At 64.6% G+C, this 223471-nt stretch carries 222 protein-coding genes, 8 tRNA genes, 1 pseudogene and 3 riboswitches (2 of these 234 only partly in view); of the genes and pseudogenes, 94 read left to right on the top strand and 137 right to left on the bottom strand.

All coding sequences use genetic code 11. The features are described 5' to 3' along the window. Positions 1-706, top strand: the 3' end of a protein-coding gene (locus H3H45_RS09040) for a methyl-accepting chemotaxis protein (RefSeq protein ID WP_182833406.1). The gene continues 917 nt to the left of window position 1, outside the view; 706 of the gene's 1623 nt are visible here — the last part of the coding sequence; the start codon falls outside the window, past its left edge; it ends in the stop codon at positions 704-706. A 173-nt stretch (positions 707-879) separates the two neighbouring features. Here the strand turns inward: H3H45_RS09040 and H3H45_RS09035 are convergent, their stop codons facing one another. From H3H45_RS09035 to rnd, 3 genes are read right to left on the bottom strand one after another with little or no spacing between them, the layout of a single operon-like run. Next, positions 880-1809 carry a D-2-hydroxyacid dehydrogenase gene (locus H3H45_RS09035; protein ID WP_182833405.1) on the bottom strand — a complete coding sequence of 310 codons (930 nt, stop codon included), beginning with the start codon at positions 1807-1809 and terminating at the stop codon, positions 880-882. Continuing rightward, a complete protein-coding gene (locus tag H3H45_RS09030) occupies positions 1809-2102 on the bottom strand; it encodes a YcgL domain-containing protein (RefSeq protein ID WP_182833404.1) in 294 nt (97 codons plus the stop codon). Before H3H45_RS09030 ends, H3H45_RS09035 begins: the two co-directional genes overlap by 1 nt. A 1-nt stretch (position 2103) precedes the next feature. Next, on the bottom strand, positions 2104-3222 hold the full coding sequence (rnd, locus tag H3H45_RS09025; RefSeq protein ID WP_182833403.1) for a ribonuclease D: 1119 nt from the start codon (positions 3220-3222) through the stop codon (positions 2104-2106). A 163-nt stretch (positions 3223-3385) separates the two neighbouring features. Here rnd and H3H45_RS09020 point away from each other — a divergent pair, with 163 nt between their 5' ends. Further along, complete coding sequence (locus tag H3H45_RS09020; protein ID WP_182833402.1) at positions 3386-4447, top strand: SMP-30/gluconolactonase/LRE family protein; 1062 nt, start codon at positions 3386-3388, stop codon at positions 4445-4447. A 57-nt stretch (positions 4448-4504) separates the two neighbouring features. Here H3H45_RS09020 and H3H45_RS09015 read toward each other — a convergent pair whose 3' ends face one another. After that, positions 4505-5299 (bottom strand): lysophospholipid acyltransferase family protein, encoded by a 795-nt coding sequence (locus H3H45_RS09015; RefSeq protein ID WP_182833401.1) that lies wholly within the window; start codon positions 5297-5299, stop codon positions 4505-4507. Positions 5300-5424: 125 nt separating this feature from the next. Between H3H45_RS09015 and H3H45_RS09010 the strand changes: the two genes are divergently transcribed. Beyond that, positions 5425-6279 (top strand): sulfurtransferase, encoded by an 855-nt coding sequence (locus tag H3H45_RS09010; RefSeq protein ID WP_182833400.1) that lies wholly within the window; start codon positions 5425-5427, stop codon positions 6277-6279. 97 nt (positions 6280-6376) lie between these two features. On the opposite strand, the gene H3H45_RS09005 is transcribed toward H3H45_RS09010, so the two are convergent. Beyond that, positions 6377-7126, bottom strand: a complete 750-nt coding sequence (locus H3H45_RS09005; protein WP_182833399.1) for an AraC family transcriptional regulator — start codon at positions 7124-7126, stop codon at positions 6377-6379. Between the two features lie 143 nt (positions 7127-7269). On the opposite strand from H3H45_RS09005, the gene H3H45_RS09000 reads away from it, so the two are divergent. The 7 genes from H3H45_RS09000 to cmoB all read left to right on the top strand — a co-directional run bounded on the left by H3H45_RS09000 (position 7270) and on the right by cmoB (position 12817). Beyond that, complete coding sequence (locus tag H3H45_RS09000) at positions 7270-8361, top strand: methyl-accepting chemotaxis protein (RefSeq protein WP_182833398.1); 1092 nt, start codon at positions 7270-7272, stop codon at positions 8359-8361. Next, entirely contained in the window at positions 8358-9059 is a 702-nt protein-coding gene (locus tag H3H45_RS08995) for a hypothetical protein (RefSeq protein WP_182833397.1), read from the top strand. The genes H3H45_RS09000 and H3H45_RS08995 overlap by 4 nt, the downstream gene beginning before the upstream one ends. 62 nt (positions 9060-9121) lie before the next feature. Beyond that, positions 9122-9523, top strand: a complete 402-nt coding sequence (locus tag H3H45_RS08990; protein ID WP_182833396.1) for a protease inhibitor I42 family protein — start codon at positions 9122-9124, stop codon at positions 9521-9523. A gap of 87 nt (positions 9524-9610) precedes the next feature. Then, complete coding sequence (locus tag H3H45_RS08985) at positions 9611-10294, top strand: lysoplasmalogenase (RefSeq protein ID WP_182833395.1); 684 nt, start codon at positions 9611-9613, stop codon at positions 10292-10294. Between the two features lie 176 nt (positions 10295-10470). Beyond that, positions 10471-11040 (top strand): hypothetical protein, encoded by a 570-nt coding sequence (locus tag H3H45_RS08980; RefSeq protein WP_182833394.1) that lies wholly within the window; start codon positions 10471-10473, stop codon positions 11038-11040. Between the two features lie 68 nt (positions 11041-11108). Further along, positions 11109-11852, top strand: a complete 744-nt coding sequence (gene cmoA, locus H3H45_RS08975; protein WP_182833393.1) for a carboxy-S-adenosyl-L-methionine synthase CmoA — start codon at positions 11109-11111, stop codon at positions 11850-11852. Beyond that, positions 11849-12817, top strand: coding sequence for a tRNA 5-methoxyuridine(34)/uridine 5-oxyacetic acid(34) synthase CmoB (gene cmoB, locus H3H45_RS08970; protein WP_182833392.1), 969 nt, complete (start codon positions 11849-11851; stop codon positions 12815-12817). Before cmoA ends, cmoB begins: the two co-directional genes overlap by 4 nt. A 65-nt stretch (positions 12818-12882) precedes the next feature. Here cmoB and H3H45_RS08965 read toward each other — a convergent pair whose 3' ends face one another. After that, positions 12883-13719: a CvfB family protein gene (locus H3H45_RS08965; protein ID WP_182833391.1), complete on the bottom strand. Its 837-nt coding sequence runs from the start codon at positions 13717-13719 to the stop codon at positions 12883-12885. Between the two features lie 255 nt (positions 13720-13974). Here H3H45_RS08965 and H3H45_RS08960 point away from each other — a divergent pair, with 255 nt between their 5' ends. Further along, complete coding sequence (locus H3H45_RS08960; protein WP_182833390.1) at positions 13975-16176, top strand: LTA synthase family protein; 2202 nt, start codon at positions 13975-13977, stop codon at positions 16174-16176. A gap of 129 nt (positions 16177-16305) precedes the next feature. Then, entirely contained in the window at positions 16306-17322 is a 1017-nt protein-coding gene (gene gap, locus H3H45_RS08955) for a type I glyceraldehyde-3-phosphate dehydrogenase (RefSeq protein ID WP_182833389.1), read from the top strand. A 13-nt stretch (positions 17323-17335) separates the two neighbouring features. On the opposite strand, the gene H3H45_RS08950 is transcribed toward gap, so the two are convergent. The 10 genes from H3H45_RS08950 to H3H45_RS08905 form a co-directional block, all read right to left on the bottom strand. Next, positions 17336-17797, bottom strand: a complete 462-nt coding sequence (locus tag H3H45_RS08950; protein ID WP_182833892.1) for a GNAT family N-acetyltransferase — start codon at positions 17795-17797, stop codon at positions 17336-17338. A gap of 41 nt (positions 17798-17838) precedes the next feature. Further along, the gene (locus H3H45_RS08945; protein WP_182833388.1) at positions 17839-18933 is read right to left on the bottom strand and encodes a PLP-dependent cysteine synthase family protein; all 1095 of its coding nucleotides are present in this window, start codon (positions 18931-18933) and stop codon (positions 17839-17841) included. Between the two features lie 9 nt (positions 18934-18942). Further along, positions 18943-19848 carry a DMT family transporter gene (locus tag H3H45_RS08940; protein WP_182833387.1) on the bottom strand — a complete coding sequence of 302 codons (906 nt, stop codon included), beginning with the start codon at positions 19846-19848 and terminating at the stop codon, positions 18943-18945. 77 nt (positions 19849-19925) lie between these two features. Next, positions 19926-20258 carry a Na+/H+ antiporter subunit G gene (locus H3H45_RS08935; protein ID WP_182833386.1) on the bottom strand — a complete coding sequence of 111 codons (333 nt, stop codon included), beginning with the start codon at positions 20256-20258 and terminating at the stop codon, positions 19926-19928. Further along, complete coding sequence (locus H3H45_RS08930) at positions 20255-20524, bottom strand: K+/H+ antiporter subunit F (protein ID WP_182833385.1); 270 nt, start codon at positions 20522-20524, stop codon at positions 20255-20257. The genes H3H45_RS08935 and H3H45_RS08930 overlap by 4 nt, the downstream gene beginning before the upstream one ends. Next, positions 20509-21006 carry a Na+/H+ antiporter subunit E gene (locus H3H45_RS08925; protein WP_182833384.1) on the bottom strand — a complete coding sequence of 166 codons (498 nt, stop codon included), beginning with the start codon at positions 21004-21006 and terminating at the stop codon, positions 20509-20511. Before H3H45_RS08925 ends, H3H45_RS08930 begins: the two co-directional genes overlap by 16 nt. After that, the gene (locus H3H45_RS08920) at positions 21003-22502 is read right to left on the bottom strand and encodes a monovalent cation/H+ antiporter subunit D (protein WP_182833383.1); all 1500 of its coding nucleotides are present in this window, start codon (positions 22500-22502) and stop codon (positions 21003-21005) included. The genes H3H45_RS08925 and H3H45_RS08920 overlap by 4 nt, the downstream gene beginning before the upstream one ends. Further along, entirely contained in the window at positions 22499-22834 is a 336-nt protein-coding gene (locus tag H3H45_RS08915; protein ID WP_182833382.1) for a Na+/H+ antiporter subunit C, read from the bottom strand. The genes H3H45_RS08920 and H3H45_RS08915 overlap by 4 nt, the downstream gene beginning before the upstream one ends. Beyond that, on the bottom strand, positions 22834-25629 hold the full coding sequence (locus H3H45_RS08910; RefSeq protein ID WP_182833381.1) for a monovalent cation/H+ antiporter subunit A: 2796 nt from the start codon (positions 25627-25629) through the stop codon (positions 22834-22836). Before H3H45_RS08910 ends, H3H45_RS08915 begins: the two co-directional genes overlap by 1 nt. Positions 25630-25855: 226 nt before the next feature. After that, entirely contained in the window at positions 25856-26320 is a 465-nt protein-coding gene (locus tag H3H45_RS08905) for an outer membrane lipoprotein (protein WP_182833380.1), read from the bottom strand. 160 nt (positions 26321-26480) lie between these two features. Between H3H45_RS08905 and H3H45_RS08900 the strand changes: the two genes are divergently transcribed. Continuing rightward, positions 26481-26717 (top strand): hypothetical protein, encoded by a 237-nt coding sequence (locus H3H45_RS08900; RefSeq protein ID WP_182833379.1) that lies wholly within the window; start codon positions 26481-26483, stop codon positions 26715-26717. Here H3H45_RS08900 and H3H45_RS08895 read toward each other — a convergent pair. From H3H45_RS08895 to dinG, 11 genes and pseudogenes are all read right to left on the bottom strand, one after another. Beyond that, positions 26702-27841, bottom strand: a complete 1140-nt coding sequence (locus tag H3H45_RS08895) for a glycerate kinase (protein ID WP_182833378.1) — start codon at positions 27839-27841, stop codon at positions 26702-26704. The two genes, H3H45_RS08900 and H3H45_RS08895, sit on opposite strands and share 16 nt — an antisense overlap. Positions 27842-27869: 28 nt before the next feature. Next, a complete protein-coding gene (gene pdxH, locus H3H45_RS08890) occupies positions 27870-28517 on the bottom strand; it encodes a pyridoxamine 5'-phosphate oxidase (RefSeq protein WP_182833377.1) in 648 nt (215 codons plus the stop codon). Positions 28518-28548: 31 nt separating this feature from the next. Further along, a pseudogene (locus H3H45_RS08885) lies at positions 28549-29244 on the bottom strand (OmpA family protein); the annotation flags it as partial. Between the two features lie 23 nt (positions 29245-29267). Continuing rightward, the gene (locus tag H3H45_RS08880; protein ID WP_182833375.1) at positions 29268-30413 is read right to left on the bottom strand and encodes a serine hydrolase domain-containing protein; all 1146 of its coding nucleotides are present in this window, start codon (positions 30411-30413) and stop codon (positions 29268-29270) included. 103 nt (positions 30414-30516) lie between these two features. Further along, the gene (locus H3H45_RS08875; RefSeq protein ID WP_182833374.1) at positions 30517-32796 is read right to left on the bottom strand and encodes a beta-agarase; all 2280 of its coding nucleotides are present in this window, start codon (positions 32794-32796) and stop codon (positions 30517-30519) included. Positions 32797-32870: 74 nt separating this feature from the next. Further along, positions 32871-33995 carry a glycosyltransferase family protein gene (locus H3H45_RS08870; protein ID WP_182833373.1) on the bottom strand — a complete coding sequence of 375 codons (1125 nt, stop codon included), beginning with the start codon at positions 33993-33995 and terminating at the stop codon, positions 32871-32873. Next, complete coding sequence (locus H3H45_RS08865; protein ID WP_182833372.1) at positions 33995-34717, bottom strand: hypothetical protein; 723 nt, start codon at positions 34715-34717, stop codon at positions 33995-33997. Before H3H45_RS08865 ends, H3H45_RS08870 begins: the two co-directional genes overlap by 1 nt. Beyond that, a complete protein-coding gene (locus tag H3H45_RS08860; protein WP_220494224.1) occupies positions 34714-35721 on the bottom strand; it encodes a hypothetical protein in 1008 nt (335 codons plus the stop codon). The genes H3H45_RS08865 and H3H45_RS08860 overlap by 4 nt, the downstream gene beginning before the upstream one ends. Positions 35722-35749: 28 nt before the next feature. After that, on the bottom strand, positions 35750-36772 hold the full coding sequence (locus tag H3H45_RS08855) for a glycosyltransferase (protein WP_182833371.1): 1023 nt from the start codon (positions 36770-36772) through the stop codon (positions 35750-35752). Between the two features lie 102 nt (positions 36773-36874). After that, positions 36875-37711: an SDR family NAD(P)-dependent oxidoreductase gene (locus tag H3H45_RS08850; protein ID WP_182833370.1), complete on the bottom strand. Its 837-nt coding sequence runs from the start codon at positions 37709-37711 to the stop codon at positions 36875-36877. Positions 37712-37886: 175 nt separating this feature from the next. Then, on the bottom strand, positions 37887-40031 hold the full coding sequence (gene dinG, locus H3H45_RS08845; protein ID WP_182833369.1) for an ATP-dependent DNA helicase DinG: 2145 nt from the start codon (positions 40029-40031) through the stop codon (positions 37887-37889). A gap of 93 nt (positions 40032-40124) precedes the next feature. Here dinG and H3H45_RS08840 point away from each other — a divergent pair, with 93 nt between their 5' ends. Further along, positions 40125-40589, top strand: coding sequence for a CopD family protein (locus H3H45_RS08840; protein ID WP_182833368.1), 465 nt, complete (start codon positions 40125-40127; stop codon positions 40587-40589). Positions 40590-40755: 166 nt separating this feature from the next. Here H3H45_RS08840 and H3H45_RS08835 read toward each other — a convergent pair whose 3' ends face one another. Both H3H45_RS08835 and H3H45_RS20405 read right to left on the bottom strand, forming a co-directional pair. Beyond that, positions 40756-41490: an OmpA family protein gene (locus H3H45_RS08835; RefSeq protein WP_182833367.1), complete on the bottom strand. Its 735-nt coding sequence runs from the start codon at positions 41488-41490 to the stop codon at positions 40756-40758. A gap of 120 nt (positions 41491-41610) precedes the next feature. Continuing rightward, on the bottom strand, positions 41611-42234 hold the full coding sequence (locus H3H45_RS20405) for an OmpA family protein (protein WP_182833366.1): 624 nt from the start codon (positions 42232-42234) through the stop codon (positions 41611-41613). 162 nt (positions 42235-42396) lie between these two features. Between H3H45_RS20405 and H3H45_RS08825 the strand changes: the two genes are divergently transcribed. Together H3H45_RS08825 and H3H45_RS08820 are read left to right on the top strand one after the other, a co-directional pair. Continuing rightward, on the top strand, positions 42397-42894 hold the full coding sequence (locus H3H45_RS08825; protein ID WP_182833365.1) for a DUF6231 family protein: 498 nt from the start codon (positions 42397-42399) through the stop codon (positions 42892-42894). 4 nt (positions 42895-42898) lie between these two features. Continuing rightward, a complete protein-coding gene (locus H3H45_RS08820) occupies positions 42899-43366 on the top strand; it encodes a YchJ family protein (RefSeq protein ID WP_182833364.1) in 468 nt (155 codons plus the stop codon). A 32-nt stretch (positions 43367-43398) separates the two neighbouring features. Here H3H45_RS08820 and H3H45_RS08815 read toward each other — a convergent pair whose 3' ends face one another. After that, positions 43399-43959, bottom strand: a complete 561-nt coding sequence (locus H3H45_RS08815) for a hypothetical protein (protein ID WP_182833363.1) — start codon at positions 43957-43959, stop codon at positions 43399-43401. A gap of 111 nt (positions 43960-44070) precedes the next feature. On the opposite strand from H3H45_RS08815, the gene H3H45_RS08810 reads away from it, so the two are divergent. From H3H45_RS08810 to H3H45_RS08790, 5 genes are all read left to right on the top strand, one after another. Beyond that, positions 44071-44568 (top strand): LEA type 2 family protein, encoded by a 498-nt coding sequence (locus H3H45_RS08810; protein WP_182833890.1) that lies wholly within the window; start codon positions 44071-44073, stop codon positions 44566-44568. A 7-nt stretch (positions 44569-44575) separates the two neighbouring features. Continuing rightward, positions 44576-44782 carry an SEC-C metal-binding domain-containing protein gene (locus H3H45_RS08805; RefSeq protein WP_173204997.1) on the top strand — a complete coding sequence of 69 codons (207 nt, stop codon included), beginning with the start codon at positions 44576-44578 and terminating at the stop codon, positions 44780-44782. 128 nt (positions 44783-44910) lie between these two features. Continuing rightward, on the top strand, positions 44911-47448 hold the full coding sequence (locus tag H3H45_RS08800; RefSeq protein WP_182833362.1) for a penicillin acylase family protein: 2538 nt from the start codon (positions 44911-44913) through the stop codon (positions 47446-47448). Positions 47449-47742: 294 nt separating this feature from the next. Further along, positions 47743-48222: a hypothetical protein gene (locus H3H45_RS08795; protein ID WP_182833361.1), complete on the top strand. Its 480-nt coding sequence runs from the start codon at positions 47743-47745 to the stop codon at positions 48220-48222. A gap of 210 nt (positions 48223-48432) precedes the next feature. Continuing rightward, positions 48433-49716, top strand: coding sequence for an OmpP1/FadL family transporter (locus H3H45_RS08790; RefSeq protein ID WP_182833360.1), 1284 nt, complete (start codon positions 48433-48435; stop codon positions 49714-49716). 203 nt (positions 49717-49919) lie between these two features. Here H3H45_RS08790 and H3H45_RS08785 read toward each other — a convergent pair whose 3' ends face one another. The 24 genes from H3H45_RS08785 to H3H45_RS08675 form a co-directional block, all read right to left on the bottom strand. Next, entirely contained in the window at positions 49920-50471 is a 552-nt protein-coding gene (locus tag H3H45_RS08785) for a glutathione peroxidase (RefSeq protein WP_182833359.1), read from the bottom strand. A 63-nt stretch (positions 50472-50534) separates the two neighbouring features. Next, on the bottom strand, positions 50535-50657 hold the full coding sequence (locus tag H3H45_RS20285) for a hypothetical protein (protein WP_268939316.1): 123 nt from the start codon (positions 50655-50657) through the stop codon (positions 50535-50537). After that, positions 50654-51862, bottom strand: a complete 1209-nt coding sequence (locus H3H45_RS08780; RefSeq protein ID WP_182833358.1) for an MFS transporter — start codon at positions 51860-51862, stop codon at positions 50654-50656. Before H3H45_RS08780 ends, H3H45_RS20285 begins: the two co-directional genes overlap by 4 nt. 226 nt (positions 51863-52088) lie before the next feature. Beyond that, positions 52089-52832, bottom strand: a complete 744-nt coding sequence (locus tag H3H45_RS08775; RefSeq protein WP_182833357.1) for an adenosylcobinamide-GDP ribazoletransferase — start codon at positions 52830-52832, stop codon at positions 52089-52091. A gap of 2 nt (positions 52833-52834) precedes the next feature. Continuing rightward, positions 52835-53407 (bottom strand): alpha-ribazole phosphatase family protein, encoded by a 573-nt coding sequence (cobC, locus tag H3H45_RS08770; protein ID WP_182833356.1) that lies wholly within the window; start codon positions 53405-53407, stop codon positions 52835-52837. Next, positions 53407-54456, bottom strand: coding sequence for a nicotinate-nucleotide--dimethylbenzimidazole phosphoribosyltransferase (cobT, locus tag H3H45_RS08765; RefSeq protein ID WP_182833355.1), 1050 nt, complete (start codon positions 54454-54456; stop codon positions 53407-53409). The genes cobC and cobT overlap by 1 nt, the downstream gene beginning before the upstream one ends. Further along, entirely contained in the window at positions 54453-54974 is a 522-nt protein-coding gene (gene cobU / locus H3H45_RS08760; RefSeq protein WP_182833354.1) for a bifunctional adenosylcobinamide kinase/adenosylcobinamide-phosphate guanylyltransferase, read from the bottom strand. The genes cobT and cobU overlap by 4 nt, the downstream gene beginning before the upstream one ends. Positions 54975-55007: 33 nt before the next feature. Continuing rightward, positions 55008-56459, bottom strand: a complete 1452-nt coding sequence (locus H3H45_RS08755; protein WP_182833353.1) for a cobyric acid synthase — start codon at positions 56457-56459, stop codon at positions 55008-55010. Then, positions 56456-57439 carry a threonine-phosphate decarboxylase CobD gene (cobD, locus tag H3H45_RS08750; RefSeq protein ID WP_182833352.1) on the bottom strand — a complete coding sequence of 328 codons (984 nt, stop codon included), beginning with the start codon at positions 57437-57439 and terminating at the stop codon, positions 56456-56458. The genes H3H45_RS08755 and cobD overlap by 4 nt, the downstream gene beginning before the upstream one ends. Beyond that, the gene (gene cbiB / locus H3H45_RS08745; RefSeq protein ID WP_182833351.1) at positions 57432-58340 is read right to left on the bottom strand and encodes an adenosylcobinamide-phosphate synthase CbiB; all 909 of its coding nucleotides are present in this window, start codon (positions 58338-58340) and stop codon (positions 57432-57434) included. The genes cobD and cbiB overlap by 8 nt, the downstream gene beginning before the upstream one ends. Continuing rightward, positions 58337-58987 carry a 5,6-dimethylbenzimidazole synthase gene (bluB, locus tag H3H45_RS08740; protein ID WP_182833350.1) on the bottom strand — a complete coding sequence of 217 codons (651 nt, stop codon included), beginning with the start codon at positions 58985-58987 and terminating at the stop codon, positions 58337-58339. Before bluB ends, cbiB begins: the two co-directional genes overlap by 4 nt. After that, positions 58984-60276 carry a cobyrinate a,c-diamide synthase gene (locus H3H45_RS08735; protein ID WP_182833349.1) on the bottom strand — a complete coding sequence of 431 codons (1293 nt, stop codon included), beginning with the start codon at positions 60274-60276 and terminating at the stop codon, positions 58984-58986. Before H3H45_RS08735 ends, bluB begins: the two co-directional genes overlap by 4 nt. Then, positions 60273-60884, bottom strand: coding sequence for a cob(I)yrinic acid a,c-diamide adenosyltransferase (cobO, locus tag H3H45_RS08730; RefSeq protein WP_182833348.1), 612 nt, complete (start codon positions 60882-60884; stop codon positions 60273-60275). Before cobO ends, H3H45_RS08735 begins: the two co-directional genes overlap by 4 nt. Positions 60885-61033: 149 nt before the next feature. Next, positions 61034-61251: riboswitch (cobalamin riboswitch) on the bottom strand. Between the two features lie 22 nt (positions 61252-61273). Further along, a complete protein-coding gene (locus H3H45_RS08725) occupies positions 61274-61936 on the bottom strand; it encodes an O-methyltransferase (protein WP_182833347.1) in 663 nt (220 codons plus the stop codon). Beyond that, positions 61933-62454: a C40 family peptidase gene (locus H3H45_RS08720; protein ID WP_182833346.1), complete on the bottom strand. Its 522-nt coding sequence runs from the start codon at positions 62452-62454 to the stop codon at positions 61933-61935. The genes H3H45_RS08725 and H3H45_RS08720 overlap by 4 nt, the downstream gene beginning before the upstream one ends. Positions 62455-62539: 85 nt before the next feature. Then, positions 62540-63145: a C40 family peptidase gene (locus H3H45_RS08715; RefSeq protein ID WP_182833345.1), complete on the bottom strand. Its 606-nt coding sequence runs from the start codon at positions 63143-63145 to the stop codon at positions 62540-62542. A gap of 69 nt (positions 63146-63214) precedes the next feature. Continuing rightward, positions 63215-63982, bottom strand: coding sequence for an NAD-dependent deacylase (locus H3H45_RS08710; RefSeq protein WP_182833344.1), 768 nt, complete (start codon positions 63980-63982; stop codon positions 63215-63217). Positions 63983-64096: 114 nt separating this feature from the next. Continuing rightward, positions 64097-64450, bottom strand: coding sequence for a VOC family protein (locus H3H45_RS08705; protein ID WP_182833343.1), 354 nt, complete (start codon positions 64448-64450; stop codon positions 64097-64099). Positions 64451-64492: 42 nt separating this feature from the next. After that, on the bottom strand, positions 64493-64987 hold the full coding sequence (locus tag H3H45_RS08700; RefSeq protein ID WP_182833342.1) for an STM3941 family protein: 495 nt from the start codon (positions 64985-64987) through the stop codon (positions 64493-64495). Then, complete coding sequence (locus H3H45_RS08695) at positions 64984-65334, bottom strand: hypothetical protein (protein WP_182833341.1); 351 nt, start codon at positions 65332-65334, stop codon at positions 64984-64986. The genes H3H45_RS08700 and H3H45_RS08695 overlap by 4 nt, the downstream gene beginning before the upstream one ends. Positions 65335-65355: 21 nt before the next feature. Next, complete coding sequence (locus tag H3H45_RS08690; protein WP_182833340.1) at positions 65356-65679, bottom strand: low molecular weight protein tyrosine phosphatase family protein; 324 nt, start codon at positions 65677-65679, stop codon at positions 65356-65358. Positions 65680-65695: 16 nt separating this feature from the next. Continuing rightward, positions 65696-65917, bottom strand: coding sequence for a hypothetical protein (locus H3H45_RS08685; RefSeq protein ID WP_182833339.1), 222 nt, complete (start codon positions 65915-65917; stop codon positions 65696-65698). 104 nt (positions 65918-66021) lie between these two features. Then, complete coding sequence (locus H3H45_RS08680; RefSeq protein WP_182833338.1) at positions 66022-67680, bottom strand: cation acetate symporter; 1659 nt, start codon at positions 67678-67680, stop codon at positions 66022-66024. Further along, a complete protein-coding gene (locus H3H45_RS08675) occupies positions 67677-67988 on the bottom strand; it encodes a DUF485 domain-containing protein (protein WP_182833337.1) in 312 nt (103 codons plus the stop codon). Before H3H45_RS08675 ends, H3H45_RS08680 begins: the two co-directional genes overlap by 4 nt. Before the next feature lie 453 nt (positions 67989-68441). On the opposite strand from H3H45_RS08675, the gene H3H45_RS08670 reads away from it, so the two are divergent. Beyond that, positions 68442-68666 (top strand): DUF2061 domain-containing protein, encoded by a 225-nt coding sequence (locus tag H3H45_RS08670; RefSeq protein WP_182833336.1) that lies wholly within the window; start codon positions 68442-68444, stop codon positions 68664-68666. Between the two features lie 62 nt (positions 68667-68728). Continuing rightward, on the top strand, positions 68729-70282 hold the full coding sequence (locus tag H3H45_RS08665; RefSeq protein WP_182833335.1) for a glycoside hydrolase family 17 protein: 1554 nt from the start codon (positions 68729-68731) through the stop codon (positions 70280-70282). A 69-nt stretch (positions 70283-70351) separates the two neighbouring features. Here H3H45_RS08665 and H3H45_RS08660 read toward each other — a convergent pair whose 3' ends face one another. The 3 genes from H3H45_RS08660 to H3H45_RS08650 form a co-directional block, all read right to left on the bottom strand. Next, entirely contained in the window at positions 70352-71023 is a 672-nt protein-coding gene (locus H3H45_RS08660) for a DNA-3-methyladenine glycosylase I (RefSeq protein WP_182833334.1), read from the bottom strand. Positions 71024-71323: 300 nt separating this feature from the next. Then, positions 71324-72070, bottom strand: coding sequence for a precorrin-4 C(11)-methyltransferase (gene cobM / locus H3H45_RS08655; protein WP_182833333.1), 747 nt, complete (start codon positions 72068-72070; stop codon positions 71324-71326). Beyond that, positions 72067-72480 carry a cobalamin biosynthesis protein gene (locus tag H3H45_RS08650; RefSeq protein WP_182833332.1) on the bottom strand — a complete coding sequence of 138 codons (414 nt, stop codon included), beginning with the start codon at positions 72478-72480 and terminating at the stop codon, positions 72067-72069. The genes cobM and H3H45_RS08650 overlap by 4 nt, the downstream gene beginning before the upstream one ends. A gap of 93 nt (positions 72481-72573) precedes the next feature. Then, a riboswitch (cobalamin riboswitch) is annotated at positions 72574-72771 on the top strand. A 94-nt stretch (positions 72772-72865) separates the two neighbouring features. On the opposite strand from H3H45_RS08650, the gene cobW reads away from it, so the two are divergent. The 5 genes from cobW to cobF are packed head-to-tail and all read left to right on the top strand — an operon-like array spanning position 72866 to position 80148. Next, on the top strand, positions 72866-73921 hold the full coding sequence (cobW, locus tag H3H45_RS08645; protein WP_182833331.1) for a cobalamin biosynthesis protein CobW: 1056 nt from the start codon (positions 72866-72868) through the stop codon (positions 73919-73921). A gap of 6 nt (positions 73922-73927) precedes the next feature. Further along, a complete protein-coding gene (gene cobN / locus H3H45_RS08640) occupies positions 73928-77662 on the top strand; it encodes a cobaltochelatase subunit CobN (protein WP_182833330.1) in 3735 nt (1244 codons plus the stop codon). A 10-nt stretch (positions 77663-77672) separates the two neighbouring features. Then, a complete protein-coding gene (locus H3H45_RS08635; protein ID WP_182833329.1) occupies positions 77673-78692 on the top strand; it encodes an ATP-binding protein in 1020 nt (339 codons plus the stop codon). Beyond that, positions 78674-79384 (top strand): vWA domain-containing protein, encoded by a 711-nt coding sequence (locus H3H45_RS08630; RefSeq protein WP_220494243.1) that lies wholly within the window; start codon positions 78674-78676, stop codon positions 79382-79384. The genes H3H45_RS08635 and H3H45_RS08630 overlap by 19 nt, the downstream gene beginning before the upstream one ends. Next, the gene (cobF, locus tag H3H45_RS08625) at positions 79381-80148 is read left to right on the top strand and encodes a precorrin-6A synthase (deacetylating) (RefSeq protein WP_182833327.1); all 768 of its coding nucleotides are present in this window, start codon (positions 79381-79383) and stop codon (positions 80146-80148) included. The genes H3H45_RS08630 and cobF overlap by 4 nt, the downstream gene beginning before the upstream one ends. A 154-nt stretch (positions 80149-80302) precedes the next feature. On the opposite strand, the gene H3H45_RS08620 is transcribed toward cobF, so the two are convergent. From H3H45_RS08620 to H3H45_RS08610, 3 genes are all read right to left on the bottom strand, one after another. Continuing rightward, positions 80303-81310 carry a hypothetical protein gene (locus H3H45_RS08620; RefSeq protein WP_182833326.1) on the bottom strand — a complete coding sequence of 336 codons (1008 nt, stop codon included), beginning with the start codon at positions 81308-81310 and terminating at the stop codon, positions 80303-80305. Between the two features lie 168 nt (positions 81311-81478). Further along, complete coding sequence (locus H3H45_RS08615) at positions 81479-81667, bottom strand: hypothetical protein (RefSeq protein ID WP_182833325.1); 189 nt, start codon at positions 81665-81667, stop codon at positions 81479-81481. A gap of 1117 nt (positions 81668-82784) precedes the next feature. Beyond that, positions 82785-84494 (bottom strand): amidase, encoded by a 1710-nt coding sequence (locus H3H45_RS08610; RefSeq protein ID WP_182833324.1) that lies wholly within the window; start codon positions 84492-84494, stop codon positions 82785-82787. Between the two features lie 240 nt (positions 84495-84734). On the opposite strand from H3H45_RS08610, the gene H3H45_RS08605 reads away from it, so the two are divergent. After that, positions 84735-85307 (top strand): flavin reductase family protein, encoded by a 573-nt coding sequence (locus H3H45_RS08605; protein ID WP_182833323.1) that lies wholly within the window; start codon positions 84735-84737, stop codon positions 85305-85307. A gap of 18 nt (positions 85308-85325) precedes the next feature. On the opposite strand, the gene cobJ is transcribed toward H3H45_RS08605, so the two are convergent. The 4 genes from cobJ to cobG form a co-directional block, all read right to left on the bottom strand. Continuing rightward, positions 85326-86984, bottom strand: coding sequence for a precorrin-3B C(17)-methyltransferase (gene cobJ, locus H3H45_RS08600; RefSeq protein ID WP_182833322.1), 1659 nt, complete (start codon positions 86982-86984; stop codon positions 85326-85328). A 96-nt stretch (positions 86985-87080) separates the two neighbouring features. Continuing rightward, positions 87081-87830 carry a precorrin-2 C(20)-methyltransferase gene (locus tag H3H45_RS08595; protein WP_182833321.1) on the bottom strand — a complete coding sequence of 250 codons (750 nt, stop codon included), beginning with the start codon at positions 87828-87830 and terminating at the stop codon, positions 87081-87083. After that, the gene (locus tag H3H45_RS08590; protein WP_182833320.1) at positions 87827-88453 is read right to left on the bottom strand and encodes a precorrin-8X methylmutase; all 627 of its coding nucleotides are present in this window, start codon (positions 88451-88453) and stop codon (positions 87827-87829) included. Before H3H45_RS08590 ends, H3H45_RS08595 begins: the two co-directional genes overlap by 4 nt. Continuing rightward, complete coding sequence (gene cobG, locus H3H45_RS08585) at positions 88450-89769, bottom strand: precorrin-3B synthase (RefSeq protein ID WP_182833319.1); 1320 nt, start codon at positions 89767-89769, stop codon at positions 88450-88452. The genes H3H45_RS08590 and cobG overlap by 4 nt, the downstream gene beginning before the upstream one ends. Before the next feature lie 94 nt (positions 89770-89863). Beyond that, positions 89864-90066: riboswitch (cobalamin riboswitch) on the bottom strand. 62 nt (positions 90067-90128) lie between these two features. On the opposite strand from cobG, the gene cbiE reads away from it, so the two are divergent. From cbiE to H3H45_RS08570, 3 genes are read left to right on the top strand one after another with little or no spacing between them, the layout of a single operon-like run. Further along, complete coding sequence (gene cbiE / locus H3H45_RS08580; RefSeq protein WP_182833318.1) at positions 90129-91331, top strand: precorrin-6y C5,15-methyltransferase (decarboxylating) subunit CbiE; 1203 nt, start codon at positions 90129-90131, stop codon at positions 91329-91331. Then, positions 91328-92065 (top strand): cobalt-precorrin-6A reductase, encoded by a 738-nt coding sequence (locus tag H3H45_RS08575; RefSeq protein ID WP_182833317.1) that lies wholly within the window; start codon positions 91328-91330, stop codon positions 92063-92065. Before cbiE ends, H3H45_RS08575 begins: the two co-directional genes overlap by 4 nt. A gap of 10 nt (positions 92066-92075) precedes the next feature. Beyond that, positions 92076-92789 carry a (2Fe-2S) ferredoxin domain-containing protein gene (locus H3H45_RS08570; RefSeq protein ID WP_182833316.1) on the top strand — a complete coding sequence of 238 codons (714 nt, stop codon included), beginning with the start codon at positions 92076-92078 and terminating at the stop codon, positions 92787-92789. Positions 92790-92825: 36 nt separating this feature from the next. Here the strand turns inward: H3H45_RS08570 and ttcA are convergent, their stop codons facing one another. After that, a complete protein-coding gene (gene ttcA / locus H3H45_RS08565; protein ID WP_182833315.1) occupies positions 92826-93653 on the bottom strand; it encodes a tRNA 2-thiocytidine(32) synthetase TtcA in 828 nt (275 codons plus the stop codon). Between the two features lie 254 nt (positions 93654-93907). Here ttcA and H3H45_RS08560 point away from each other — a divergent pair, with 254 nt between their 5' ends. The 3 genes from H3H45_RS08560 to H3H45_RS08550 all read left to right on the top strand — a co-directional run bounded on the left by H3H45_RS08560 (position 93908) and on the right by H3H45_RS08550 (position 95996). Beyond that, positions 93908-94501, top strand: coding sequence for a DNA-J related domain-containing protein (locus tag H3H45_RS08560; RefSeq protein WP_182833314.1), 594 nt, complete (start codon positions 93908-93910; stop codon positions 94499-94501). A 165-nt stretch (positions 94502-94666) separates the two neighbouring features. After that, entirely contained in the window at positions 94667-95266 is a 600-nt protein-coding gene (locus H3H45_RS08555) for a Yip1 family protein (RefSeq protein WP_182833313.1), read from the top strand. 235 nt (positions 95267-95501) lie between these two features. Continuing rightward, positions 95502-95996: a SprT family zinc-dependent metalloprotease gene (locus tag H3H45_RS08550; RefSeq protein WP_182833312.1), complete on the top strand. Its 495-nt coding sequence runs from the start codon at positions 95502-95504 to the stop codon at positions 95994-95996. Between the two features lie 45 nt (positions 95997-96041). Here H3H45_RS08550 and H3H45_RS08545 read toward each other — a convergent pair whose 3' ends face one another. Beyond that, positions 96042-97031: a tRNA dihydrouridine synthase gene (locus H3H45_RS08545; protein WP_182833311.1), complete on the bottom strand. Its 990-nt coding sequence runs from the start codon at positions 97029-97031 to the stop codon at positions 96042-96044. A gap of 279 nt (positions 97032-97310) precedes the next feature. Here H3H45_RS08545 and H3H45_RS08540 point away from each other — a divergent pair, with 279 nt between their 5' ends. Further along, on the top strand, positions 97311-98009 hold the full coding sequence (locus H3H45_RS08540) for a pirin family protein (protein WP_182833310.1): 699 nt from the start codon (positions 97311-97313) through the stop codon (positions 98007-98009). Positions 98010-98077: 68 nt separating this feature from the next. Next, positions 98078-99334 (top strand): MgtC/SapB family protein, encoded by a 1257-nt coding sequence (locus H3H45_RS08535; RefSeq protein WP_182833309.1) that lies wholly within the window; start codon positions 98078-98080, stop codon positions 99332-99334. Positions 99335-99409: 75 nt separating this feature from the next. Here the strand turns inward: H3H45_RS08535 and rmuC are convergent, their stop codons facing one another. The 5 genes from rmuC to H3H45_RS08510 all read right to left on the bottom strand — a co-directional run bounded on the left by rmuC (position 99410) and on the right by H3H45_RS08510 (position 103765). Beyond that, positions 99410-100891 carry a DNA recombination protein RmuC gene (gene rmuC, locus H3H45_RS08530; RefSeq protein WP_407926692.1) on the bottom strand — a complete coding sequence of 494 codons (1482 nt, stop codon included), beginning with the start codon at positions 100889-100891 and terminating at the stop codon, positions 99410-99412. Between the two features lie 65 nt (positions 100892-100956). Next, a complete protein-coding gene (locus tag H3H45_RS08525; protein WP_182833308.1) occupies positions 100957-101379 on the bottom strand; it encodes a tetratricopeptide repeat protein in 423 nt (140 codons plus the stop codon). Between the two features lie 524 nt (positions 101380-101903). Beyond that, positions 101904-102656, bottom strand: coding sequence for an RES family NAD+ phosphorylase (locus tag H3H45_RS08520; protein ID WP_182833307.1), 753 nt, complete (start codon positions 102654-102656; stop codon positions 101904-101906). 208 nt (positions 102657-102864) lie between these two features. Then, positions 102865-103236 (bottom strand): antitoxin Xre/MbcA/ParS toxin-binding domain-containing protein, encoded by a 372-nt coding sequence (locus H3H45_RS08515; RefSeq protein ID WP_182833306.1) that lies wholly within the window; start codon positions 103234-103236, stop codon positions 102865-102867. Positions 103237-103327: 91 nt separating this feature from the next. After that, positions 103328-103765: an HIT family protein gene (locus H3H45_RS08510; protein ID WP_182833305.1), complete on the bottom strand. Its 438-nt coding sequence runs from the start codon at positions 103763-103765 to the stop codon at positions 103328-103330. Between the two features lie 130 nt (positions 103766-103895). Here H3H45_RS08510 and H3H45_RS08505 point away from each other — a divergent pair, with 130 nt between their 5' ends. Next, a complete protein-coding gene (locus H3H45_RS08505; RefSeq protein ID WP_182833304.1) occupies positions 103896-104600 on the top strand; it encodes a glutathione S-transferase N-terminal domain-containing protein in 705 nt (234 codons plus the stop codon). A gap of 82 nt (positions 104601-104682) precedes the next feature. Here the strand turns inward: H3H45_RS08505 and H3H45_RS08500 are convergent, their stop codons facing one another. Genes H3H45_RS08500 through H3H45_RS08490 form a run of 3 tightly spaced genes read right to left on the bottom strand, consistent with a single transcriptional unit; the run spans position 104683 to position 106042 of the window. After that, a complete protein-coding gene (locus tag H3H45_RS08500; protein ID WP_182833303.1) occupies positions 104683-104910 on the bottom strand; it encodes a DUF2798 domain-containing protein in 228 nt (75 codons plus the stop codon). After that, positions 104907-105506, bottom strand: coding sequence for a flavodoxin family protein (locus H3H45_RS08495; protein ID WP_182833302.1), 600 nt, complete (start codon positions 105504-105506; stop codon positions 104907-104909). Before H3H45_RS08495 ends, H3H45_RS08500 begins: the two co-directional genes overlap by 4 nt. A 38-nt stretch (positions 105507-105544) precedes the next feature. Continuing rightward, on the bottom strand, positions 105545-106042 hold the full coding sequence (locus H3H45_RS08490) for a DUF2938 domain-containing protein (RefSeq protein ID WP_182833301.1): 498 nt from the start codon (positions 106040-106042) through the stop codon (positions 105545-105547). Between the two features lie 81 nt (positions 106043-106123). On the opposite strand from H3H45_RS08490, the gene H3H45_RS08485 reads away from it, so the two are divergent. Continuing rightward, positions 106124-106555 carry a helix-turn-helix domain-containing protein gene (locus tag H3H45_RS08485; protein ID WP_182833300.1) on the top strand — a complete coding sequence of 144 codons (432 nt, stop codon included), beginning with the start codon at positions 106124-106126 and terminating at the stop codon, positions 106553-106555. Positions 106556-106619: 64 nt separating this feature from the next. Here the strand turns inward: H3H45_RS08485 and H3H45_RS08480 are convergent, their stop codons facing one another. Continuing rightward, positions 106620-108065: a SulP family inorganic anion transporter gene (locus H3H45_RS08480; protein WP_182833299.1), complete on the bottom strand. Its 1446-nt coding sequence runs from the start codon at positions 108063-108065 to the stop codon at positions 106620-106622. A gap of 111 nt (positions 108066-108176) precedes the next feature. Next, the gene (locus tag H3H45_RS08475; protein WP_182833298.1) at positions 108177-109478 is read right to left on the bottom strand and encodes an MFS transporter; all 1302 of its coding nucleotides are present in this window, start codon (positions 109476-109478) and stop codon (positions 108177-108179) included. 431 nt (positions 109479-109909) lie between these two features. On the opposite strand from H3H45_RS08475, the gene H3H45_RS08470 reads away from it, so the two are divergent. Next, positions 109910-110611: an SDR family NAD(P)-dependent oxidoreductase gene (locus H3H45_RS08470; RefSeq protein ID WP_182833297.1), complete on the top strand. Its 702-nt coding sequence runs from the start codon at positions 109910-109912 to the stop codon at positions 110609-110611. A gap of 75 nt (positions 110612-110686) precedes the next feature. On the opposite strand, the gene H3H45_RS08465 is transcribed toward H3H45_RS08470, so the two are convergent. Continuing rightward, positions 110687-111148 (bottom strand): Lrp/AsnC family transcriptional regulator, encoded by a 462-nt coding sequence (locus H3H45_RS08465; protein ID WP_160495428.1) that lies wholly within the window; start codon positions 111146-111148, stop codon positions 110687-110689. 289 nt (positions 111149-111437) lie between these two features. On the opposite strand from H3H45_RS08465, the gene H3H45_RS08460 reads away from it, so the two are divergent. Genes H3H45_RS08460 through lpdA form a run of 4 tightly spaced genes read left to right on the top strand, consistent with a single transcriptional unit; the run spans position 111438 to position 116414 of the window. After that, a complete protein-coding gene (locus H3H45_RS08460) occupies positions 111438-112670 on the top strand; it encodes a 3-methyl-2-oxobutanoate dehydrogenase (2-methylpropanoyl-transferring) subunit alpha (protein ID WP_182833296.1) in 1233 nt (410 codons plus the stop codon). After that, positions 112667-113719: an alpha-ketoacid dehydrogenase subunit beta gene (locus tag H3H45_RS08455; RefSeq protein WP_182833295.1), complete on the top strand. Its 1053-nt coding sequence runs from the start codon at positions 112667-112669 to the stop codon at positions 113717-113719. Before H3H45_RS08460 ends, H3H45_RS08455 begins: the two co-directional genes overlap by 4 nt. Next, entirely contained in the window at positions 113720-115003 is a 1284-nt protein-coding gene (locus tag H3H45_RS08450) for a dihydrolipoamide acetyltransferase family protein (RefSeq protein WP_182833294.1), read from the top strand. It abuts the gene before it with no gap. A gap of 4 nt (positions 115004-115007) precedes the next feature. Then, positions 115008-116414 carry a dihydrolipoyl dehydrogenase gene (lpdA, locus tag H3H45_RS08445; protein WP_328822284.1) on the top strand — a complete coding sequence of 469 codons (1407 nt, stop codon included), beginning with the start codon at positions 115008-115010 and terminating at the stop codon, positions 116412-116414. 210 nt (positions 116415-116624) lie between these two features. Here lpdA and H3H45_RS08440 read toward each other — a convergent pair whose 3' ends face one another. Both H3H45_RS08440 and H3H45_RS08435 read right to left on the bottom strand, forming a co-directional pair. Further along, positions 116625-117506: a serine hydrolase domain-containing protein gene (locus H3H45_RS08440; RefSeq protein WP_182833292.1), complete on the bottom strand. Its 882-nt coding sequence runs from the start codon at positions 117504-117506 to the stop codon at positions 116625-116627. 49 nt (positions 117507-117555) lie between these two features. After that, the gene (locus H3H45_RS08435) at positions 117556-118083 is read right to left on the bottom strand and encodes a DUF3087 domain-containing protein (RefSeq protein ID WP_182833291.1); all 528 of its coding nucleotides are present in this window, start codon (positions 118081-118083) and stop codon (positions 117556-117558) included. Positions 118084-118229: 146 nt separating this feature from the next. On the opposite strand from H3H45_RS08435, the gene H3H45_RS08430 reads away from it, so the two are divergent. Then, positions 118230-118913, top strand: coding sequence for a ParA family protein (locus H3H45_RS08430; RefSeq protein WP_182833290.1), 684 nt, complete (start codon positions 118230-118232; stop codon positions 118911-118913). A 33-nt stretch (positions 118914-118946) separates the two neighbouring features. On the opposite strand, the gene hrpA is transcribed toward H3H45_RS08430, so the two are convergent. After that, positions 118947-123053: an ATP-dependent RNA helicase HrpA gene (gene hrpA / locus H3H45_RS08425; protein WP_182833289.1), complete on the bottom strand. Its 4107-nt coding sequence runs from the start codon at positions 123051-123053 to the stop codon at positions 118947-118949. 239 nt (positions 123054-123292) lie between these two features. Between hrpA and H3H45_RS08420 the strand changes: the two genes are divergently transcribed. Then, a complete protein-coding gene (locus H3H45_RS08420) occupies positions 123293-124774 on the top strand; it encodes a methyl-accepting chemotaxis protein (RefSeq protein ID WP_182833888.1) in 1482 nt (493 codons plus the stop codon). A 159-nt stretch (positions 124775-124933) separates the two neighbouring features. Here H3H45_RS08420 and H3H45_RS08415 read toward each other — a convergent pair whose 3' ends face one another. Further along, on the bottom strand, positions 124934-125305 hold the full coding sequence (locus H3H45_RS08415; protein ID WP_182833288.1) for a hypothetical protein: 372 nt from the start codon (positions 125303-125305) through the stop codon (positions 124934-124936). An 85-nt stretch (positions 125306-125390) separates the two neighbouring features. Here H3H45_RS08415 and H3H45_RS08410 point away from each other — a divergent pair, with 85 nt between their 5' ends. The 4 genes from H3H45_RS08410 to H3H45_RS08395 all read left to right on the top strand — a co-directional run bounded on the left by H3H45_RS08410 (position 125391) and on the right by H3H45_RS08395 (position 129070). Next, positions 125391-125957 carry a hypothetical protein gene (locus tag H3H45_RS08410; protein WP_182833287.1) on the top strand — a complete coding sequence of 189 codons (567 nt, stop codon included), beginning with the start codon at positions 125391-125393 and terminating at the stop codon, positions 125955-125957. Between the two features lie 80 nt (positions 125958-126037). After that, positions 126038-127336: an alpha/beta fold hydrolase gene (locus H3H45_RS08405; protein ID WP_182833286.1), complete on the top strand. Its 1299-nt coding sequence runs from the start codon at positions 126038-126040 to the stop codon at positions 127334-127336. A 22-nt stretch (positions 127337-127358) separates the two neighbouring features. Further along, the gene (locus H3H45_RS08400) at positions 127359-128105 is read left to right on the top strand and encodes an MlaA family lipoprotein (protein ID WP_182833887.1); all 747 of its coding nucleotides are present in this window, start codon (positions 127359-127361) and stop codon (positions 128103-128105) included. A gap of 116 nt (positions 128106-128221) precedes the next feature. Next, the gene (locus H3H45_RS08395; protein WP_182833285.1) at positions 128222-129070 is read left to right on the top strand and encodes a pirin family protein; all 849 of its coding nucleotides are present in this window, start codon (positions 128222-128224) and stop codon (positions 129068-129070) included. 18 nt (positions 129071-129088) lie between these two features. Here H3H45_RS08395 and H3H45_RS08390 read toward each other — a convergent pair whose 3' ends face one another. Then, complete coding sequence (locus tag H3H45_RS08390; RefSeq protein WP_182833284.1) at positions 129089-130309, bottom strand: patatin-like phospholipase family protein; 1221 nt, start codon at positions 130307-130309, stop codon at positions 129089-129091. Between the two features lie 41 nt (positions 130310-130350). After that, positions 130351-131280 (bottom strand): lipid A biosynthesis lauroyl acyltransferase, encoded by a 930-nt coding sequence (locus tag H3H45_RS08385; protein WP_182833283.1) that lies wholly within the window; start codon positions 131278-131280, stop codon positions 130351-130353. A gap of 111 nt (positions 131281-131391) precedes the next feature. Here H3H45_RS08385 and minC point away from each other — a divergent pair, with 111 nt between their 5' ends. From minC to H3H45_RS08360, 5 genes are all read left to right on the top strand, one after another. Next, positions 131392-132132, top strand: a complete 741-nt coding sequence (gene minC / locus H3H45_RS08380; protein WP_182833282.1) for a septum site-determining protein MinC — start codon at positions 131392-131394, stop codon at positions 132130-132132. A gap of 102 nt (positions 132133-132234) precedes the next feature. Next, a complete protein-coding gene (gene minD, locus H3H45_RS08375) occupies positions 132235-133047 on the top strand; it encodes a septum site-determining protein MinD (protein WP_182833281.1) in 813 nt (270 codons plus the stop codon). Continuing rightward, on the top strand, positions 133047-133301 hold the full coding sequence (gene minE, locus H3H45_RS08370) for a cell division topological specificity factor MinE (protein WP_021701941.1): 255 nt from the start codon (positions 133047-133049) through the stop codon (positions 133299-133301). Before minD ends, minE begins: the two co-directional genes overlap by 1 nt. Before the next feature lie 56 nt (positions 133302-133357). Beyond that, positions 133358-133993: an RluA family pseudouridine synthase gene (locus H3H45_RS08365; protein WP_182833280.1), complete on the top strand. Its 636-nt coding sequence runs from the start codon at positions 133358-133360 to the stop codon at positions 133991-133993. Between the two features lie 275 nt (positions 133994-134268). Next, positions 134269-135558 carry a M18 family aminopeptidase gene (locus H3H45_RS08360; RefSeq protein WP_182833279.1) on the top strand — a complete coding sequence of 430 codons (1290 nt, stop codon included), beginning with the start codon at positions 134269-134271 and terminating at the stop codon, positions 135556-135558. A gap of 129 nt (positions 135559-135687) precedes the next feature. On the opposite strand, the gene H3H45_RS08355 is transcribed toward H3H45_RS08360, so the two are convergent. The 5 genes from H3H45_RS08355 to H3H45_RS08335 all read right to left on the bottom strand — a co-directional run bounded on the left by H3H45_RS08355 (position 135688) and on the right by H3H45_RS08335 (position 141635). Beyond that, positions 135688-138036, bottom strand: a complete 2349-nt coding sequence (locus H3H45_RS08355; protein WP_182833278.1) for an ankyrin repeat domain-containing protein — start codon at positions 138034-138036, stop codon at positions 135688-135690. 179 nt (positions 138037-138215) lie between these two features. Continuing rightward, positions 138216-138935 (bottom strand): TonB C-terminal domain-containing protein, encoded by a 720-nt coding sequence (locus tag H3H45_RS08350; RefSeq protein ID WP_182833277.1) that lies wholly within the window; start codon positions 138933-138935, stop codon positions 138216-138218. Continuing rightward, a complete protein-coding gene (gene exbD, locus H3H45_RS08345) occupies positions 138935-139369 on the bottom strand; it encodes a TonB system transport protein ExbD (protein WP_173207991.1) in 435 nt (144 codons plus the stop codon). The genes H3H45_RS08350 and exbD overlap by 1 nt, the downstream gene beginning before the upstream one ends. Positions 139370-139371: 2 nt before the next feature. Continuing rightward, positions 139372-140271 carry a MotA/TolQ/ExbB proton channel family protein gene (locus tag H3H45_RS08340; RefSeq protein WP_182833276.1) on the bottom strand — a complete coding sequence of 300 codons (900 nt, stop codon included), beginning with the start codon at positions 140269-140271 and terminating at the stop codon, positions 139372-139374. 401 nt (positions 140272-140672) lie between these two features. Further along, positions 140673-141635, bottom strand: a complete 963-nt coding sequence (locus H3H45_RS08335) for a GlxA family transcriptional regulator (RefSeq protein ID WP_235983541.1) — start codon at positions 141633-141635, stop codon at positions 140673-140675. An 84-nt stretch (positions 141636-141719) separates the two neighbouring features. Here H3H45_RS08335 and H3H45_RS08330 point away from each other — a divergent pair, with 84 nt between their 5' ends. Beyond that, on the top strand, positions 141720-142517 hold the full coding sequence (locus H3H45_RS08330) for an MBL fold metallo-hydrolase (RefSeq protein ID WP_182833275.1): 798 nt from the start codon (positions 141720-141722) through the stop codon (positions 142515-142517). Positions 142518-142521: 4 nt separating this feature from the next. Here the strand turns inward: H3H45_RS08330 and H3H45_RS08325 are convergent, their stop codons facing one another. Beyond that, positions 142522-143238, bottom strand: coding sequence for a UTRA domain-containing protein (locus H3H45_RS08325; RefSeq protein ID WP_173207999.1), 717 nt, complete (start codon positions 143236-143238; stop codon positions 142522-142524). Positions 143239-143550: 312 nt separating this feature from the next. On the opposite strand from H3H45_RS08325, the gene H3H45_RS08320 reads away from it, so the two are divergent. Genes H3H45_RS08320 through H3H45_RS08295 form a run of 6 tightly spaced genes read left to right on the top strand, consistent with a single transcriptional unit; the run spans position 143551 to position 148735 of the window. Continuing rightward, positions 143551-144606, top strand: coding sequence for an ABC transporter substrate-binding protein (locus H3H45_RS08320; protein ID WP_182833274.1), 1056 nt, complete (start codon positions 143551-143553; stop codon positions 144604-144606). A 57-nt stretch (positions 144607-144663) separates the two neighbouring features. After that, complete coding sequence (locus tag H3H45_RS08315; RefSeq protein ID WP_182833273.1) at positions 144664-145470, top strand: alkaline phosphatase family protein; 807 nt, start codon at positions 144664-144666, stop codon at positions 145468-145470. Further along, on the top strand, positions 145467-146312 hold the full coding sequence (locus tag H3H45_RS08310) for an ABC transporter permease (protein ID WP_182833272.1): 846 nt from the start codon (positions 145467-145469) through the stop codon (positions 146310-146312). Before H3H45_RS08315 ends, H3H45_RS08310 begins: the two co-directional genes overlap by 4 nt. Next, entirely contained in the window at positions 146299-147096 is a 798-nt protein-coding gene (locus H3H45_RS08305) for an ABC transporter permease (RefSeq protein WP_182833271.1), read from the top strand. Before H3H45_RS08310 ends, H3H45_RS08305 begins: the two co-directional genes overlap by 14 nt. Then, complete coding sequence (locus H3H45_RS08300; protein WP_182833270.1) at positions 147093-148082, top strand: ABC transporter ATP-binding protein; 990 nt, start codon at positions 147093-147095, stop codon at positions 148080-148082. Before H3H45_RS08305 ends, H3H45_RS08300 begins: the two co-directional genes overlap by 4 nt. After that, positions 148082-148735, top strand: coding sequence for an HAD family hydrolase (locus H3H45_RS08295; protein WP_182833269.1), 654 nt, complete (start codon positions 148082-148084; stop codon positions 148733-148735). The genes H3H45_RS08300 and H3H45_RS08295 overlap by 1 nt, the downstream gene beginning before the upstream one ends. Positions 148736-148849: 114 nt before the next feature. Here the strand turns inward: H3H45_RS08295 and H3H45_RS08290 are convergent, their stop codons facing one another. Next, entirely contained in the window at positions 148850-149812 is a 963-nt protein-coding gene (locus tag H3H45_RS08290) for an NAD(P)H-quinone oxidoreductase (protein WP_182833268.1), read from the bottom strand. Between the two features lie 133 nt (positions 149813-149945). On the opposite strand from H3H45_RS08290, the gene H3H45_RS08285 reads away from it, so the two are divergent. Continuing rightward, on the top strand, positions 149946-152018 hold the full coding sequence (locus H3H45_RS08285; RefSeq protein ID WP_182833267.1) for a carboxy terminal-processing peptidase: 2073 nt from the start codon (positions 149946-149948) through the stop codon (positions 152016-152018). A gap of 93 nt (positions 152019-152111) precedes the next feature. Then, positions 152112-153866, top strand: coding sequence for a bifunctional diguanylate cyclase/phosphodiesterase (locus H3H45_RS08280; protein WP_182833266.1), 1755 nt, complete (start codon positions 152112-152114; stop codon positions 153864-153866). Here H3H45_RS08280 and H3H45_RS08275 read toward each other — a convergent pair. The 7 genes from H3H45_RS08275 to H3H45_RS08245 form a co-directional block, all read right to left on the bottom strand. Next, complete coding sequence (locus H3H45_RS08275; protein ID WP_182833265.1) at positions 153858-154328, bottom strand: tetratricopeptide repeat protein; 471 nt, start codon at positions 154326-154328, stop codon at positions 153858-153860. The two genes, H3H45_RS08280 and H3H45_RS08275, sit on opposite strands and share 9 nt — an antisense overlap. Next, a complete protein-coding gene (locus H3H45_RS08270; protein ID WP_173208024.1) occupies positions 154329-154697 on the bottom strand; it encodes a hypothetical protein in 369 nt (122 codons plus the stop codon). After that, positions 154694-155014, bottom strand: coding sequence for a helix-turn-helix domain-containing protein (locus tag H3H45_RS08265; RefSeq protein ID WP_182833264.1), 321 nt, complete (start codon positions 155012-155014; stop codon positions 154694-154696). Before H3H45_RS08265 ends, H3H45_RS08270 begins: the two co-directional genes overlap by 4 nt. Positions 155015-155171: 157 nt before the next feature. Next, the gene (locus H3H45_RS08260; protein ID WP_182833263.1) at positions 155172-155606 is read right to left on the bottom strand and encodes a YkvA family protein; all 435 of its coding nucleotides are present in this window, start codon (positions 155604-155606) and stop codon (positions 155172-155174) included. Positions 155607-155971: 365 nt separating this feature from the next. After that, positions 155972-156679, bottom strand: a complete 708-nt coding sequence (locus tag H3H45_RS08255) for an FKBP-type peptidyl-prolyl cis-trans isomerase (protein ID WP_182833262.1) — start codon at positions 156677-156679, stop codon at positions 155972-155974. A 237-nt stretch (positions 156680-156916) separates the two neighbouring features. Continuing rightward, positions 156917-156993, bottom strand: a tRNA-Asp gene (locus tag H3H45_RS08250). A 20-nt stretch (positions 156994-157013) separates the two neighbouring features. Then, positions 157014-157089 (bottom strand) — tRNA-Val (locus H3H45_RS08245). 159 nt (positions 157090-157248) lie between these two features. Here H3H45_RS08245 and rdgC point away from each other — a divergent pair. Further along, positions 157249-158169: a recombination-associated protein RdgC gene (gene rdgC / locus H3H45_RS08240; protein ID WP_182833261.1), complete on the top strand. Its 921-nt coding sequence runs from the start codon at positions 157249-157251 to the stop codon at positions 158167-158169. Positions 158170-158336: 167 nt separating this feature from the next. Next, positions 158337-158651: a quaternary ammonium compound efflux SMR transporter SugE gene (gene sugE, locus H3H45_RS08235; RefSeq protein ID WP_182833260.1), complete on the top strand. Its 315-nt coding sequence runs from the start codon at positions 158337-158339 to the stop codon at positions 158649-158651. A 53-nt stretch (positions 158652-158704) separates the two neighbouring features. Here the strand turns inward: sugE and H3H45_RS08230 are convergent, their stop codons facing one another. The 5 genes from H3H45_RS08230 to H3H45_RS08210 form a co-directional block, all read right to left on the bottom strand. Next, positions 158705-160579, bottom strand: a complete 1875-nt coding sequence (locus tag H3H45_RS08230) for an MFS transporter (RefSeq protein ID WP_182833259.1) — start codon at positions 160577-160579, stop codon at positions 158705-158707. Between the two features lie 130 nt (positions 160580-160709). Beyond that, on the bottom strand, positions 160710-161039 hold the full coding sequence (locus H3H45_RS08225) for an AzlD domain-containing protein (RefSeq protein WP_182833258.1): 330 nt from the start codon (positions 161037-161039) through the stop codon (positions 160710-160712). Continuing rightward, complete coding sequence (locus H3H45_RS08220; RefSeq protein WP_182833257.1) at positions 161040-161750, bottom strand: AzlC family ABC transporter permease; 711 nt, start codon at positions 161748-161750, stop codon at positions 161040-161042. A 127-nt stretch (positions 161751-161877) separates the two neighbouring features. Further along, positions 161878-162705: an AraC family transcriptional regulator gene (locus H3H45_RS08215; RefSeq protein ID WP_182833256.1), complete on the bottom strand. Its 828-nt coding sequence runs from the start codon at positions 162703-162705 to the stop codon at positions 161878-161880. A 6-nt stretch (positions 162706-162711) separates the two neighbouring features. Then, positions 162712-163281 carry a GNAT family N-acetyltransferase gene (locus H3H45_RS08210; RefSeq protein WP_182833255.1) on the bottom strand — a complete coding sequence of 190 codons (570 nt, stop codon included), beginning with the start codon at positions 163279-163281 and terminating at the stop codon, positions 162712-162714. 158 nt (positions 163282-163439) lie between these two features. Between H3H45_RS08210 and H3H45_RS08205 the strand changes: the two genes are divergently transcribed. Beyond that, on the top strand, positions 163440-166916 hold the full coding sequence (locus tag H3H45_RS08205; protein ID WP_182833254.1) for a hybrid sensor histidine kinase/response regulator: 3477 nt from the start codon (positions 163440-163442) through the stop codon (positions 166914-166916). Between the two features lie 189 nt (positions 166917-167105). Here H3H45_RS08205 and H3H45_RS08200 read toward each other — a convergent pair whose 3' ends face one another. From H3H45_RS08200 to H3H45_RS08145, 12 genes are all read right to left on the bottom strand, one after another. Continuing rightward, entirely contained in the window at positions 167106-167555 is a 450-nt protein-coding gene (locus tag H3H45_RS08200; protein ID WP_182833253.1) for an acyl-CoA thioesterase, read from the bottom strand. Beyond that, on the bottom strand, positions 167552-168202 hold the full coding sequence (locus H3H45_RS08195; RefSeq protein WP_182833252.1) for a bifunctional 4-hydroxy-2-oxoglutarate aldolase/2-dehydro-3-deoxy-phosphogluconate aldolase: 651 nt from the start codon (positions 168200-168202) through the stop codon (positions 167552-167554). Before H3H45_RS08195 ends, H3H45_RS08200 begins: the two co-directional genes overlap by 4 nt. A gap of 1 nt (position 168203) precedes the next feature. Continuing rightward, complete coding sequence (edd, locus tag H3H45_RS08190) at positions 168204-170018, bottom strand: phosphogluconate dehydratase (protein WP_182833251.1); 1815 nt, start codon at positions 170016-170018, stop codon at positions 168204-168206. Between the two features lie 103 nt (positions 170019-170121). Then, complete coding sequence (locus H3H45_RS08185; RefSeq protein ID WP_182833250.1) at positions 170122-170796, bottom strand: 6-phosphogluconolactonase; 675 nt, start codon at positions 170794-170796, stop codon at positions 170122-170124. A gap of 108 nt (positions 170797-170904) precedes the next feature. Beyond that, on the bottom strand, positions 170905-171780 hold the full coding sequence (locus H3H45_RS08180) for an alpha/beta fold hydrolase (RefSeq protein ID WP_182833249.1): 876 nt from the start codon (positions 171778-171780) through the stop codon (positions 170905-170907). A gap of 44 nt (positions 171781-171824) precedes the next feature. Continuing rightward, positions 171825-172364, bottom strand: coding sequence for a TetR/AcrR family transcriptional regulator (locus tag H3H45_RS08175; RefSeq protein ID WP_182833248.1), 540 nt, complete (start codon positions 172362-172364; stop codon positions 171825-171827). Between the two features lie 177 nt (positions 172365-172541). Further along, positions 172542-172617, bottom strand: a tRNA-Glu gene (locus H3H45_RS08170). 48 nt (positions 172618-172665) lie between these two features. Then, positions 172666-172741: transfer RNA gene (locus tag H3H45_RS08165), tRNA-Ala, on the bottom strand. A gap of 43 nt (positions 172742-172784) precedes the next feature. Then, positions 172785-172860 (bottom strand) — tRNA-Glu (locus H3H45_RS08160). A 46-nt stretch (positions 172861-172906) separates the two neighbouring features. After that, positions 172907-172982, bottom strand: a tRNA-Ala gene (locus H3H45_RS08155). Between the two features lie 112 nt (positions 172983-173094). Continuing rightward, entirely contained in the window at positions 173095-174576 is a 1482-nt protein-coding gene (gene gltX, locus H3H45_RS08150) for a glutamate--tRNA ligase (RefSeq protein ID WP_182833247.1), read from the bottom strand. Between the two features lie 181 nt (positions 174577-174757). Then, positions 174758-175672, bottom strand: a complete 915-nt coding sequence (locus H3H45_RS08145; RefSeq protein WP_182833246.1) for a LysR family transcriptional regulator — start codon at positions 175670-175672, stop codon at positions 174758-174760. A gap of 105 nt (positions 175673-175777) precedes the next feature. On the opposite strand from H3H45_RS08145, the gene H3H45_RS08140 reads away from it, so the two are divergent. The 3 genes from H3H45_RS08140 to H3H45_RS08130 are packed head-to-tail and all read left to right on the top strand — an operon-like array spanning position 175778 to position 179316. Further along, positions 175778-176827, top strand: a complete 1050-nt coding sequence (locus tag H3H45_RS08140) for an HlyD family secretion protein (RefSeq protein ID WP_182833245.1) — start codon at positions 175778-175780, stop codon at positions 176825-176827. Next, complete coding sequence (locus H3H45_RS08135) at positions 176817-178367, top strand: MDR family MFS transporter (RefSeq protein WP_220494222.1); 1551 nt, start codon at positions 176817-176819, stop codon at positions 178365-178367. The genes H3H45_RS08140 and H3H45_RS08135 overlap by 11 nt, the downstream gene beginning before the upstream one ends. Before the next feature lie 49 nt (positions 178368-178416). After that, positions 178417-179316 carry an EamA family transporter gene (locus H3H45_RS08130; RefSeq protein ID WP_182833244.1) on the top strand — a complete coding sequence of 300 codons (900 nt, stop codon included), beginning with the start codon at positions 178417-178419 and terminating at the stop codon, positions 179314-179316. Between the two features lie 58 nt (positions 179317-179374). On the opposite strand, the gene uvrB is transcribed toward H3H45_RS08130, so the two are convergent. Then, on the bottom strand, positions 179375-181390 hold the full coding sequence (gene uvrB, locus H3H45_RS08125; protein WP_182833243.1) for an excinuclease ABC subunit UvrB: 2016 nt from the start codon (positions 181388-181390) through the stop codon (positions 179375-179377). 189 nt (positions 181391-181579) lie between these two features. Here uvrB and H3H45_RS08120 point away from each other — a divergent pair, with 189 nt between their 5' ends. Further along, a complete protein-coding gene (locus H3H45_RS08120; RefSeq protein WP_182833242.1) occupies positions 181580-182776 on the top strand; it encodes an amino acid aminotransferase in 1197 nt (398 codons plus the stop codon). A gap of 67 nt (positions 182777-182843) precedes the next feature. Then, positions 182844-182919, top strand: a tRNA-Asn gene (locus H3H45_RS08115). A 280-nt stretch (positions 182920-183199) separates the two neighbouring features. On the opposite strand, the gene H3H45_RS08110 is transcribed toward H3H45_RS08115, so the two are convergent. The 13 genes from H3H45_RS08110 to mtnA form a co-directional block, all read right to left on the bottom strand. Then, positions 183200-183532, bottom strand: coding sequence for a ComEA family DNA-binding protein (locus H3H45_RS08110; RefSeq protein WP_182833241.1), 333 nt, complete (start codon positions 183530-183532; stop codon positions 183200-183202). Positions 183533-183677: 145 nt separating this feature from the next. Further along, a complete protein-coding gene (locus H3H45_RS08105) occupies positions 183678-184685 on the bottom strand; it encodes an MraY family glycosyltransferase (RefSeq protein WP_407926685.1) in 1008 nt (335 codons plus the stop codon). After that, the gene (locus H3H45_RS08100; protein ID WP_182833240.1) at positions 184682-185647 is read right to left on the bottom strand and encodes a UDP-glucose 4-epimerase family protein; all 966 of its coding nucleotides are present in this window, start codon (positions 185645-185647) and stop codon (positions 184682-184684) included. Before H3H45_RS08100 ends, H3H45_RS08105 begins: the two co-directional genes overlap by 4 nt. A gap of 129 nt (positions 185648-185776) precedes the next feature. Beyond that, positions 185777-186067: a lipopolysaccharide assembly protein LapA domain-containing protein gene (locus H3H45_RS08095; protein WP_235983537.1), complete on the bottom strand. Its 291-nt coding sequence runs from the start codon at positions 186065-186067 to the stop codon at positions 185777-185779. Between the two features lie 24 nt (positions 186068-186091). Next, positions 186092-186376: an integration host factor subunit beta gene (ihfB, locus tag H3H45_RS08090; RefSeq protein ID WP_173208103.1), complete on the bottom strand. Its 285-nt coding sequence runs from the start codon at positions 186374-186376 to the stop codon at positions 186092-186094. 257 nt (positions 186377-186633) lie between these two features. Next, on the bottom strand, positions 186634-188319 hold the full coding sequence (gene rpsA, locus H3H45_RS08085) for a 30S ribosomal protein S1 (protein WP_173208106.1): 1686 nt from the start codon (positions 188317-188319) through the stop codon (positions 186634-186636). Between the two features lie 142 nt (positions 188320-188461). After that, positions 188462-189127, bottom strand: coding sequence for a (d)CMP kinase (cmk, locus tag H3H45_RS08080; RefSeq protein ID WP_182833239.1), 666 nt, complete (start codon positions 189125-189127; stop codon positions 188462-188464). Then, a complete protein-coding gene (locus H3H45_RS08075) occupies positions 189124-191355 on the bottom strand; it encodes a bifunctional prephenate dehydrogenase/3-phosphoshikimate 1-carboxyvinyltransferase (protein ID WP_182833882.1) in 2232 nt (743 codons plus the stop codon). Before H3H45_RS08075 ends, cmk begins: the two co-directional genes overlap by 4 nt. Before the next feature lie 4 nt (positions 191356-191359). Continuing rightward, entirely contained in the window at positions 191360-192472 is a 1113-nt protein-coding gene (gene hisC, locus H3H45_RS08070) for a histidinol-phosphate transaminase (RefSeq protein ID WP_182833238.1), read from the bottom strand. Positions 192473-192481: 9 nt separating this feature from the next. Beyond that, the gene (gene pheA, locus H3H45_RS08065) at positions 192482-193579 is read right to left on the bottom strand and encodes a prephenate dehydratase (protein ID WP_182833237.1); all 1098 of its coding nucleotides are present in this window, start codon (positions 193577-193579) and stop codon (positions 192482-192484) included. Beyond that, on the bottom strand, positions 193579-194664 hold the full coding sequence (gene serC / locus H3H45_RS08060; RefSeq protein WP_182833236.1) for a 3-phosphoserine/phosphohydroxythreonine transaminase: 1086 nt from the start codon (positions 194662-194664) through the stop codon (positions 193579-193581). The genes pheA and serC overlap by 1 nt, the downstream gene beginning before the upstream one ends. Positions 194665-194671: 7 nt before the next feature. Then, a complete protein-coding gene (gene gyrA / locus H3H45_RS08055; protein ID WP_182833235.1) occupies positions 194672-197461 on the bottom strand; it encodes a DNA gyrase subunit A in 2790 nt (929 codons plus the stop codon). 236 nt (positions 197462-197697) lie between these two features. Next, positions 197698-198777: an S-methyl-5-thioribose-1-phosphate isomerase gene (gene mtnA, locus H3H45_RS08050; RefSeq protein ID WP_182833234.1), complete on the bottom strand. Its 1080-nt coding sequence runs from the start codon at positions 198775-198777 to the stop codon at positions 197698-197700. Between the two features lie 105 nt (positions 198778-198882). On the opposite strand from mtnA, the gene H3H45_RS08045 reads away from it, so the two are divergent. The 5 genes from H3H45_RS08045 to H3H45_RS08025 all read left to right on the top strand — a co-directional run bounded on the left by H3H45_RS08045 (position 198883) and on the right by H3H45_RS08025 (position 203533). After that, positions 198883-200217 carry a TRZ/ATZ family hydrolase gene (locus H3H45_RS08045; protein ID WP_182833233.1) on the top strand — a complete coding sequence of 445 codons (1335 nt, stop codon included), beginning with the start codon at positions 198883-198885 and terminating at the stop codon, positions 200215-200217. Between the two features lie 18 nt (positions 200218-200235). Continuing rightward, a complete protein-coding gene (ubiG, locus tag H3H45_RS08040; RefSeq protein WP_182833232.1) occupies positions 200236-200934 on the top strand; it encodes a bifunctional 2-polyprenyl-6-hydroxyphenol methylase/3-demethylubiquinol 3-O-methyltransferase UbiG in 699 nt (232 codons plus the stop codon). Positions 200935-200939: 5 nt separating this feature from the next. Next, the gene (gene mupP, locus H3H45_RS08035; protein ID WP_182833231.1) at positions 200940-201611 is read left to right on the top strand and encodes an N-acetylmuramic acid 6-phosphate phosphatase MupP; all 672 of its coding nucleotides are present in this window, start codon (positions 200940-200942) and stop codon (positions 201609-201611) included. A 47-nt stretch (positions 201612-201658) separates the two neighbouring features. Beyond that, positions 201659-202399 carry a YciK family oxidoreductase gene (locus H3H45_RS08030; protein ID WP_182833230.1) on the top strand — a complete coding sequence of 247 codons (741 nt, stop codon included), beginning with the start codon at positions 201659-201661 and terminating at the stop codon, positions 202397-202399. A 207-nt stretch (positions 202400-202606) separates the two neighbouring features. Next, positions 202607-203533 carry a GGDEF domain-containing protein gene (locus tag H3H45_RS08025; RefSeq protein ID WP_182833229.1) on the top strand — a complete coding sequence of 309 codons (927 nt, stop codon included), beginning with the start codon at positions 202607-202609 and terminating at the stop codon, positions 203531-203533. Positions 203534-203585: 52 nt separating this feature from the next. Here H3H45_RS08025 and rluB read toward each other — a convergent pair whose 3' ends face one another. The 6 genes from rluB to H3H45_RS07995 form a co-directional block, all read right to left on the bottom strand. Beyond that, on the bottom strand, positions 203586-204782 hold the full coding sequence (gene rluB, locus H3H45_RS08020; RefSeq protein ID WP_182833228.1) for a 23S rRNA pseudouridine(2605) synthase RluB: 1197 nt from the start codon (positions 204780-204782) through the stop codon (positions 203586-203588). Positions 204783-204905: 123 nt separating this feature from the next. Further along, positions 204906-205091: a DUF1289 domain-containing protein gene (locus H3H45_RS08015; protein WP_182833227.1), complete on the bottom strand. Its 186-nt coding sequence runs from the start codon at positions 205089-205091 to the stop codon at positions 204906-204908. A gap of 91 nt (positions 205092-205182) precedes the next feature. Next, complete coding sequence (scpB, locus tag H3H45_RS08010; protein WP_182833226.1) at positions 205183-205980, bottom strand: SMC-Scp complex subunit ScpB; 798 nt, start codon at positions 205978-205980, stop codon at positions 205183-205185. After that, positions 205981-206793, bottom strand: a complete 813-nt coding sequence (locus tag H3H45_RS08005) for a segregation and condensation protein A (protein WP_407926684.1) — start codon at positions 206791-206793, stop codon at positions 205981-205983. It lies immediately after the preceding gene. Then, positions 206790-207422 carry an L-threonylcarbamoyladenylate synthase gene (locus H3H45_RS08000; RefSeq protein WP_182833225.1) on the bottom strand — a complete coding sequence of 211 codons (633 nt, stop codon included), beginning with the start codon at positions 207420-207422 and terminating at the stop codon, positions 206790-206792. Before H3H45_RS08000 ends, H3H45_RS08005 begins: the two co-directional genes overlap by 4 nt. 13 nt (positions 207423-207435) lie before the next feature. Further along, entirely contained in the window at positions 207436-208305 is an 870-nt protein-coding gene (locus H3H45_RS07995; protein ID WP_182833224.1) for a PHP domain-containing protein, read from the bottom strand. A gap of 65 nt (positions 208306-208370) precedes the next feature. On the opposite strand from H3H45_RS07995, the gene H3H45_RS07990 reads away from it, so the two are divergent. The 13 genes from H3H45_RS07990 (at position 208371) to H3H45_RS07930 (ending at position 218429) form a co-directional block, all read left to right on the top strand. Further along, on the top strand, positions 208371-208961 hold the full coding sequence (locus H3H45_RS07990; protein WP_182833223.1) for a septation protein A: 591 nt from the start codon (positions 208371-208373) through the stop codon (positions 208959-208961). Position 208962: 1 nt separating this feature from the next. Then, a complete protein-coding gene (locus H3H45_RS07985; protein ID WP_182833222.1) occupies positions 208963-209262 on the top strand; it encodes a YciI family protein in 300 nt (99 codons plus the stop codon). Positions 209263-209336: 74 nt separating this feature from the next. Continuing rightward, on the top strand, positions 209337-209747 hold the full coding sequence (locus H3H45_RS07980; protein ID WP_182833221.1) for a hypothetical protein: 411 nt from the start codon (positions 209337-209339) through the stop codon (positions 209745-209747). A 10-nt stretch (positions 209748-209757) separates the two neighbouring features. Continuing rightward, entirely contained in the window at positions 209758-210435 is a 678-nt protein-coding gene (locus H3H45_RS07975; RefSeq protein ID WP_182833220.1) for a response regulator transcription factor, read from the top strand. Between the two features lie 114 nt (positions 210436-210549). Further along, positions 210550-210996 carry a Spy/CpxP family protein refolding chaperone gene (locus H3H45_RS07970; protein WP_182833219.1) on the top strand — a complete coding sequence of 149 codons (447 nt, stop codon included), beginning with the start codon at positions 210550-210552 and terminating at the stop codon, positions 210994-210996. A gap of 87 nt (positions 210997-211083) precedes the next feature. Continuing rightward, the gene (locus tag H3H45_RS07965; protein ID WP_182833218.1) at positions 211084-212415 is read left to right on the top strand and encodes a sensor histidine kinase; all 1332 of its coding nucleotides are present in this window, start codon (positions 211084-211086) and stop codon (positions 212413-212415) included. Between the two features lie 173 nt (positions 212416-212588). Next, complete coding sequence (locus H3H45_RS07960; protein ID WP_182833217.1) at positions 212589-213656, top strand: DUF2157 domain-containing protein; 1068 nt, start codon at positions 212589-212591, stop codon at positions 213654-213656. After that, positions 213653-214477, top strand: a complete 825-nt coding sequence (locus H3H45_RS07955; RefSeq protein ID WP_182833216.1) for a DUF4824 family protein — start codon at positions 213653-213655, stop codon at positions 214475-214477. The genes H3H45_RS07960 and H3H45_RS07955 overlap by 4 nt, the downstream gene beginning before the upstream one ends. A gap of 105 nt (positions 214478-214582) precedes the next feature. Continuing rightward, a complete protein-coding gene (locus H3H45_RS07950) occupies positions 214583-216067 on the top strand; it encodes a sensor domain-containing diguanylate cyclase (protein WP_182833215.1) in 1485 nt (494 codons plus the stop codon). Continuing rightward, on the top strand, positions 216064-216273 hold the full coding sequence (locus tag H3H45_RS07945; RefSeq protein ID WP_182833214.1) for a cysteine-rich CWC family protein: 210 nt from the start codon (positions 216064-216066) through the stop codon (positions 216271-216273). Before H3H45_RS07950 ends, H3H45_RS07945 begins: the two co-directional genes overlap by 4 nt. A 3-nt stretch (positions 216274-216276) precedes the next feature. Further along, a complete protein-coding gene (locus H3H45_RS07940) occupies positions 216277-216969 on the top strand; it encodes a pseudouridine synthase (protein ID WP_182833213.1) in 693 nt (230 codons plus the stop codon). Positions 216970-217345: 376 nt separating this feature from the next. After that, entirely contained in the window at positions 217346-218227 is an 882-nt protein-coding gene (locus H3H45_RS07935; RefSeq protein ID WP_182833212.1) for an alpha/beta fold hydrolase, read from the top strand. Between the two features lie 128 nt (positions 218228-218355). Next, positions 218356-218429, top strand: a tRNA-Gly gene (locus H3H45_RS07930). Between the two features lie 273 nt (positions 218430-218702). On the opposite strand, the gene H3H45_RS07925 is transcribed toward H3H45_RS07930, so the two are convergent. Then, a complete protein-coding gene (locus H3H45_RS07925) occupies positions 218703-219926 on the bottom strand; it encodes a virulence factor BrkB family protein (RefSeq protein WP_182833211.1) in 1224 nt (407 codons plus the stop codon). Between the two features lie 86 nt (positions 219927-220012). Between H3H45_RS07925 and arsC the strand changes: the two genes are divergently transcribed. Genes arsC through H3H45_RS07905 form a run of 4 tightly spaced genes read left to right on the top strand, consistent with a single transcriptional unit; the run spans position 220013 to position 222054 of the window. Continuing rightward, positions 220013-220366, top strand: coding sequence for an arsenate reductase (glutaredoxin) (arsC, locus tag H3H45_RS07920; RefSeq protein ID WP_182833210.1), 354 nt, complete (start codon positions 220013-220015; stop codon positions 220364-220366). Continuing rightward, entirely contained in the window at positions 220363-220968 is a 606-nt protein-coding gene (gene wrbA / locus H3H45_RS07915; RefSeq protein ID WP_173204485.1) for an NAD(P)H:quinone oxidoreductase, read from the top strand. The genes arsC and wrbA overlap by 4 nt, the downstream gene beginning before the upstream one ends. Further along, on the top strand, positions 220961-221371 hold the full coding sequence (locus H3H45_RS07910) for a DUF2069 domain-containing protein (RefSeq protein WP_182833209.1): 411 nt from the start codon (positions 220961-220963) through the stop codon (positions 221369-221371). The genes wrbA and H3H45_RS07910 overlap by 8 nt, the downstream gene beginning before the upstream one ends. Continuing rightward, complete coding sequence (locus tag H3H45_RS07905; RefSeq protein ID WP_182833208.1) at positions 221371-222054, top strand: alpha/beta fold hydrolase; 684 nt, start codon at positions 221371-221373, stop codon at positions 222052-222054. Before H3H45_RS07910 ends, H3H45_RS07905 begins: the two co-directional genes overlap by 1 nt. A gap of 6 nt (positions 222055-222060) precedes the next feature. Here H3H45_RS07905 and hda read toward each other — a convergent pair whose 3' ends face one another. Together hda and H3H45_RS07895 are read right to left on the bottom strand one after the other, a co-directional pair. Next, entirely contained in the window at positions 222061-222765 is a 705-nt protein-coding gene (gene hda / locus H3H45_RS07900; RefSeq protein ID WP_182833207.1) for a DnaA regulatory inactivator Hda, read from the bottom strand. Beyond that, a protein-coding gene (locus H3H45_RS07895; RefSeq protein ID WP_182833206.1) for an AI-2E family transporter crosses the window boundary here: on the bottom strand, positions 222762-223471 show its 3' portion. The gene runs 385 nt beyond the window's last position; 710 of the gene's 1095 nt are visible here — the last part of the coding sequence; the start codon falls outside the window, past its right edge; it ends in the stop codon at positions 222762-222764. Before H3H45_RS07895 ends, hda begins: the two co-directional genes overlap by 4 nt.

Below are 223471 nucleotides of genomic sequence, written 5' to 3'. Positions count from 1 at the left end.
GATGGCGGTAAGCATCAGCCAGATTGCCGAGAACGCCCAGCAGACCCGCGACATGGCGCAGAAAGCCGGCAGCTTGAGTGACGATGGCCTGCGGGTGACTGCAGCGGCCATCGCGGAAATGCGCGGCATCGCCGAACTGGTGACGCAGAGCGCCGCGGATATCGAACACCTGGCCGACCAGTCGGCCAATATCAGCGCCATCGTCGACGTGATCAAGGGCATCGCCGAGCAGACCAATCTGCTCGCCCTGAATGCCGCCATCGAGGCCGCGCGTGCCGGCGAGCAGGGTCGTGGCTTTGCCGTGGTGGCCGATGAAGTCCGTGGCCTGGCCAGCCGTACGGCGCAGTCGACCACGGAGATCGTCGGCCTGGTCGACTCGATCCAGAACGGCATGCACAAGGCCAAGAGCAGCATGAGCGCCGGCCGCGAGCGCCTCAGCAGTGGCACGCAGCTGGTGGAACAGGCCGGCACGGCGATGCAGGACATCCGCACGGCGCTGAGCGAGTCGCTGCAGGCGGTCAACGTCATCTCCATGTCCCTGCAGGAGCAGCGCGCCGCCAGTGAACAGGTGGCGATGAACGTGGAGCGGGTGGCGCAGATCGTCGAGGAGAACTCGGCGGCCCAGGGCGGCATCGTCCAGGCCATCCAGGGCCTGCAAGCCATGTCCGGGCGCCTGCAGGGCATGCTGCAGCGTTTCAGTTTCTAAGAGCCTGTTCACGATCTTTTGGACTAGAGCCAGACAAGGCGCAACGCCAGTAACAGCCAACGGCTGGTCAAAACAGGCGAGGAAGCGGAGTTTACGAGCTGTAAATGAGCATTCCGAGCCTGTTTTTAACGCGGTATGGCCGACGGGCAAGAGATCGTGAACAGGCTCTAAAACTAATAGCCGCGGGCAAAATCTACCAGGCCGCGTAACCCCTGCCCGGCCTGCCAACGCCGCAGGTTGTCGAGGAACAGGTCGACCATGGCAGCCGGCTCGGTCGGCGCCGAGCTGTGTCCAGTGAGCAGCAGGCGCGGCGCGTTCCAGAACGGATGGCCCGAAGGCAAAGGCTCCTGGCGGCACACATCAATCACTGCCCCCGCCAGCAAGCCCGCGTTGAGGGCAGCCAGCAGATCCTCATCAACCACCGCCACGCCGCGCCCGGCATTGATGAACAGGGCCTGCGGCGCCATCCGCGCAAACAGGGCGGCGTCATAGATATCGCGAGTCGCAGGGGTGTCTGGCAGCAGATTGATCACTACCTCGGCCCAGCCGGCCAGCTCTGCCAGGCCGTGCATGCCGCGTATCTCGGTGAACGGCTCGATGGCTCGTGGCGTACGCGCAATGCCACGCAGCTCGACACCGAACGGCGCGAGGAAGCGTGCTACCTCGCAGCCAATATCACCGGCACCGACGATCAGCACGCGCATACCGCGCAAACTGGATGGCGGAAGATTGTCCCAGCGCTGCTCCACCTGACTGGCCAGGCGTGGCAGCAGACGGCCGCGATGGGCCAGCAGATAGGTCAGCACGTATTCGGCCATGACCTGGCCAAAGATGCCGACAGCCCGGCTCAGCTGATAATCGCGCGGTAGGTCGGGTGACAGCAGCGGCGTGATGCCGGCCCAGGTCGACTGCAACCATTGCGGCCGCTGGCCCTGACGCAGCAGGGGCGCCAGCAGATCGGGCTGACCGAGCCAGACTGGGCAACTGGCGGCCTGGCGGGCCAGCTCCTGTTCATCGCCACACACCAGTTGCAGCTGCGGCGCGGCGGCCGTGAGCAGCTCGGCATACTGCGCCTGGGCCTGTTCGGCGAGCAGAACGCGCATCAGACCGGATCGTTGCGGCGCAGCAGCTCTTCCGGCAGGTGCTCGATGTAATCGTCTTCCGGCGGCGGCATCTGCAGGTGATAGCCCTGGGTTTCGAGGTTTTCCAGCACCTTGTGGATATCTTCACGGGCCAGCGGTTTCTCCGGCGTGAGGATCAAGCTGAAGGCCAACTGTGGCGGGCCGAAGGCCGCCAGCAGGGCTTCCGGCACGCGCTTCAGCTCATCGGCTTTGAGCACGTAGAGGTACATCTCGTTCTTGCGTGGGCTGCGGTAGATCGAACAGATTTTCTTCATTTCAGGCTTCCAGGGCGGCTAATAGAGCCTCGCCCATCAGTTCACGGCGCCAGCCACGCAGGTTGTCCGGCAGCTGGTAAGGGCCATTCGGGTAACCGCTTTTCAGCAGGGCTTCGAGGGATTTCTTGCGCAGCATCAGCTCCGGGGCGATCTGCAGACGCTCGGCCTCACGCTGGCCAACCACGCGCAGTTTCTTCAGCAGCGCGGTGGACTCCAGCGGCAGCGGCTGTGGCAGGGCTTCAGGCCACTGCTCGGGCGGCAGTGCGCCGGCTTCGCGGATCAGCTGCAACAGGGTCTCGCCATCCTGGCGCACAGTCTTTGGGTGCATCTCTTCGATGCGCGCCAGGGCCACCAGGTTGTCCGGCTGAGTCTTGGCCAGTGGCCACAGCGAATGCTCGCGGATAATGCGGTTGCGCGGCTGGTTGCGCGCCCGTGCCTGGCGTTCGCGCCAGGCGCAGAGGGCGCGCATTACCGCCAGTTGTTGGCGCGACAGCTTCCAGGCCAGCTTGGCTTCGCGGTAGAGCTGGTCCGGGTCGACTTCACGGCGCAGATTGCTGACCAGCTCGGCACCGTCTTCAAGCACCCAGGCCTGCTTGTCGGCGGACAGCTTGGGCTGCAGCACCAGGTACAGCTCGGCCAGGTGCTGGGCATCCTCGGCGGCATAGCTGATCTGGGTCGGCGACAGTGGACGCTGCAGCCAGTCGGAACGGGTCTCGCCCTTGGGCAGCTCGATGGCAAGCACCTCCTGCACCAGGCGCGAATAACCCATGGAGAAGCCCAGGTTGAGGTAGCCGGCGGCTAGTTGGGTGTCGAACAAGGGGCTCGGCAGGCTACCGGTCAGGCGCAGGAACACTTCCAGGTCTTCGCTGCAGGCATGCAGCACCTTGACCACGGCCTGATCTTCCAGCAATTCGGCAAAGGGCGACCAGTCGCTGATGCACAGCGGGTCGACAAGGAAGGCGTGCTGGCCATCGCCCACCTGCAACAGGCCTGCAATTGGGTAGAAGGTGTCGACCCGCATGAACTCGGTGTCGAGGGCAACGAACGGCAAACGCCGCCAGTCGGCGCAGTGACGGGCCAGGCTGGCGTCGTCGAGGATCCACTGAATATCGATAGCCACGCGGCACTCCTTGGGCAATGCCGCGCAGTATATATGCCTGGCGCCTGGGCCGGGCATTTGCCGCCGCAGAACGTCTGGCTTATACCCAGATATTCCAGTACCCCGCAGCGACTCGTTACTCGGGTTACACTGCCGCCCCACCTCAGTACAGGGAAGAATAACGATGAAAAAACTCCTCGGCCTGCTGGCCCTACTGATCGCTGGCGCGGCGGGCTACCTTGCGCTAACCCCGAACACCATCGACCCGCTGGCCTGGCAACCGCCGGTAGCACCGCTGATGACCGGTGCACTGGAGCCCAACGACACCCTGATGAAGGCCGAGCTGCTGGCCAAGGGCGAGATCCACGGCCCGGAAGACACCGCCGTGGATGCCCAGGGCCGCGTCTATGCCGGCCTGCATGACGGGCGCATCGTGCGCATTGCCGAGGACGGCAGCCTCGACGTACTCACCGCCACCGGCGGCCGGCCGCTGGGCATGGACTTCGATGCCCAGGGCAACCTGATCGTCGCCGACGCTTACAAGGGCCTGCTGCGCATCAGCCCGGCCGGGCAGCTCGAAGTGCTCAGTACCGAGGCTGACGGCGTGCCGTTCGCCTTCACCGACGATGTCGACATTGCCAGCGACGGGCGCATCTATTTCAGCGACGCCTCGAGCAAGTTCCAACAGCCGGATTACCTGCTCGACCTGCTCGAAGGCCGCCCCTACGGCCGCCTGCTGCGCTACGACCCGGCCACCGGCAAGAGCGAGACCCTGCTCAAGGACCTGTACTTCGCCAACGGCGTGGCGCTGTCGCAGAACGAGGACTTCGTGCTGGTCAACGAAACCTACCGCTACCGCATCACCCGCTACTGGCTGAAAGGCGAAAAGGCCGGCAGCCACGATGTGTTCATCGACAACCTGCCAGGCATGCCGGACAACCTGCAGGGCGATCGCGCCGGCACCTTCTGGGTAGCCCTGCCCACGCCGCGCAAGGCCGACGCCGACTTCCTGCAGAACCAGCCCTGGCTCAAGGCCCAGCTGGCCAAGTTGCCGCGCTCGATGTGGCCCAAGCCGAAGGATTACGGCCTGGCCATCTCGCTCAACGAGAAAGGTGAGATCGTGCAAAGCCTGCACGACACCAGTGGCACGCACCTGCGCATGGTCACCTCGGTCAAGCCAGTGGGCGACTTCCTCTACTTCGGTAGCCTGGACAACGACCGCATCGGCAAACTGCAGTACCGCTAGTCTGCCCCGTGTAATGAAAAAGCCCGCCAATCGGCGGGCTTTTTCATGGCGGATGCCTCAGGCCGCTTGCGGCCGCAAGGGCTGCCTGACCGGCAGCCTGCTGCCCTGCTCACCCAGCAAGCCCTGCATGCACGCGCGCACTTCGGCCATCAGCTCGGGCAGTTGCTCGGGAGTGTAGCGGCTGGCATCAATCGGTTCGCCAACATGCAGTTCCACCGGCAAACCCAGGTTGAAACGCCAGCTGCGCGCTGGCAGCACCTCGTGGATACCGCGAAAGACCATCGGCACGATCAGCGCATTGGTATCCAGAGCCAGGTGGAAACAGCCTTTCTTGAATGGCAGCAACTGGCCATCTTTGGAGCGCGTACCCTCCGGGGCGGCCCAGAGGACGATGCCGCTTTCCATCATGGCCTTGGCCACCTGCAGATCCTGGCGCGCCTGCTGCGGGTTGTGCCGGTCCACCGAGGGGAACTCGGCCGCGCGAATCGCCGCGCCGAACAGCGGAATGCCAAACAACTCCTTCTTCGCCAGCATGCGGATCGAGCCCGGCAAGGCGACGAAACTGGCGGGAATGTCGTACTGGCTGGCATGGCTGCTGAGCAGGATGTAGCGCCGGCCGTCGTTGAAGTCCGGTAGCGCGCCGTGCTGGCTCAGGCGCATACGCACCAGACGCAGCAGCAGGCCGGACCAGCGCCGCGTATAGCGATCGACATCGGCACGGCGCAGGCGCCCGCAGGCGGCGCGCAACAGCACCAGGCTGCAGAAATACAGGGTCAGCAGGGTGGAGCCGACCAGCACACCGATGCGTCGCGCCAAGTTGGCGCTTTCAATGACAGGGGGCAGATTGAGCATGGCAAACGTCCTCGCATGGCACTCGCCACCGCTGGCACGGGGGAGCACTTCTGATCATGCCGCGCGACAGCGGGCGCAGCTGTTTCTATGATGCTCATCGGCAATCTTTCGACACAGGAGTTCCCATGCCGCTCGCGCAACTGCTCACCGCCGCCGCTCTTCATGACCGACTGAACACGCCAGGGCTGGTGATCCTCGACTGTCGCTTCGCCCTCGACGATCCCAGTTACGGCGCACGCAGCTACGGCGAAGGGCATATCCCCGGTGCGCAGTTCGCCGACCTGGAGCGCGATCTGTCCGGCCCGATACTCAAGGGCGTGACCGGCCGCCACCCGCTACCGGATGCCCAGCAACTGCAAGACCAGCTGCGCGCCTGGGGCATCAGCCAGGACAGTGACGTGGTGCTGTACGACGATGGCCCGGGTGCCTTCGCCGCACGCGCCTGGTGGCTGCTGGCCTGGCTGGGCAAGCGCGAAGGGGTGTACCTACTGGATGGCGGACTGAAAGCCTGGAAAGACGCCGGCCTGCCCCTCGACAGCAACGTGCCAAGCCTGCCGCGCGGCAACTTCAGCGGCCAGCCGGACAACCGCCTGCTGCTGGATGCCCCACAACTGCAGCAGCGTCTCGGTAACAGCGAGCTGACCCTGCTCGACGCCCGCGCCCTGCCACGTTTTCGTGGTGAGGTGGAGCCGCTGGACCCGGTCGCCGGGCATATCCCCGGTGCGCAGTGCGCGGTATTCACCGACAACCTCGGCAGCGACGGGCGCTTCCTGCCGGCAGCACAGCTGCAGCAGCGCTTCGCCGCCCTGCTCGGCGACAAGCCTGTGGAATCGTTGGTGGCCTACTGCGGTTCGGGGGTGACGGCCTGCCATAACCTGTTCGCCATGAGCCTGGCCGGCTACCCGCTGGCGCCGCTGTATGCCGGCTCCTGGAGTGAGTGGATCACTGATCCGACGCGCCCGGTGGCCATCGGCGATTAAGAATCGGATATGCAGGAGCGAGCTCTGCTCGCGAATGGCGGCGCCGTTTCAAAACCAACGAGACGGCAGTGGCAATGTTCGCGAGCAGAGCTCGCTCCTACTGATTGCGCAGGCGCTTGGGCGTTAGCCCCAGGTAGCGGCGCATGGCCGTGGTCAGCGCGCTCTGGCTGGAGAAGCCACACTCCTCGGCGATCCGCACCAGCGGCAGTGGGCTCTCGCGCAGCAGGCGGGCGGCGCGATCGAGGCGGGTTTTCAGCAGGTACTGGTGCGGCGTCAGGCCGAGGCTGTCCTTGAACTGCGCATGGAAATGGCTCGGGCTAAGACAGGCCACCTGGGCCAGTTCGATCACCGTGATACGCCGCGCCAGGTGTTCGGCGATATAGCGGTCGAGCCGCTCGACATCCAGGGCACCAGCGGGTGCAGCGGCCTGCTTACCGAACAGACGCAGGTGCAGGGCACGCAGCAGCACGCCGCCAAGGGCGCGGGCCAGGTGTGGGTCGCTGCCATAGCGCGCCAGCTCGGCACCGGCATAGCTCAGCAGGTTCTGGAAATCGGCATCCAGCGCCGGGTAGCGCGGGCTTTCGAACAGCTGGGCCAGCAGTAGCAGGTCTTCTGCCGGGGTGTCCTGCTCATCGAGGTCGAGAATCAGCATGCGGTTCTCGCCCATGCCGGCGAACTGGTGCTCGGCATCGCCCGGTACCAGACAGGCGCGCATGCGGCAAACCTCGCCGCCACGGCCATTGACCTCGAATTCCGCGCGCCCCGACAGCGACATCACCAACTGGTGATAGTCGTGGGCATGTTCATGGGCCTGGTTGTCCAGACACAGCAGACGGGCGTTGAGCATTCTCTTCACCGACAAAGAGCAAAGGCGCACTTTATCGGGTTGCACCTGGTTGCAACAAGACATCAGCAGAGGTTGCGACGAATGGCGGCTGGCCAGCATCTTGCTTCGCCCTGGGCATTAATCTGCCCAGCTGGACAACTCTCATGCTCGAACTCGGTATCTACTGCCTGCAACGCTGCGGCCCACTGCGCGCCTTGCCGCTCCTGGGGCTGGCACTGGCCAGCACCCTGCTGGCGCTGCTCGACCAGAGCAGTGCAGCCGTCTGCCTGTTGCTCATCCTGTTTTATCTGGGCAGTGCGCAAAGCCTCAGCTGGCGGCGTCAGCAGCAGGAACAGCAGCATCTGCTGCAACAGCTAGCCCAGCTGTTCGGCGGACAGGCCGAACGCAGCCACCTGCTGGTCAAGTGCGACGACGAACAGCGCGGCGCCGAACGCCTGCGCAGCGAAGTGCAGTTCGCCGCCCAGTCACTGGAACATATGGCCGAACAGACCGAGCAACAGGGCGAGGCACAGAGCCTGCGGGTCAACATGATTGCCACCGCCAGCGAGGAAATCAGCCAGACCCTGCTGCATATCGGCGACCTGGCCGAACAGGCGCTGCAAGCCTTCGAGCGCATGCACCAAATGAGTGACAGCGGTCGCCAGGACGCCCAATCAGTGGGCAACGAGATGCAAAGCATTCAACTCAGCCTCGGTCGCACCGCTGCAGCAGTGCGTCAGCTGCTGCAACACAGCAGTGCCGTCGAGCAGTCCGTGCAACTGATTCAGGCACTGGCCAAGCAGACCCAACTGCTCGCCCTCAATGCGTCCATCGAAGCCGCCCGAGCCGGCGAGCAGGGTCGTGGCTTCGCCGTGGTCGCCGAGGAAGTGCGCAACCTGGCGCAATCCACCTCGGCCGCAGCCGTGGAGATCACCGGCGCAGTCGGCGCCATCGGCCAGGCCGTGCAGCATGTGCAGCTGGAGGTCGACGAACACCAGCAGCTGCTCGCCAACGGCTGCCAGCAGAGCCTGGCACTGGCCAACCGGCTGCAGCAGCAAGCCGACTTCAGCACGCAGAACCTGCAGAGTTTCGGGGTGATGCGCCAGGCCCTCAGCGAACACACCCAGGCCAACCAGTCACTCAACCAGCAACTGCATGAGATCGGTGCAGCGCTCGGTCAACAGAGCACGCAGAATCGCGAACTGCATAACCTCACCCACTACCTGACGCGCCTGACCGAGGGAGCCAGACAATGACACCGACCCTCCTGGCCTTGGCCGGCACCGGCGCCACTCTGCTGGTACTGATACTGCTCCAGCAGTCCATCGCCCACCGCCAGACCCGGCAACGCCAGCAAGACTTGCAGCAAGCGCTGGTACACAGCCTGGAGCTGCTGCAGCGCCTACAGAAACACCGTGGCCTCGGCGGCCAGAACAGCAACGATGCGCGCAACCAGTGCCGCAACCTGGCCCTGGAACTGGATGGCCTGTGGCGCAGCCTGCCCGGCGCCGCTGGCGAACTGGCCGAACTGCAACCGGCCTGGCGGGCCCTGCAGCAACAAGCGGGCGACTTCGACGGCCACTGCCGCCTGATCGAGCGCCTGCTGATCCTGATCCAGCTGTTCGAGCTGCGCCTGAGCGGCCCGCTGCACAGTGACCTGGGCATCGCCAGCAGCTGCCGGGAGCTGGAAGAGCTGGCGCGCCTGCGTGGCCTGGCCGTGCGTGGTGCCAGCGCCGAGCGCTGCCCATTGCCCCTGCAAGTACAACTGCGCTACCTGAGCCTGCGCCTACAGTCACGCGCCAGCCGCAACACGGCCCTGGCCCGGGCACTGGACAGCCTGCGGCGGCAATTGATCGATCCGCCACGGGTCGCCATAGCACCGGCGGAATGCTTCAGCCTGCTGACCCCGCTGATCGACGAGCAGCTCGGTCAGTTGCGCCAGCGCCTGGCCTGAACACCCAACAGCGTCACCGATAAGGCTATGCTGTGCGGGCTTTCGATCCACAGGAGTCCGCCATGAGCACCGCCTACCGCCTGCTGCTACCCGCCAGCGTCATCCTCCTTGCAGCCTGTACCCATCAGCCGCAAACGAGTCTCAGCGTGCAGGAAAAGCAGCTGGGCAAATGCCCCATGGAACTGAGCACGGGCCAGACCTTGGTGATTTCCCTGCCCAGCAACCCGACTACCGGTTTCCGCTGGGTGGTGGCCGACGCGGCGCCAGGCGTGCTGCGCAGCCTTGGCCCGGAGGTCTACACCACCCCGGAAGACGCTGGCCTGGTCGGCAGTGCCGGCCAGTCGACCTGGCGCTACCAGGCATACCAGAAAGGCAACGGGCGTTTGCTGATGCAGTACCAGCGGCCCTGGGAAGTCGACGTGGCGCCGGCGAAGACCATCGATTGCCAGGTCACGGTGGACTGACGCCATTGGCCAGGCTCTCTGGCGTGTAGCGCCCTGCTCTTGCTCACCCCAGCAGCAATAATGGGTAAAACAAGAGAGCCTCCCACCATGCGTCCACTGTTCTGTCTGCTTGCACTCGGCGGCGTCCTGCTGTTTGTCCTCGGCCTGCACCTCGAACTCAAGTGGTTGTGCCTGCTGAGCAAACCCTTGCCGGTGATCGCCCTGCTGCTGTGGCTGCGCACGGTAGCCGCCTCGGCGTACCGACGCTGGATCAGCATCGGCCTGCTGTTCTCCCTGCTCGGCGATGTGCTGCTGGAGTGGCCGGCCAACCTGTTCGTCTTCGGCCTGGGGGCATTCCTGATAGCTCATCTGGCCTATCTGCTCGCCTACCTCGGTGAGAGCCGGCGCCTGGCACCGCTGGCCCTGTTGTTGGCATTTGCGGTAGCCGGCAGCATGTTCAGCGTGCTGGCTAGCTCCGGCCTGGGTGACCTGCTGATTCCCGTGGCGTTCTACAGCCTGGCCATCGGCTGCATGCTCTGGCGCGCCCTCGCTCGCCTGGGAACACTCGGCATCGCCACCCGCTCGGCCTGGCTGGCGGCAGGGGGCGCGTTGCTGTTCGTGCTGTCGGACAGCCTGATCGGTATCAACCGCTTCGTCGCTCCGTTCGATGGCGCCCGCTACGCCATCATCCTCAGCTACTGGCTGGGCCAGTTGGGCATTGCCGCCTCAGTGATAGCACTGCAAGCGGGTGCTGCTCAGCCGGCCGAAGCATCCTCACTGGCAACCCGATGAGCTGCCAGCTGCGGCCTCTGCCATAAGCCGAGGCCTGCTGCACGAACCTGCGGCAAGGCTGTGCAATACAGCCGCCACCACTGATCACGTCTATTGACCACTAGTCTTGAAGATGAGACGGCAAGCCACTGTCAAATCGTCTATAGAGAGAAGGCAGGACTTATCAGGAGAGGAAAATGCGCGCCACTACATGGGTTATCGTGCTGTTCCCATTGGTATGGTTGCCGGGGTGCAGCAGCCTGCTACCCAGCGAGCGCGCCGAGGTGCTTTCCCCCTTCAATGACTATCTCGATGCAGAGATCCGCTACGCCCAGGCACAGACGGGCAAGACCACTCGTTCGGAGCTTTTTTCGCTGGGTTTCGACCCGCTGGCCCAGGGCAACGGCAAGATGCTTTCGTTCATCGACCTGCGCCTGATGTTCGTGCAACCCAACGTGCCCATCAGCTACCTGCCCGACGGCCTGATCCAGTGTCTGGAAGCCAAGGATCGCTGCATCGGCTACGCCTTCGACTTCAACAAGACCGATACCCAGCGGGTCGGCAACTTCTGGGCCGACGTCCTCAACTTCCGCAAGAAGCGCGAGCTACAGGGCTGGGCCTTCCGCGCCGTGTTCGTGCTGGTCGACGATACCCTGGTACACAAGGTCAGCAACGGCGAGCCGAACATTCGCCGCTATGAGGTCAAGCGCAATCCGCTGGGCCCGCTGCAGGGCGCTGGCGAGTTCTTTTCCGACCAGTTGAAGTGATGGTGGTTGGGCCTGGGCCGGCACTTGGCTAAAATGCCGGCCTTTTCGCCAGAACCGCCGGAATCGCCGTGACCACCCAGCCCGACCGCCTCTTCGCCCAGCCGCACTCCGAGTTGCAGGACTTCGCCTTCAACGAGGACGTGGTGCGCGTGTTCCCGGACATGATCAAGCGTTCGGTGCCGGGCTATCCGACCATTGTCGAAAACATCGGCGTGCTGGCCGCGCAGTTCGCCCAGCCAAACTCGGTACTCTACGACCTGGGCAGCTCGCTCGGCGCGGTGACCCAGGCCCTGCGCCGGCATGTGCGCACCGAAGGCTGCCGGGTGATCGCGGTGGACAACTCGCATGCCATGGTCGAGCGCTGCCGCGAATACCTGCACGCCCAGGACTCGATGTTCCAGGAGCTGCTGCCGGTGGACGTGCAGGAGGGCGACATTCTCGCCCTGGACTTTGCCCCGACGTCCCTGGTGGCGCTGAACTTCACCCTGCAGTTCATCGACCCCGAACAGCGCCTGCCCCTGCTCACGCGCATCCGCCAGGCCCTGCTGCCGGGCGGCGCGCTGATCCTCTCGGAAAAACTGCGCTTCGAGGACGAGCAGCAGCACACCCTGCTCACCGACCTGCACATCGCCTTCAAACGCGCCAACGGCTACAGCGAACTGGAAATCGCCCAGAAACGCAGCGCCCTGGAAAACGTGATGAAGCCGGACAGCCTGGAACAGCATCGCGAACGCCTGCTTGCCGCCGGTTTCAGCCAGGTGGTGCCGTGGTTCCAGTGCCTCAACTTCGCCTCGCTGGTGGCCCTGCCATGATTGCCGCCCTCGACCTCGACGCACTGCAACAAACCCTGGCCGGCAGCCCGCTGCAGGATTGGGCGGCCGACCTGCCGGCACAGATCGACGCCAAGCTGGCGGTCGGTCACGGCGACCTGCAGCGCTGGTATGCCGCCGTGCAGAGCCTGCCGACACTGAACGTCGAACGCCAGGAGCTGCGCGATCAGCTGCTACTCGACGGCCCCTGCGATGAAGCCAGCCGCGCCAAGCTGCTCGGCGCCCTGCAGGGCCTGATTCCCTGGCGCAAGGGGCCGTTCGACCTGTTCGGCGTGCACATCGACACCGAATGGCGCTCGGACTGGAAATGGTCGCGGGTCGCTCCGCATCTGGACCTGCAGAACAAGCGTGTGCTGGATGTCGGCTGCGGCAACGGTTACTACCTGTGGCGCATGCTCGGTGCCGGCGCTGGCAGCGTGGTCGGTATCGACCCCAACTGGCTATTCCTCAACCAGTTCCTCGCCGTCAAACGCTACCTGCCGGACCTGCCGGCCTGGCACCTGCCACTGGCCCTGGAAGAACTTCCAGCCAAACTCGAAGGCTTCGACACGGTGTTTTCCATGGGCGTGCTGTATCACCGTCGTTCGCCCATCGACCATCTGCTGGAATTGAAGGACTGCCTGCGCAAGGGCGGCGAACTGGTGCTGGAAACCCTGGTGGTGGAAGGCGACGCTCAGCAGGTGCTGGTACCGGAAGACCGCTACGCGATGATGCGCAATGTCTGGTTCCTGCCTTCGGTGCCGGCGCTGGAGCTGTGGCTACGGCGCGCCGGTTTCGTCGATGTGCAGTGCGTGGACGTGTCGGTGACCAGCATCGAGGAACAGCGCGCCACCGACTGGATGCGCTTCCAATCGCTGCCGGATTTCCTCGACCCGGCCGACCACAGCCGCACGCTCGAAGGCCTGCCGGCGCCGACCCGCGCCGTGCTGGTGGCGCGCAAGCCGTAATCGCCGCACTCAGAACAGGATGGTGGAAAACCGCAAAGCGTTTTCCACCATCCTGATGCCTGACCTCAGACCAGCTCGATACGATCGTCGTGAATGACGATCAGCCCCTGCTTGAACAGTCCACCAATGGCCTTCTTGAAGTTGCCCTTGCTCACCCCGAACGCCTGGGTGATGGCTTCTGGCGGGCTCTTGTCGCTCAGTGCCAGGCTGCCGCCCTGCTCGCGCAGGCGGGTGAGAATCTGCTCACCTAGGCTACCGGTCGCTTCCTGGCCAACCGGCTGCAGACTCAGGCTGATCTTGCCGTCGGCGCGCAGCTCCTTGATGTAGCCCTTCTCCTGCATGCCGTTGCGCAGGAACTTGAACACTTCGTTCTTGTGGATCAGGCCCCAGTGCTGGTTATTGATGATGGCCTTGAAGCCCATGTCGGTCTTCTCCACCACCAGCAGGTCCACTGCATCGCCGACCTTGTAGCGCGGCGGGGTGTTGTCCAGGTAGCGATCCAGGCGGGCGGTGGCGGTAATGCGTTTGCTGCGCTTGTCGAGGTAGACATGCACCACGCAGTAATCACCTGCCTGCAGCGGGCGCTTCTCTTCCGAGTGCGGCAGCAGCAGATCCTTGGGCAGGCCCCAGTCGAGGAACAGGCCGACACTATTGATCTCCACCACTTTCAGGCTGGCGAAGCCGCCGACCTGAGCCTTGGGCTTTTCGGTGGTGGCGATCAGACGGTCCTCACTGTCCAGATAGACGAAGACGTTGAGCCAATCGCCGATATCGCTCGGTTCGCCCTTGGGTACGTAACGGTTGGGCAGGAGGATCTCGCCGTCGGCACCGCCGTCCAGATAAAGGCCGAAGTCGGTCTGTTTGACCACCTGAAGAGAGTTGTAGCGCCCGATCAGAGCCATGTTCACCACCTTGTCTGCAAGGCCGGCATTCTACCCGTTGCCACCTACGCGCGCTGCCCCGGGAGGCAAAAGGCTCACGGAAGCGCTAACCGATCATCGCCCCGCATGACCATTTCGCGAGCGAAACCCCTTGGTTGCGCATTCGCCACTGGCGGTTAGCACAGGCATGTTTCAGAATCATGGCAGGCAGCAACTTCGGCTCGCCGAACTTGTCTTAGCTGTACGGATTCTCGCTGTCTGATCTCAGGAGTTCCTTTGCGCCCCTTTGGCCACTGGCTGCCTTACCCTGCCGCGTCGCTCACCGCCCTCGGCCTGCTGTTCATCGTGCTCCCCCTTGCCACTCGTTACTGGCTGGGCTGGTCGGATCTGGCTGGCTATATCTCGGACCTGGGCATCGGTAGTCTGTTCCTGCTGCTCAGCTATCGCCGCCCGCTGCTGGCCGTGCCGTTGATGCTGATCTGGGGCCTGATGCTGCTCGGCAGCGCCGAACTGGTGAGCGCCGTGGGTCGCATGCCGGAGCCTGGCGATCTCAAGTACCTCTCCGATCCGCAATTCGTCAGCCGCTCGACCCAGGGCAGTGGCATCACTTATCCGCTGCTGGCTATCGCCCTTATCGCTGCTGCACTGGCCTGCCTGCTGACCGGGCGCAAACGCTGGCCTGCCCTGCCACGTTACAGCGCCTTGCTGCCGGCGGTACTGCTGGTGGGTCATGCGGCCGACCAATACCTCAATCCGAGCGAAGTGGATCAGTGGAAGCAGTTCAACCTTCCCCACAAGCTGCTGGCGGAAAGCATCAATAACACCCAGCTGGGCATCGAGGACTGGCTCGCTGGCGATGAGGCCAACAGCCCGCCGGATATCGCTGGCCTGGCCCGTCTCGACCTCAGCGGCACTCCGCTGCTGGATGGCGCCGGCAAGGCACGCAACGTGCTGATCATCACCCTGGAAGGCATTCCCGGCGCCTATATCGCGGCCAACCGCGCGGCGATCAACAGCAGCTACAAGGAAGACCTGATGCCGCGCCTGAGCCAGTGGGCCGAGCGCAGCATGAACACGCCGGACTACGTGCTGCACAGCCACCAGACCATTCGCGGCCTGTACGCCATGCTCTGCGGCGACTACAGCAAACTCGACTCGGGCACGCCCAAGGGCGTCGAACTACTGAACAACCCGGCCCGCAGCGAACAGTGCCTACCGGCTCAGATGCGCTCCCAGGGTTTCAGCACGCACTTTCTGCAGGGCGCCGGGCTGCGTTTCATGGCCAAGGACCAGATCATGCCGCAGATGGGCTTCCAGCAGACCCATGGCCGCGACTGGTTCCGCAACAAGCCCTACCTGGAATTCCCCTGGGGCATGGACGACCGCGCCTACTTCGAAGGGGCACTGGGTTACGTCAAGCAACTGCGCCAGAAAAAACAGCCCTGGATGCTCACCCTGTTGACCGTTGGCACCCATCAGCCCTACTCCGCCCCAGCCGAGTACCTGAGCCGCTACCCCACCGCCAAACAGGCCGCCATCGGCTACCTGGACGATGCCGTGGCCGACTTCCTCGGCGCCCTGGAAAATCAGGGCGTGCTCAAGGACACCCTGGTCATCGTCACCTCCGACGAGTCCCACGGCCTGGGCGATGTACGCCTGGCATCGGCCTGGGGTTTCAGCTTGGTGCTGGCGCCGGAACAGGCCAAGCTGCCGAAACTCAAGCCAGGCGTCTATGGTCATGTCGACCTGACAGCCTCGGTACTCGACTACTTCGCCCTGCCGGTGCCGGACAACATTTCCGGACGCTCGCTGTTTCGCAGCTACAACACACCACGGGAAATCATTTCCTACACCAACGGCATGCTGCGCCAGCATGACGGCAAGGTGTTCACCGAATGCAATTTCCAGAAGACCTGCCGCCGCTACGCCAGCAGCAGCTTCATTGCCGACAGCGCCGAGTACCTGGGCCGAGTCAGTGGCAAGCAGGCACGCCTGGTCAGCCAGCGCGCCGCCCTGCTCGACCAGTCGATCAGCGGCGGGCAGGTCGGCCAGCGCTATCAGTTCGCTAATCGCGAGCGCATCGATCTCAAGGCCGAGTCCCGCGACGACTGGGCCGACAACCTGATCGGCGCGCAGTACCTGGAAATGCCCGAAGGCACCCGCACCCGCGTGACCCTGAAGATCGAGGCCGTACGGCTCGACCGCAACGGCGCCAACCTGCGTCTGAAAACCAAGGAATTCGACCGTGACGTAGAACTGGCCATCCCCGAACTACCAGCCCTGCAACGCGGCAAGTCGGTCGTGCTGAGTTTCGACTTCGACAACCCAAAAACGCGCAAGGCGTTCTCCTTCCACCTGCTCGGCGAAGGTCGCGGCGCCATCCGCATCAGCGACTTCAGCGTGGTCACGGAACCATTGCCGCCAGAGCTGATCGCCGTGCAGGCTCCGGAAGATGCCGTGGAAAACCTGGCGCACTGAGCGCGAAGGCGCCATCACTAGCCCTCAAGATGAGGGCTTCACGCTGGTTTGAATCTTCTGCCCAGCCTCTGACGCAGCATCTGCATCCGGCGCCTATGCTCTAGGCAAACCAGCAAGTCGGAGACTGCCATGCTGCGTATTGCCCTCAATGGATATGGGCGCATTGGCCGCGCCCTGGTTCGTGCGCTATTCGAACGTGGACTGGAAAACCAGCTGCACGTCGAAGCGATCAACGAACTCGGTGAATTCAAGACCCTTGCCCACCTGACCCGCTTCGACTCCACCTTTGGCCGCTTCCACGGCCATGTCGACCTGCACGATGACATCCTCCAGGTGCACGGCCAGTCGATCCGCCTGTTCGGCGAGAAAGACATCATCCAGCTGCCCTGGAAGCAGCTGGCCGTGGATGTGGTGATCGACTGCACCGGACGCCTGAAAAAACGCGTGCTGGCCGAACAGCATCTGGCCGCCGGCGCCCCACGGGTACTGCTCTCGCACCCGCTGGATACGGCCGACCTGACCGTAGTCTACGGCGTCAACCACCACCTGCTGGGCAACCAGCAGATCGTCTCCAACGCCTCCTGCACCACCAACTGCCTGGCGCCACTGGCGCAGGTGCTGCACACCGCGGTAGGCATCCGCCAGGGCCTGATGACCACGGTGCATGCCTACACCAACGACCAGAACCTGCTGGACAAGACCCACAACGACCTCTATCGCGCCCGCGCCGCGGCCCTGTCGATGATTCCCACCAGCACCGGTGCGGCCAAGGCGATAGGCCTGGTCATCCCGGAGCTGGCCGGCCGCCTGGATGGCCTGGCGATTCGCGTGCCGACCGCCAACGTGTCGCTGCTCGACCTGACCTTCCACAGCGAGCACCCGACCAGCCGCGAGGCGATCAACGACACCCTGAGCAAAGCCGCCCGGCAATTCCCGCTGGGGGTGATGGAATGCAACGACCTGCCCCTGGTGTCCTGCGACTTCAATGGCTACCCGGTGTCCTGCGTGGTCGACCTCAACCACACCCGCGTGCAGGGCACCGACCTGGTCAAGGTGCTGGCCTGGTACGACAACGAATGGGCGTTCGCCAACCGCCTGCTGGATGTGCTGCTGGCCTGGCTCAAGCCGCAGGGGCCAAGCCTGTAGCAGCCGGCTGCCTTTACTCGACCTGCAGGTAGCACAGCGTGGTGCGCCGCGAGCCATTGGCGCGGCGCTCGGGGTCGGCAAAGGTGCGTACCTCGACGAAACCGGCCTTGCGCATCATCCCCGCCGAGCCGGGATTCTCCTCGTGGCGTTCGATGTAGATGTCGCGTATTCCCTGCGCCACCAGCTGGTTCACCGCCTCCCCCAGTAGCCGAGAGCCCAGGCCCTGGCCCGCCAGGTCGCGGTGCACCACCGCCTCGCCGATGTAGCCCTGGGGCAGATCGCGACGCGGCGCCGGCTGGTAATCGCGGCAGTTGCTGCTGGGCAGGAAGGTGACGAACCCGACCAGTTCCCCCGCTTGCTCGGCCAGTACGGCCTGCACACTGCCCTCGACTATGCCGTGCAGATGCCCCAGCACCGCCTCCTGCGGCAGGTAGTTCCAGGGGTTGGCGCCATGTTCGAAGATCAAGGCGGCCATCGCCGGCACATCCGCCGGCTCTGCCAGGCGGCTGGCGGGATTCACAGGCCGGCCCGGCGCAAATGGTCCGGCAAGGCGATGCCCCGCTCGGCGCAGGCGGCGATGCCATCGATCAGCGGCGCCAGCTCGAAGCCCTCGGCCTGCAGCCAGCTGGCATCGTAATAACTGGTGGCGTAACGCTCACCGCCATCACAGAGAATCGCAACCAGCGAGCCCTGTTCGCCGGCCGCCCGCATCTGCTGCGCGGCCAGCAGCGCGCCCACCAGGTTGGTGCCACTGGAAGCGCCAACCCGGCGCCCCAGGCGCTGCGCCAGGTAATGCATGGCCGCCAGCGACAGGGCGTCCGGCACCTGGCACATGGCGTCGATCACCTGGGGCAGGAACGAGGGTTCGACCCGGGGCCGACCGATGCCCTCGATGCGCGAGCCGCAGTCCAGAGTCAGGCTGCGGTCGCCGCTGAGGTAGCTGTCGAAGAACACCGAGCGCTCGGCATCGGCGCACAGCACCCGGGTGGCGAGCTGGCGGTAGCGCACGTAGCGCCCGAGGGTAGCCAGGGTGCCACCGGTGCCGGGGCTGGACACCAGCCAGCTGGGCTCGGGGAACCGCTCGTGGCGCATCTGCTGGAAGATCGACTCGGCGATATTGTTGTTGGCGCGCCAGTCGGTGGCGCGCTCGGCGTAGGTGAACTGGTCCATGAAATGACCGCCGTGCGCGGCGGCCAGGCGCCGGGACTCGGCGTGGATCTGCGTCGGGTCGGCGACCAGATGGGCCTGGCCACCGTAGAAGGCGATCTGCGCCAGCTTCTCGCGGGCCGTGCTGGCCGGCACCACGGCGATGAAAGGCAGGCCGAGCAGGCGGGCGAAATAGGCCTCGGAGATCGCCGTGGAGCCGCTGGACGCCTCGATCACCGGGGCGCCCGGCTTGAGCCAGCCATTGCACAGGGCATAGAGAAACAGCGAGCGGGCCAGGCGGTGCTTGAGGCTGCCGGTGGGGTGGCTGGACTCGTCCTTGAAGTACAGCTCGATGCCGGCAAAGCCCGGCAGCGCCAGGGGGATCAGGTGGGTGTCGGCGCTGCGCTGGAAGTCCGCCTCGATGATGCGCACGGCTTCACGGGTCCATTGACGGCTATCGCTCATGACTGTTCCTCAATCGAGAATCCCGGCTGGCGGCGGCACCTGGCTGCGCCACTGGCTCAGCGCCACGCCGGCGAACACCAGTGCCGCCGCCAGGTATTGCAACGGACTGAGGCGTTCCCCCAGCAGCAGCGCGGCGAAGAGCAGGGTGAACACCGGGATCAGGTTGGTGAACCCCGACGCCTGGCTGGCCGGCAGGCGGCTCACCCCATAGTTATAGAGGCCATAGGCACCCACCGTGACCACCAGGCCGAGGTACACCACCGAGCCGACGCCGAGGACACTGAACTGACTGGGCAGCGGCTCGGTAACCAGCGCCAGCGGCAGGAAGAACAGCGAACCAATGAAGGCCTGCATGGCGGTGAGGATGAATGGCGAGTAGCGCTGAGAGAGAAATTTCAGCAGCAGCGTGTAGCCCATGGCACACAGCATGGCGAGGAATTCGTAAAAGTTGCCCAGCAGTGGCGCCGGCGCACTGCTGCTGGCCTCGCCGGCCAGGCTCAGCCACACCGCGCCGACCACCGCCAGGAGAAAGCCTGCCAGGGTGGTGCGAGTGATGCGTTCATGCAGGAACAGATAGGCGCCCATCGCCACCAGCAACGGCAACAGCGCGGTGATCATCCCGGCCTGAGCGGCGCTGGTGTGCTGCAACGCCAGTGCCTCGAAGATGAAGTACAGACAGGGCTCGCAAGCAGTCAGGGCGAGCAGGTATTTCCAGTCACCGGCGCGATAGTCGAGCCGTCCCCGCCAGCGCCAGGCCAGCAGAAACACCAGGCTGCCCAGGGCCATGCGACCGAAGATCACCCACATCGGCGGCAGTTCGCTGAAGGCGAACTTGAGGGCGATGAACGAACTGCCCCACAGGGCCATCGCCACCACCAGACACACCATTGCCACCCACCGCCCCTGCCAGGTCATCGCCTACCTCCGCCAAAGAGGCAAGTGTAGAGCGCACGAGCAATTCCCCGACAGGCACAGCGGTGCAGCAAAACTGTTTACTGCTGCCAGGGTTTGCCGCGGGTCTTCTGCTCCAGCGGCAACTGGTGCAGCACCGCGGCCTTGGCCAACATGTAGGCGCTGACCGGCGCGCTGATAAACAGGAACAGGCTGATCAGCAGCTCGTGGGAGCTCAGGGTCTGCTCACCTACGCTGAAGAAGATCAGCGAGGCTACCACCATGCCACCCACACCCAAGGTGGTGGCCTTCGTCGGGCCATGCAGACGCATGAAGAAGTCCGGCAGGCGGTACAGGCCGATCGCGCCGATCAGCACGAAGGCGCTGCCGAGCAACAGCAACAGCGAAACGAGGATTTCCAGCCACAGGCTCATTCGATGATGTCTCCGCGCAACATGTACTTGGCCAGCGCCACAGTGCTGACGAAACCGAGCACGGCGATCAACAGCGCCACCTCGAAGAACAGCTCGCTACCCTGCCAGATACCGTAGAGGATGATCAAAGCGATGGCATTGATATACAGGGTATCCAGCGCCAGCACCCGGTCCGGCAGGCTCGGGCCCTTGACCAGACGCGCCGCCGCCAGCAGCAGAGCCAGGCCGAGCATGGCCAGGCACAGCGGGATCACGTAGGCGAGCATGGGAATATCTCCTTCAGCGGCGCCTCGTAGCGCTGCTTGATCTCGTCGATCATGGCTTGCGGGTCCGGCACATCGAGGCCGTGGACCAGCAGGGTGCGCTTATCCAGGCTGAGGTCGGCGGCCAGCGAGCCGGGGGTCAGCGATACCACGCTGACCAGCACGCTGATGGCCAGTTCGTTATCCAGTTCGATCGGCACCTCGACAAAGCCGGGACGCAGGGTCTTCATCCGGCCCAGGGTCAGGCGCGCGACATGGAAGTTGGCCACCAGGATGTCGCCTACCACCAGCAGCAGGAAACGCAGCAGCTTGAGCGGTTTCCAGCCCTTGGGATGTTCGATCAGCAGGCGCTTGAACAGCAGTGGAATGACGATCGCCAGTACGCTGCCGAGCAACCAATGGCCAAAGGCGAAAGTGTCCACCAGCAGCATCCAGGTCAGCAACAGCAACAGGCTATGCGCCGGATGCGGTAACCAGCGGCTCATGGTGCACCCTCCGCGAGAATGGCCCGGTACTGGGCGATGTCATGCAGCTGGGCTGCGGCAGCCTTGGTGTAGTCGATCAGCGGCGCGGCCAGCACGACCAGAAGCAGGCTGCAGGCCAGCAGCAACAGGGTCACGAGCAGGCGCCCGCGATCCAGCTCGGCGCTGTCCAGGGTACTGCGTCCGACCCGCCAGAACAGCGTGCTACCGGCACGACTGAGCGCCACCAGGGTGCACAAGCCCGCCCCCAGCAACACGCTCCACAAGGCCAGCGCCGAACCACCGGGCGGCACCGCCTGGAGCAACAGCAGCTTGGCGAAGAAACCGGACAAGGGTGGCAGACCGACCACCGCAATCGCGCCGAAGAAGAACAGCGCGCCGAGCAGCATCGGATGTTCCAGCGCGGGGCCCTGCACCAGCTCGCCGGCCTGGTCGCCACGCTGGCGCGCCAGCAGGTCGGCGAACAGAAACAGGCCGCCGGCGACCCAGGTGCTGTGCAGCAGGTAAAACAGCGCCGCCGCCTGTGCCTCGATCGTGCCCAGGGCGATGACTGCCAGCAGCGTGCCGGCAGACACCACCACCAGGTAGGCCAGCAGGCTCTGCAGGGTACGCGCCGCCAGTGCACCGCACGCCCCCAGCAGCACGCTCGCCAGCGCCATTGGCCACAGCCAGGCCTGAGCCAGGTTGGCCAGCAGGCCAGCAGCGTCGCCGAACACCTGCGTATACACGCGCAGGATCGCGTAGATACCAACCTTGGTCATGATCGCGAACAGCGCCGCCACCGGTGCCCCGGCCACCGCATAGGCGCGCGGCAACCAGAAGTACAGCGGCAGCAGCGCCGCCTTGAGGGCGAACACCAGCAGCAGGAGCAACCCTGCCGCGGCCAGCAGCGGCGCCGTATCGGCCGTCGCGGCAGCCACCTGCACGGACAGATCGGCCATATTCAGGGTGCCGGTCAGGCCATAGAGCGTACCGACCGCAATCAGGAACAGCGCCGAACCACACAGGTTGAGCACCACGTAATGCAGCCCTGCCCTCACCCGCTGCGCGCCGCCGCCATGCAGCAGCAGGGCGTAGGAGGCAATCAGCAGAATTTCGAAGAACACGAACAGGTTGAACAGGTCGCCGGTAAGGAAGGCACCGTTGACCCCGAGCAACTGGAACTGGAACAACGCATGGAAACGCGGCCCGGCGCGGTCATCGCCGCGCACCGCGTACAGCACTGCGGCGCTGGCCAGCACCGCAGTGGCCAACAGCATCAGCGCGGCCAGGCGATCGAGCACCAGCACGATACCGAACGGCGGACGCCAGTCACCCAACGCATAGACCTGCAAGGGGCCGCTATCGGCCTGAACCAGCAGGGCCAAGCTCAGCGGCAACAGGGCCAGGGTGGCGAGCACCGACAGGCCGCGCTTGACCCGCTCGTAGGACGGCAGCACCAGCAGCAGGCCGCCACAGAACAGCGGCAGCAGGATGGGCAGGATCAGCCAGTGACTCACCGTGGCGCCTCCTCATCCGGCTGCCCGTCGACATGGTCATTACCCAGGTCGGCAACGCCACGCAGGGCCAACACCACCAGGAACGCGGTCATGGCGAAGCCAATGACGATGGCGGTGAGCACCAGCGCCTGCGGCACCGGATCGGCCGGAACGCCACCCTGCCCCAGCACCGCCGGCGAGCCGCTCAGACGGCCCATGGCGAACAGGAACAGGTTGACCGCATAGGACAGCAACGTCAGCCCCAGCACTACGGCAAAGGTGCGCGCGCGCAGCAACAGGTACACGCCGCTGGCGGTGAGCAGGCCCAGGGTCACGGCAAACAGCGCCTCCATCAGTGAATCTCCTCGCTGGCAGGCGGGGCTAGGCTGACCCGCCCCAGGTTGACCAGGATCAGCAGCGTGGCGCCCACCACCGTGAAAAACACGCCGAGATCGAACAGCATGGCCGTGGCCAGTTCGAACTCGCCCACCAGCGGCAGTTCGAAGTGGCCGAACGCGGTGGTCAGGAACGGCCGGCCGAAGGCCCAGCTGCCCAGCCCGGTGAGCCCGGCGAGCAACACGCCGAGGCCAGCCATGCGCTGGTAGTTGAGCGGCAGACGCTCCTCGACCCAGGCTACGCCATTGGCAATGAATTGCAGGATCAGCGCCACCGCGGTGATCAGCCCGGCGATGAAGCCGCCACCCGGCAGGTTGTGCCCTCGCAGGAAGATGAACACCGAGATCAGAATTGCCAGCGGCAGCAGCAGGCGCGACAGGGTCTTGAGGATCAGCGGGTACTTGGCCCAGGCCCAACGCCGCCCTTGCGGGTCGCAGGTCGGATTGCGCAGATGTAGGCCATTGAGCATGGCGACGATGCCCACCGCGGCAATCGCCAGCACGGTGATCTCGCCCAGGGTATCGAAGCCGCGGAAGTCGACCAGAATCACATTGACCACGTTGGTGCCACCGCCGCCACTGACGCTATTGGCCAGGAAGAACTCGGCAATCCCGGCATAGGGCCGGGTCAGCACGCCATATGCCAGCAAGGCCACCATCACCCCACAGCCGCCGGCCAGGATGAAGTCGCGCAGACCGCGCAGGCTGGAGCTTTCCTCCGGCGTGCGCGACGGCAGGTAATACAGTGCCAGCACCAGCAGCACCAGGGTCACCAGCTCGACCACCAGCTGGGTCAGCGCCAGGTCCGGTGCGGAAAAACGGGCGAAGGCCAACGCCACCAGCATGCCACCGACGCCGAGGATCAGCAGCGCGACCAGGCGCTGGCGATGGAAGATCGCGGTCAGCACGCCACTGGCCGCCAGCAGCACCAGCCCTAGGGCGGTGATGCCATCCAGCGGCGTCAGTACCCGATCGCCACCCAACTGCGCCAGGGGCGCCAGAGCGACGCCGCTCACTACCAGAGCGCTGCCCAGCAGCAGCGCCAGGTAGCGCTGCTGCGAGCCATTTTCCAGCAAGCCGGTCAGCCAACGGGCGAAGGCCGTGACCCGCTGTACCTGCTGCTCGAAAATCAGCTTGGCATCCACTTCCGGCAGACCGGCATACCAGCGGAACAGCGGCTGGCGGCAGACATACACGAGGATGCCGCCCAGCAGTGCCACGCAGCTCATCAGTAGCGGCAGATTGAGGCCGTGCCAGACCGCCAGGTCATAGGCCGGCAGCGTGCCGCCCAGACTGGCCTGCGCCGCCACCGCCAGCAGCGGTGCCACGGTGTAGCCAGGCAACATGCCGACCAGCAGGCAGAGAAACACCAGGATCTCAACTGGCACTTTCATGTAACGCGGCGGCTCGTGGGGCGGGAACTTGGGCAGGTTGACTGGCTCGCCATTAAAGAACACGTCGTGCACGAAGCGCAGCGAGTAGGCCACCGAGAACACCCCGGCCAGCACTGCGGCTGCCGGGATCACCCAGTTGAAGCTACCCAGCTGGGCCTGCTGCAGCGCCTCGCCAAAAAACATCTCCTTGCTCAGAAAGCCATTAAGCAGCGGCACCCCAGCCATCGCCGAGGACGCCACCATGGCCAGCACTGCGGTGTGCGGCAGGTACTTCCACATGCCATTGATGCGGCGCATGTCGCGGCTGCCGGTCTCATGGTCGATGATCCCCGCCGCCATGAACAACGAAGCCTTGAAGGTCGCGTGGTTGATGATGTGGAACACCGCAGCGACGTTGGAAAGCGGTGAGTCGAGGCCAAACAGCAGGGTGATCAGACCCAGGTGGCTGATGGTCGAGTACGCTAGCAAACCCTTGAGGTCGTGCTGGAACAGCGCCATGAATGCGCCCAGCAATAGGGTCGCCAAGCCAGCGAGGCTGACCAGGTAGAACCACAGGTCTGAGCCGGACAACGCTGGATACAGCCGTGCGAGGAGGAACACTCCGGCCTTGACCATGGTCGCCGAGTGCAGATAGGCCGACACCGGAGTCGGTGCAGCCATCGCGTGAGGCAGCCAGAAATGGAAGGGAAACTGCGCCGATTTGGTGAAGGCCCCCAGCAGCACCAGTACCAGCGCCACGGGATAGAGCGCGTGGGCGCGGATCAGATCGCCGCTGGCCAGCACTGTGCTCAGCTCGAAACTGCCGACCATGTGGCCTATCAGCAGGATACCGGCAAGCAAGGCCAAGCCACCGCCGCCGGTCACCGCCAGGGCCATGCGCGCGCCCTTGCGGGCGTCGCTGCGCTCCCCCCAGAAGCCGATCAGGAGGAACGACGACAGGCTGGTCAGCTCCCAGAAGGTAAGCATCAACAGCAGGTTTTCCGACAGCACCACGCCGAGCATGGCGCCCATGAACAGCAGTAGGTAGCTGAAGAAGCGGCCGATCGGCTCGCGCTCGGAGAGGTAGTAGCGGGCGTAGAGGATGACCAGCAGGCCGATGCCGAGGATCAGCAGGGCAAACAGCAAGGCCAGGCCATCCAGGCGCAGCGACAGATTGAAACCCAGCTGTGGCAGCCAAGGCTGACTCACCAGCAGCACCTCGCCGGCGAATACCTGCGGGGCCAGCCACAGCAGCCAACTCAGGGCGAGCAGCGGTGCCAGAGCAGTGGCCATGCTACAGGCCAGACGGCCATGGCGCTCGAACAGGACGGGAAGCAAGGCGCCGAGAAACGGCAATCCGACGATGAGCAACAGCTCCATTGACTCTCCCCACAGCAGGCCTGCAGCGGCCCGCCGGGTGCCGGCGATGCCTGCGCAGAACCAATCGTCCTGAACGCCTCTGCGCCTTCAGCGCAAAACTAGTCGCCGATTATCCATAACCACAGGGGGCAAGTCATGGATGAATTATTACTAAAATTTATCTAAACACTAGAGACTGATAGAGCCACTAGTGAAACGGCCCGAAAAATATCGGGCCGTTTGGCTATCAGTGAGCGACGCGGCTAGTGCCGTCGACGGTCATGATGCGTACACGCTCACCAACGCGAAAAATCTCGTTCTCCTGCACTTGCTGCACGTAGGCGCGCAGGGTGCCGTCGTCTTCACGCACGGTGATTTCCACGCCCTGGGTACGGGTCAGACCTTCTTCGGTCATGGAACCGAGCAGGCCGCCAGCCACGGCGCCAATCACCGCGGCCACCACCGAACCGCGGCCACCGCCGACAGTGCTGCCGGCCACGCCACCCACCACGGCACCGGCGCCGGCGCCGATTGGCGTCTTGGTGCCTTCGATCTTCACCGGGCGCAGCGACTCGATGGTGCCCATGCGCACGGTCTGCACCTTGCGCGCTTCGTCGCGGCTGTAGCTATCGCCACTGAGGTTGGAGGCACAGCCGCCCAACGTCAGAGCCAGAGCGGTGAAGGTTGCAGTCAACAGCATGGATTTACGCATTGGGTTCTCTCCGTGTAAGACAGTGAACATTAGACCGCGCCCATTGCGCTCTGTCACCGCTGCCCTGCTCTGAATATAGAGGATGGTCGCGACAATAGGTCCGATTCCCGGCGGCGCACTGATTGATTAGGGTAAAGCCAGCAATAGCACAGGATTTGCCATGGATTATTTCATCATCGTCATTACCACGGCCGCCGGCCTGTATTTTCACTGGTGGCTGTACGTGCGCATCAAGCGCTGGATGGATCGTGACCTGGCGTTATCGCTGGCCGACGGCGATCCAGCCAAGCGCGCCTATATGCTCGAGCGCCTGGCCGAAGCCAAGACCGCCGGCATCAAGTGCCGTGATCTACCCGCCTGGCTGCAGCAAGCCGCCGACACCTACCGCGCCGCCTGAGCCAGGCGCCACAGGCGGGCCAGATCGACACTGCGCGCTTCCAGTTGCTCTGCTGCCTCGCTGCAGGCCTGCTCCAGACTGAGCGGCCCTGGCGTAAGACTGAATGCGGCGGCAATGCCGGCACCATAAAGCGCCTGATAATCCTCACCCAGGCTACCCGCCAGGGCGATCACCGGCACCCCGGCAGCCTGGGCGATGCGGGCAACGCCAACCGGGGTCTTGCCGTGCAGGCTCTGCGCATCCAGGCGGCCTTCGCCGGTAATCAGCAGATCGGCCCCTTGCAGCGCTTGCGCCAGGCCAGACAGCTCGGCCACCAGTTCGATGCCAGGACGAAAGCTCGCGTGCAGGAAAGCCTTGCAGGCAAAGCCCACCCCACCCGCCGCACCGACACCCGGAGAGTCGCGGTGATCCTCACCCAGGATTGCGGCGACACACTGCGCATAGTGCGCCAGTGCGGCGTCGAGCCGTTCCACCTGAGCCGGACTGGCTCCCTTCTGCGGGCCGAATACCCGGGAGGCGCCACGCGGGCCACACAGCGGGTTGTCGACATCGGCCGCCACCTCGACCCGCACGTGCTGCAAGCGTGGGTCGAGGCCACTGATATCCAGGCGAACCAGCCCGGCCAGCGCCACACCGCCGGGTGCCAGTTCGGCGCCGTGACGATCGAGCAAGCGCACACCCAGCGCCTGCAGCAGACCGGCACCGCCATCGTTAGTGGCACTGCCACCCAGACCGAGAATGATCCGCGTGGCGCCCGCATCCAGGGCCTGGCGGATCAGTTCACCGGTTCCGTAAGTACCGGTACGGGTAGCATCGCGCTGGGCGGGCGCGACCCAGTGCAGGCCACTGGCGGCGGCCATTTCGAGCACTGCAGTGGCGTTGTCCAGCCAGCCCCAGTGCGCGCGCACCGGCGTGCCGAGCGGACCACGCACCTGGCACTCGCGGCGTTCGCCACCGACTGCGGCGAGCAGCGCATCGACCGTGCCCTCGCCACCATCGGCCATAGGCAGCAGAATGATCTCGGCCTGCGGAAACACCTGTCGCCAGCCGCGAGCAATCGCCTCAGCCACTGCGGCGGCGCCGAGACTCTCCTTGAAAGAGTCGGGAGCGATAACGATCTTCATGGCTGCCGCGCCAGGTGCAGGACGCGGTTCAGGGCGCGAGACGCTCGCGCTGCCAGGCGTCGTTCAGCAGGCGATAGTTGAGACGGTCGTGCAGGCGACTGGCCCGGCCCTGCCAGAACTCGATGCGCTCGGGCAACAGGCGATAGCCGCCCCAGTGCGGCGGGCAATGCGGGGCGCTATCGAGGAAACGGCGCTCGGTTTCCGCGAGCAGGCCTTCCAGCTCGGCGCGATCGGCAATCACCCGACTCTGCGGCGAGGCCCAGGCACCCAGGCGACTACCCAGCGGGCGCACCTGGAAGTAGGCATCGGATTCCTCGGCACTGACCTTCTCCACCCGCCCTTCGATGCGCACCTGGCGCTCCAGGCTGGGCCAGAAGAAGGTCATGGCGGCAAACGGACGAGCCGCGAGCTGCTCACCCTTGGCGCTGTCGTAATTGCTGAAGAAGGTGAAGCCGTGCTCGTCCAGGCCCTTTAGCAGCAGAACCCGGCAATGCGGACGACCTTCTTCATCGACCGTGGCCAGGGTCATGGCATTCGGCTCAACCGGCAACTGCTCGGTCTTCACCGCATCGGCAAACCATTGGCGAAACAGGCTGAACGGCTCGGCCGGGGCCTGTGTTTCACTGAGGCCATCGCGCGTGTAATCGCGGCGCATATCGGCAAGGGACTGGGCCATGGGACTCTCCTTGGAATGATGGCCCAGTTTATTCCGCCGCAACCTTGGTAGTTTGATCTGCGACAGTCTTGCTCGGAACAGCAGGCTGGTTGTACTTGGCCAGCAAGGCGACAAGGGTCGGCTTGGGCGTCAGGACGATTTCCACACGGCGGTTCAGGGCACGGCCTTCGTTGCTGTCGTTGGCGGCGCGCGGCATGTTCGAGCCTACGCCCTTGAGCAGCAGACGATCACGCTGCAGGCCACTGAGACGGAAGATCGAAGCTACGGCCTTGGCACGGTCTTCACTGAGTTTGCGGTTGTCTTCGACCTGGCCCTTGCTGTCGGCGTGACCAAGGATCAGTACGGCAGTGCGCGAGTCTTTCTCGAGAATCTTGGCCACCCGGGTGAAAGGACCGAGCACCGCCGGCATCAGCATGCTCGGGCGATCCGGATTGAACGAACTGTCCACCGGGGCCGTAACCACCAGCACGTTCTTCTGCCGTTCCAGCTGCATCTTGCTGCCTTTCAGCGCCTCGCGCAGGCGCGGCTCGTATTCGTCCAGCCAGGCATCGGTGAGCTGGTGGTCGATCTTCGGCGCCGCCGTTTTGGCCTTGGCCGTACTCTTTTCTGCCGAACTGAAGGGCCACCAGCTGTTGCTGGTGGAAGCGGAGTCACCGGCCTTGTCGGCAGAACCGGCACAGGCAGCAAGGCTGAAGCAGAACAGCAGGGCCAGAGAATTTTTACGCATTTCGACCTTCCACAAAACAGGGTTCAAAGACATTGAGCCAGCGCACGCGCCAGTTTCTGCGCACGCGGGTCCATCAATACATAGGGGCCAAGGCTGTTGGTAACAAAACCGAACGCGATATCGCGCTGCGGGTCGGCAAAGCCTACCGAACCACCCGCCCCCGGATGACCGAACGCCTTGCGCCCCAGGCCATAGGTGGCATTGGCCACGTCCGCCTGATCGAGCATGCAGCCCAGGCCAAAACGGGTGCGAGTGAGCAAAGTCTTGTCCTCGCCACAGGCATGCTCGCGGGTCATTTCATTGAGCTGCTCGGCCTCGAGCAGGCGCCCATCGAGCAGACCCGCATAGAAGCCGGCCAGTGCCCGCGCATTGCCGTGGCCATTGGCCGCCGGCTGCTGCATGCGCCGCCATTCCGGCTTATTGGTGCTGGTGAGGATAGACGGCGGGTTGGCGAACGCGCGCGTACTCATGGACGCCGGTTCGCTCATCATGCAACGCAACAGGCGCTGCGCCGCGGCATCGCCCATCTCGCCCTTCTTGCGGGCGATATGCGCTACGCGCTCGAATTCGCTGTCGGCCAGGCCGACATGAAAGTCCAGGCCCAGCGGCTTGGCGATACGCGCCACGATCGATTCGCCCGGGCCACGCCCGTCAATCCGCCGCAGAAGCTCGCCGATAAGCCATCCGTAGGTGATGGCGGCATAGCCATGGCCCGTGCCGGGTTCCCACCAGGGCTGCTCGCTGGCCAGGGCCGTGATCATCTGCTGCCAGTCATACAGCGCCTCGGCCGGCAGCATCTCGCGCAGGGCCGGCAAACCCGCGGTATGCGCCAGCAGCTGACGCGGGGTGATGCGCTCCTTGCCCGCGGCGGCAAACTCGGGCCAGTAATGCGCCACCGGCGCATCCAGATCGAGCTTGCCCTCGCCGACCAGTTGCAGGGCTGCGACGGCAGCGAAGGGTTTGGTGCAGGAAAACAGGTTGAGGATGGTGTCGCTGTGCCAGGCCTGCTCGCCGTCCTTGTCGGCCACACCGGCCCATAGATCGACCACGGTTTCCCCGCCAATCTGCACGCAGAGCGCGGCGCCGCGCTCCTGGATATCACTGAATAGCTCGCCGAACGCCTCTTTCAGCGTTTCGAAACGCAGGTCGAAATAGCCCTGGACTTGCAACCTGATACTCCTCGGTCAACCTGGCCGGCATTGTTCCAGTACCAGGCGCTCCTGTGAATCCTGGCTATTTGCCCAAGACTGACTGTTAGACCAACGGTGCAGCTCAGGGTTGCGTTGCCGCCGGCTGCTGGGTCGACTTCAGCACCTTGCCTGGCACCTGCAGATTGACCTTGCGCACCGCCTCGACAAAGCCCTGCCAGGGCCGATCGGTGATGCCGAGCAGGCCAAGGTGGCCATTCTCGCCATCGAGCAGGCGACCGCTGGCCGGTTGGTCGAGGTACTGGAACCAGTGCACACCGACAATGCTCGGCTCTTGCAGAGCCTTGTCGAGGAAGTGGGCGTAAGCCGGGCCACGTTCCTCTTCCTTGTACACCTCGCTGACCCCACCCCAGAACGGCCCGCGATCACGCGAGCCGAAATGGAATTCGCTGATCAGCAAAGGCTTGTCCAGCGCGCGCAGCACCGCGAAGTCATAACCATGCTGCGGCTCGCGGGTGTAGAAGTTGAAGCTGACCACATCGCAGTACTGCGCGCAGGCGGCAATCGCTTCGGGCGTGGTGATGGCAAAACGGCCACCGAGCAGCAGGTGATTGGGCGCGTGCCACTTCAGCGAGTCGGCGATGGTCTTGAAGTAGGTATCGGCCAGCAGGCGCTGGAAGTTCTGCAGATCGACCTCGATCTGTGGGTGTTCCGCGCTCGGCATCGGCGCTTCGAAACCCGGGTCTTCCATCAGCTCCCAAGCGCCCAGCTGGATGCCCCAGGCCTTGGACAGGCCGTTGTGGTTGCGATACTTGTCACGCAGCTGCTTGAGGAACGCCCGTTTGGCTGGCACATCGGTGGTCAGGCGCAGGGTGCTGTAGGCCAGCGCATAACGGGCCTTGGGCTCAGCGCCCGGTGCGGCCCAGGCCAGTTCGTTGTCGGCGAAGAAACCGAGCAGCCAGGGATCATCGCGGCGATCACGACTGGCAATGGCAATGGCCCGTTCGGCAGCCATGGCGAAGCGCGGATCGAAGGGATCGGGCATGCCACCCCACCAGTCCAGGCCGGTGCTGATGGTGGCGTAATCACCGGAAATCGACAGGGGCACGGTGTAGGGCATGCGCTTGGCGGCGCCGAGGGTATCGTCGCTCCAGTTGCCCAGGGTGTTGAAACCCCAGGCCTGCAGACGATCGAGGCTGTGAGCGGTCCAGCGGGCAGCATCCAGACCGGGTGGCGGGCACGGCGTAACGTCCTGCTCGACCGGCGCTGGCGAAGCCGCCAACGGCGGGACAACGGCCGGGCAAGGCTGCGCATAGCTGCGCTGCAGGTTGGCCCGGTAGAAATCGAACCAGCGCCCCTGGTCAAACGCGCGACCGCGATTGGCGCCGGTGGCGCTGCGGCTGTTGCTCTTGCCGTAATAGATGGCCAGCTCTTCGCCCTCCTTGGGCAGGGCACTGAACATGCCTTCGCGACCCTCGACATAGGTACGGCTCTGCCAGGCACTGACCGCATTGACCCCGAGGGAATAGAACGGATGCCCTTCTGGAGTCACCAGATACCAGCGCTCACCCTGCTTCTCGGTGCGGAAGAAGCCCTTGGCCTCGAAGCGCGGGCCGTTCAGCCAGCCGCCGTAGATATCCTGTTCGGTTTTCGGTTGCAGCCAGGTCTTCAGTTGCGCCTGCTCGCGCACGGCCGCGTCACGCAATTGCTGGTCACTGCTGACCTTTTCCGGCCACTGGCCACGGTTGTACTGGCCCCAGGCATCAATGATGCCGCTGTAGGCGGCCTGCTGCACAGCAGCCAGCGGCTGCACCCCGAAACGGCCCAGCAGGATGCTCTGCGGCGAATCCGGATTAGCCAGTGACAGACTGACCGAGCTGACCTGCGCCGTACTCAACTCACCGACCACGGTTTCTGCCAGCAAAACCCGCTGGCCGGCGACGGTGATCGGCATCGGCGGGCCGGCACGCATGCCCTGGGCCAGCGGCGACGTGGCAGCCAGCGGCACCAGCAGGGTTTGCGCAGGGCCAGCGGGTAAGGCGATACGGCTGGTGAGCGATTTACCGTCGCGGCTGGTGATGCTGACGTCGAGGGTGATCGCCCAGTCCATCGCATTCTGGATGCGCAGGCTCATGGCCTCGGTCTGCGACCAGTCCCAATCACCACTCTGCGGCGTCAGCGTGAGAGTCGGTCGCTCGGCGGCGTTGAACACCACGCGGCGCAACACCTCACCGTCCGCAGTGGGCTCGGCCGTCAGCTGCGGCAAGCTGGCCTGCTCGGTAGCGACCTGCACCGCATCCAGCGGACGGACAAAGTTGAACAGGGTCTGTGGCTGCGCAGGCGCAGCAAACAGCGGGGTAGTCAGCAACAGGGCAAAAGCGACAGGCAACGAGCGGCGAATCATGTGACGGGCACTCCGGGACGACGTGCCAGTAGACAACAGGTCGGCCCGCTGATGCCAGTCCGAGTTTATTCCGACTAGCGCTCTACCCGGCCCGTTTCATTGATGCCGGACAACCCCAGCAGGCAATCGACCCAGGCATTCAGGCGGCGCTGGGCATGCACTCGCCCCGCACCTGGCGCTTCGCCGCTACTGGCCGCCGTCAGGCGCTGGCTAGCCGCGGCCAGTTGCTCGGCGAAATGCGCTACATCGCCCCGCCAGACCACTACCTCGTGGCGCAGCCCGAGTTCGGCGGCACGCCGGGCATTGCTCAGTTGCTCCGGCTGATCGCTGACCAGCAGCAGGATCGGCCGCCGATAGACCTGCGCCACCGACAGCGCGGCCATGCCCGGTGCCGAGATGATCAGCGCGCTGTGCGCCGCCGCATCGATCCAGCGCGGATCGCGGGCTTGCCAGCCGGCACGCCCGGCATAGCCCTCACCTACCCGCAAACTGGCCAGGCCCGCCTGCGCCAGACCCTGTTCCAGGCCAGCGGCCAGTGCTGGATCGCGGAAGTGCGGATTGAGGTAGAGCGCCACGCAGGACTCCGGCAAGCCTGCCGGACGTTCGGCCAGGGCCACCGGCGTCGGCAGGCTGAAGCTGCCGGGCGCAGTCTCACTGGCTTCGAGGTAGGCGAAGTCATGCTGCAGACGGGCCCGCGCACGTCCCAGCTCGAAGGCGATGGCCGCGGCAAAGGCGCGCGCCAGCCAGGCGGGCAGGCGCCCGTGGAAGTTGCTCTGTAGCGCCTGGCGCAGGCTGGCGCCATACACGTGGACAATCTTGCGCCGCCAGCCAGGCAGGCAGCCCATCACCAGCAGCGCCGGATGGAAGGAGTCGTTGACCAGCAGGTCGACCCTGGCCAGGTAGCGGTGCAACCGCCAGATATCGCGCAGCATGTGGCGTGGATCAAACAGGTAGCGGGCCACGGTACGGTCGGTCGCCCCACGCTGCATGTTCTGCTGGTCGTCGAACTGCACGGCGTAGTGCCGCGACAGTACCTCGGCCGCGATACCGAACTCGGCAAGGAAGGTCACACCCTCGTCGGAGGTGGTCAACACGGTCACGTCGGCGCCCTTCGCGCGCAAAGCATGGGTAAGCAGTTGCGCACGCATCAGGTGGCCACGGGCATCGGCGGTGGCCAGGTAGAGAATCCGCGCAGTCATCAGTGGCTCCGTCGCCACCCGCCAGCCCGCAAGCGCAGGGCGATTCCAGCCAGGTACATGCCCACGGCACCGCTGACGCCCCAGGCACGGTCCACCGCACGGGCCTCGGCCAGCAACTGTTGCAGGCGCGGCTGCTCATGCTCGGCCACGCTCAGACCGAGGGTACGCATGCACATGCGCACATGCCTGCGCTCATCGCTGAGCACGCGGCCGAGCAGACCCTGCATGGGATGTTCGGCGGGCAGCACTGCGCAATGGCGACTCAGCACCCGCTCGGCCATCTGTTCGGCACACAGGCCGATGGCATAGGCCGGCACCAGCAGGCCTTGCTGGAAATGCGGGGCATGGCGACGGGCAATGCGCTGCCAGCGGCGGATCTTCGCCTGACTCAAGCGATCCGGTCGCAACTCGCTGGGCGGCTGCATGCCACGCTCAAGCATGGCGGCGACGAACAGCGCACTGTGCTCCTGTTCTTCGCGCAGGTGCTGCTGCACCTGGCGTTCCAGCCAGGCGGGCGAATTCGCCAGCATTTCATGCTGCAGGGTCTGCTCGGTCGCCTCTTCACCAATCAGGTAGATGCGCAGCAACAGCAGCTCGCCGGCACGACTGGCATGCAGTTGGCGCAAGGCGGCGCGTTTGATGCGATCGACCAGAAAGGCTTGCAGGCGTGGCCAGCCGCGCAACGGCGGCGCGGCAAACAGCGTCAGTTGCGCAGCACTCATGGGGCGGTAACCGGCGCCGCAGCATGCTGCTGACCACTGAGCACCAGGCCGATGAAGCTGTCCTGGAGGAATGCCTGGGCGGCCACGCCGGCCTGCGGGTAATCGATCTGCTGGCCGCGATAGCTCAGGTAACCCTTGCCATCGCGCGCACCGAGCAAGAGTTTTTCGTGCTTGGCGAAGCCCTCGGACTGCAGTGGCTGCAGCAGTTCGACCTGCTCCATGCCGAAAAGAAACAGATCACGCTGGATCACCGACAGCGGCAGGCGGCTGCGCAGGGCCTGCAGCTCCAGACTCCAGCTACCGCTGTGCAGGGTCTTGGCCAGATCAGCATGCCCGCCCGGCACATGCAGGCTGGCACGCAGAGCCGGCAGTGAGGCCTTGCCCAGGCCCAGGGCAATGGTGATGTCGGCATACTCGGCCTTGGCCGCCTCGACCCGGTTGTCACGCACCTGGACGAACTGCTTGGCCATCCGCGCCGCGGTCGACGGCGAGGTGAGCACTTGCAGGGCGTGATCCGGTTGCAGCAGAGACTGCCGCTTGCCCGCCACGTCGGCCTGCACCTGATAGAGATCGACCTGCACCTCGCTCAGATCCCCCATCACCGGTGCGTGGGCGTGCAGGCTGGTGCTCCACTCCTGGCCGTCCTTGCTGATCAGCAGATGCAGGCTGACCGGCACCTGCTGGCCATTCTCGGCCTGCGCCCGGCCATGCAGCAGGACATCGCCGATGACCGTCTCATCGGCGTAATCCTGGTTGTTGTGCAACACCAGGGTCTTGCTGGCGCTGTCCAGCTGCGCACGGCTATAGGTATCGTCGAGAGCGATGCGATTGCACTCGCTCAGCGGTGTCTCCGCCGTGGCCAGGGGACAACCACTGGCGCTAGCAAACTGGAACACGCCACGACCCTTGAATTCCTCGGCCAGCGTGATGCCACTGCCCAGGCTCAGAGCCAGCAGCATGGTCAAGCGGGAGAAAGCCAAGCGATGGTTAAACGATCTATTCACGGTAATCCCTTCCGTTAGCCAAGGGCGCTCAGGCCCGATGGTAGGACAGCGCCTGGGCATCCGCCGCCGCGCGTCCCAGGGTGTTGATGCCGATACCACGTGCCAATGCGCCCGCCATGTCGACCAGCGAGAACGCCAGGATCAGGCCCCGCGCGGCCAGCCCACGCAGGCCACGCAACGGCGGCAGGTCCTGGTGATTGAGCGCACGCTGGCTGAAGTACAGACGCGCCAAAAGGATGCCCAGGGGCGCCAGCGGGCCGCTGTGGGCCAGCCACTGCAGGCGTTGCGGCAGATAGGCGCACAGCAGATAGGGGGTCAGGCCGACCGAGTCCTGACCACGCATCCAGCGCAGCTTGAGCGCTTCGCCCCGGGTATCCGGCAGGCGGTGTTCGGTATGCGCCGCCGCAGCATAGTGCAGGGCGATACCGGCGGCCTGCAGGTTGAGGCCGAGTACCTGGCAATGGGCGCGATACACCCCTTCCAGGGCCTGGTAGGCATGCTCGGCAAATACCTCGCGGCGAAACACCACGTTGTTGGCGTAGAAGTTACGCGTGGCACCGGCGGCCAGCGGGCTGGGGAAATACATGAAGTCGATGGTGGTCAGCGCCGTGCCGGCCAGGCTGCTGCTGTAACTGGTACGCCCGGCCACCACGGCTGGCGGCTTCTCGGCGCACAAAGGCTGGAGCAGTTGCGCCAGCCAATCAGCTGCCGGAATGCAGTCGGCGTCGGCGAAAACTACGTGATCGCAGCGCTCGGCCTGCACGGCGGCAAAGCCGAGGTTCTTCGCCGCGTAGTAGCCGGTCTGCGCGTCGATCAGGACGAACCGCAGCGACAGACCGGCCACCTGAGCCAGGTCCTTGCACACAACCTCCGGCAAGCCGTCATGGGTCACTATCACCTGGGCCAGCTGCGTCAGCGGCAGGCTCTGTCCTTTCAGGTGTTCGAACAGGCGAGCGAGACTGCCAGCCACCCGTTGCAGGTCGGCGCCGCCGCGCAGGTTGTTGGTTTCCAGTACCAGGGCCGTGCGTGCGGCCAGATCGTGCAGGGTCATCCGTGCTCCCGGGCTGCCAGCGCAGCCAATAGATCATTTTGTCGCGGCCAGCGTAGCAGCCCTAGGCAAGCACCGACTTGCAGCAGATCACGCCCGGAGCAGCTAGACCGTGGTGCGCTTCATACGATCGAGCCAGCGATCCGGCAGCAGGCGGTTGAGCACACGGAACAACTTGGCCGGCACCGTCACCGGGTAGCGGGTACGCGGCACGCGGCTGTGCAAGGCGTGCAGTACCACCTCGGCCACCGCTTCGGCCGGCAGGGTGTACTTCACCGCAGCACCCTCCTTGGCCAGGCGTTTCTCCATCTGTGCATAGACTGCCGCATGGGCGCCGCGACTGGTGTCGACATGCTTGCGCAGGGCCAGCAGGCTGTTTGCACGGAAGCGCGCAATGATCGGCCCCGGCTCGATCAGCACCGCCTCGATGCCGCTGCCGCTCAGTTCCAGACGCAGGGTATCGACCAGGCCCTCGAGGGCGAACTTGGAGGCGTTGTAGGCGCCACGCAGCGGCAGCGCGGCATAGCCGAGCACCGAGCTATTGAACAGGATGCGGCCGTGGCCCTGGCGACGCATGACCGGCAACACGGCGGCAGTCAGCTCGGCGGGGCCGAATACATTGGTCTCGAACTGTTCGCGCCAGGCCGCGCGCGGCAGATCCTCGATGGCACCGGGCTGGCCGTAGCCACCGTTATTGAACAGCGCATCGAGCGTACCACCAGTCTGCTCCAGCACCTGGGCCAGCGCCTGATGGATGCTGGCAGGCTCGTTGAGATCGAGCAGCAGGGCGTGGAAACCTTCACGCTGCAACTGCGCCACGTCCTCGGCCTGGCGCGCCGAGGCGAACACCTGCCAGCCCGCAGCCCGGCAGGCCACGGCCGTGGCGTAGCCAATACCGGTCGAGCAGCCGGTGATCAGGATGGAACGGGAAGTCTGGGGCATACAGCCATCTCCTTGGCGGTGGATGAGTTGCCTTAGAGCCTGCTCACGATCTTTTGGACTAGAGCCAGGCAAGGCGAAATGGGGCGAGGACGCGGAGTTTACGAAATGTAAATGAGCAGTCCGAGCCCAATTTCAACGCAGCATGGCCGACGGACAAGAGATCGTGGACAGGCTCTCAGCTGATTTCGCGACGAAACGGCGGCAGTGCATTAAGGATTGCCTTGCCGTAGCGCTGGGTCACCACGCGCCGATCTAGCAAGGTGATGGTGCCGCGGTCTTCTTCGGTACGCAGCAGACGGCCACAGGCCTGCACCAGTTTCAGCGAAGCGTCCGGCACGGCAATCTCCATGAACGGGTTGCCGCCGCGCGCCTCAATCCACTCGGCCAGCGCCGCTTCCACCGGGTCATCCGGCACGGCAAAGGGAATCTTGGCGATCACCACGTGCTCGCAGTAGGCACCCGGCAGGTCGACGCCCTCGGCGAAGCTGGCCAGACCGAACAGCACGCTCTCCTCGCCGCTGTCGACCCGCGCCTTGTGCTTGTTCAGGGTCTCCTGCTTGGACAGGTTGCCCTGGATGAACACGCGCTTGCGCCACTCGCGATCCACCCCGTCGAACACGTCCTGCATCTGCTTGCGCGAGGAGAACAGCACCAGGGTGCCGCGCGAGCCGGCCACCAGGTCGGCCAGGTCGCGAATGATCGCTGCGGTGTGCGCCGCCGCATCGCGCGGGTCGGCCTTGAGGTCAGGCACCTTGAGCACACCGGCATCGGCATGCAGGAAGGGGCTGGGCACCACGGCGGTAACAGCGGCCTTGGGCAGGCCGGCACGCATGCGGAAGCGGTCGAAACTGTTCAGCGCGGTCAGCGTGGCCGAGGTCACCAGGGCGCCGTACGCAACGTTCCACAAGTTGCGGCGCAGAGTCTCGGCGGCGAGGATCGGACTGGCATTGACCTCGATATCGAACAGCGCGCCGCTTTCGGCCAGGGTCAGCCAGCGCGCCATGGGCGGGCTGTCTTCCGGGTCTTCGGTGGTGAAAGCGGTCCATAACTCCCAGTTGCCCTGGGCACGGGCCAGCAAGCTGCCAAACAGCGGGTACCACTCCTCGGCCTGATGGCTGGCGATGCCGACGGCGCCCTCGCCGTCCATGGCTTCCTTGAGCAGTTCGGTCAGGCGGGTGAACACATCAGTCAGCTGCGAGAAGCCTTTCTTCAGCTCGATGCCCAGCTCGCGCAGATGCTCCGGCACCAGGCCGCCGATAAAGCGATGACGCGGGCGCTCGCGGCCTTCCATGTCCTCGCCGGCCTTGAAGTCAGCCAGCTGCTCGCAGGCGCTGAACATGAATTGCTGCTGCGTCCTGAGCTCCCTTGCCATCTCCGGCACTTTCTCGATCAGCCGGCCGAGATCACCGGGCAGCGGGTGCTGCGCCAGCAGCTTGGTCAGGTTCTTCTCCACCTGGCCGAGCCAGTCGGCGGTGCTACGCAGACGGGTGAAGTGGGCAAAGTGGCCGATGGCCTTGTCCGGCAGGTGGTGGCCTTCGTCGAACACGTAAAGGGTTTCACGCGGGTCGGGCAGCACCGCGCCGCCGCCCAGAGCCAGGTCGGCCAGCACCATGTCGTGGTTGGTGACGATCACGTCGACCTTGGTCATGCCCTCGCGCGCCTTGTAGAAGGCGCACTGACCGAAGTTCGGGCAATGGCGGTTGGTGCACTGACTGTGGTCGGTGGTCAGGCGGCCCCACACCGCATCGTCGAGCTCCTCGCTCCAGCTGTCGCGGTCGCCGTCCCAGCGATTGCCGGCGAGTTTCTCGATCATCCCGGTAAACAGCTTCTGGCTGCTCTCGTCGACATCCAGGCGGAAACCTTCTTCGGCGAACATCTGCGCGGTAGCGCCCTGGGCTTCGCCTTCCTGCAGCAACATGTCGAGCTTGGACAGGCACAGGTAGCGGCCACGGCCCTTGGCCAGGGCGAAGCTGAAGTTGAGGCCGCTGTTGCGCATCAGGTCCGGCAGGTCCTTATGGACGATCTGTTCCTGCAGGGCCACGGTCGCGGTGGCGATCACCAGGCGCTTGCCGGCGGCCTTCGCGATGGGAATCGAGGCCAGGGCATAGGCCACGGTCTTGCCGGTACCAGTGCCCGCTTCCACCGCTACCACGGCGGCCTCGCCATCACGCTGACCTTCGTCGTTGTGTTTGATCGCACCCAGCACCTTGGCGATCTCGGCGATCATCAGACGCTGGCCATAGCGCGGCTTGAGGCTCTTGGCTTCGAGGAAACGGCTGTAGGCGCCCTGGATCTGGGACTTGAGTTCGGGACTGAGCATGGGCGCGCAATAGAGACTGGATAAATTCTCAGTAGTTTACCGGCAGGTTATGATGCCGCGCCATGCTTAACCGCCGCCTTTACGGAGAACCCGATGACTGCCTTCGCCGCTGTTTACGCCCTGCATCTGCTGGCCGCCCTGATCTGGGTCGGCGGCATGTTCTTCGCCTGGATGATCCTCCGCCCCGCTGCTGTCAGCGTGCTCGAGGCGCCGGCACGCCTGACCCTGTGGGCCGAGGTGTTCCGCCGTTTCTTCCAGTGGGTGTGGCTCGCCGTGCTGGTGTTGCCGGTATCCGGCGTGGGCATGCTGCACCTGCGCTTCGCCGGCTTCGAGACCGCGCCGCGCTATGTGCACATCATGATCGGCCTGTATATCGTCATGCTCGCGCTGTTCCTGCGTATCCAGTTCCTCCAGTTGCCGGAACTGCGCCGTGCCATCGCCGCACAGAACTGGCCAGCTGGTGGTGAAGCGCTGGGACGCATCCGCAAGCTGGTGGGCATCAATCTGCTGATCGGCATGCTGCTGATGGCGATTGCCGCAGCCCGACCGCTGTTCTGATGACCGCTTCGACCGGAACAAGATTTTGCGCGAGGAAGCCCCTGCGCTATCGGCATGCCGATAGCGCAGGAACAGACTGCAGTACAAACCGCTAGAACCTTTCTACGATCGGCTACACGCTGCCATACGAGTCAAACCGACCCTGCGCATTCGATCGTAGCAGTTCTTAGGGCTGTGCCTCGACCGCCGCTTCTACCCGACGGTTGACGGCCCGACCTTCGTCGGTTTCGTTGTCGGCAACAGGTTGCGCTTCGCCATAGCCAACCGACGACACCCGGCCTGCTTCCACACCGTACTGGTTGACCAGTACGTCGCGTACGGCATTGGCACGACGTTCGGACAAGCCCTGGTTGTAGGCATCGGAGCCGACGGAGTCGGTATGCCCCTCAACCACGGTGGAGGTCTGCGGATACTGTTTCATGAAGTCGGCAAGGCTCTGGATATCGGCCATGCTGTCCTCCTTGACCACAGACTTGTCGAAGTCGAACTTCACATCCAACTCGACGCGCACCGCCTCGCTCACCTCGACAACCGGCGCAGCGGGTTCCTCGCCGCTCGGATAGACCGGCAGCGGGCAGCCATTGTGATGAACTGGGGTATTGGGTGGGGTATCGGGGCAACGGTCACGACGGTCGAATACACCATCGCCGTCTTGGTCACCATCTTGGGCATAACAAATCAGGGTTCCGATGACCGCACCGGCCACCGCACCTCCTGCTGCCCAGGCAGAACTTTCGATTGCGCCAAGACCGCCTCCGGCCAAGCCACCAATCGCTGTACAAATCGGCCAGTTCCCTTGGTTTAGCGGCGCATCTCCCGTACTGGAAGTAGTGACGCAACCAGAAAGAACACTGCTGACCAAGAGAAGGGGTACTGCAGCCCTTGAGAGTCTTGTTCTCATGGCGGTGATCTCCTGTGTCACCGGTTGATTACCGGTAACACAGGAGTAAAGACCCGTCCCCCTAAGTGTACAAGCCTGCAGTCGCCGAGAAGTCAGCTGCTGCAGGCTGGGGACCCGGCATTACGGACGGGCTTCGACCTCAGCTTCAACGCGACGGTTGATAGCGCGACCGTCACTGGTAGCGTTGTCGGCAACCGGGCGGCTCTCACCATAACCGGCAGCGTTGACGCGATCCGGCGACAGGCCGTACTGGTTGACCAGTACGTCACGCACGGCATTGGCACGGCGCTCGGACAGACCCTGGTTGTAGGCATCGGTGCCCACGGAGTCAGTGTGACCTTCAACCACGGTAGTGGTTTGCGGGTACTGGCTCATGAAATCAGCCAGTGCCTTGATGTCGCCTTGGCTTTCTTCCTTGACGGCGGTCTTGTCGAAGTCGAACTTGACGTCCAGTTCAACACGAACCGGCTCGGCAGGTTCTGCAACCACCTCCTCGACAACCACTTCCTCGACAACGGCCACCTGCTCTTCAGCACCGTGGACCCAGCAGTAGGCTGCGGCCATACCAGCGCCAACAACAGCACCACCACCCGCCCAGCTCGAGCTTTCGATCGCGCCCAGAGCTGCGCCACCTACACCACCAACTGCAGCACAGGTAGGCCAATCGGTTTTCTGCAGGCCGGAGCAACCAGTCAGCAGGCCGCTTACCAGCAACAGGGGTACAGCTTTCCTTGTAATGCTCATCGTTATTGCTCTCCTGTAAAAATCGGCACCAAACCGACACTCAAGTAGTAAAGACAGGTGTTTTATAATCCGCCAGCTATTAGGAACTACACTGACCCATGTCATTACTAGGCCAATTCCTTCCAGCGAGTTAGTCTTTACCTACAAGTTTGGAATTTAGCAATGACTGGCAAACATTCTTCGCGCACCCCGCAACAGGCTCTTGCAGCCCTGCTCGACCACCATGCGCCACAGCGCCTGCTGCTGGTAGGAGCCAGTGACCTACCCGCCGTACAAGCCTTCCAGGCTGCCCACCCCGAGATAGAGGTGCACAAGGCCGCTGCCGGAGAACTTCCAGCAGACATGGCGATACAACGCTTCGATCTCGCCCTGGTGGTCGACTGCCTGGAGCACCTGCCTAAACGCACAGCCCTGCAGCTACTCGGCGGCATCCGCAACCTGAATGCCAGCCGCATTGCCGTGCTGGTCGATATGCAGGCCTGTGACTGGCAGGAAACCGACTTCTTTGCCCTGGCCTTGCAGGCCAGCGAAAGCTTTCAGCGCGATCAGCAAACACTCAACCTGTTCACTTATGACCTGCGCGACTACAAGCAGGTTCCGGACTGGCTCAATGCCAAGTTCTGGGCCAACCCGGAAAACTTCGGCAAGTACTGGTGGTAATGCCATGAGTCACGCCTGTCCCTGTGGGAGTGGCAACCTGCTGGATCAATGCTGCGGCCACTATCACGCCGGCATCCCGGCGCCGAGCGCCGAACTGCTAATGCGCTCGCGCTATAGCGCCTATGTATTGGGTTTGGTCGACTACCTGCTGGCAACCACCCTGCCCGCTCAGCAGGCCGACCTCGACCGTGCCGCCATCAGTGCCTGGAGCCTGGGCAGCACCTGGCTTGGTCTGGAGGTGGAAAGCGCCGAGCTGCTTGGCGGCCAACCAGAGCACGCCTTCGTCACCTTTACCGCGCGCTGGCACGATGACAACGGCGAGCACAGCCATCGTGAGCGGTCAGCTTTCGTACAGAACGCCGGGCGCTGGTACTTCATCGACCCGACCGTGCCACTCAAGGCCGGACGCAATGATCCCTGCCCTTGCGCCAGTGGCCAGAAGTTCAAGAAGTGCTGTGCCCCTCTGCTGTGAAATGAACAGGCCCGCATACGCGGGCCTTTCGTTTACTGCAGCTTGAGGTGGGACACATCCGGTGGCGGCGCGGCCGGCTCCTTCTTGGCCTGCCCCATGTCACTGCCTACCGGGGCCAGGCTGAACTGCGACAGATCAACGACCGGTGCCTGCGCATCCGGCTTGTGTTCCTGCAGATCACTACCCACCGGGGCGATGCCGAAATCCGGTGCCTCGACATCGGCGAAAGCCGCCATGTATTCATCACGCGGAATCACCCGGGCACCTGGGCGACTGCTGGTCGCCGCAGGTGCTACGGATACAACAGGGGCAGCAGCGGCCTGCGGCACAGGCGGCGGCGCCAGCTCAACTTCCTCAATCTGTGCATCGAGGGCCTGAACAATGGCTATAGCCCCGGCCCGTTCGAGGGTCGCACGATATTTTTCCGCGCCAGCTGCATCCAGATTGCTCTTGATCACGATGCGTCGACCGGAAAACAGCAAGGCTATGCGCTGGGCATCGGCCTGAAACAGCCGCGCCAGATTCTCCTTGACCTGCTCCGCCTGCGCGCCCGGCATAATCTGCCCGGCAAAGGCGATCTCATAGAGGCTCATGGTCACACTCCTGTCTATTTATGCGCTCAGTATGACGCAGGTTTTTTTAGCGCAACAACCGTTGCCACCAAGCAGTCGCTTGGTAAACTTGGACGACATGCAGCATCCAAGATTAAATATCAGGCGCAAATGATAAGAATTATTAGCCTAGCATCACTAATCGCCGCGCTGATCAGTCTCTCGGGGTGCGCCTCCTGGTTCAGCGGATATCTGCAGAAACCCGTCGTGCGCCTGGTCAAGGTCGAGGTGGTCAAGGCCAAGCTGCTGGAACAACGCTTCCTCCTGCGTTTTCGTATCGACAACCCGAATGACGCGAGCCTGTCGGTGCGTAGCCTTGAGTATCGCGTAACCCTGAATGACGTAGAGCTGGCTGATGGCGAGGCCAGCACCCGCTTCAGTGTGCAGCCACACGGTAGCCACGAGTTCGAGATTCCCGTCCGCACCAATCTCTGGCGTCACCTGAAAGGTATCGTGCGAGCCCTTGAGAAACTCGACCAGCCAATTCGCTACAGTTTCCAGGGCTCGGTCAAAACCGGCTGGCTGTTCGGTAGTCGCGTGCACCTTTCGCGCAATGGCGAGATAATCCCCGGCGATTACATTCCGGAGTGATTCACCGATGAACCAGCAACCCCATGTCCATGGTCCCGATTGCAACCACGACCATGATCACAGCCACGATCACGATGATCACGGCCATGTACACGGCCCGCATTGCGGCCATGCGCACCAGGAGCCCGTGCGCAACCCGCTGAAGGAAGTCGGGCGCAACGATCCCTGCCCGTGCGGTAGCCAGAAGAAGTTCAAGAAGTGCCACGGCGCCTGAACTGAATAACGGCAGGGCCATGGCGCAACGCCAGCCCTGCCTGCCCTACACAGCCCTACCGCCGGCACTGCCAGCCCTCTACAATCCGCACCAGTATTCCCACCCTCTCTCGCGCCAGGAGCCAGTCCATGGGTTCGCGCCGTGTTTCTCATTCGCTGAAGCTGATCGCCGCTGCCACCTTGGCCAGCAGCCTGTTTCTCAGCGGCTGTCAGTCGTTTCTCAACAGCCGCTACAGCAGCAGCGTGCATCCGGACCAGGGCATCGTCCGCGTCCAGGGCCTGGCGCAGAGCGTGGTGGTGCGGCGCAACCCGCTGGGCATGCCGCTGATCGAGACCACCACCTTCCACGATGCGCTGTTCGCGATGGGTTACGTGCACGCCAGTGATCGCCTCAGCCAGATGGTCGGCATGCGCCTGCTGGCCGAGGGCCGTCTGGCCGAGATGAGCGGCCCCGGCGTGCTGGAAATCGACCGTTTCATGCGCGCGGTCAACCTCAAACGCAGCGCCGAGGTGCTGTACAAGAACGCCTCGCCGCGGATGAAGAAGTTCTTCGAAGTCTATGCCCGCGGCGTCAACGCCTACCTGTTCCGCTACAAAGACAAGCTGCCGATGGACCTGGCCGAGTCGGGCTACCGCCCGGCCTACTGGAAACCGGAAGACTCGGTACTGGTTTTCACCCTGCTCAACTTCGGCCTGGCGGTGAACCTCAAGGAAGAGATCGCCGCTCTCACCCTGAATGGCAAGGTCGGCGCCGACAAGCTGGCCTGGCTGCTGCCGACCTACCCGGACGAGCCACTGCCCTTCGAGGAAGCCGAGAAACTGCGCGGCCTCAACCTTGGCGGGCAGATCCAGGGACTGGCCGCCATCGACCAGGCCGCTGGCCAGGTGAGCGAGCTGAACATGCTCGGCGTCGCCGCCTCGAACAACTGGGCCATCGCCCCCCAGCGCAGCACCAGTGGCAAGAGCCTGCTGGCCAACGACACCCACCTGCCGCTATCCATGCCCTCGGTGTGGAACTACGTACAGATCCGCTCGCCGAAATTCCAGGCCGCCGGGGTCTCCATCGCTGGCGTACCGGCCGTGGTCGCCGGCTTCAACGGCAAGCTGGCATGGGGCATGACCATGGTCATGGGCGACAACCAGGACCTGTTCCTGGAGCAGGTCAAACGCCAAGGCAGCCGCCTCTACTACCTGGCCGACGGCAAGTGGCAACCCGCCATCGAGCGCCAGGAAACCTTCTTCATCAAGGGGCAGCGGCCGATCCGCGAGACCGTCTTCGAAACCCGTCACGGCCCGCTGCTCAACTCGGTACTGGGTGAACGCAAGCACCCGCTGCAACCGCTGCAGCTGAAGAGCGGCTATGGTCTGGCCCTGCGCACCGCACAGTTCGAGGAAGATCATTCGATCGATGCCTTCTTCGACCTGTCCCGCGCACAATCGGTGGACCAGGCCTTCGAGGCCACCCGCGAAGTGCGCGCCATGGCCCTGAACATCGTCTTCGCCGATGCCCAGCACATCGGCTGGCAGGTCACCGGCCGCTTCCCCAACCGCAAGCAGGGCCTGGGCCTGATGCCCTCGCCCGGCTGGGACGGTGCCTATGACTGGGACGGCTATGCCGACCCCATGCTCCACCCCTACGACCAGGACCCCATGCAGGGCTGGCTGGGCACCGCCAACCACCGCACCGTGCCGCGCGGCTACGGCATGCAACTGTCCAATTCCTGGTTCTACCCGGAGCGCGCCGAGCGCATCGCCCAGTTGGCCGGCGCCGGCAAGCACGACCAGCGCAGCATGATCGCCATGCAGTACGATCAGACCACGCCGTTCGCCGGCAAACTGCAGGCAATGTTCGACGCACCCGGCATGGCCCAGCCGCTGCAAAAAGCCATCGCCGCCCTGCCCGCCACCGAACGCAGCAAGGCCGAGGAAGCCTACAAGCGCCTGATGGCCTTCGACGGCCGCATGAGTGCGACCTCGGCGGACGCGGCCCTGTACGGCGCCTTCCTGCACGAGAGCGCGCGGCAGACCTTCCTCGACGAACTCGGCCCGGACAACAACCCGGCCTGGCAGGCGTTGGTGGAGACCGCCAACGACTCCTACTCGGCCCAGGCCGACCACCTGCTCGGCCGCGACGACAGTCCGTTCTGGGACGATATCCGCACCGCGCAGAAGGAAGACAAACCGGCAATTCTCGCCCGCACACTGGCCGCCGCCGTGACCTTCACCGAGAGCAAACTGGGCGCCGACCGCCAGGCCTGGCAGTGGGGCAAGCTGCATACCTACACCTGGGCCAGCAACGCGACCAAGATGGCGCCTCATCTCGGCGCCAGCGAGCGCAGCAGCATCAATGCCATCCAGGGCTACCTGGACCGAGGCCCCTACCCGGCCGGCGGCGATCACGGCACGCTCAACGTGGCGGCCTACCACTGGGGCCAGGACTTCGACACCTGGCTGATCCCGGCCATGCGCGTGGTGGTCGACTTCGGCCGCGAAGAGCCGATGATCGGCCTCAACAGCTCCGGCCAGTCCGGCAACCCGGCCAGCCCGCACTATGCCGATGGCATCGACGCCTGGCTCAAGGGCGGCTACATGAGCTTCCCGTTCCAGAGCCGCAACATCGACAAGGTCTACGGCAACAAGCGCCTGCTGTTGATGCCAGGAAAGTAGCGCACACCGATAGCTTACAGGGCGCCTCAGGGCGCCCTTTTTCATGCAGCCCCGCAGCAGTGCGAGCCGTGCCGGCCGGTCATTGCGCTATGCGGCACGGTGCTTTCGTTAATTGCCAGCAGATATATAGGCTTTCACGCAAATCCTTAAACAGTTTAAAAACAGCCCTTTACAGCCGACTTATCGCACTACACTTCACATTGAGCGGCTAACCCCGCTCCCGGTGGGGTCTTTATTAAAATCAAAAACAGCTGCCAAGCACCCGACCCCGCCGGCACCCTCCGCGAGGGCATCATGGGAATTGCCGCTAACGAACTGTGCCAACATGTCATCCGCCCTACCCTGCTCTATCTGGGGCGCCACTCAGCCACCGCCGAGGCCCTGCTCCTGGGCGCCGCCGCCAGCCAATCAGCACTCGGCGCCGCACTCGACGACCCACATGGCCATGGCCTGTACCGCATCAGCGAACTGCGCCATCAACTGCTCTGGGACCAGCATCTGGCCCACGATCCAGATCTCGCCAGCCTGGTGCGCGGTCTGGCCAGCCAGCATGCCTTTCTCGGCGCCCCGCACCTGGAGCTGATCGTCAACCTGCGCTACGCCACCGCTATCGCCTGGCTGATGATCGAAGTCGAACACCCACAGCTGCCTGCTGCCGACGATCTGCACGGTCTGGCGCGCATTTGGCGGCGGGTGTTTCAGCCACGCGGTCACCTGCGCGACTTCCTGCGCGCCTGGCACCACTGCGTGCCGGAACAGCCAAGGGTTGCCTGAAGTCAGGCGATGACAAACCAGCCACTCGGCTGAATACAGACGGCTATTGATAACAGATGATCGGGAACGTTTATTTTCTGACCAATCAGACAGCCACATCCTACTGATTTCATTAACGAATATTCACGAAAAGACAGACTTTAGCGGTTGGCAATCGTTCGCAAAACGCGTACTTTGCCGCCCTCATTTTTGCTGTTCGTGAGCTTGCTAATGAAACAACTCTGGTGCAAAACCACCCTCGCTCTGGCCATCGGCGCCATGTCCACTCACAGCCTGGGCAACGGAATTGCCATCAACGAACAAAGCGTCAGCAGCATGGGCACCGCCTTTGCCGGACGTGCGTCGTCGGCGCAGGATGCCACCACCCTGTTCGGCAACCCTGCCGGCCTGAGCAAACTCAAGCGTGCCGAAGTGGTCGGTGGTGTCGGCCTGGTCAAGGCCAATGTCGACATCGACGACGCCAGCGCACAAACCAGCGAAGGCGACATGGTGCCGCTGACACCGGTGCCCTTCGCCTACTACACCAGCCCGTTGAACGAAGACTGGCACTACGGCATCGGCCTGTATGTGCCATACGGCCTGATCAGCGACTATGAAAAAGGCTTCGGTGGCCGCTACAAGGGCCAGTACAGCAAGGTGGAAGTGGTCACCCTGCAACCGACCCTGAGTTACCGGATCAATGAGCGCGTTTCCGTCGGCTTCGGCCCGACCATCAACAAGATCAAGGGCAAACTGGTCAACCAACTGGACAACAGCGCCGCCCTCGGCAGCGGCGAGACCAAGGTCGGCATCAAGGGCGACGACACCGCCCTGGGCTTCAATGCCGGCGTGCTGGTGGATGTCACCGAGCAACTGGCCTGGGGTCTGACCTACCACTCCAAGGTCGATTACACCCTGCAAGGCCGTACCCGCATCACCGGTGGCGACGGCCCGATTTTCGGCCAGTTCAACGGCGAGTACGACGCCCAGCTGGATTTCACCACCCCGGAAATGGTCGACAGCTCGCTGACCTACAAACTGGATGACCAGTGGACCCTCTACGGGGGCGCCACCTGGACCCGCTGGAGTCGTCTGCAGGAAATCGTAGTGGAAAACCAGGGCACGCCGAGCATTCTCGGCATGACCCCGATTGCCGAGGTCAGCGAGCAGCTCCAGTGGCAGGACACCTGGTCCTATGCCATCGGCGCTTCCTACCAGCTGAACCCGCAATGGGTGCTGCGCACAGGTTTCGCCCTGGATGCCTCACCGGCTGCCAATGACAACCGTACCGTGCGCATCCCCGTGGGCAACCGCAAGGTGTTCTCCCTCGGTGCCGGCTGGTCGCCCACGGCCGACATGACCATCGACCTGGCCTACACCTACCTGCGCGAGAGCGAGGCCTCGGTCAACCAGCACTCCACCGAGCTGGCAGGTGCGGAAATCGCTCCCGGCTTCAGCGCCCGCTACAACAACAGCGCCCATGGCCTGGGTGCACAGGTCACCTACCGTTTCTGACGGCGGAAACCGCACATAAAAAAGCCGGGCAATTGCCCGGCTTTTTTATTCGCACGGTTCTCAGAATCTGTTCACGATCTTTTGGGCTAGAGCCAGACAAGGCAAAAGCAGGCGAGGAAGCGGAGTTTACGAGCTGTAAATGAGCATTCCGAGCCTGTTTTTAACGCGGTATGGCCGACGGCCAGAAGATCGTGGACAGGTTCTCAGGGCTGGCTGGCAATCGCTTTTTCCACCGCCTCGATCAGCGCCGCATCATCCGGCTTGGTCAGGCTGGAGAAACTGGCAATCACCTTGCCGTCGCGCCCGACCACGTACTTGTAGAAGTTCCAACGCGGCGCACTGGTCTGCCCGGCCAGTTCGCGGAACAGCGGGATGGCATCATCACCGCTGATCACCTGCGGCTCGCTCATGGCGAAGGTCACGCCGTAGTTGACGAAGCACACCTTGGCGGTGTCCTCGCTGTTGTCCGCTTCCTGCTTGAAGTCATCGGAAGGCACGCCGAGCACTTCCAGGCCCTGCTCCTTGTAGCGCTGGTACAGCGCCTCCAGGCCCTTGAACTGCGGGGTGAAGCCACAATTGCTGGCGGTGTTGACCACCACCAGCGGCTTGCCGGCAAAACGCTGACACAGATCGATACGCTCCTTGGAGCGCAATTGCTGCAGCTCGCCCTGCAACATCGGCGGGCATTCGGCCGCCAGCAGCGACCCGCTGAACAGCCCGACCAGCAAGGCCAGAGCACTACGCGACATGAGCATGATGACAACCTCTCAACTGAATCCAGAGGCAACGCTACTCGCCTTGCCGGCGCGCGGCAACGCTTAGCACAGGCCCATGCCCAGCTGCAGCGCGGCCAGGCCGACCTGCTGCCAGCCCCACCAGGCCAGCAGCAATAACCCGGCAATACCCAGCACGCCGAGCAGCGCCGTAGCGCGTGTGCTCATGCAACGCCTCCCGCCGCCTGCAGGCGCGCCACCGGCTGCTCGCGCACTGGCCAGTTGAGCGCCGCGGCGAGCAGGCCGAGGGCAATGGAGATCTGCCAGACCAGGTCGTAGCTGCCGGTGTGATCGTACAGGTAGCCACCCAGCCAGCCGCCGAGGAAGGCGCCGAGCTGGTGGAAGAGGAAGACGATGCCACCCAGCATCGACAGGTTGCGCACGCCGAACAGGGTGGCCACGGTGCCATTGGTCAGCGGCACGGTGGACAGCCACAGCAGGCCCATGGCGATGCCGAAAGCGTAGGCGCTCCACGCACTCAGCGGCGTGTAAAAGAAGGCCACGATCACCACCGTGCGCGCCAGGTACAGGGCGGTCAGCAGGCGCGGCTTGGACAGCCGGCCACCGAGCCAACCGGCGATATAGGTGCCGAACACGTTGAACAGGCCGACCAGCGCCAGCACCGTGGTGCCCACCGTGGCCGGTAGGTGCTGGTCGACCAGATAGGCCGGCAGGTGCACACCGATGAACACCACCTGGAAACCGCAGACGAAGAAGCCCAGCGCCAGTAGCCAGAAGCCGGAGTGCCCGCAGGCCTCGCGCAGCGCCTCGCCCAGGCTCTGCTCGGCGCCCAGCGAAGGCAGCGGCTGGTCGCGCACCAGCAGGGCCAGCGGTACGATCAACGCCACCAGCAGCCCCAGCGCCAGCAGCGCGGCGGACCAGCCCAGCCAGCCGATCAGACCGAGCGAGCCCGGCAGCATGGCGAACTGGCCGAAGGAGCCGGCCGCCGCCGCGATACCCATGGCCATGCTGCGTTTCTCCACCGACACGGCGCGGCCGACCACGCCCAGCAGCACCGAGAAGGAGGTGCCGGACAGGCCGATACCGATCAGCAACCCGGCACTCAGCGACAACGACGCAGCCGAGTCGGCATAGCCCATCAACAATAGGCCGGCGGCATACAGCAGGCCGCCGACGGCGATCACCCGGCGTGCGCCAAAGCGGTCGGCGATGGCCCCGGTCACCGGCTGCGCCAGACCCCAGATCAGGTTCTGCAAGGCGATGGCGAAGGCGAACACCTCACGCCCCCAGCCAAACTCGCTGCTCATGGGCGTGAGGAACAGGCCGAAGCCATGGCGGATGCCCAGCGACAGCGCCAGGATCAGCGATGCTCCGAGCAACACCCAGCCGCTGGTACGCCATACGGAAGTCATGCTTGATCCTTGTGGACGGGGAGTCCCGCCGGTGCGCGAAATAGAAAGCTCGCCAGTGCGTCTAGCAACCGTTACAAAACCCGGCAGGCGCATGCCGGCGGCAAGATCCAGGCTGTATATACCGGCAGGACGCAGCACGCCAAACACAGCTAAGCACTAAACCGGCAGCACAGTTGTAGAGAGCGCCGTGTGTTCAGCCGGGGGACATAAGTAACACCCAGCCCCCTCAAGCCAGGGCGAGCGCCAAACTCAGCAAAACCGCACACTCGGCCAGCTCCAGCAGCGCCCCGGCGGTATCACCGGTGGTGCCGCCCAGTCGGGCGAGCAAGGCGCGGCGCAGCAGGAAGAAAGCCAGCAGCGCAGCGCCGATGGCCAACAGCCCAGCCCAACCACAAAGCAGCATGGCCAGCGCATTGCCGGCCAGTACCACGGGCAGTTGCTGGCGCGGCAGGTGCTCGCTGAGCGCCTGGCCCAGGCCGCCGGCGCGCACATAGGGCGTGGTGAGCAGCAGCAGCGGCAACAGCCAACGCCCCAGCCACGGCGTCAGCACTAGCGCACTCCATTGCCCGGCCTGCAGCAGCGCGACCAGGGCGGTGAACTTGAGCAACAGCAGCAGCACCAGCACCACCACGGCGATCGGCCCGCTGCGCGGGTCTTTCATGATCGTCAGGGTGCGCTCGCGGTCGCCATAGCCACCGACCCAGGCATCCGCCGTGTCAGCCAGACCGTCGAGGTGCAGGCCGCCGCTCAGGCCGACCCACAGCGCCAGCAGCAGCGCCGCCTGCAGCAAGACTGGCGCGCCGCTCAGGAGCAGCTGCGCCAGCCACAACAGGCCGCCGAGCAGCAGCCCGACCGCCGGATACCACAGCAGCGAACGGCCCAGCTGCTGGGGGGTCGGCATGCCCGCCAGGCTCACCGGCAGGCGGGTGAGGAACTGCAAGGCAATCAGCAGCGGCTCGGCCAGGCGCATGCTCAGGCTTCGCGCAGGCTCAGGTCGGCCGCGACCTGCAGGCGATGCAGCGCGGCATGGCAGACCTCGACCTGCAGCAACTGCTGCTGCGGCAGGCCGCGGGCCTGGGCCAGCAGCAGGCGCATCACCCCGCCGTGGGTCACCAGCAGCACGCGCTGGCCAGCCAGTTCCTGCTGCAGACGCTCGATGGCGGCCATCACCCGTGCGGCGAAGTCGCGCACCGGCTCGGCATTCGGCGGGGTGAAGTTGAACGGATCGTTCCAGAAGCTGCCCAGCGCTTCGGTGTCTTCGAGAAGGATTTCCGCGGCATTGCGCCCTTCCCAGTCGCCGAAGTGCAGCTCGCGCAGATCGGCCTCGATTCGCAACGGCAAACCCTTGGCCTCGGCCAACTGGCGGGCGAAAGCCTCGCAGCGCTGCAGCGGTGAGCTGATGATCAGGTCCCAGCCGCCCTGTTCGGCCAGGGTCGCGTGCATCTGCTGCCAGCCGCGCTCGCTGAGAGCATCGTCCAGGCTGCCACGAAAACCGTTGCCTCCGGTGGTCTCACCGTGGCGCAAAAGATCCAGCTGCAAACTCATCAACCATGCTCCTGTACTGCTGCTTCAGAAAAAGTCGCCATCTGCCCGTGCAGCGCGCACGCCAAGCGCAACAGCGGCACCGCCAGCGCCGCGCCACTGCCCTCGCCCAGGCGCAGGCCCAGTTGTAGCAAGGGTGTGGCCTCCAGGGCGGCGAGCACATGGCGATGGCCCGGCTCGGCGCCGCTGTGGCTGAACAACAGCCAGTCGGCCACGCCCGGGTTGAGGCGCACCGCCAGCAGGGCCGCGACGCTGCAGATAAAACCATCGACCAGCACGCTGACGCCCTGCTGCGCGCAGGCCAGGTAAGCACCGGTCAGCGCGGCGATCTCCAGGCCGCCCAGGCGCTGCAGGCAATCCAGCGGCGCGCGGGCCTGACCGTGCAGGGCCAGGGCAGATTCGACGGCGCGGATCTTACGCGCCATACCGGCGCTGTCCAGCCCGGTGCCGGGGCCGACCAGCTCGCTCAGCTGCTTGTCCAGCAGCGCGCAGGCCAGCGCGCTGGCCGCCGTGGTGTTGCCGATGCCCATCTCGCCGCCGATGAACAGCTGGCAGCCGGCAACCGCGGCGCGCTCGGCCACCGCACGGCCGACCTGCAGCGCGGCCAGGCACAGTTCGCCGCTCATCGCCGGCGCTTGGGTGAAATTGGCCGTGCCCGGCGCCAGTTGATGCTGGCAGACCCCGGCCATGGCCGGCGCCGGCTCGACCGTGCCGAGGTTGTGCACTTCCAGGGTCGCGCCCAGCTGGCGGGCCAGCACGCTGATCGCCGCGCCACCGCCGGCGAAGTTGCCGAGCATCTGCACGGTCACCGCCTGCGGATAGGCCGACACGCCTTCGGCGACCACCCCATGATCGCCGGCGAAGATGCTGATACACACCCGCTCCAGCTCGGGACGCACGCGCCCCTGCTGGGCGGCCAGACGTACCGCCAGCGGCTCCAACTGGCCGAGGGCGCCGGCCGGCTTGGTCAGCTCGGCCTGGCGCTGCAGGGCCTGGACGGCCACCTGCGGGTCGAGCGGTCGGCAGCTCGCCTGCCACCAGAATGCACTCACAGGCGTTCTCCTTTCAGGATCATGGGCAGCCCGGCGACGGTGAACACCACCCGCTGGCTACGTTCGGCCAGGGCCTGGTGCAACCAGCCGGCCTCGTCGACATAACGCCGGGTCAGCTCGCCCAACGGAACCACGCCGAGGCCGGTTTCGTTGCTGACCAGAATGATCCGTCCCGATAACCCGGCCAGGCATTCCAGTAGCGCCGTGCGTTCGGCCTGCAGACGTGTTTCGTCGTCCAGCATCAGCAGGTTGGTCAGCCACAGGGTCAGGCAGTCGACCAGCAGGCAACGCCCTTCGCCCGCCTGCTCACGCAGCACCCGGGCCAGCTCCAGCGGTTCCTCGACCAGCGCCCAGCCGGCCGGGCGCCGCACCCGGTGCTGATGGATGCGCTCGCTCATCTCGCCGTCCAGCGCCTGGCTGGTGGCGATATAGGTCACCGCCAGGCCGGATTCACCAGCCAGCCTCTCGGCCAGGCGGCTCTTGCCGGAACGGGCGCCGCCCAAGATCAGTTCAAGCATGTTTGCCTCATTCAGGGGTTCTGCCAGTGCAGGCTACAGGCCACACAGCTCGCGCAATTTACCGGTATCCAGATGCGCCTCGACCAGATCGGCCAGGCGCTCGATATCGCGTTCGCGCAGGGCATGGTAGTCCACCGTCTGCACCTCGCGCAGGCCGGCCCAACGCAGCAGCGCGCCACAGGCCTCGCTCGATTCGAACAGGCCATGCAGGTAAGTGCCGAGCACCTGGCCATCGGCGCTCATGCCGCCATCCGGGCGACCGTCATCGAGCTGCACCGCGCCGTTCAACCCGGCGCCCGTGCTGACGCCGGCGTGGATCTCGTAGCCGCTTACCACCGCCTGCTCCAGGCACAACCGGCCCTGCACATTGCGCAGCTGCTTCTCTGGTTCCAGCACGGTGGCGAAGTCCAGCAGACCGAGGCCGGCGCTGCTACCGGGCGCGCCTTCCAGGCCATGAGGATCGTCGATCTGCGTGCCGAGCATCTGCAGGCCGCCGCAGATGCCAAGCAGCTTGCCGCCGTAACGCAGGTGACGGTCGATGACCACCGCCCAGCCCTGCTCACGGAGGAAGGCCAGGTCGGCGCGCACGCTTTTCGAGCCGGGCAGGATGATCAGGTCAGCCGGCGGGATGGCCTGGCCGGGGCCGATGAACTGCAGGTCGACCTGCGGGTGCAGGCGCAGCGGATCGAAGTCGGTGTGGTTGCTGATGCGCGGCAGCACCGGCACCACCACCTTGAGCTGTGGCCCGGCCTGGGTCACCTGGCGAGTTGCCACCGCGTCTTCGGCTTCCAGGTGGAAATCCATCAGGTACGGCAGCACGCCGAGCACCGGCTTGCCGGTGCGCTGCTCCAGCCAGTCCAGGCCCGGCTGCAGCAGGCTGAGGTCGCCACGGAAACGGTTGATCACAAAGCCCTGCACCCGCGCCTGCTCCGATGCGCTGAGCAATTCGAGAGTGCCGACCAGATGGGCAAACACGCCGCCCTTGTCGATATCGGCGATCAGGATCACCGGGCAATCCACCGCCTCGGCGAAGCCCATGTTGGCGATGTCGCCGGCGCGCAGGTTGATCTCCGCCGGCGAACCGGCGCCCTCGACCATCACCACCGGATACTGCGCACTGAGGCGTTGGTGGGATTCCAGCACGGCGGCGCGCGCGGTCTGCTTGTAGTCGTGGTAGGCCACCGCGTGCATGTTGCCGATCGCCCGGCCTTGGATGATCACCTGGGCGCCGGTGTCGCTGTTGGGCTTGAGTAGCACCGGGTTCATATCGGTGTGCGGCGCCAAGCCGGCAGCCTGGGCCTGCACCGCCTGGGCGCGGCCGATCTCGCCACCATCAGCCGTCACCGCGCTGTTGAGCGCCATATTTTGCGGTTTGAACGGCACCACGCTTACGCCCTGGCGCTTGAGCCAGCGGCACAGGGCGGTCACCAGGGTGCTCTTGCCGGCATCGGAGGTGGTGCCCTGCACCATCAAGGTGGCGGTCATCGCGGCATCTCCTGCAGGGCCTGCTCCAGCCGTTGCCAGCCGGCCTCGTCGGCGGTCAGGCCGAAGCGTAGGCAGCGCGTTTCAGCAAACAGACGTATGAGGATGCCGCGACGGGCGAAATAACCGTGCAGGCCCACCGCATGCTGATGAGCAACCAGCTGGAACAGCGCGGTACCGCCCGCCGGCGCAAGGCCATGGGCACTGAGCAGCACGGCCAGGCGCAGACCGTCGGCCTGCAGGCGCTCGCGCTGGGTCAGCTGGCCGGCGCCGTCCTGCAGGATGGCGGTGGCGACCGCCCGCGTCGGGCCACTGATGGTCCAGGGACCGAGGCGCTCGGCCAGGCGCCCCAGCAGCGCCGGTTCGGCCAGGACGAAACCCAGGCGGATGCCGGCCAGGCCGAAGAACTTGCCGAACGAGCGCAGCACGATCAGCCCCGGCAACTGGCTGAAGGCCGCCAGACTGTGCTCAGGGGTGCAGTCGATGAACGCCTCGTCCACCACCAGCCAGCCGCCGCGCTCGGCCAGGCGGGCATGCCAGTCGAGCAGCTGCTGTGGCGCGAGCAGCCGCCCGGTCGGGTTGTTGGGGTTGATCAGTAGCAGCACATCCAGGCGCTCCAGGGCGCGGCCCACCGCACCTTCGCCGAGTTCAGTGACCTGATGCCCCTCGCGGCGCCAGGCCTCGGCATGTTCGGCATAGGCCGGCGACACGATCCCCACCCGCCCCTGCCGACGCAGCTGCGGCAGGGCCTGGATCGCCGCCTGGGAACCGGCCACCGGCAGCAAGGCAGGCACGCCGTAGTAATCACGCGCCGCCGCCTCCAGGCCATCGTCCGGCTCGGGCAGGCGGCTCCAGGCCGTCGCTGGAATCATCGGCAGCGGCCAGCCATAGGGCGCGATGCCGGTGGACAGGTCGAGCCAGTCGGCCAGGGCGATGCCATAGCGCTGCGCCGCCGCACGCAGGCGGCCACCATGTTCAAGCAAGGTAAAGACTCCCGATCAGCAACAGTGCCAGCCACAGCAGCACGCCGCCATTGACCAGATTGAGCGCCCGTTCGATATCCCGCGCCCGCGCCGCCGGACCCGCCCCCAGCACCGGGCGCACATGCAGTTCGCCTTGGTAGGTCGCCGCGCCGCCCAGGCTCACGCCGAGGGCGCCGGCACCGGCGGCCATCACCGGGCCGGCGTTGGGGCTATCCCACTGCGGCGCCTGCTGCTGCCAGCAGCGCAGGGCCAGGGCGGTCTTGCCGAGCAGTGCATAGGTCAGCGCCACCAGGCGCGCGGGGATGTAGTTGAGGCCATCGTCGATCTTCGCCGCAGCCCAGCCAAAGCGTTCGAAGCGCTCGTTGCGGTAGCCCCACATGGCGTCCAGGGTGTTGCTCAGGCGGTACAGCACCACGCCTGGCGCACCGGCGACGAGGAACCAGAACAGCGCGGCAAACACCGCGTCCGAGCCGTTCTCCAGCACCGACTCGGTGCCGGCGCGGGCCACACCCTCGCTGTCCAGCTCGGCGGTCTGCCGGCTAACCATATAGCCCACCCGCTTGCGTGCCTCGGGCAGATCGCCCAGGCGCAGCGCCTGGGCCACCGGCAGCGCGTGCTCGCCGAGGCTGCGCAGGCCGAGGGCGGCGTACAGGGTCAGCACCCCCACCAGCCAGCCGAGATAGGGCAGGCGCGCCAGCAGTAAACTGAGCAGGGTCAGCGGCAATACCGCCAGGCACCAACCGGTAACACCGTGACTGCGCCAGCCGTGGCCACCACTATTGAGGCGTTGCTCGATGCGTTGCGCCAGGCCGCCGAAGGCCACCAGCGGATGCCAGCGTTTGGGCTCGCCGAGCAGGCCGTCCAGGGTGACTCCGACCAGGGTGGCCAGCAGCAGGCTCATGCGTGCTGCCCCCAGCTGTCGGTGAACAGCAGATCCTGCAGCGGTCGCGGCGTGGCCCAGCCTTCCTGCACCAGCATCGGCTCACGGTAGAACTCGGTGACCGGGCCCAGACAGAGGATCGCCAGCGGCTTGCTGCCGGCCGGCATGTGCAGCAGTTCGGCCAACGCCTGCGGCTCGAACAGCGAGACCCAACCGAGGCCTAGGCCTTCGGCGCGCGAGGCCAGCCAGAGGTTCTGGATGGCGCAGGCAAGGGAGGCCAGGTCCATTTCCGGCAGGGTGCGGCGGCCGAAGATGTGTTTCTCGCGCTGATCCATCAACGCCACCACCAGCAGCTCGGCGCAATCGCGGATGCCTTCGACCTTGAGTCGCATGAACTCGTCGCTGCGCTCGCCCAGGGCCTCGGCAGTGCGCACCCGCTCGGCCTCGACCTGACCATGGATGGCCTCGCGCAGCTCGGGGCGGGTGATGCGGATAAAGCGCCAGGGCTGCATCAGGCCGACGCTGGGCGCCTGGTGCGCCGCTTCGAGCAGGCGCGCGAGCAGCTCCGGCGCCACCGTGCCACCAGCGAAGTGGCGCATGTCGCGACGCTCGGCAATCGCCCGGTACACCGCGGCACGTTCGGCGGAACTGAAAGCATGATCGGTCATGGCAACAGCAACCCGGCAGCGGCCTGCGGGTTGGACGGCAGGTAGAAGTGGATATAGGAGGCCGTCAGCCGGCCCAGGCGATAGACCGCCTCGCTGGCCGGGCGCTGGTTCGGGCTGCTGCCACGCGCCAGCGGCTCGACAGGCGAGTCGAGCTGCGAGTGATGGTAAGTGTGGCCACGCAGCAGACCTTCCGGCAGCGCTACCTGCTGCAGGCCGAGGGCCGCCATGCGTGGCTGCATCTGTGCGTGGCCGGGCAGCAGGCCGAGCAATTCGGCACTCTGCCCGACCTTGTCGGTCAGGCGATCGAGCAGGTAGAGCATGCCGCCGCACTCGGCGAGGATCGGCTTACCGGCGGCCTGATGCACATGGATCGCCTCGCGCATCGCCAGGTTATCGGCCAGTTGCTGCAGGTGCAGCTCCGGGTAGCCGCCGGGCAGGTAGAGGCTGTCCACCTCCGGCAACTGGCGCTCGCTGAGCGGCGAGAAGAAGCACAGCTCGGCGCCGAGCCGGCGCAGCAGGTCGAGGTTGGCCTGGTAGAGGAAGGCGAACGCGGTATCGCGGGCCACGCCGATACGCACGCCGGCCAGCAGCGGCTCGATCGATTCGCCCACGGGCGCGGCGAAGCGCACCGGGTCCGGCAGGGCATCGCCGGCACTGGCCAGCAGCGCATCGGCCGCAGCGTCCAGGCGGCTATCCAGGTCGGCCAGCTCCTCGGCCTGGACCAGGCCCAGGTGGCGGCTGGGCAGCTCCACTGCAGCGCTGCGCGGCAAGGCGCCATACCAGCGGATCGCCGGCGGCAGGCTGTCACGCAGGATCTCGCCGTGCCGCACACTGCCGGTGCGATTGGCCAGCACCCCGGCGAACGGCAGATTGTGCTGGAAGTTGGCCAGGCCATAGGCCAGGGCGCCGAAGGTCTGGGCCATGGCGCTGCCATCGATCACCCCCAGCACCGGCACCTGGAAGCGCCGCGCCAGGTCGGCGGCCGAGGGGCTGCCGTCGAACAGGCCCATCACCCCTTCGATGAGGATCAGATCCGCCTCGCCCGCCGCCTCCCAGAGCAGGCGTCGGCAGTCGTCCTCACCGACCATCCACAGGTCGAGCTGGTACACCGCCTGGCCCGAGGCACGGGCGAGGATCATCGGATCGAGAAAGTCCGGCCCACACTTGAACACCCGCACGCGCTTGCCGGCCCGCGTATGCAGGCGCGCCAGGGCGGCGGTGACGGTGGTCTTGCCCTGGCCGGAAGCCGGGGCGGCGATCAGCAGGGCCGGGCAGCTGCGTGGATTCAAAACTCAATACCCTTCTGCGCCTTCACCCCGGCCTTGAAGGCATGCTTGACCAGACTCATCTCGGTGACTGTATCCGCCGCCTCGATCATCCCCGGCAGCGCGCCACGACCGGTCACCACCACATGTTGCAGCAGCGGCCGCGCCTCGATGTCGGCAAGCACCGCGTCCAGCTCCAGGTAGCCGTGCTTGAGGGCGATATTCAGCTCGTCGAGTACCATCAGGCCGATCTGCGGGTCATTCAGCAGTTGCCTCGCCACCGCCCAGGCCTCACCGGCCTTGTCGATGTCACGCTGGCGGTCCTGGGTTTCCCAGGTGAAGCCCTCACCCATCACGTGGTAGCTGACTTCCTCAGGAAAGCGGCGGAAGAAGGCTTCCTCGCCGGTGCTGGCGGCGCCCTTGATGAACTGCACCACGCCGACCTTGATGCCATGACCGAGCGCGCGGGCGACCATGCCGAAGGCCGAGCTGCTCTTGCCCTTGCCGTTACCGCTGTGCACCAGCAGCAGGCCGTATTCATCCTGGGCCTGGGCGATTTTTTCATCGATCAGCGCTTTCTTGCGCTGCATGCGCGCCTTGTGGCGTTCGTCGCGCGCGGCGGACTCGCTCATCTACAACTCCTCGCGACCAACTGCGGCGCGGCAAAGCAGCAGCACCACGACCTTCAACAGGCGCGGCGCCGATAAAGAAAACAGAGGCAGCAGGAGGACAACACGCGGGGAGGCCGAGCAGGCCCACCCACTCGCAAAGCCCGCCGCAATGCCGTGGATCGCTTCAGGCCGGTCTCCGGGCTTGTGAGCGGAGCCTCTGGGCTCCGAGATCGCGCCTTCCCATGCCAAGCACAGTGACTGAATGCGATCGTTGACTCACCTACCGTTGCGGGGGCAGCGCCGGATTTTTCGCGAGCGAATGTACCGGCTTCCCTGTTTCACCCCGTGGACGCGTCGCGACCGGGGCACCTGTAGCAAGGGGCGCAGGGTAGAAGGTTGGGGATGGAGCGTCAACGCTTGCGGCAGAGGGTCAGGCCGTCGCCCAGCGGCAGCAGCGACAGATCGACACGCCGGTCGCGCCTGAGGGTGCGATTGAGCGCCTGGATCGCGCGGGTGTCGGCGCTGTCCGGGTTCTGTTCGAGCACCCGGCCGCTCCACAGCACGTTGTCGAACAGGATCAGCCCGCCCTGGCGCGCCAGCACCAGAGCATGTTCCAGGTACACCGGGTAGTTGGCCTTGTCGGCATCGATGAAGATCAGGTCGAAGCTTTCGCCCTGCCCGCCGCGCTCCAGCGCATTGAGGGTTTCCAGGGCTGGCGCCAGGCGCAGGTCGATGCGTTCCAGCAGGCCGGCTTCATACCAATAGCGACGAGCGATGGCGTTGTAGTCGCCAGGCAGGTCGCAGCAGATCAGTTGGCCGGCGGCCGGCATGGCGGCGGCCATGCACAGGGTGCTGTAGCCGGTGAAGGTGCCGATCTCGAGGATGCGTTTGGCCCCCGTCAGCTGCACCAGCAGCGCCATGAACTGGCCTTGCTCGGGGGCGATCTGCCAGTGCGCGTTGGTCAGTTGTGCCGTCTCGTCACGCAGGCGCTTGAGCAGCGGAGTCTCGCGCAAGGAAACATCCAGCAGGTACTGGTAGAGGTTGTCGTCGAGGTTCAGCGTGCGGTTGGTCATGGCTGGCGCGCCAGTTGCGCCGGCGCCAGCACGCGCTTGGCGCTGAGGTAGGTCTTCTGCCAGTAGGCCGTGCTCAGGGTGTCCAGGCGCACCGTGCCGCCACTGGACGGCGCATGGACGAAACGCCCTTCACCGACATAGATGCCGGCATGGCTGACCTGGCCGCCGCCATTGGTGGCGAAGAACACCAGGTCACCGCTCTGCAGGGCATTGCGGCTGACTGTCGGCGCACGCAGGTTGATCATCTCGCGGGTCGAGCGCGGCAGCTGGATGCCGGCCGAGTTGCGGTACACATAGCCGATCAGGCCGCTGCAGTCGAAGCCGCTGTCCGGGGTGTTACCGCCATAGCGATAAGGCGTGCCAACCAGGCCGATGGCACTCATCAGCACATCATCGGCAGTTTCGTTGCCCACGATGGGGAAAGGGTCGACGGGGTAATCAGGAGAGGGCGAGTTGCCGGCGCAAGCGGTGAGCAGCGCGGCGAGGGCTAGCAGGGCGAAGCGAGCCGTTACATGCATGGCGGGCGATCCTGGCCGGAATGCGCCCTACTCTGCCGCGTGCCGGGCACAGAGGCAAGCCCTGCACCCTTGTGCCCATAGAGGCTTAACGGTGAACCGAGCTCTCGGTCTGCAGCTGCGGGGCCAGTGCCAGAGCGCGCTTGGCTTCCATGTAGCTGCGATTCCAGTAGCTGTCGTCCAGGCTGTCGATGCGTACGCCACCGCTGCGGCTGCTGCTGGAGTGGATGAACTGGTCATCGCCCAGATAGATGCCGGCATGGCTGACGCGGCCACGGCCACGGTTGTTGAAGAAGATGATGTCACCCGGCTCCAGCTCTTCGCGAGCCACCAGTGGGGCATCCAGGTTGATCATTTCACGGGTGGAGCGCGGCAGCTGCATACCGGCTTCTTCACGGAACAGGAAACCGATGAAACCGCTGCAGTCGAAGCCGGTTTTCACCGAGGTGCCGCCGAAACGGTACTTGGTGCCGACCAGGGACAGACCCTGACTGAGGATGCTGTCTGCCAGCTGGGGCAGTGCATAGGGTTTGTCGTCGGTGATGTCGGCCATCATCTGCTCGTCGCTGATGTACTCGACGGGTTCTGGCTCGACCGCTACCTGCTCGATCGGCGGGTGCGCAACCTGACCGGCACAAGCCGCCAGGAGACTAATCAGTGCAAGAGGCACGAGGGGTGCGAAGCGCTTTAGCATGGGCACGACCGTGTTTGTCTGGTTTTTATAAGGGGGCGACTATGCCGCCTGAAGGCTGAGATTGCAAATTCAATGCCCAGAAATGTGACTTAGTAGTTTCGGGAAAACATCTAACGCCCTTCCTGACAGACGGACATCCACCCAGCCACTGAGGTCGGTTGTCGCCGGGTTCACTTCCACGGTGAAACCCCCATTCCTGCGGGCTTGCGCCACCGGCTCGACGATGTAGGGGAAGCTCGCCGTGGTGCCCACCACCAGCACCACCTCAAAGCCCTTGCGCACCTGGTCGTAAAGCCGACCAATGGCATCCTCGGGCAGCATTTCCTCGAACAGCACCACCGGTGGGCGCAGGATGCCCGCGCATTGTGCACAGCGCGGCGGCAGTGGTCGCTGTAGATGCTCGGCCAGCTCGGGGTCTTCGGCGCCGCAGGACTGGCAATACAGCGGCGCCAGCTGGCCATGGATCTCGATCAGGCGTTCCGCTGGCGAGCCGGCCTGGCGGTGATAGCCGTCGATGTTCTGCGTCAGCACCCAGCAACCGGGTTTGCGCCGCTGCAGCTCGGCGATCGCCGCATGCCCGGCATTCGGTTGCGCGCCCAGGCAAGCCTTGCCCAGCTCGGCCAAGTACTTCCAGCACAACGCCGGGTCACGCTGCAGCATCGGCCCGGACAGCGCCGCCTCGATCGGCAGGCCTTCCGGGGTGAGAGCGTTGTACAGGCCACCGAGGCCGCGATAGGTCGGCAACCCCGAGTCTGCAGACAGGCCGGCGCCGGTGATAATCAGAATGCGCTCGGCCCTTTCGATGGCCTGGGCGACACGGATGAGGTCCTGCTGCATCACACTCTCCTGATGAGCCTGTCGATTGCATAGCGGGTGCGTCCAGCGACTCCTGGTGCGTTTGGCGCAGCTAGCGAGTAGCCCGAACCACTCGCAATGAGCCCCCTGCTCCGCTCAGTGCTCGGACCAGACTGCCAGCTCGTTGCCATTCGGATCGGCGAACTGGAATCGGCGGCCACCGGGGAAGCTGAAGATATCCTTGACGATGCACCCACCACCCTCGCGCACCCGCGCCAGCACGGCTTCCAGGTCATCGGCGTAAAGCACCACCAGCACCGAGCCATTGGCAGTGGTGGCATTCAGGTTGGCCTGGTAGAAACCGCCGTCCAGGCGCCCGTCATTGAAGGCGCAATACTCCGGCCCGTAGTCGACGAACTGCCAGCCGAACACGCTGCTGTAGAACGCCTTGGCCAGCTGCAGATCCCTGGCGGGCAACTCGATGTAGTCGATCTTGCGGTCTGCGGGCATGACACTGTTCCTCAATGAAATGAATAACGGCCGGCCAATCGATCAGCGCATGGCTAAGTGCCGGCTCTGGCACAAGCTATTGAGCTGCTGCGCCAGCACCTCGGGGTGCAGGCCATAGGTGTCCGGCAAGGCGCTGTGGTAGCCCGACAGCGCCTGCGAAATCGCCACGCCACGACCTCGCGGCACATGGCCCTGGGCGAAATTCCAGGCCACCAGCGAGTTGCTGCTGATGCGCACCACGGCGAAACCGGTCACCGCGACCCAGCCAATCCGGTGCGCACGAAACAGACTGCAGTAGGTGAAGCCCTGCTCATCCAGAAGCAGATAAGCAGCACGCGGATGCAACTGCACGAGAAATATCAGGGCGCCCAAGGCAAATAGCAGCGCACAGAAGTAACCGAGCAACACGCCGTCGCGCACCATCCATACGCCCACCGCACTGAACGACAGGCACCCCAGCAGCAGAAGCAGGGTTTTCCCACGCGCGGGATAGAGCACCAGCGGCAAACGCAGCTCGGGCTGCAACGCTGCGTTCATTGGCGATTGCCTCCATCCGGCCTGGACAACACGCGCAGGCGCTCGCTGCGCACCCAGACGCCGGCATCCTCCTCGTCACCCGCCGGGTAGAGGATCAGCGACCAGGAGCCATATTTGGCGTAGATGGCCACACCATCACCGGGAATGATGAACTTGCCGCGAATCGGACAGGCCGCATCCGGCGCCGAATGAAACTGCGCGCGCCCCTGACCGATCACCTCGCCGATATAGGGACGGTGCTCGGCCCCGGTCTTTACTGCAGCATCCAGCGCCGCACAGTCGCTCTGCTGCGCCAGTGCCGCTGGGCTGGTCAGGCAGAGTGCTGCCAGCCACCTAAACTTGTGCATCCCTGCTCCTCCTGTGCCCTCTCAGCGCAGCAAGGCGCCTACCTTTTGCTCTAGCAGGCGGACCAACTCCAGCTGCATGAAATCGTAATTGTCGGGAATATCCAGACAGATCACCCGCTTGCCTTTCAGCGCGGCGGCGAAACGTTGCTTGAGCCGGCGCCCGTGTACCGCCTCCATGACGAAAATCAGCTCGGCCCATTGCACCTGTTCCAGCGATAGCACTTGTTCGGCATCCGGACTGAGGCCTGCCGAGTCGCTTTCCACCCCTGGCCAACTAGCAAACACCTGCTCCGCCGTCGGGCTGCGCAGACGGTTGCGACTGCAGATAAACAATACGCGCGGCAAGCGCTGCTCTCCGAGATCAGGCGCGACGGAGCGCGCGGGCCAGCAGGATAATCCCGAGCAGCGCCAGCACGCCAATCGACAGACCATAGCACCAGGGCGCCGGCCCGGAATGCCCCAGCGCCTCGATGCCGATACGGTTATCCAGCCAGCCCCACAGCGGCAGCAACAGCAGCGTCAGCAAGACCCCGCCACACAAGGAGCCCAGGCCGATCGCCAGCAGCATTAAAAGTACGCGCATCAGCGCCGCCCCAGAGGTTTCACGTCGAACCAGCCTAGCAAAGCAGCGCCCATAAAAAAGGGCAGCCAACAGGCTGCCCGAAACACGCGGAGAATCTTGCTTGTTTAGTGTGCCACCGCACCGCTGGCGCCCAGGCCAGTCTGCGAGCGGACGAACTGCGAGTAGAAGCGTGCACGTTCTTCGCTGGCAGCCACGGACTTGTCGGTGATCGAGAAGAACCAGATGCCCACGAAGGCAATCGCCATGGAGAACAGTGCCGGGTACTCGTAGGGGAAGATCGCTTCGGCATTGCCGAGCACCTGCACCCAAACGGTTGGGCCGAGAATCATCAGGGCCACGGCGGTGACCAGGCCCAGCCAGCCGCCAACCATGGCGCCACGGGTGGTCAACTTCTTCCAGTACATGGAGAGAATCAGTACCGGGAAGTTGCAGCTGGCCGCGATGGAGAAGGCCAGACCGACCATGAAGGCGATGTTCTGCTTCTCGAATGCGATACCCAGGCCGATGGCCAGCACGCCGAGTGCCACGGTGGTGATTTTCGATACGCGCAGCTCATCTTTCTCGTTGGCTTTGCCTTTCTTGATCACGCTGGCATACAGGTCATGGGACACCGCCGAAGCACCGGCCAGGGTCAGGCCAGCCACCACGGCAAGGATGGTGGCGAAGGCCACGGCCGAGATGAAGCCAAGGAACCAGCTACCGCCCACCGCGTTGGCCAGGTGCACCGCCGCCATGTTGTTACCGCCGAGCAGAGCGCCGGTGGCGTCTTTGAAGGCCGGGTTGGTGCTGACCAGCAGGATCGCGCCGAAGCCGATAATGAAGGTCAGGATGTAGAAGTAGCCGATGAAACCAGTGGCGTAGAACACCGACTTACGCGCTTCCTTGGCATCGCTCACGGTGAAGAAGCGCATGAGGATGTGCGGCAGACCAGCGGTACCAAACATCAGTGCCAGGCCGAGGGAGATCGCCGAGATCGGGTCTTTCACCAGGCCGCCGGGGCTCATGATCGCCTCGCCTTTCGGGTGTACGGCGATGGCTTCGCTGAACAGGCGGGCGAAGTCGAAGTCGACGTGCTTCATCACCATCAGCGCCATGAACGAGGCACCGGAAAGCAGTAGCACGGCCTTGATGATCTGTACCCAGGTGGTCGCCAGCATGCCGCCGAACAGCACGTAGAGCACCATCAGGATACCGACCAGGATCACCGCCACATGGTATTCGAGGCCGAACAGCAGCTGGATCAGCTTGCCGGCACCGACCATCTGCGCGATCAGGTAGAACGCCACCACCACCAGCGAGCCGCTGGCAGACAGGGTGCGGATCTGCGTTTGCCCGAGGCGGTAGGAGGCGACGTCGGCAAAGGTGTACTTGCCGAGGTTGCGCAGGCGTTCGGCGATCAGGAACAGGATCACCGGCCAGCCGACCAGGAAGCCGATCGAGTAGATCAGGCCGTCATAGCCAGAGGTGAACACCAGCGCGGAAATCCCCAGGAACGAGGCCGCCGACATGTAGTCGCCGGCGATCGCCAGGCCGTTCTGGAAGCCGGTGATGCTGCCGCCGGCGGTGTAGAAGTCGGAGGTCGAGGTGTTGCGCTTCGACGCCCAGTAAGTGATGTACAGCGTGGCGCCGACGAAGGCGAGGAACATGACGATGGCCGAAGTGTTCAGCGGCTGGCGCTGCACTTCACCTTCCAGTGCACCGGCGGCCCAGAGTGCTGGGGCCAGTGCCATCAGGCCGATGGCGGTAAGAAGACGCGCGATCATTTCTGCACCTCGTCGAGAATGGCCTGGTTCAGGGTGTCGAACTCACCGTTGGCGCGCTGCACATAGATACCGGTCAGCACGAAGGCCGAGATGATCAGGCCCACACCCATGGGAATGCCCCAGGTCACCGGCGAATCCGCACTGATGCGGGTACCGAGCAACTGTGGCTCGAAGGCGATGAGCAGGATGAATGCCACGTACAGGCCGAGCATGATGGCGGATAGGATCCAGGCGAAGCGTTCGCGCTTGGCGACCAACTCCTGGAATTGCGGATTCTGTTCAATCCGCTTGTAGATGCTGTCGTTCATTGTTGTTGTCCTCCGCAGCACGGGTTGCTGGTGAGTCCACTCTAGAACGATGAGCAATCCACGACAGACGACCTTAGTCGTAGCCCGCAGGCATTCTCGACCAAAGTCTTAGCAGGCTGTTTAACCACGCCCGCAGGGTGCGCTGCGCGCCGCACAAACCCGATGCGAGCACTCCACTGCGCCGGGGCGCCTGGAGAATCCGCAAGCCAGTGCAGGTCGGCAGCTATGCAGCAGTCACCATCTTCAGGCCAGGGCTGCGCCAGACACTCATGGCCTTCAACGGCCTGGCACCCCGGTTTGCAGGCACCCAGCGCCTTCAGACAGCTAAGCTATCAAACAAGTGACCCTAATTTAACCAAACTATGGATGGCATACATAACCGCCATTTCACCGGGCTCCGGGTGCCACCTAAGCTGCACATCAAGAAAGAACAATTCTTATTTGAGGTGCGCCATGCTCAAGACCATCACCTTCACCCTCATGCACTTCTGCATCGCCTTCGGTGTGACCTACGTACTCACCGGCAGCGTGGCGGCCAGTAGCCTGGTAGCGGCGATCGAGCCGTTGTGCAACTCGGTAGGCTTCTACTTCCACGAAAAAGTCTGGCGGCGCTTTGAACGGCGTGGCGCGCGGAAGGCAGCCATCCCCCAGCATGCCTGGTTGCACCACCAGGCGTGAGTCGCCCACCGGGGCTTCTGATCCGCTAATATGCGCGGCTTTGTCGCCACGCATCCAGAACCATGAGCCAGCCCGATCGTTCCCCTGCACTGCCCTACCTGTTCGCCAGCCTGCTCGCCATGCTGGCACTTGCCGCCCTCTGGTACGCGATTGGCCGCCCGGTCGTGCTGGCCGATGCGGCCACGCCGACACACAAGCTGCAGTGCGCCTCCTACACGCCGTTCGGCAAGGACCAGTCGCCCTTCCAGCAGCCTTTCGTGCTGCGCCCGGAACTGGTGGATGCCGACCTGGCCCTGCTGGCCCAGCGTTTCACTTGCATCCGCACCTACTCGCAGATCGGCCTGGAAGCCATTCCCGAACTGGCCCGCAAACATGGTCTGAAGATGCTGGCCGGCGCCTGGGTCAGCAGCAATCCGGTCGATAGCGCCAAGGAAGTCGCGGCGCTGATCGACACCGCCAATCGCTACCCGGATGTGGTCGACGCGGTGATCGTCGGCAACGAAGTGCTGCTGCGCAAGGAAACCACCCCCGAGCACCTGGTTGAGCTGATCGGCCAGGTCAAGGCCGCGGTCCAACAACCCGTGACCTATGCCGACGTCTGGGAGTTTTGGCTGGAACACCCCGAGGTGGCGCCTGCGGTGGACTTCCTCACCATCCACCTGCTGCCCTACTGGGAAGATGATCCGAGCAGCATCGAGCGCGCCCTGCACAAGGTCAGCGAAGTGCGCCAGACCTTCGGCAACGCCTACGCGCCCAAGGACATCCTGATCGGCGAGACCGGTTGGCCGAGTGAAGGTCGCCAGCGCGAAACCGCCCTACCCAGCCGGGTCAACGAAGCGCTGTTCATGCGTGGTTTCGTCAAACTGGCCGAGGAAAATGGCTGGCGCTACAACCTGATCGAGGCCTTCGATCAACCCTGGAAACGCGACAGCGAAGGTGCCGTAGGCGGTTACTGGGGCCTGTTCGATGCCGATCGCGGTGACAAGGGCATCCTCGCCGGCCCTGTCTCCAACCTGCCGCACTGGCCGCTGTGGCTGGCCCTCAATGGCGCGCTGATGGCGGCGGCCCTGCTGTTCGCCGGGCGTCCGGCTTCGCGCCGTGCGGCCCTGCTGCTGCCGCTCACTGCCGCCCTGGGCGGAGCCTGTATCGCCGGCTGGAGCGAGCTGGCCAGCATCACCAGCCGCAGCACCGGCGAATGGCTGTGGGCGATCGTCCTGCTGCTGCTCAACCTGATCGTGCTGGCGCATATCAGCCTGGCCCTGTCGGCCCGTAACGGCTGGCGCGCTGGTCTGTTCGCCTGGCTGGAGGCCCGTGCCGGCTGGTGGCTGGCGGCCAGCGGTTTCGCGGGTGCGGTGTTGATGCTCGGGCTGGTGTTCGACGCGCGCTATCGCAGCTTTCCCAGCGTGTCCCTGCTGCTGCCGGCACTGGTCTACCTGTGCCGCCCGGTCCACGGCCCGCGCCGGGAAATCGCCCTGCTCGCCGTACTGATCGGCGCCGGCATCGCCCCGCAGCTGTACCAGGAAGGTCCGCATAACCTGCAAGCCATCGGCTGGGCGATCACCGCGCTGCTGCTGGTCGCAGCACTGTGGCGCAGCCTGCGTCTCAGGCGCGGCTGAGAACCGCCTCAAAGACCCTGGTTGCCAAGGTGCGCACAGCGCACCCCACCCCCCGCCTGAGCCATCTGTTTAGTGGTTGACCGTATGCGCCAGCATCACCGATAGCTGGCACAGTGGCCGGCCGCTCTCGGCATGCCACTGGTTGAAGGCTGCCTGCACGGCGGCCAGTTCCTTGAGGCTGGTTGGCACCTTATCGACGATTTCCTGGGCCTTGAGCGCGGCAACCATGTCGTCGCTGGGAATGAAGGTGTCCTTGCCGATCATGCGCAGCAGACGCGGCGCCGACAGCCCGCCGAGCTGGCTGCCGTGCTTGGCCAGGTACTTCCACAGGCCGACGATATCAGTCACCGGCCAGTCGGCGATCAGCGCACCGAAGCTGCCTTTTTCCTTCTGCACATCCAGCACGAACTGGGCGTTGCGCGGCACGCTCTTGAGTTTGCCCAGGTGGCGGATGATGCGCGCATCCTGCATCAGCCGTTCGAGGTGCTCGGCACTCATCAGCGCCACTTTTTCCGGGACGAAGCCGAAGAACACTTCCTCAAAGGCCGGCCACTTGGCGTCGACCAGGCTGTGTTTGAGGCCGGCGCGAAACACGCGCAGAGCGATCAGCGACAGGTAGCGGTCATCGCTGATCTGGCGCAGTTCCGCCGCGCTGCGCGGCTGCGGCAGCATGGCCTCCAGGGCCGCGGGCGAGCCGAAGCGGTTCAGGCAGTACTCGTGAAGCCATTGATAGTCGCGCATCGATCGTCCTTACAGAGTCTGGTGCGGGCGAACCCGACAGAGGCAACAGGGTGCCCGCCCAGCGCGGCATCCGGCAAGCCTGCCGATCGCAGAAACGGGTCAGGGCCGCAACAGTGCACGCGCGCCCTCCCCTTCGACTAGCCGGTGGTTGCCGGCCTCAGAACCTGTTCACGATCTTTTGGACTAGAGCCAGACAAGGCAAAAACAGGTGAGGAAGCGGAGTTTACGAGCTGTAAATGAGCATTCCGAGCCTGTTTTTAACGCGGTATGGCCGACGGACAGAAGATCGTGGACAGGTTCTCAGGTCCTGAACAGGTGCTGGGTATCGGCGTGGTACAGCGCCGAAGCGGCAAAGTCCTCGGCGCCCAGCACCCGGCCGACCAGGATCAGCGCAGTGCGGCGGAAACCCTTGGCGCGCACCTGGCCCTCGATATCCGCCAGAGTGCCGCGCACCCACTCCTGATCCGGCCAGCTGGCGCGGTGCACCACGGCAATCGGACAGTCTGCGCCGTAGTGCGGCAGCAGCTCTGCAACTATCGCCGCCAGGTGCTGCACGCCAAGATGGATGGCCATGGTCGTGCCGTGACTGGCCAGGGCACCCAGCGCCTCTCCGGCCGGCATCGGCGAGTTGTGCCCGTAGCGGGTGAGAATCACCGTCTGCGCCACATTTGGCAGGGTCAGCTCGGCCTCCAGCAGCGCCGCGCAGGCGGCGGTGGCGGTGACGCCGGGAACGATCTCGAAGGGGATATCCAAGGCCCGCAGCTCGCGGATCTGCTCGCCGATGGCGCCGTACAGCGACGGGTCGCCAGAATGCACGCGGGCCACATCCTGGCCACGGGCGTGGGCCTCGGCCAGCAGGCGGACGATCTCACCCAGGTGCAACTCGGCGGTGTTCACCACCAACTCGGCCGCATGACCTTCGAGCACCGCCGCCGGCACCAGCGAGCCGGCGTAGAGGAGCACCGGGCAGCTGCGAATCAGGCGCTGGCCTTTGACGGTGATCAGTTCGGGGTCGCCGGGGCCGGCGCCGATGAAATAGACGGTCATCGCACGTGTTCTCTATCGATTCGCGCCAGGGCGCAGGTGGCGTTGCTACTGCGCTGACGCGGGCCAAGCAGCTGCGCAGTGCCCAGGCGCGCGGCGGCGACCAGCGCGCTGGGCTCGGCCACGGCGGCGCTGCCAGTAACGCGCAGGGTCAGCGGATTGGTCTCAGCCTGGCCGGCGACGCTAGCCAGTTCCTGCGCCGAGCACCAGGTCATCGGCAGCGCCAGACGCTCGATCAGCGTCTGCAGGCCGGGCTCGTCACGCTTGTGCGCACTGCTGGCCAGGCCCGCCAGAGCCTCCAACCCCAGGCCATGCGCGGCCAGACACTGCAGCAGCAGGGCTTGCAGCTCGTCCGGGGTACAGCCGCGACGGCAACCGAGGCCGGCAATCAGGCGAATGGCGGGGCTGGGCATGGCGCTCCTGCTGGCAGCCAGAAAAGGCCGCGTAGCTCAGCACGGGCGGTCACCCCGGTCAACCGCGGTTGACCTGCACCCGGTCGCTGCGTAGCCTTGCAGCCTTTCCGAGGTTCTTCTTCGCCAGCCGAAGAAGCTAAGAGGGAACAGGGTATTACAAGCCCTGGCTGCCCCCGCAACTGTGAACGGTTCAAGCCCCTTCGATATACCACTGCCAACGGCGGGAAGGTGAAGGGAGCGCGCCCTGCGCACGCCGTAAGCCAGGAGACCTGCCTCGCGAAAGTTTCGACAACCGGGCGGGGTGATCCGGTGGTGTTCGGCCTGCGCATGCCTGCGTTGGCCCCGCCCTGCCCGTCCGTCTTTTTTCGACGCTCCGGGGCCCTCCATGAAAACGCTCGCCAAACTTCCCGTCACCATTGTTACCGGCTTCCTCGGCGCCGGCAAAACCACCCTGCTGCGGCATATGCTCGGCCACGCCGACGGGCGCCGCATCGCGGTGATCGTCAACGAGTTCGGCGAGCTGGGTATCGACGGCGAAATCCTCAAGCAATGCTCGATCGGCTGCAGCCAAGAAGAAGCCAACGGCCGTATCTTCGAACTGGCCAACGGCTGCCTGTGCTGCACCGTGCAAGAAGAATTCTTCCCGGTGATGCGTGATCTGGTGGCACGTCGCGGCGAGCTGGACCACATCCTGATTGAAACCTCCGGCCTGGCCCTGCCCAAGCCACTGGTACAGGCCTTTAACTGGCCGGAAATCCGCAACGCCTGCACGGTGGATGCGGTCATCACCGTGGTCGACAGCCCGGCCGTGGCCGCTGGCACCTTCGCCGCCTTCCCCGAGCAGGTCGATGTGCAGCGCAAGCTCGACCCCAATCTCGACCACGAATCGCCATTGCACGAGCTGTTCGCCGACCAGCTGGCCAGTGCCGACCTGGTGATCCTCAACAAGGCCGACCTGCTCGACGCCGCCGCTTTGGCTACGGTGCGTGCCGAAGTGGCCGAGGAGCTGCCGCCGGCGGTGAAAATCATCGAAGCCCATGGCGGCGAGCTGCCGCTGGACGTGCTGCTGGGCCTGAACTGCGAGACCGAGCTGCATATCGAGGGCCGCAAGACCCACCATGATCTGGAAGGCCATGAAGACCACGATCACGACGAATTCGCCTCGTTCCACCTGGAACTGCTCGAGGTCGAGGAAGCCCGTCTGCTGCAAGCGCTGAAGGATGCGGTCAGCAAACACGGCATTCTGCGCATCAAGGGTTTCGCCGCCATTCCCGGCAAGCCGATGCGTCTGCTGCTGCAGGGCGTTGGCCAGCGTTTCGACAAACACTTCGACCGCGCCTGGCAGGCCGATGAGCCGCGTATCACTCGCCTGGTGGTGATCGGCCAGACTCTGGATCAGGCCGCCATCGAAGCCGAGCTCAACGCCGCGCTGGCAGGCTAAGCCCGCATGCACCTGCTGCGCACCCAGCCCGGCAGCCAGCTGCCGGTCGACAGCATTGCCGACCTCGGCCAGACCCCGGCCGAGCTGGTGATCCTGTGCACCGGCGATTCGCACCTGTCGTTGCTGGCCGAAGTGGCGCGGCAGTTGCCGGCGGATTACCCCAGCCTGCGCCTGGCCAGCCCGGCGCAGCTGAGCAATCACGCCTCGGTGGATCTGTACGTCGAGCAGGTGCTGCAGCACGCCAAGGTCATCCTGATTTCCGTGCACGGCGGCGTTAGTTACTGGCGTTACGGCATCGAGCGGTTGGTCGAACTGGCCGAGCGCGGTGCGCAGGTGATTATGGTGCCGGGTTGCGACAACCCTGATCCGGAGCTGATGGCCTTGAGCACTGTGCCAGTGACCGAGGCTGAGCGGCTTTGGCAGTTCCTGCGCCAGGGCGGTGCAGGCAATGCGCTGCAGCTATTCAACTGCATCGCCAGCCAGTGGCTGCAGCGTGACTACGCCTGGGGCGACCCGCAGCCGCTGCCACGCGTGGGCCTGTATCACCCGCAACTGGCCAACCCGAGCCTGGCCGATTGGCAAGCCAGCTGGCAGGCCGATGCGCCGGTGGTGGCGCTGCTGTTCTACCGCACCCAGGTGCAGGCGGCGAATACCGGGTTTATCGATGTGTTCTGTCAGCGCTTGCAGGCCCTGGGTCTTAATCCGCTGCCAATTGCCGTGGCCAGCCTTAAAGAAGCCGCCTGCCTGGCCCAGGTTGAGGACTGGCTGGAGCAAGCCGATGCCAGCCTGATTATCAATACCACTGCCTTTGCCCTGTCCAACCCGGAAGCGCCGAGCGCACGGCCTTTTCGCCGCGATATCCCGGTGCTGCAAGCCATTTGTTCGTTGGATAACCATGCACAGTGGCAGGCCAATGCCCAGGGCCTGGGTTCACGCGACCTGGCCATGCATATCGTGCTGCCCGAGCTGGATGGCCGGCTGATCACCCAGCCGATCAGCTTCAAGGGCCTGGCCTGGCGCAGCGAGCGCAGCCAGAGCGATGTGGTCTGTTACCAGCCGCACCTGCCGGGGATGGATTTCGTCGCCGAACTGGCGCGCAACTGGATGACCTTGGCGCACAAAGCCAACGCCGATAAGCGCATCGCCCTGATCCTGGCCAACTACCCGACCCGCGACGGGCGCATCGGCAATGGCGTCGGCCTGGATACCCCGGCGGCGGCGCTAAATATCCTCCGAGCCCTCGAACAGCAGGGCTACCTAGTCGCAGACCTGCCGGACAGCGGCACCGCGCTGATTCATCAGCTGCTTGGCGGCGTGACCAATGATCTGGACAGTCTCGACGCGCGGCCCTGCGCCCAGAGTCTGGCGCTGGACGAGTACCTAGTGTTCTTCCACAGCCTGCCGGCGGCCAACCAGCAGGCTGTGCGCGAGCGCTGGGGCGAGCCGCAGCAGGACCCCATGTTCCGCAGCGGTCGGCTGATGATCGCCGGCCTGCGCTTTGGTTTGACCTTTGTCGGCATCCAGCCGGCGCGCGGTTATCAGCTGGATGCGGCGGCGGTGTATCACGACCCGGATCTGGTGCCGCCGCACGGCTACCTGGCGTTCTACTGCTGGCTGCGCCGGGCCTTTGCTTGTGATGCGGTGATCCATGTCGGCAAACACGGCAATCTGGAATGGCTGCCGGGCAAGAGCGTCGGTCTTTCCGAACAATGCTGGCCGAGCGCGATTCTCGGCCCGCTGCCGAATATCTACCCCTTTATCGTCAACGATCCGGGCGAGGGTGCCCAGGCCAAGCGGCGTACCCAGGCGGTGATCATCGACCACCTGATGCCGCCGCTGACCCGCGCGGAAAGCTATGGCCCGTTGCGCGATCTGGAGCGCCTGGCCGACGAATATTACGAGGCCAGCCAACTCGACCTGCGCCGCGCCGCCGAGCTGCGCGGCGAGATTTTGCTCAAGGTGCGCGAGGCCAGCCTCGATCGCGAGCTGGGTCTGCAACTCAACGCAGACCCCAATAGCTGGCTGCCGCAGCTGGATGCCTACCTGTGCGATTTGAAGGAATCGCAGATCCGCGACGGCCTGCACGTATTCGGCGAATCACCGGCCGACACGCTGCGCCGCGACACCCTGCTGGCGCTGTTGCGCATTCCCCGTGGTGACGGTCAGGGCGGCAACGCCAGCCTGCTGCGCGCCCTGGCCCGCGACCTAGCGTTGGACTTCGATCCGCTCGACTGTGACATGGCTGCACCTTGGCAGGGGCCGCGCCCGGCCGTGCTGGCAGAGCTGAGCAGTGATGCCTGGCGCAGTGCCGGCGATACCCGCGAGCGCCTTGAGCTGCTGGCTTTGCAGCTGATCGATACAACGGATTTCGAATCCGTTGGTGCGGAAAGCACCCAGGTGCTGCAGCGTTTACGTGAGCAGATCGCGCCGCTGCTGGACGCCTGCGGCGATGCAGAAATGCACGGTCTGCTGGCGGCGCTAAACGGGCGCTTCGTGCCTGCCGGGCCCAGCGGCGCGCCGAGTCGCGGGCGGCTGGATGTGCTGCCCACCGGGCGCAACTTCTACAGCGTCGATGTGCGCAACCTGCCCACGCCGACCGCCTGGCGTATCGGCGTGCAGGCGGCGGATCGCTTGTTGGAACGGCATCTGCAGGATCACGGCGACCACCTGCGTCAGCTCGGCCTGTCGATGTGGGGCACCGCTACCATGCGCACCGGCGGCGACGATATGGCCCAGGCCCTGGCGCTGATGGGTGTGCGCCCGGTGTGGCAAGCTGGCAGCCAGCGCGTCGAGCGTTTCGAGGTGCTGCCGCTGGCGCAACTCGGCCGCCCACGGGTGGACGTGACCCTGCGCGTGTCCGGCTTCTTCCGCGATGCCTTTAGCAACCTGATCCGCCTGTTCGACGACGCGGTGCAGGCGGTGGTCGATCTCGATGAGCCGGAAGAGATGAATCCGCTGTCGGCGCGGGTCTGGCGTGAGTCTCTGACCTTGCAGGACAGCGGCTTGGATGAACAGGAGGCGCGTAAACAGGCCGGCTGGCGGGTCTTTGGTTCCAAGCCCGGTGCCTATGGCGCGGGCGTGCAGAACGCCATCGAAGAGCGTCTGTGGCAAACCCGTGAAGACCTGGCCGAGGTCTACCTGAACTGGGGCGGCTACGCCTACGGCACCCACAGCGAAGGCACCCCGGCGCGCGCGCAGTTCGCCGAGCGCCTGGAGCAGATGCAGGCGGTGCTGCACAACCAGGACAACCGCGAGCACGACATCCTCGACTCCAACGACTACTACCAGTTCCAGGGCGGCATGCTCGCGGCCGTGGAAACCCTGCGTGGCGCCAAGGTGGCCAGCTACCACGGCGACAACAGCCAGCCCGACACACCGCGCATCCGCACCCTGAAGGAAGAACTCAACCGCGTGGTGCGCGCCCGCGCGGCCAATCCCAAGTGGATCGACGGCATGAAGCGCCACGGCTACAAGGGCGCGTTCGAGCTGGCGGCGACCATCGACTACCTGTTCGCCTTCGACGCCACCAGCGAACTGGTCGACGACCACCAGTACGCGCTGCTCACCGATGCCTATTTGCTCGACAAAAACACCCGCGACTTTATCCAGCAGCACAACCCCGGCGCCCTGCAGGACATCCTCGAACGCCTGCTCGAAGCCCAGCAACGCGGCCTCTGGCAAGATCCCGGCGAGTACCGCGAAGCGTTGGAAAACCTGCTGATTGATAGCGAAGAATCCTAGAGAGCCTGCCATGACCGATAGCCACTTCCCCCTCGCCGCCGTGGTCGCCGCCGATGACCTGAAACTCGCGCTGTGCCTGGCGGCCATCGACCCCGCGATTGGCGGCGTGCTGATCGAAGGCCCACGCGGCATGGCCAAATCGACCCTGGCCCGTGGCCTGGCTGATCTGCTCGCCAGCGGCACCTTTGTCACCCTGCCACTGGGCGCGAGCGAAGAGCGCATCGTCGGCACCCTCGATCTCGATGCCGCGTTGGGCGAGGGCCGCGCGCAGTTCAGTCCTGGACTGCTGGCCAAGGCCAATGGCGGCGTGTTGTATGTCGATGAAGTCAATCTGCTGCCCGATCATCTGGTCGATCTGCTGCTGGATGCCGCCGCCAGTGGGGTCAACCATATCGAGCGCGACGGTATCTCCCATCGGCATGCTGCGCGTTTTGTGCTGATCGGCACCATGAACAGCGAAGAAGGCGAACTGCGCCCGCAACTGCTCGACCGCTTCGGCCTCAACCTGGCCCTGGACGGCCAGCCGCAACCGGCCCAGCGCGCCGAGATCATGCGCCGGCGCCTGGCCTTCGACAGCGACCCGCAGGCCTTCCTGCAAACCTGGGCCGCCGCCCAGGACGAACTGCGCAGCCGCTGCCGGAACGCCCGCGCGTGCCTGGCCGCGATCCCCCTGGACGACGCCGCCCTGGAGGCCATCGCCCAGCGCTGCTTCGCCGCCGGCGTCGACGGCCTGCGCGCCGACCTGGTCTGGCTGCGCGCCGCCCGTGCCCACGCGGCCTGGCGCGGCGCCGCGCAGATCGCAGACGAGGATATCGAGGCGGTGGCCAACTTCGTCCTGCGCCATCGCCGTCGCCCTGCACCGCCGGCCCAAGCACCGCAACAACAGCCCCCACAACAGCAGCAACCCGCGCCAAGCCAGTCCACCGCCAACGCACCGGCCCAAGGCGACGGCCAGTGGGGCGAACTGCCGGCGCAGGCCCAGGCCATGGGCGAACGGCGCGAACCGCCGCGCTGGGCAAAAAAGCCCTGAGCATCCGCCCGCGCCAGCCCCTCGGCGCGGATGCCAGGCCTAAACCGGGCAGCCTGAGTGGCGGGCGCAGTGGTGCCAGCCGCAGCGGCCTGCTGGGCGCTATCGACTGGCCGGCGACCTTGCTCAAGGGCCGCCCACGCAACCGCCAGGACCTGCTGCGCCGCCCACGCAGCGCGAAACCCAGCGAACTCTGGCTGGTGATAGTCGATGCCTCGGCCTCGACTCGGCGCCATGGCGCACTGAGCCAGGCCAAGGGCCTGCTCGCCGAGCTGTTCGAGGCGGCCTACCGCCAGCGCGCGCGCCTGGCCCTGCTGCACGCCACCGGCACGCAACCGCGCTGGCTATGGCAGGGGCAGAAGAGCGCCAGCGCCCTGCGCGACTGGCTCGCCCAGCTCGGCGCCGGCGGCGGCACCCCGCTGATCGAAGCCCTGCAACAGGCCGCGCAGTGGCAGGCGCGCCGACAGCGCCGACAACCAGCCGAACAGCAGCGCCTGCTGATCCTCACCGATGGCCGTCTGCGCGACTGGCCCACCCTGCCCGCCAGCCAGTGCCCGGCGCTGCTGGTGGATATCGAACGCACGCCGGTGCGTCTCGGCCGCGCCCACCTGCTGGCCACGCAGCTAGGCGCTGACTACCAACACATTGACGACCTGGCGCCCAGCGCCCGCTCTCCTCTCTGGAACACACCATGAAAGAACTGCTGCTGGTCGGCATCGGCGCCGGCGACCCCGACTACATCACGATGCAGGCGCTCAAGGCCCTGCGCCGCGCCGACGTGATCTTCCTGCTCGACAAAGGCCCGGCCAAGCACAAGCTCAACGCCCTGCGCCGGGAAATCTGCGCGCGCTTTTTAGACGGCCACACGCCACGCTTCGCCGAAGGCGTGCAGCCGGAACGCGAGCGCGAGGCCGCCGACTACCGCGCCAGCGTGGATGAGTTGAACCGCGACAAGCAGGCGGTGTTCGAACAACTGATCGACGAGCAAATGGCCGACGGCGAAGTCGCCGCCTTCATGGTCTGGGGCGACCCTTCGCTGTACGACAGCAGCATCCGCATCGTCGAGGCCATCGCCGCCGCGCGCGGTGATCTGCACTACGAGGTGATCCCCGGTATCACCAGCCTGCAGGCCCTCACCGCCCGCCACCGCGTGCCGCTCAACAGCATCGGCCGCGCCGTGGAAATCACCACCGGCCGCCTGCTCGCCGAGGGCTGGCCGCAAGGCGTGGACAGCGTGGCGGTGATGCTCGACGCCAAGGACACCTACCTGCGCTTGGTTGGGCAGGGGCTGCATGTCTATTGGGGGGCGTATGTGGGGACTGCCGACGAGATTCTGATTGCTGGGGCGTTGGATGAGGTCGCGGAGCGGATAGCCGAGACCCGCGCGCAAGCGCGTGAGAGGAATGGGTGGATTATGGATAGCTACTTGCTGCGCAAGAGCGGCACAGCGCGGGACTGAGATTGAAGGTGGACAAGCAGAGTGTTGTCCACCCTACGTCGCGATCAAGCCCGCGTAGGATGGAAAACCACGCAGCGTTTCCCACCACTGGTTATCTAGGCTACTTGCTGTTGCAAAACGTCCGGTGAGCGGCTCACCGGACTCCAGGGTGCCGTTAGGTAGGCCGAACCAAATCCGCCATAAATTGCCCCAGCTCTGATGGCGACGAGAGCAAGGCTTCGATCACGCCCAGCACAGCTTTTTCTTCTTTGCTGATCTTGCTGCCAAAACCAAGGAAGCCGCCGCCGGAGGCAGAAGCGACAGCGCTGCCGAATGCTAGCAAGTCGTTCTTGAAGGCCACGGCCGACTCTTCTTCGCTGTTGGTGCTCAGCAGGGTGTTGATGCTGGCGAAGTATTGTGGGGCGTTAAATTGGCCACTCGTGAAGCGCTTGAGGAAGTCCATCAGCAGCGCCTGGCCTTGCGGTGTGAACGGGGTGAGTTCGGCCATCACTCGCTGCATCAGCACGCTTGGGTATTTACCAGACTCTTTGAACAGCTTTTCAAAGGCCTTGAGTTCTTTGGCGTCGATGTTGCCATCGGCAGCCCCCACCATAAAGAACACAGCCAGAGGTGCATCGCGCAGGGTGGCCCACTCGTTAGCGGCAAAGCCAGCAAAGCCAGAGACAGCAGTGGGTTGTTCTTGGCCCTTTTCCTGCCACAGAGCTGCGGCCTCGGTGTGCTCGTCACGGCCGGAAAAAAAGGCGTCCATCAGTGGTTGCAGTTCGCTGACTTCGAGGTTGGTGAGCGCCGTGAGTTTAGGCTTGAATACGGCAAATCCTTCGCTGCTTTGCGCGTGGCGGTAAGGGATAGCCATCTGCAGTTCGCGTTTCGGTTCGCCATAGGTGCAGATGTTGATAAGTAGGGCATCCACCTTGCCGACATCCGGCAGGGTGATAAAGGCATCCACCGCCCAGGTGCCGCCAGCGGCCTGGTAGGGGTTGTCGTTGTACATCTTTTGTCCGTCCGCCATCGCCTCCTCGGCGGAGGGTGAGGCTACGCGCACCATTTTGGTTTTGCCGTCTGCGGTCAGGTAGCCATAGATAGGCACCAACAGCTCGCCGCCACTAACACTGAGCACAGAATGCGCCGCCACACGGCCGGCCATCTTGTAAGTCTCTTGCATCGTTATCTCCTTATAAAAACTACTTGGTGCTGGTTCAGTTCATCACGGTTATATCGATCTTGGTCACCCCGTAGCTTTTGCGCTCTGCCGAGATAAGACCGCGGCGCTTGCCGTCGACGAACCTGCAGGTATAGGTCTGCGGGTAATCCGGTGACTGTTTGCAGTCGCTTACGTGGGGTTGGGTGCGGTAAAAAGCCATGAATCAAGCTCGTCGTCAGTGGCCAGGGTCAACGAGGTGGTGTCGTCGTAGCTGTCATCGGACTCCACTTTGGCGTCGGGGTAGCGGGCGACGTCATTGGCAGCCAACAGGTTGGCGCTGAACAGCAGGGCAAGGCTGAGGGTGGCATAGCGAAGCATGCAGGCTTCTTCCTTGAGTGGTGACACAGCGCTACCGACCAAGGTAAGCATGGCGACGTCGCAGGGGCGTGAATTGGGGCGGCGGGTATGCTGGCAGGGGTGACGACAGTCCATTGTTCACTGGCAAATCCTTTTGCAGCGTTGCGGTGCGGCGAGCGTAACCTGATGCTTCGGGTAAATTCAATCGGCCCGGTGGGCGCTACGCCCGGGGCAGACCAGTGCGTGGTGGAGCAATCGGGGCAAACCATGTTTTTGGCCGAAGCGTCTACTCTAAATCGCAACACTTTCCTCGGCTGCAACTACAGATTTCGCCTCGTACGGCGAGTCACTTTCTCTTTGCGCGCGCAAAGAGAAAGTAACCAAAGAGAAAGCGCGCCCGACATCCGGGTTTCGCTGCGCGAAACTTCCCTCCCTCCGGTGCCGCTCCGGGGGCCGGCGTACAAGGGCCATCCCTGGCCCTTTACGCCTCTCGCCGCATCCATGCGGCTCGTCCCCCTACGCAACACCTACGCTCGGCCTCCTGACGGGGTTCGGGCTCCGAGTTGCTTGTTAGTTTCTCTTGCCGCTTCGCGGATGATCGTTCACTCGCTCCGCGTGGGAACGCCGCCGTTGACACTCCTACGTGCGAAGCCGACCGGCAGTTCTGTGACGCAGAGTATTGGGGCCGTCAGGACTCGGCTTGCCGTAGGGTGCGCCGTGCGCACCAGGATTAGCGAAGCTCGGTGCGCACAGCGCACCCTACAAATAAATGCGCAACCTTCAGGCAGCACCAAACGCCCCTTCAGGAGGGTGAGCGGAATCGTCGTGGAAGGGGTTGAGCGGCATGGATGCCGCGAGAGCCGCGATGGGCCAGGGATGGCCCTTCGCGGCGGGCCCCTGGAGCGGCGATGGAGCGAACGAACCCGAAGCGAAGCGCAGGGCCGGATGCAGGGGCAAGCCCTTTTGGTTCCTTTTGGGGCAACTGCCAAAAGGGACCCGCCCAGCAGGGCGGAACCAATGCTTCAGCCAACGCTATAACGGAGCAGCGGCACGAACAAACAAGCTGGTGGACAACGCTGCGCGGTTGTCCACCCTACGGTCTCAGACGCAGGCCTGGCGTGTCAGGCAAAGCCCCCTATCACCCCCGTCCCAACGGCGGAGTCCGCGGCGGTACCAAGCGCCTCGAGCCCGTCGCCTCGAACGCCGCCGCCAGGCGCAGCAACGCCGAGTCGTCGTAGGCACGCCCGGCGAAGGTCAGCCCCACCGGCATGCCGATGTCCGCCATCACGCCCATCGGCACGGTCACGGTGGGCACGCCCAGGTGGCGGATGGCCAAATTGCCGTTGGCTACCCAGATGCCGTTGCTCCAGGCGATATCTGCCGAGGCCGGGTTCACGTCGGCATCCGCCGGGCCGACGTCGGCCACGGTGGGGAATAGCACTGCGTCGAGGCCGAGGCCGTCCATCCAGTCTTCCAGATCGATCTTGCGGGTCTTTTCCAGGCCGCGCAGGCCGTCGGGCAGCGTCGCGATCTCGTTCCAGTTTTTCAGGCCGCGCTTGGCCATGTTCACGTATTCATCCATGCCGGCGGCCAGGTCGTCTTCGCGATTCGGCAGCGTACCGGGGTCGTGCGGGAAGATCAGCGGCCCGTCGACGTCGGCGAGCTTGTTCAGCTTGGGATCGCCGTTGGCCCGCAGGAAGTCGTCGAAGGCCCAGCCTGACAGCTCCCACAGCTCATCATGGAGGAACTCCTTGGACACCAGGCCGCGGTTGTACACGGTCGGGGCACCGGGGCGATCGCCTTCACAGTTGGACACCAGCGGGAAATCCACTTCGATCACTTGCGCGCCGGCCGCTTCGAGGGCCTGGCGCGCCGCCTCCCACAGCTCGATCACCGTGGCGCGGGTATGGATGCGCTGACCGGTCGGGCCGCCAATACCGGGCTTCTCGCTGGTGCCGGCCAGCTCATCCTTGTTGATGAACATGCGCGGCACGCCGAAGCGCTTGCCCTTGAGGGCATCACGCGTAGCTGCGAGCTCCAGGTAGGAAGCCGGGCGCACCGCCGAGGCCTTGGGGATCGGCACCCAGGGCTGCAGGCGCCAAAGGTCGCCGCGGGTCTCGGCGTCATCCTCCACCACCACGTCGAGCACTTCGAGCAGGTCGGCCATGGTTCGCGCGTAAGGCACCACCACGTCCATGGTCGGGGTCAGCGGCCAGTTGCCGCGCACCGAGATCACCCCGCGCGACGGCGTGTAGGCGCACAGGCCATTGTTCGAGGCCGGGCCACGGCCGCTCGACCAAGTTTCCTCGGCCAGGCCGAAGGCGGCATAGCTGGCCGCGGTGGCGGTGCCGGCGCCGTTGGAGGAGCCCGAGGCGAAGGGCGCGGTGAGGTAGGCGGCGTTGTACGGGCTTTCCGCGCGACCATAGACGCCGCGCTGCATGCCGCCGTTGGCCATGGGCGGCATGTTGGTTTTGCCCAGGCAAATGGCGCCGGCGGCGCGCAGGCGCTCGACGGTGAAGGCGTCGCGTTGGGCGACCAGATCCTTGAACGCCGGGCTGCCGGAGGCGGCGGTAAGGCCTTTGACCAGGTAGCTGTCCTTGGCCGTGTAGGGGATACCGTCGAGCGGGCTGAGGGTTTCGCCACGCGCGCGGCGGGCGTCGGAGGCCTGCGCCTCGGCCAATGCGTCGGGGTTGCGTACCACCACGGCATTCAGCGCGGTGGGCGTGGTTGGGCCGTCGTAGGCCTCGATCCGCGCCAGGTAGGCCTGGACCAGTTCGACGGCAGTGGTGCGGCCGGCTTCGAGCGCGGCGCGCAGTTCGGCGATGGAAACCTCGGTGACTTCGATCATAGGCTCACCGCCGCCACAGGCTGGCTGACTGGATGCTCACGGCTGGTCTCAGGATGGATGCTCATAACGGTTCTCGTTGCACGGCATTACGCGATAGGGTTAGCCACTCTATTTAGCACCAAGTGCGCTGCAGAAAAATCGCAACGGCGACAATCTGCCCCCGCGCCGGCGACCTGCACGCGAAGTTGCCCTCGCGATTGTCAGCCACCCAGACCCGAATCCCGCCATCAGGAGTCCCCCATGCAGTCCCACCTCACCGCTGTCGACCTGGCCAAAGCCTACCGCCTGCTCAACCACGGCCCCACGGTACTGGTCTCGGCCCGCCACGCTGGCGTGGATAACGTGATGGCGGCGGCCTGGGCCTGCGTGCTGGATTTCGCGCCGCCCAAGCTGACCGTGGTGCTGGACAAGGCCACCCGCACCCGCGAGCTGATCGAGCACAGTGGCCGTTTCGTGATCCAGGTGCCGACGGCGGCGCAGCTGCAACTGACCGAGCAGGTCGGCAACCACAGCCTCAAGGATGAGCCGGACAAGCTGGCCAAGGCCGGCGTGCAGCTGTTCGAGCAGGACGGCCACGACCTGCCCTTCGTCGCCGGTTGCTCGGCCTGGCTGGCTTGCGAGTTGATCCCTGAGCCGCACAACCAGAGCACCTACGACCTGTTCATCGGCGAAGTGATCGGCGCCTGGGCGGACGCGCGGGTGTTCCAGCACGGCCGCTGGCACTTCGAGGACGCCGACCCGGCCTGGCGCAGCCTGCACCATGTGGCCGGCGGGCACTTCTATGCCATCGGCGAGGCGCTCAAGGCCGAGTAGCCCTGCCGGCGCCGCCTGCTAGTCCTGCGGATACCACCTCGGCGTATACACCCACTCCCCGCCACCCGCGCGCGGGAAGCGGCGGGTCTGGCTGGAGCCGATGATCACCAAGGTGCGCATGTCCACCAGCTCCGGCGTCAGTTCACCAAGGGTGAGCACGCGCAGCGCCTCGGCCGGGCGGCCGATGTCGCGGCCGAGCACCACCAGGGTTTCCGGCATGCGGTGCTGGCGGACGATGTCCAGGGCCCGGCTGAGCTGCCAGGGGCGCGCGCGGGAGATCGGGTTGTAGAAAGCCATGGCCAGGTCGGCGGCGGCGGCGTGATCCAGACGCTTCTCGATCATGGCCCAGGGCTTGAGGTTGTCCGACAGCGACAGCATGCAGAAGTCGTGGCCCAGCGGCGCGCCAGCCTTGGCCGCGGTGGCCAGGGCGGCGGAAATACCCGGCAGCACTTCCAGTTCCACCGCCTGCCAGGCCGCCTCGCTGGAGGCCTCCAGCGCTTCCAGCACGGCGGCGGCCATGGCGAACACGCCGGGGTCGCCGGACGACACCATCACCACCCGCCGGCCCTGGGCGGCCAACTCGAAGGCATGGGCGGCGCGCTGCAATTCCTCGCGGTTGTCGCTGGCGTGCAGCACCTGTTCCGCGCGGAATGGCCCGGCCATGGTCACGTAGGTCTCGTAGCCGAGCACGTCCTCAGCCTGATCCAGCGCCTGGCGCACAGCCGGAGCCATCAGATCGGCGCAACCGGGGCCGAGGCCGATCACGCTGAGGCGACCGCGCGGCCGACCGGTGTGCGCCGCGGCTTCCGGGCTGGCGGCCAAGTGCAGGCTGACGCCCGCTTGAGCATGCACAGCAGCGGGCAAGGTGGTTGCCGTATCGATAAAGCGCAGCGGCACGCCTAGCTCGGCGGCTGCGGCGGTCAGCTGCGGTTGGGCCATCGCAGCGGCATCGACCAGCAGCGCGGCCAGCGCCGCCTCGGCCAGGCCGGCCTGCTGCAGGGCTGCGCGCACGGTGCCGGGCAGATCGCCGTCCAGCGCAATGCAGCGGGCCAGCACCAGGCGCGGATGAATCAGCAGCGCGCCACCCTGCTCCGCTCGCTGCGGGCTGATGCGGATGCAGCGACTGGCCTGCGCATCCAGCGGCAGGTTCGCCGCCTCCAGCCAGGGCGCGGCGCCGTCGATATGCAACGACTCGCCGCCGAGCAGGTCGCTGACCAGGCGCTTGCCCTGCTCCAGGTCGGCCAGCACGTAGCCTGGCGGCGGGTTGAGCACGCAGGTGCCGAAGCGCAGTTCACCGCTGGTGGTGATGGCCGGCGCCACGGCCAGCCGCGCGGCGATCTCGCGGGCCAGAACATTCACTCCACTGAGCCCGCCGAGCAGCGGCACCACGGCGCTGCCATCCTCGGCCACGGCCAGCACCGCCGGCTCGGCCCCCTTCTCAGCCAAGAGCGGCGCCAGGCTGCGAATGACGATGCCGGCGGCGCACAGGGCGATGATCGGCGTGCCGGCACGGTACAGCCCGCGCAGGGTGGCGCCGAAGTCGTCGTAGGGCTGCTCGACGCCGGCCACCCGTTCGCGCAGGCCGTGGATCGCGGCCTGCGGGTAGAGGCCTTGCAGGCGGCGGGCGGTGGCCAGGGCAGAGGCGCCGAGAATGACGATGGCCGGGGATGGGGGCATGGTGTGTTCCATTTTGCTGGCATTGCGTGGTGGGTAGCCGGATGCAATCCGGGAGCGCGGTTGTCCCCGGATTGCATCCGGGCTACGGCAAGAAGTTCAGCCGCGCCATTTCTCGCCCGGCACCAGGATCATCGAGAAATATGGCGAGGACATCGGCTCCACTTCGTCCAGCGGCACGATGCGCTGGCTGCCCATGGTCGCCCGCTCGACGTAGTGCGCGCGCTGATCCAGGCCCAGCTCGCGCAGCACCCGGCGGACCTTGTCGAAGTTGCGCCCGAGCTTCATCACCACGGCGGCTTCGGCGTCCTGCAGGCGGCGCTTGAGTTCGTCCTCGGGCAGCACGCCTGAGAGCACGCTCAAGGACTGGTTGCGGTACACCAGCGGGGTGCCTAGCACCGAGGCGCAGCCGAGCATGGAGCACACGCCGGGCACCACCTCGACCTGGTAGTGCGCAGCCAGGCGGTCGTGCAGGTACATGTAGGAACCGTAGAAGAACGGGTCACCCTCGCAGATCACCGCCACGTCGCGGCCGGCGTCCAGGTGCTGGGCGATCTGCACCGCGCAGGTGTCGTAGAAATCGCTGATCACCGCCTCGTAACTCAGCGGCGGTTCGAGCTTCTCGGTGGTCACCGGGTAGACCAGCGGCAGGCGCTGCTGGGTTTCCGTGAGGTGCGCCTCGATGATGCCGAAGGCGTTGCCGCCCTGGCCTTTGTTCGCCTTGGCCTTGGCCACGAAGTAGCCGACCACCGGCGCCGACTGCAGCAGGCGCAGGGCCTTGAGGGTGATCAGCTCGGGGTCGCCGGGGCCGACGCCGAGGCCGAGCAGACGTCCTTTGCCAGTCATCATTCCGCCTCCGTGGCCAGGGCATTGACCGCCGCGGCGGCCATGGCGCTGCCGCCGCGCCGGCCGCGCACGATCACATAGGGCACGCCGCGGCTGTCGGCGGCGAGCATGTCCTTGGATTCGGCGGCGCCGATGAAACCCACCGGCATGCCGAGGATCAGCGCCGGTTTGGGCGCGCCGGCGTCGAGCATTTCCAGCAGGTAGAACAGCGCGGTCGGCGCGTTGCCGATCACCACCACGCTGCCGGCGAGCTGTTCGCGCCAGCCTTCCAGGGCCGCCGCCGAGCGGGTGTTGCCCAGTTCGCGGGCCAGCTCGGGCACGCCGGCATCGTGCAGGGTGCAGATCACCGGGTTATGGGCCGGCAGGCGCGCGCGGGTGATGCCTTCGGCAACCATGCGCGCATCGCAGAGAATCGGCGCGCCGGCGGCCAGGGCGGCACGCCCGGCGGCGCCGGCACCCGGGGAGAAGCGCAGGTCCTGCACCACGTCGACCATGCCGCAGGCGTGGATCAGGCGCACGGCGAGCTTTTCCAGATCGGCCGGGATGACCGACAGGTCGGCCTCGGCGCGAATGGTGGCGAAGGACTGGCGGTAGATTTCCTGGCCGTCGCGGATGTAATCGATCATGCGGAAGTTCCTGATGCGGGCAGCGCGGCGAACCAGGCGCCGGCCTCTTCGATGCTGAGGGAAGGCGCCAGCAGACGGCCGAAACCGGCCACGCCCGCGGCGCGCTGATAGAGCTGATAACGCCCGCCGGGCTGGGCCAGCAGGGTGAAGGGAGCGGTATGCGCGGCAGCGCAGGAGCGCGGGCAGCCGCTGAGGTGCACCTGCGGCTGGACGTGGCCGGCGCGCAGCCGCTCGGCCAAGTGCCGGGCGTCGGCCTTGGTGTCGGCCAGGCCCTTGGCGCAGGCGGCCGAGCCGCTGCAGGCGAGCAGCTGGCTCAGCGGCTCGCGGGCATCCAGCAGCAGGCCGATCTCGCCCAGGGCGGCCGCCACGGCCTCTTGCCGGGCGACGGGGATATCCGGCAGCAGCACGCTCTGCCAGGGCGTCAGGCGCAGCTCGCCGCTGCCCTCGGCCTCGGCCAGATCGGCCAGGGCCCACAGCTGCACGGCCTCCAGCCGGCCCAGCGGCGCACCGGCCAGCAGCATGACCAAGCTGGCCTGGGCCTGGGGGTGCATGCCGAGCGGTACGACAGCGGTTTCGGGACGCGCTGGCAGCGGCACGTCGCGATCCAGGCTGAACGGCAAGCGGGCAATGAAGTCCGCCACTGGCAGTTCGGCGAGCAGCTGACGCATGCGGCTGTGTTCGCCGGCCAGCTCGAGGAACAGCCGCAGAATCGCCGCCACGACTAGAGGCGCCTGCTCCACCTCGACCACGCCCAGGGCCGGATCACGCGGGCAGCCGGCCAGGCCGACGGCCAGCTGGGTGCCGCCAGGCAAAGCGCTGAGCCAGAGGTCGTGGGGATGGTCGAGCATGGCCAACGTCTCGCCGCCGTCCAGCTGCAGGGCGAACTTGGCGGAGAGGCCGTGGAATTGCGGGGTGTCCTGCAGCAACGCCAGCAGCTGCTCGGCTAGCGGGCGGGTATCGAGCAAGGCCGCCGGGTCGCGGCCGGCGGCGGGGCTGAGCAGCAGGTTGCGCACATCGTCGGCGGCGGCATGGCGCGGGCCGAGGCCGGCGGCCAGTAGGTGCTGCACCAGCGCGGCATGCGCCTCCTCGCGTACGCCGCGAACCTGCAGGTTGCTGCGGTTGGTCAGCTCCAGCACGCCGCTGGCGCACAGCCGCGCGGCCCCGGCCACTGCGCGGGCCTGGGCACTGGAGAGGCGGCCGCCGGGCAGCTTGACCCGGCAGATGCCACCGTCCAACGCCGACACGATGCGCCACAACCCCGGACAGGCAGAGGGCCTGGGCAGGGAGGCGGTAGAAACGCAGGGATCAGGCTTCAAGCGGTCACCGACAAGCAACGACGCGGCGACCGAACCAGCGGAATCCGCCTACAGGGATTCCTTGGCATCGGTACACCCCGCCCGATGTTGGCACTCGCGACTAGCGTCGTCGGCAGGTCTCCTGGCTGGCAGGTCGGCATCGGTCGCGGCCTTCCCGGTTTCCCAGTGGCATTCAGGCGACAGACTCGCTGCTTACAGTTGCGGGGGCAGCCACGGTTGAATCGCTTCTCCGTGTTCCCTCTTAGGCCCTTGGTGACGTCCGTGAGAACGCCGGGCACCGACGAAGGCGCTATTATGCCCGCTTTTTCCGGCGCCAGGCCAAGCCCGCGCGTCGCCCGCAACACATCGAGGGAACACGCATGACAGCCTGGCTGACGGTGGTGGGAATCGGCGAAGACGGCTACGCCGGCCTGGGCAAGGCCGCGCGCCGGGCGCTGCTGGCGGCCGAGCGCATCGTCGGCGCGCCGCGTCAGCTGGAGCTGCTGCCGCCGTGCATCCGCGCGCCGCGGCAGAGCTGGCCGAGCCCGTTCAGCCTGGCGCCGGTGCTGGAACGGCGCGGCACGCCGGTGTGCGTGCTGGCCAGCGGCGACCCCATGCTGTTCGGCGTCGGCGCCAGCCTGGCGCGGCAAGTGGCCGAGGGCGAAATGCAGGTGCTGCCGGCGCCCTCCTCCTACTCCCTGGCGGCCGCGCGCCTGGGCTGGCCGCTGCAGGAGGTGACCCTGCTGTCGGTGGTGGCGCGCCCGCTGGCGGCGCTGAACGCGCAGATCCATGCCGGCCAGCGTCTGCTGATCCTCTGCAACGACGGCACTAGCCCGGCCGCCATCGCCGCCCTGCTGCGCGAACGCGGCTTCGGCTCCAGCCGACTGACGGTGCTGGAACACCTCGGCGGCGGCCTGGAACGGCGTATCGACGGTATTGCAGACAGTTGGAGCATCGACGAAGTCGCCGCCCTCAACCTGCTGGCGGTGGAATGCCTGGCCGACGCAAACGCCGTGCGCCTGCCGCTGACCTGCGGCCTGCCGGACGAGGCCTACCGCCACGACGGCCAGCTGACCAAGCGTGACGTGCGCGCCATCACCCTGGCCCGCCTGGCACCGACGCCCGGCGAGCTGCTGTGGGACGTCGGCGCCGGCTGCGGCTCGATCGGCATCGAGTGGATGCGCGCCCACCCCAGCTGCCGGGCCATCGCCATCGAGGCCGACGGCGGCCGCCAGCAGCTGATCCAGCACAACCGCGACACCCTCGGCGTGCCGGCCCTGCATCTGGTGGCCGGCCATGCACCGCAAGCACTGGCGGGCCTGGAGCCACCCGAGGCGATCTTTATCGGCGGTGGCATCACCGTACCCGGCGTGCTGGAGCAATGTTGGCAGGCGCTCAAGCCCGGCGGCCGACTGATCGCCAACGCAGTGACCCTGCAGAGCGAGGCCATGCTGGTCGCCTTCCGCGAGCAGCACGGCGGCGAGCTGACCCGCATCGCCGTGGCCCAGGCCCAGCCGCTGGGCGACTTCGACACCTGGCGCAGCGCCCTGCCAATCACAATGCTGCAGGTGCGCAAGCCGTGAGCAAACGCATCCTCCTGCTCGGCGGGGTCGGCGACGCCCTGGCCATCGCCCGTCGTCTAGGCCCGGCGCATATCTACAGCCTGGCCGGGCTGGGCAAGTTGCCAAGCGATCTGGCCTGCCAGGTGCGGGTCGGCGGTTTCGGCGGTGCGGACGGGTTGGCGCGCTTTATCGCCAGCGAAAGCATCGATCTGCTACTGGACGTCACCCACCCCTATGCCGCGCAGATCAGCGCTAACGCCGCCCGCGCCGCGCAACGTGCCGGCATTCCCTGCTGGGCCCTGCGTCGCCCAGGCTGGCAGGCCGGGGAACAAGACGACTGGCGCGAAGTGGCCGACTGGAGCGAGCTGTATGCCGCCCTGGCGCCCTTTCGCCGGCCCTTCTTTACCCTCGGCCGCGAGCCGCTGGAACACCTCGAGGCAATCCCCGCCGAACAGTTCTGGACCCTGCGCCTGCTCGACGCCCATCCGGGCAATCAGCGCGCGCGGATCATCGCCAACCGTGGCCCGTTCTATCTGCAGAGCGAGCGCGAGCTGTTCGCCGCCGCGAACTTCGACGTGCTGATCAGCAAGAACAGTGGCGGCGCGGCCACCGAGGCCAAGCTGCAGGTGGCCCGCGAACGGGGCTTGCCGGTGTTGCTGCTGGCACGCCCCGAACTGCCCGAGGTGGAGCGCGCCTTCGCCGATCCCGAATCCCTATGGCAAGCCCTGCAGGAACTCCCTGGCGGCCTGGCCTGAGTAACTCGTCATGAAGACCGATACCTACGCCCGCGTGCTGTTCGCCGGGCCAGACCTGAACCAAGGCAGCTTTGCCGAGCTGCTGCGCCGCCAGTTGGTGGAGCACCTTGGCATCGCCGTGCTGGACGATCTGTGCGACACGAGCACCGGCCACGATGAGCTGTGGACGCGGCTGCGCAGCTGCCTGGAAGCCGGCGAACTGCCGCTGCTGCTGGTCGACCTCGACCCGCTGGGCGGCAGTCAGCAGCTGGACTGGTTGCGCGACCAGCTCAAGACCCTGGCTGGCGAGCGGGCCGCTCAGGTTTTTGTCTGCGCCGGCAATGCCGAAGATGCCGCGGCGCTGACCGAACTGATCCAGCGGCCTGAACGGCACCTGGGCTGCGTGGAAGTACCGCAACTGCCACAGAGCCACGCCTGGTCGTGCATTCCGCCACACCAGTATCGCGTGCTGCTGTGCAACGGCCCGCGCTGCACCCGCCGCGGCGCCCTGCCGCTGTGGAAAATGCTGCGCGAACAATTGAAGGCGGCCGGCAAGCTGGAGTGTGCGGGCGGCGTACATCTCACCCGCACCCAGTGCCAGTTCCCCTGCGACCAGGGGCCGACGCTCAGCGTCTACCCGCCCGGCGCCTGGTATCAGGTGCGCAGCGAGGCCGATGTGCAACGCCTGGTGCAGGAGCAGTTCGTCGAGGGCCGCGAAGTGGCCGAGCTGATCATGCGCGGCTAGAAAGGAAACCGGCCGCTCTAGGCGGCCGGTTGCTGATCACAGACTCATCACATCGAGAAAGCGCGGCGTGGCGCTGTCGTCGATCTTCAGGCTCTGGAAGTCGAACAGGTTGCGGTCGGCCAGTTGCGACGGCACCACGTTCTGCAGGGCGCGGAACATGATCTCGGTACGTCCAGGCGACTTGCGCTCCCACTCCAGCAGCATCTCCTTGACCACCTGGCGCTGCAGGTTTTCCTGCGAGCCGCAGAGGTTGCACGGGATGATCGGGAACTCCTTGAGCTCGGAATAAGCCTCGATGTCCTTCTCGCTGCAGTAGGCCAGCGGGCGGATCACCACGTTGCGGCCGTCGTCGGACAGCAGCTTGGGCGGCATGGCCTTGAGGGTGCCGCCGTAAAACATGTTGAGGAAGAAGGTCTCGAGGATGTCGTCACGGTGGTGACCGAGTGCCATCTTGGTCGCGCCAATCTCGTCGGCGTAGGTGTACAGGGTGCCGCGGCGCAGGCGCGAGCACAGCGAGCAGGTGGTCTTGCCTTCAGGGATCTTCTCCTTGACCACCGAGTAGGTGTCCTTCTCGATGATGTGATACGGCACACCGATGGACTCCAGGTAGGCCGGCAGCACGTGCTCGGGGAAGCCGGGCTGCTTCTGGTCCATGTTCACCGCAACGATCTCGAACTGGATCGGCGCCACCTTCTGCAGGTACAGCAGGATGTCGAGCATGGTGTAGCTGTCCTTGCCGCCGGACAGGCAGACCATCACCTTGTCGCCATCCTCGATCATGTTGAAGTCGGTGACGGCTTCGCCGGCCAGGCGGCGCAGGCGTTTCTGCAGTTTGTTCTGGTTGACCGAAAGGCTGGTGGACATGGCGCTGAGGAATCCGGGGGGAGGCGAAAAGCTGGCTATTTTACGCACAAAGGCCAGCTGCGGCAGCCCATGTTAGGCTCAGAACCTGTTGGCGATCTGCTGCGCGTCGGCAATACGGCGTTAAAAACAGCCTCGGAATGCTCATTTACAACTCGTAAACTGCGCTTCCTCGGCGCTTTGAACAGCCAGAGGCTGTTACTACGTAGCGCCTTGTCTCGCCTTAGCTCGCGAGATCGTCAACAAGGTTCAATACGATGAATAGCGAACTCAACCCCGCCCTCGACCTGGCCGAACAAGTGCACGAACTGCTGCGCGCCGCACCGAGTGGAATCAGCGAATACCAGCTGATCCAGCAGCTGAAGCAGCAGCATTCCACGCATATCCCCCACCTCGAGCTGACTGACAAGCTGGTGCTGTTCCGCACCCACTTTCTGCTGTTCAACGCCCTCTATCGGCTGCGCGATCGCCTGTGGCAAAGCCAGGCCGCACATCTGCAAATCAGCCCGCTGTGCGTGCAACTGCTGCCCTGGCAACCCGGCAGTGCCGAACTGGCCGAGCATGATCCGTTGCGTGACTACTATCTCAATCTGCAGCATTTACGTGACACCGACGAAGCCGATGTGGAAAAGCTGCTGGCCAGCTTCTGGACGCGCATGCAGGGCGGCGACGAGAAGCGCGCGGCCCTCGAACTGTTCGAGCTGAGCAGCGAGCAAGCGCTCAATCTCGCCACTATCAAGCTGCGCTACCGGCAATTGGTGAGCCTGCACCATCCGGATCGTGGCGGCAGCACCAGCCGCCTGCAGTCGATCAACCTGGCCATGGAAATACTGCAGCGCTATTACGACTGACCTGTAGAGAGCAATTCGCTCTAAAGCCACGACTCACGCGGCCTCTGGCCTTTGCCTATACTGCGTCATACGGTCGCAGTGATTCGGCCTGCACCCGCTGGCGCTGCATACGCGCAACGGGCGTTGTGTTGGGGGCGATCGACAATAACAAGAGGAGGTGTCTGCATGATCCACCATGTTTGGGGGCTCTTCACCCATCCCGACCAAGAGTGGCAGGAAATCCGTGGCGAGGAAGAATCCATCAGCCACATGTACCTGACTCACGTCCTGATTCTCGCGGCCATTCCGGCTCTCTGCGCCTATTTCGGCACCACCCAGGTGGGCTGGACAGTAGGCGATGGGGCGCCGGTGAAACTGACGGAAGCCAGTGCACTGCAAATGATCATCATGTCCTATCTGGCGATGCTCGCCGGGATCGCCGTGATGGGTGCCTTTATCCACTGGATGGCACGTACCTATGACTCCAACCCCAGCCTGACCCAATGCGTGGTGTTCGCCGCCTACACGGCAACTCCTCTGTTCATTGGCGGCCTTGCGGCGCTCTATCCGAGCCTGTGGCTGGCGATGTTCATCGGCACCGCAGCCATCTGCTACACGGTCTACCTGCTGTATGCGGGGCTGCCGACCTTCATGAATATCCCTGAGGACGAAGGCTTCATGTTCTCCAGCTCGATCCTGGCCGTCGGCCTGGTGGTGCTGGTGGCGATGATCGCCTGCTCGGTGATTCTCTGGGGCTTCGGCGTGGGTCCGGTGTACACCAGCTAGAGTTGTTGCCTAGAAACCCCGGCCTGCCGCCGACAAAGCCGCCTTCTGGCGGCTTTGTGTTTTCTGGGACATCTGAAAGAACCAGATCGGGATCTCGCGAGCTAGAGCGAGACAAGGCAAAAATGGCCGAGGGCGCGGAGTTTACGAGTTGTAAATGAGCAGCCCGAGGCCATTTTTAACGCGGTATCGCCGACGCGCAGCAGATCACCGGCGGGTTCTTCGGCATAATCCGCATATGCCCGAACTTATCCACGCCCGCGTCGAAGCCTGCTACCTGCTGGCCGAAGACTTCTTCAAGCGCCGCTTCCCCCGTCCCGAGGTCAGCTTCAAGCTGCGTGGGCAGAAGGCTGGCGTTGCGCATCTGACAGAAAACCTGCTGCGCTTCAATCCCAAGCTGTATGCGGAAAACCGCGAGCACTTCCTCAAGCAGACGGTGGCCCATGAAGTGGCACACCTGATCGCCCATGAAATGTTCGGTGGGCGCATCCAGCCCCATGGTGAGGAATGGCAACTGATCATGCGCGGGGTCTACGAACTGCCGCCGGATCGCTGCCACACCTACGACGTGGGCCGGCGCAAGAGCATGCGCTACCTCTACCTGTGCCAGTGCCCGAACGGCGAATTCCCCTTTTCCGGGCAGCGCCACAGTCTGGTGCGCCAGGGTCGGCGCTACTTCTGCCGACGCTGCCGGGCAACCCTGGTATTTAGCGGTGAGCAGCGGTTTGAGTGACAGGTTGGCGGCGTCAGAGGTTTTGAGTGCGCTAACGGCTGGTGCTCAGGGTAACTCGACGCAGAGCTCTGCATCGGCGACCCGAGCCGTGCTCTGGCAACCGAGCAAGGCATCCAGCCGTTCACAGTCGGTCTCGCGGCGCATGGCAGTGAAGAGTGTCAGCGCTTCCGGATAACTGCGGGTCAGCATGGCCAGCCATTGTTTGAGCCGGCCCGGCGCATAACGCGGCGCGATCTTGCGCCGCGCCTGCAGCCAGAAATCCTGCAGCAGCGGTTGCAGGTCGATCCAGCTCAGCGGCGCCAGCTCCTGACCGGCGCGGGCCGCGGCAATCTGCCGGGCCAGGTCGGGTCGTGACACCAGGCCGCGACCGAGCATGATGTCCTCGACACCACTGACTTCGCGGCAGCGTCGCCAGTCGTCGAGGCTCCAGATCTCGCCATTGGCGTATACCGACACGGCCACCGCATCCTGCACCCGCGCCACCCATTCCCAGTGCGCGGGCGGCTTGTAGCCATCGGTCTTGGTCCGCGCGTGCACCACGATCTGCCCGGCACCGCCATCGGCCAGCGCCCGTGCACAATCAAGGGCGCCGTCGGGGCTGTCGAAGCCCAGGCGCATCTTCGCCGTTACCGGGATATCGCGCGGCACGGCACGCCGCACTTCACTGAGGATCGCGTGCAGCAGTTCCGGCTCCTTGAGCAGCACGGCGCCACCGCGCGACTTGTTCACCGTCTTGGCCGGGCAACCGAAGTTCAGGTCGATAACCGGCGCGCCCAGTTCGCAGGCATAAGCGGCGTTCTCCGCCAGGCAGACGGGGTCTGAGCCCAGCAGCTGTACGCGTACCGGTGTGCCACTGCGCGTCTGCGCGCCCGTGCCCAGCTCCGGAGCCAACTTGCGAAAATGCGAGGCCGGCAGCAGGCGGTCGCTGACCCGGATGAACTCGGTCACGCACCAGTCGATGCCGCCGACACGAGTCAGCACATCGCGGAGGATTTCATCGACCAGGCCTTCCATGGGTGCCAGGGCTATTTGCACAGCGGGAGTCTCGCGAAACGGGGCGGCGATTGTAACGGCCGCCGTCCCGGCTTGACAGGCTGGCCGGGCTTTTACGCCGAGCGGTGGTCGTGCCTGCCTGATAAGCGCCTTCACCGGGCACAGGCCCGGGTAACGGGCAATCAGCCACAACCATAAATAATCTAATTAATAGATAATTAAACTGGATATTTTGCGCTTTTTATCCATACCAAACAGATAGATCATGCATGCCATCCCCACTGCACGGCACTTGCGCCGCGCACCAGCAGGAGTATGAACATGATCGAACTGCGCCCCTTCAACTCCCTCGGCCATGCCCAGCACGGCTGGCTGAACGCTCGCCACCACTTTTCCTTCGCCGAGTACCACGATCCGCAGCGGGTCAACTGGGGCACGTTGCGGGTCTGGAACGACGACGAGATCGCTGCCCACAGCGGCTTCCCGCCGCACCCGCACCACGACATGGAAATCATCACCTACGTCCGCGAGGGTGCCATCACCCACCGCGACAACCTGGGTAACCAGGGCCGTACCGAAGCCGGTGATGTACAGGTGATGAGCGCCGGCACCGGTATCGCCCACTCCGAGTACAACCTGGAGGATGTCACCACCAAGATCTTCCAGATCTGGATCATCCCCAACCAGGTCGGCACTGCGCCGTCCTGGGGCGCCAAGCCTTTCCCCAAGGGGGAGCGCGCCGGCCAGTTCGTGGTGTTGGCCAGTGGTCATGATACTGACGCCGAGGCCCTGCCGATTCGCGCCGACGCCCGCCTGGTCGCCGCCACCCTGGCCGCCGGGCAGAGCGCCGAATACCCGCTGGGCCGCCTGCGCAAAGGTTACCTGGTGGCAGCCAAGGGCCTGATCGAGGTCAACGGCATCAGCGCTGGCGAACGCGATGGCGTCGCCATCTCGGGCGAGGAAGTGGTGCGGGTTACAGCGCTGGAAGACAGCGAAGTAATTCTGGTCGACGTCGCTTGATCTCGGACAAGTGTGAGAGTGCCTAGCGCAACTAGACTGCGGGGAATCACCCTGCTCAAGGATGCGCCATGCCGACCACCGCCGAACTCGCGCTGAGCCTCGCCACCGCTCTGGCCGTGGGCCTGCTGATTGGCACCGAACGCGGCTGGCAGGCTCGCGAGAGCGACGACACACACCTGGTCGCCGGTATTCGTACCTTCGGCCTGGTGGGCTTGCTCGGCGGCCTGGCGGCCTTGCTCGGTGAACATTTTGGGGTCGGCGCCTGGATAGTCGTGGCCGTACTGGTCGGCCTGCACGCCCTGGCCGGTTATCTGGGCGAGGTGAAACGCAGTGGCGACCTCGGCCTGACCAGCCAGATCGCCCTGCTGCTGACCTTTATCCTCGGCAGCCTGGCGCTCAGCCACGGCAGCGCACTGGCGGCCGGCGGCGCGGTGGTGGTGGCTCTTTTGCTGAGCCTCAAGGAGCCGCTGCACAGCGGTTTGCGCCGCTTGTCGGCGACGGAATTGTCGGGCGCACTGAAGCTGCTGTTCATTTCCCTGGTGCTGCTGCCGGTCCTGCCCAACCAGGGCTATGGCCCCTGGCAGGCATTCAACCCCTACGTCACCTGGTGGATGGTGGTGCTGATCGCAGCCATCGGCTTCGCCGCCTATGTCGCCATCCGCCTGATCGGCACCCGGCACGGCATGCTGGTCACAGCCCTGCTCGGCGGCATCGTTTCCTCGACCGCGATGACCCTGACGCTGTCGCGCCTGCATGACGGCAGGCAGATGCGCGCCCTGCTGGCCTGCGCCCTGCTGGCTACCTCGGCACTGATGTTTCCGCGCGTGCTGCTGGAAGTCGGCCTGGTCAATGCCAGCCTGCTCCCTCATCTATTAGTGCCGCTGGCGCTGGCAGCCCTGGTGTATGCCGGCGGCGCGCTGGCTTACTACCGGATTGCCGGGCAAGAGTTGCAGAACCTGGTCGAGCCCCCGCTGAAGAACCCCTTCGAATTGGCGCCAGCCCTGCGCTTCGCCGCCCTGCTGGTGCTTATTCTGTTTCTTATCGAAGCGGCGCGGGCCTGGTTCGGCGATGCAGGGGTCTACGGGGTGGCCATTCTCTCGGGGCTGAGCGATGTCGATGCGATCACCCTGTCCCTGGCCCGCAGCGCCCACAGTGATCTGGCGCCCGAGCTGGCGGTACAGGGCATCTACCTGGCCGCCTTCAGCAACAGCCTGGTCAAGGCCGGGCTGATTGCCCTGATCGGCGGCCGCGAACTGGCCCTGCGCACCGTGCCGGTGATGCTGTTGGGCCTGCTGGTGGGGCTACTGGCCCTGCTGATGCTCTAAGTACAGCGAAGGAACAGGCTGCAGCCGCGAATGCCGGCAGCGCCGAGTCGCTTGTAGAGGAAGAAGCGCTAGCCTCTACTCCCCCGCTTCATCCAGCTGCGGTACGCCAGCGGCGCGCTCCAGCAGCTCGGCCGGCAGGCTCTTGCTGGCGCGAGCACCGAGCAGCTTGAGGTTCTCGACGCGGTTGATCAGGTTGCCACGGCCTTCGCAGAGCTTGTTGCGCGCAGCCGCGTAGGCCTTGTCCAGCTGCTGCAGACGGCTGCCGACTTCGTCCAGATCGCCGATGAAGGCGACGAACTTGTCATACAGGTCGCCGGCTCGCTTGGCGATCTCGATGGCGTTCTGGCTCTGCCGCTCCTGGCGCCAGAGGCTGTCGATCACCCGCAGGGTGGCCAGCAGCGTAGTCGGGCTGACGATCACGATGTGCTGCTCGTAGGCCTCCTGGAACAGACCGGGATCGGCCTGCAGGGCGGCGGCAAAGGCTGCCTCGATCGGTACGAAGAGCAGGACGAAGTCCAGGCTGTGCAGGCCTTCCAGACGCTGGTAGTCCTTCACCGAGAGACCCTTGAGGTGGCTGCGCAGCGATAGCACATGCTGCTTCAGCGCCGTGGCGCGACTGTCCTCGTCCTCGGCGGCGACCAGCGCCTGGTAGGCGGTCAGGCTGACCTTGGCATCCACCACCACCTGCTTGTCGCCCGGCAGCTGGATCAGCACGTCCGGCTGGAAGCGCTCGCCATCGGCACCCTTGAGACTGACCTGGGTCTGGTACTCGCGACCCTTCTCCAGACCGGCATGCTCCAGCACCCGCTCCAGCACCAGTTCGCCCCAGTTGCCCTGGGTCTTCTGGCCTTTGAGGGCGCGGGTCAGGTTGGTGGCTTCGTCACTCAGGCGCTGGTTGAGCAGCTGCAGGCGCTCCAGCTCCTTGCCCAGGGAGAAGCGCTCGCGGGCTTCCTGCTGGTAACTCTCCTCGACGCGTTTCTCGAAGGACTGGATGCGCTCCTTGAGCGGGTCGAGCAACTGGCCCAGGCGCTGCTGGCTGGTTTCGGCAAAGCGCTGCTCGCGCTCGTCGAAGATTTTCCCGGCCAACTCCGCGAACTGCGCGCGCAGCTCGTCGCGGGCGGCCTGCAGATCGCTCAGGCGTTGCTGATGGTGTTCCTGCTGTTCGCGCAGTTCGGCAGCCAGGCCGGCACGCTGGCTCTCCAGCTGACGCAGCTCGGCTTCCTTCTGTTCGCGTTCGCGACCCCAGCCCTGTGCCGCCTCGCGCGCCGTTTCACGCTCGATACCGAGCAGCTCGGCCTCGCGGCGCAAGGCTGCCAGATCAGCTTGCTGGCGCGCGCCCTCCTGCTGCAGATGGCGCAGTTCGTCGAGACTGCTGTCGAGCTGGGCGGACAGCCCGTCCTGGGCCAGGCGCGCGGTATTCAGGCGCTCTTCCAGCAACTGCCGCTCGGCACTGCCCTGCGCCTGCTGGCGTTGCAGGCGCCAGGCCAGCAGGGCCAGCGGTGCGGCGCCGAGCAGAAAGCCGAGCAACAGATTGGAAAGGTCGAGGGTAAAGGGCAAAGGCACGGGCGGGCTCGCTGTCTGGTTCGCGGTGCCCGGCAGTATACCTAGCGAAGAGAGGGTGATCAGGCGCTTTTCGGCAAGCGTCCGAGCAGGCGGGCGGCTTCATGGGAGCCCTGCGCGGCCGCCATTTCCAGCCAGTGGCGGGCCTGCTGCGGCTCGCGCTGGCGCGGCTGGCTATACAGGCGACCAAGTTCCAGTTGCGCACGCGCATCGCCCGAACGTGCGGCCTGACGCAGCAGTTCCAGACCGATGCGGCGGTCGCGGGCATTGCCACAATCGCGGCAGAGCAACTGGCCCAGGCGGCTTTGTGCCACTACCACGCCCTGGCGCGCCGGCTGCTTGAGCAGACGCCCGGCCAGACGCTTGATGCTGGCACTGTGCCCGAGGCGCGGGCTCTCCAGCAGCCAGAGAGCCAGGCGCATCGACAGACGCGGATGTTCAGTGGGTAGATTGTGGGCAGTAACGGGCAGGACGCGGGATTTCATGGAAACACGAGCTGGCTGCGGGGCGCGCCACTCTACTCTCTTTTTTCCAGCGGTAAAGACTTGCAAAAAGCGCAAAAAGCCGTCCTAGAGCAAGCGCTCGGGACAATCCACAAAAGCTGTGGATAACTCCGTGGACAACTTGCTGAAAACTCCTCTCGACTCCGATGCCATGGGCCTTTCGCTCAAACTGGTGCTTTTTTCACCAACTAAAAAAGTCTTTATTTTTCATTGACTTAAAAAATCACTATGGATAATCAAGCGGTTACGCGGGTTTATGACAGAAGGTTGACAAGCTGCCTCGCAATTGTGCACAAGTGCGCCCAGCCTGGCTGCGGCGCGCCCCGTTTAAGGGCGATTTTCGGGCAGCGTAGAGCCCTCGGGGGCTGCAGGCCGGGGGCTGGCCAGAATGATGGTCAGCTCCTCACCTCGCGGCGATAAAAAAGCCCTTGGAACAAGCACAGTTCGCCCGACTTGTAGGCAGCCACGCATGGGCCTCTGGGTGCGCACGGCGCACCCTAGGCCTCTCAGGCCGGCAGCGGCAAACGCCCGTCAAGCAGAAACAGCTGCAGCGGGAAGATCCGCGGCGTATCCGGGGCTTGGGCATTTTTGAAGGCCACGTAGGCCGGCGTGGTTTCGCACAGCCAGGGCAACAGGTTGCGCGGGCGCCGCTCGCTGAAGGCCTGCGGCGCATAGAGGGCGACATTGTTGCCCTGCTGCGGGCAGCGAGCCGAAGGAAATTCGAACGCCTCTACCCCAGCCTCGCGCATGGCGCTGCCCAGGGCGTGGGTGGCGTGGTAGTCGCTGCGATGGGTGAGCAGCTCGCGGTACTGGTCGAACGGCGGCTGGTGCAGGCGGATGCCACGCTGCACCTGGTAGCGCGCCTCGAAGGAGGAATGTTCGGAAAGGATGCGCCCGCTCGGTGGCGGCTCGGCCATGCCGTGCCACAGCACGAAGCGGTAGAAGGCGGTTTCCGCCATCGCCGTTTCCAGCCGACAGGCGGCGTAGAACAGGCTCGGTTCGTGGCGCCGACCGAAGCGCGAACCCCAGCGCAGCGGTGGATAGCGAAACGGTGTGTGCAGCAGGTAGTGCAGCGGCTCATCGCTGCGCGGCAGCGGCGGCTTGCTGCTTTCCAGCAGTTGTTCGAGCAGGGCCTGCTCTTCCAAGGTATCGACCAGTTGCAGAGTGGCCACCTGCTCCTGGCTTTCCACCAAGCGCACCAGGCGCCCATGCAACGGGGTGATCTGCTCTGCACCGGCGCAGGCCTGCCAGATATCCATATCAATGCTCACTTGGACCGACCGCTGCGGTCATCAAAACGTAGCCCGGAGGCAATCCGGGGAAACCTGTGGCGCCGCTCCCGGATTGCATCCGGGCTACGTCAGCAGGAAATATCCCTCTCCCCAGCCCTCTCCCATAAATGGGAGAGGGGGCAAAGCGCACTGCCCCACCCGGCACGCCGTTATCGCACTACAAAAATCGGGATTCTCAGACCTTGCCGCGAATGGCGTCCAAATACTCCACCACCCGCACCAACCCCTGCACCTGATTCATCTGCTGCAGCGGCACGCCGGCAAGATGGCGATTGTCGGTGCGCAGAAAGTGGCGCATGTCTTCGAGGTTGCCGCCGAACAGGGCGAACAACGCGCGGTAGGCACGGATCAGCAGCAGCGCCAGCTCGCCGGTCTTGCTCTGCGGGCGCAGGCCACCGCTGTCGCCCCAGCGGCTGATGGCGGAACGGTTGACCCCGACAATGCCGGCCAGCTCGGCCTGGGTCAGGCCCAGTTGCTCACGGGTGTTGAGCAAGGCCTTGAGCAGAACCGTGTCGGCGTCGACGCCAGGCTTATTGAGCGCACTCATGATCGCCTCCTGATTCCTGTTTGAAACAAATCTAGCAAACAATGCAGCAAACAGACATCAGAATATGCAATCACCCGCCCAGCGGCCTGCCCTAACCGGCCATGCGCGCCAGCAAACGCGCCTGCAGCTGCTCCAGCTTGGCCGGGTCGGCCTTGACGCCGGCATGCACGCTGAGCTTCTCGCCCTCGAAGCGCGGCACGATGTGCATGTGGATATGGAATACCGTCTGCCCGGCCGGCGCGCCATTGAACTGCGCCACCTGCACCCCGGCCGGCTGTAATTCGTCCACCAGCACGCGGGTCAGGCGCTGCACCACAGCCATCACCTTGCTCAGACTATCGCCATCGATTTCCAGGATATTGCGGGCCGCCGCTTTTTTCGGGATCACCAGCGTATGGCCGTAGGACTGCGGAAATACGTCGAGGAAGGCCAGCACGTCGTCGTCTTCGTACAACTTGTAGCAAGGGGCCTCGCCGCGAATGATCAGGGCGAAAATATTCTGCGGATCGTAAGTACCGTGCAGGCTCATCGGGGATCTCCATGGAGCGTGGTTCGATGGCGCACCATACCGACTTCTGCGCGCCGGGAAAAACCCGAGAGCTGACCAACTGCCCATTCGCCGCTATCCTGACCGCTATGCCAACTTGACCGGAACGCCCATGCCAGAGCTCTCTGCCTTCCCCATCACGAACAAATGGCCCGCCACCCAACCCGAGCGTCTGCAGCTCTATTCGCTGCCCACGCCCAACGGGGTGAAGGTGTCGATCATGCTCGAAGAGATCGGCCTGCCCTACGAGCCGCACCTGGTCAGCTTCGACAGCAACGACCAGCTCAGCGCGGAATTCCTCTCGCTCAACCCGAACAACAAGATCCCCGCCATTCTCGATCCCAATGGTCCGGACGGTCAGCCATTGGCGCTGTTCGAGTCCGGCGCGATCCTGCTCTACCTCGCCGAGAAAACCGGCCAACTCATCCCCCGGGACGCCGCCGCGCGCTACCAGACCATCCAGTGGCTGATGTGGCAGATGGGCGGTGTCGGCCCGATGTTCGGCCAGGTCGGCTTCTTCCATAAATTCGCCGGCAAGGACTACGAGGACAAACGCCCGCGTGACCGCTATATCGAGGAAGCCAAGCGCCTGCTCAGCGTGCTCGACCAGCGCCTGCAAGGCCGCGAATGGATCATGGGCGACGCCTACAGCATTGCCGATATCGCCATCTTCCCCTGGGTACGCAACCTGATCGGCTTTTATGGCGCAGGAGTACTGGTCGAGTTCGAGCGCTTTGCCAATGTGCAGCGGGTTCTCGAACACTTCCTCTCGCGGCCGGCGGTGGTGCGGGGGCTGGCGATTCCGCAGCGGGATTGAACGGATGGCCGCCGTCGGCCAACGCCCTCGGCAGCCTCAGACCAACCCAGCCGATCAGTTCACGCACCGGCAGTCTGCTCCTCTAATCACTACGCACCAGCCACTCGACAACGCGTCGAGTCAGCGGACTGATCAGCAGCACCAGCGGCAAAGCCAGCAGCCAGGCCGTCAACCAGGCGCTGAGCCACAGACTGACAAAACCGGGTATCGGCCCCGTAGCGCGGAAAGTGGAGAGCCCAGACACCAGCAGCGACATCAACCCCGAGAGAATCAGGGCGAACAACAGCGGGCTGTATTTGCGCGGGATCATCCGACCACCTCCAGGCTCTGCGTCAGCGGGCTGCTGTGGTGCAGGCGCTGCAGGGTGGTGGCGAAGTTCTGCCCGAACAGCCGCGCAGTCTTGATATCACCCGGCACAAACGAATCGGCGGATGAGGCTTTCTCCGCCTGGGCCATCAGCCCCGACCAGGAGCCAAGGCGGTTCGCCGCTTCGTCATAGGCAACGCCGCTGTGCTGCTCCGGCAGAATCGGATTACCGACCCACAGCATGCCGTGCTGCATGCAGAAGACGAACATCGACAGCAGCGTCGATTGCTTGTCGCCGGCCGGCAGCGCCGACACCGTGAAGCCCGCCGCCAAGCGCCCGCGCAATTGCTGGGTGCGCCACAACCCGCCGGTTGCATCCATGAAGGCCTTGACCTGGGCCGACACCCCGCCGAGGTAGGTGGGCGAACCGAGGATGTAGGCATCGAAGCCGAGCAAAGCATCTGGCGCCGTGGCCAGGTCTTGCGCCTGCACCAGTTCGACGTCGATACCGGGCACGCTGCGCGCCCCTTCGGCGATGAGGCGGGCGATGTGCTCGGTATGCCCATGGGCACTGTGGTAAATCACGGCGACTTTGTTCATGGCTGGTACTCCAGGTGGTGAGTGATGTGTTGTTGCGCTCAGCGCAGCAGTGCGCCGATCAATGCGGCGGCCAGGTACAAGCCCAGGCCAAACACGCCGTGGTTGGCCACACTCTTGAGGCAGTTGCGCAGTGGGGTTGGAGTTTTGCTGGCGGCGAAACCGGAGCCCATGGCCGGCTGAATCACCAGCAAGGGGATGCTGACCGTGGCGACCCCCACCAGCAGTGCGGGGAGCACACTCGGGTTCCAGACCCAGTCCAGGCCGACGATGGCCAGCAGCAGCGCCGCAAAGGCGATGCCGGTGGCGTAGTGCAGCAGCCAGCCCAGGGCAAGCTCGCCGCGAATCGGCGGCGCTTTGGCGATGGCCGCATGGGCCACCTGGCCACGCAGCAGGTGCCCCACCCAGCGGCCGATAAAGGCAAAGTTCAGGGTTGGCACGCCGCCGTACTTCAACAGCATCAGCCAGGCATCCATCACGGCCGTCGCCACCATGCCGATGCCGGCCGCCAGGGTTATGAATTGCAGTAAGTGCGTCATAAGGACCTCTTCAAGGTTGACCCGTCAGGGCTTCTGCTTGAATCTACAAGTTCAAGTTAACTTGAGGTCAAGGGGTATCTTATGGATATCGCTGAAGTCGCCCGACGCTCCGGCGTACCGGCATCGGCACTGCGTTTCTACGAGGAAAAGGGGCTGATCGCCTCGCTCGGCCGCCCGGGTGAGCGACGCAGCTTTGCGCCGCAGATCCTGGATCAGCTGGCGCTGATCTCGCTCGGCCAATTGGCCGGGTTCAGCCTGGACGAAATACGCTCGATGTTCGCGCCGGGCGGCGCGCCGGCTATCGACCGGCAGATGCTCGCGGCCAAGGCCGATGAGCTCGATGCCACCATCAAGCGCCTGCAGGCCATGAGCAATGGCTTACGCCACGCGGCGGCCTGCCCGGCACCGAGCCACGCCGAGTGCCCGACTTTCCAGCGCCTGGTGCAAGCGGCGGCCGCCAGTGCGCATGAACGCAAGCACCGCAATGGCGAACGCAAGGGCTTGCGCAAGTGAGTTGAGCGGACTGCACCGCCGGTCAGACAGGTGTTAGGCGATCCGCTGGCGGCGCGCAGCGACCTCAGTCGTGCGGCACGCCGTAGCGTTTGAGCAGTTGTTTGCAGCGCGCGGACAGGTGCAGCACACGCAGGTGCTTGCCGGCCTTGCTGTAACGCTCGCGCAAAGTCTTCAGCGCGGCGATGGCCGAGTAGTCGACGAAGCTCAGGTGGCGACAGTCGAGGACGACCTGCTGCGGGTCGTTGGCCGGGTCGAACTGGTTGAGAAATGGCGTGGTCGAGGCGAAGAACAGTGTGCCGTGCAGGCTGTAGAGTTTGCTGCCATCGGCCTGCAGGTGGCTGTCAGCGTACAGCTCGCGGGCGTGCTGCCAGGCGAAGTTGAGCGCGGCGATAACGATGCCGCAGAGCACCGCGGTGGCCAGGTCGGTGAACACGGTGATGCTGGTCACTGCGATGATTACCAGCACATCGTTCAGCGGCACCCGGTTGAGCACCCGCAGCGAGGCCCAGGCAAAGGTCTGCTGGGCCACCACGAACATCACCCCGACCAGCGCGGCCAGCGGAATGCGCTCGATCAGCGGAGAGAGGAACAGCACGAACAGCAGGATCATCACCCCGGCGACCACGCCGGAGAGCCGGCCGCGACCGCCGGAGCTGAGGTTGATCACGGTCTGGCCGATCATCGCGCAGCCGCCCATGCCGCCGAACGCCCCCGAGACCATATTGGCCGCGCCCAGGGTCACGCACTCACGGTCTGGAAAGCCACGGCTCTCGGTGATCTCGTCGGTCAGGTTCAGCGTCAGCAGGGTTTCCAGCAAGCCGACCAGGCCCATCAAGATCGCGTAGGGCGCAATGATGCCCAGGGTTTCCAGGGTCCAGGGCACCTGCGGCAGAGCAAATTCCGGCAGGCCGCCGGCGATGTGCGCCATGTCGCCCAGGGTGTGGGTCGGCAGGCCGAGCAGGTACACCGCCAGGCCCACGCCAAGGATCGCCACCAGCGCCGGCGGCACGCTGCGAGTCAGGCGCGGTAGCAGGTAGACGATGGCCATGGTCAGCGCCACCAGGCCCAGCATCAGGTACAGCGCATTGCCGCTTAGCCAGGCCTCGCCCTGCTTGAAGTGCTCCAGCTGGGCCAGGGCGATGATGATTGCCAAGCCGTTGACGAAGCCGATCATCACCGAATGCGGCACCATGCGGATCAGCTTGCCCAGGCGCAACACGCCGAAGGCGATCATCAGCAACCCGCCGAGCAGCACGGTGGCCAGCAGGTACTGCACGCCGTGCTCGACCACCAACGCGACGATTACCACAGCCATCGAGCCGGCGGCACCGGAGACCATCCCCGGCCGCCCGCCGAACAGCGCAGTCAACGTGCAGATGATGAAGGCGCCGTACAGCCCCATCAGCGGATTGAGGTGCGCCACCAGGGCGAAGGCGATGCACTCCGGCACCAGCGCGAAGGAGGTGGTGAGCCCGGCCAGGACGTCGGCGCGCAAACGTTTTGCTTTCATGCAATGACCCAAGGGCAGACGGGCAAGGCCGGTCCGCGAAGCGTGTGGGGAACGAGGGCCGCGGATGTTACGGAAATGCCGGCGGGTAGACCAGTGATTGGCCGGGCGCCATCACGGCGCCGACTGGTCACCAGCCTCTGGCGCCGGATTGGCACGCTGCATCTGCTCATGCACCGTGCGCTCCTCCACGCGCGGGTCGAGCGCGGCCGAGAGCGGCGAGCTGGTCATGTTGTCCGGTACGACCACGTGCTGCAGCGGCGCATTCTCCACCGGCTGCATGTTCTTGATGGTGTCCGGGCGCACGCGGAAGATCAGGATAAATGCACAGAAGCTGACAAAGGCATACAGCATGTTCGGCCCCAGCTCGCGCATCAGCAGCCCTGCGCTCAGCGGCCCCAGGCAGGCGCCGATGCCGAAGGTAACCAGCAACATGGCTGTCAGCGAAACCCGGTGTTCGGCCTCGACGTAGTCGTTGGAAAACGCCACCGCCAGCGGGTACAGGCTGAACTGCAACAGGCAGAAGACAAAGCCAAGGGGGAACAGCAGTTCCAGCGGCAGCTCAGTCAGGATCGCCAAGGGTAGGCTAGCCAGGGTCAGCAACACCGCGCAGTTACGGATCAGCGCGCCACGATCATAACGGTCCGACAGCCAGCCCAGCGGCCACTGCACCAGCAGGCCGGCGAGGATGCAGCTGGCCATAAACAGGCCGACCTGCAAGGTACTCAGGCCCATGAGCGAGGCATGCAGCGGCGCCAGACCATAGAAGGAGCCAATCGCCAGGCCCGAGACCAGAATGGTGGTCAGCGACTGCGGCACCCGCCTGATGAAGAACATCGGCTCCAGCGCAACCGGCTGCATCGGCGCCGGGTGGCTGCGACGGGTCATCGCCACCGGCACCAGGCACAGGGTGAAGCACAGCGCCACCAGCATCAGCAACTCCAGGCCCAGGGCCGGATGCAGCACCAGCGTGAGCTGACCGAGCATCAGGCCGAGGTAGCAGGCAATCATGTAGCCGGAAAACACCCGGCCACGCTGGCTGGCCTGAGCCTGCTCGTTCAACCAGCTCTCGATCACCATGTACTGGCACATCATGCCCAGACCGACCAGCGCCCGCAGCAGCAGCCAGGCCGGCAGCCAATCGATCAGACCATGGCCCAGCACGGCCGCACCGACCACCCCGGAGCTGGAAACGAAGGCACGCATATGGCCGACGCGGGCAATCAGCCGATGGCCGACCTTGCCACCCAGCACCAGGCCCAGGTAGTTGGCCGCCATCAGCGCGCCGATCCACGCGGTATCGACCTTGTCCGCAGCCAGGCGCAGGCCCAGGTAAGTGCTCAACAGGCCGGAGCCGATCAGCATCAGCAGGGTGGCGAAGTACAGCGAGCGAAACGACTTCCAAATACTGGTCATGGACAGCTCGGGGGTTCGATCTGGGAGAGCCTGGGAAACAGGCCGCAAGGGCTTATCAGGGAATGGGCTGGAGTATGGTTCAGCCAAGCAGAAGACAGGGCCCGATCATTGCTGAAACCGACGGCCTATGAACTGAGACTGCGAGTTGCATGCTTAGCGTCACAGCGGTGCAAAGGGAAAGACATCGCAGCGGTGGACCAGCACAGCGCAACCGCCCCGCCCCCTGCACGCTAACTTGGTGCATGGCTGCAACGGCCTCCAGGGCTCACATAACGCTGTTTTCCACACTGCTATGATGCCCATTAATGCTTGATTGGCACCGGATGAGCGATGAGGTGGGGAATGAAAAAAGTACTGCTGCTCTTATGTCATTCACGCAGCGCTGAGCGCAGCAATCGACTTGTTGAAGACGATGCCGGACGTCAGCCGTAATGCTCAGTCTGCAGTCTTTAGGCGATCACTACCACGCCCTGGTCATAGGCAGCAGCGGTGCTCTGGGGCAGGCATTCTGTGACGCCCTGCGCGCCGATCCGCACTGTGCCCTGGTGACCGAGCTGAGCCGCGCAACCACGCCACACCTTGATCTGGAGAATCCGTCCAGCATCGCCGAGGCGGCCCATGAGCTGGCTGGTAATGCGCCCTACCAGCTGATCGTGCATGCGGCCGGCCTGCTGCATCGACAGGGCATTCAGCCAGAAAAATCTCTGGCAGCCCTGGAGGCAGAGGTTCTCCAGGCCGTGTTCCAGGTCAATACCCTGGGGCCAGCGCTGATCCTGCGCGACTTCCTGCCACTGCTGGACAGCCGTGGGGCAATGGCTTTGCTCTCCGCCAAAGTAGGCAGCATTGGCGACAACCGCCTGGGCGGCTGGTATGCCTATCGCGCCTCGAAGGCTGCGCTGAACATGCTGATCAAAACCGCAGCTATCGAGCTGGCGCGCCAGCGCCCGCAGGCTCGCCTGCTGAGCCTGCATCCGGGAACGGTCATCTCCAGTTTGTCGCAACCGTTTCGTGGCGCTGCAGCTGCTCGCCCCGCCGAGCAGGCAGCAAGGGAGTTGCTGGGAGTGATTGACCGGAGCGTGCCTGCCGACAGCGGCGGATTTTTCTCATACAACGGTGAGCGAATTGAATGGTAGGTCGCCGTTTCGTTGAGCCTGCATCGGCTTGATAGCTGTGCAGGGTGGCCAACATCTACTACTCCACCGGCTTTCTCAGATCGGCGGCGCCGAGCGCAACATCACTGATTTCAGGGCGAAGGCCGATTTGATTCCGGCGACGCCGGGGATGCAGGTCAGTGTGTGGGTGAGGAAGGCCTGGTAGGCGGCCAGGTCCTTGACCACCACGCGCAGCATGTAGTCGGCGTCGCCGGTCATCTGGAAGCAACTCATCACCTGCGGCGCCTCGACGATGCGCTCCTCGAAGCGGGCGAGGTAGTCGCCGGTCTGCTTTTCTAAGGAGACGGAGACGAACACGCTCATCGCTCCGGACAGGCGCTCTTCGTCGAGGCGCGCAAAATAGCCTTGGATGTACTGCTCGTCTTCCAGACGGCGCACCCGGCGCAGGGTCGGGGTCATCGACAGGCCGACTTTCAGGGCCAGGTCGCGCCAGCTCATGCGGCCATCTTCGGCCAGCGCGCGGAGGATTTTCAGGTCGATGCGGTCAAGTTCGGACATGGCAGCAGGTTTCTACGATTATTGGTTTTATTAGTTCAAACATACTAATACAGCCAGGCAAACCTAGTGACTTTGGAGCAAAAAACTAGCAGTCGAAGCATATACTGAAATGACAAGAACAACGACGAGGGCCTCACCATGAGTGATGTCACGCACACCCGCCTCTCCTGCCGCACCCGCCGCGCGCATGCCCTTTGCGCCTCAGTTCAGCCTGCTCGGCTGCATCCGCCCAGTCCGCCACGCTGATTCGCTGCTGATCCGTTCCCGATCACTTTTGGCTGGAGGCAACATGACTGACTACGCGCCCTTGCGCCTGCACGTGCCGGAGCCCACCGGGCGACCGGGCTGCAAGACCGACTTCTCCTACCTGCACCTGTCCGCCGCCGGCGCCGTGCGCAAACCGGCCATCGACGTCGAACCGGCCGCCACCAGCGACCTGGCCTACAGCCTGGTGCGCGTGCTCGACGAGCAGGGCAACGCCGTCGGCCCGTGGGACCCGAAGCTGAGCAGCAAGCAACTGCTGCGCGGCCTGCGCGCGATGCTCAAGACGCGCATCTTCGACGCGCGCATGACCACCGCGCAGCGGCAGAAGAAGATGTCCTTCTATATGCAGTGCCTGGGCGAGGAAGCCATCGCCACCGCGCACACCCTGGCCCTGCAGGACGGCGACATGTGTTTCCCGACCTATCGTCAGCAGGGCATCCTGATCGCCCGCGACTACCCGCTGAAGGAAATGATCTGCCAGCTGCTGTCCAACGAGGCCGACCCGCTCAAGGGCCGCCAGCTGCCGATCATGTATTCCAGCCGCGAGTACGGCTTCTTCTCCATCTCCGGCAACCTGGCCACCCAGTTCATCCAGGCAGTCGGCTGGGCCATGGCCTCGGCGATCAAGGGCGATACCAAGATCGCCTCGGCCTGGATCGGCGACGGCGCCACCGCCGAATCGGACTTCCACACCGCCCTCACCTTCGCCCACGTCTACCGCGCGCCGGTGATCCTCAACGTGGTCAACAACCAGTGGGCGATCTCCACCTTCCAGGCCATCGCCGGCGGTGAAGGCACCACCTTCGCCAACCGCGGCGTGGGCTGCGGCATCGCCTCGCTGCGGGTCGACGGCAACGACTTCCTCGCTGTCTACGCCGCCTCGCAGTGGGCCGCCGAGCGCGCCCGGCGCAACCTGGGGCCGAGCCTGATCGAGTGGGTGACCTACCGCGCCGGCCCGCACTCGACCTCGGACGACCCATCGAAATATCGCCCGGCCGACGACTATTCGCACTTCCCCCTCGGCGACCCGATCGCCCGCCTCAAGCAGCACATGCTCGGCCTGGGCATCTGGTCCGAAGCGCAGCACGAAGCGCTGCACAAGGAGCTGGAGGCCGAAATACAGGCCGCGCAGAAAGAGGCGGAAAGCCACGGTTCGCTGGTCGACGGCCACGTCTTCAGCGCCGCCAGCATGTTCGAGGATGTCTACAAGGACCTGCCGGAGCACCTGCGCCGGCAGCGCCAGGAGTTGGGGGTATGACCGCCATGACCAAGCAACCGGAAAACAGCCAGGCGGTCACCAGCATGACCATGATCCAGGCCCTGCGCTCGGCGATGGACGTGATGCTGGAGCGCGACGACAACGTGGTGGTGTTCGGCCAGGACGTCGGCTACTTCGGTGGCGTGTTCCGCTGCACCGAAGGCCTGCAGCAGAAGTACGGCACCTCGCGGGTGTTCGACGCGCCGATCTCCGAGAGCGGCATCATCGGCGCCGCCGTGGGCATGTGCGCCTACGGCCTGCGCCCGGTGGTGGAGATCCAGTTCGCCGACTACGTCTACCCGGCCTCCGACCAGCTGATTTCCGAGGCGGCGCGCATCCGCTACCGCTCGGTGGGCGACTTCGCCGCGGCGATGACCGTGCGCATGCCCTGCGGCGGCGGCATCTACGGCGGACAGACGCACAGCCAGAGCCCGGAAGCGATGTTCACCCAGGTCTGCGGCCTGCGCACGGTGATGCCATCCAACCCCTACGACGCCAAGGGCCTGCTGATCGCCTGCATCGAGAACGACGATCCGGTGATCTTCCTCGAACCCAAGCGCCTGTATAACGGCCCGTTCGACGGCCACCACGACCGCCCGGTGACGCCCTGGTCCAAGCACGCCGCCAGCCAGGTGCCGGAGGGCTACTACAGCGTGCCGCTGGACAAGGCCGCCATCGTCCGCCCCGGCAACGGGCTGACCGTGCTGACCTACGGCACCATGGTCTACGTGGCCCAGGCCGCCGCCGAGGAGACCGGCCTGGATGCCGAGATCATCGACCTGCGCAGCCTCTGGCCGCTGGACCTGGAGGCCATCGTCACCTCGGTGAAGAAGACCGGGCGCTGCGTGATCGCCCACGAGGCCACCCGCACCTGCGGCTTCGGCGCCGAGCTGATGTCGCTGGTGCAGGAGCACTGCTTCCACCACTTGGAGGCGCCCATCGAGCGGGTCACCGGCTGGGACACGCCCTACCCGCACGCCCAGGAATGGGACTACTTCCCGGGGCCGGCGCGGGTCGGCGCGGCATTCAAGCGTGTCATGGAGGTCTGAATGGGTACGCATGTGATCAAGATGCCGGACATCGGTGAAGGCATCGCCGAAGTCGAGCTGGTGAAGTGGTATGTGCAGGTCGGCGAGACCGTCAGCGAGGACCAGACCCTGGCCGATGTGATGACCGACAAGGCCATGGTGGAAATCCCCTCGCCGGTGGCCGGCACGGTGCTGGCCCTGGGCGGTAATCCGGGCCAGGTAATGGCCGTTGGCAGCGAGCTGATCCGCCTGGAAGTGGCCGGCGCCGGCAATGCCAAGGCTAGCGAACCCGCACCCGCCGTTGCAGCGCGTGCCGAGCAACCAGCAGCAGCCGAGCCGATTAAGGCCGTGGCTGCGCCGCCCGCACCCGCCGCACCGGCGCGTCCCGCCGCCAGCCCGGCACCTGCCCCGAGCCCGAGCGTGCGCCGCGAACCGGGCGAGAAGCCGCTGGCCTCGCCGGCCGTGCGCCAGCGCGCCCGCGAGCTGGGCATCGAACTGCAGTTCGTCACGGGCAGCGGGCCGATCGGGCAGATCCGCCATGAGGACCTCGACGCCTACCTGAGCCGCGGCCAAAGCAGCGCGCCCAGCAGCGGCTATGCCGCGCGCCACGACCAACAGGCCATCCCGGTGATCGGCCTGCGCCGCAAGATCGCGCAGAAGATGGCCGAGGCCAAGCGGCGCATCCCGCACTTCAGCTACGTCGAGGAAATCGACGTCACCGACCTGGAAGCCCTGCGCCTACACCTGAACGCCAAGCACAGCCAGCAGCGCGGCAAACTGACTCTGCTGCCGTTGCTGATCCGCGCCCTGGTGGTGGCATTGCGCGAGCATCCGCAGCTCAACGCCCGCTATGACGACGAGGCTGAAGTGGTCACCCGCTACGGCGCGGTGCACGTGGGCGTCGCCACCCAGAGCGACAACGGCCTGATGGTACCGGTGCTGCGCCACGCCGAGTCCCGCGACCTGTGGGGCAACGCCGCGGAGATCGCCCGACTGGCCGAGGCCGCACGCAGCGGCAAGGTCCAGCGCGACGAGCTGTCCGGTTCGACCATCACCCTGAGCAGCCTCGGCGCCCTGGGCGGCATCGTCAGCACGCCGGTGATCAACGCGCCGGAAGTGGCCATAGTCGGGGTCAACCGCATGGTCGAACGACCGGTGGTGATCAACGGCCAGATCGTGGTGCGCAAGATGATGAACCTGTCCTCCTCCTTCGATCACCGGGTGGTCGATGGCATGGACGCGGCGGCCTTTATCCAGTCGGTGCGCGGCCTGCTCGAACACCCTGCCAGCCTGTTCCTGGAGTGAGCCTGTGAAACAGAACCAGACCCTCGAAACCGCCCTGCTGATCATCGGCGGCGGCCCCGGCGGCTACGTCGCCGCCATCCGCGCCGGCCAGCTGGGCATCCGCACCGTGCTGGTGGAAGGCGCCGCATTGGGCGGCACCTGCCTGAATATCGGCTGCATCCCGTCCAAGGCACTGATCCATGCCGCCGAAGAATTCCTCAAGGCGCGTGAATTCGCAGGCCATTCAGCGCTTGGCATCAGCGTGCAGGCACCGAGCATCGACATCCAGCGCACCGTGGCGTGGAAGGACGGCATCGTCGAGCGCCTTACCAGCGGCGTCGGCGCGCTGCTGAAGAAGCACGGCGTCACCGTCGTGCAGGGCTGGGCGAAGATCGTCGACGGCAAGACGGTGGCCGTCGATCTCCCTGGCGGCAACAGTCAGCAGATCCATTGCGAGCACCTGCTGCTGGCCGCCGGCTCGAAGTCGGTGGAACTGCCGTTCCTGCCGGTGGGCGGCAACGTCATCTCCTCCACCGAGGCCCTGGCGCCGAAGACCCTACCCAAGCGCCTGGTGGTGGTCGGCGGCGGCTATATCGGCCTGGAGCTGGGCACCGCCTACCGCAAACTGGGCGTCGAGGTGACGGTGGTGGAAGCGCAGCCGCGCATCCTGCCGAGCTACGACGAGGAGCTGACCAAACCCGTCGCAGCCGCGCTGCGCAAACTGGGCGTGGAACTGTACCTCGGCCACAGTGTGCTGGGCCTGGAACCCGGCGGACACGGCCTGCGCGTGCGCGACGAGCAGGGCGCGCAGCGGGTGATCGAGGCCGACCAGATACTGGTCGCCGTCGGCCGCCACCCCAACACAACCGGCTGGAACCTGGAAAGCCTGGGCTTGGACATGAACGGCCGCGCGCTGCGTATCGACGAGCAGTGCCGTACCTCGATGCGCAACGTCTGGGCCATCGGCGATATCGCCGGCGAACCGATGCTGGCGCACCGCGCCATGGCCCAGGGCGAAATGGTCGCGGAAATCATCGCCGGCAAGCGTCGCGCCTTCACCCCCACGGCAATACCGGCGGTGTGCTTCACCGACCCGGAAGTGGTGGTGGTCGGCCAATCCCCGGAACAGGCCAAGGCCGCCGGGCTGGACTGCATCGTGACGAGCTTCCCCTTCGCGGCCAACGGCCGCGCCATGACCCTGGAGTCCAGCGACGGCTTCGTCCGTGTGGTGGCGCGCCGCGACAACCACCTGATCCTCGGCTGGCAGGCGGTGGGCAAGGCGGTCTCGGAGCTGTCCACGGCCTTCGTCCAGTCGATCGAGATGGGCGCACGCCTGGAAGACATCGCCGGCACCATCCACGCCCATCCGACCCTCGGTGAAGCGGTGCAGGAAGCAGCGCTAAGGGCGCTGGGGCATGCCTTGCATATCTGACCGACGCGGGGCGCAATTCGTAGGCACTGTTATTCAGCACAAGCTTTTGTAGGAGCCAGCTTGCTGGCGATCAGCGGGACACTGTCTACGTATCGCCAGCAAGCTGGCTCCTACAGGATCAGACCGTGGGTGACGCTGTTCTCATCCACCACGGCCACGCTCGGTGGATCGGTAAAGCGCGATCCACGGGGTGGCCATCCACCCTACGACTCAATCAGGCGAGAGCCCGGCCAGTCGGGATATAGCTTCGACCTCGACGACGCCTTCATCCGCCCCTTCAGCAAACACCGCACAGCTTGCCGTGTGGTTGCCGCGCGCCAAGTGATAGACCGCGACCACACTGCCCGGCCCGGCGCCACTGTGCCCCGACAAGAGCTGGCCGCCCTGCACCGTGCCCTGCATCAGGCCGAGGGCGTAGCCGGGAGCTAGCCAGGGGCGTCCGCCAATCGGCCCGCCGAGCGCACGCGCGATGCGCATCTCCCGCAGCAGCCACGCCGGCAGCAGATCCCCAGTCAGCAGGCGCTCCAGGCACAGCGCTGCCTCACCAAGCGGCCCGACCAGCAGGCCGTGATAGACCCAGCGCGGGTCATAGGCGGACGCGGCGCCCATGTGCACGTCATGCAGATCGGCGCGCGTCCTGGCCAGGCGCACGCCCGACAAGCCGAGTGGAGTAAACACCCGCTGCTGCAGCGCCTGTTCGAGCGCCAGGCCGCTCAGCCGCTCGATAAGCCTGCGGATGTACAGATAGCCGACGTTCGAATAGCGCCAGCCAGCCCCTGGCGCGTAACGCAGCCGCGTGGCATCGAGGCGCTGCAGCATCTCCTCGGCCGACCAGGGCGCAGCATGTTGGGCAACAGCGGTGTGGTAATCGGCGAGTTCGCCGTAATCGGCCAACCCGGCCTCATGGCGTAGCAACTGGCGCAGGGTGAACGGCCCTTCGAGTACCTGATCGTCGAGCCCGAGCAGCCCATCGCGCACCAGTGACAGGGCTGCGGCAGCCAGTACCGTCTTACTGAAACTCCACCAGGGCACCGACCCAGCGGGTTGTGCGGACGGGCTTGGAGCACCGTTCACGACAAGAGAGAAACGCATGGTCGAGGGCTCTGCGTGAAGGGAAGAGGTGAGCGGAGCGGCCGGCCGTTCAGGCGCCTGCCTTTTTCACTGCCTCCAACCACTGAAGATCGAGCCGGTTCTGCTCGGTATCCAGCCCCTGCGCCTGCATGGCCTCACGATGGGCGTCGATCTCGCGCGCCATCTGGCTGATTTCACTGGTGTTGCCATCCAGCTGGTGCATCTGGATGACGCCCAGGTGGTAGAAGCGCAGCAGCTTCATCGCCGCCGGATCGCCGGCCGCCACGCCGGTCTTGACGTGGTGCATGACGTTGGTCACCCGCATCAGGTTGCGCTTGAGTTGCCAGCCATACACCGCCGGCGCCATCCACGGCAGCGCCCACAGTTTGAAGCGCACCAGGGCGATGGTCAGCCCCAGCCCGAGCAGCACGCCGGCCAGGTTCCAACGGAAGTTGTCGCCGCCTGCGGTACCGAACACCTGCACCAGCACGGTGGACAACAACAGGGCCAGCACCACGAAAGTGGCCGCAATCACCAGGGTGATGCGCCGGGTTTGCCGACGATAGTCTTCGGGGTTGTGCGGTTTGATCTCGAACATGGGGCTGCGCAGCTCCGGGATTGAATGGATGGCGATGCGTGCATTATCAGGTTCTTGCTAGCGGTTGCCGAGCCATTTGCACGGCGCAGTGCGCAACTGGGCTAGTCTAGGACGGACATCGAGCCCCACCGGAGTAACCCTCTGCAATGAAACGCATCCTGGTCGCCAACGCCAAGGGCGGTTGTGGCAAGACCACGCTGGCCACACAGATAGCAGGCCATTTTGCCAGTCAGGGCCGGCATGTGCTGCTGGCCGACTATGACCGGCAGCGCTCGGCCAGCGACTGGCTGGGTTGCAGGCCCGCCAGTTGCGCACCGCTGACCTTGCATGCGGCCTGGCGCGATCCGCTGCCGGAGCAGGGCTATGAAGTGCTGGTCTGCGACATGCCGGCGGCCATCACCGCGCAGGCGCTATGGCAGGTGCTGCGCGCTGGCGACAAGTTGCTGATCCCGGTGATGCCCTCGCCCAGCGATATGCTCGCCAGCCTGCGCTTCATGATGGCGCTGAACATGGCTGACCTGGCCCAGGCGGGGATCGAAGTCGGCCTGGTGGCCAACCGCGTACGTAGTAACACCGAATACACCCGTTCGCTCTACCAGCTGCTGGCCCGGATGGAGCTGCCGTTGGTGGCCAGTATCCGCGACACGCAGAACTACGTGCGCGCGCTGGACCACGGCATCAGCCTGTTCGATCTGCCCCTGCCACGGGTGCGCAATGACCTTGAGCAGTGGCAGGTGCTGTTGCAGTGGCTCGATGCTGACGCCCTGCCTGAGCGCGGCAGCGACAGTCCTCCTGCTGCAGAAAGGCAGCGCGCCAATACCGCTCTCTAAGCCAGCGGGCAGCACCTCAGCACTCGGCCGAGATCAGGCCTCCACCGCGCTCCACTGCTTGCTCAGACGCTTGTCCGACACCGCCATTTTCGTCCCGAGCTGCTGGGCGAACAGTGACACGCGGTATTCCTCCAGCATCCAGCGATACAGTTGCAAGTTGGCGTCGCGCTTGCCTTCCTGGCCGTGCTTGCCCAGGCGCGCCTGGTACTGCTCCCAGTAGCCGGCCAGTTCGCCTGCCCAGACGCGGTCGCGTTGCACCTGGCTGCCGATCTTGTCCAGGCGCTGTTCGATGGCCTTGAGGTAGCGCGGCACTTCCTTGAGCCATTCGCCCGGAGTTTCGCGGACGAAGCCGGGGTAGACCAGATTGGCCAGCTGCGCCTTGATATCGTTGAGCGCCATGGCCTGGGCCAGGTCGATCTTGCCCTTGAAGCGCTTCTGCAGGCCGTGCCACAGCTTGAGGATTTCCAGCGTTAGTCTGGCCAGGCGTTCGGCGTGGTCGGCCCAGGCACCGCGCTTCTTCTCGGCCAGGGCGGCCAAGCCAGCGCCATCGCGTGGCAGGCTCGCTTCGCCGTCGAGGATGCAGCCGTCGAGGCTGGCCAGGAGGATGTCCTCGACCAGCGCCTCGACCCGGCCCATATCGCGATACAGCAGGCCCAGGTCGGTCAGCCCCGGCAGTTTGTTGCGCAGGAACTTGGCGGGCTCGTTGAGCTGTTGTAGGAGCAGGCGCTGCAGGGCGCGACGGTGCTGGTACTCGGCCTCGGCCTGGGTCGGGAAGCGACCTTCCTTGACCACCCCGCCCTCTTCCACCAGCGCCGGGAACACGGTCATCGAGAGCCCGGCGATCTTCTGCTGGGTCTTCTCGGCGACTTCGGCGAAGGCCTTGGCCTGCACCGGTTGCTGCGCCTTGTCGCTCTGCGGGATGGCCAGGGCGGCCTGGCTGGCCTCGGCGAAGCGCGCGCACAGTTCGGCCAGGTCGCGGCCTTCGCCGAGGAACTTGCCCTTGGCGTCGACCACTTCCAGATTCATCTTCAGGTGGCTGTCGACCTGCGCGGCGGCCTCGCTCCAGGCTTCCTCGGAGACCCGTGCACCGGTCATGCGCGTCAGCTCGCGACCGAGGTTTTCCGCCAGGCTGCCCTGGGCGAAGCTCAGCTTGCTCAGCGCGGCACCGACAAAGTCCGGTACCGGCACGAAGTTCTTGCGCAGGGCCTTGGGCAGGTTGCGCACCAGGGCGATGGCCTTGGCTTCGAGCAGGCCCGGCACCAGCCACTCCAGGCGCTCGGGCGGCAGTTGCGGCAGCAGCGGCGCCGGCACGCGCAGGGTCACGCCGTCGCGCGGGTGGTTGGGCTCGAAGTGGTAGGTCAACGGCAGTTGCAGCTCGCCGATGTGCAGGATGTCCGGATACTGCTGCGCGGTGACTTCCTTGGCATCGCGCGCCAGCACGTCTTCCTCGCGCATGATCAGCAGCTGCGGGTTCTTCGCGCTCTCGCTCTTGCACCAGTGCTCGAAGGTGGCGGCCTGGTTGATCTCGGCCGGGATGCGCGCCTCGTAGTAGGCGAACAGGGTTTCCTCGTCGGCGAGGATATCGCGGCGCCGGGCCTTGGCTTCCAGCTCGTCGAGCCGCTCCAGCAGCAGGCGGTTGGCGTTCAGGCACTTGGCGCGGCTGTTGATTTCGCCACGCACCAGACCTTCGCGGATAAACAGCTCGCGCGAAGCCACCGGATCGACCGGACCGTAATGCACCGGGCGACGACCGACGACGATCAGGCCGTACAGAGTGACCTGCTCGAAGGCCACCACCTGGCCGCGCTTTTTCTCCCAGTGCGGCTCGAAGTGGTTTTTCTTGATCAGGTGGCCGGCCAGCGGCTCGATCCAGTCCGGCTCGATCTTCGCTACCTGGCGGGCGAACAGCTTGGTGGTTTCAACCAGCTCGGCAGCCATCACCCAGGTCGGCTTCTTGCGCCCGATCACGCTGGACGGGTGAATCCAGAAGCGTCGCTGGCGCGCGCCAAGGTAGTCGCCATCCTCGGTCTTCTGGCCGATCTGGCCGAGCAGGCCGCTGAGAATCGCTTTGTGCACGGCGGCGTAGCCCTTAGCGCGCTGCGCCGCTTCGCTGGCTTCGGCCTGCTCGCGAAGGATCACGTTGACCTTGGTGTCTTTGGTCGGCTGCTCTGCTTGTGTGTAGGAGCCAGTTTGCTGGCGATCCTGCCCGCGCGGTGCCTGACCGCCGCCACGCTGATCGCGAGCAAGCTCGCTCCTACGGGAGGCGGGCTCGGCGTTGGCGGTCTGGCCGCGCTGGCTGTCCGACAGCTGCAGCTCGCGGGCAATCAGCACCAGTTGGCGGTGCGAGTCGCGCCATTCGCGCAGGCGCATGTAGTTGAGGAAGTTCTTCTTGCACCAGTTGCGCAGCGGGCTGCTGCCCAGCTCCTGGCGCTTCTCCTCGAAGCCGCGCCACAGGTTGATCAACGCGGCGAAGTCGGAGTCCACGTCCTTCCACTGCGCATGGGCCTGGTCGGCGGCCTGCTGGCGATCCATCGGCCGCTCGCGCGGATCCTGCACGGACAGTGCCGAAGCGACGATCAGGATCTCGTCCAGGCTGCCGAGCTTGGCCGCTTCCAACACCATTCGCCCCAGGCGCGGGTCGATGGGCAGGCGCGCCAGCTGGCGACCGAGCGGCGTCAACTGGCCCTCGCGATTGACCGCCGAGAGTTCCTGCAGCAGGTTGAAACCGTCGCTGATGGCCTTGCCATCCGGCGGCTCGATGAAGGGGAAGTCCTCGATGGTGCCCAGGCGCAGGTGGAGCATCTGCAGGATCACCGCGGCGAGGTTGGTACGCAGGATTTCCGGATCGGTGAAGGCCGGGCGGCCGAGGAAGTCTTCCTCGCTGTACAGGCGCACGCAGATGCCCGGCTCGACCCGCCCGCAGCGGCCCTTGCGCTGATTGGCGCTGGCCTGGGAGATGGCCTCGATGGGCAGGCGCTGGACCTTGGCGCGGTAGCTGTAGCGGCTGATCCGCGCGGTGCCGCTGTCGATCACGTAGCGGATGCCCGGCACGGTCAGCGAGGTTTCCGCGACGTTGGTGGCCAGCACGATCTTGCGCCCGCTCATGGGCGCGAAGATCTTCTGCTGCTCGGCCGGGGTCAGCCGCGCGTACAGCGGCAGCACTTCGGTGAAGCGCAGGTTGGCCTTGCGCAGCACTTCGGCGGCATCGCGGATCTCGCGCTCGCCAGGCAGGAAGATCAGCACGTCGCCGGGGCGCTTGCCCTCGGCTTTCTCGTGGGCGGCGATCTCGTCCAGCGCGGCGAGGATGCCCTGGTCGACGGTGAGGTCGTCGAGCAGACTCTCGCCCTCCTCGTCCACTTCGGCGGCCAGCGGGCGGTACCAGGTTTCCACCGGGTAGGTGCGCCCGGATACTTCGACGATCGGCGCATCGTTGAAGTGCTTGGAAAAGCGCTCCAGGTCGATGGTCGCCGAGGTGATGATCACCTTGAGGTCCGGGCGGCGCGGCAGCAGGGTCTTCAGGTAGCCGAGGAGGAAGTCGATGTTGAGGCTGCGTTCATGGGCCTCGTCGACGATGATGGTGTCGTACTTTTCCAGGTAGCGGTCGTGCTGGGTTTCGGCGAGCAGGATGCCGTCGGTCATCAGCTTGATCAGGCTGCTGTCCTTGCTCTGATCCTCGAAGCGCACCTGATAGCCGACCAGCTCGCCGAGCGGCGTGCCGATTTCCTCGGCGACGCGGGTGGCGACGCTGCGCGCGGCCAGGCGGCGCGGTTGGGTGTGGCCGATCAGACCGTGCACACCACGGCCGATTTCCAGGCAGATCTTCGGCAGCTGGGTGGTCTTGCCCGAGCCGGTTTCGCCGGCGATCACCAGCACCTGGTGTTCCTGCAGCGCCTTCTTGATCTCGTCACGCTTGGCGGCAATCGGCAGATTGTCGTCGTAGCGCATGGCCGGCACGCTGCGCTTGCGCGCCTCGACCTTGGCACAGGAGGCCTGAAAGCGCTCCAGCCACTGCGCCTGCTTGGCCTCGTCCGGTTTCTTCTGCAGCTCCTGCAACTGGCGGCGCAGACGATGACGGTCGGCCAGCAGGGCCTGGTCGAGGTTGTTCAGCAGCGAGTCAAAAGCAGGCGTTACGTCAGTCATTGCAACTTCAACGGTCTAGCGCAAATGGGCGGCGATTGTCGCAGATTGCCCGGCAGAGCGCGAAGCAACAGGGTCTCAGGATTCCAGTAACGGTGCCTGCGCAGCTAAAGATCATCCCGCTGCATCCGCTACAGTGAATGACACACCCTCGCCACAACCTTGACGGGCATCAAGAGCCCTGCCGTTCTACTCCGGCAGGATATGGCCAAATGCCACTCAAACACGCTAAGAAGTCGAATATGGGCAACTGGATTCGTGACCTTTCACTGAAATACAAGTTCTGGGCGGTCAACCTGGTGGCCTTCGCCACCACCCTGCTGCTGGTGCTGTTTGCCATGCTGCAGGAACAGCAGGGCCGTGCCGATGCCGCGCAGCAAGCGGCACAGGTTCAGGCCAGCCTGCTATCCGCCTGGCCGCAGGGCAGCTCAGCACCGGCAGATGAGCACATTCTGCTGTTTGCTGCGGGCAGTCGCCCGAGCCTGAAGGATGTCGACGGGGCGGCGCTGGCCAATGCCCGCGGCTGGACCGAGCTGGAGCATGACAGCCTGTGGAGCGACATGCCCGCCGTTGGCGCCTGGGTAGTGGACGCTGGCAATGGCCAGCGCCTGGCCGTGCTGGCCCGTGCGCCAAGCCTGTGGCAGATCTTCGGCGAGCGCGCCAGCGCCTATGCCCTGGCCGTAGCCGTGCTGATGCTGTTATTGCTGGGCGCATCGCAACTGCTGATCCAATTCATCCTCAGCCATCTGCACACCCTCAAGGACACCATGCTGCACGTCGAGCGCAGCGGTGACCTGTCGGCTCGCGCGCAGATCGACAGCCAGGACGAAGTCGGCCAGATGGCCAACGCCTTCAACGCCATGCAGGCCGGCTACCAGCGCATCGTCGCCACTGTGGCCCAGGCCGCCGCCAGCTTGGACGAAGGCGCCAAGCGCCTGGAGGCCAGCATGACCCAGGTACGCAGCGGCATGCTCGGCCAGCAGAGCGAAACCGATCAGGCGGCTACGGCGATCAATGAGATGTCCGCCACCGTGCATCACATCGCCCAGCACGCTGCCGATACCCGCGATCAGTCCACTGAAGCGGATCGTCTCAGCGGTATCGGTATTCAGGTGGTCGAACGCGCCAGCGGCGCCATTGCCAATCTGTCCCACGGCGTGCAGCAGACCGCCGAAATGATCCAGAAACTGGCCGAGGACAGCCAGACCATCGGCGGCATGGTCAACGTGATTCACGGCATCGCCGAACAGACCAACCTGCTGGCGCTCAACGCCGCCATCGAGGCGGCGCGGGCCGGCGAGATGGGCCGCGGCTTCGCCGTGGTCGCCGACGAGGTGCGCAACCTGGCCAAGCGCGTGCAGGACTCCACCGACGAGATCACCCGCATGATCAGCAACCTGCAAGCGGCCAGCCGCGATGCCGTGGAATTCATGCGCGAAAGCTCGCTGAAGGCCGACCACTGCGTGCAGGAAGCCGGCGCCGCCGGCGAAGCCCTGAGCAACATCGCCCAAGCGGTGGCACTGATGCGCCAGAGCAACACGCAGATTGCCGTCGCCGCCGAGCAGCAAAGCCAGGTCGCCGAGGAAATGACCCGTTCGGTGGTCGGCATCCGCGATGTCACCGAACAAACCGTCCAGCAGACCCTGGCCTCGGCCAGCACCAGTGCCGAACTAGTCGGCCTGGCCGATGCATTGGGTAAGGCGGTGGGCAAGCTCAAGCTTTGAGCAAGTGACATGATGGAGGGCGCGCCGTGCATCCCCAGGCAATCTCCTGGCTGCAGTTACGTAAGGGATACCAACAACTCACTGGCCTGGCGATGTAGTGCTGTGGCTGTAAAGCAAAAAGGGACGCCTGGGCGTCCCTTTTTCTTGTCCGGCAAGCTTTCAGCTGCTGACCGGTGCCTTGCGCACCAGGCGCAGCCCCGCCAGAACCACGGCGAACACGGCCAAGCTGGCGCTGTACAGCACCAGGGCCGGTAAGCCCAGCAACAGAGCCAGCACCGCCAGAACTCGGCCACTACGGGCCGGGATGACAAAGGCCAGCAGTGCCACCACCAGGGCCGACCAAGCGATCACCCGAAAATGAATCAGCCAGCCCAACCCGGCACGGGCCTGGCATTCCCAACGCGTGGCTTCGTCGACGCACAGGCCGACCCACTGGCTATCCTCCATCAGAGCGAAGCGCACGCCATAACTGGCTGCCAGCCACAATGGCAGGATCAGCAGCAACGTTAACAAAGGCAGATGGCGGGACATGCGGCGAACTCCGGTGGTCGAAAAACGGCGCCCAGCTTAATCGGCCTGCTCATTTGTGCAACAACGGCGTTCTAGAATGCTCGGTATGAATGCCCCTCGCCTGGTCTATGTCCTTGCCATCCTGGCCGCGCTCTGGCTCATCCGGGACTGGCTGCAACCACCGCCATCGCTGGATTTCGGCCAGTCGAGTGGCGCCAGCTATCGGCTACCCGGTCACACCATCACCCCGCTCGAACCCTTCCAGCTCGAGGCCCGCGTGCTGGCCCGCGAGGACTACCGTTTTGATCGCGGTACCAAGATCGCGCCCATAGACCTGGCCCTGGGCTGGGGCCCGATGGCCGACCCGCAGATTCTCGAACGGATCGAGATCAGCCAGGGCAACCGCTGGTATCGCTGGCATGTCGATGAGTTCCCCATCCCCCGCCGCCAGATCGAAACCCATAGCGCCAACATGCACATGATTCCGGCCAACGCGGCAATCGCCGAGCAACTGGCCGAAATCGAACCGGGCCAACGCATCGCCTTCAGCGGCCAGCTGGTCGAAGTGGTGGGTGATGATGGCTTCCGCTGGCTCAGTTCGCTGAGCCGCGAGGACACCGGCGATGGCGCCTGTGAACTGATCTGGGTGGAGCAGCTGGTCCGCCTGGATTGAGGGCCGGGCACTCTTAGTCCTTGCGCTTGTCCCAGCCCTACTATTCACTGCCCCTTCGCCTTCCACAAAGGGACTTGGCCATGTTGCGTTTGCCCATTCTTGCCGTACTTCTCGGCAACCTGCTTTCCGTTGCTGCAGTGCAGGCTGCCGATGTTGATGCCGCCAGCTACGGCTACCCCTTGAGCAATCCGTTCGAGGCGACCATTGCCAGCACCCCACCAGGCCTGCGCCCGCAATTACCCAGTGACGAGGACATCGACCAGGCCGACTACGATCTCAAACTGCGCCCCGAGCGCGAGTTCGAGTTGCCGGACAACTTCTGGCCGGTGACCAAGCTGCGCTACCGCATGGCCCGCCAGGATGGCCGCGCCCCGCTGATCTTCATCATCGCCGGTACCGGCGCCAACTATGCCAGTGGCAAGACCGAAGACCTCAAGCGCCTGTTCTATGGCGCTGGCTACCATGTGGTGCAGCTGTCCTCGCCTACCAGCTATGACTTCATGAGTGCTGCATCACGCAGCGCCACGCCGGGCATCTCCCGCGACGATGCGGAAGATCTGTACCGGGTGATGATGGCGGTGCGCGCCCAGCATCCCAAGCTTGAGGTCAGCGACTACCACCTCACCGGCTACAGCCTGGGCGGCCTGCAGGCGGCCTTCGTCAGCGAGCTGGACGAGCGCATGCGCAGTTTCAACTTCAAGCGCGTGCTGCTGCTCAATCCGCCTGTCAACCTGTACACCTCGGTGAGCAATCTCGATCGCCTGGTACAGACCCGTGTCAAGGGTATCGACAGCGGCACCACCTATTTCGAGCAGGTGCTGGAAAAACTCGCCCGCTACTTCCAGAAGGAAGGCCGTATCGACCTCAACGACGCCATGCTGCGCGACTTTCTGCAGTCGGACGAGCAGTTGAGCAACGAGCAGCTGGCCATGCTGATTGGCAGTTCGTTCCGTTTCTCCTCGGCAGATATCGCCTTCACTTCGGACCTGATCAACCGCCGTGGCCTGATCACGCCACCGCAGTACCCGATCAGCGCCCGCACCAGCCTGACGCCCTTCTTCAAGCGCGCCCTGCAATGCGACTTCGACTGCTACATGGCCGAACAGCTGATTCCCTTCTGGCGCATCAAGAATGAAGGCGGCAGCCTGCCGCAACTGATCGACCAGGTCAGCCTGTATGCCCTCGAGGGCTACCTGAAAAACAGCAGCAAGGTAGCGGTGATGCACAACGCCGACGACGTCATCCTCGGTCCCGGTGATATCGGCTTCCTGCGCCGTACCTTCGGCGAGCGCCTGACCCTTTACCCGCTCGGCGGGCACTGCGGCAACCTCAATTACCGCGTCAACAGCGACGCCATGCTGGAGTTCTTCCGTGGCTAAGCACACTCTCGTACACCCTGCACTGCTGCTCGCCCTGGCGCTGACTGGCGGGGCCGCCCAGGCTGAAACCGATGCCGACGGCTTCACCAATCCGCTGGACCAGCTGCAGTTCAACCCCAGCCTCGACCAGCGTGAGTTCGAACGCTCGAGCCTCAGCGCGCTGAACGTCTACGACCCCTGGGAATCGTGGAACCGCCGGGTCTACCACTTCAACTACCGCTTCGACGAATGGGTGTTCCTGCCGGTGGTGGATGGCTACCGCTACGTCACCCCACGCGTGGTGCGCAGTGGCGTGAGCAACTTTTTCAGCAACCTGGGCGATGTGCCCAACCTGCTCAACAGCCTGTTGCAGTTCAAGGGCAAGCGTTCGCTTCAAACCACCGGGCGCCTGCTGCTCAATACCACGGTCGGCGTGGCCGGGCTGTGGGACCCGGCCAGCCATGTCGGCCTGCCTAAGCAGAGCGAGGACTTCGGCCAGACCCTGGGCTTCTACGGTGTGCCCGACGGCCCCTATGTGATGCTGCCACTGCTTGGCCCCTCCAACCTGCGTGACACCGGCGGCAAGGTGTTCGACTTCGCTGCGGAGAGCCAGATCAACTACCTCAATGTCAGCGAAATCAGCAGCGACCACCCGGAGATCACCGGCCTGCGGGTGGTCGACATGCGCCACACCACCAACCTGCGCTACGGCCAGCTGAATACGCCGTTCGAGTACGAGAAGATCCGCTACGTCTACCGCGAGGCGCGCAAGCTGCAGATCGCCGAGTAACAGCGATTCATCGATAAAGATGCATCGATAAAATCGATTTAATTGCCGCGAATTTCGCAACCATCCATTCAATCGACAGGCATAGCATGGGCACATTCCCACTTCGGAGGTGCCCCATGACTCAGTTCCGCCAAGTCCTCTCCCAGCATATCGGCCAAGCCACCGCGGACGGTGCTGGCGTGCGCTTGACCCGCGTGTTCGGCGGGGCCGGCATCGAGCGCTTCGATCCGTTCCTGATGCTCGACGAGTTCGGTTCGGACAACCCCGACGACTACATCGCCGGCTTCCCGCCGCACCCGCACCGTGGCTTCGAAACCATCACCTACATGCTCGAAGGGCGCATGCGCCACGAGGACCATCTGGGCAATGTCGGCCTGCTGCAAAGCGGCGGCGTGCAGTGGATGACCGCCGCGCGCGGCATCATCCACAGCGAGATGCCGGAGCAGCAGGAAGGCGTGATGCGCGGCTTCCAGCTCTGGCTCAACCTGCCAGCCAAGGACAAGCTCGGCGACGCCGGCTACCGCGACTATGCACCCGAGGAAATACCGCGTCTGGTCACCCCGGATGGCGTGGCCGTCACGGTGATTGCCGGACAGTTCGACGACGGGCAGGTGCAACAGGCCGGCGCCGTACAGCGCCCGCACACCCTGCCGCAGCTGTTCGACCTGCAGCTGCCGCCAGGCGCGCGGCTTGCTCCGCGCCTGGCCGATGGCCAGCGGGTGTTGCTGTATGTGTATGAGGGCGAGCTGGGCGTCAACGGCCATGCCATCGGCAAGAGCCGCCTGGTGCGCCTGTCCGAGAAAGGTGCGCTGGAGCTGGCCAGCGAGACCGGCGCACGCGTACTGCTGATTGCAGGCACGCCGCTGGACGAGCCGATCGTGCAGTACGGTCCGTTCGTGATGAACAGCCGCGAAGAGATCGAGCAGGCCCTGCGTGATTTTCGTGATGACAAGCTGACGGCCTGATGCCTGTCAGGCAGGCTCTCAGCGCGCCGAGGGCACCGGCAGCACCTCGGCCACACTGGCTGCCGGCACGGCCACGGCCAGGCCGAGGAAGCTGGCCAGGGCGTCTTTCTGCGCCATGGCGTCCTGATAGCCCAGCTCGATCAGTTCGTTGCAGTAGCCGGGCTCGAACAGCAGGTAGCTGAGCACCCCGGCACCACTGGCCTTGGTCGCGCCGGAACCGCGCAGGAAGAAACGCATCGACTTGGCCAGCTCGTGCCGGTGACGGGCGGCAATCTGATCGAGCGGCTGGCTGGGGGCGATCACCAGCACCTCCACTGGTTTCAGGCCCAGCCCGCGTGGATGCAGGCCGGAAGGAACCAGGCGACTCATGTGATTGAGCCGTTCGAGCAGTTCGATATCGCCTTCCAGACTGTCGATAAAGGTGCTGTTGAGCATGTGCCCGCTGATCTGGGCCAGGGTCGGTGGTTTGCCAGTCTGCGGCCGCGACACCACCTGATTGGCGCCACGCCCCAGCGGATTGCCGCTGACCCCGACCACCAGTACGCGCGTGGCACCCAGATGGAGGGCCGGACTGATCGGCGCCGACTGGCGCACCGCACCATCGCCGAAATACTCGCGATTGACCTTGACCGGCGGAAAAATCAGCGGAATCGAGGCGCTGGCGAGCAAATGATCCAGGCTCAGGCGGGTCGGCACGCCAACCCGACGATGGCGGAACCAGGGGTCGATGGCGGCCCGACCTTGATAGAAGGTCACCGCCTGGCCACTCTCGTAACCGAAGGCGGTCACTGCCACTGCTCGCAGTTGGCGCATGCGCACCGCAGCGGCAATCCCGGAGAAGTCCAGTTCACGCTCGAGCATGTCGCGCAGCGGTGAGCTATCGAGCAGCGCCACCGGAATATCACCGCCGATGCCCAACAGGCTATGACCGATAAAGCGGCTAGCCTGGCGCAACACGCCGGGCCAGTCGGTACGGTAGACCTGATCGGAATGGAAGTTCTGCCAGACCTGGGTCAGCCGGCGGATCGCCTCGGTGAAGTGCAGCGCGCCACAGGCCAGACCGACCGCGTTGATCGCCCCGGCCGAGGTGCCGACGATGACCGGGAAAGGATTGTGTGCCGCATTTGGCAGTAGATCGGCAATCGCACTGAGCACGCCCACCTGGTAAGCCGCCCGCGCCCCGCCACCGGAAAGAATCAGTCCTGTCACCGGGGTGTCGGAATGTACGGCCTGATTCATGGACAATCCCCGAGGGTCTTTTTTGTCAGTATAGGGCGCCGCTATCGGCGGCGCTTCTTATACAACTTGGGTTCGCCCGGCGGGCGGGTCTTGAAGCGCCGGTGGGCCCACAGATACTGCTCCGGGTGCCGGCGAATAGCCTGCTCAATCCACTGATTGATGCGCAGGCAGTCGGCCTCCTCGCTATCACCCGGGAAATCGGCCAGCGGCGGATGCACTACCACCCGGTATCCAGAGCCATCGGTCAGGCGTTCCTGGGTAAAGGGGATAACTCGCGCCCTGCCCAGGCGGGCGAACTTGCTGGTGGCCGTTACCGTGGCCGCCGGTACGCCAAACAGCGGCACGAAGATGCTGCGCTGGGCACCGTAGTCCTGATCCGGCGCATACCAGACCACCCCACCAGCGCGCAGCAGCTTGAGCATACCGCGCACTTCGTCGCGCTCGACCACGCCCAGCAGACGCTGCTCGCGGCCGTGGCGCTGGACGAAATCAAACAGCGGATTTTTGTGCGCCCGATACATGCCGTACATGCCCTGGTGCATGCACAAAATAGCGCCGCCCATTTCCAGGGTAGTGAAGTGCAGGGCCATGAGGATCACGCCCTGCCCTTCGGCCTCGGCCTGGCGGATATGCTCGATACCCTCGACAGTGCCCAACTGGCGCAAACGCGCCGCCGGCCACCACCAGCTGATTGCCATCTCGAAGAAGGTCATGCCGGTGGAAGCGAAGTTCTCCCGCAGCAGGCGCTCACGCTCGGCGGCGGACAGCTCGGGGAAGCACAGCTCCAGGTTGCGGGCGGCAATCTGCCGACGCGAGACAGCCAGGCGGTACATCAGCGCGCCCAGTCCTCGGCCCAGCAGCATCAGCACCCGGTAAGGCAGCAGCGCAACCAGCCAGAGCAGGCCCAGGCCCAGCCACAGCAGCCAGAAGCGCGGATGCAGGAAATAGGCACGAAATTGCGGGCGATCCATGAATCATTCCGGACAAACGACAGGGCCGGGCATTCTACAGGACTCGCCGCGGCTTGCGGCCATGCGGGCTAATCGCTATAAGTCGTGCCCATTCAGTGTGATGGGTAGACCATGAGCCAAGCCGACCTCCTCGACCAAGACCCCGTGTTCCAGCTCAAGGGCAGCATGCTCGCCATCACCATTCTGGAACTGGCGCACAACGACCTGGAACGCCTGGACCGCCAATTGGCCGACAAAGTCGCCCAGGCCCCCAACTTCTTCCAGAACATCCCGCTGGTACTGGCCCTCGACAAGCTGCCGGAGGGCGAAGGCAGCCTCGACTTGGTCAAGCTGATGGAGCTGTGCCGCACCCACGGCCTGCGCACCCTGGCAATTCGCGCCAACCGCGAGGACGACATCGCCGCTGCCAATGCCCTGGATCTACCGGTGCTGCCGCCGTCCGGCGCCCGCGAGAAGCTGGTCGAGCCGGTGGAAGCGCGCAAAAAGGCCGAAAAGCCGGAAAAACCCGCGGAACCTGCAGTCAAACCGACCAAGATCGTCACCACCCCGGTGCGGGGCGGCCAGCAGATCTATGCCCAGGGCGGTGACCTGGTGGTGCTGGCACCGGTCAGCGCCGGCGCGGAACTTCTCGCCGACGGTAATATCCATGTTTACGGCCCGATGCGCGGTCGTGCCCTGGCCGGGGTCAAGGGCAACGCTAGCGCGCGGATTTTCTGCCAGCAGATGGGCGCCGAAATGCTCTCCGTGGCCGGCCAGTACAAGACGGCCGAGGATCTGCGCCGTGATCCGTTGTGGGGGCAGTCGATACAGGTCAGTCTGTCGGGTGACGTGTTGAACATCACCCGCCTTTAACGGATACTGCGGCCACTTTTCAGGGACCTAAAAAAGGCATCCGGAAGCCCGTTTTATCGGCTCTTGATTGCCTTATTTTTCATATATTTGGGGTAAATCACCGTGGCCAAGATCCTCGTAGTCACTTCCGGCAAGGGTGGCGTGGGTAAAACCACCACCAGCGCCGCCATCGGTACCGGCCTCGCCCTGCGCGGCCACAAAACCGTGATCGTCGACTTCGACGTCGGCCTGCGTAACCTCGATCTGATCATGGGTTGCGAGCGCCGTGTGGTGTATGACTTCGTCAACGTGATCAACGGCGAAGCGACCCTGACCCAGGCCCTGATCAAGGACAAACGCCTGGAAAACCTCTACGTACTGGCTGCCAGTCAGACCCGTGACAAAGACGCGCTGACCAAAGAAGGCGTGGGCAAGGTCATCGAGGAGCTGTCGAAGAACTTCGAATACGTCATCTGCGACTCGCCAGCCGGTATCGAAACCGGTGCCCACCTGGCCATGTACTTCGCCGACGAAGCCATCGTCGTAACCAACCCGGAAGTCTCCTCGGTACGCGACTCCGACCGCATGCTCGGCCTGCTGGCCAGCAAGTCGCGCCGCGCCGAACAGGGCCTGGAGCCGATCAAGGAGCGTCTGCTGCTGACCCGCTACAACCCCGAGCGCGTGACCAAGGGCGAAATGCTCGGCGTGGAAGACGTCGAGGAAATCCTCGCCATCAACCTGCTCGGCGTGATCCCGGAATCCCAGGCCGTGCTGAAAGCCTCCAACCAGGGCGTACCGGTGATCCTCGACGAAGAGAGTGATGCCGGCCAGGCCTATGGCGATGCCGTCGACCGTCTGCTGGGCAAGGAAGTGCCCCATCGCTTCCTCGACGTGCAGAAGAAAGGACTCATGCAACGCCTGTTTGGAGCGCGCTAATGAACATTTTCGATTTCTTTCGTGAACGCAAGAAGGAAACCCCTGCGTCGATTGCGAAAGAGCGTCTGTCGATCATCGTCGCCCACGAGCGCGGCCAGCGCAGCCAGCCGGACTACCTGCCGGCCCTGCAGAAAGAGCTGGTCGAGGTGATCCGCAAGTACGTCAACATCGAGCAGGATCAGGTGCAGGTCGCGCTGGAAAACCAGGGCAGCTGCTCCATTCTGGAACTCAATATCACCCTGCCGGATCGTTGATTCGCCTGGGGTAAGCAACGGCGGCCAAGGCCGCCGTTGTCATTTGTGGAATGCCCATGCCGCTGTCGAATGTCGAAATCCTCCATCAGGACGCCGCCCTGCTGGTGATCAACAAGCCCACCCTGCTGCTCTCGGTGCCCGGCCGCGCCGAGGACAACCGCGACTGCCTGGTGACCCGCCTGCAGGAAAACGGCTACCCGGAAGCGCGCATCGTCCACCGCCTGGACTGGGAAACCTCCGGCATCATCGTCCTCGCTCGTGATGCCGACAGCCACCGCGAGCTATCCCGCCAGTTCCACGACCGCGAGACCGAGAAGGCCTATACCGCCCTGTGCTGGGGCCAGCCGGAACTGGACAGCGGCAGCATCGACCTGCCGCTGCGCTACGACCCGCCAACCAAGCCGCGCCACGTGGTCGACCATGAGCAAGGCAAACACGCGCTGACCTACTGGCGCATCGTCGAGCGCTGCGGCGACTACTGCCGCGTCGAGCTGACACCGATCACCGGCCGCTCGCACCAGTTGCGCGTGCATATGCTGTCGATCGGCCATCCGCTGCTCGGTGACGGCCTGTACGCCCACGCACAGGCTCTGGCCGCCTGGCCGCGTTTGTGCCTGCACGCCAGCATGCTTTGCCTGACCCACCCGCAGACCGGCGAGCGTATGCGCTTCGAGTGCCCGGCACCGTTCTGACGACTTTCTCCCCTCTCCCACTTGTGGGAGGTGACGCAGGAAGCCAAAACCGAGGGACCTGGAGAGAGGGACTAACCCGCAACCCTCTCCCCCAACCCTCCCCGCTCTTTAGTTGCGTGCCCGGATGCAATCCGGGGCAATACCGCACAACCCTTACCGGATTGCATCCGGGCTACGCCGATGCACTTCGCCATCTACAGGCTAAGGGCACCACGCGCCTGCCAAACGCGCCACACAATCCGATAAACTCTCGATATTGCCGTCCGGAGCTGTGTATGCGCGAAGAACTGAATCAGGGCCTGATCGATTTCCTCAAGGCCTCGCCCACCCCCTTCCACGCCACCCGCAGCCTGGCCCAGCGCCTGCAAGCTGCCGGCTATAAGGCTCTGGACGAGCGCGAGTCCTGGCATACCGAAGCCGGCGGACGCTACTACGTCACCCGCAACGACTCCTCGATCATCGCCTTCAAGCTGGGCAAGCGCAGCGCCCTGGAAGGCGGCCTGCGCCTGGTTGGCGCACACACCGACAGCCCCTGCCTGCGCGTCAAGCCGCAGCCGGAACTGCAGCGCCAGGGCTTCTTCCAGCTCGGCGTGGAAGTCTACGGCGGCGCCCTGCTCGCCCCCTGGTTCGACCGCGACCTGTCGCTGGCCGGACGGGTGACCTTCCGCGAGGGCGGCAAGGTACAGAGCCAGCTGATCGACTTCCAGCTGCCGATCGCCACCATCCCCAACCTGGCCATCCACCTCAACCGCGAGGCCAACCAGGGCTGGCCGATCAACCAGCAGAACGAACTGCCGCCGATCCTGGCGCAGATCGCCGGCGAAGAACCGGCAGACTTCCGCGCCCTGCTCACCGACCGTCTGGCCGAGGAACACGGCATCAGCGCCGATGCGGTGCTGGACTACGAGCTGAGCTTCTATGATACCCAGAGCGCCGCGGTAATCGGCCTCAACCAGGACTTCATCGCTGGGGCACGCCTGGACAACCTGCTGTCCTGTTACGCCGGCCTGCAGGCGCTGCTGAGCGCCGAAGGCGACGAGACCTGCGTGCTGGTGTGCACCGACCACGAGGAGATCGGCTCCTGCTCGGCCTGCGGCGCCGACGGTCCGTTCCTCGAACAGGTGCTGCGCCGCGTCTTGCCGGAAGGCGACGGATTCGTGCGCAGCATCCAGAAGTCCCTGCTGGTGTCGGCCGACAACGCCCACGGCGTGCACCCCAACTACGCCGACAAGCACGACGCCAACCACGGCCCCAAGCTCAACGCCGGCCCGGTAATCAAGGTCAACAGTAACCAGCGCTACGCCACCAACAGCGAGACCGCTGGCTTCTTCCGCCACCTGTGCCTGGCCGAGGAAGTGCCGGTGCAGAGCTTCGTGGTGCGCAGTGACATGGGCTGCGGCTCGACCATCGGCCCGATCACTGCCAGCCAGCTGGGCGTGCGTACCGTGGACATCGGCCTGCCGACCTTCGCCATGCACTCGATCCGCGAACTGGCCGGCAGCCACGACCTGGCCCATCTGGTGAAAGTGCTGGCGGCCTTCTACGCCAGCCCTGAATTGGCCTGATGGACTAGCCTGCGCCAGCACCATCCGGCCCTGCCTTGGTCGGAAAAAGCCGGCGTTATTACTGCCGGCGCTCCAAGGCGACTTTGAGTTTTACCGGGGAACAGCGGCTGGAGTAATCCAGCCGCCCTTTTAGCGTTTCACCACCAGCTGATACTCGGTTCTTTCGCCGTTGTTGCCGTGAATCACCAAATAGCCTTGATTGGTCGGGGTCAAGCCCTGGGCTGCGGCGGCGGCGGCCAACAGTCGCCAGGTGCCTTCGACATCGTTGCGCTGCGGGTCGAAGTCGGTGCTCAACACCAGGCTATGCTCGGTTCGCAGCACCTTGTGGTTATTTACCACCGCGGCACCGGACGACACCGGCAAGCCCAGATCGAACTTCAACAGCTGCGGGCTATTGCCGGCAAGGTCATCGAACACCAGGGTCAAGGGGCCGGTGATTTTGACCTTGCCGCGCCGCACCGCCGTCATGCCCAGGTTGAGGGCCATCTGGCGGATCTCCACGCCGAAGACCTGCGGCGTCAGCTCAAAATGGCGGGCAAACAGGTTTACCGCCGGACGTTCTATCAGTTGCACGGACTGCTGCAACGCCTGCTTGGGCGCTGGGCTGTAAGTCCCGCATAGCGGTGCTCTGAGTTGCTCGCGCGCGCTGCCATCGAGCCGCGGATTACTGTCGAGGGCCGCGCAGACTTGTTGCGCATAACCCGGCCATTCCTCACGCAGGGCTCCGGCATCGCGCAAGGCACCTAGCACGTGCGCATCCGCCTGCCTGGCCGCAACCAGCAAGGCGGTTTGCCGCGACTGCATGGCCTCAACACGCTCCACGCCACCGACACCCGTACCGGGAAGCGAGCGGGTCTGGCTGTGCACATCGGCGCCGTTGCTGAGCAACAGACGCACGCTGTCCGCCTGATTGAGCTGCGCCGCGCTCATCAAGGCGGTTTTGCCCCAGGCATTGCTCTGATTGGCATCGAAATCGCTGCGCAACAGCAGCTCGAGGTTCTGCGGGTTCTGCACCGCCGCCATCGCCGCCGGGCTGCCATCCACGCTGAGCCCGCGATCCTCGCCGAGGTTCTCGGTTTCGTAGGCGATAAAGTCGTTCACCACATGGGCGGGCGCGTTATTCAGCAATACGCTGTGCAAGGTAGCGAAATTGCGCCCCCGTTCCAACTCGCCCGGCGTCGGCGCGATGGCATAGTGCGGGCGATAGTCGGCATGAGGCGGCAGCGGCATCTCCGGGGCCGGGGCCGGGATTGCCAAGTACTCGCTGGCCCTGGCCAGGCTTTCATGCAGCAGCAGATCGGCGGCCGTACTGGCCTGGGCCGGGTCGAGGCCCTGGTCGCTGAACAGCTGCTGCAGCTCGCTGTGGGCCGGTTGTAGCATCGGCAGCAAGCGGCGGTAGAAGAGTTTATTGTCCAGGTTGCGCTCCGACCAATCGAACAGCCGATTCAGGCTGTCGTCGTGACGCTGCCGGATCGCCCCTTCACGCCCATACGCCTGCAGCTCCTGAACGCCCACCAGCGGCATATTGAGCAGCGTCCAGAGCCTTTCCTTCTGGCTCTGGGCTCTGTCGAGGCGCTCATGCTGGGCAACCTCGGCCGGCGGATCGCCGGCCAGGGTGGACAGCTCGGCTTGCAACGCCGCGAACGCGGGCAAGCCGTCCAGCGAATTGCTGCGCGCTGGGGTCAGGTAGGCCTGGTACAGGCACAAGGGTTTCAGGCCCAGACCGTCCAGGGCATAGAGCCCTGCATAAGCCGATTCGCCGCGGGCCGCCGGCGAGTAGAAGCCCCAGGTTTCATTGACCAGCACCAGCTCCCGGCCACCCAAGCGGAAGATATCGATAGCGCCGTAGTCGCGGGTCTGCGACGAAGAGAGATAGGCACGTCCGCCGTAGTTGGGCAGCTCCGCTACCCAGCGCGGCAACGTGCTGTCGTCGAAGATCAGCTGGCCGTTGTGGCTGAGCCCGCGCGCGCGCAGTTGATAGCTGGCGTAGGGGCCGGCGTCATAGAGGTCGACACTGAAGCGCTGGCCGGCAAGCTCGACGCTGGCGGCCGGGCCATGGCTGCCGGCTAGCGCCGTGGCGCCCGGCAGGCGCGCCGGCACGGGAAAGCCGTTGCGTTGCAAATCCTGATTCAGCGCCGTTTTCATCGACTCGCACAGGCTGGCATCGCGACTGTCTGCCAACCTGAATTCGGCGTAGGCGGATAGGCCATGGGCACCCTGATGATTCGTCGGCCGGGCTTCGGACCAGTTGGCCAGGTCGTCGGCGCGCTGGCGGTACAGGGCCATCAGGCAGTCCTGCGCCTGGGCGGCATCGGTCAGCGGGCATTGCCCCGCCCTGCTCAGCAGCCATTGGCGCTGATTGGCCTCCAGCAGCAAGGCGCCAGGCAGATCCAGGCCACGCAGGCGGCTGCGGTACTGCTCAATCACCTGTTTGTCCAGACGAGCCAACGCCTCGCTGGCGCAGATCTGCCGATGCACTGCGGGCAATCCGTCGACACAGTCGAAACTGGCCAGGCTCACCGCACGCGGCTGAACCGGCTGCGCTACGGGCTTAGCGATTGGCTCTGGCGTGGTACAGGCCACAAGCGCAGCGCCCAGGGCAGCGAGGGCGGCCATTCGCGAACACAAAGAAACCGACATAGATGCCTGACTCCAGGTCATTTGATGAAGATGGCCGTGCCGTACACGGTGTAGCGCGCAGCACCCTGGTTGGGCGGTGGCGGAAATGGCCCCGCCTTGAGCACGGCCTGTTCGGCAGCGGCATCCAATAATGGGTCGCCGCAGGGGTCGATTTCGTAGGAGAGCATCTTGCCGCTGCTATCCAGGGTGATCTCATAAGAGATATGACACTTCCTCTTGAGATCGGCGGGATCGCCCTTGTAGCCGGGTGGCGGCTTGTAAACCGCACCTTCTGGACGTTTGAGATTGGCGATCACCCGACTCTTCACCGTGTCGGCATAGTCCGACGGGACTTGCCTGCTACGGCTGGCGCTTGGCGCTGGAGTGGGTGGCGCGGCCCAATCGTTATTGGCACCAAACGCATGCACCGGTGGGCCAGCGGACTTGCTTGGCGCGCGCGGTGGCAGTGCAGCTTTTTTCACCACGGGCGCTTTTACCGGAGGCGGCGGCGCAGGCTCTGGTTCCCGTTCGGGTTCAGGGATGGGTGCTGGCTCGGGCGGTTCTGGCTCAGGCTCCGGCTCTGGTTCCGGCACAGGCAGCTCAACCATCTGCACGGCAATCGCTTGCGGCTGCTCAGGCCGCGTCTGACGCCGATCAGCGCTTAACAACCAGACCAGCAAAGCGCCGTGCAGTGCCAGGGAAACCAGAATAACCAGCAGGCGGATCGGCCAGTGAACTTCGATCCTGGGGCCAGCCATCAGGGCGTCAGCTCTTGCGCTGCCACCAGGCTGATCTGGCTGTAACCGGCTTTCTGCAGGTTATTCATTACCCGCATCAGGGTGCCGTAATCCACCGCCTGATCGCCGCGCAGAAACAGCCGGGTATCCAGCCGATTGCCGGTTGCGCCGCGCACCACGCCAGCCAGTTCGGCCAGCGCCACGCCTTGTTCCTGGACGAACAACAGGCCATCGGCCTGCACGCTGATATACAGGGGGTCGGTCGGCGGCGGGGTCGGCGCCGCGGCATTGCTCGGCAGATCCACCGGCACATCAACGGTGGCCAGCGGCGCGGCGACCATAAAGATGATCAGCAGCACCAGCATCACATCGACGAAGGGCGTGATGTTCATCTCGGCGTTCTGTTGATAGTTGTGGCGCTTGACCATGGGCCCGGAATTGAACTGGATGCTCATGCTCAGTGCACCTCATCCAGCTTGCGCGACATGGCCGCGATCATCTCCGCCGAGAAGTTATCCAGCGCACCGACGAAGCCGTTAATGTCCCTGGCGAACTTGTTGAAGATCATCACTGCGGGGATAGCCGCAAACAGCCCCAGCGCAGTGGCCAGCAAGGCCTCGGCGATACCCGGCGCGACAATCGCCAGACTGGATGACTTCATCGTGGCGATATTGGCGAAGCTGTTGAGGATGCCCCAGACGGTACCGAACAGGCCGATAAAAGGTGCCGTAGCGCCTATTGTTGCCAGCACCCCCATCAGGCTGCCCAAGCGCGCCAGATCGCGCTCCTGAACAATGCTCGAAGTCAGCGAGATACGCTGCAACAGGCGGTTGATCTGATCGGCGCTGGCGTCCTTATTGCGGTTGCGACCGAAGTGCTTGAGTTCGGCCTGGCCGACCTGCCACATACGGGCCATGGCGCTGTTGCTGGCCACGGGACTCAGGTGTTCCAGCTCACCCTTGCGGAAAGCCTCGAGAAAGCGATTGTTGGCGCGCCGAGCACGGGCGAAGACGAACAGCTTCTCGAACAGTACTGCCCAGGTCAGCAATGAGCAAAAGGCTAGGAAGATCATCACCGACTTAACCACCCAGTCGGCTTGGCTGAACATCTCGCGAACGCCGAAAGGTGGCGTCTCGGCAAGTGCGCCGGTCAGGTTCGGCGTTGCTGCGGGGGTGGCCGGGACAGCTGGTAAGGGAGCGGAAACGGCGCCAGGCTGTTGCATGCCTGCGGGCCCATCGGCCTGGGCCAATACAGCGTTGGCGGTTACCCCGCTCAGGCCAACCAGCACCAGGAGTGCCGCCAGACGCACCCGCGCCTGCCAACGCGCCAGCGAGAAACCAATAGAACTGAGTTGCATATAACCTCCCTGTCTTTTTATTAGAACGACCAGTGTGGTTGATCAGGCCGTTGAAAAACCACCCACGCTGTCACTACAGCGATAAAAACAGGCTCGGTAAGCCGCTTGCGACTTAGAACCTGTTCACGATCTTTTGGACTAGAGCCAGACAAGGCGCTACGCCAGTAACAGCGGCCTGCTAACAGCGCGGCGCCCCATAGTGCCTATGCCGGCAAGTTCAGAAAAGAGGCGAACTGCAGAATCGAACGCCCTAACTTTTCAGCCAATACAGGCGAGAACACGCTGCCTTATAAGACGCAAGGAACGAGCCGCACGCCCTTCTGAGTAAAGAATTTACAACCTTTGTTTGAACTCAGCGATCGGCTTGGGCTTGTACTGAAACGCCAAATTGCAGAGCGGTTCTAGACTTTGTACTGCTGCCGATAGGCAGCCGGGGTCAGCCCGGTGACGTGCTTGAAGGTGCGCCGAAAGCTCGACTCATCGCCGTAGCCCAAGGCGGCACTGATCCGACTGATCGAATCCGCCGTGAGGATCAGCCGCTCGCTGGCCTGGTTGAGTTTGATCAGGCGCACCTGATCCGCCACCGCCAGCCCCGTCAGCGCCCGTACCTTGCGCGCCAGGGTTCGCGCGGAAACGGCCAGTTCATCGGCGAGCCGCTGCACCCCAAGCTTCTGGGCCGGCAGGCGCTCCACCAACAGGTGCAAGCGGCGCAGCAGCGGGTCCGTCTGCTGCATCAGGCCGACGGAGCGAAACACCGGCGTCGCCGGTTCCGGGCGCGGCAACACCATCAGCGTGGCGATCTCGCGATAGACCAGCGCGCCCAGCTGCTCCTCGATCAGCGCCCGGGCGATCGGCAGGTAACCACTGACCCCGGATGCCGTGGCAGTCAGGCGATTGCTCACCTGGGTCTGTTCGAACTGCCAATCAACCTGGGGAAAACGCTGCTGCAGGCTGGACGCCAGCCACCAGGTGGCCGTCGCGCGCTCGCCCTGTAAACGCCCGCTCTGCGCCAGCAGGCACACGCCGGTGCAGTAGCTCCACAGCCGGGTACTGCGCGGCAACTGGCTCAACGCTCGAATCAGACCGCGATTGGCCTCCAACACCTGGGCGATCATCGCCTCCGAATCCGCCCACAGTCCGGGAATCAGCACGGCGCTGCACGCGGCCTGGGCCAGGCTGCTCTGCGGCTGCAAGCGCATGCCCTGGGCACAGTCGACCGGTTCGCTGTCCAGCCCCACCCAGCACAGCTCGAAACGCTGCTCGCCAGCACGCCGATTGGCAGCCGTCAGCAGGTCGGCGAAGGCGAACAGGCCCGCCGGCATGCAACCGGGATACAGCACCAGGCCGATTTTCTGTACTGGCATGAAATGTCCTATTTATGGCAATTCCTGCCATCTTTATCCCGCAGACGGATTTTTACAATCAGCCCTCCCATCCCGGAGGTCGCCATGCAAATCACCCAACTGCGTAATGCCACCCTGATCGTCGAGTTCGGCGAAGTTCGCCTGCTGGTCGACCCCATGCTGGCCGCCCAAGGCCAGCTGCCCGCACTCAAGTATCTCGCCCGACGGCGGCGCAATCCGCTGGTCGAGCTGCCGGACAACGCCAGCGAGCACCTGCAGCGCGTCACCCATTGCCTGATCACCCATTGCCAGAAAGGCCATTTCGACCACCTCGACCGAAGCGCCATCCGCTGGCTACGCGAGCGCAATATCCCGGTGCTATGCATGGCGGAGGATGCGGATTACCTGCGCAAGCGCCGGCTCAACGTGCAGGAGCTACCCAGCCAGGCCGGCGGAGCGTTTTTCAACGGCACTATTCAGGCGATTCCCTGCCTACACGGCGAGGGCTTTATCGGCAGCCTGATGGCTCATGGCTACGGCTACTTCATCCAGATTCCCCAGGAACCCAGCCTCTATATCGCCGGCGACACCCTGCTCACCGCCGAGGTGCGCCAGTGCCTGACGCAACTGGCACCGGCAGTCAGCGTACTGCCAGCCGGTGGCGCGCGTTTCGATCTGGGCGGCGAGATCATCATGGGCCAGGCCGACATTCTCGCCGCGCTCCAGCTCAGCAGCGGCATCATCGTCGCCAACCACCTGGAAGCCCTCGACCATTGCCCGGTGACCCGCGCCGGCTTGCTGCAGGAGGCCACGCGCCGGGGCATCAGTGAGCGCCTGCGCGTACCGCTGGATGGTGAGACCCTGGAGTTCTCGACGGAGAAGCAAAGGCTGGTCGCCGGCTAGCGCCTCACTCCGGCACTTCGACGCTGACGTGAATAGCGTCGTGGCGCCAGAACTCCAGGTCGCAGTCGATCAGCCGCCCGTGCTGGTCGCGGTTGACCCGGGTGATGCGCAGCGCCGGGCTGCCCAGGGTGGTTTTCAGGCTGTTCGCCGCCTCGGCCGGCAAGGCGGTGGGCAGGATGTCGAAACGCACCCGGCCGTAATGGATGGCGTATTCGCTGGCGTACAGCTCGGTCAGCGAGCAGGTCAGGTCGAACTGCAGGATGCCGGGGAAGTAAGCCGGATTCAGGTAGTGCTCGACGTACAGCACCAGGCGCCCGTCAATGCGCCGCGCGCGGCGGATCTGCAATACCGCCGACAGCGCCGGCAACTCCAGCAGCGCGCAGATATCCACCGGCGCCGGGATCAGCCGTGCACTGAGCAGCTCGGTGGACGACTGCCGGCCCTGCTCGCGCACCATTGCATGGAAGTGGCTGCGCACCAGCGGGTTGTAGGCCAGCCGCGGCGGCGAAACGAACCAGCCGCGGCGTTCCTCGCGGTAGATCAGACCTTCTGCTTCCAACTGCCCCAGCGCCTCGCGCAGGGTGATGCGGGTGGTCTCGAACAGCTCGCTGAGCTTGCGCTCGGCCGGCAGCTGGCTGCCCTGCGTCAGCAGGCCATGCTCGATCTGCTCCTGCAAGGCACGGCAGATGGCGGTAACGGTACGGGGCGCTTCGTCGCGCATGCAAAACTCCACTCTGGAATAGACCAGCACCAAAAAGAGGCACAACCGGTCGAACGTGCGGTCATGCTAGGCAAGCTGGATGACTGCGGGATGACAGTCACCAGCCGCGCCTTTGTGCCTGCACGCGCCATGCCATCTGGCCCGGCAGTCTCTCGGTAAATCAGTTACTTAGCCATGGTCTACGCTTTCAGGCGCAGCGCGCCCCTGAGGAGCAGGGCAATGCGTTGCCATAAAAACGTCATAGAAAGCCTCTAGATTGGCCTGGGTCTTGCTGATCTAGACCAATCTTTCACCCTGCTAAGGAGCTTCACCATGAAACGCCTGCTGCTGGCTTCACTGATGGGATCGGCCATTATTCTGGGTAACCAGGCCATGGCCAACGAGGATGTAAAGAGCCTGGAAAAAGCCGCCCGCGCAGAGGGCGAGGTCAACAGCGTCGGCATGCCGGACAGCTGGGCCAACTGGAAGGACACCTGGGCCGACCTGAACAAACTCTATGGCCTCAAGCACATGGACACCGACATGAGCTCGGCCCAGGAAATCGCCAAATTCGCTGCCGAGAAGGACAACGCCACCGCCGACATCGGCGACGTCGGTGCGGCCTTCGGCCCCATCGCCGTACAGCAGGGTGTTACCCAAGCCTACAAACCGACGACCTGGGAACAGATTCCAACCTGGGCCAAGGACGCGGACGGCCACTGGATGCTCGCCTACACCGGCTCCATCGCCTTTATCGTCAACAAGCAGCTGGTCAAGGACGTACCCAAGTCCTGGGCCGACCTGAAACAGGGCAAGTACAAGGTCGCCATCGGTGACGTCAGTGCCGCCGCCCAGGCCGTCAACGGCGTACTGGCCGCCGCCATTGCCAACGGTGGTGACGAGAAGAACATCCAGCCGGGCCTGGACTTCTTCGCCGAGATCGCCAAGCAGGGCCGCCTGGGCCTGTCCAACCCGACCATCCAGACCCTGGAAAAAGGCGAAGTGGAAGTCGGCATCGTCTGGGACTTCAACGGCCTGTCCTACCGCGACCAGATCGACCCGAGCCGTTTCGAAGTGCTGATCCCATCCGACGGCTCGGTGATCTCCGGCTACACCACCATCATCAACAAATACGCCAAGCACCCAAACGCGGCCAAGCTGGCGCGTGAGTACATCTTGAGCGATGCCGGGCAGATCAACCTGGCCAAGGGCAACGCCCGGCCGATCCGCGCCGAGCACCTGACCCTGCCGGCCGAGGTGCAGGCCAAGCTGCTGCCCAACGAGCAGTACGCCAAGGTCCAGCCGATCAAGGATCCGGCAGCCTGGGAAGTCACCTCGAAAGCACTGCCGCAGCTGTGGCAGGAAAACGTGATCATCGAAATGCAGTAAGCGTTCGCCACGGCCCGGCACTCGCCGGGCCGTGTTTTTGCTCAAGGAAATCGCTCGATGAAACACAACGTCATCCTGGTGGTACTGGATGGCCTGAATTACGAGGTTGCCCGCCATGCGCTGGGCCATCTGCAGGCCTACTGCGGCGCTGGCCGCGCTGCGCTGTACAAGCTCGAATGCGAGCTGCCCGCGCTGTCCCGCCCACTCTACGAATGCCTGATGACCGGCGTGGCGCCGATCGACAGCGGCATCGTGCACAACGATGTGGTGCGCCTGTCCAACCAGCGCAGCATCTTCCACTACGCCCGTGCAGCAGGCCTGTCCACCGCCGCCGCGGCCTATCACTGGATGAGCGAGCTGTATAACCGTGCGCCCTTCGATGCCGCCCGCGACCGCCACACCAGCGACAGCACCTTGCCGATCCAGCACGGCCACTTCTATTACGCCGACCACTACCCGGATTCGCACCTGTTCGCCGATGCCGAGCACCTGCGCGTGCAGCACCAGCCAAACTTCCTGCTGGTGCACCCGATGAATATCGACGACGCCGGCCACAAGTTCGGCCTCGACTCGCCGCAGTACCGCAACAGCGCGCGCTCTGCCGACCTGCTGCTGGCCGAATACCTGCAGCGTTGGCTGGATGCCGGCTACCAGGTGCTGGTCACCGCCGACCACGGCATGAACAACGACCGCTCGCACAACGGCCTGCTGCCGGAAGAACGCGAAGTGCCGCTGTTCGTCGCCGGTAGCGCCTTCAGCCTGGATGGCAACGCCAAGCCCCGGCAAACCGAACTGTGCGGCACCATCTGCACCCTGCTCGGCGCCAGCCACGACAAACCGCTGTGCAAGGAATTGCTCAAGTGACAGCAAGTAAACCCCGCGGCAAATGGCTGGCCCTGCTCTGCCTGCTGCCCTTCGCGATTTTCTTTATCGCCTTCCAGATCGCCCCGCTGGCATGGGTGGCGGTGCACAGCCTGAGCGTCGGCGACGCCTGGGGCCTGGGTAATTTCGAGAAGATCTTCAGCTCCAAGTTCTACCTGCAGGCGATCAAGCACAGCCTGCAGATCGCCTTCTGGTCGAGCCTGTTCGGCATCCTCATCGCCGTGCTCGGCAGCTACTCGCTGCGCCAGGTCGACTCCAAGCTGCGCGACTTCGTCATGGCCTTCTCCAACATGACCAGCAACTTCGCCGGGGTGCCGCTGGCCTTTGCCTTCATCATCATCCTCGGCTTCAACGGCGCGCTGACCCTGCTGCTCAAGCAGGCCGGGATCATCGAAGACTTCAACCTGTACTCCAAGACCGGGTTGATCGTGCTCTACACCTACTTCCAGATTCCGCTCGGCGTGCTGCTGCTCTACCCCGCCTTTGACGCCCTGCGCGAGGACTGGCGCGAGTCCGCGGCGCTGCTCGGCGCCGGCACCTGGGACTTCTGGCGGCATATCGGCCTGCCGGTGCTGACCCCCGCCCTGCTCGGCACCTTCGTCATCCTCCTGGCCAATGCGTTGGGCGCCTACGCCACGGTGTATGCACTGACCACCGGCAACTTCAACGTGTTGCCGATCCGCATTGCCGCCATGGTCGCCGGCGATATCAGCCTCAACCCAGACATGGCCAGCGCCCTGGCCATGGTGTTGGTGGGCCTGATGGTGGTGATCACCGCCGCGCACCAGTGGCTGCTGAAGAGGAGCTACCATGTCGCGCGCTGATGCCAAACCGGCCGCCCTCTATCACCGCACGGTGGTCTGGCTGCTGTTCCTGATCCTGCTGCTGCCGCTGGCCGGTACCCTGCTCTACTCGCTGTCCACCAGCTGGTCGGCGACCATCCTGCCGTCAGGCCTGACCTTCAAGTGGTATTTGGCGCTGTGGAGCGATCCGCGTTTCCTCGCCGCTTTCGGCCAGTCACTGCTGGTGTGCTTCGGCTCCCTGTTGCTGGCCACGGTGCTGATCCTGCCGCTGCTGTTTGTGGTGCATTACCACTTCCCCAAGCTCGACGGGCTGATGAACATTCTCATCCTGCTGCCGTTCGCCGTGCCACCGGTGGTGTCCTCGGTGGGCCTGCTGCAGGTCTACGGTTCCGGGCCGCTGGCGATGGTCGGCACGCCATGGATCCTGATCGGCTGCTACTTCACCGTAGCCCTGCCGTTCATGTACCGGGCGATCACCAACAACCTGCAGGCGATCAATCTGCGCGACATGATGGACGCCGCCCAACTGCTCGGCGCCAGCACCTGGCAGGCAGCCTTCCTGGTGGTGCTGCCGAACCTGCGCAAGGGCCTGATGGTCTCGCTGTTCCTATCCTTCAGCTTCCTGTTCGGCGAGTTCGTGTTCGCCAACCTGCTGGTCGGCACCCGCTACGAAACCCTGCAGGTGTACCTCAACAACATGAAAAACAGCAGCGGCCACTTCAACAGCGCGCTGGTGATTTCCTACTTCTTCTTCGTGCTGATCTTCACCTGGGCAGCCACTCGCCTGAACAAGGACAACTCATGAGTTACCTGAGCATCCGCGGCCTGCATAAAAGCTACGGCGCCACCTCGATCTTCAGTGACATCAACTGCGAAATCGCCCAGGGCGAGTTCGTCACCCTGCTCGGCCCATCCGGTTGCGGCAAATCCACCCTGCTGCGCTGCATCGCCGGGCTGACTGAAGTCGGCGGCGGGCAGATCCTTCTCGACGGCCAGGACCTGGTGCCGCTGTCGCCGCAAAAGCGCGATATCGGCATGGTGTTCCAGAGCTACGCGCTGTTCCCCAACATGAGCGTGGCGCAGAACGTCGCCTTCGGCCTGCGTATGCACAAGGTCGGCAAGGAAGAAAGCGCCCAGCGCGTACAGGAAGCGCTGGCCATGGTCGAGCTGGGCGATTTCGCCAGCCGCTACCCGCACCAGCTGTCCGGCGGCCAATGCCAACGGGTGGCCCTGGCCCGCTCGCTGGTCACCCGCCCGCGCCTGCTGCTGCTCGACGAGCCGCTGTCGGCGCTGGATGCGCGCATCCGCAAGCACCTGCGCGAGCAGATCCGCAGCATCCAGCAGGATCTCGGCCTGACTACCATTTTCGTCACCCACGATCAGGAGGAGGCGCTGACCATGAGCGACCGCATCTTCCTGATGAACGCCGGCAAGATCGTCCAGAGCGGCGACGCAGAGACCCTCTACACCGCGCCCGTGGATGCCTTCGCCGCCGGATTCATCGGCAACTACAACCTGCTCGATGCGGAAACCGCCAGCCGCCTGCTGCTGCGCCCGGTCAGCAGCCGCATCGCCATCCGCCCGGAGGCCATCCAGCTGCACCACAGCGGCGCCATCGCCGCGGAAATACTCGGCCACAGCCTGCTCGGCAACGTCATCCGCTACCGCGTCGAAGCCAATGGTGTGCAACTGGTGGTCGACGTACTCAACCGTCGTGAAGGCGACCTGATCGGCAAGGGCCAATGCATCGGCCTGACCATCGACGAACAGGCAATCCGGGAGGTGGCGTAATGGCCCTGGCAATCTTCGATCTCGACGAGACCCTGATTGACGGCGACTGCGCCTCGCTGTGGGCCACCCACATGGCCGACATCCAGTGGGTCGACCGCGAGAGCTTCCTGGCCCGCGAGCAGGAGCTGATGGCGCTGTACTCCCAGGGCAAGCTGGCCATGGAGGACTACATGGCCTACACCCTGTCGCCGCTGGTGGGCCGCACCGAGGAGGAAGTCGAGTTCGTCGTTGGCCCATTCGTCGAGGACGTCATCGAGCCGATCATCTACAGCGATGCCATGCGCTGCCTGGCTCAGCACCGCGCCGCTGGCGATCGCCTGCTGGTGATCTCCGCCTCGGCGCATTTCCTGGTCAGCGCCATCGCCGAACGCCTGGGCATAGCGGAAGTGCTGGCCATCGATCTGGAGCAGCAACACGGCCACTACAGCGGCAAGACCCAGGGCGTGCTGACCTACCGCGAAGGCAAGGTCACCCGCCTGCAGGCCTGGTTGCAGGAACAAGGCGAAAGCCTGGCCGGCGCCTACTTCTATTCCGACTCGCGCAACGACCTGCCGCTGCTGAGCCAGGTGGACTTCCCCTACGCAGTCAACCCGGATCCGACTTTGCGCGCCCATGCCGAACAGGCCGGCTGGCCGATCCTCAGCTGGAAGTGATGAGATCCGCGCCTGGCGAGAATACGGAGGAGACACCGTGCGCACCTGAGCCACGTGCATGGCTTGCGGTGCGCATGGCGCGCATGAGATCGCAAACAGGCTCGCAAAGCCTGGTTAGACCAGGCTCTCGTCGATCAACAGCACCACCTTGCCAGCCACCTGATTGCTCGCCAGCGCGGCAAAGGCGGCCTGCACATCCTTGGCCGGGAAACTCTGCTCCAGTTGCGGCTTCAAACGACCCTCGGCAAACAGCGGCCAGACATGCTGGCCCAGATCGCTAAGCAGCGCCGCCTTGAACTCATCATCGCGATTGCGCAGGGTCGAACCGCTCAGCTGGATGCGCTTGCCGAGCAGCAGGGCCATGTCCAACTGCGCCTTGCTGCCACCCATCAGGCCGATATTCACCCAGCGCCCGTCGCGCGCCAGCAGCTCGAGATTGAGCTCGGCATAAGTCGCGCCAACCGGATCGAGAATCACGTCGAACGGCGCAAAATCGCGCAGGCTGGCCAGGTTCTCGCCGCGTAGCGCGCCGCCCTGAGCACCGAGGTCGGTGCAATAGGCCAGGCGCTCGGCGGAACCGACACTGACCCAGCACGGGCTGCCGAAGGCCTTGCACAGCTGGATCGCCGCCGAGCCGACGCCACTGGCGCCGGCATGCAGCAGCACCTTCTCGCCCGGTTTCAGCCCAGCCAGCTGGAACAGGTTGAGCCAGGCGGTGGCATACACCTCCGGCAGCGCCGCCGCTTCGGCCAGCGACAGGCCTTGCGGCACAGGCAACGCATGGCGGGCATCGACCACCACTTCCTCGGCCATCCCGCCGCCCGCCAACAGGCAGCAAACCCGGTCACCGATCTGCCAGGCGCTGCCGGCGCCGACCTCGCTGACCACCCCGGAACACTCCAGGCCGAGCACGTCGCTGCTTCCCGGCGGCGGTGGGTACAGACCGGCGCGTTGCAGCAGATCGGCACGGTTGAGCCCGGCCGCCGCCACGCGCACGCGAATCTGCCCTACATCGCAGGCTGGAGCGGGCCGCTCGCACCATTCCACCTGCCCTTCGACGCCTTGCAATGCCTTCATGCTGCCTCCATAGTGAACAAGCCCCCCGGCGTTGTGTGCCGGGCTTTCTGCATTCTGCCGCCCGGCTCAATGGAACCTGGCGCTCACATGACGGCCTAATATGCGTTATCAACTGCCATCGCGTCGAATCACCATGCTGCGTCTCTCCTCTACTGCCCTGGCTCTCGTGCTGGGCCTGCAAGCTATGCCCGCAGCCGCCAAGACCGGCCCGGAGAACTGGGAATACCTGCAGCCCGACCGTGAGCAGGTGATTGCCAGCCTCAATGTAGTGGAGCTGCTCAAGCGCCACCACTACAACAAGCCGCCGCTCGACGATGCCCGCTCGCAGAAGATCTACGACGGCTACCTGAAGACCCTCGATCCGGCGCGCAGCTACTTCACCGCCGCCGACATCGCTGAATTCGACCAGTGGCGCAACAAGTTCGACGACCTGCTGAAAAGTGGCGACCTGGAACCCGGCTTCCTCATGTACAAGCGCCAATTGGTGCGCGTGCAGGAGCGTCTGGACTACGCCATCGAGTTACTGCAGGACACCTCGAAACTCGATTTCAGCGTCGAGGAAAGCCTGCTGGTGGAGCGCGAGAACGCACCCTGGGCCAAAGACCGCGCCGAACTCGATGACCTCTGGCGCAAACGCGTCAAGGATGAAGTGCTGCGCCTGAAACTGGCCGGCAAGGAACCCAAGGCCATCGAGGAACTGCTGAGCAAGCGCTACAAGAGCCAGCTCAAGCGCCTCGACCAGACCAGCGGCGAGGACGTGTTCCAGACCTACATCAATGCCTTCGCGCAGACCTACGACCCGCATACCAACTACCTCTCCCCGGACAATGCGGAGAACTTCGACATCAACATGAGCCTGTCGCTGGAAGGCATCGGCGCCGTGCTGCAGTCCGACAACGAGCACGTCAAGGTGGTACGCCTGGTGCCGGCCGGTCCGGCGGAGAAGAGTAAGCAGATCGTTCCAGCCGACAAGATCATCGGCGTGGCGCAGGGCGACAAGGACATGGTCGATGTGATCGGCTGGCGCCTGGACGAAGTGGTCAAACTGATTCGCGGGCCGAAAGGCTCCAAGGTGCGCCTGGAAGTGATTCCGGCCAGCAATGCGCCGAGCGACCAGACCAGCAAAGTCGTCAGCATCATCCGCGAAGCGGTCAAGCTGGAGGAACAGGCCGCGCAGAAGTCAGTGCTCAAGCTCAACCATGACGGCCGCGACTACAAGCTCGGGGTGATCAAGGTGCCGGCCTTCTACCTCGACTTCAAAGCCTTCCGTGCGGGTGACCCGAACTACAAGAGCACCACCCGCGACGTCAAACGCCTGCTCACCGAGCTGAAAAAGGACAAGGTCGACGGCGTCGTCCTCGACCTGCGCGACAACGGTGGCGGCTCGCTGCAGGAAGCCACCGAGCTGACCGGCCTGTTCATCGACCAGGGTCCGACCGTGCTGGTCCGCAACAGTGACGGCCGCGTAGATGTGCTGGCCGACGAGGAGCCCGGCGTGTTCTACACCGGCCCCCTGGCCGTGCTGGTCGACCGCCTCTCGGCCTCCGCCTCGGAGATTTTCGCTGGCGCCATGCAGGACTACCACCGCGGCCTGATCCTCGGCGGCCAGACCTTCGGCAAAGGCACGGTGCAGACCATTCAGGAGCTCAACCACGGCGAACTGAAGCTGACCTTGGCCAAGTTCTACCGCGTTTCCGGACAGAGCACCCAGCACCAGGGCGTGCTGCCGGATATCGCCTATCCGGACATCGTCGATACCACGGAGATCGGCGAAAGCGCCCTGCCCGAAGCCATGCCCTGGGACAGCATCCGCCCTGCGATCAAACCGGCAAGCGATCCGTTCAAGCCGTTCCTGGCCGAACTGAAAGCCCGTCACGAAGCGCGTACGGCAGAAAACCCGGACTTCGTCTTCACCCGCGAGCGTCTGGCCCTGGCCCAGGAACTGATGCAGCAAACCAGCATCAGCCTCAACGAGCAGACCCGCCGCAGCCAGCGTGCCGATATCGAGGCGCGCCAGCTGGCCCTGGAAAACGCCAAGCGCAAGGCCAAGGGCGAAGAGCTGCTCAAGGAGATCAAGGAAGAGGATGAAGACAGCCTGCCCGTCGAACCGGAAAAGACCAAGCCGGAGGACGATGCCTACCTGAGCGAGAGCGGACGCATCCTGCTCGATTACCTCGGCATGGACACCCAGGTGGCCAAGCACTAAAGCGGCGTCATCAAAGCGTCATCGTTCTGTCGTGAAATGAAAGGGCCGGTAGCGATACCGGTCCTTTTCTTTTTCCGCCCTGCGAGACCCGCCATGACCGTCACCGAGCAGTTGAGCGCACTGGATCAGATCCTCGCTCACGGCGACCTGCACAGCCTGTTCCAGCCCATCATCGCCCTGGCCGACCGCCGCATCCTTGGCTATGAAGCCCTGACCCGTGGCCCATCCAACAGCCCGCTGCATTCACCGATTGCCCTGTTCAGCGTGGCCCGCAACTGCGGACGCCTAAGCGAACTGGAACTGGCTAGCCGACGCAGCGCCTGCCGGCGCTTCCGTGACCTGCAGCTGGACGGCAAGCTGTTCCTCAACGTCTCGCCGGAATCCCTGCTGGAGCCGACCCACCAGCCGGGGCGTACCCTCAAGCTGTTGCAGGAATTCGGCATCACCCCGGATCGGGTGGTGATCGAGCTGACCGAACAGGCACCGATCGACGATTTCAGCCTGCTCGACACCGCCCTGCACCACTATCGCGCCATGGGCTTCTCCATCGCCCTCGACGACCTAGGTGCCGGCTACTCCAGCCTGCGCCTGTGGTCCGAGCTGCGCCCCGACTACGTGAAGATCGATCGCCACTTCATCGATGGCATTCACAAGGATGCGGTGAAACGCGAATTCGTCGGTTCCATCCTGAAAATGGCCAAGGCCTCTCGCGCCCAGGTGATTGCCGAAGGCATCGAACTGGCGGAAGAGCTGGCCGTGCTCAGCGAAATGGGCGTGGACCTGCTGCAGGGCTATCTGCTTGGCCGACCACAGGAACAACCGCCACGCGACGCACGCAAACTGTTGCCGCAACTGGACAGCAGCACCACCAGCCTGCACGAGGAAAACACCGACCTTGGCGCCCTGCTCAATGAGCAGCAGGCGGTCAGCCACAGCACGGCCACCGCCGAGGTGCTGGAGGCCTTCCGCGCCCAGGCCAACCTCAACTCGCTGGCCGTGCTCGACGAACAGCAGCAACCGGTGGGCATCATTCATCGCCACTCCTTGTCCGAGGCCCTGCTCAAGCCCTTCGCCACCGACCTGTTTGCGCGCAAGCCGATCAGCCGCCTGATGAGCACGGACTTTCTCGCTGTCGACCTGGGTCAGTCACTGCAACAGGTCAGCCGCCTGCTCACCAGCAGGGCCAGGCAACGCATCGAAGAGGATTTCATCATCACCCAGCAGGGCCGTTATCGTGGCCTGGGGCGGGTGATCGACGTGCTCAAGCTGATCACCGAGGTGAAGATCCAGCAGGCCCGCTACGCCAACCCGCTGACGTTGCTGCCGGGCAACGTGCCGATCCAGCAATGCCTGAGCCGCCTGCTGCAGCAGGGCCGCGACGCGGCGGTGTGTTACGTGGATATCGACAGTTTCAAGCCGTTCAACGACATCTACGGCTATGCCAAGGGCGATGAGGTGCTGCTGTGCCTGGCCCAATGCCTGAACGAACGGGTCGATCCGAGCTGCGACTTCGTCGGCCACATCGGCGGTGATGACTTCATGCTGGTACTCGGCTCAGCCGACTGGCGCAAACGCATCCAACTGCTGCTGGAAGACTTCCAGGGTCAGTGCCGACGCTTCTACCGCGACGAACACCTGCAAGCCGGCTGCTTCGTCGCGCACAACCGCCAGGGCCAGCGCGAGGAGTTTCCGCTGTTGTCCTTGTCCGTGGGGGTCGTGCAGCTGCAGTCAGCAGCCTGCGCCAAGCTGGACGCCGGGCAGTTGGCCAGTCTGGCCTCGGAAGCCAAGCGTCACGCCAAGGCGGTGCCTGGCTACAGCATGCATGTGCTGGACTGCCTATCAGCCTAAGCCCAACTCTCGCGCCCGCTGCTCAAACTGCTGCGCCAGAGCGGCGTCCACCACCAAGCCTGGCCCACCCTCGCGGTACAACCGGGCCAGTCGATGGGCCGCCAGCGGATGGCGGGCCTGCGCCGCCAGGGTCCACCAGCGTGCCGCTTCGGCGCCATCTGGAGCCTGGCGAGTATCACCGCTGAGGCTGATCAAACCCAGCTGATAGGCGGCCTTGCCATCCCCGGCCGGCGCCGCCAGACGCAACAGGCGCAGGCCTTCCTCGCGCGCACCAAAACCCTGGCCGCGAAACAGCAACAGATGACCGTAGAAACTCTGCGCCGGCACATCGCCTTGCGCCGCCATGCGCGCGAACTGACCCTGCATCCAGGTCCAGACACGCGGCTGCTGCATCAGCCAGCGCCAGTGGAACAGCTGCCGCGCTACCCGGTAACCCAGGCGGGCACGCAGGCGCCAGAGCACTCAGGCTTCCTCGGCGGGGTAGCTGAACTCGAAGACGCGGGCCACTTCAGCCGCATGCCAGGACGCCGCGGCGATGCCATCGGAAGGCCCGGAGAAACGCCCGAGGCGGTTCACGCACTCGAAGAATCCGGTGCGCGGCAGGCGGCTGGCACCCTGACTGATCACCAGCGCGCTGCGCAACGGACGCTCGGCACGGGCATCCATGGCCGCCAGATGCTCCAGCGCGGCGGTCAGGGTTTGCATCGCCGGAGTAGGCAGCTGCAAGCGCTCGACCAGGGCCCGGTAGGTCAGCAGATGGCGCTGGCGGCGGGCATCCTCAAGCTCGGTGAGCAGAGCCTGCCAATGCTGGCGGTGGATGCGCACGCTCAAGAACCCTGCTCCCAGGCGCTCACACCGAGTACACGGCCCAACGCGCGGAGGATCGCTCCATCGGGCTGGCGTTCACCGCTTTCGAACAGATTCAGGTAGTGCGGACTGATGCCCACCGCGCGGGCCAGATCGGCCTGCGACAGGCCTTGCGCCTCACGCAGGGCAACCAGCTCACTCAGGGCTACGGCATTCCCCTGCGGCTCTTGCGGCGCGGCTGCCACCGTGCGTCCGGCAGCCTGCAGCAATGCCTGGTACTCGGCCCAGGGCAGTACCGCATATTCGGCCTCACCGTCACGCGTGATCACTTGCACACTCATCAACACTCTCCGTGGACTGCAGCACCGACTGACCCGGCGCCCTCCTTGCAGGCCGCCATCTTAACAACTGGGCCATGAGCAGAGGGTGACCCATAGCGCGCCGCCGTTACAAGTGTTTCGCAACACGCCAGGCAAAAAGCTGTTCAACCGCACAGGATCATTCCGGCAGCCGATCCTGAGCCGGCACCTGCTCGATCAACAACAGCTCTGCGGGCGCCTGCACGTCACGCCAGGCGCGATAGGCATCCAGCTCGCCGCGCCAGGTGCGCAGCACCCAGGCCAACACCGCCAGATCGTCCAGTAAGCCGATGCCCAGCAGCCAGTCCGGCAGCGCATCCAGCGGGGTGAGGAAATACAGCAAGGCGGCCACCACACTGAGGAACGCCTGGGTGCCGATAGCCCGGTATTCACCCCGCCACCATGCCATGCACAAGCCGACCAGGAGTCGCAGATCTTCGCGCACAGCCCCCAGGCGGCCACCCTTGCTGGCACTCTTTTGCAGTACCGCCGCCAACATGCCGGGCAGTTTGCCGCGAGCAAGAAGCGCCTGTGCCGCCTGCAAGTAACGCTTCAAATGAGCGGGAACATTCATCGTCTTTCTCCACAACCCGCATGCCTGCTGGGCTTGTTGGGGTTATCCACCAAAGCTGTGGATAACCTTGTGCACAATTATCCGATAGACCAGGCAAACGCCCGCGCCATGCGGCCTACGTACAGATCGGGCACTTTTTGTTCAGAGCATAAAGTCATTAAAAATCATATAGTTAGCAGCCGAGCAATGCTCAGGAAAAACGTAACAGTCAGCGCCACACGAGTAACTCGGTGAATGTGCATAACCGTAACACCCGCGCCTTGCACCTTCTCTTTTCAGACCAGCAAGTCAGCCCACCGTTCTTCTGTAACCTACAGAAACGACAACGCCCCGACTAGGCGGGGCGTTGGCTGTAGCAGCAGGTATTACTGCTGAGCAGCGGGATCCTTGATCGCCAGCAGCTCCAGCTCGAATACCAGCACCGAGTTGGCCGGAATGGCCGGGGTCGGGCTCTGCTCGCCATAGGCCAGGGCACTCGGGATGTACAGTTTGTACTTCTCGCCGACGTGCATCAGTTGCAGGCCTTCGACCCAACCCGGGATCACGCCGTTGACCGGCAGATCGATCGGGCTGCCGCGCTCGATGGAGCTGTCGAACACGCTGCCATCGGTCAGCTTGCCTTCGTAGTGAACGGTTACCACGTCGGTGGCTTTCGGCTGAGCGCCATCGGCTTTCTTCAGCACTTCGTACTGCAGGCCGGAAGCGGTGGTGATCACGCCTTCTTTCTTGGCATTTTCTTCGAGGAACTTCTTGCCAGCCTTGGCCGACTCTTCGTTCAGCGCCAGCATGCGCTGTTCAGCACGCTGCTGCAGGAAGGTGAAGGCTTCAACCAGCTCTTCGTCCTTCAGTTGCTGCTCTTTCTTGCCCAGGGCGTCGGCGATGCCGGCGGAGATGGCTTTCTGGTCCAGGTCGTCGATGCCTTGCTGGGCCAGGCTCTTGCCCATGTTCAGGCCGATGCCGTAGGAAGCCTTCTGCGCCGGAGTTTTCAGTTCGACTTCGCTGGTCTGCGAATCGCAACCGGCCAGTACCAGGCCTACCAGGGCAACTGCCGCGGCTAAACGATGTTGTTTCATGCTTGATCCTTGTTGGAGCGCCCTGAAGCAGGCTATCGGTGAATGCGCGAGCTTAGCAGCCTGTGTCGATTACTGGCTACGCCAGTAGGAACCGCAGAGCCCGGAATAGTTCAGCCTGTGCGAGAAACCGCACTATCTGTGGCCGCCATGCCTGCTGCAGTAAATCGCAGGCAAAAAAAAACGACCTTTCGGTCGTTTTTTCCAGTCTTGGTCTTCAGTCTAACCAAGGCTTATGTATGGCGCAGCGGACGGGACTCGAACCCGCGACCCCCGGCGTGACAGGCCGGTATTCTAACCGACTGAACTACCGCTGCGCGTAACCTCGTGAGCGAGATGGTGGGTGATGACGGGATCGAACCGCCGACCCTCTGCTTGTAAGGCAGATGCTCTCCCGGCTGAGCTAATCACCCTTCACTCTCGAAGTGGGGCGCATTCTAGACAGCGACCCGAACCTTGGCAAGCTCTTTTTTTAAAAAATTTTGCAGGCGTTCCAAAGGCTTAGCGACAGCTTGGCCAATCGGCCCGGGCAGAGAATAATGCGCGCTTTGCGCAATTGGAGTGTCACCCCCATGTGGTTCCGCAACCTGCTTGTCTATCGCCTGACCCAGGATCTGCCTTTCGATGCCGAGGCACTGGAGGCTGCACTGGCCACCAAGCTGGCACGTTCCTGTGCCAGCCAGGAGCTGACCACCTACGGTTTCATCGCCCCCTTCGGCAAAGGCGAAGACGCCCCGCTGGTGCATGTCAGTGGTGATTTCCTGCTGGTTGCCGCGCGCAAGGAAGAACGCATTCTGCCGGGCAGCGTGGTGCGCGATGCGCTGAAGGAAAAGGTCGATCAGATCGAAGCCGAACAGATGCGCAAGGTCTACAAGAAGGAGCGCGACCAGCTCAAGGACGAGATCATCATGTCCTTCCTGCCGCGCGCCTTCGTCCGCCGCTCGGCTACCTTCGCCGCCATCGCGCCCAAGCTCGGCCTGATCCTGGTCGACTCGGCCAGCGCCAAGCGTGCCGAAGACCTGCTGTCGACCCTGCGTGAAGTGCTGGGTTCGCTGCCGGTGCGCCCGCTGTCGGTGAAGATGGCGCCGACCGCGACCATGACCGACTGGGTCAAGTCGCAACAGGCGGCGCCGGACTTCTTCGTGCTGGATGAGTGCGAACTGCGCGACACCGCCGAAGATGGCGGTGTGGTGCGCTGCAAGCGCCAGGACCTGACCAGCGAGGAAATCCAGCTGCACCTGTCCACCGGCAAACTGGTTACCCAGCTGTCCCTGGCCTGGCAGGACAAGCTGTCGTTCATGCTCGACGACAAGCTGGTGGTCAAGCGCCTGCGCTTCGAAGACCTGCTCCAGGATCAGGCCGCGCAGGATGGCGGCGACGACAACCTCGGCCAGCTGGACGCCAGCTTCACCCTGATGATGCTGACCTTCTGCGACTTCCTGCCGGCACTGTTCGAAGCCCTCGGTGGCGAAGAAGTTCCAGAGGGAATCTGACCTCTCTGACAATTCTGGCAACATCTGCCAGGGCACGCTCGTCCTCTCGAGCTTGCCCTGTGCAGAACTGTGTGCAAAATAACGCACAACGCAAGGACGACCTTGCTACTCCTCGCGAGTGATCACCTGGGACGGCCCGCACTTATAGCTTTAATGCGGAGTCACACATGTCCTGGTTCATCCTGTTGCTCGCCGGCCTGTTCGAAGTCGGCTGGGCCGTCGGCCTGAAATACACCGACGGCTTCACCCGCCCCCTCCCTACCCTGCTTACCGTTGGCGCGATGATCGTCAGCCTGGCGCTGCTCGGCCTGGCGATGAAGGAGCTGCCCCTGGGCACCGCCTACGCGATCTGGACCGGAGTCGGTGCCGTGGGCACGGTGATCGCCGGGGTCATCCTGTTCGGCGAGTCGATGGCGCTGCTGCGTCTGCTCAGCGTCGGGCTGATCGTCGCCGGACTGCTGGGGCTCAAGCTCAGCCATTGATACCCAGACAGAAAAAAGCCCGCCAAATGGCGGGCTTTTTCATGGCGATGAATCTAGCGCACATCCCCGCGCAACTGCGCCACCTGCTCCTGTAGCACCAGGCGCCCGGTGTCGGCCGGCATCGGCTGCCCGGCGACCAGGGTGATGCGCGACCAGAAGCGCTTGAACAGGCCCTTGTGCGGCGCGCGGCTGAAGAAGCTGCCCCACAGCCCCTGCAGCGCCATGGGGATCACTGGCACCGGGTTGGCGGCCAGGATGCGCTCGACCCCGGCCTTGAACTCGTCGATCTCGCCGCTGGTGGTCAGCTTGCCCTCGGGGAAGATGCACACCACTTCGCCATCGGCCAGGTACTGGGCGATGCGCTGGAAGGCCTGTTCGTAAGTCTTCTCGTCTTCGCTGCGCCCGGCGATCGGCACGGTGCCGGCGGTGCGGAAGATGAAGTTGAGCACCGGCAACTGGTAGATCTTGTAGTACATGACGAAGCGCACCGGCCGGCGCACCGCGCCGCCGATCAGCAGCGCATCGACGAAGGACACGTGGTTGCACACCAGCACCGCCGCGCCCTCGTCCGGAATCGCCTCCAGCCCCTCGTGCCGCACGCGGTACATCGAGTGGCTGAGCAGCCAGATGAGGAAGCGCATGGTGAATTCGGGAACGATCTTGAAGATGTAGGCGTTGACCGCGATGTTCATCAGCGACACCACCAGGAACAGCTGCGGGATCGACAGCCCGGCGACGTTGAGCAACAGCATCGCCACCAGCGCAGAGACCACCATGAACAAGGCGTTGAGGATGTTGTTGGCGGCGATCACCCGGGCCCGCTCGTTTTCCACGGTGCGCGACTGGATCAGTGCATACAGCGGCACGATGTAGAAGCCGCCGAAGATGCCGATGCCAAGGATATCCGCCAGCAGCCACCAGGCCTGCCCCTGCCCCAGCAGGGTCAGCCAGGTGTAGGGCTCGGCCGCCGTCGGGAAGCCGGCCGAGTGCCACCAAAGGAGGATGCCGAAGATCGTCATGCCCATCGAGCCGAACGGCACCAGGCCGATCTCCACTTTGCGCCCGGACAGGCGCTCGCAGAGCACCGAACCCAGCGCGATGCCCACCGAGAACACGGTGAGGATCAGGGTGATCACGGTCTTGTCACCGTGCAGCAGATCCTTGGCAAATGCCGGAATCTGCGCCAGGTAGATAGAACCGATGAACCAGAACCAGGAGTTGCCGAGCAGCGAGCGCGAGACCGCCGGGCGCTGACCGAGGCCCAGACGCACGGTGGCCCAGGTCTGGCGGAAGATATTCCAGTCCAGCACCAGTTCCGGCAGCGCCGCATGCGAGCGCGGGATGTTGCGGCTGGCCACGTAGCCGAGACAGGCGACCAGCACGATGGCGCCAGACACTATCCCGGCGGAATGGCTACCGGACATGATCACCCCGGCGCCGATGGTACCGGCGAGGATGGCCAGGAAAGTGCCCATCTCCACCAAGGCGTTACCGCCGACCAGCTCCTCCTCGCGCAGGGTGGCCGGCAGGATCGAATACTTCACCGGGCCGAACAGCGCCGAGTGGGTGCCCATGCCAAACAGCGCGAGCAACAGCAGCGGCAAGCTGTTTAGGAAAAAACCGGCGGCGCCGACCAGCATGATGATGATCTCGGCCAGCTTGATCACCCGGATCAGCGCGTCCTTGGCGAACTTCTCGCCAAACTGTCCACCGAGGGCGGAGAACAGGAAGAACGGCAGAATGAACAGCATGTGGCAGAAGTTGACCAGCAGGTTGCCAGTCTTATCCGAGAACGCCATGTTGAACAGGATGACGAAGATCAGCCCCTGCTTGAACACGTTGTCGTTGAACGCGCCGAGCAGCTGAGTGATAAAGAACGGCAGGAAGCGCCGGGTGCCGAGCAGGGCAAATTGCGAGTGTTGGGTCATCGTCCATGTACCTGGCGGTGGGCCGCCTGCGAGTAGTAAATCCAGAAGCAGAACTGGGCGGGAATTTGGCCCGTCTGCTATTGGATTGCAATACTGACAGGCGAGCCACATTCCTGCAGCCGGTCACGCCTCAGATCGGCAACTGCCCAAAAAACCAGCGCAGCAGGAAGAACACCAGCAATCCCCCGGCGATGGTCGCCAGCAGATTGCGCGTCAGTGCGGCGATGCCAATGGTCACCAGCCCGGCCAGCAGATAGGCATTGTCCAGGCGCAGGGCCAGGTGCTGGCCATCGGGCAGCAGCATGCCGGGCACGACGATGGCGGTGAGCACCGCCGTCGGCACGTAATGCAGGCCCTGGCGCACCAGTGCAGGGAAGCGCAAATCGGGGAAGGCGAACAGGCTGTAGCGGGTGGCGAAGGTGATCGCCAGCATGCCGAAAATCAGTAGCCAGTTTTCCATTTAGAACACCTCATCCTGCAGCAGGCGGTAACGCCGTTCGAGGAGCACCCCGACCACAATCCCGGCGCCGGCTGCGGCCATCAGGCCGAGTTTGTAGGGCAGCCCATGACCGACCAGGGCCACGGCGCCGGCGACCACTGCCGCCGCCACCTGCGGGCGATTGCGCAGCACCGGCACGACGATGCCGATAAAAGTGGCGAGCATGGCGAAGTCCAGCCCCCAGGCGCCGATGTTCGGCACCGCCTGGCCGAATACCAAACCGATCAGGGTGCACAGTTGCCAGTTCAGGTACATCGCCAGCGCCGCACCGAGGAAGTACCAGTGCTTGTGCGGCGAGCTATCCGTCTCGGCATAGCGGTGCTGGACCACGGCAAAGGCCTCGTCTGTCAGCCAGAAGGCCAGCGGCATGCGCCAGCGCTTGGGCAGATGCCGGACGAAGGGCTGCAGGCTGGCGCTGTACAGGGCATGGCGCAGGTTGACCACAAAAGTAGTGAGCAGCATGACCGCCAGAGTCGCACCACCACCGAGCAGGCTGAGGGCGATGAACTGTGCCGAGCCGGCAAACACCAGCACGGACATGCCGATGGTCTGCCAGGGTGTGAGGCCGGCAGCGCCGGCCAGGCTGCCGAAGATGATGCCGAAGGGTATGGCGCCGAGCAGCATCGGCAGCATGTCGCGGGCGCCCTGCAGGAATTCGTGATGACGGGACATGGAACCTCCTTGAGAGAGCGAGGCTAGTCGGTCGTCCAGGGATCGTCTTGAACAATCTTGCGCAATCGGTCAAATGCGCCGCGCCTACAAGAGCACGCAGAGCAAATGATCGCGAGAGGGAAACGCCTCAGCCGGCGCAGGCGCTGCGGTATTCGCCGGGGCCAACCCCATAGACCTGCTTGAACTGCCGGGTCAGGTGGCTCTGATCGGCGAAGCCCAGCTGCATGGCCACCGCCAGCGGCGCGCAGCCGCTTTTGAGCAGCGCCCGTGCCTGCTCCAGACGGCGCTGCTTGAGCCAGGCATGCGGTGGCAGGCCGGTGGCACGGCGGAACACCCGGGCGAAGTGGAACGGCGACAGATTGACCGCTGCCGCCAGTTGCTCCAGCGACGGCGGTTCGGCCAACTGGCTGCCGAGCAACTCCTTGGCCCGCGCCACCGCCTGCGGCTCACGACCGGGCGGCGCTGCCTGGGGAAGCCGCGCGTGACGCTGGAACAGCAGAAGAATCGCCTCGCGCCAGGCGGTCTGCTGCTGCAGGGCGTCGGCACCGCTTTCCAGCAACAGGTGCAGCTCGCCAAACAGCCGATGCAGCTGCGGGTCATGCAACACGCTACTGGCAAACGAGGGCATGCCGCCACTGGCCAGGCCCAGCTCAGCAAACACCCCGCTGACCTGGGCGTTGTCCGGGTAAAAACCCCGGTAACGCCAGCCTTCCTCGTGAGCCTTGGAACCAGTGTGCAACTCGTCCGGATTGATCAGCACCATGCTGCCGACCGGCGCTAGATGGTCGCTGCCACGATGGCGAAAACGCTGGGCGCCGTGCTCGATCACAGTAAACACGAAGCCTTCATGCACATGCGGAGCGAAGCGCTGCTCGATGTAGCGCGCATGCAGCAACTCGACCCCGGCCAAAGCCTCGGCCTGCCAGAAGCGGGTCTGCTCGCGTTTGGTCGCCATCGCTGATCAAGCGCCGAAGCGCGCTTCCAGCTGCTGCTTGACCTGCGGCCACTCGCTGTCGGTGATGCTGAACATCACCGTGTCGTCGAGGCGGCCGTCGGCCAGGCGCCGGTGATTGCGCAGCAGACCTTCGCGCACCGCACCGAGCTTCTCGATGGCGCGCTGCGAGCGCAGGTTGCTCGCCGCGGTCTTCAGCTGCACACGCACCAGGCCCCAGTCCTCGAAGGCATGGCGCAGCATCAGGTACTTGATCATGCTGTTCAGCCCGCTGCCGTGCTGACGTGCATCCAGCCAGGTAGAGCCGATCTCGGCGGCCGGCAGGGCCGGATTGAAGTCGAAGAAACGCGTGGTGCCGACCAGCTCGCCAGCCAGGCGGATGGCAAACACCACGGCCTGCGCCGCCTTGTGCTCGGCCAGGGCACTTCGGTACCAGTCCGGGCGGGTGGTGCCATTCATGAACTGTTGCGACTCGCGGTTGGCCTCGGCCAATGCCAGCAGGCCGGGCAGATCGGCCTCGTTCAGCGGGTCCAGGCGCAGCGCTCCTTGCTGCAAAACGGTGGGTAGTGGCTCGAACATCGCCAGGCTCCAGAAAACTCCACGGCCGGCCACGCTAACAGGCCGCCGGCGGCGGCTCAAGGCGCTTGCGACCATAGTCTGCCTGACGGACGGCAGAACCCATGCGAGACTAATGGCTACCCGCAGCGCTTGTGCGCCCTTGTTCCCGTGGAGTCTGCATGTCGTTGTCCAGCGGATTGATCGCCCTGGTCGCTCTGGTCTACATGGCCATCCTGTTCAGTATTGCCTTCTATGGCGACCGCCGCCGTACGCCGCTATCGCCGCGTGTGCGCGCCTGGGTCTATAGCCTGTCGCTGGCTGTGTACTGCACCAGCTGGACCTTCTTCGGCGCGGTCGGCCAGGCCGCCGGCCAGTTGTGGTCGTTCCTGCCGATCTACCTGGGGCCAATCATCGTCCTGCTGTTCGCGCCCTGGGTGCTGCAGAAGATGGTGATGATCAGCAAACAGGAAAACATCACCTCGATTGCCGACTTCATTGCCGCCCGCTACGGCAAGTCGCAGTCGCTGGCCGTGGTGGTGGCACTTATCTGCCTGGTTGGCGTGCTGCCCTATATCGCCCTGCAGCTGAAAGGCATCGTGCTCGGCGTCAACCTGCTGATCGGCGCCACCCCTAGCCCGACCCGCGGCCAGGATACGGCGCTGATCGTGTCGCTGATTCTCGCCCTGTTCACCGTGTTGTTCGGCACGCGCAACCTGGATGTCACCGAGCACCACCGCGGCATGGTGCTAGCGATCGCCTTCGAGTCGCTGGTCAAGCTGCTGGCCTTCATGGCCGTGGGTGTGTTCGTCACCTGGGGCCTGTTCGATGGCTTCGCCGACCTGTCCCGCCAGGCGATCCAGGCCCCCGAGCTGCAGGCGTTCTGGGCGGAAACGGTGAACTGGCCGGCGATGCTGGTGCAGACCGGCCTGGCCATGGCCGCCATCGTCTGCCTGCCACGCCAGTTCCATGTCACCGTGGTGGAAAACATTGAACCCAAGGACCTGCGCCTGGCGCGCTGGGTGTTCCCGGCCTACCTGGTACTGGCCGCGCTGTTCGTCATCCCCATCGCCCTGGCCGGCCAGTTGCTTCTGCCATCCGGCGTGCAGCCGGACTCCTTCGTCATCAGCCTGCCATTGGCCGAGGCCCATCCGGCCCTGGCCCTGCTGGCCTTTATCGGCGGCGCCTCGGCGGCCACCGGCATGGTCATCGTCGCCTCGGTGGCGCTGTCGACCATGATCTCCAACGACATGCTGCTGCCGGTGCTGCTGCGCCGGCAGAACACCGAGCGGCCGTTCGAGGCCTTCCGCCACTGGATGCTCAGCGCACGCCGCTTGAGCATCCTGATCATCCTGCTGCTGGCCTACGTGTGCTATCGCCTGCTCGGCACCAACGCCAGCCTGGCCACCATCGGTCAGCTGTCGTTCGCCGCCATCGGCCAGCTGGTACCGGCCATGTTCGGCGCCCTGGTGTGGAAGCAGGCCAACCGCCGCGGTGTGTTCGCCGGCCTCGCCGCCGGCTGCGCCCTGTGGTTCTACACCCTGGTCCTGCCCCTGGTGGCCGGCGGCATGCGCTGGTCGCTGGACAGCTTCCCGCTGCTGCCGGAGCTGCTGTATTACCCGGTCGGCTTCGACATCGACCCGCTGACCCGCGGCGTGGTGCTGTCCCTGGCCGGCAACTGGCTGCTGTTCGGCGGGGTCTCCTGGTTCTCGCGCACACGGGTCTCCGAGCACTGGCAGGCCGGCCGCTTCATCGGCCAGGAGCTGAATGCCAAGGCCGGTTCGCGCAACCTGCTGGCGGTGCAGGTGGCCGACCTGCAGGAACTGGCCGCACGCTTTGTCGGTGAAGAACGCTCACGGCAGAGCTTCCTGCGCTTCGCCTACACCCAGGGCAGGCCGTTCAACCCGACGCAGAACGCCGACAGCGAATGGATCGCCCACACCGAACGCCTGCTCGCCGGCGTGCTCGGCGCCTCATCGACCCGCGCCGTGGTGCGCGCGGCCATCGAAGGGCGGGAAATGCAGGTCGAGGATGTGGTGCGCATCGTCGACGAAGCCTCGGAGGTGCTGCAGTTCAACCGTGCCCTGCTGCAGGGCGCGATCGAGAACATCACCCAGGGCATCAGCGTGGTCGATCAGTCCTTGCGCCTGGTGGCCTGGAATCATCGTTACCTGGAGCTCTTCGACTACCCGGAGGGGCTGATCAGCATTGGCCGGCCGGTGGCCGAGATCATCCGCTACAACGCCGAGCGTGGTTTGTGCGGCCCGGGAGAGGTCGACGAGCATGTCGCCAAGCGCCTGTACTGGATGCGCCAGGGCAAGCCGCACACCTCGGAACGACTGTTCCCCAACGGCCGGGTCATTGAGCTGATCGGCAACCCCATGCCCGGCGGCGGCTTCGTCATGAGCTTCACCGACATCACCGAATTCCGCGAAGCCGAACAGGCGCTCAAGGAGGCCAATGAAGGTCTGGAGCAGCGGGTCGCAGCGCGCACCCAGGAATTGTCCCGGCTCAACCAGGCCCTCACCGAAGCAAAGGGCGTGGCCGAAGCCGCCAACCAGTCGAAAACCCGCTTCCTCGCTGCGGTCAGCCACGACCTGATGCAGCCGCTGAATGCCGCCCGACTGTTCTCCGCCGCCCTCTCCCACCAGCAGGAGGTCCTGCCACGCGAGGCCCAGGAACTGGTGCGCCATCTGGACAGCTCGCTGCGCTCGGCGGAAGACCTGATCAGCGACCTGCTGGATATCTCGCGCCTGGAAAACGGCCGTATCACCCCCGACCTCAGCGCTTTCCCGCTCAGCCAGCTGTTCGATGCCCTCGGCACTGAGTTCAAGGTACTGGCCCAGGAACAGGGCGTGGATTTCCGCCTTTGCCCGAGCAAGCTACGCATCGAAAGCGACCCGCGCCTGCTGCGCCGGGTGCTGCAGAACTTCCTGACCAACGCCTTCCGTTATGCCAAGGGTCATGTGCTGCTAGGTGTGCGCCGCGAGGGGCAGAACCTGCGTCTGGAAGTCTGGGACCGTGGCCCCGGCATTCCCGAGGACAAGCGCAAGGTGATCTTCGAGGAATTCAAGCGCCTGGACAGTCACCAGACCCGCGCCGAGAAAGGCCTGGGCCTGGGCCTGGCGATTGCCGACGGCCTCTGCCGGGTGCTTGGCCATCGCCTGGAGGTACGTTCCTGGCCGGGCAAGGGCAGCGTGTTCAGCGTCAGCGTGCCGCTGGCCAGCGCCGCGCTGCCCGTCAGCAGTCCACGACAGCACCTCGGCGAACTCAACGGCAAGGCCCTCGGCGGCGCCCAGGTGCTGTGCATCGACAACGAGGACAGCATCCTCACCGGCATGCACAGCCTGCTGTCACGCTGGGGTTGCCAGGTGTGGACGGCGCGCAATCGCCTGGAGTGCGAGCATTTATTGGATGAGGATGTGCGCCCGCAGCTGGCGCTGGTCGACTACCACCTCGACGAGGGCGACACCGGCACCGAACTGATGGCCTGGCTACGCACCCGTCTCGGTGAGCCGTTGCCGGGCGTGGTGATCAGCGCCGACGGCCGTCCGGAACTGATCGCCGCCGTGCACGCCGCCGGCCTCGACTACCTGGCCAAGCCGGTCAAACCGGCGGCCCTGCGCGCCCTGCTCAGCCGGCATCTGAATCTGAGCTGAGGCGCGCGCTCAGGACCGTATAGGATCTTTTTTGCAAATGCCTAAACTCTGTAGGGCAGGCGCGAATCGCTTTTGCCCCCTTTCCCGTTCACGGGAGAGGGTTGGGGAGAGGGAGTTGCCCCGCCCCCTCTCCCCCAGCCCCTCTCCCACAAGTGGGAGAGGGGAGTCTCCGAGATCCGCGCCAGGTTCTCAGAGCTGCAGCGCTGCAGGCTCCAGCAACGCCTGACCATAGCCTTCGACAAACTCCACCGGCATGCGCTTGGGCTTGCCGCTGGACAGTTCGATGCAGACGAAGGTGGTCTGCGCGCGCAGCAGGGTGCTGGCATCGGCCGGGCGCCACAGCTGGAAGTGACGGGTCATTTTCAGACGCTGATCGGACTCGACGATCCAGGTGGCCATCTGCAGTTCTTCGCCTTCGTAGGCGCTGGCCAGGTAGTCGATCTCGTGGCGCAGCACAGCCATGGCACGATCCAGCCGACGGTACTCGCTGAGGTCCAGGCCCAGGCTCTGCGAGTGGCGCCAGGCGCAGCGCTCCAGCCAGCTGACGTAGACCGCGTTGTTGGCGTGGCCGAGACCATCGATGTCCTCGGCCGCTACCTGCAGGTCGATGACGAAGGGGTTTGGCAGATCCCAGCTCATGCCTTGTTCTCCACGCTGGCGGCCAGGGCGCAGGCTTCGCTGGCCAGCAGGGTGATCTGGTCCCAGGCGCGGGCGCGGATCAGGTTGTCCGGGGCAATCCAGGTACCGCCGACACAGGCTACGTTGGGCAGGCGCAGGAAGCTCAGCAGGTTGTCCACGGTGATGCCGCCCGTGGGGCAGAAACGGATGCCGGTGAACGGGCCCTTGAAGCTTTTCAGCATCTTCACGCTGGCCGCGCCATTGGCCGGGAACAGCTTGAGCGAGCGATAACCATACTCCAGCGCCAGCAGCACTTCGGACGGGGTCATCACCGCCGGCAGGTACGGCAGGCCGGAATCTTCCGCCGCTGCCGCCAGGCGTTCGGTGCAACCGGGGCTGACGGTGAATTGCGCGCCGGCATCGCGGGCTTCCTGGAACTGCTCGGCATGGATCACCGTGCCCGCCCCCACCAGCAACTCCGGCAGCGCCTGGCGGATCGCCGCCAGGGCATCCAGGGCGCGCGGGGTGCGCAGGGTCACTTCTAGGACGCTGATGCCACCGGCGTGCAGGGCACGCGCCAGGTCCACCGCCAATTCGACATCCTCGATCACCAGTACCGGCAGTACCGGGCGTGCCTGCTGCAACACCTTGTCCATCGTCAGGCTCATGTCAGTCCCCTTCATCGAAAATACTTGCACCACGATCAGCCGGGCCGACCAGGCGACGCTGGCTGGCGAACAGTTCCAGGCCAAACCCAGCCGCCAGCCCGGACGGCGCCACGCTAAACGGGCGCGCTGCCAGCTCTGACGGCGAAAGCTCGACGCGCAGCACACCGGCCAGCGCATCCACTTCCAGCATGTCGCCATCCTGTAGACGGGCCAGGGCGCCGCCCGCCGCCGCTTCCGGGGTGACATGCAGCGCCGCCGGCACCTGCCCGGAGGCGCCGGACAGACGCCCATCGGTGACCAGCGCCACCCGCTGCCCGGCCGCCTGCAGGTTGGCCAGCAGCGGCATCAGCTTGTGCAGCTCAGGCATGCCGTTGGCGCGCGGCCCCTGGAAACGCACCACCAGCACCAGATCGCCGGTCAGTTCACCGGCCTGATAAGCGGCCTGCACCGCGGACTCGCAGGCGAATACCCGTGCTGGCGCCCGTACATGCCACTGCGCCGGGTCGACGGCAGAAGTCTTGAGCATGGCGCGACCGAGGTTGCCTTCGAGCAGGGTGAAGCCGCCCGAGCGACTGAATGGCTCGGCCACGGGGCGAACGATATCCGGCGCCGCGCTCTGCGCCGGCAAGGCGCGCCAGGCCAGGCGCCCCTCATCCAGCCAGGGTTCACGGGCGTAGTCGGCCAGGTCGTGGCCGACCACAGTGGCCACATCGCCGTGCATCAGCCCGGCGTCGAGCAGTTCGCGGATGATCCAGGCCGGCCCACCGGCGGCCTGGAACTGGTTCACGTCGGCCGCGCCATTCGGGTAGACCCGCGCCAACAACGGCACCACCTGCGACAGCGCGGCGAAATCCTCCCAGACCAGCTCATAACCAGCGGCCCGGGCAATCGCCGGCAGGTGCAGGCCGTGGTTGGTGGAACCACCGCTGGCGAGCAAGGCCGCCAGGGCATTGACCAGCACGCGCGCATCGATCTGCCGGCCGACGGGCAGGAAGCGCTCGCCCTTGGCACTGTTGCGCACCACCAGGCGTGCCGCCTCGTCGTTGAGCGCATCGCGCAGCGGCGTATAGGGATGCACGAAGGCACTGCCGGGCACATGCAGGCCCATGGCCTCCATCAGCAACTGGTTGGTGTTGGCGGTGCCGTAGAAGGTGCAGGTGCCGGCCTCATGGTAGGAGGCCAGTTCGGCGCGCAGCAGCTCGTCGCGGCCCACCTCGCCGCGCGCATAGCGCTGGCGTACGGAGGCTTTCTCCTTGTTGGCCAGGCCGGAATGCATCGGCCCTGCCGGCACGAACACGGCCGGCAGGTGACCGAACTGCAGGGCACCGATCAACAGGCCCGGGACGATCTTGTCGCACACCCCGAGGTACAGGGCGCCGTCGAAGATGCCATGGCACAGGCCGATGGCCGTGGCCTGGGCGATCAGATCGCGGGAGAACAGCGACAGCTGCATGCCCGCCTCACCCTGGGTGATGCCATCGCACATGGCCGGTACTCCGGCGGCGAACTGCGCGGTGGCGCCCTGGCGGGCCAGGGCCTGCTTGAGGCGCTCGGGATACTCACGCAGCGGCGCGTGGGCAGAGAGCAGGTCGTTGTAGCTGGAAACGATGGCGATATGCGCCGAGCCGCCCTGCTTGATGATCAGCCGCGCATCGGCGTCCTGTGCAGCCAGGGCATGGGCCAGGTTGGAACAGCCCAGGGCCTGGAGGGGTGGGCGCTGCAGGGCTTCATCCAGGCGCGCCAGGTAGCGTGCACGGCGTGCGGCGGAGCGCTGTTCCAGCGCGGCGGTAACCTGTTCGACAACGGGGTTGAGCATCAGGGTATTCGCTTTTCACTCGGCTAAGCCCTGAGTGTAACGGCTTAGCACCTGCTCCGGGCCTTTCGAGCCAGAGGCATTTTCGCCCGTGACGAGCGGACACTCAGGGCGCCCAATAGATATTCACGGGTAACCGAGCATTGTGCAGCAGCGCCTGCACCGGCAATTGCGTGGTACCGGCCAGCGCTGCCTCGATCAAGCGGCGCTTGTCCAAACCGAACACCAGCAGGCCCAACCAACCCGCCTGACAGAGCAGGCTCAGATTCAGCGACAGGCGTTGGCACGGTTCGACCGGGGCCAGCGCCGGCAACGCGGCCGGCGCTGCCGCTTCATCGAGGGCCGCTGCCAAGCCCGGCATGCCCGGAAACAGCGAGGCGAAATGGCCATCTTCGCCCATGCCCAGCAACACCGCGGCAAACGGCAGCCAGCCGGCCAGCTGCGCCTGCCACTGGCTGGCCGCCCCTTGCGGGCTATCGCCCTGGCGCGGGTCGAGGCAGCGGGTCTTGGGCAAGGCGGCCTGCAGCAGGCGGTAGTTACTGCGCGGATCGTCGCCCGCCACCCAGCGCTCATCGGTCGGTGACAGGTCGATGCGCGCCCAGTCCAGCGCCTGCGCGGCCAAGTACGGCAACAGCACCTGCGGACTGCTGCCACCCGGCAAAAGCAAGCCGGCACGCGCCTGCTGGGCGAGGGTCTGATTCAACACCTGCGCCAGGTCGCTGGCCAACTGCTCGGCACAACGCTGACGATCGGCAAATTCGAGGAAAACAGCTGGTTTCATGCTGCGCTGCAAGGCTACGGACAAGCCGCCATCATGCGCCAAGTTGGCCATACGCCCAAGCAGCGCAACCTGACGACAGACAGGGCCCGCCGTCAGGTTTGGCAACACTCAAGAAGCCAGCGCCGGCCGATGCACCACGCCCGTCACCGCACGACGCGAGGCCGCAGCCGACAGATCGGCGCTGCCGAGCAGCTCCAGTACCGCCTCAGCCAGCTGCGGGTCGGCCAGCAACTTGCTGTGACCACCACTGGACAAATGCAGCAGGCGGCTGCCGGACCAGGCGGCATGAATACTCTGTGCTTCAGTACTGGGCACCATCTGGTCATCGGCGGCATGCACCACCAGGCCGGGGAAGTCCAACTGGTAGCGCGCTACATCCAGTTGCGCCGCCGGCATGCCGGCACTGCTCTCGACCATGTGCACGAACTGCGCGCGTGCCTGCTTGGGCAGGCCGACGAAGTGGGCAAAACGGCGCAAGGCGCCGATGATCCGCGCCGGCGCCGAGATGGTCACCAGGGCTTCGGTGCGCAGCCCCAGCTGCGTGGCCAGCAGCGCGCTGGCACCGCCCATGGAGTGGCCGATCACCGCCTTCAGCGGCGGCAGCTCGCTGGCCGCCTCCAGCAAGGCGCGGGCGAACAGCACCACGTTGGCCTCATGCCCGGGCGAACGCCCATGGGCCGGCGCATCCAGCGCCACTACGCCATAACCGGCGCGTACCAGCGCCTGGATCAGGTGGGCGAACTGGGTCGGCCGCCCTTCCCAGCCATGCAGCAACAGCACCGCCGGCCCTTGGCCCCAGCGCAGGGCCGACAGGCCGAAGCGCAAGGTGATGCGCTCGGCAGAAGCCAGCAACGGCAGCTCCCAATCGCGCGGCGGCAAGTCGCGCGGAGTAAGGAACGCTCGGTGCATCTTGCTGGCGACCAGTTCAGGCGCCAAACGACCCACAGTGGCGTTGAAGCCACGAACCCAGCTCAGGCTGCTCATTTCGCTTCTCCTCACTCTCAAGCCCGATGACGTCGGGCGCATCGTCAAATGACCGCCGACTTGGCGGCCCGTAGAACTCGGTCAGACAACTCGCCCTCGCCCAGCGCTCGCGCAATGGCCAGACCACCGACCATCAGCGCCAAATCGGCCAATGCCTTGTCGGCCTCTTCGGGGCTGCCAGCCAGGTCGGCGACCATCAGCTCGAGATGCTCGGCCAGGCTGGCGCGAAAGCTGTCTGGCAGGCGGCTTATCTCGCCCAGCGAGCTGGGCAGCGGGCAACCATCACCCGGGCTATCGCGGTGCTTGCGCGACAGGTAGAAAGCCGCCGCCAACGCGCGGCGCTCCTGGGCAGGGAGATCGTTATCCAGTTGTTTGAGCAGGCTGCGACGACGGCCGAGCAACTGGCGGAAGGCTTCCAGCATCAGCGCATCCTTGCTCTCGAAGTGCGCGTAGAAACCACCCACCGTCAGCCCCGCCGCTCCCATCACCTCACCCACGCTGGGCTCCGCCGGGCCACGCTGGATCAGCGCGGCAGTGGCGGCGGCAAGGATGCGTTCGCGGGTCTGGGCCTTCTTGTCGCTCATGGCTGCCTCCAAAAATATTATGGTTGAAATATTATGCTCATAATAAATTTATGCAAGCGCCAATCGCGACCATTGGTCGGCAGGAGATTCAAGGAGGAAGGGATTTACCGCAGGCAGAAAAACAAAAGGGCCATTCCTAAGAATGACCCTTCAAGCCCGCAAAACGCGGAAGAAAAATGGCGTCCCCTAGGGGACTCGAACCCCTGTTACCGCCGTGAAAGGGCGGTGTCCTAGGCCACTAGACGAAGGGGACAAAACCTTCGAAGAACAAGGCCAGCCCTTAGGCTGGCCTGTCAGTGTTTGGTGGAGCTAGACGGGATCGAACCGTCGACCTCTTGCATGCCATGCAAGCGCTCTCCCAGCTGAGCTATAGCCCCAGATTTTGCGTCTCGCGACGTGCAGTGCAAGCACTGCGTTGAATGGCGTCCCCTAGGGGACTCGAACCCCTGTTACCGCCGTGAAAGGGCGGTGTCCTAGGCCACTAGACGAAGGGGACAAAACCTTCAATAACTCGAACGGCTGGAATTCGTTCGGTGGCAATTTGGTGGAGCTAAACGGGATCGAACCGTTGACCTCTTGCATGCCATGCAAGCGCTCTCCCAGCTGAGCTATAGCCCCGTCTTAACGACGGGGCGCATATTAGGTTCGAGGGCCCTGGCTGTCAACACTATTTTTCATTCGACTCGAATATTTTTCGTCGAAAGAACAACCACTTACCCTCACCCACCGCTCAGCGGAAAGTTTCCAGCAGCTTCTTCCACTCCTTGCTCTCGCCATTGCTCACCCCGCCAAGCAGCTCGATGGCCTGGCGCAGACGGAAGCGAGCAAGATCGGCACCGAGGATTTCCATGGCATCCAGCACCGAGACCGAACTGGCCTTGCCGGTGATGGCCGGGAAGATCAGCGGCATCAGGTCGCGCAGCTTGAGGCCAAGGCCCTCGCAGACGAACTGGATACTCGCGGTGATCTTCTCCTTGTCCCACTGACGCAGCGCCTCCAGCTCCCACAGCAGCAGCTGCAGGGCCTGGCGCACCTGGTCCGGCGACAGTTTCTTGTGTTCCAGCAGCTTGGCGTCCAGCTGCACGCCGCCGCTGAAGAAGAAGCTGGCCAGCGGCGCGATGTCGCCGAAGGTCTCCACCCGCCCCTGCACATGGGGGGCGATCTGCATCAGGTACTGGGAGTTGAACGCCCAGTCCTGCACGCGCTTGGCAAAGTCTTCCACCGGCAGCTCACGCAGCCACTGGCCGTTGAGCCAGGACAGCTTCTCCACGTCGAAGATCGGACCGCCGAGGGAGACGCGCGACAGGTCGAAGTGTTCGATCATCTCGGCCAGGGAGAACTTCTCGCGCTCGTCCGGCATCGACCAGCCCATGCGCCCCAGGTAGTTGAGCAGCGCCTCGGGCATGTAGCCCATGCGCTCGTAGAAGGTGATGCAGGTCGGGTTCTTGCGCTTGGACAGCTTGCTCTTGTCCGGATTGCGCAGCAGCGGCATGTAGCAGAGCTTGGGCTGCTCCCAGCCGAAGTACTCGTACAGCTTGATCAGCTTCGGTGCCGATGGCAGCCACTCCTCGCCGCGCAGGACGTGGGTGATTTCCATCAGGTGATCGTCGACCACGTTGGCCAGGAAGTAGGTGGGCAGGCCATCGGCCTTCATCAGCACCTGCATGTCCATGCGATCCCATGGGATCTCCACGTCGCCACGCAGCATATCCGGCACCACGCAGACGCCCTCGCTCGGCACCTTCATACGCACCACATGCGATTCGCCCGCGGCGATGCGCTGCTGCGCAACGTCGGGGGCGATGTGGATGCAGTGACCGTCGTAGCGCGGGGTTTCCTTCTTCGCCATCTGCTCGGCGCGCACCTGGTCCAGGCGCTCGGCGGAGCAGAAGCACGGGAAGGCGTGGCCCTTGGCGACCAGTTCATCAGAGTACTTCTTGTAGATCGCGCCGCGCTCGCTCTGCCGGTACGGGCCGTGCGGGCCGCCGACATCCGGGCCTTCGTTCCACTCGATGCCCAGCCAGCGCAAGGCATCGAATATCTGCTGTTCGGACTCGCGGGTCGAACGCAGCTGGTCGGTATCCTCGATGCGCAGAATGAACTCGCCGCCGTGCTGACGGGCGAAGCACAGGTTGAACAGGGCGATGTAGGCGGTACCGACGTGCGGGTCACCAGTGGGCGACGGCGCAATACGGGTGCGGACTTTGGTCATGGCGGGCCTCGAACAAAAAAGCGAAACGAAAGAACCTAACAGGCCGTTGAAAACGTAGGCGAGGCAGCCGAGGCTAGGCAAAAACAGGCGAAGAAGCGCAGTTTACGAGTTGTAAATGAGCATTCTGAGCCTGTTTTTAACGACGCATCGGCAACGCAGGTAGTTTTCAACGGCCTGTTAATCAGGGGTGCGATGTTAGCAGGCCGGCCCCTGGCGGCTCCAGCAGACTGCTACGCGGCAAGCTGGCCATAAGGAAATCGAGGAAGGTCTTGACCTTCATCGCCTGAAAGCGGCGCGAAGGATAGACCGCATACAGCTCACCAACCGGCAAGCGGGCATCCGGCAACAGTTCGATGAGACGACCACTCTGCACCGCCTCCTCGGAGATCATCAGCGGCAAGCCGGCAATCCCGGCACCCGCCACGGCGGCTTCGCGAGCCAAGGTGATGTTGTTGCACGACAGCACGCGCTGACAGGCAATGTGCTCACCCAGCAGCGGCCAGTAGCGTGGCGAATCCTGCGGCAAGAGGATGGCCCGATGCCCACTCAGCTCATCGATGCTTTGCGGCGTACCGTGCTGCGCCAGATAATCCGGGCTGGCGCACAGGCGCCGACCACTCTCGAACAGCTTGCGCGCAATCAGGGTGGAGTCATGCGGCTGGCCGACCTGGATGGCGATATCGACGCCCTCCTCTACCGGGTCGACATCGCGCGAAGTCAGCTCCACTTCCGCGCTGATCTGCGGGTACTGGCGCATGAACTGCCCCAGTACGCCACCAAGGAACAGCTGGCCAAACTCGATGGGCGCGGTGATCCGCAGCAGCCCGGACGGTTCCTGCTGCAGCTGCATCACCGCCTGCTCGGCCTCGGCGAAGTCGAGCATGATCTGCCGGCAACGCTCGTAGTAGGCCTGCCCCACTTCAGTCAGGCGCAGCTTGCGCGTGGTGCGATTGAGCAGGCGCACACCGAGGCGCTCTTCGAGCAGGGCGATGCGCCGGCTGACCGTGGACTTCTGCATGCCCAGGCTCTGCGCCGCCTGGGTGAAGCTGTGGCATTCCACCACGCGGGTGAAGATCAAGGCATCATCGAGGCCCATTATTGTTCCCCATAAGCAACAAAGCATGCCGATTCTAGCGGCTATAACACTGGGGGCAACACTGTTAGATTTGCTTACACTTACGCCAGCCGTTTGAGCCCCGCCATGCCCGCAAAACTGCAACGCCGCCTGTCCGTGTTCCTCGCCCTCGTCGCCCTGATCGTCCTGGCCCTGCTCGGCCACTGGCTGCTGGTCGGGCGCCTCCACGAGAGCACCGACAACGCCTATGTGCAGGGCGAGATCACCCGCGTGTCCAGCCAGCTCGGCGCGCGCATCGAGCAGGTACTGGTGCAGGACAACCAGCACGTGGAACAGGGTCAGCTGCTGGCCACCCTGGAAAGTGCCGACTTCCAGCTGGCCCTCGACCGCGCCCGCGCCGCCCTGGCCACCCGCGAGGCCGAGCTGACCCAGGCGCAAAGCCGCCTGACCCAGCAGGCCAGCCTGATCGCCGCCAGCCGCGCCGATGTCGGCGCCAGCCAGGCCACTTTGAGCCGCACGCAGATCGACCTGTCGCGCGCCCAGACCCTGCGCAAGCCCGGCTATGTCTCCGAGGAGCGGGTCACCACCCTGGCCGCCGACAGCCGCGTCGCCCTGTCCCAGGTCGCCAAGGCCGAGGCGGACCTGAGCGCCCAGCGCCAGCAGGTCGACGCCCTGAGCGCCGAGGTCAAGCGCCTCGAGGCGCAGATCGCCAACGCCCGTGCCGACATCGCCCAGGCCGAGCTGAACCTGGCCCGCACGCAGATCCACGCCCCCATCGGCGGCATCGTCGGCCAGCGCTCGGCGCGCAACGGCCAGGTGGTGCAGGCCGGCGCCTACCTGCTGTCGATCGTGCCGAACGACGACATCTGGGTGCAGGCCAACTTCAAGGAAACCCAGATCGGCCGCATGCAGCCCGGGCAAACAGCCGAACTGACCTTCGACGCCTACCCCGACACGCCGATCGAAGCCCGCATCGACAGCCTGTTCGCCGCCTCCGGCGCGCAGTTCAGCCTGCTGCCGCCGGACAACGCCACCGGCAACTTCACCAAGGTGGTGCAGCGCATCCCGGTGAAGCTGACCTTTGCTGCGGACAACCCGCTGCAGGGCAAGATCCGTCCGGGCATGTCGGTCGAGGTCAAGGTCGACATCCGCGGCGACCAACGCCATGGCGGCTGATGAACTGATCCGCCCCGTCGGCGAACCCAGCCGGCGCGACTGGATTGCGGTGATGAGCGCCATGCTCGGCGCCTTCATGGCGGTGCTGGATATCCAGATCACCAACTCCTCGCTGAAGGATATCCAGGGCGCGCTATCCGCCACCCTGGAGGAAGGCTCGTGGATTTCCACCTCCTACCTGGTCGCGGAAATCATCATGATCCCGCTCACCGCCTGGCTGGTGCAGCTGCTCTCGGCGCGGCGCCTGGCGGTGTGGGTGTCGCTGGGTTTTCTCGCCTCGTCCCTGCTCTGCTCGATGGCCTGGAACCTGGAGAGCATGATCGTGTTTCGCGCCCTGCAGGGCTTCACCGGCGGCGCACTGATCCCGCTGGCCTTCACCCTGACCCTGATCAAGCTCCCGGAACATCACCGCGCCAAGGGCATGGCGCTGTTCGCCATCACCGCCACCTTCGCCCCCTCTATCGGCCCGACCCTGGGCGGCTGGCTGACGGAAAACTGGGGCTGGGAATACATCTTCTATATCAACATCCCGCCGGGCCTGCTGATGATCGCCGGGCTGATGTACGGCCTGGAGAAGAAGGCACCACATTGGGAGCTGCTGAAAAGCACCGACTACGGCGGCATTGTCACCCTGGGCCTGGGCCTGGGCTGCCTGCAGGTGTTCCTCGAGGAAGGCCACCGCAAGGACTGGCTGGAGTCCAACCTGATCGTCGGCCTCGGTTCGATTGCCGTGATCAGCCTGTGCCTGTTCGTCATCCTGCAGTTTTCCCGCGACAATCCGCTGATCAACCTGCGCATCCTGCGCGAGCGCAACTTCGGCCTGACCAGCATCGCCAGCCTGGGCATGGGCCTGGGCCTGTACGGTTCGATCTACCTGCTGCCGCTGTACCTGGCACAGATCCAGAATTACAGCGCCCTGCAGATTGGCGAAGTGATCATGTGGATGGGCCTGCCGCAGTTGCTGATCATCCCGCTGGTGCCGCTGCTGATGAAGGTGGTTCCGCCCAAACTGCTGTGCGCCCTGGGATTCGGCCTGTTCGGTTTTTCCAGCTTCGCTTCCGGGGTACTCAACCCGGACTTTGCCGGCGAACAGTTCAACCATATCCAGATCATCCGCGCCCTAGGCCAGCCGATGATCATGGTCACCATCTCGTTGATCGCCACCGCCTATATCCAAGCCCAGGATGCCGGCTCGGCCTCCAGCCTGTTCAACATCCTGCGCAACCTCGGTGGCGCCATCGGCATCGCCCTGCTCGCCACACTGCTCGACAGCCGCGCCAAGACCTATTTCGACTACCTGCGCGAGTCGCTGGTACCGAGCAACCCGCAGGTGAGCGAGCGCCTCGCCCTGCTCACCGAGAAGCTCGGCAGCGAGCAGGCAGCACTGGCCAAACTGAGCGAAATCGCCCACCAGCAGGCCAGCATCATGGCCTACAATGACGCCTTCCATTTCGTCGGTCTGGCACTCGGCATCAGCATGATCGCCGTACTCCTGACTCGCGCACTGCCACCGGGCACCACCGGCGGCGCTGCCCACTGACAAACCGACAAGCCACCACAAGCGGCGTGTCGACGCTCAAGGTTCCGCAATGCTCGCCTCCACCACCCGCTCGCGCTCGCTGCTGTTGATCAGCGCTTTTCTGGTCATTTATATCGGCTGGGGCACCACCTACCTGGCCAACCACTTCCTCCTGCGCGAGCTGCCGCCCTTCGTCATCGGCACCCTGCGTTTCCTCTGCGCCGGCATACTCGCCCTGCTCTGGGCACTGAGCCGTGGTGCAACGCAGATGCAGCCGGGTAACTGGGGCAGCGCCCTGATCGGCGGCCTGCTGCTGATCGCCTTCGGCCAGGGCGCACTGATCTACGCCAACCAGCACCTGCCCACCGGCCTGCTGGCAATGCTCTACACCAGCCTGCCGCTGTGGAGCGTGGCGCTGGAGTGGCTGCTCGGCGAACGACCGCCATTCTGGGCGCTGCTGGGTCTGGCCCTGGCCAGCGGCGGCATCGTGTTGCTGATGGGCAATGGCCTGGGTACCGAGACGGGCCCGCTGCAATGGTTTTCCGGCGGTCTGACGCTGCTCGCTACCCTGCTCTGGGCCATCGGCGCCTGGTGGATGCGGCAGCGCCCGCCATTCCACTCCAGTTGGCTGGGGCTGAGCCTGCAGATGCTGATCGGCGCGCTGATTCTCGCAGGCCTGGGCCTGCTCGACGGCGACTGGCAGGCGCTGCGCCTCGACCAGCTAAGTGGCAGTGGTTGGCTGTGGCTAGCTTATCTGGTGCTGCCGGTCAGCCTAGGCGTGTACCCAGCATATTTCTGGCTGCTGCGCGAAGTGCGGCCGAGCCTGGTGTCGACCTTCGCCTTCGTCAACCCGGTGGTGGCCCTGCTGCTCGGTTACCTGATCCTCGGCGAACAGCTCAGCCTCACCGCCGGCCTGGCCTGCCTGGCGACCCTGACCGGGGTGTCGCTGATCATTCTGGGACGACGCTGACCACACACGCCTGTAGCCCGGATGCAATCCGGGAACCCGCTCCCGAATTGCATCCGGGCTACACCTGCAACAGGCGATCACGCAGCTTCTGCACCTCGTCGCGCAGCTGCGCCGCGGCTTCGAACTCCAGGTCGCGGGCCAGCTGGTACATCTTCTCTTCCAGCTGACGAATGCGCTTGGTGATTTCGCTCGGTGAGCGCAGTTCGGCCTCGTAGCGCGCACTCTCCTCGGCCGCCTTGGCCATGCCCTTGCGCTTGTTGCTGCGCGAGCCGGGCACGGTGGCGCCTTCGAGGATGTCCTGGATGTCCTTCTTCACACCCTTGGGCACGATGCCGTTGGCTTCGTTGAAGGCGATCTGCTTGTTGCGCCGCCGCTCGGTCTCGCCGATGGCACGCTCCATCGAGCCGGTCATGCGGTCGGCATACAGGATCGCCCGGCCATTGAGGTTGCGCGCGGCGCGACCGATGGTCTGGATCAGCGAGCGCTCGGAGCGCAGGAAGCCTTCCTTGTCCGCATCGAGAATCGCCACCAGCGAAACCTCGGGCATGTCCAGGCCTTCGCGCAGCAGGTTGATCCCCACCAGCACGTCGAAGGCCCCGGTACGCAGGTCGCGGATGATCTCCACGCGCTCCACCGTGTCGATGTCCGAGTGCAGGTAGCGCACCTTGACCCCGTGGTCGGCCAGATAATCGGTGAGATCCTCGGCCATGCGTTTGGTCAGGGTGGTGACCAGCACCCGCTCCTCGACCGCCACGCGCTTGGTGATTTCCGAGAGCAGGTCGTCGACCTGGGTGCGCGCCGGGCGCACCTCGATCTGTGGGTCGACCAGGCCGGTGGGGCGCACCACCTGCTCGACCACCCGTCCGGCATGTTCACCCTCGTAAGGCCCCGGCGTGGCAGAAACAAAGATGGTCTGCGGACTGGCCGCCTCCCACTCCTCGAAACGCATGGGTCGGTTATCCAGCGCCGAGGGCAGGCGGAAGCCGTACTCGACCAGGGTTTCCTTGCGCGAACGGTCGCCCTTGTACATGGCGCCGACCTGCGGCACCGACACGTGGGACTCGTCGATCACCAGCAGCGCCTGGTCCGGCAGGTAGTCATACAGGGTCGGCGGCGGCTCGCCCGGGCCGCGCCCGGAGAGGTAGCGCGAGTAGTTCTCGATGCCGTTGCAGTAGCCCAGTTCGAGGATCATCTCCAGGTCAAAACGGGTGCGCTGCTCCAGACGCTGCGCCTCCACCAGCTTGTTGTTGGCACGCAAATATTCCAGGCGCTCGGCCAGTTCGACCTTGATCTTCTCCACCGCCTCCAGCAGCACCTCGCGCGGGGTGACGTAGTGGCTCTTGGGGTAGAAGGTGAAGCGCGGCAGCTTGCGGATCACCTCGCCGGTCAGCGGGTCGAAGGCCGAGATGCTTTCCACCTCGTCGTCGAACAGCTCGATGCGAATGGCTTCCAGATCGGATTCGGCCGGGAAGATATCGATCACATCGCCGCGTACGCGGAAGGTGGCGCGGGCGAAGTCCATGTCGTTGCGGGTGTACTGCAGGTCGGCCAGGCGGCGCAGCAGCGCGCGCTGGTCCAGCTTGTCGCCACGGTCGACGTGCAACACCATCTTCAGGTAGCTCTCGGGGCTACCCAGACCGTAGATGCACGACACGGTGGTGACGATGATCGCGTCGGGCCGCTCGAGCAGCGCCTTGGTCGCCGAGAGGCGCATCTGCTCGATGTGGTCGTTGATCGAAGCATCCTTCTCGATAAAGGTATCGGACGAAGGAACGTAGGCTTCGGGCTGGTAGTAGTCGTAATAGGAGACGAAATACTCCACCGCGTTGTTCGGGAAGAAGCTCTTGAACTCGCCATACAGCTGCGCGGCCAGGGTCTTGTTCGGCGCCAACACCAGGGTCGGGCGCTGGATCTGCGCGATCACGTTGGCGATGCTGAAGGTCTTGCCCGAGCCGGTCACGCCGAGCAGGGTCTGGTGCGACAGACCTGCCTCAAGCCCTTCGACCAGCTGGCGAATGGCCTCCGGCTGGTCGCCGGCCGGCTGGAAGCGAGTGACGAGCTGAAACTGCGACATGAACAGACCTCGACGAACTACTGTGACGCGGCGCAACGGCGGGCGTCATAGCTAGCGTGAAAGCGTGCCGACGCTGTCGCCGCGCACACCCTGGGTCGCTATAATAGCGGCCCGTTTATGCAAGCCCTAGCCTCTATTACATCAGGGCATTGCCGACTCCCCACTTACTTCCCTCCGAGCTGCCGCATCATGAGTCTGTTCTCTGCCGTCGAAATGGCGCCGCGCGATCCGATCCTGGGCCTGAACGAAGCCTTCAACGCCGACACCCGTAGCCACAAGGTCAACCTTGGCGTAGGCGTCTATTTTACCGAGGAAGGCCGAATTCCCCTCCTGCGTGCCGTTGCCGAGGCCGAAAAAGCCCGCATCGAAGCCCACGCCCCGCGCGGCTATCTGCCGATCGAAGGCATCGCCGCCTATGACAGCGCCGTGCAGAAGCTGCTGTTCGGTGCCGATTCCGCCCTGCTGGCCGAAGGCCGCGTGGTCACCACCCAGGCCGTCGGCGGGACCGGCGCCCTGAAAACCGGCGCCGACTTCCTCAAGCGCCTACTGCCCAACGCCGTGGTCGCCATCAGCGACCCAAGCTGGGAGAACCACCGCGCACTGTTCGAATCCGCTGGGTTCCCGGTACAGAACTACCGCTACTACGATGCCGCGACCAACGGCGTGAACCGTGCCGGTCTGCTGGAAGACCTGCAAAACCTGCCAGCCCGCTCGGTGGTCGTGCTGCACGCCTGCTGCCACAACCCGACCGGCGTCGACCTATCGCTGGATGACTGGAAAGCCGTGCTGGAAGTGCTGCGCGAGCGCGAGCATGTGCCCTTCCTCGATATCGCCTACCAGGGCTTCGGCGAGGGCATCGACCAGGACGCCTTCGCCGTGCGCCTGTTCGCCGAGTCCGGCCTGCCGTTCTTCGTCTCCAGCTCCTTCTCCAAGTCCTTCTCGCTGTACGGCGAGCGCGTCGGCGCCCTGTCCATCGTCACCGCCTCCAAGGAAGAAGCCGGCCGCGTGCTGTCGCAAGCCAAGCGCGTGATCCGCACCAACTACTCCAACCCACCGACCCACGGCGCCACCGTGGTCGCCAATGTGCTCAACAGCCCCGAGCTGCGCACCCTGTGGGAAGAAGAACTGGGCGAGATGCGCCAGCGCATTCGCGACATGCGCTTGGCCATGGTCGAGCAACTGGCCGCCCAGGGCGCCAAGCGCGACTTCAGCTTCGTCGCCCGCCAGCGCGGCATGTTCTCCTACTCCGGCCTGACCGCCGAGCAGGTGGAACGCCTGAAGAACGAGTTCGCCATCTACGCCGTCGGCACCGGCCGCATCTGCGTCGCGGCACTCAACCGCAGCAACCTGGATGCCGTCACCAAGGCCATCGTCCAGGTCCTCTGATAGAAGCCGGGAAGTCCCCACAGGGTGTTGACTTCCCCTTTTTAATCAGTAGGATACGCACCGCTGTTCCGCGATAGCTCAGTCGGTAGAGCAAATGACTGTTAATCATTGGGTCCCTGGTTCGAGTCCAGGTCGCGGAGCCAAATGCAAAAGCCTCAGGTGACAACCTGGGGCTTTTTTATTGCTTACCGGACTCTCACCAGGGACTGTGTCCCAGGCTATTCGCTTCGCTCACCCCTTCTGGGCCGCACTGAAGCGCGTTCAGATGCGCTGTCGAGCCTAGGTCGCGGAGCCAAATGCAAAAGCCCCAGGTGAAAACCTGGGGCTTTTTTATTGTCCCTAGATTCTATAAAAACTGCAGCAAGCCCCAGAAACAAGAAGACCGGCCAAAGGCCGGTCTTTACTACGCCGCGCTACGACGCGTCAGTTAATGCTCAACTTGTCGCGGTTCTTTTCCAGAGTTGCAGCACCTATGCCTTTCACTTCAAGCAACTCATCGACCGAAGCAAACGGCCCGTTGGCTGTACGATGATCGACAATCGCTTGGGCCTTCACCTTGCCAATACCGATCAGGCCATTTTCAAGAGCGGCGGCGTCAGCGGTGTTCAGGTTGACCACCTGCACTTCGGCAGTAACCGGGGCCTGGCTGGCAGTAACAGGAGCAGCTTCGCTTTTGGCGGGTTCTGCCGCGAATACTCCGACGGACAGACTGGTAAGGCAGGAAAACAGCAGTACAGACAGACTCTTTCTAAGCATGACAACTCTCCGTGTCGACATGTGGCGTGGCACATCCAGCCACGCACTCAAGCTAGTTGCTGCCAGCGCCCCGTCAAATCATGACCTCAGCATTTTGTGCGCCGCCGCACATGGGCGCATCTCGCCTAGTCACTCAACTGAGGTCTTAGTCTGCAATGCCCGCCTTGAATCGCACTGCCAACCCAACCAGCGGAACATACGCCAGCAAGATACCAACCAGCCCCTCACCACCCAGCGCCACCCAGCAGGCAATGGGCAGCAGCCAGAATAGATTGATGAGCGCAATCGCCACGGTCACGGGCAAGTGGCGACCGTAATGACGCGAGGCCACCTGATAGGCATGACTGCGGTGCGCCTGGTAGACCTTTTCACCGCGACAAAGACGACGCCCCAAGGTCAGCGTAGCATCGACGATGAAGACGCCCAGCAGGATCAGCCAAGCCCAGAACAAGCGCGGCTCGACCCAGGCCGCCTGCAGCGACAGCAACCCGAGAATCAGGCCCAGATAACCACTCCCCGCATCGCCCATGAAAATACGCGCGGGCGGGAAGTTCCAGAACAGGAACCCCGCACTCGCCGCAGCAAGCAACGCCGGCAGGAGCATGGCATCTAGATGTCCGGACAAGGCGTACAGCAGCGCACCCGCCAGACCGACAGTAACCGCCTCAACGCCGGCGATACCATCTATGCCATCCATGAAGTTGTACAAATTGAGCATCCAGACTAGGTAGAACACCGCCAGCGCGGCACCTACCCACCCCAGATTGACTCTGCCCCCGAAAATCTCCAAGTCCGGCGCCCCACCCAGCCAAACAACTCCCCAGATTGCCGCAGCAAAATGCGCAACAAGACGCCAACGCGCCGCAAGCGGACGGTGATCGTCGATGAAACCGACAAGGGCAACCAGCCCCCCCGCACCCCACAACGCCCACAAATGCTGCGCGGCCAGGTCTTCCCACAGGAACAACCCAGGCAAAGCCAGGCTGACGCCCAGGACGATGGCCAAGCCGCCCCCGCGCGGAGTCGGCAAGGTATGCGAACTGCGCTGATTAGGGATATCCAGGACATTGCGCAGCAAGGCATAACGGCGCAGCAGCCAAGTCATCAGCAGAGACGCCAGGAACACCAGCAGCAGGAAACCTAACGCCATCATCGTGCATCCTGCCCGAGGAAATCCAAGGCCGTCTGGCGCAAGAGCTGATCACTGGAAAACGGTGGCGACCAACCCAGGAGCTGACGATTCTTGCCGATATCGACACTCAACGAACCGCACAGACGCTGCCCCACGCTGCGCCGCCCCAGCAATCCAGCGCCAGCCTGCAACCAGCCTTGTGGCACCGGCAGCAGACGCGCAGGTCGCTGCAGAGCGGACGCAAGCTTGCGCAGCAACTCGGTGGTAGAAAGGGACTCACCATCACTGACCAGGAAAACCTGGTTGGTCGCCGCCGGGTGATCCAGGCAGCACACCAGCAAATCCACCAGGTTCGGCAAACCAACCAGGCTGCGCCGGTTATGGATCGCCCCCAGCGGTAGCGGCAGACCTTTGCTTAACCAGCGCATCATGCTGAGGAAATTGGCCTTTACCCCCGGCCCATACACCAGAGGCGGCCGAATAATCACCACTTCCATAGCCCCCTCTGCCGCCAACTGCAGCAGAGCCTGCTCCGCTTCAAACTTGGAAACTGCATAAGGATCGGTGGGTGCAGGGCAATCATCTGCCGTGAAACTGGAACCAGGTACAGTCTGCTCGCCATTGACCTTGATCGTGCTGAGGAAAATGAACCGCTTCACCCCCGCCTGAGCCGCGGCCTGCGCCAACTTGAGGGTGCCTTGCAGATTGACGCGGCGAAAATCCGCCAGCGGGTCATCACTGCGCTCCTGCATCACATGCACACGCGCTGCGCAGTGCACAACCACGTCAATACCCTGCAATGCTGCAGCATCGATAGCATCCGTCGCCAAATCGCCCAGTATCAGCCGATCAACATTGGTCGCAGCTGGAAGGCTGCCGGCATCACGCAAGCCCGCTACCACCCGCGCCCCTGGAACAGCTTGCAGGCGCTCGCAGAGAGCACGCCCAACAAAACCAGTGGCTCCGGTCACCAAAATACGCATGTGCAAATAGCCCCATCAGGCAACAAATAAACAAGTCGGGAGAAACCATAACGCGGGTCGCAGCGGTAGCCACGGAAATCAGACCAGGAAGGCGCCTACCATAGGCAACGCCGCTCCACATCGCTCCAGTTATGGAGCGGACTGGACTTCACGCTCCTTGCGCAACGAGAGCAACTCTCGTTGCTGACGTGCAATACGCGCACGCAAGCGGCCCAGGAGCCAGAGGTTAAGCAGAAGGGAAAACACCGCACCCACGATAAAAGCCAGTGACATCAGCACTGAAACCGGCAACGCGGGCGTCAACCAGCCGAGGAATACCAGATGGCTTGCCTGACGGTTCTCCAAGATAAATACCAGCACCGCCAGACCGACCAGCAGCAATCCCAGCGCCAGCAAGAAACGCTTGAAGCCCGTCAGCATGCTCGGACTTCCCGCAGGAGAAGATCACTCATCTTCGTTGACCCGATCACGCAGTTCCTTACCCGGCTTGAAGTGCGGCACGAACTTGCCATCCAGGCGTACCGACTCACCGGTTTTCGGATTGCGACCGACACGCGGCGCGCGATAGTGCAGGGAAAAGCTGCCAAATCCACGGATCTCAATGCGATCCCCGGTGGCCAACGCCTGCGACATCTGCTCCAGCATGGTCTTGATCGCCAGCTCGACATCCTTGGAGGACAGCAACCCCTGGTGGGTGACAATGCGATCGATCAACTCCGACTTGGTCATGGTTTTCCCTTCTTTTTCAAGCGGCTAGATCACTAGATAGGAAGGTTTTAGCATGCTGATCAGCTTTTGAACAGCCTATAAAACAAGGTGTTAGCGCAAAATCGTGACTCACCGGCAGGATTCAGTGCGCACCATAAGCAGGCAAGACGAGCAATTCACCGCCCTAGCCCCAAGCCCACCGCCGCGCGCCATCAGCGATAAAACCACAGGCACAAAAAAGGGCGACCGAAGTCGCCCTTTTTCTGATCAACCTGAACTTAGTTCTGGTTCATCTGCGCGCGGATCAGATCACCAATGGTGGTCGGACCGGTGCTTTCAACTTCTTGCTTGGTACGCAGCTCTTTCATCGCGTCCTTTTCGTCTTCGACGTCTTTGGACTTGATAGACAGGCTGATTACGCGGCTCTTGCGGTCGATACTGATGATCTTGGCTTCGACTTCGTCGCCTTCTTTCAGCACGTTACGGGCGTCTTCAACGCGGTCACGGCTGATTTCGGAGGCTTTCAGGGTCGCTTCGATATCGTTGCCCAGATCGATGATGGCGCCTTTGGCGTCAACTTCTTTCACGGTGCCACGAACGATGGTGCCCTTCTCGTTGATCGAGGCGTAGTTGGAGAACGGATCATCTTCCAGCTGCTTGATGCCCAGGGAGATGCGCTCGCGCTCCGGATCAACAGAGAGGATGACAGTTTCCAGCTCGTCGCCCTTCTTGAAACGGCGTACGGCTTCTTCGCCCACTTCGTTCCAGGAGATATCGGACAGGTGAACCAGACCGTCGATGCCGCCGTCCAGACCAATGAAGATACCGAAATCGGTGATCGACTTGATGGTGCCGGAGATCTTGTCGCCCTTGTTGAACTGGCCAGAGAAGTCTTCCCATGGGTTCGACTTGCACTGCTTGATGCCCAGGGAGATACGACGACGCTCTTCGTCGATGTCGAGAACCTGAACTTCCACTTCGTCGCCGACGTTAACGACTTTGGACGGGTGGATGTTCTTGTTGGTCCAATCCATCTCGGACACGTGCACCAGGCCTTCAACGCCTTCTTCCAGCTCAGCGAAGCAGCCGTAGTCGGTCAGGTTGGTGACCTTGGCGGTAACACGGGTACCCTCTGGGTAACGCGCCTTGATGGCAACCCATGGGTCTTCGCCCAGTTGCTTCAGGCCCAGGGAGACGCGGTTGCGCTCGCGATCGTACTTGAGGATCTTGACGTCGATCTCGTCGCCAACGTTGACGATCTCGGACGGGTGCTTGATACGCTTCCAGGCCATGTCGGTGATGTGCAGCAGACCATCGACGCCGCCCAGGTCAACGAACGCACCGTAGTCGGTGAGGTTCTTGACGATACCTTTGACCTGCTGGCCTTCCTGCAGGGATTCCAGCAGAGCTTCGCGCTCGGCACTGTTTTCCGCTTCCAGGACGCTGCGACGGGAAACGACAACGTTGTTGCGCTTCTGGTCCAGCTTGATGACCTTGAACTCGAGCTCTTTGCCTTCCAGGTGAGTGGTATCACGCACCGGACGGACATCGACCAGGGAGCCCGGCAGGAACGCACGGATGCCGTTAACGTCGACAGTGAAGCCGCCTTTAACCTTACCGTTGATAACGCCCTTGACCACTTCTTCAGCGGCGAAAGCTGCTTCCAGAACGATCCAGCACTCGGCACGCTTGGCTTTTTCGCGGGACAGCTTGGTTTCACCAAAGCCATCTTCAACCGCGTCCAGCGCTACGTGTACTTCATCACCTACGTTGATGGCCAGTTCGCCAGCATCGTTGTAGAACTGCTCAAGCGGGATCAGGCCTTCGGATTTCAGACCAGCGTGGACAGTTACCCAGCCAGCTTGATAGTCGATATCGACGATGATCGCGGTGATGATCGCGCCAGCCTGAAGATTGAGGGTCTTTAGGCTTTCTTCAAATAGTTCTGCAAAGCTTTCGCTCATGTTGATTCCTGTTGATCAAGGGCAGGGAATCTGCCCAAACCACACTCCAGACAATGTGGGTTCGTGATGTAAAAAGAGGCCTGCAGGACGTTGACTGGTCTCCTGCATGCCTCCTTGTCGACCGCGGAAGTGCGGTCTTTTACTACCCAGCGAGATCGCGACTGGCGACCTCGCTGAGAATCCTTTCCATGACTTGTTCGATGGACAACTCGGTGGAATCCAGCTGGATGGCATCGGGTGCCGGCTTCAGCGGAGCCACTGCGCGTTGCATGTCGCGCTCATCGCGCGCTCGAATCTCGTCTAGGAGACTCGGCAGGCTAACACCTTCGACCTTGTCTTTCAACTGCAGATAGCGGCGACGGGCGCGCTCCTCGGCACTGGCGGTCAGGTAGACCTTCAATGGCGCCTCGGGGAACACCACGGTGCCCATGTCGCGACCATCGGCAACCAGGCCAGGTGCTTCACGGAAAGCCCGCTGACGCTGCAACAGGGCTTCGCGCACCGCCGGCAGGGAAGCAACCATGGAAGCACCGGCGCCGACCTGTTCGTTGCGGATATCGTCGGTGACCTCGTCCCCTTCGAGAATGATGCGCTTACCAATGAACTGTACGTCCAGATGGGCAGCCAGGGTTTTCAGCGCTTCCTCGTTGGTCAGGTCGATACCGTGATTGCCGGCGGCGAAGGCCAACAGGCGATACAGGGCACCGGAGTCCAGCAGGTTCCAGCCCAGCTTGGCGGCCAGCAGACCGGCAATGGTGCCCTTGCCGGAACCGCTCGGTCCGTCGATGGTGATGACGACAGCGGTCATGCCTGCTTCTCCTCGGCGACGCGGATACCGGTCTGCGCAGCCAGACCGAGGAAGTTGGGGAAGGAGGTAGCGACGTTGGCGCAATCGTGGATACGGATCGGCGCCGTGGCGCGCAGCGAGGCGACGCTGAAGGACATGGCGATACGGTGGTCGCCATGGCTCCACACCTCGCCACCGCCAATCGGGCCACCCTCGATGATGATGCCGTCCGGGGTCGGCTCAGCCTTGACACCCAAAGCGATCAGACCGTCGGCCATGACCTGGATGCGGTCGGATTCCTTGACCCGCAGCTCTTCGGCGCCGCGGAGTACGGTACGCCCTTCGGCACAGGCGGCAGCAACGAACAACACCGGGAACTCGTCGATAGCCAGCGGCACCAAATCTTCCGGGATATCGATACCCTTGAGCTTGGCGGCACGCACGCGGATATCAGCGACCGGTTCACCGCCCACTTCGCGCTGGTTTTCCAGGGTCAGGTCGGCGCCCATCAGCTTGAGGATATCGATCACCCCGGTACGGGTCGGGTTGATACCAACGTGCTCCAGCACCAGTTCGGAACCTTCAGCGATGCTCGCCGCCACCAGGAAGAAGGCCGCGGAGGAAATATCCGCCGGCACCTCGATATGAGTAGCCGTGAGTTTGTGCCCGGACTCGACGGTAGCAACATTGCCGTCGACCGCCACCGGATAGCCGAAGCCGCGCAGCATGCGCTCGGTATGATCGCGGGTCGGCGCAGGCTCAGTCACGGCGGTCTCACCGGCGGCATACAGACCAGCCAGCAGCAGGCAGGACTTGACCTGGGCGCTGGCCATTGGCATTTCGTAGCTCATGCCGGTCAGACGCTGACCGCCTTTGATGTGCATCGGCGGACGGCCTTCGGCAGCCGTCTCGATCACCGCCCCCATCTCGCGCAGCGGCTTGGCCACGCGGTTCATCGGACGCTTGGACAGCGAGGCGTCGCCAGTCAGCACGGTATCGAACGGCTGCGCAGCCAGCAGCCCGGAGAGCAGGCGCATCGAGGTGCCCGAGTTGCCCAGGTACAGCGGGCCGGGTGGCGGCTTTAGGCCGTGCAGGCCGACACCATGCACGGTCACCTTGCCATGGTGCGGGCCTTCGATGACCACACCCATGTCGCGGAAGGCCTGCAGGGTCGCCAGGGCGTCTTCACCTTCGAGGAAACCTTCCACTTCGGTGGTGCCTTCGGCCAGCGAGCCGAGCATGATCGAGCGGTGCGAGATGGACTTGTCGCCCGGTACGCGGATGCGGCCGGAAAGCGAGCCACCAGGATTGGCGAGGTAGATCAGGTCGTTCGAGTGCATGGCGTCCACATAGGCCCTGCGGGCCAGGATTTTACTGAAATGCTCGCGGGCAAAGCGGGCGCGGGTGAACACGCCTAGCAACTGATGCCCGTCCCCTGCGTCGACCGCGCCGCGCAAAGCGTCAAGGTCGTCGCGAAATGCGTCCAGGGTACGCAGCACCGCCTCGCGATTGGCAAGGAAGATGTCGTGCCACATCACCGGATCACTGCCGGCGATCCGCGTGAAATCGCGAAAACCGCCAGCGGCGTAACGAAAAATCTCCAAGTTCTCGCTGCGTTTGGCCAGCGAGTCGACCAGGGTAAAGGCCAGCAGATGCGGCAGATGGCTGGTAGCGGCCAACACTTGGTCGTGGTGCTCCACGTTCATGTGCTCGACATCCGCACCCAGCTCGCGCCACAGCCCATCGACCAGTGCCAGCGCAGCGGTATCGGTCGATGCCTGCGGCGTCAGAATCACCTTGTGACGACGGAACAGTTGGGCATTGGCGGCTTCAACTCCACTTTGCTCGGAACCGGCAATCGGATGGCCCGGCACGAAGCGCGGATTGTCGCCAGTGAAGGCCAGGCGCGCCGCGCGCACCACATTGCCCTTGGCGCTACCGACATCGGTGAGCACCGCGTCGCCCAGATCGAGCTTGGCCAGCTGCGCCAGCAGCTTCTCCATGGCCAGGATAGGCACCGCCAGCTGGATCACTGCAGCCCCCTGACAGGCGGCTGCCAACTCGGTTTCGCAGCGATCGACCACGCCCAGCTCGACCGCCAGGCGGCGCGACTCGGCATCCAGGTCGACCCCGACCACCTCGCTGAACAGACCTTTCTCGCGCATGCCCTTGGCAAAGGAGCCGCCGATCAGACCCAGGCCGACCACCACCAGGCGGCCGAGCTTGACGGATGCTGATGACATCGACATGACATCAGCCACGCGCGAGCACCTGCCCCAGCACGTCGAGGAATCGGGCGTTTTCCGCCCGAGTACCGATGGACACGCGCAGGAAGGTTGGCATGCCGTAGCCACCAACCGGACGCACGATTACGCCCTCTTGGAGCAGCGCCCGGTTGATCGGCGCCGCATCGCGAGCAAAATCGACGGCAATGAAATTGCCCTTGGAGGGAATCCAGTTCAGCCCCAGCTCAGCGAAACCCGCTTCCAACTGAGCCATGCCGGCATCGTTGACCCGGCGACTCTCGGCCAGGTAGTCGGCGTCATCCAGCGCGGCGCAGGCAGCACTCAGAGCCAGGCTGTTGACGTTGAACGGCTGACGCACGCGGTTCAGCACATCGGCGACCTGCGGCGAAGACAGCGCATAACCGACCCGCAGCGACGCCAGACCATAGGCCTTGGAGAAGGTACGCGAGACGATCAGGTTGGGGTAACGCACCAGGTAGTCGAGGCCATCCGGCAGTTCATCGCCCTCAGCGTATTCGATATAGGCCTCGTCCAGCACCACCAGCACGTCCTGCGGTACGCGGGCGAGGAATGACTCCAGAGCGTCCGGGCCGAACCAGGTGCCAGTCGGGTTGTTCGGGTTGGCGATGAACACCACGCGGGTGTTGCCGTCGATAGCCGCCAGCATGGCCTCCAGGTCATGACCATGGGCCTTGGCGGGCACCGCCTTGCCCTGCGCACCAACTGCCTGGGTGGCGATCGGGTAGACGGCAAAGGCGTACTGGCTGAACACCGCGTTCAAGCCTGGCGCCAGCCAGGCACGGGCAACCAGATCGAGAATATCGTTGGAGCCGTTACCCAGGGTCACCTGCGCCACACTCACACCACAGCGCGCCGCAAGCTTCTGCTTCAGTTCGAAGCCGTTGCCATCGGGATAGCGGGTCAGCTCGGCCAGTTCGGCACGAATGGCCTCCAGCGCCTTCGGCGACGGGCCCAGCGGGTTCTCGTTGCTGGCCAGCTTGACGATACCGGCCGGGTCGAGGTTCAGCTCACGGGCCAGCTCGTCGACCGGTTTACCCGGCACGTAGGGCGAGAGTTTCTGCACGCCCGGTACGGCGCGGGCGAGGAAATCGCAACTCATGTGGGCTCCTTAGAGAACCGCTTTCGGGTAGGAACCCAGCACCTTGAGCGCCACGGCTTCCTGATTGATCTTTTCCAGCACGTCCTTGATCAGCGGGTCCTGGTGGTGACCGACGAAGTCGATGAAGAACACGTAGGTCCACTTGCCGCTGCGCGACGGGCGGGTCTCGATGCGGGTCAGGTCGATGCCATTGGTGTGGAAAGGCACCAGCAGCTCGTGCAGCGCGCCCGGCTTGTTGCGCATGGAGACGATCACCGAGGTCTTGTCGTCGCCGGTCGGCGGCACTTCCTGGCTGCCGATGATAAGGAAGCGCGTGGAGTTGTCCGGACGATCCTCGATCTTCTCGAACAGTTTGGACAGGCCATACAGGCTGGCCGCCATATCGCCGGCGATCGCCGCCGAGTTCCACTCGCTCTTCACCCGCTTGGCCGCTTCGGCGTTACTGGAAACCGCAACGCGCTCGACGTTCGGGTAGTGCGCGTCCAGCCACTTGCGGCACTGCGCCAGGGACTGGGCGTGGGAATAGATGCGGGTGATCTTGTCGGTCTTGGTGGTTTCACCGACCAACAGGTGGTGGTGAATGCGCAACTCCACCTCACCGCAGATGACCATGTCGTGCTCGAGGAAGCTGTCGAGGGTGTGGTTGACCGCACCCTCGGTGGAGTTCTCCACCGGCACCACGCCGAAGTTGACCGCACCGGCGGCCACTTCGCGGAACACTTCGTCGATCGCCGCCATCGGCTGGCTGATCACCGCGTGACCGAAGTGCTTGAGCGCCGCGGCCTGGGAGAAGGTACCTTCCGGGCCGAGATAGGCGATCTTCAGCGGCTGCTCGAGGGCCAGGCAGGAGGACATGATTTCGCGGAACAGCCGCGCCACTTCCTCGTTGTCCAGAGGCCCCTTGTTCAGCTCCATGATGTGCTTGAGCACCCAGGCTTCACGCTCGGGACGGTAGAACACCGGCTTCTCGCCTTCCGGCAAGGAGGCCATTTTGACCCGCGCCACGTCCTGGGCACAGCGCGCGCGGTCACTGATCAGCTCGAGAATCTTCTCATCGAGGCTGTCGATACGTACGCGCAGCGCCTTGAGCTGATCAACGTCGCTCATCAAGCGTGCTCCTTCTCGAACTCCGCCATGTAGGCCACCAGGGCCTCGACGGCGTCCAGGCCGGTGGCGTTGTAGATGGAGGCACGCATGCCGCCCACCGAACGGTGACCTTTCAGGTTGAGCAGGCCGCGGGCGTCGGCGCCGGCCAGGAAGGCCTTGTCCAGCTTCTCGTCGGCCAGGCGGAACGGCACGTTCATCCACGAACGGGCATTCTTGGCGATCGGGTTACTGTAGAAGTCGCTGGCGTCGATTGCCTTGTACAGCAGGTCCTTCTTCGCCTTGTTGCGCTGCTCCATCGCCGCCACGCCACCCTGCTCCTTGAGCCACTCGAAGACCAGGCCCGAGAGGTACCAGGAATAGGTCGCTGGAGTGTTGTACATGGAGCCGTTATCGGCGGCGACCTTGTAGTTGAGCATGGTCGGGCAGAGGCTGCGGGCACGGCCGAGCAGGTCTTCGCGGATGATGGTCACCACCAGACCGGACGGACCGATGTTCTTTTGCGCGCCGGCGTAGATCAGACCGAACTTGGACACGTCGATCTCGCGGGAGAGAATGTCCGAGGACATGTCCACCACCAGCGGGGTATCGCCCACTTCCGGCACCCAGTCGAACTGCAGGCCGCCAATGGTCTCGTTGCTGGCGTAGTGCAGGTAGGCCGCGTCTTTCGACAGCTGCCACTCGTTCTGCCCAGGAATCGCGAAGTAGTCGTAGGCCTTGGCGCTGGCGGCGACGTTGACGTTACCGTAGCGACTGGCTTCCTCGATGCTCTTCTTCGACCAGATACCGGTGTCGATGTAGTCGGCGACGCCATCTTCCGGCAGCAGGTTGAGCGCGATCTCGGCGAACTGCTGGCTGGCCCCACCCTGCAGGAACAGCACCTTGTAGTCCGACGGGATGGCCAGCAGGTCACGCAGGTCCTGCTCGGCCTTCTCGGCGATCGCCACGTACTCGTCGCTGCGGTGGCTCATCTCCATCACGGAGACACCCAGGCCGTTCCAGTCGAGCATCTCGGCCTGGGCCCGTTGCAGTACGGCGGTTGGCAGCGCGGCCGGGCCGGCGCAGAAGTTATGGGCTCGCTTGCTCACGTCACTCTCACTCTTCGTCGCTTAGGGCATCTACCGAGGTCTCGCCCTCGTCCGCCGCTTCCACTGGTTCGGCATCAGCGCCTTCGGCGAGCACGTCGCCACCCAGCTCTTCGCCTTCGATCTCGTCGTCATCCGAACCGGACGGCTCCTGCACGCGCTCCAGGCCGACCAGGGTCTCATCGGCAGCCAGCTTGATCAGGATCACGCCCTGGGTGTTACGGCCCAGGCAACGCAGCTCGTCGACCCGGGTCCGCACCAGGGTGCCCTGGTCGGAAATCATCATGATTTCCTCGCCATTCTGTACCTGGATGGCGCCGATCAGGTTGCCGTTGCGCTCGTTGATGACCATGGCGATCACACCCTGGCCGCCACGACCGCGGCGCGGGAACTCGGCCATCTCGGTGCGCTTGCCGTAACCACGGGCCGAGGCGGTGAGGATCTGCGCGCCGGCTTCCGGGATCAGCATGGAGATGATGCGCTGGCCTTCCGGCAGGCGCATGCCGCGCACACCGCGGGCGGTACGGCCCATGGTGCGCACCTTGCTTTCCTTGAAGCGGATGACCTTGCCGCCATCGGAGAACATCATCACTTCCCGCGCGCCGTCGGTCACGGCAGCGGCGATCAGGGTGTCGCCCTCTTCCAGGCGCAGGGCGATCAGGCCCGAGCTGCGCGGCTTGCTGAACTGCACCAGCGGGGTTTTCTTCACGGTGCCGTTGGCGGTGGCCATGAACACGTAGGTCCCGGTCGGCTCGTCGGCGCTGTCGTCATCGGCGTCTTCGTCGTCGCCGACTTCCTCGATGACTTCTTCGGCCTCGACCAGCACGCCTTCGATCACGTCCTCGTCGTCACCTTCCGGCGCTTGCTGGCGCACGGCTTCCAGGTCGACCTGGAGCATCGCGGTGATGCGCTCGCCCTCGTCCAGCGGCAGCAGGTTGACCAACGGACGACCGCGCGCGGTGCGCGAGGCTTCCGGGATCTCGAAGGTGCGCAGCCAGTAGACCTTGCCCTTGCTGGAGAACAGCAGCAGGGTGGCGTGGCTGTTGGCGACCAGCAGGTGTTCGATGTAGTCCTCGTCCTTCACCCCGGTGGCCGACTTGCCTTTGCCGCCGCGACGCTGGGCCTGGTAGGCATGCAGCGGCTGGGACTTGGCGTAGCCGCCGTGGGAGATGGTCACCACGCGCTCTTCTTCGGTGATCAGGTCGGCGATGGTCAGGTCGGTCTGCGAAGCCATGATCTCGGTGCGACGGGCATCGCCGAACTCGGCCTTGACCTTCTCCAGCTCTTCACGGATGACTTCCATCAGGCGCGTGGCGCTGGTCAGGATGCGGATCAGCTCGCCGATCTGGGTAAGGATCTCCTGATATTCGGCCAGCAGCTTCTCGTGCTCCAGGCCGGTCAGGCGGTGCAGGCGCAGTTCGAGGATGGCCTGGGCCTGCTCGGGCGACAGGTAGTACTTGCCTTCGCGCAGGCCGTATTGCGGCTCCAGGTCGTCCGGGCGACAGGAATCAGCACCGGCGCGCTCGACCATGGCTTCCACGGCACTGGATTCCCAGGCGGCGGCGATCAGGCGTTCCTTGGCGTCGGCCGGGGTCGGCGAGGTCTTGATCAGCTCGATCACCGGATCGATGTTGGACAGCGCAACCGCCTGGCCTTCAAGGATATGGCCGCGCTCACGGGCCTTGCGCAGCTCGTAGACGGTACGGCGGGTCACCACTTCGCGGCGGTGACGGATGAATACTTCGAGCATGTCCTTGAGGTTCATCGTGCGCGGCTGGCCATCGACCAGGGCCACCACGTTGATACCAAACACGCTCTGCATCTGGGTCTGGGCGTAGAGGTTGTTGAGGATCACCTCCGGCACTTCGCCACGACGCAGTTCGATGACCACGCGCATGCCGTCCTTGTCGGACTCGTCGCGCAGCTCGGTGATACCTTCGAGCTTCTTCTCCTTGACCAGCTCGGCGATCTTCTCGATCAGACGGGCCTTGTTCAGCTGGTACGGCAGCTCGGTGACGACGATCTGCTGGCGGCCGCCGACCTTGTCGATGTCCTCGATCTCGGCACGGGCACGCATATAGATGCGGCCACGGCCGGTGCGGTAGGCCTCGATGATGCCGGCACGGCCGTTGATGATGCCCGCGGTCGGGAAGTCCGGGCCGGGGATGTACTGCATCAGCTCATCGACGGTGAGCTCGCCGTTGTCCATCAGCGCCAGGCAACCGTCGATCACTTCGGACAGGTTGTGCGGCGGGATGTTGGTCGCCATGCCCACGGCGATACCCGACGAGCCGTTGACCAGCAGGTTGGGGATCTTGGTCGGCATGACCGCCGGAATCTGCTCGGTGCCGTCGTAGTTGGGCACCCAGTCGACGGTTTCCTTGTCCAGGTCCGCCAGCAGCTCATGGGCCAGCTTAGCCATGCGCACTTCGGTGTATCGCATGGCGGCGGCGTTGTCGCCGTCCACCGAACCGAAGTTGCCCTGGCCATCGACCAGCATGTAGCGCAGCGAGAACGGCTGGGCCATGCGCACGATGGTGTCGTACACCGCCGTATCGCCGTGCGGGTGGTACTTACCGATGACGTCACCGACCACACGGGCAGATTTCTTGTACGCCTTGTTCCAGTCGTTACCCAGCTCGCTCATGGCGAACAGCACGCGACGGTGCACGGGCTTCAAGCCATCACGCGCATCCGGCAGGGCGCGACCGACGATTACGCTCATCGCGTAGTCGAGGTAGGACTGTTTCAGCTCGTCTTCGATATTGACCGGGAGGATTTCTTTGGCCAGTTCGCCCATGAGAAGCCTGGTTCCTTTTTCTGGTGAAACCCCGTCACACCCATCCTGGGCGGGACCGGAGTCCGCCGTTGTCACTCTTGTTCAGCAGCGACTCACGGCAAATCAACGAGTTAAGCTAACAATTCGCGCGAATGAACGGCCATCTACAGGCCGTCCGGAAAACTGCCGGAGGTTACCACAATAGGCGCCGCAGACCTACCCCGGTGGGCAGGCCTGGCAATGCTACGGACGAGCTGTCAGTGCAGGCGCTTTCGGCACATCAGTTGCGCCATTTTCGCCGCATCCGGCCGCTCGACTATGCCCTTTTCGGTGACGATCACATCAATCAGGTCGGCCGGGGTGACATCGAACACCGGGTTGTAGGCATCGACATTGGCGGCAATCCGCTGACCGCCGACATCCAGCAGTTCGCGACCGTCGCGTTCCTCGATGGGAATGTCCTCGCCATCCTCCAAACCCATGTCGATGGTCGAACTGGGCGCTACCACCATGAAGCGCACGCCGTGGTGCATGGCGCAGACGGCCAGCTGGTAGGTGCCGATCTTGTTGGCCACATCGCCATTGGCGGTAATGCGGTCGGCGCCGACTATGACCCAGGTGATGCCACGGGTCTTCATCAGGTGCGCCGCCGCGGAATCCACATTCAGGGTGACCGGCACGCCCTCACCTTCCAGTTCCCAGGCGGTCAGGCGCGAGCCCTGCAGCCAGGGCCGGGTTTCGTCGGCATACACGCGCTCGACCAGGCCATCCAGATAGGCGGCACGAATCACCCCCAGCGCGGTACCGAAGCCACCGGTGGCCAGGGCGCCGGTGTTGCAGTGGGTGAGAATATTCTGCGGACTGCCTTGATGCTTGCGGATCAGCTCCATGCCGAGCTGGGCCATGGTCAGATTGGCTTCGCGGTCGCTTTCCAGGATGCCGAGGGCTTCAGCCTCCAGCGCCAGCAGCGGATCTTCCCCAGCTTTCAGGCGTTGCAGGCGTTCACGCATGCGCTCCAGGGCCCAGAACAGGTTGACCGCCGTCGGCCGCGAGTCAGCCAACACGGTGAAATCCCCTTCCAGCTCCACCTGCCAATCCACATCACCCTCAGCGAGACGCGCCCGCGCACCCAGCACCAGGCCGAACGCTGCGGCGATACCGATGGCCGGCGCACCGCGCACCACCATCTGGCGAATAGCCTCGGCCACCCCGGCAGCGGAGTCATAGGCCAGCCAGGTTTCCTCACGCGGCAACAGACGCTGGTCGAGCAAGTGCAGCTTGCCATCTCGCCACTCAATGGCCTTTACCTTCTCAGCCGCCAGCAATTGCTCGCGCATGGCACACCCCACTTGCAGAAACGAAAAGCGGCGGATTATAGCGAGCCTCCGCCGGTATCGCTCAGTTATACTGCCGCCACCTTTTTATTTCCCGGATATCACGTCATGCCCGACCTGCGCGCGCCGCTCGACCTGCTGCTCCTGCCCACCTGGCTGGTGCCGGTCGAGCCTGCCGGTGTGGTGCTGCGCGAACACGGGCTGGGCATCCGCGATGGTCGTATTGCCCTGATCGCGCCACGCGCCGAGGCACTCAAGCATCCGGTCAGGGAAGTCCGCGAGCTGCCGGGCCATCTGCTCACTCCCGGCCTGATCAACGCCCACGGCCATGCGGCCATGACCCTGTTCCGCGGTCTGGCCGACGACCTGCCGTTGATGAGCTGGCTGCAGGACCATATCTGGCCGGCCGAAGCCAAGTGGGTCAATGAGGACTTCGTGCGCGACGGCACCGAACTGGCCATCGCCGAACAACTCAAGGGCGGCATCACCTGCTTCTCCGACATGTACTTCTTCCCGGAAGTGGCCAGCGAACTGGTGCACAAGAGTGGCATTCGCGCACAGATGACCATTCCCGTTCTGGACTTCCCCACCCCTGGCGCCCGCGACGCCGACGAGGCACTGCGCAAGGGCCTCAAGCTGTTCGACGAACTCAAGCTGCACCCACGGATCAAGATCGCCTTCGGCCCGCACGCGCCCTACTCGGTGAGCGACGACAAGCTGGAAAACGTGCGCATGCTGGCCGAGGAACTGGATGCCGGCATTCATATGCACGTGCACGAAACCGCCTTCGAGGTGCAGCAGAGCCTGGAGCTGCACGGCATGCGTCCACTGCAGCGCCTGGCCGGCCTCGGCCTGCTCGGCCCGCGCTTCCAGGCTGTGCACATGACCCAGATCAGCGACGAGGACATCGCCCTGCTGGTAGAAAGCAACAGCAGCGTGATCCACTGCCCGGAGTCCAACCTCAAGCTGGCCAGTGGCTTCTGCCCGGTGGAGAAGCTCTGGCAGGCCGGGGTCAACGTCGCCATCGGCACCGACGGCGCGGCCAGCAACAACAATCTCGACCTGCTCGGTGAAACCCGTACCGCGGCCCTGCTGGCCAAGGCCGTAGCCGGCAGCGCCACCGCCCTGGATGCCCACAGCGCCCTGCGCATGGCCACCCTCAATGGTGCCCGCGCCCTCGGCCTGGACGAGCAAACCGGCTCGCTGGAGCTGGGCAAGCTGGCCGACCTGGTCGCCTTCGACCTCTCCGGCCTGGCCCAGCAACCGGTCTACGATCCGGTGTCGCAACTGATCTATGCCGGCAGTCGCAGCTGCGTGCAGCACCTGTGGGTCGGCGGCAAACAACTGCTCGACCAGGGCCGCCTGACCCGCCTGGACGAAGACCACATCATCGCCAATGCCCGCGCCTGGGGCGCGCGCATTGCCGACAAGCATTCGATTTAAGGTTTTAAAGGACATCCCATGAGCAACGTCGACCACGCCGAAATCGCCAAGTTCGAAGCCCTCGCCCACCGCTGGTGGGACCGCGAGAGCGAGTTCAAGCCACTGCACGACATCAACCCGCTGCGCGTCAACTGGATCGACGAGCGCGTCGGCCTGGCAGGCAAGAAGGTGCTCGACGTCGGCTGCGGCGGCGGCATCCTTAGCGAATCCATGGCCCAGCGTGGCGCCACGGTGACCGGCATCGATATGGGCGAAGCGCCGCTGGCCGTGGCCCAGCTGCACCAGCTGGAGTCCGGGGTCAATGTCGAATACCGGCAGATCACCGCCGAAGCGCTGGCCGAAGAAATGCCCGGCCAGTTCGACGTGGTCACCTGCCTGGAGATGCTAGAGCACGTGCCGGACCCCTCCTCGGTGATCGGCGCCTGCTACCGCATGGTCAAGCCTGGCGGCCAGGTGTTCTTCTCCACCATCAACCGCAACCCCAAGGCCTACCTGTTCGCCGTGGTCGGCGCCGAATACATCCTGCGCCTGCTGCCACGCGGCACCCATGACTTCAAGAAGTTCATCCGCCCCTCCGAACTGGGCGCCTGGAGCCGCGCTGCCGGCCTGACCGTCAAAGACATCATCGGCCTGACCTACAACCCGCTGACCAAGCACTACAAACTGGCCAGCGATGTGGACGTCAACTACATGATCCAGACCCTGCGCGAGGAGTAAGGCGCATGCGTTTGCGAGCCGTACTCTTCGACATGGACGGAACCCTGCTGGACACCGCCCCGGACTTCATCGCCGTATGCCAGGCCATGCTCAAGGCGCGCGACCTGCCGGCGGTGGACGACCAGCTGATCCGCGACCAGATATCCGGCGGCGCCCGCGCCATGGTGGCCGCCACCTTCGCCATGGACATCCAGGCCGAGGGCTTCGAGGCCCTGCGCCTGGAGTTCCTCGAACGTTATCAGCAGCACTGCGCGGTGCTGAGCAAGCCGTTCGCCGGCATGGCCGAACTGCTCGCCGATATCGAGCAGGCCAAGCTGATTTGGGGCGTGGCGACCAACAAGCCGGTATGTTTCGCCGAACCGATCATGCAGCAACTGGGTCTGGCCGAGCGCTCGGCGGTACTGGTCTGCCCGGATCACGTCAGCCGCAGCAAACCGGACCCGGAAATGCTCCTGCTGGCCTGCCAGAAGATCGGCGTACAGCCCGGTGAAGTGCTGTTCGTCGGTGACGACGCGCGCGACATCGAAGCCGGCCGCGCAGCTGGCTGCAAGACCGCCGCGGTCACCTACGGCTACATCCACCCAGACGACAACCCCCGCCACTGGGGTGCCGACGTGGTAGTGGAGCATCCCCTGGAATTACGCGGCGTGCTCGATCGCGCCCTGTGCAGCTGCTGAACGCCCTATCAAGGCCCTCAGCCACATCTATTTAGAGAGACTTCCGCATGTTTGACTACCAAGCCCGCCCCGATCTGCTGCAAGGTCGAGTGATCCTGGTCACCGGCGCCGGCCGCGGCATCGGCGCCGCTGCCGCCAAGTCCTTCGCCGCCCATGGCGCCACCGTGTTGCTGCTGGGCAAGACCGAAGCCAACCTGACCGCGGTGTACGACGAGATCGAAGCCGCCGGCCACCCGCAACCGGCGGTAATCCCGTTCAACCTGGAAACCGCCCTACCGCACCAGTACGACGAACTGGCCGCGATGCTGGAAAGCGAGTTCGGCAAGATCGACGGCCTGCTGCACAACGCCGCCATCATCGGTCCACGCACACCGCTGGAGCAGCTGTCCGGCGACAACTTCATGCGCGTTATGCAGGTCAACGTGAATGCCATGTTCATGCTCACCAGCACGCTGCTGCCGCTGCTCAAGCTGTCGGATGATGCCTCCGTGCTGTTCACCTCCAGCAGTGTCGGCCGCAAGGGTCGCGCTTACTGGGGTGCCTATGCGGTCTCCAAATTCGCCACCGAAGGCCTGATGCAGACCCTGGCTGATGAAGTTGACGGCATCAGCAACGTGCGCGCCAACAGTATCAACCCGGGCGCCACCCGTACCAGCATGCGCGCCCAGGCCTACCCGGGGGAAAACCCGGCGAACAACCCGGAGCCAGACGCCATCATGCCGGTCTATCTGTACCTGATGGGCCCGGACAGCAAGGGCGTCAACGGCCAGGCATTCGACGCGCAATAACTCTGCAACAGCGCCGCCGGTTTTCCGGCGGCCGCTTTCCGTGAACGGCATCACATTGCCACCATCACCGCCAAACAACCGGCAATGCTTTGCCGCAAGAACGCAAAAAATCCAGCTAACCCAATGAAATAAAACAACTTTATTTAATTGGCATGGAATTCGCTCTAGCTCAGTCATCACAGCGCCCAGCGCCAGAGGTTGAGTTCCATGGCTCCGCACAATCAGTCCAACACCATCGATTTCGACGCCGCCAAGCTGCAGCGCCTCGGCTATGCCCGGGCGGCACAGCAGGTTCTGAAGCCGGTTAGCCTGGGGCAGCTGCGCCAGCAACTGGGCATGCAGCTGCAGACCTCGCTGGAAGTCGATCGCATCCTCGAACTGTTCTTCCGTGAAGTGCAGCGCCTGGTGCCGCTGGGCGCACTGAGCTATCAACTGGCTTCCTGCGATCTGCGCCTGGAACTGGGCGAACGCGCCAACCACTCGGCAGGCTACCGCCTCAGCCACGAAGGCGAATACCTGGGTGAACTGGTATTCCGCCGCAACCAGCGTTTCAGCGAAGACGAGCTGGGCCAGCTTGAGTCCCTGTTGGCCAGCCTGCTGTTCCCGCTGCGCAACGCCCTGCTCTACCGCGCCGCCCTGCAGACCGCCCTGCGTGACCCACTGACCGACACCGGCAACCGCATCGCCATGAACCAGGCCCTGCAACGCGAGATCGACCTGGCCCGACGCAACTTGCAGCCGCTGTCGGTGCTAATGCTGGACATCGACCACTTCAAGCGGATCAATGACACCCACGGCCACATCACCGGTGACGAAGTGCTCAAGGCCGTGGCCGGCGCGCTGAAAAACAGCCTGCGCAACATCGACATGGTGTTCCGCTACGGCGGCGAGGAGTTCATGGTGCTGCTCTCCAACACCAACCGCGAAGCCGCCGCCATGGTCGGCGAGCGCCTGCGCATGGCCATACTGGGACTGCAATACCTGGTGGAAAACCGTGCCATCGACCTGACCATCAGCATCGGCTGCGCCACCCTGCTGGCGGGCGAGTCAGTCGACAGCCTGCAACGCCGCGCCGACAACGCGCTGTATGTGTCCAAGCGCGAGGGGCGCAATCGCCTGTCCATGGCCGGCTGATCGTCGCGTAATAAAAAAGGGCTCCGTAGAGCCCTTTTTTATTTGCCTGGATTCAGCGCTTGCGCCCAAACCCCGGACGTTGCCCATCGCCACTTGGGCGCGGCTTGCGTGCCGGACGCTCGCTCGACTCGTTGGCCGGGCGCGGCGTGCGCTTCTTGTTCACGTCTGCCGGACGCTCGGCCACCGCCGAACCACGCCCACCTTCACGCCGCTCGCCGGAATCCTTACGCGGCGCACGTGGAGCGCGCGACTGCTCGCCACCTTCTTTACGCGGGGCGCGTGGAGCACGCTCAGCACCTTCGCCACGCGGTGCGCGGGCCGGACGCGGGGCATCGGCGCCGACACTGAGATCCAGCGACGGACGCAACACGCGCTTGGGCCGTTCGCCCTTGCCCAGCGGACGTGCCGACTTGCGCTGCAGGCGGTCGAGCTTGTCGCGCATCTTCTCTTTCATCGCCGGCAGCGCCACCGATTGCAGGCCGACTTCCTCGCTGAGGATGTCGATCTCGCGCTGGGTCAGTTCGCGCCAGCGGCCCATGGGCAGGTCGGAAGTCATGAACACCGGGCCGAAACGCACGCGTTTCAGGCGGCTGACCACCAGGCCCTGGGACTCCCACAGGCGGCGCACTTCGCGGTTGCGCCCTTCCATCACCACGCAGTGGTACCAGTGGTTGAAACCGTCGCCGCGCGGCGCTTCCTTGATATCGGTGAACTTGGCCGGGCCGTCTTCCAGCATCACGCCGGCCTTGAGCTGCTCGATCATCTCGTCGGTGACTTCGCCGCGCACACGCACCGCGTATTCGCGGTCCATCTCGTAGGAGGGGTGCATCAGGCGGTTGGCCAGCTCACCGTCGGTGGTGAACATCAGCAGGCCGGTGGTATTGATGTCGAGACGACCAATGTTGATCCAACGCCCTTCTTTCGGCCGCGGCAGGCGATCAAATACGGTGGGGCGACCTTCCGGGTCGTCACGGGTGCAGATCTCGCCTTCCGGCTTGTTGTAGATCAGCACGCGGCGCACGCTTTCCGCCATTTCTTCGCGTTTCAGCAGATGGCCGTCGACGCTGATGGCATCGTGCAGGTCGACGCGCGCACCGAGGGTGGCAATCACGCCATTGACCTTGACCCGGCCCTGGCTGATCCATTGTTCGATATCGCGACGGGAACCTTGGCCCATGCGGGCCAGGACTTTCTGCAGCTTCTCGCCGCTGGGGCGGACTTGTTCGCTGTCGACTTCGTGTTCACTCATGCTCGGCACCTCCCGGTGTATTCAGTGATGAGGACGACGCCCGCTCGAACCGAGCCAGCGCCAAAAGGGGTCGCGCATCATACGCGGATAGTTGGCAGGACGCACGGGCAGACTATAGACCGCCTAGCGGGATTTGCTCCGCCCCTTGGCCTTGAGCGCCTGCAGGCGCTGGGCGGACTCGGCCAGTACCGTGTGTCGCTCAGCCTTGTCGAGTTTCTTCCAGGCCTTGATCTCACGCTTGCTGCGCCCGCAACCGAGGCAGATTTCATCGGCGAACTTGCAGATATCGATGCAGGGATTCTTGCTCATGCCGGCAACCTGTGTGGGGAAGGCCCGGCCAGCATAAAGGCATGGATCACAGCGGCAGGATTGAACGTCTCAATCCTGCCGGTGGAGTATTTCAATGCAGGGAATCCTTGCCTTCCAGGTCGACCAGCGACTCGTCGGCAGTCTCGGATTCAGCTTCGATCTCATCGTCCAGGGCCAGATCGTCGAAGTCGGTCTTCAACCCCTGCTCCATCGTATCCAGCTCGGCCAGCAGACTGCGGAAGCTGGTTTCGTCGCGCGGCTCGGCAGCCTCTTCTTCGCCGGCGGCATCGGCGCGGGCCTGCAGGCCGGCCGGCACCGGCAGGTCGTCGTCCAGCGCCAGCATCGGCTCGGGCTCCAGCTCGCGCAGCTCGGCCAGGGTCGGCAACTCGTCGAGGTTCTTCAGGTTGAAGTGATCAAGGAACTGCCGAGTGGTGGCAAGCATCGCCGGCTTGCCGGGTACGTCGCGATGGCCGACCACGCGGATCCACTCACGCTCCAGCAGGGTCTTGACGATCTGGCTGTTGACCGCCACACCACGGATATCCTCGATCTCGCCACGGGTGATCGGCTGGCGGTAGGCGATCAGCGCCAGAGTTTCGAGCATGGCCCGCGAGTAGCGCTGCGGGCGTTCTTCCCACAGGCGGCCGACCCAGGGCGCGAACTTCTCGCGCACCTGCAGACGGTAGCCGGAAGCAACTTCCTTCAGCTCGAAGGCACGCCCCTGGCAGGAGGCGGCGAGAATGCTCAGGGCATCGCGGATGGTCGCCAGCTCCGGCCGCTCGGCTTCATCGAACAGCTCGCAGATGCGCTCCAGCGATTGCGGTTTGCCGGAGGCCAGGAGAAAGGCTTCCAGCAGGCTGGCCAGTTCTTTGGGATCGCTCAGGTTCATCTATTCGGCTCGGGCACGCACGTGGATGGGCGCAAAGGCTTCATTCTGCACAAGCTCAACCAATTGCTCCTTGATCAGTTCCAGCACCGCCATAAAGGTGACGACTACGCCGAGGCGCCCCTCCTCCAGCGCAAACAGCTCGACGAACGGCACGAAAGCGCCACCCTTGAGCCGCTCCAGCACCTCGCTCATGCGTTCGCGGGTGGACAGCACCTCGCGGGTGATCTGGTGGCTCTCGAACATGTCGCCACGCCGCAGCACTTCGGCCATGGACAGCAGCAGCTCTTCCAGGCTGACATCCGGCAACAGCTTGCGCGCCCTGGCCTCGGGGGCGTCGAGCTTGGGCACGGTGAGATCGCGACCGACCCGTGGCAACTCGTCCAGGCCTTCGGCGGCGGCCTTGTAGCGTTCGTATTCCTGCAGGCGGCGGATCAGTTCGGCGCGCGGATCGTCTTCCTCATCCTCGACTTCGCTGGAGCGCGGCAGCAGCATGCGCGACTTGATCTCGGCAAGCATGGCGGCCATCACCAGGTACTCGGCAGCCAGCTCCAGGCGTACCGACTGCATCAGCTCGACATAGCCCATGTACTGCTTGGTGATCTCGGCCACCGGGATATCGAGAATGTCGATGTTCTGTTTGCGGATCAGGTACAGCAGCAGGTCGAGCGGGCCTTCAAAGGCTTCGAGGAAGACTTCCAGGGCATCCGGCGGGATATACAGGTCGAGCGGCAGCTCGGTAACGGCCTGACCGTAGACCAAGGCGAAGGGCAGCTCCTGCTGGGCGCCCGCCTGTACATCCAGGGTTTCGCTCACGCCTCGTCACCCTGAAACGGCGTGGGGTCGCCACAACCGACACGCAGCACCTCGGGCTCGCCATCGGCCAGGTTGACCACGGTGGAGGCCTCCAGGCCGCCGTAACCGCCATCGATGATCAGGTCGACATGGTGTTCGAGCACCTGGCGCATCTCGTAGGGATCGCTCATCGGCAACTCTTCGCCAGGTAGGATCAGGCTCACGCTCATCAGCGGCTCGCCCAGTTGCTCGGCCAGCGCCTGGGCGATCGGGTGACCCGGTACGCGCAGGCCGATGGTACGGCGTTTGGGATGCAGGAGCATGCGCGGCACTTCACGGGTGGCATTCAGGATAAAGGTGTAAGGCCCCGGGGTATGTGCCTTGAGCACGCGGAAGGCGGCGGTATCGACCTTGGCGAACAGGCCGATCTGCGACAGATCGCTGCATACCAGGGTGAAGTTGTGCTTGTCGTCCAGCTGGCGCAGGCGGCGGATGCGCTCGACCGGGCCCTTGTCGCCGATCAGGCAACCAATCGCGTAGGACGAATCGGTCGGATAGACCACCACGCCACCACCGCGGATGATCTCCACGGCCTGTTTGATCAGGCGCGCCTGGGGGTTTTCCGGGTGCACCTGGAAAAACTGACTCATAACCTCTCCCTGTTCAGAGGGCAGCAATATTCGGGCTGTGGACATCGTTGAAGCGCTCCCACAAAGGTGGCAGGTCTTCGGGTAACGGACGGTACATGCCCAACTCCGACCAGTCGCCCGGTGCATGGAAATCGCTGCCGACGCTGGCCAGCATGCCGAATTCGCGCGCCAGAATGGCCAGCCCGCCGACCTGCTCGGCCGGTTGCAAGCCATTGACCACTTCCAGCGCATGACCGCCGGCGGCGATGAAATCGGCGACCAGACGGCGCCGCTTGCTACGGGTGAAATCATACTGCCAGGGGTGCGCCAGGCTGATCCAGGCACGCGCCTCACGCAAAGTGCCGACCGCCTGTTCCAGGGTCGGCCAATGCTGTTTCACATCGCCCAGCTTGCCTGAGCCGAGCCACTTGCGGAACGCCTCGGCGTGGTCGCGCACATGCCCGGCGCGCACCAGAAACTCGGCGAAGTGCGGCCGCGCCGGCGCGTTACCGCTATCGCCCAGAGCCTGTTGCACGGCACGCGCGCCGTCCAGCGCACCGGGCATGCCCTTGGCTTCCAGACGCCGGGAAATTTCCTCGGCGCGCAGCCAGCGACCCTGGTGCAGTTCGCCGATGGCCTGCTGCAGCGCCGGGGCGTCGGCGGCAAAGGCGTAGCCCAATACATGAATAGTAGCGCCGCCCCAAGTACAGGACAGTTCGATGCCGTTGACCAGTTGCATGCCCAGCTCGGCAGCGGTCTGGCGTGCCTCGTCGAGACCCTCAAGGGTGTCGTGATCGGTCAGCGCCAGCATCTGCACACCCCGCTCATGGGCGCGCGCAACCACCACGGACGGGGCAAGAACGCCGTCCGACGCGGTACTGTGGCAGTGCAGATCTACTTTCATGGGGCCGCTTTCAGGGTCAATGATGTTTGTTATTATGCCGCCACATCCCGCTTCTGGCTGCCGCCGTGAAACAATTCATCGATTTCATCCCGCTTATCCTGTTTTTCATCGTTTACAAACTCGACCCACGCACCATCGACCTGGCCGGTCAAAGCTTCGAGCTGGGCGGTATCTTCAGCGCCACCGCGGTGCTGATTGCCAGCTCGGTACTGGTCTACGGCACCCTGCTGGTGGTGCAACGCAAGCTGGAGAAGGGCCAGTGGCTGACCCTGGTCGCCTGCCTGCTGTTCGGCGGCATGACCCTGGCCTTCCACAGCGAAACCTTCCTCAAGTGGAAAGCCCCGGTGGTCAACTGGCTGTTCGCCGCCGGTTTTGCCGCCAGCCACTTCATCGGTAACAAGGTGCTGATCCAGCGCATGATGGGTCACGCCGTGAGCCTGCCGCAGCCGATCTGGATCCGCCTGAACATCGCCTGGATCGCCTTCTTCATCTTCAGCGGCTGCGCCAACCTGTTCGTCGCCTTCACCTTCCACGACATCTGGGTCGACTTCAAAGTCTTCGGCAGCCTGGGCATGACCGTGCTGTTCCTGGTCGCCCAGGGCGTCTACCTGGCGCGCCACATGCATGACGAAGCCCCCCAGCAAAGTAAGGACTGACATGCTCTACGCCATCATCGCCAGCGACGTAGCCAACTCCTTGGAACAGCGCCTGGCCGCTCGCCCTGCCCACCTGGCCCGCCTGGAGCAGCTGAAAAGCGAAGGCCGTCTGGTACTGGCCGGCCCGCATCCGGCGGTGGACAGCGTTGACCCAGGCCCGGCCGGCTTCTCCGGCAGCCTGATCGTCGCCGAGTTCGAATCCCTGGTCGCCGCACAGAACTGGGCGGATGCCGACCCTTATCGCGCGGCCGGCGTGTACGCCAGCGTGCTGGTAAAGCCCTTCAAGCTGGTCTTGCCTTGAGAACACGCTCTGATCCACCCGCAAGTCATCGCCACGCATAACCCATAACAACAAACGGGAAACTGGAGTTCCTCATGCGCACAGGTCCGCTGTCATTGCTTCTCACTATATTGCTGTTCGCGCCCTTGCTGGCCGCCGAAGAAGTGCCCGCAGCACCGGCCAGTGCCACCAGCAGCGCGGCGCCTACGACCAGCAGCAGCGACAGCACGGCAACTGCGCCGCAAGCGACTCTGGCAGAAAGCCCCGCAAGCGATAGCACCGCAGCAACGGATGGCGAGCGCGACAGCGCCCTGCTCAGCCGTCTGCGTCAGGAAAACCAGCGCCTCAAGCTGAAGCTCAAGGAAGCCCAGGCACAACGGCCGGACCAGCTGCTCAGCGAACAGCAGATGTGGTTCGCGGTCGGCGCCGGTACCGCCTTGCTGGCCTTTATCGTCGGTCGCCTGAGTGGCGGACGGCGTAACAAACGCCAAAGCCAGTGGGTCTGAAGCACAGCCCATGAACGAACTGCTGCTGATCGACGACGACCAGGAACTCTGCGAACTGCTGGCCAGCTGGCTGCAGCAGGAGGGATTCCAGGTGCGCGCCAGCCATGACGGCAACAGTGCCCGACTGGCTCTGGCGCAAACCACGCCGGCCGCAGTGATCCTCGATGTGATGCTGCCCGACGGCAGCGGCCTGGAACTGCTCAAGCAACTGCGCAGCGAGCACCCGGAGCTGCCGGTACTGATGCTCTCGGCGCGCGGCGAGCCGCTGGATCGCATCCTCGGCCTGGAGCTGGGTGCCGATGACTATCTGGCAAAGCCCTGCGACCCGCGCGAACTCACCGCCCGCCTGCGCGCCGTGCTGCGCCGCAGCGCCCCGGTGGCGAGCAGTTCACGCCTGGAACTGGGCGATCTCAGCTACAGCCCGGTCCGCGGCGCAGCCAGCATCGGCGAACAGGAAATCAGCCTGACCCTTTCGGAAAGCCGCGTACTCGAAGCCCTGCTGCAACAGCCAGGGGAGCCGGTGGACAAACAGACCCTGGCGCAGCTAGCCCTGGGTCGCAAGCTGACCCTGTATGACCGCAGCCTGGACATGCATGTCAGCAACCTACGCAAAAAGCTCGGCCCGCATGCCGATGGTCGCCCGCGCATCGTTGCCCTGCGTAGCCGCGGCTATTACTACAGCGCCTAACCCTGACAGCCCGTCTTTACCCAGCCTTTACCCTTGCCTGACTGCGCTTGACCTTGCCGCCCCTAGACTGGGCTCATCCGGTAATCCACCGGCATCGAGACAAGGAGACACACCATGCGCAAGACTCTGATCGCCCTACTGCTGGCTAGCGCCCTGCCAACCCTGGCCCTGGCCATGCCCGAAGGCGCCCCCCGTGAGCACAAGCACTGCGGCCAAAACGACATGCGTGACGAACACCGTGGTCCGGGCATGCGAATGTTCAAGGACCTCGACCTCAGCGCCGAACAGCGCGAGCAAATGAGCAAGCTGATGCGCGAGCGCAAGAACAGCCCGCAGCAGATCACCCAGAAGTACCTGGACAAGCTGTCGGAAACCGACAAGCAAGCCATGCACAAAGAACTGGAAAACTCGCGCCTGGAGCACGACAAGGCCATCCGCGCCATCCTCACCCCGGAGCAACAGAAGACCTTCGACTCGCACAAGGTGGAAATGGACAAGCGCCGCGCCGAGCGCGAAGAATTCGAAGCCTGGAAAGCCGAGAAAGACAGTAAGGCCGAGTAACGGGTCGGCAGCATGCTGCCGCGACCGGCCAAACCCTACCGCCCGACCTGCCCACGGCAGGCCGGGCCTTTTGCTTGAGGAAAGCCTGTGTCTTCAATGTTCTGGCGCATCTTTGCCAGCTTCTGGCTGGCCATCGTCCTGGTTGCCGGGCTCTCCATCCTGCTCGGCCGGGCCCTCAATCAGGACAGCTGGATCATCAGCCAGCACCCGGCCCTGGACAATCTGCCCGAGCGCTGGAGCCAGCGTTTCGAAGAGCAGGGCCGGCAAGCCGCGCAAGACTTTCTCGAGCAGCGCAAGCGGCGCTTCCACATCGACATCCAGGTACTCGACGAGAATGGCGAGCCTCTGGTCCGCGGCACCTTCCCGCCCCGTGCCGCCGCCTTCGAGGCCCGTCAGCACAATGAACGACGCCTGCCCTGGCGACGCCTGACGGCCGAATACACCAGCCCGAGCAGCGGCAATACCTACCTGTTCATATACCGCATCCCGCATCCCGAGCTGGAAGCCTGGCACCGCGGCAGCCTACTCTTGCCCCTCAGCGCGCTGGGCATCGCCCTGGTGGTGCTGAGCGGGCTCAGCCTGCTGCTGACCCTGTCCATTACCCGCCCACTCGGGCGCCTGCGCAGTGCGGTGCACGACCTCGGTCAGACCGTCTATCAGCAGCACAGCCTGGCGCGCCTGGCCGGTCGGCGCGACGAGTTCGGCGTGTTGGCACGCGACTTCAACCGCATGGGGGCCCGCCTGCAAGGGCTGATCGGCAGCCAGCGCCAACTGCTGCGGGACGTCTCCCACGAATTGCGCTCGCCGCTGGCGCGCCTGCGTATCGCCCTGGCCCTGGCCGAACGGGCCGAACCGGCAGAGCGGGACACACTCTGGCCGCGCCTTACCAAGGAGTGCGACCGCCTGGAAGACCTGATCAGCGAAATCCTCGCTCTCGCCCGCCTGGATGCCGAGCCAGGCACCGCACAAGCGATCGACCTGGGCAAGCTGCTCGACGCACTCAAGGACGACGCACGCCTGAGCGCTCCCGAGCAACAGGTGCAGATCCACATGGACAGCCGTCCGCTACCGTTGCTGGGCTGGCCGGACATGCTCGAACGGGCACTGGACAACCTGCTGCGCAATGCCCTGCGTTTCAATCCGGCCGGGCAGCCGATCGAGATCAGCGTGCAGCGCCAGACGCAGCAGTTGCAGATCAGCATGCGCGATCACGGCCCTGGAGTTCCTGCGGAGTTACTGGACAAGCTCGGCGAACCCTTCTTCCGCGCGCCCGGCCAGAGCGCCGCCGGTCACGGCCTGGGCCTGGCCATCGCGCGGCGAGCAGCGGAACGGCATGGCGGGCAGTTGACACTGGCCAATCATGCGCAAGGTGGCTTCATCGCCACCCTGGTGTTGCCGTTGGCGGCGCAACCGGCATAGGCCTGAGCGGCGCGGCCCCAAGCCTGCGCCGAGGCACGAGCCATCCCGCCAACTCACTCGGCCCGAGCAGCGGCTGCCCCCACGTATCTGGCAGGGGGCGGTGCTTCAGGTTTAGAGTGCTGGCATTCAGGAATGCCGCCCATCTTGCCGGGGCACAACACACAGGGAAGCGCATGCCGTCACTTACCCGCGACCAAGCCCAGCACCGCGCCGACGATATCCAGGCGTTCTACCGCGAGGTGCAACGCCTGCACGAAGAGCAGGCGCTGAGGCTCGGCAACGAGCAACTGCAGCACCTGCAACTGCATCATCAGGACTTGCTGGCGCAGTACCGCAGGCGTTTCGACATTGACCACACCCAGCAGAGCAAGCGCCTTTCGCTGAGCATGCGCATCGTCTCGCTGCTCGGCGCCCTGGCCCTGGTGGCCAGCCTGCTGTTTTTCTTCTACCAGTTCTGGGGCCTGTTCAGCGAAGCGGTGCAGGTCGCCATCCTGATCGGTTTCTCCCTCGCCAGCCTGCTGCTGACCTTCGTCATCCGCCAGCGCGACCCGTCAGGCTATTTCAGCAAGCTGGCCGCCCTGCTCGCCTTCGCCTGCTTCGTGCTGAACATCAGCCTGCTCGGGCAGATCTTCAATATCACCCCTTCGGACAAGGCCCTGCTGCCCTGGGCCGCCCTTGCTCTGCTGCTGGCCTACAGCTGCAACGCGCGCTTGCTGCTAATCGCCGGCCTGGCCTGCGTGCTGGCCTACAGCGCCACGTTGCTGTGCAGCTGGGGCGGCTTTTACTGGCTGGAAGCGGGTGAGCGTCCGGAAAACTTCCTGCCCTGCGCCGTGCTGTTCATCCTGCTGCCGCAATGGATCAACCAGGCGCGCTTCAGCGGCTTTGCCGCCACCTACCGGGTCATGGGCTTGCTGGCCCTGTTCGTGCCCATGCTGGTGCTGGCCAACTGGGGGCATGGCAGCTACCTGCCGTTTTCCGCCGACAGCATCGAAGTCGGCTACCAACTGCTCGGCTTTGTCGCCGCGGCCCTGGCCATCTGGCTTGGCACGCGCCGTGATTGGATAGAGGTGGCGCTGACCGGCCAGCTGTTCTTCATTCTGTTCCTCGGCATCAAGATGGTCGACTGGTGGTGGGACGTGCTGCCCAAGTACCTGTTCTTCCTCCTGCTCGGCCTGATGGCCGTGCTCAGCCTGCTGGTGCTCGGGCGCTTGCGCCGCAGCCACAAGGAGGCAGACGCATGATCACGCTCACCAACCGCCACGCCCTGCTGGCCGGCCTCGCCCTGGTTCTCCTGACCAATACCGTGGCGCTGACAGGCGTCTGGTACAACCGCCAGGGCCAGCCAGACAGCAGCCTGCTGCTCTCCGAACGTGAACTGCAGCGCGACCACGAGGGACCGCGCCGGGAGAACAGCGGCCTGGCCCTGCGTATGGACTGGCGCAGCCCGCGCCCGGTCGATGCCAACAACCGCTACGAACGCCAGCCCCTGCAACAGGAACAACTGTTGGCCCTGGGCTTCGCGCCGCTCGACGAACAGCATCCGGGCTATTACCAGCGCTACGACAAGCGCCAGGTACTGGTGGTGCTGGAGTTTGATGGCCCCGCCTACCAGGCCGAGCTACAGCGTGCGGTCGCCGAGCTGCAGCAGGCCAGTGAGCGGCTGAGCAAGCTGCCACAGGATAAAGAGCTGCAAGCCGCGGAGAAATCGGCACGCGAATATCTGGAAAACGAACGTCAGCGCGACAGCCGCCTGTTCGCCGTCGATGTCGGCCTGGATGCTGTCAGCCTGCGCCAGCGCTATGCTGATCGCAGCCGCTACGCCCTGGTACCCGGCACGGTCAGCGTCTGGTGCGATTGCAGTGGCAACGTGCGTCGTCTGACCGGACAGATCAACCAGCTGCACGGCAGCAGTATCAATGTGCCGCATAGCTGGCGCAGCGCGCTGGCCAAACACCTACCCGCCGCTTATTCGCGCGGCGAGCGTCCAGCCTTTCAGGCCCAGGTCAATTTCGGTCAGCGCCTTGAGCCCTGGATCGAGACAGTTACCGGGCTGCACGACTAGGCTCAGAACCTGTTTACGATCTTCAGAACCCTAGCCCTGCACTGCCGGACGGTGACGCCAACCCGTCCGGCGCGCTAGCATGGCGCACTTCTTCAGGTTCCCGACATGTCGCTCAGCCACTCCCGCAAAGCCCAGAGCATTCTGCTTCTGCTGTTGCTCGCCCTGCTGCTCAGTGGCTTCGCCGCCACCTCGGTGATCAGTTACTACACCTCGCGCGACAGCATCCGCCACACCATCGTCAATACCGAGCTGCCGCTGACCTCCGACAACATCTATTCGGAGATCCAGAAGGACCTGGTGCGGCCGATCCTGATCTCCTCGATGATGTCGCGCGACACCTTCCTGCGTGACTGGGTGCTGGCCGGCGAACAGGACCCCGCCCCCATAACCCGCTACCTGCTGGAAGTGCAGGAACATTACGGGGCCTACACCAGCTTCTTCATCTCCGAGAAGACCCATACCTACTACCAGGCCAAAGGCGTGCTCAAGCAGGTACGCGAAGACGAGCCGCGCGATGTCTGGTACTTCCGCGTGCGCGACATGCAGGATGCCTACGAGATCAATGTCGACCCGGACATGGCCAACCGCGATCAGCTGACCATCTTCATCAACTACAAGGTGTTCGACTACAGCGGCAACTTCATCGGCGTTACCGGCGTCGGCCTCACCGTCGATGCGGTGGTCAAGCTGATCGACGACTACCAGCAACGCTACGAGCGCAGCGTGTACTTCGTCGACAGCCAAGGCCGCCTGATGCTCACCGGTGCCGAAGGCGGACCGCTGGGCGCCAAGGCCGGTCAGTTGCTCAGTAGCGTGGCTGGGCTGGAAGCATTGATGGCCAAACTGCCACAGCCGAAGAGTGGCAACTTCAAGTACCAGGAGCATGATCGCGGCCACTTCCTCAATGTGCGCTTCATCCCTGAACTGGACTGGTACCTGTTTGTCGACAAGCACGAGGAAGGCGCCCTCGCCGGCATCCGTCATACCCTCTACCTGAACCTGCTGATCTGCGCACTGATCAGCGGTCTGGTGCTGTTGCTGGTGTATTTGGCCATGCGCCGCTACCAGAACTTCATCACCACCCTGGCCACCACCGACGTACTCACCGGCCTGCCCAACCGTCGTGGCTTCAACCTGCTGGCCGGCCAGGCGCTGCAGGAGGCCAAGCGCAACCAGAGCCCGCTGAGCGCCCTGCTGATCGACCTCGACCACTTCAAGCAGCTCAATGACACCCACGGCCACCTGGCTGGCGACGAGGTGCTGCGCGGTTTTGCGCAGAACCTGCAAAGCAACCTGCGCCAGTCCGACATCATCTGCCGCTGGGGCGGCGAGGAATTCATCCTGCTGCTCAAGGACACCGGCAGCAGCACGGCACGCCTGCTGGCCGAGAAGATCCGCGAACAGAGCGATGCCAGCAGCTTCCCCTTCAACGGCGTCAACCTGAGGGTCAGCACCAGCATCGGCATCACCGAACTGCATGACGAAGACACCCTCGACCGCCTGATCGCCCGGGCCGACCGCGCGCTATACCGGGCCAAGCAGTCCGGACGCAATCGCGTCTGCGAAGAAACCTTCGAGCCGCAGGCATGACCGACACCAGCCGCTGTCCACGCTGCGGCCAGCTCAACCGCTGCGCCCAGGCTAGCCAGCCAAAGGCCGTGGAGGACTGCTGGTGTTTTCACAGCCCGGTCGATCCGGCCGTGCTCGACAGCCTGCCGGCCGAACAACGCGACCAGGCCTGCCTGTGCCCACGCTGCGCTCAAGGCCTGCCCGCCGAGCCCAAGCCAGCGGACTGAGCCGTGCGCCTCGACCGCTTCCTCAGCAACCTCCCGCAGTTCAGCCGCGCCAACGCGCGTCTGCTGCTGGCCGGCGGGCACATCCGGGTCGATGGGCAAACGATCAGCGATGGCCGCTGCGAAGTGCGTGAATTCAGCCGTATCGAACTGGATGACCAGTTGCTGCAGGCCGGCAAGCCGGCGCGCTACTTCATGCTGCACAAGCCGGTTGGCGTGGTCAGCGCCACCGAGCATCCAGAGCACCGCACCGTGCTCGACCTGCTCGATGAGCCGGACAAGCACGAACTGCATATTGGTGGGCGCCTCGACCTGAATACCAGCGGCCTGCTGCTGATCACCAACGACGGCCTGTGGTCGCGCCGCCTCACCGAACCCCGCAGCCGCCTGGGCAAGGTCTACCGGGTACAGACCGAACAGCCGATCACGCCCGAGTACATCGAGGTGTTCGCCCAGGGCCTGTACTTCGCCTACGAGAACCTCACCACCCTGCCCGCCGAACTGCAGATTCTCGACAGCCACTGCGCCCTGCTGACCCTGCACGAAGGTCGCTACCATCAGGTCAAGCGCATGTTCGGCCACTTCCAGAACAAGGTCATCGGCCTGCACCGCGAACGCATGGGCACGCTGCAACTCGACCGGAACCTGGCACCCGGTCAGTACCGTGCGCTCAGCCCGGATGAAATCGCCCAGGTTTAACCCGCTGACCGTCCGGCAGAAGCTGGGAAATCAGCCATTAGAGTGACTTGCTTCGGTCACACAAGCCTGCTTGAATCAAACCCAAGGTCCGGAAGTGACCAGCAAGTCGCAAACAGAGTCTAAGAACACTTTTTTGGTTGAGGGTGCCACGGCACCTGTAACGGGACTGCCCCCGATCGCACCGCTACGGAATGCCTGCATTCCACCCGGTCGATTCCCGAACCGAGAAATAGCCCGTCAATAACAACACCTGTCGACAGACTGTAGCCGTCGACAAGGGCCCCCACTTTACAGGCGCATGCCTACCTGTCCTGAAGCTCGCGCAGCTTGCGGTTTATCGCTGCGCGTCCGTAATTGCACGTCAGGGGCATGCATCATGAAACCAGAAAGCGCTGTGCTGGATATCCAGGGGCAATACCGGGTTTACACGGAGTTCTACCGCGCTGACAGCGCCGAGCACACCATCATTCTGGTCAACGGTTCACTGTCGACAACGGCGTCCTTCGCCCAGACCGTCCGCTATCTCTACCCGCATTTCAACGTGGTGCTGTTCGACCTGCCCTACGCCGGGCAGTCACGCGAACACAATGACCACTCGCGCCTGATGACCCGCGAAGAGGAAGCCGACATCCTCCTCGAACTGGTCGAACACTTCGCCTGCGACCATGTGCTGTCCTTCTCCTGGGGCGGCATTGCCACCCTGCAGGCCCTGGCGCGGCGACCACGGCGCATTGAGCGGGCGGTGATCAACTCGTTCTCGCCGATCACTAACCAGGCCATGCTCGGCTACCTGGAACGCGGCGTGGAGGTGATGAAGGCCTGCGACCGCGAGAATGCCGGGCTGCTGCTCAACGGCACCATCGGCAAGCACCTGCCCTCGCTGTACAAGCGCTACAACCATCGCCACGTGACCAGCCTGGAAATCTACGAATACCAGCAGATGTGCTTCCACGTGGAAAACGTGCTGAACATGGAAGGCCGCTCCTGCATCAGCTTCGCCGCGGAAATCGAGATTCCCATGTTGTTCGTCAACGGCGAGTGGGACGAATACACCACGGTCGAGGATGCCCGCCTGTTCGCCCAGTACGTGCGCCACAGCGAGTTCCGCAGCATCGACCAGGCCGGTCACTTCCTCGACATGGAACACAAGGCCGCCTGGCTGCAGACCCGCGACACGCTGCTGGGCTACCTGCAACAGCCGCTCAGCAACCGCCAGCGCAACCTGGCCATGCCGGAAAGCGCCGCCCTCGCCGGCTGAACCCAGGCAGCTGCAAGCAAGGCCCGCCCCGCCTCTGCTTGCGGCCACCGGGGCAGACACGCCACGAGTATTTCTCGCGCCGTGGCTTCACCTGCGCAGGCGATTCTGGTACAAAGTCACCCGCAAAAGCGGGTGTCGTATAATGGCATTACTCCAGCTTCCCAAGCTGATAACGAGGGTTCGATTCCCTTCACCCGCTCCAGATCGAAACGAAAAAGCCCTGCTCTTGCAGGGCTTTTTCGTTTCCGGGGGTTGAGGGATGACTGTCGAGCTCACCAGCGCAGGTAAACAGGAGTGCTATCGCTCTACTCCGCGCCCTCGACAGGCACTGCCACCCAGAAAAAAGAAAACCCCGCGCGAGGGCGGGGTCAAAGGAGCATTACGTCATGGAGATTCAACGCCCTCAGATTATGTGGGCAAAGGTGAAAACTTCGTGAAGCGCGCCGGCTGATTATCCGAGCCGACCAACGGTCACTCAGTCCGCTCCCCGTAGCCACTGCGCCAGGCTGCCGCCGAACAAGGCAGCCTGCTCCTCATAGAGCAGCTCCAAGGCACGGCGCAGGCCGGGGTACCAGACTTCATCGTCCAGCTTGTCCGGCAGTTGCCCTGGCCGAGGCAAGGGCCAGGGGCTGCGATTAAGCAGCTGGTGCAGGGTGTAATGCTCCAGATCACGACTGAGCACCCAGCCACTGCCACCGCTGACCCGACAGACTAGGTGTTCGCGCTCGAGGAAGTCGATGACCTCCTCCCACTCATCCTCCGGCAGCAGCCAGCCTTCGCGCTGCACATCGGTGTGCCGCACCGGCACACCCTGCAGCTGACGTTCGTGAAAGACCCGCAAAATCCCCAGCAACACCAACAGCCGTGGCAGGGCACGGCGGCGCCAGTGGCGCGAGGACGACAGGTTGCACACCAGTTCGGCGCCGAACAACACGATCAGCCAGGACACATAGATCCACAGCAGGAACAACGGCACCGTAGCAAAAGCGCCGTAGATCAACTGGTAACCGGGGAACAGACTGACGAACAGGCCGAACAGCGCCTTGGCCACCTCGAACAGCACGGCGGTAAACAAGCCGCCTAGCAGCGCATTGCGCAGCGGCACCCGGGCATTCGGCACCGTCGCATAGATCAGGGTAAACGCGGCAACGCTGGACAGCAGCGGAGCAAAGCCGAGCAGGGTCTTGGCGCCGATCAAAGCATCCGGCCCGGACAGCAGCGACAGCGAAGTGACATAGGTGCTGATCGCAAAGCCGGCGCCAAGCAGCAGCGGACCCAGGCTGAGGATCGCCCAATACAGCAGGAAACTGGACACCCCACGGCGCGGCTGACGCACCCGCCAGATGGTGTTGAAGGCCTTCTCGATGGTCACCAGCATCATGAACGCGGTGACCGCCAGCAGCACCACACCGATCCACGTCAGTTTGCGCGCCTGGACGGTGAACTCGCGCAGGTATTCCTGCACCGTGGCCCCGGAAGACGGCACGAAGTTGCGGAAGATAAAGCTCTGGATCTCCTCGCCCATGTCCTGGAAGGCCGGAATCGCCGAAAGCATGGCGAAGGTCACGGTCATCATCGGCACCACCGCGAACAGGGTGGTATAGGTCAGCGCGGCGGCACTCTGCGTGGCACGGTCGGCAAAGAAGCGCTGAACCAGGAAACGCCAGAACTCCGTGACATCCTCTAAGCGCTGACGCATTCCCTCTCCTTAGCCATGCCGAACTGCGCTGATCCGCGCCGAGGCAGGTAGAATAGCGCCCACCTCAGGCCAGATGCGACCCATCCATGACCGACTTGACCCTCTATCACAACCCGCGCTGCTCGAAATCCCGTGGCGCGCTGGAACTCCTCGAAGCCCGCGGCCTGACGCCGAACATCCTGCGCTACCTGGAAACGCCACCCTCGGCAGCTGAATTGCAGGGCCTGCTGGGCAAGCTGGGCATCGGCGCGCGCCAGTTGCTGCGCACCGGCGAGGACGAATACAAGGCTCTCAACCTGGCCGACAGCAGCCTCAGCGAGGCACAGCTGATCGCCGCCATGGTTGCTCACCCCAAGCTGATCGAACGACCGATCCTGGTCGCCGGTGACAAGGCAGTGATCGGCCGGCCGCCGGAGAGAGTCCTGGAGTTGCTGGCATGAGCGCACCTTACATCCTGGTGCTGTATTACAGCCGCCACGGTGCCACCGCCGAAATGGCCAGGCAGATAGCCCGCGGCGTTGAACAGGCGGGCCTGGAAGCGCGCCTGCGCACGGTGCCGGCGGTGTCCACCGAGTGCGAAGCCACGGCTCCGGCGATTCCCGCCGAAGGCGCGCTGTACGTCAGCCTCGACGACCTGAAAAACTGCGCCGGCCTGGCGCTGGGCAGCCCGACCCGCTTCGGCAACATGGCCGCGCCGCTCAAATACTTCCTCGACGGCACCAGCAGCCTGTGGCTGACCGGCGAGCTGGTCGGCAAGCCGGCCGGGGTATTCACCTCCACCTCCAGCCTGCATGGCGGCCAGGAAAGCACCCTGCTGTCGATGATGCTGCCGCTGCTGCACCACGGCATGCTGCTCTGCGGCCTGCCCTACAGCGAAGGCGCCCTGCTCGACACCCGCGGCGGCGGCACGCCCTATGGCCCCAGCCACCATGCCGGTGCCGACGGCAAGCGTGCCCTCGACGAACACGAAATCGCCCTGTGCCGCGCCCTCGGGCTACGCCTGGGCAAAACCGCCCAGCAGCTGGAGACCCCGCGTGGCTAAGCAAACGAAACCCCTTCCCACCCTCGAATGGCTGCAGCCCCGGCTAAAACTCACCCGCGCCTTGAGCCTGTTCAGCTTTATCGCCCTGTTCGTCCTGCTGCTGGTGTGGAACCTCGGTTTCGCCGACCTGCACGGCGCGCGTATCTGGGTGGTGCTGAGCATCCAGCTGGTACCGTTGTTGCTGCTCGCGCCCGGCCTGTTCCTCGGCAGCGCCCGTGCCCATGCCTGGACCTGCTTCGTGGTCAACATCTACTTCATCCAGGGCGTACTGGCGGCCATCGACCCGGCGCGCATGCTGTTCGGCCTCCTCGAAGCCCTGATCAGTTTCGAGCTGTTCTGCAGCGCCCTGCTCTACACCCGCTGGCGCTTCCAGTACGACCGCAAGCTGGCCGGCGAGGCCTGATGCGCCTGCTGTTGCTGCCAGGTCTGAATGGCAGCAACCGCCTGTTCGCCCCACTGTTGCCATGGCTGAATGACGTGCAGATTGTGCCTCTGCAGCTGCCAACGCAGGGCCCGCAGGACAGCGACAGCCTGGTCAGCGCCCTGCTGCCGCAGCTTGGCGACAGCCCCTTCGTTTTGCTCGGGGAATCCTTCTCCGGGCACCTGGCTTACCAGATAGCCCTGCGCCAGCCGTCCGGTCTGCGCGGGGTGATCTTCGCCGCCGCGTTTCTCCGGCGCCCGCATCCGCTGCTAGCCCTCAGCCGCTATCTGCCGTTGCCCAAGCGCCTGCTGAGCCATGATCAGCTGTTGCAGCTGTTCTGTGTCGGCCGAAAAGCCAGCCCGGCGCTGCTCGCCCTGCTGCGCGATGAAATCAGCCAGTTGCCCGACGCCCTGCTGCGGGCCCGCCTGCACTGCCTGGCGCGATTGCAGGAGCCCAGCCAGCCACTCGCTTTGCCCGCCCTGCACCTGTGGCCACAGCAGGATCGCCTGGTATCGCGCAACGCCGCAGCCAGTCTCAGCCGGCATTGCAGTGATCTGCGCCAGATAGTGCTGGAAGGGCCGCACTTCATCCTGCAAAGCCGTGCAGAAGCCTGCGCGCAAGCGATCAAGAAGTTTGTCGTGGATCTGGATGCCTCGCCCGCGTAGCAGCCGCTACCAGCCGAGGACTTCTTTCAGGAAGGGAATGGTCAGCTTGCGCTGGGCCTGCAGCGAGGCCTGGTCGAGGCGTTCGAGCAGTTCGAACAGCGCACTCATGCTGCGCTCGCCACGGTTGAGGATGAAGCGTCCGACTTCATCGGTCAGGTGCAGGCCGCGGCGCGAGGCACGCAGCTGCAGGGCACGCAGCTTGTCCTCGTCGGACAGCGCATGCAGCTGGAACACCAGCGCCAGGGTCAGGCGCGACTGCAGGTCGGCCAGACCGATCGGCAACTCGCGTGGCGCGGCGGCGGCGGCAATCAGCAGGCGCCGACCACTGTCGCGCAGGCGGTTGAACAGGTGGAACAGCGCTTCTTCCCAATCGGGCCGACCGGCCACCGCTTCTAGGTCATCCAGGCAAACCAGCTCGCACTGCTCCAGGTTGTCGAGCAGCTCCGGGCCGTAGTCGGCCACTTCGGCCAGTGGCAGGTAGACCACCGACTCGCCACGCTGCTCAAACCGCAGGCAGGCCGCCTGCAGCAGATGGCTGCGCCCGACACCCTCGCTACCCCAGAGGTAGATCAGGCTTTCGGTCCAGCCCGCATCGGCCTCGCACAGCCGCTCGGCATAGCCGAGGGCCGCCGCGTTGGCGCCGGGATAATAGTTAGCGAAGGTGGCGTCATCACGCAGACGCACCCCCAGGGGCAGCTGAATCGGGATCATGCAGGGTTGGGCGGTTCGTCAGAACCTGCTCCGGGCTCACCATAGAGATCGGAAAGTTTATAGAAATCATGAGCATGGCGCAGCAAAACCATGATGATCGCCGCCACGGGCAGGGCCAGCAGCACGCCGGTGAAGCCAAACAGCTGGCCGCCGGCGAGGATGGAGAAGATCACCGCCACCGGATGCAGGCCGATGCGGTCACCGACCAGCCAGGGCGTCAGCAGCATGCCTTCGAGCAACTGGCCGATGCCAAACACCACGGCGATACCGATCAGCGGGTACAGCTCGAAGCCACCGAACTGGAACAGCGCCGCCACTAGTGCCGCGCCAAAACCGACGATAAAGCCCATGTACGGCACGATGCTGGCCAACCCGGCCAGCACGCCGATCAACAGCCCCAGCTCCAGGCCAACCAGCATCAGGCCACTGGCGTAGATGCCAGCCAACGCCAGCATCACCATCAGTTGGCCACGGATAAAGGCACCGAGTACCTCATGGCACTCGCCAACCAGCTGCACCACGAAACTTTCGCGGGCCCTTGGCAACATGCCGCGCAGCTTGGCCAGCATCACATCCCAGTCGCGCAGCAGGTAGAAGGCCACTACCGGAATCAACAGCAGATTGCCGAGCCAACCGAGCAACGCCAGGCTGGAAGCCGTGGCTTGAGCCAGAATCATGCCGGCAATATCGGTGGTCTTGCCCAGGT

This window comes from Aquipseudomonas guryensis (genome assembly GCF_014164785.1).
GTDB classification, from domain to species: Bacteria; Pseudomonadota; Gammaproteobacteria; order Pseudomonadales; family Pseudomonadaceae; genus Aquipseudomonas; species Aquipseudomonas guryensis.
Note: the sequence above shows the minus strand (reverse complement) of the source record. Positions and strands in the feature narration are given on the sequence as shown.

Bases quoted from the DNA above. Each gene is read 5' to 3' on its own strand.
- H3H45_RS09035 (WP_182833405.1), bottom strand. From the start codon at position 1,809: ATGCGCGTTCTGCTCGCCGAACAGGCCCAGGCGCAGTATGCCGAGCTG.
- H3H45_RS09030 (WP_182833404.1), bottom strand. From the start codon at position 2,102: ATGAAGAAAATCTGTTCGATCTACCGCAGCCCACGCAAGAACGAGATG.
- H3H45_RS09020 (WP_182833402.1), top strand. From the start codon at position 3,386: ATGAAAAAACTCCTCGGCCTGCTGGCCCTACTGATCGCTGGCGCGGCG.
- H3H45_RS09015 (WP_182833401.1), bottom strand. From the start codon at position 5,299: ATGCTCAATCTGCCCCCTGTCATTGAAAGCGCCAACTTGGCGCGACGC.
- H3H45_RS09010 (WP_182833400.1), top strand. From the start codon at position 5,425: ATGCCGCTCGCGCAACTGCTCACCGCCGCCGCTCTTCATGACCGACTG.
- H3H45_RS09005 (WP_182833399.1), bottom strand. From the start codon at position 7,126: ATGCTCAACGCCCGTCTGCTGTGTCTGGACAACCAGGCCCATGAACAT.
- H3H45_RS09000 (WP_182833398.1), top strand. From the start codon at position 7,270: ATGCTCGAACTCGGTATCTACTGCCTGCAACGCTGCGGCCCACTGCGC.
- H3H45_RS08995 (WP_182833397.1), top strand. From the start codon at position 8,358: ATGACACCGACCCTCCTGGCCTTGGCCGGCACCGGCGCCACTCTGCTG.
- H3H45_RS08990 (WP_182833396.1), top strand. From the start codon at position 9,122: ATGAGCACCGCCTACCGCCTGCTGCTACCCGCCAGCGTCATCCTCCTT.
- H3H45_RS08985 (WP_182833395.1), top strand. From the start codon at position 9,611: ATGCGTCCACTGTTCTGTCTGCTTGCACTCGGCGGCGTCCTGCTGTTT.
- H3H45_RS08980 (WP_182833394.1), top strand. From the start codon at position 10,471: ATGCGCGCCACTACATGGGTTATCGTGCTGTTCCCATTGGTATGGTTG.
- cmoB (WP_182833392.1), top strand. From the start codon at position 11,849: ATGATTGCCGCCCTCGACCTCGACGCACTGCAACAAACCCTGGCCGGC.
- H3H45_RS08965 (WP_182833391.1), bottom strand. From the start codon at position 13,719: ATGGCTCTGATCGGGCGCTACAACTCTCTTCAGGTGGTCAAACAGACC.
- gap (WP_182833389.1), top strand. From the start codon at position 16,306: ATGCTGCGTATTGCCCTCAATGGATATGGGCGCATTGGCCGCGCCCTG.
- H3H45_RS08950 (WP_182833892.1), bottom strand. From the start codon at position 17,797: ATGGCCGCCTTGATCTTCGAACATGGCGCCAACCCCTGGAACTACCTG.
- H3H45_RS08945 (WP_182833388.1), bottom strand. From the start codon at position 18,933: ATGAGCGATAGCCGTCAATGGACCCGTGAAGCCGTGCGCATCATCGAG.
- H3H45_RS08940 (WP_182833387.1), bottom strand. From the start codon at position 19,848: ATGACCTGGCAGGGGCGGTGGGTGGCAATGGTGTGTCTGGTGGTGGCG.
- H3H45_RS08935 (WP_182833386.1), bottom strand. From the start codon at position 20,258: ATGAGCCTGTGGCTGGAAATCCTCGTTTCGCTGTTGCTGTTGCTCGGC.
- H3H45_RS08930 (WP_182833385.1), bottom strand. From the start codon at position 20,524: ATGCTCGCCTACGTGATCCCGCTGTGCCTGGCCATGCTCGGCCTGGCT.
- H3H45_RS08925 (WP_182833384.1), bottom strand. From the start codon at position 21,006: ATGAGCCGCTGGTTACCGCATCCGGCGCATAGCCTGTTGCTGTTGCTG.
- H3H45_RS08915 (WP_182833382.1), bottom strand. From the start codon at position 22,834: ATGGAGGCGCTGTTTGCCGTGACCCTGGGCCTGCTCACCGCCAGCGGC.
- H3H45_RS08910 (WP_182833381.1), bottom strand. From the start codon at position 25,629: ATGGAGCTGTTGCTCATCGTCGGATTGCCGTTTCTCGGCGCCTTGCTT.
- H3H45_RS08905 (WP_182833380.1), bottom strand. From the start codon at position 26,320: ATGCGTAAATCCATGCTGTTGACTGCAACCTTCACCGCTCTGGCTCTG.
- H3H45_RS08900 (WP_182833379.1), top strand. From the start codon at position 26,481: ATGGATTATTTCATCATCGTCATTACCACGGCCGCCGGCCTGTATTTT.
- H3H45_RS08895 (WP_182833378.1), bottom strand. From the start codon at position 27,841: ATGAAGATCGTTATCGCTCCCGACTCTTTCAAGGAGAGTCTCGGCGCC.
- pdxH (WP_182833377.1), bottom strand. From the start codon at position 28,517: ATGGCCCAGTCCCTTGCCGATATGCGCCGCGATTACACGCGCGATGGC.
- H3H45_RS08875 (WP_182833374.1), bottom strand. From the start codon at position 32,796: ATGATTCGCCGCTCGTTGCCTGTCGCTTTTGCCCTGTTGCTGACTACC.
- H3H45_RS08870 (WP_182833373.1), bottom strand. From the start codon at position 33,995: ATGACTGCGCGGATTCTCTACCTGGCCACCGCCGATGCCCGTGGCCAC.
- H3H45_RS08865 (WP_182833372.1), bottom strand. From the start codon at position 34,717: ATGAGTGCTGCGCAACTGACGCTGTTTGCCGCGCCGCCGTTGCGCGGC.
- H3H45_RS08855 (WP_182833371.1), bottom strand. From the start codon at position 36,772: ATGACCCTGCACGATCTGGCCGCACGCACGGCCCTGGTACTGGAAACC.
- H3H45_RS08850 (WP_182833370.1), bottom strand. From the start codon at position 37,711: ATGCCCCAGACTTCCCGTTCCATCCTGATCACCGGCTGCTCGACCGGT.
- dinG (WP_182833369.1), bottom strand. From the start codon at position 40,031: ATGCTCAGTCCCGAACTCAAGTCCCAGATCCAGGGCGCCTACAGCCGT.
- H3H45_RS08840 (WP_182833368.1), top strand. From the start codon at position 40,125: ATGACTGCCTTCGCCGCTGTTTACGCCCTGCATCTGCTGGCCGCCCTG.
- H3H45_RS08835 (WP_182833367.1), bottom strand. From the start codon at position 41,490: ATGAGAACAAGACTCTCAAGGGCTGCAGTACCCCTTCTCTTGGTCAGC.
- H3H45_RS20405 (WP_182833366.1), bottom strand. From the start codon at position 42,234: ATGAGCATTACAAGGAAAGCTGTACCCCTGTTGCTGGTAAGCGGCCTG.
- H3H45_RS08825 (WP_182833365.1), top strand. From the start codon at position 42,397: ATGACTGGCAAACATTCTTCGCGCACCCCGCAACAGGCTCTTGCAGCC.
- H3H45_RS08820 (WP_182833364.1), top strand. From the start codon at position 42,899: ATGAGTCACGCCTGTCCCTGTGGGAGTGGCAACCTGCTGGATCAATGC.
- H3H45_RS08815 (WP_182833363.1), bottom strand. From the start codon at position 43,959: ATGAGCCTCTATGAGATCGCCTTTGCCGGGCAGATTATGCCGGGCGCG.
- H3H45_RS08805 (WP_173204997.1), top strand. From the start codon at position 44,576: ATGAACCAGCAACCCCATGTCCATGGTCCCGATTGCAACCACGACCAT.
- H3H45_RS08800 (WP_182833362.1), top strand. From the start codon at position 44,911: ATGGGTTCGCGCCGTGTTTCTCATTCGCTGAAGCTGATCGCCGCTGCC.
- H3H45_RS08795 (WP_182833361.1), top strand. From the start codon at position 47,743: ATGGGAATTGCCGCTAACGAACTGTGCCAACATGTCATCCGCCCTACC.
- H3H45_RS08790 (WP_182833360.1), top strand. From the start codon at position 48,433: ATGAAACAACTCTGGTGCAAAACCACCCTCGCTCTGGCCATCGGCGCC.
- H3H45_RS08785 (WP_182833359.1), bottom strand. From the start codon at position 50,471: ATGCTCATGTCGCGTAGTGCTCTGGCCTTGCTGGTCGGGCTGTTCAGC.
- H3H45_RS20285 (WP_268939316.1), bottom strand. From the start codon at position 50,657: ATGAGCACACGCGCTACGGCGCTGCTCGGCGTGCTGGGTATTGCCGGG.
- H3H45_RS08780 (WP_182833358.1), bottom strand. From the start codon at position 51,862: ATGACTTCCGTATGGCGTACCAGCGGCTGGGTGTTGCTCGGAGCATCG.
- H3H45_RS08775 (WP_182833357.1), bottom strand. From the start codon at position 52,832: ATGCGCCTGGCCGAGCCGCTGCTGATTGCCTTGCAGTTCCTCACCCGC.
- cobC (WP_182833356.1), bottom strand. From the start codon at position 53,407: ATGAGTTTGCAGCTGGATCTTTTGCGCCACGGTGAGACCACCGGAGGC.
- cobU (WP_182833354.1), bottom strand. From the start codon at position 54,974: ATGCTTGAACTGATCTTGGGCGGCGCCCGTTCCGGCAAGAGCCGCCTG.
- H3H45_RS08755 (WP_182833353.1), bottom strand. From the start codon at position 56,459: ATGACCGCCACCTTGATGGTGCAGGGCACCACCTCCGATGCCGGCAAG.
- cbiB (WP_182833351.1), bottom strand. From the start codon at position 58,340: ATGAGCCTGCTGCTGGCCACCCTGGTCGGAGTCACCCTGGACGGCCTG.
- bluB (WP_182833350.1), bottom strand. From the start codon at position 58,987: ATGACCGATCATGCTTTCAGTTCCGCCGAACGTGCCGCGGTGTACCGG.
- cobO (WP_182833348.1), bottom strand. From the start codon at position 60,884: ATGAGCGAGTCCGCCGCGCGCGACGAACGCCACAAGGCGCGCATGCAG.
- H3H45_RS08725 (WP_182833347.1), bottom strand. From the start codon at position 61,936: ATGACCAACCGCACGCTGAACCTCGACGACAACCTCTACCAGTACCTG.
- H3H45_RS08720 (WP_182833346.1), bottom strand. From the start codon at position 62,454: ATGCATGTAACGGCTCGCTTCGCCCTGCTAGCCCTCGCCGCGCTGCTC.
- H3H45_RS08715 (WP_182833345.1), bottom strand. From the start codon at position 63,145: ATGCTAAAGCGCTTCGCACCCCTCGTGCCTCTTGCACTGATTAGTCTC.
- H3H45_RS08710 (WP_182833344.1), bottom strand. From the start codon at position 63,982: ATGCAGCAGGACCTCATCCGTGTCGCCCAGGCCATCGAAAGGGCCGAG.
- H3H45_RS08705 (WP_182833343.1), bottom strand. From the start codon at position 64,450: ATGCCCGCAGACCGCAAGATCGACTACATCGAGTTGCCCGCCAGGGAT.
- H3H45_RS08700 (WP_182833342.1), bottom strand. From the start codon at position 64,987: ATGAACGCAGCGTTGCAGCCCGAGCTGCGTTTGCCGCTGGTGCTCTAT.
- H3H45_RS08695 (WP_182833341.1), bottom strand. From the start codon at position 65,334: ATGCACAAGTTTAGGTGGCTGGCAGCACTCTGCCTGACCAGCCCAGCG.
- H3H45_RS08685 (WP_182833339.1), bottom strand. From the start codon at position 65,917: ATGCGCGTACTTTTAATGCTGCTGGCGATCGGCCTGGGCTCCTTGTGT.
- H3H45_RS08680 (WP_182833338.1), bottom strand. From the start codon at position 67,680: ATGATCGCGCGTCTTCTTACCGCCATCGGCCTGATGGCACTGGCCCCA.
- H3H45_RS08675 (WP_182833337.1), bottom strand. From the start codon at position 67,988: ATGAACGACAGCATCTACAAGCGGATTGAACAGAATCCGCAATTCCAG.
- H3H45_RS08670 (WP_182833336.1), top strand. From the start codon at position 68,442: ATGCTCAAGACCATCACCTTCACCCTCATGCACTTCTGCATCGCCTTC.
- H3H45_RS08665 (WP_182833335.1), top strand. From the start codon at position 68,729: ATGAGCCAGCCCGATCGTTCCCCTGCACTGCCCTACCTGTTCGCCAGC.
- H3H45_RS08660 (WP_182833334.1), bottom strand. From the start codon at position 71,023: ATGCGCGACTATCAATGGCTTCACGAGTACTGCCTGAACCGCTTCGGC.
- cobM (WP_182833333.1), bottom strand. From the start codon at position 72,070: ATGACCGTCTATTTCATCGGCGCCGGCCCCGGCGACCCCGAACTGATC.
- H3H45_RS08650 (WP_182833332.1), bottom strand. From the start codon at position 72,480: ATGCCCAGCCCCGCCATTCGCCTGATTGCCGGCCTCGGTTGCCGTCGC.
- cobW (WP_182833331.1), top strand. From the start codon at position 72,866: ATGAAAACGCTCGCCAAACTTCCCGTCACCATTGTTACCGGCTTCCTC.
- cobN (WP_182833330.1), top strand. From the start codon at position 73,928: ATGCACCTGCTGCGCACCCAGCCCGGCAGCCAGCTGCCGGTCGACAGC.
- H3H45_RS08635 (WP_182833329.1), top strand. From the start codon at position 77,673: ATGACCGATAGCCACTTCCCCCTCGCCGCCGTGGTCGCCGCCGATGAC.
- cobF (WP_182833327.1), top strand. From the start codon at position 79,381: ATGAAAGAACTGCTGCTGGTCGGCATCGGCGCCGGCGACCCCGACTAC.
- H3H45_RS08620 (WP_182833326.1), bottom strand. From the start codon at position 81,310: ATGCAAGAGACTTACAAGATGGCCGGCCGTGTGGCGGCGCATTCTGTG.
- H3H45_RS08615 (WP_182833325.1), bottom strand. From the start codon at position 81,667: ATGCTTCGCTATGCCACCCTCAGCCTTGCCCTGCTGTTCAGCGCCAAC.
- H3H45_RS08610 (WP_182833324.1), bottom strand. From the start codon at position 84,494: ATGATCGAAGTCACCGAGGTTTCCATCGCCGAACTGCGCGCCGCGCTC.
- H3H45_RS08605 (WP_182833323.1), top strand. From the start codon at position 84,735: ATGCAGTCCCACCTCACCGCTGTCGACCTGGCCAAAGCCTACCGCCTG.
- cobJ (WP_182833322.1), bottom strand. From the start codon at position 86,984: ATGCCCCCATCCCCGGCCATCGTCATTCTCGGCGCCTCTGCCCTGGCC.
- H3H45_RS08595 (WP_182833321.1), bottom strand. From the start codon at position 87,830: ATGATGACTGGCAAAGGACGTCTGCTCGGCCTCGGCGTCGGCCCCGGC.
- H3H45_RS08590 (WP_182833320.1), bottom strand. From the start codon at position 88,453: ATGATCGATTACATCCGCGACGGCCAGGAAATCTACCGCCAGTCCTTC.
- cbiE (WP_182833318.1), top strand. From the start codon at position 90,129: ATGACAGCCTGGCTGACGGTGGTGGGAATCGGCGAAGACGGCTACGCC.
- H3H45_RS08570 (WP_182833316.1), top strand. From the start codon at position 92,076: ATGAAGACCGATACCTACGCCCGCGTGCTGTTCGCCGGGCCAGACCTG.
- ttcA (WP_182833315.1), bottom strand. From the start codon at position 93,653: ATGTCCACCAGCCTTTCGGTCAACCAGAACAAACTGCAGAAACGCCTG.
- H3H45_RS08560 (WP_182833314.1), top strand. From the start codon at position 93,908: ATGAATAGCGAACTCAACCCCGCCCTCGACCTGGCCGAACAAGTGCAC.
- H3H45_RS08555 (WP_182833313.1), top strand. From the start codon at position 94,667: ATGATCCACCATGTTTGGGGGCTCTTCACCCATCCCGACCAAGAGTGG.
- H3H45_RS08550 (WP_182833312.1), top strand. From the start codon at position 95,502: ATGCCCGAACTTATCCACGCCCGCGTCGAAGCCTGCTACCTGCTGGCC.
- H3H45_RS08540 (WP_182833310.1), top strand. From the start codon at position 97,311: ATGATCGAACTGCGCCCCTTCAACTCCCTCGGCCATGCCCAGCACGGC.
- H3H45_RS08535 (WP_182833309.1), top strand. From the start codon at position 98,078: ATGCCGACCACCGCCGAACTCGCGCTGAGCCTCGCCACCGCTCTGGCC.
- H3H45_RS08525 (WP_182833308.1), bottom strand. From the start codon at position 101,379: ATGAAATCCCGCGTCCTGCCCGTTACTGCCCACAATCTACCCACTGAA.
- H3H45_RS08520 (WP_182833307.1), bottom strand. From the start codon at position 102,656: ATGGATATCTGGCAGGCCTGCGCCGGTGCAGAGCAGATCACCCCGTTG.
- H3H45_RS08515 (WP_182833306.1), bottom strand. From the start codon at position 103,236: ATGAGTGCGCTCAATAAGCCTGGCGTCGACGCCGACACGGTTCTGCTC.
- H3H45_RS08510 (WP_182833305.1), bottom strand. From the start codon at position 103,765: ATGAGCCTGCACGGTACTTACGATCCGCAGAATATTTTCGCCCTGATC.
- H3H45_RS08505 (WP_182833304.1), top strand. From the start codon at position 103,896: ATGCCAGAGCTCTCTGCCTTCCCCATCACGAACAAATGGCCCGCCACC.
- H3H45_RS08500 (WP_182833303.1), bottom strand. From the start codon at position 104,910: ATGATCCCGCGCAAATACAGCCCGCTGTTGTTCGCCCTGATTCTCTCG.
- H3H45_RS08495 (WP_182833302.1), bottom strand. From the start codon at position 105,506: ATGAACAAAGTCGCCGTGATTTACCACAGTGCCCATGGGCATACCGAG.
- H3H45_RS08490 (WP_182833301.1), bottom strand. From the start codon at position 106,042: ATGACGCACTTACTGCAATTCATAACCCTGGCGGCCGGCATCGGCATG.
- H3H45_RS08485 (WP_182833300.1), top strand. From the start codon at position 106,124: ATGGATATCGCTGAAGTCGCCCGACGCTCCGGCGTACCGGCATCGGCA.
- H3H45_RS08480 (WP_182833299.1), bottom strand. From the start codon at position 108,065: ATGAAAGCAAAACGTTTGCGCGCCGACGTCCTGGCCGGGCTCACCACC.
- H3H45_RS08475 (WP_182833298.1), bottom strand. From the start codon at position 109,478: ATGACCAGTATTTGGAAGTCGTTTCGCTCGCTGTACTTCGCCACCCTG.
- H3H45_RS08470 (WP_182833297.1), top strand. From the start codon at position 109,910: ATGCTCAGTCTGCAGTCTTTAGGCGATCACTACCACGCCCTGGTCATA.
- H3H45_RS08465 (WP_160495428.1), bottom strand. From the start codon at position 111,148: ATGTCCGAACTTGACCGCATCGACCTGAAAATCCTCCGCGCGCTGGCC.
- H3H45_RS08460 (WP_182833296.1), top strand. From the start codon at position 111,438: ATGACTGACTACGCGCCCTTGCGCCTGCACGTGCCGGAGCCCACCGGG.
- H3H45_RS08455 (WP_182833295.1), top strand. From the start codon at position 112,667: ATGACCGCCATGACCAAGCAACCGGAAAACAGCCAGGCGGTCACCAGC.
- H3H45_RS08450 (WP_182833294.1), top strand. From the start codon at position 113,720: ATGGGTACGCATGTGATCAAGATGCCGGACATCGGTGAAGGCATCGCC.
- H3H45_RS08440 (WP_182833292.1), bottom strand. From the start codon at position 117,506: ATGCGTTTCTCTCTTGTCGTGAACGGTGCTCCAAGCCCGTCCGCACAA.
- H3H45_RS08435 (WP_182833291.1), bottom strand. From the start codon at position 118,083: ATGTTCGAGATCAAACCGCACAACCCCGAAGACTATCGTCGGCAAACC.
- H3H45_RS08430 (WP_182833290.1), top strand. From the start codon at position 118,230: ATGAAACGCATCCTGGTCGCCAACGCCAAGGGCGGTTGTGGCAAGACC.
- hrpA (WP_182833289.1), bottom strand. From the start codon at position 123,053: ATGACTGACGTAACGCCTGCTTTTGACTCGCTGCTGAACAACCTCGAC.
- H3H45_RS08420 (WP_182833888.1), top strand. From the start codon at position 123,293: ATGGGCAACTGGATTCGTGACCTTTCACTGAAATACAAGTTCTGGGCG.
- H3H45_RS08415 (WP_182833288.1), bottom strand. From the start codon at position 125,305: ATGTCCCGCCATCTGCCTTTGTTAACGTTGCTGCTGATCCTGCCATTG.
- H3H45_RS08410 (WP_182833287.1), top strand. From the start codon at position 125,391: ATGAATGCCCCTCGCCTGGTCTATGTCCTTGCCATCCTGGCCGCGCTC.
- H3H45_RS08405 (WP_182833286.1), top strand. From the start codon at position 126,038: ATGTTGCGTTTGCCCATTCTTGCCGTACTTCTCGGCAACCTGCTTTCC.
- H3H45_RS08395 (WP_182833285.1), top strand. From the start codon at position 128,222: ATGACTCAGTTCCGCCAAGTCCTCTCCCAGCATATCGGCCAAGCCACC.
- H3H45_RS08390 (WP_182833284.1), bottom strand. From the start codon at position 130,309: ATGAATCAGGCCGTACATTCCGACACCCCGGTGACAGGACTGATTCTT.
- H3H45_RS08385 (WP_182833283.1), bottom strand. From the start codon at position 131,280: ATGGATCGCCCGCAATTTCGTGCCTATTTCCTGCATCCGCGCTTCTGG.
- minC (WP_182833282.1), top strand. From the start codon at position 131,392: ATGAGCCAAGCCGACCTCCTCGACCAAGACCCCGTGTTCCAGCTCAAG.
- minE (WP_021701941.1), top strand. From the start codon at position 133,047: ATGAACATTTTCGATTTCTTTCGTGAACGCAAGAAGGAAACCCCTGCG.
- H3H45_RS08365 (WP_182833280.1), top strand. From the start codon at position 133,358: ATGCCGCTGTCGAATGTCGAAATCCTCCATCAGGACGCCGCCCTGCTG.
- H3H45_RS08360 (WP_182833279.1), top strand. From the start codon at position 134,269: ATGCGCGAAGAACTGAATCAGGGCCTGATCGATTTCCTCAAGGCCTCG.
- H3H45_RS08350 (WP_182833277.1), bottom strand. From the start codon at position 138,935: ATGGCTGGCCCCAGGATCGAAGTTCACTGGCCGATCCGCCTGCTGGTT.
- exbD (WP_173207991.1), bottom strand. From the start codon at position 139,369: ATGAGCATCCAGTTCAATTCCGGGCCCATGGTCAAGCGCCACAACTAT.
- H3H45_RS08340 (WP_182833276.1), bottom strand. From the start codon at position 140,271: ATGCAACTCAGTTCTATTGGTTTCTCGCTGGCGCGTTGGCAGGCGCGG.
- H3H45_RS08335 (WP_235983541.1), bottom strand. From the start codon at position 141,635: ATGCCAGTACAGAAAATCGGCCTGGTGCTGTATCCCGGTTGCATGCCG.
- H3H45_RS08330 (WP_182833275.1), top strand. From the start codon at position 141,720: ATGCAAATCACCCAACTGCGTAATGCCACCCTGATCGTCGAGTTCGGC.
- H3H45_RS08325 (WP_173207999.1), bottom strand. From the start codon at position 143,238: ATGCGCGACGAAGCGCCCCGTACCGTTACCGCCATCTGCCGTGCCTTG.
- H3H45_RS08320 (WP_182833274.1), top strand. From the start codon at position 143,551: ATGAAACGCCTGCTGCTGGCTTCACTGATGGGATCGGCCATTATTCTG.
- H3H45_RS08315 (WP_182833273.1), top strand. From the start codon at position 144,664: ATGAAACACAACGTCATCCTGGTGGTACTGGATGGCCTGAATTACGAG.
- H3H45_RS08305 (WP_182833271.1), top strand. From the start codon at position 146,299: ATGTCGCGCGCTGATGCCAAACCGGCCGCCCTCTATCACCGCACGGTG.
- H3H45_RS08300 (WP_182833270.1), top strand. From the start codon at position 147,093: ATGAGTTACCTGAGCATCCGCGGCCTGCATAAAAGCTACGGCGCCACC.
- H3H45_RS08295 (WP_182833269.1), top strand. From the start codon at position 148,082: ATGGCCCTGGCAATCTTCGATCTCGACGAGACCCTGATTGACGGCGAC.
- H3H45_RS08290 (WP_182833268.1), bottom strand. From the start codon at position 149,812: ATGAAGGCATTGCAAGGCGTCGAAGGGCAGGTGGAATGGTGCGAGCGG.
- H3H45_RS08285 (WP_182833267.1), top strand. From the start codon at position 149,946: ATGCTGCGTCTCTCCTCTACTGCCCTGGCTCTCGTGCTGGGCCTGCAA.
- H3H45_RS08280 (WP_182833266.1), top strand. From the start codon at position 152,112: ATGACCGTCACCGAGCAGTTGAGCGCACTGGATCAGATCCTCGCTCAC.
- H3H45_RS08265 (WP_182833264.1), bottom strand. From the start codon at position 155,014: ATGAGTGTGCAAGTGATCACGCGTGACGGTGAGGCCGAATATGCGGTA.
- H3H45_RS08260 (WP_182833263.1), bottom strand. From the start codon at position 155,606: ATGAATGTTCCCGCTCATTTGAAGCGTTACTTGCAGGCGGCACAGGCG.
- H3H45_RS08255 (WP_182833262.1), bottom strand. From the start codon at position 156,679: ATGAAACAACATCGTTTAGCCGCGGCAGTTGCCCTGGTAGGCCTGGTA.
- rdgC (WP_182833261.1), top strand. From the start codon at position 157,249: ATGTGGTTCCGCAACCTGCTTGTCTATCGCCTGACCCAGGATCTGCCT.
- sugE (WP_182833260.1), top strand. From the start codon at position 158,337: ATGTCCTGGTTCATCCTGTTGCTCGCCGGCCTGTTCGAAGTCGGCTGG.
- H3H45_RS08230 (WP_182833259.1), bottom strand. From the start codon at position 160,579: ATGACCCAACACTCGCAATTTGCCCTGCTCGGCACCCGGCGCTTCCTG.
- H3H45_RS08225 (WP_182833258.1), bottom strand. From the start codon at position 161,039: ATGGAAAACTGGCTACTGATTTTCGGCATGCTGGCGATCACCTTCGCC.
- H3H45_RS08220 (WP_182833257.1), bottom strand. From the start codon at position 161,750: ATGTCCCGTCATCACGAATTCCTGCAGGGCGCCCGCGACATGCTGCCG.
- H3H45_RS08215 (WP_182833256.1), bottom strand. From the start codon at position 162,705: ATGGCGACCAAACGCGAGCAGACCCGCTTCTGGCAGGCCGAGGCTTTG.
- H3H45_RS08210 (WP_182833255.1), bottom strand. From the start codon at position 163,281: ATGTTCGAGCCACTACCCACCGTTTTGCAGCAAGGAGCGCTGCGCCTG.
- H3H45_RS08205 (WP_182833254.1), top strand. From the start codon at position 163,440: ATGTCGTTGTCCAGCGGATTGATCGCCCTGGTCGCTCTGGTCTACATG.
- H3H45_RS08200 (WP_182833253.1), bottom strand. From the start codon at position 167,555: ATGAGCTGGGATCTGCCAAACCCCTTCGTCATCGACCTGCAGGTAGCG.
- H3H45_RS08195 (WP_182833252.1), bottom strand. From the start codon at position 168,202: ATGAGCCTGACGATGGACAAGGTGTTGCAGCAGGCACGCCCGGTACTG.
- edd (WP_182833251.1), bottom strand. From the start codon at position 170,018: ATGCTCAACCCCGTTGTCGAACAGGTTACCGCCGCGCTGGAACAGCGC.
- H3H45_RS08185 (WP_182833250.1), bottom strand. From the start codon at position 170,796: ATGAAACCAGCTGTTTTCCTCGAATTTGCCGATCGTCAGCGTTGTGCC.
- H3H45_RS08180 (WP_182833249.1), bottom strand. From the start codon at position 171,780: ATGAGCAGCCTGAGCTGGGTTCGTGGCTTCAACGCCACTGTGGGTCGT.
- H3H45_RS08175 (WP_182833248.1), bottom strand. From the start codon at position 172,364: ATGAGCGACAAGAAGGCCCAGACCCGCGAACGCATCCTTGCCGCCGCC.
- gltX (WP_182833247.1), bottom strand. From the start codon at position 174,576: ATGACCAAAGTCCGCACCCGTATTGCGCCGTCGCCCACTGGTGACCCG.
- H3H45_RS08145 (WP_182833246.1), bottom strand. From the start codon at position 175,672: ATGGGCCTCGATGATGCCTTGATCTTCACCCGCGTGGTGGAATGCCAC.
- H3H45_RS08140 (WP_182833245.1), top strand. From the start codon at position 175,778: ATGCCCGCAAAACTGCAACGCCGCCTGTCCGTGTTCCTCGCCCTCGTC.
- H3H45_RS08135 (WP_220494222.1), top strand. From the start codon at position 176,817: ATGGCGGCTGATGAACTGATCCGCCCCGTCGGCGAACCCAGCCGGCGC.
- H3H45_RS08130 (WP_182833244.1), top strand. From the start codon at position 178,417: ATGCTCGCCTCCACCACCCGCTCGCGCTCGCTGCTGTTGATCAGCGCT.
- uvrB (WP_182833243.1), bottom strand. From the start codon at position 181,390: ATGTCGCAGTTTCAGCTCGTCACTCGCTTCCAGCCGGCCGGCGACCAG.
- H3H45_RS08120 (WP_182833242.1), top strand. From the start codon at position 181,580: ATGAGTCTGTTCTCTGCCGTCGAAATGGCGCCGCGCGATCCGATCCTG.
- H3H45_RS08110 (WP_182833241.1), bottom strand. From the start codon at position 183,532: ATGCTTAGAAAGAGTCTGTCTGTACTGCTGTTTTCCTGCCTTACCAGT.
- H3H45_RS08105 (WP_407926685.1), bottom strand. From the start codon at position 184,685: ATGATGGCGTTAGGTTTCCTGCTGCTGGTGTTCCTGGCGTCTCTGCTG.
- H3H45_RS08100 (WP_182833240.1), bottom strand. From the start codon at position 185,647: ATGCGTATTTTGGTGACCGGAGCCACTGGTTTTGTTGGGCGTGCTCTC.
- H3H45_RS08095 (WP_235983537.1), bottom strand. From the start codon at position 186,067: ATGCTGACGGGCTTCAAGCGTTTCTTGCTGGCGCTGGGATTGCTGCTG.
- ihfB (WP_173208103.1), bottom strand. From the start codon at position 186,376: ATGACCAAGTCGGAGTTGATCGATCGCATTGTCACCCACCAGGGGTTG.
- rpsA (WP_173208106.1), bottom strand. From the start codon at position 188,319: ATGAGCGAAAGCTTTGCAGAACTATTTGAAGAAAGCCTAAAGACCCTC.
- cmk (WP_182833239.1), bottom strand. From the start codon at position 189,127: ATGACCGCTGTCGTCATCACCATCGACGGACCGAGCGGTTCCGGCAAG.
- H3H45_RS08075 (WP_182833882.1), bottom strand. From the start codon at position 191,355: ATGTCGATGTCATCAGCATCCGTCAAGCTCGGCCGCCTGGTGGTGGTC.
- hisC (WP_182833238.1), bottom strand. From the start codon at position 192,472: ATGAGTTGCGATTTCCTCGCCCGCGCCGTACCGGGCGTGCAGAAACTC.
- pheA (WP_182833237.1), bottom strand. From the start codon at position 193,579: ATGAGCGACGTTGATCAGCTCAAGGCGCTGCGCGTACGTATCGACAGC.
- gyrA (WP_182833235.1), bottom strand. From the start codon at position 197,461: ATGGGCGAACTGGCCAAAGAAATCCTCCCGGTCAATATCGAAGACGAG.
- mtnA (WP_182833234.1), bottom strand. From the start codon at position 198,777: ATGCGCGAGCAATTGCTGGCGGCTGAGAAGGTAAAGGCCATTGAGTGG.
- H3H45_RS08045 (WP_182833233.1), top strand. From the start codon at position 198,883: ATGCCCGACCTGCGCGCGCCGCTCGACCTGCTGCTCCTGCCCACCTGG.
- ubiG (WP_182833232.1), top strand. From the start codon at position 200,236: ATGAGCAACGTCGACCACGCCGAAATCGCCAAGTTCGAAGCCCTCGCC.
- mupP (WP_182833231.1), top strand. From the start codon at position 200,940: ATGCGTTTGCGAGCCGTACTCTTCGACATGGACGGAACCCTGCTGGAC.
- H3H45_RS08030 (WP_182833230.1), top strand. From the start codon at position 201,659: ATGTTTGACTACCAAGCCCGCCCCGATCTGCTGCAAGGTCGAGTGATC.
- H3H45_RS08025 (WP_182833229.1), top strand. From the start codon at position 202,607: ATGGCTCCGCACAATCAGTCCAACACCATCGATTTCGACGCCGCCAAG.
- rluB (WP_182833228.1), bottom strand. From the start codon at position 204,782: ATGAGTGAACACGAAGTCGACAGCGAACAAGTCCGCCCCAGCGGCGAG.
- H3H45_RS08015 (WP_182833227.1), bottom strand. From the start codon at position 205,091: ATGAGCAAGAATCCCTGCATCGATATCTGCAAGTTCGCCGATGAAATC.
- scpB (WP_182833226.1), bottom strand. From the start codon at position 205,980: ATGAACCTGAGCGATCCCAAAGAACTGGCCAGCCTGCTGGAAGCCTTT.
- H3H45_RS08000 (WP_182833225.1), bottom strand. From the start codon at position 207,422: ATGAGTCAGTTTTTCCAGGTGCACCCGGAAAACCCCCAGGCGCGCCTG.
- H3H45_RS07995 (WP_182833224.1), bottom strand. From the start codon at position 208,305: ATGAAAGTAGATCTGCACTGCCACAGTACCGCGTCGGACGGCGTTCTT.
- H3H45_RS07985 (WP_182833222.1), top strand. From the start codon at position 208,963: ATGCTCTACGCCATCATCGCCAGCGACGTAGCCAACTCCTTGGAACAG.
- H3H45_RS07980 (WP_182833221.1), top strand. From the start codon at position 209,337: ATGCGCACAGGTCCGCTGTCATTGCTTCTCACTATATTGCTGTTCGCG.
- H3H45_RS07975 (WP_182833220.1), top strand. From the start codon at position 209,758: ATGAACGAACTGCTGCTGATCGACGACGACCAGGAACTCTGCGAACTG.
- H3H45_RS07970 (WP_182833219.1), top strand. From the start codon at position 210,550: ATGCGCAAGACTCTGATCGCCCTACTGCTGGCTAGCGCCCTGCCAACC.
- H3H45_RS07960 (WP_182833217.1), top strand. From the start codon at position 212,589: ATGCCGTCACTTACCCGCGACCAAGCCCAGCACCGCGCCGACGATATC.
- H3H45_RS07955 (WP_182833216.1), top strand. From the start codon at position 213,653: ATGATCACGCTCACCAACCGCCACGCCCTGCTGGCCGGCCTCGCCCTG.
- H3H45_RS07950 (WP_182833215.1), top strand. From the start codon at position 214,583: ATGTCGCTCAGCCACTCCCGCAAAGCCCAGAGCATTCTGCTTCTGCTG.
- H3H45_RS07945 (WP_182833214.1), top strand. From the start codon at position 216,064: ATGACCGACACCAGCCGCTGTCCACGCTGCGGCCAGCTCAACCGCTGC.
- H3H45_RS07935 (WP_182833212.1), top strand. From the start codon at position 217,346: ATGAAACCAGAAAGCGCTGTGCTGGATATCCAGGGGCAATACCGGGTT.
- H3H45_RS07925 (WP_182833211.1), bottom strand. From the start codon at position 219,926: ATGCGTCAGCGCTTAGAGGATGTCACGGAGTTCTGGCGTTTCCTGGTT.
- arsC (WP_182833210.1), top strand. From the start codon at position 220,013: ATGACCGACTTGACCCTCTATCACAACCCGCGCTGCTCGAAATCCCGT.
- wrbA (WP_173204485.1), top strand. From the start codon at position 220,363: ATGAGCGCACCTTACATCCTGGTGCTGTATTACAGCCGCCACGGTGCC.
- H3H45_RS07905 (WP_182833208.1), top strand. From the start codon at position 221,371: ATGCGCCTGCTGTTGCTGCCAGGTCTGAATGGCAGCAACCGCCTGTTC.
- hda (WP_182833207.1), bottom strand. From the start codon at position 222,765: ATGATCCCGATTCAGCTGCCCCTGGGGGTGCGTCTGCGTGATGACGCC.